The organism is Mesorhizobium sp. WSM4935, assembly GCF_029625735.1.
GTDB lineage: Bacteria > Pseudomonadota > Alphaproteobacteria > Rhizobiales > Rhizobiaceae > Mesorhizobium.
In genome coordinates, this window is sequence record NZ_JARTVR010000009.1 from 1 (window position 1) to 226,674 (window position 226,674).

The window sequence follows — 226,674 nt, forward strand, 5'->3', positions numbered from 1 at the left end:
GGCGCCAGGCTCTGGTACCTGCCGCCCTATTCACCGGATCTCAATCCGATCGAGCAGGCCTTCGCCAAGATCAAACACTGGATGCGTCAGGCCCAAAAACGTACCGTCGAGGACACATGGCGCCACATCGGCCACCTCGTTCAAACCATCGAGGCAGCCGAATGCACGAACTACTTCGCAAACGCCGGATACGCTTCCGTCAAAACGTGAAAGAGTCTAGGACATTTCCTAGCCCATCTATTTTCATTAGCGTTAACTAATCATAGACCGCGCTGTCCTATTCTGAGACAGCGCGGTCTAATGCCACCCAATGACCGTGCAGGCGGCTCCAGCCCAACGCACCCCCCGCACCAGCTGGGGCCGCCACCCTCAACATACTCGGCCGGGTTGAATTAACCCTTACCAAATATCCTTTCTGGTGTATTTCACAGACGTTTCGTTTTGTAATCAGACGCTCCGTCGGTCCAGCACAGCGCTCGGCCTCTCACCGCAATCCCGTTGTCCGAATCACTCTCGTTACCGTGCGGTTGCCCGGCGGTCGCAGAACTGAAACATTGCTACTTTAACGTGCTGCCGGTGGTGCGTTAGGGAGCGTGTGGCAGATGTCAATTCCTCAAAGCCTGAATGGCACAGATCTCAGATTCGAATGTCCGAGATGTGGGCATCCAACCATCCGGAAAGGCTCCTGGTTCAAGTCCGTGGCCACATTCAAATGCGAGGGCTGCCAAACCGTGATGCGGCTTGGATATCCCGCAAAGCTCCGCTTGTTCGAGAAACACAGGCAGTCGGCCAGCTCCAATCTCATCAGCCAGGCCCAATAGATGCGCGTCATCCGATCAGGCGGTGTTCCCGCTTGCATCGTCTTTGAACATCGTGACCCGTGCTGGTCGACTTGTCTTTGAAAGAAAACAAGAACGCGGTTGAACCGCGTCCTTTGTTCAGCTCCGACGATTATTGGCTACAGTACCCCTACTCCGCCGCCTGGTAGCCGGCGATGCCTTTGATCTCCAGGAAATCCTCCAGGCCGTATTCGGCATATTCGCGGCCGTTGCCGGACTGCTTGTAGCCGCCGAAGGGCAGGCCCGCGTCCCAGGCCGGGTAGTTGATATAGACATTGCCGGAGCGCATGCGGGCGGCGACGTCGCGCGCTCTCTGGATATCCTTGGCCTGGATGTAGGAGGCGAGGCCGTAGACGGTATCGTTGGCCTGTTCGACCGCCTGCTCGACCGTATCGTAAGGCATGATCGACAGAACCGGCCCGAAGATTTCCTCCTTGGCGATGCGCATGTCGTGCGTGACGTTGGCGAAGACGGTCGGGCGAACATAATAGCCGCGATTGAGCTCGGCCGGGCGGCCCGGACCGCCGGCGACCAGCGTGGCGCCTTCGTCGATGCCGCTCTGGATCAGGTCCTGGATCTTGTCGAACTGGATTTGACTCACCACCGGGCCGAGCTTGGAATTGGGCGCGTCGGCCGGACCGACTGTGAATTTCTCCGCCGCCTTCTTCGCATAGCCGGCCGCCTCGTCATGACGGTCGCGCGGCACGAACATGCGGGTCGGCGCATTGCAGGACTGGCCGCTGTTGCCGAAGCAGCCGGCAACGCCCTTGGTAACCGCCCTTTCAAGGTCGACATCGGGGAACAGGATGTTGGCCGATTTGCCGCCGAGTTCCTGATGCACGCGCTTGACCGTGTCAGCCGCGGCCTTGGCGACCAGAATGCCCGCGCGGGTCGAACCCGTAAACGACATCATATCGACATCCGGGTGGCTGGCCAAAGCCTGGCCAACCGTCGGGCCATCGCCATTGACGAGATTGAAGACGCCCTTCGGCACGCCGGCCTCGTCGATGATCTCGGCGAAGATGATGGCGTCGAGCGGCGCGATTTCCGACGGCTTCAGCACCATCGTGCAGCCGGCGGCAAGCGCCGGGCCGACCTTGCAGGTGATCTGGTTGAGCGGCCAATTCCATGGCGTGATCAGGCCGACGACGCCGATCGGCTCTTTCACGATCAGCGACGAGCCCTTGATGTGGCGGAACTGGAAGGTTTTCAGCACCTCGGCCATCTTCTCCAGATGCGCCAGGCCGACGCCGACCTGGCTGTCCAGCGCCATCTGGCGCGGCGCGCCCATCTCGCGCGAAACGGCGAGGGCAAGGTCCTTGCTGCGCTTCTTGTAGATTTCGATGACGCGGTTGAGAATATCGAGCCGCTCCTCGACCGAAGTGAAGCCGAAGGTGGCGAAGGCACGCTTGGCGGCGGCCACTGCCTTGTCGACATCGGCCTTGGAGCCCAGCGAAATCTGCGCGAAGGCGTCTTCGTTCGACGGGTCAATGACATCGAGAGTGTTCGGCACGACCGGATCGACCCAGGCGCCGTCGATATAGAACTGCAGATTGTGTGACATGGTTTCGCTCCCTGCGGGCCGGCGTTGCTCGATTGTGGTGAGGCGGTCGTCGTATATCGTCAGAAATAACGATGCGGCATGTACCCTGTCAAACGCAAGCTTGAGCGATTGAGCCAGCATCCGCGTTTGCCAGCCACTACGCCAGCCTCTTGCTCATATAGACGGTCGTCCCGTTCATGAACGGCTCTTCGCGGTCGATCGCGTAGCCGTGCCGGCGATAGAGCCGCACATTGGCGTCGAACGCGCCATTGGTCAGCAGGCGAAGTTCGCGGCAGCCTGTTTCGACAGCCCTGCGCTCGGCGCTGTCGAGCAGCTTCTTCCCGATACCCCTGCCCTGCGCTTCAGGAGCCACGGCGACATTTTCGATCCAGACATGATCGTCATGCGGGATGGTTTCGATCAGGCCGACGATGCGGCCGTTCTCGAGGGCGAGATCGAACCGGTGGTCCTGGAGCGCCTTGTCGTAATCGGCGCGCATCGGCAAAGGCTCGCGGCCGATCACCGGCACCCATTTGGCATAAGCCGCACGCACGATGGCCTTGATCGCCGCGGCATCCGCCGGCGTGGCCGGCCGAAGCTCGATGGAAGAAACGACGCTCATTCAGACACTCCAAAATGCAAAAACCCGCCGATCGTCGCGATGGGCGGGCTGGGATGGGCGAACCAGGGTGACTTGCTAGCCGGCCTTTGTGTTCACGCAATCAGCTTGCCGCTCCTTCGAACGGCGGCGTCGCTGCGGATTTGCGAGAAAGACGGTCATGGCGGGAAGCTGGACCGGGGCCGAGGGTCTGTCAAGCCGGCTGCGTCGACGCGGCGTATGCACGATCGGCGACTCGGCAGACATTGTTCGGAAAGATCGATCATTATAAACCGAATAATTCGTTGGAAAGATTGGTTCTGGAATGGCATTGCGGCGACGAAAGTGCCTGGAGAATTCGATTGTCTTTCCTGCCTGCCACCGCGAACGATCTTCCAAATCGCCTCAATCCGGCCGCTGCCGGACGCAAGCGAACCGCCCTGACCTCGATCTCGGTCGGCGTTGTGCCGGGACTGGTGCTGGTGGCGATGATCACCAGCGTCGCCTATTCGGCGCGCGGCCTCTCCGGCCTCACCTTGTTCAGCCCGATGATCCTCGCCGTCGTCGCCGGCATGATCTATTCCAATGTGCTCGGCGTGCCTGGGCACGCCAAGGCCGGCATCGCCTTCTCGCAAAAGCGCCTGCTTCGCTTCGCCATCGTGCTGCTCGGCTTCCAGCTCATGCTCGGCCAGGTGGCGGACATCGGCCTCGGCGGCGTCGGCATCGTCGCCGCCACGCTCGGCGCCACCTTCCTGTTCACCGCCGCACTCGGGCGGCTGATCGGCGTCGACCGGAAGCTGGCGCAACTGATTGCCGCCGGCACCTCGATCTGCGGCGCCTCGGCTATCGTCGCCACCAACATCGTCACCGACGCGCGCGACGAAGACGTTACCTATGCGGTCGCCGCGATCACGCTGTTCGGCACCATTGCCATGCTCGGCTTCCCGCTGCTGGCGCCGGTCTTCGGGCTCGACCAGCACGCCTTCGGCCTGTGGGCGGGCGCCTCGATCCATGAGGTGGCGCAAGTGATCGGCGCCGGCTTTCAGAACGGCACGCTTGCCGGCGAGACGGCAACCGTCGCCAAGCTGACGCGCGTCGCCATGCTGGCGCCGATGGTGATCGCGCTCGGCCTGATGGCGCGCCGCGGCGGCACCGACGCTTCCGGCGCCAAGCCGCCGATACCCTGGTTCGTCGCGGCCTTCGTGGCGGTGGTGGCGCTGAACAGCCTGGTTGCGATCCCGGCCCAGATCCATGCCGCAATTGCCTTGGCCGCGCAGGTGATGCTGACCATGGGGCTTGCCGCCATGGGCCTTCAGGCCGACATTTCCGAGCTGCGCTCGCGCGGCCTGCGCCCGCTAGTGCTGGCCTTCTCGGCCTTCCTCTTCATCGCCGTCTTCAGCCTGACACTGGTGAAGCTCGGCTGAGGCAGGCCGAGACCGGCATCACCTCTCAGTCCTCGTCATCATCCTCGAACTCGCACGACGCGACATAGATCGCGGCCAGCTTCTCGATCCCGGCCTGGTCTTCCTTGTCGAAGCGGCCGGGCAGCGAGCTGTCGAGGTCGAGCACGCCGAAGGCGCCATCGGCATCGCGCAACAGCACGACCAGTTCGGAACGCGAATCGGCATCGCAGGCGATGTGGCCGGGAAATTCGTTGACGTCCTTGACCAGCATCGACATGTCGAGCTCGATGGCCGTGCCGCAGACGCCTTTGCCGACGGGGATGCGAACGCAGGCGGGCTTGCCCTGGAAGGGCCCGAGCACCAGCTCGTCGTCGGAGGCCAGGAAATAGAAACCGGCCCAGTTGAGGTCGGGCACCATCTGGTAGATCAGCGCCGCCGTGTTGGCGGCATTGGCGACGGAATCGCCCTCGCCTTCCAGCAGCGCCTTCAATTGGGCGGCCAACTCCTTGTAGAAGGCCGGCTTGTCCTTGGTCTCGATGGCGGTTGCCGCGAACATCGTGTCGTCTCTCCGTTGCAAGCCGGCCGCGCGGCCAGCTACAGTTCACCTCTCTCTGCCACCAAACCACCGCCGGGAAACAGCCTATCGTGACCTCCAGCCACTCCAGAACAGTGACGGCCAGGACGATACGGATTGCTGCCGCCGTCATCCGCGACGACGGCGGCAGGCTTCTGCTGGTGCGCAAGCGCGGCACCAGCACCTTCATGCAGGCCGGCGGCAAGATCGAGCCGGGTGAGCTGCCGACCGTCGCTCTTGCGCGCGAATTGCGCGAGGAGTTGGGCGTTGCCGTCGATCCGGCGGCGGCCTTCCATCTCGGCTCCTTCTCGGCGCCCGCCGCCAACGAGCCGGACGCCCACGTCGAGGCCGAGCTGTTCGAACTCTCCATCACCGGCGAGCCCGTTCCGGCGGCCGAGATCGAGGAGATGATCTGGCTGAACCCGGAGCTGGCAGGCGGCATGGAGCTGGCGCCGCTGACCGCTAATATCGTGCTGCCGCGCTACGGCCGCCAGCCATGAATTCACGCAACGAAGAAAAACAGGCGGTGGGCGAAGCGCCCCTCACCTTCGCGGTGCTGGTCTTTCCCGGCTTTCCTATGATGGCGTTTTCGTCCGTCATCGAGCCGCTGCGCGCCGTCAACATTCTTGCCAAGCGCGACTGCTACCGCTGGGTGATCGTCGGCGCCGATGCGGGTACAGTGGAGGCATCGAACGGTGTCGTCATCCAGCCTGGTTTCTCGGCCGCCGACGCGCCGAAGGTCGACCGTATCGTCGTCTGCTCGGGCGGCGATGCCGATCATGTCGTGGCCGACGAGGCGATGAGCTGGATCCGCAAAAGCCTGCGCGGCGGCGCGCATATCGGCGCGGTGGCGGACGCAGCTTTCTTCCTCGCCCGCGCCGGCCTCCTCGACGGCCATGCCTGCACTTTGCATTGGACCAGCCAGGCCGCTTTCACCGAAGCTTTTCCGGACATCGAGCTTCGGCGCGATCTCTTCGTCATCGACCGCAAGCGTTTCACCTCTGCCGGCGGCGTCGGCAGCCTCGACATGATGCTGGAGATCATAACGCAGGACTATGGCGCCGAGCTCGCGGCGGGTGTCGCCGAATGGTTCGTGCACTCACCCCTGCGGTCGAGCGTCGACCGCAAGCTAATGCCGCTCAGGCTGCGCACCGGCGTCCAGAACGAGCTGGTGCTGTCGGCCATCGCCATCATGGAGGACGCGGTCGAGGAACGGCTCGGCATGGCGGAGCTGGCTGAGCGGCTTGGGGTCTCGCCCGACAAGCTCGAGCGCAGTTTCCGCGCCGAGCTGGATATCTCGCCCAATGGGTATTACCGGCGGCTGAGATTGAAGCGCGCCGCCGATTTGCTGGCGCATTCGACGCTGATGGTGCGCGACGTTGCGCTCGCCTGCGGCTTCGCTTCGATGTCGAGCTTTGCGAGGGCGTTTCGCGAGGAGCATGGGCACGCGCCTAAGGCGATGAGGAGGCATTAGGTGGTGGAGTGGTGCAAGCCCTCTCCCTCGTCATCCTAGGGCGAAGCGACGCGCAGCGGAGGGGAAGACCCTGGGATCCATGCCGTGACCTAAGAGCGTCTCTGCGATGCAGAACTGCCAGCGCTATGCCAGCAAGGACTTTCTGCACCGCTGCATTCTCTGGCCGGCGTAACGGCATGGATTCTAGGGTCTGCGCGCGTCGCTTCGCTCCTTGCTTCGCCCTAGAACGACGAAGTTATGACTGCGGCATCCGGCACGACATCTGCGGAATGCCGCACAAGCTCCGACTCCCTTCCGGCTATGTTCGCACGAACAGGAGGCCCCGCATGAGCATCGTCGTATTCGACCCCGACAGCACCGAGGATGTGGACTTCAAGGACCGCATGCGCCATCCGGCCGCGGCCGATCCCGCCGGCGGCATGTGGCTCTCCGACACGGAGCCGTCCTTCATCGATGCCGACGCGCTGCGGAAGGGGCGGCTTGCCAAGCTGCGGGCCTGGATGCGCGAGGCGGGCTATGGCGGCATCGTGCTGTTCGATCCATACAACCAGCGCTACGCCACAGGCTCGCGCAACATGTTCGGCTACTTCCTGCGCAATTCGACGCGCTATTTCTTCATTCCGACCGAAGGGCCGATCATGCTCTTCGAATATCCGCAGAGCTACCATGTCTCGATGGTGCTCGACACGATCGACGAGGCGCGTCCATCCAAGCTCGTCTGGTCATCCGTCTCCGGCCGCGACGACGAAACCGCCGGTCCGTTCGCCGACGAGATCACCGAGTTGCTCAAGAAGCACGGCGGCGGCTCGATGAAGCTTGGGCTCGACCGCTGCAGCCATCTGCAGGCGCTGGCCTTGGAGAAGCGCGGCTGCGAGGTTCGCGACTGCCAGGGCGAGATCCTGGCGGTGCGCGCGGTGAAGACGCCTGAGGAAGTGAAGTGCCTGCAGGCCTCGATGGCCGGCGCTGAAGCTGCGGTGGCGGCGGTGCGCGAGGCGATCAAGCCCGGCGTTTCCGAGAACGAGCTGTTCGCCATCATGTATCACGAGGTAATCCGCCAGGGCGGCGAGTTCATCGAGACCCGCCTGCTCACCTCCGGGCAGCGCACCAACCCGTGGTTCAACGAAGCGAGCGGGCGCAAGATCAGGCCGGGAGAGCTGGTCGCGCTCGATACCGACACGATCGGCTGCTACGGCTATTATTCCGACTTCTCGCGCACCTTCCGCTGCGGCCCGGGCAAGCCGACGCCCTACCAGAAATCGCTCTACCGCATGGCGCACGACCAGGTGCAGCACAATATCGGCATCGTGAAGCCCGGCATGGCGTTCCGCGAGATCGCCGAGAAGGCGTGGAAGATCCCGGACCGCTTCGTCGACCAGCGCTACACGTCGGTCATGCACGGCGTCGGCATGCATGGCGAAACGCCGTTCATCGCCCACTCGATGGATTACGAGACCTATGGCCGCGACGGCATCATCGTGCCGGGCATGGTGGTGAGCGTCGAAAGCTATATCGGCGAGAAAGGCGGCCGCGAGGGCGTCAAGCTCGAGGACGAGATCCTGATCACCGAGACCGGCACCGAGTTACTCTCGCGCTTCCCTTATGAAGACGAGTTTCTTGACAAGTAGCGCCCACGCACCGACAGCACATTCCGCATGAAAACGCCCATTTCCATCCGACGCGGCACGGCGGCCGCGGTGTTCATCGATCTCCAGGAGGAGCATCGCAAGGACAAACGCTATCTGGTCGAGGGGTTCAGCGACATCCTCGCCAACGTCCAACGCCTGCAGGAGGCGGCGCGGCGCAATTTCGTGCCGCTTTACCACTGGGCTTATATCGTCGACCTCGCCGAGGCGCGGCCTTTCCACCCGGTGGACGAAAGCGGCAAGTCGGCTTTCTCCGACAAGGACGATCCGCTGACCGCAATCTGCCATGAAGTGGCGCCGCAGAACGGCGAAGCCATGCTGATCAAGCAGGAAGCCAGCGCCTTCGGCAAGAACGATTTCGGCGACAAGCTCAAGGCGTCCGGCATCGAATGGCTGGTGATTGCCGGCGTCTGGACCGAGGCCTGCATCGACGCCACGGTGAAGGACGCGGTGGCGCGCGGTTTCCGCGTGCTTCTGGTCAAGGACGCTTGCGGCAGCGCGAGCGCGGCCATGCATCAGACCGGTATCCTCAACCTCGCCAACCGGCTCTATGGCGGCGCCGTCACCAACACGCTGGATGCCTGCCGGCTGATGGCCGGCGACACCGTGAAGGTGTGGCAGGTCGAGGGCTCCGTGCCGCTGCGCTTCACCTTCGAGAACGCGGCGCGGCTTTACGCCGAGCTCTGACGGCGGTGGCCGGCGACCCAACCGATCGGCCGTGCCGCGGCAAATATGCCGACCGGCTCGATGCGGAACTGTGGGATTATATCGACGAGGTCAACGGCTGGTACCCGCCGGAGATCGTCGCCGTGCCCATCGCCGAGCAGCGCGCGGTCTATGACCAGATGTGCGCCGCGTTTCACCAAGGTCATCCGGACGGCGTGACGACCAGCGACGGTCTTGTCGCCACGGCGGCGCATGCGACCCCGGTGCGGCGCTATCGCATGGCCGGCAAGGCCGCGGCGGCGGTCGTGGTCTACTATCACGGCGGCGGCTTCGTGCTCGGCGGTCTCGAGAGCCATGACGACATCTGCGCCGAGATCTGTGCCGGCACCGGCTTCGAAGTGGTTTCCGCCGACTACCGGCTGGCGCCTGAGCATCTGCATCCGGCATCGTTCGACGATGCTTTTGCCGTGTTCGAATGGGCTGCGGCGACGAGCGCGCTGCCGATCGTGCTTTGCGGTGAAAGCGCCGGCGGCAATCTCGCGGCGGCCGTGGCGCAAGCGACGCGGCGGCATGGGCGGCATGCCGTTGGCCAGGTGCTGATCTATCCCGAGCTGGGCGGTGACGAGACCGGCCGCTCCCATGTCGAGCACGCCGAGGCGCCGCTGCTGACGATCGCCGATATCGAGTTCTACCGGCGTATCCGCGCGGCGCCCGAGCAGTCACAGCACGATCCTACCCTCGCGCCGCTCCGCGATCGCGATTTCTCCGGCCTGCCGCCGACGATCATCGTCACCGCTGAATGCGATCCGCTATCGTCGGACGGCGAAGTCTACCGCGACCGCATCCTCGCCGCTGGCGGGCAAGCGTGGTGGCGCGAGGAGAAGCGGCTGGTGCACTCGTTCCTGCGTGCCAGACCCACAGTCCCACGCGCGGCTGAGGCGTTTGCGAGGATTGTTAGCGACATCGCAAGGCTGGGCGCCGGCGACGAAGCGCAAATCTCCCCCCTTGTGGGGGTTGAGGAGCGGTCCGCATAGCGGACGCAAAGCCAATTGCTTGGCTTTGCGAGCTACGAAAGCCGGCAGGCCGAGGGGGGCGCGAAGGATCGCGACCCTTCGGATTCGTAACATCCAAGTTTGCCTGAAAAGACAGCTCCAATTAGCTGAGATGCTGGCGGGACAGCGCCCCCTCTGCCCTGCCGGGCCTCTCCCCCGCAAGGGGGAAGATCGGCTGTATCAACGCCACTGCGGAACAGCGCACAAGAACTGCGGAAAACCGACCATTTCGCCACAGCAAGCAGACCTATCATCGCTCAGCAGGCAACGGCGCCCTGGCGGTCGCATCCGCCCCCGCGCCTGGCGATCCCGGGGTGCTCAACAACAGAGGGAACGACGATGAAATTCATGCTGACCGACAGAAAACTGCACCCGCGTGCCAAGCCGATCGCCGACGATTTCAAGAACGGCGCGATCAGCCGGCGCGAATATCTGGCTTTGATGGCCGGTTTCGGCGTCAGCGCCGCCGGCGCGATGGCGCTGGGCGGGATGGCTCCCTCGCCAGCCCGCGCCGCCGAGCCGAAAAAGGGCGGCGTGCTGCGCGTGGCGATGAACGTCAAGGGCTTCAAGGATCCGCGCACCTTCGACGGCGTCGAAATGTCGAATGTCGCGCGCCAGTGCAACGAATATCTGGTGCGCTGGAACACCGATTTTTCCTTCGAGCCCTGGCTCTTGGAAAGCTGGGAGACCAGCGACGACGCCAAGACGATCACGCTTAACGTGCGCAAGGGCATCACGTGGTCGAACGGCGACATTTTCAATGCCGACGACGTCATCCACAACCTCAACCGCTGGTGCGATGCCTCGGTCGCCGGCAATTCGGTCGCAGCGCGGATGGGCGCGCTGGTCAACGCCGATACCAAGAAGCCGGTCGACGGCGGCATCCAGAAGGTCGACGACTACACCGTCAAGCTCAACCTGCCGAAGCCCGACATCTCGCTGATCGCCGGCATGGCCGACTATCCGGCGCTGATCATGCATCGCTCCTATGAGGGCGACGCCGACCCGAAGAAGGCTTTGGCGATCACGACCGGGCCATGCGAGCTGGTGAGCTGGGACGCGGAGACGGGCGCCGAGGTGAAGCGCAAGGACAAGCCATGGTGGAAGGGCGAGTTCTATCTCGACGGCATCAAATGGGTCGATTACGGCTCCGATCCCAACGCCACGCTGTCGGCCTTCGAATCCGGTGAGATCGACACCGACCACGAGACCGCGTCGGATGCCGTGTCGCAGACCGAGCAGATGGGCCTGCAGAACTCCGAGATCGCCACCGGCTCGACCATCGTCGCGCGCTTCAATGTCTCCAACGCGCCCTATGACGACGTCAAGGTGCGCCGCGCCGCCCAGCTTGCCGTCGACAATGCGGCGGTCCTGAAGCTCGGCCTCGACGGTCGCGGCAAACCCGCCGATAACCACCATGTCGGCCCGATGCATCCCGAATTCGTGGATATCGGCCCGGCCAAGCGCGATGTCGAGCAGGCGAAGAAGCTGATGGCGGAATCCGGCAAGGCCGACCACGAATATGAGCTGATCTCGGTCGACATCGAATGGCAAAAGAGCACAGCGGACGCGATCGCGGCGCAAATCCGCGAGGCAGGCTTCAAGATCAAGCGCACCGTGCTGCCGGCCGCGACCTTCTGGAACGATTGGGCCAAGTTCCCCTATTCCTGCACCGAGTGGCTCGGCCGCCCGCTCGGTGTTCAGGTGCTGGCACTAGCCTACAAGTCCGGCGGCGCCTGGAACGAAAGCGCCTATTCGAACAAGGAGTTCGACGAGCTTCTCGACAAGGCGCTGGCGACGCCGGACGCTGCGGCGCGCAAGGAGATCATGGCCAAGATCGAGACCAATCTGCGCGACAGCGGCATCATCGTCCAGCCCTACTGGCGCTCGGTCTACCGCACCTATCGCAAGGGCGTGCAGGGTTGCGAACAGCACCAGGCGCTTGAGCAGCATTTCGAGAAAGTCTGGCTGGAATCCTGATCCTCCCGGGACCGAGCGGCCGGCGCGGCTCACAGAGCCGCGTCAGCTAAACACTCTTTGGAATGGTTTGGGCTATAGATTGTCAAATGCCTCACCTCCCAACTAAAATGTCCAACTTGTGCTATTTGCTCAATTGGAACAGCCATGAAGCCTGTGGAATTCGGCCGCGCAATTCTTAAAGAAAGCCGAAGGCGAGATGATGGACTATTGAAATATTATGTCAAAAATTATAAACAAATATCCGAATCAATATCGCAACATCCTGGTCTAAAAGCCGATGTAAAGCTAATTGCGGACGATCATTACTACGATCGCATTAGATTCGCTTCGTTGATGAATGATTTCACTACCTTAGCTTTGCCGCCGGCCGGAGAGATGATCCTGAGACTCCCCCAAAAAGGCAAAGACATCAAGGAATTTATCGGAAGCGAGATTAAATTCAGCATAGAAACGAAGAACCCTGATAAGTATGTCGCCAGGGATGGAAAGGCGAACGCCATCCCAGTTTTTGCGATGCCGTCGGACCGGAAAGCTCGCGAAACTGTGGAGGCCATTGCCCCGTTAATAATGCGAGGACGGGCGATAGTTCGTCCACAACGCTGCATAATTTCTCTTGAAGGCGAACTCCCAAGCGGGAACAAGGCTTGGAACATGGTCGAAATCGACCAAACAAGCCCTCACGACCTCTGGAGAGCTAGAGATTTTTCTGACCAATCTATGCCGATAGTCGACAGATCTTCGAACGACGATTCTGAGGTCAACCTATATAACATTACTCTGCCATTTCTATCGGGCATAAATTTCTCTGACCTTGCAACTTTGTTAGATGAGGAAGAGCACCATCTTGCCAAAACCCGCGTCGCCCTCCGCGACGTCGTCGAGGAGGCGCGAAAAGCCGGCCGCGACCTTACCTCTGTCGTGAACGATATTCTTCGCCCCGAGATCGATTCATTGACCTTGAAATTAAAAGCCGCGTCAAAATCGCGGTACTTGAAACAAGGTGCAGCTACGCTTGGTATGGTCACCATGGGTCTTACCGCAATTTTTACTGGCGGCCTGCCGCAAGTGGCAGCAGCTGTTGCTGGAGCTGGCGGAGGAGGGTTGCTGGCCAAGGAGATTGCAGAGGGTATCGAAAAGAAAGCAGCCCTTGAAAGTGGTCCATTCTACTTAGTATGGCGACTCAGGAAGATACAGAGTGCAGCTTAACGCCGAGGCAATGGATCACTTCGACCTCGGCACCTATCGCCGTCCCATCTCGACAGCCTCGGCCGAGACGCAGCGCTGGTTCGATATCGGGCTGAACTGGTGCTACGGCTTCAACCACGAGGAAGGCATAAAATGCTTCGAGAAGGCGCTGGAGACCGATCCAGCTTGCGCCTTCGTGCATTGGGGCATCGCCTATGCTGCCGGGCCTTTCTACAACTTGACCTGGAAGGAGCATGGCAAGGCCGAGGCCGATCATGCCGCCAGGCGCTGTTTCGAGCATGTGCGGCTGGCGCAAGCCAATGCGGCGAGCGCGAGTCCTGTCGAGCGGCGGCTGATCGAGGCGCTTAGCATCCGCTTCCAGCAGCCGCAGGGCGTGAGCGCCGGCGAGTTCGAAAAATGGGACGACGCCTATGCCGCCGCGATGCGCCAGGTTCTTCGCGCGTTCCCCGATGACCATGACGTGATGGCGCTGACCGTCGAGGCGCTGATGATGCGCACGGTGCGGCGCCTATGGAATTTGAAGACCGGCGCGCCAGCGCCGAATTCCGATGTGCTCGAGGCGCTGGAGATCTGCGAGCGCTCGATCCGGCTGTCGGACGAAGCAGATGTCGCGCCGCATCCGGCGGCGCTGCATCTTCACATCCATCTGCTCGAAATGTCGACGCAGCCCGAGCGTGGCATGCGCTCGGCGGAGCGGCTGGGCACGATGTGTCCGGATGCCGGCCATATGAACCACATGCCGGGGCACATTTACGTGCTTTGCGGCGAGTATGAGAAGGCAAAGCTCGCCAGCGAGAAGGCGGTGCGCGCCAACGACCTCTATCTCGCCTATGCCGGCGAGCCGACCTACTACCTGCTCGGATGCTGCCACGACCTGCATCTGATGATGTTCAGCTGCATGTTCCTTGGCCAGTACCGCCCGGCCCTGTGGGCGGCCGACAAGCTGCGCGGCCTGGTGACGCGCGACGTCGTCAGCATCCCCGAGCGGCCGAAGCTGACGCAGACCGTCGAGGGCTATCACGCGATGAAATCGCATGTTCAGGTGCGCTTCGGACGCTGGCGCGAAATCATCGACGAGCCCATGAACGGCGAGCCGGAACTCTATGTGGTGACCACCGCGCTGCAGCATTACGCCAAGGGTGTGGCGCATGCGACGCTGCGCGACTTCGCTTCCGCGCAGCGCGAACGCGAGTTGCTTAGCCGGCAAATCGACAGCATTCCGCCGGAGCGCCGCTTCCTCAGCAACCCGACAACAGCCTCGCTCGCCGTGGGCGCAGCACTTCTCGACGGCGAGCTCGCCTATCACCAGGGCCAGCACGAGGAGGCCTACGAGCATCTGCGCCGCGCGGTCGAGCTCGACGACAATTTATCCTACACCGAGCCATGGGCCTGGATGCATCCGCCGCGCCACGCGCTGGCGGCGCTTTTGCTCGGCCAGGGCCATGCAGCGGAGGCCGAGCAGGTCTATCGCGACGATCTTGGCCTGAGCGGCGCCGTGCAGCGCTGCGCACAGCACCCGGACAATGTCTGGGCGCTGCACGGGCTGGTCGAATGCCTCAAGCAGCGCGGCGAGAAAGACGAAATGCCGGGACTGCAGGCGAAGTTAGCGGCAGCGCTGGCCAAGGCGGATGTGGCGATCACCTCGTCATGCCTGTGCCGGACGAATGTTCAGGCGGACCATTGCTGTTGTCACTAGGCCTGCCCGTCGTCCCAAGCGTCGCGGTCCGCTACGAGAATATCTCCGCCAATTCGTCGATGCTTGCGCCTTCCTTCGCCTGCCGCAGTTCGACGTAGCTCACCGCCGTGGCGATCGAGAGCACCATCGACACCACGGTCTGCACCAGCGCGGCTCCGATCTCGGCTATGATGCCGCCGAACAGCACGAGAACGAGCAATATCCCCCACTGAATGATCATCGCAATGATGATGAGAATGAGGAAAAGGCCGAAAAGCGCCCAGCGGCTGCCCTTGGTCAGGGCCCGGCTGCGCGACATCGAGCCGAACACGCCCCGCCGCTCCTGGATGAGGACCGGTACCGACATCGACCAGCCGAGCCACAGAATGACGCCCGGCACGATCAACAGCATCAGGCCGATGCCCGCGCCGAGACCGACGAGAAGGCCGATCGCGAGCGTCGGCAGCAGGAAGCGGATCGCAATCTGGATGCAGTCGCCGAAGGATGGCCGCTTGCCGTTGAGGTCCTCGATGGTCGCCCGCACCAGCGCCGATTGCAGCAGCAGTGTGAACACAAACGAAATCAGACCGGCGATGACGGTAATGTAGGAATTGCGAAACGCTGCGGTTGGATCCGGCATGGCACCGGGATCGGTTTGCAGAATTGCATTGATCTGCGGCTGGGTCACCATCCGGATCAGCAATGTCGGAAGGCCCGCAAACAGCGCCGCCAACCCGATGCAAAGTCCGATATTTCGCCCAATCACGCCGAAGGTATTGCTGAATACCCTGCCGATCTCGAACCTGCCGGGTCGTCCCAATGTCGCAGTGGTCATGATAATTTCCCCCGAGTCGCTGCGCATCCAATCGGCGACTTCAAAGTAAATTTGCCAAGATTGAGGGGTTACGTCCAGTGCGCTTGCAATTGTCATGGCGTATTGCCAGTGTCGGCGCCGAACCGCAGGTTGCAGGGGGAACGAGCGGGTGACGGCGGCAGGGACGGAAGACGCCGGACGGCTGGCGCAGTTGCACAAGCAACTGCTGGCCGACGATTCGATCCAGTTCGGGCTGCCGACCTATGTGCAACCCGAGCCGCCGGAGTGGCTGAAGCCGGTTCTGGACGGCTTGGCCAAGCTCGGTCCCTATATGATCTATCTGTTCTGGGGCGCGGTGATCATCGGCGTCGCGATCATCGCTTTCCTGCTTTTCCTCGAGGCCAAAGGCATTGCCTGGCGCCTGCCCTGGCGACGGAAACGCGAAGAGACCGACGCGAAGGAAGAGTGGCGTCCTGACGCAGGGGCTGCACAGATTCTGCTTTCGGAGGCCGATGCGCTCGCCGCGCGCGGCGAATATGACGAGGCGGTGCATCTTCTGTTGCGCCGCAGCGTCGCCGACATCGCCACGCGGCTGCCCGATTTCCTGCGCCCGTCGCTCACCGCGCGCGACATCGCCGCCGCGGGGTCGATCCCCACCCGGCCCCGCGCCGCCTTCAGCGAGATCGCCCGCATCGTCGAGGCAGCCTTGTTCGCCCGCCGACCGGTGGGCGCCGAAGGCTGGCGACAGGCGCGCGGCGCCTATGAGCGTTTCGCCTTCCGGGATGCCTGGACATGAGCGCGCAACCCGCCGAGGCGACCGAGGCGCCGTTCAGCCGCAAAACCCTGTTCTGGGGCATTTTCGCCAGCCTGCTGGCGGCGGCGGGGTTTTTCCTTTTGTCCACCTATGCCCCCGATTTCCGCGAGCCCGCAGGCGGCGGCACACCGTTTTCGAAGGGGGGCACCGGCTATGCCGGCCTCGTCGAATGGCTGAAGCTGACCAATGGACAGGCGCCGCCGATGGAACGCGGCGAGAAGGACCTCGCATCGCCGCTGGCCTCGACCTTCCTGCTCGTCGTCACCATCGCGCCGGGTAGCGACCCGACTGCGCTCGATCACCTCATCAAGCTGCGCTCAGGCAAGGACACGCTGTTCGTGCTGCCGAAATGGCAGACCTTTCCCCTGCTGGGGCACGATGGCTGGGAGACAAAGATCGAGCGGCTGCCCAACAGCGTCGTCAACGATTGGCTCGGCCGCATCGCCAAGGCGAAGCTCGGCGAGGCAAAGAACACCCTCTCGCAGATCAATATAGCCGGCCGCATGGTGACCGCGCCGGACGAGCTGCAATGGGTGGCGGACGACCATCCGCTGATCGCTGCGGGCGACGGCAGGGCCATCCTGACCGAGCTCGACGATGAGCCCTTCTACATCCTCACCGATCCCGATTTCATCAACAATGCCGGGCTGAAGGACCAGCAGACGGCGGCGGCCGCACTCGACATGATCGCCATGATCGAGCCTGCCAAGGGCGCGGTGATGTTCGACCTGACGCTGCACGGCATCGGCCAGAAATACGATCTCGCAAAGCTTCTGGTCGAACCGCCCTTCCTCGCGCTGACGCTGTCGGTGCTGGTGCCGGCAGCGCTCGCCTTCCTGCACGGGCTCGGCCGCTTCGGCCCGCCGCGCGCGGAGGGGCGCGCCATCGCCTTCGGGAAGCGGGCGCTGGTCGACACCACGGCGACGCTGTTGAAGCGCGCCGGGCGGCTGCAAGGGCTCGGCAACCGATACGCGGCGCTGATGCGGCAGCGCGCCGCCGTGCTGCTTGGCGCGCCGCACGGGCTGCAGGGCGAGGCGCTCGATCGCTGGCTCGATTCCCGCGACAAGGGTGAAACACACGGCTTCACCGAGCGGTTCAAGGCAGTGAACGATTCCAACAGTTTGGCCGGAATGCATGAAGCAGCGGAAAAGCTGCATGACTGGACGGCAAGGAGGCTCGGTGAACGTCGATGAAGTGAAGACCCTGGCGAACGCGATCAGGGAAGAGGTGGCGAAGGCGATCACCGGACAGCGCGACACGGTCGACCTGATGCTGACGGCGCTGTTTGCCGGCGGACATATCCTGCTCGAAGGCCCGCCCGGCACGGCCAAGACCATGACGGCGCGCTGCTTCGCACAGGCGCTGGGCGTCGCCTATGGCCGCATCCAGTTCACGCCCGATTTGATGCCAGGCGATATCGTCGGCGCCAACATCTACAATTTCCAGACCGGGCAGTTCACGCTGACGCGCGGCCCGATCTTCTGCGATCTTTTGCTCGCTGACGAAATCAACCGCACGCCGCCGAAGACGCAGGCCGCCCTGCTCGAGGCTATGCAGGAGCACGCCGTCACCTTCGACGGCACCACGCATTCGCTCGGCCGGAACTTCATGGTGGTGGCGACGCAGAACCCGATCGAGCATCAAGGCGTCTATCCGCTGCCCGAAGCGCAGCTCGACCGCTTCCTGTTCAAGCATCGGGTGAGCTATCCGGACCTCAAGGAGGAGCGCGCGATCATCGTCCATCACGGCGGCGGCTCGGCCTCGCACGATATCGAGCAATACGGCATCAAGGCGCGCACCGACCGCAAGACGCTGGACGCTGCACTTGCCACGGTCGGCGACGTCACGCTGGTCGACGATGTCGTCGGCTATATCGCGGCGCTTGTGCGCGGCACCCGCGAAAGCCCTGACCTGGAGGTGGGAGCCAGCCCGCGCGCGGGCGCCATGCTGGCGCGGGCCGCGCGCGCCAGGGCGGCGCTCGACGGCCGCAACTATGTCATTCCGGACGACGTCAAGGCCTTGGCCGTGCCGGCGCTGCGCCACCGCGTCGTTCTCTCGCCTGCCGCGCAGATCGACGGGCGGCTGGTCGAGCAGATCGTGTCCGACTTGGTCGACCATACGGAAGCGCCGCGTTGATCTATCCGAGCGGGCGAGCGGTCTGGGCAGCGGCGGCAGGGGCGATCCCCGCCTTCCTGATCGCGCTTGCGCTACCGCATATCTGGTATCTCGGTCTGCTTTGGATCTGCGCGCTGCTGGCCTTCCTAGCGGTGGACGCGGCCGCGGGCAGAGGCCGCGCCGCGCTCGGCGCCACGCTGACGGCGCCGCCACAGGTCGGCATCGGCGGGCGATTCACGCTGCACATCGCGGCCGGTGTCGGGGCGAAGCTTAGGCGCCTGCAGGCGCGTGTCGGGCATGACCAGCGGCTGCAGCCGGTCGCGGGCACCGGCGGCGCATTGCCGGCCAATGGCGGCACGCTCGACCTCGAATTCGAGGCGATCCGGCGCGGCATCGCCAGCTTCGACCGGCTGTGGCTGCGGTGGCAGGGGCCGTTCGGCCTGGTGTGGAACCAGGTCGTGCTGCCGGTCGACCGCAAGGTCGCGGTGCTGCCGAACGTCAACAGCGCGCGGGACGAGGCGATCACGCTTCTGCAGCGCTCGGCCCTTGCCGACGGCCATGCGCAAAAGCGCGCCGGCCAGGGCCGCGAGTTCGAGGCGTTGAAGGACTACCAGCCCGGCATGGGCCGGCGCATGATCGACTGGAAGCGCAGCGCCCGCCACGGCAAGCTGCTCGCACGCGAATTCCGCATCGAAGAAAACAACAACATCGTTTTGGCCATCGACAGCGGTCGTCTGATGTGCGAGCCGGTCGACGGCGTGCCGAAGGTCGACCGCGCGGTGACGGCCGCACTCCTGTCGGCCTTCATCGCGCTCAAGGGCGGCGACCTCGTCAGCCTGTTCTCCTTCGACGCCAGGCCGCGCGTCTCCAGCGGCGCGGTGCGCGGCTCGCCGAGCTTCGCCATGATCCAGAAGCGCGCAGCCGAGATCGACTATTCGACCGAGGAGACCAACTTCACCTTGGCGCTGACCACGCTTTCGGCCAAGCTCGACCGGCGCTCGCTGGTCATCGTCTTCACCGATTTCGTCGACCCGATCAGCGCCGAGCTGATGCTGCGCACTGTCGGCCGGCTGACCGAGCGGCATCTGGTGCTGTTCATGCTAATGCGAGACGTGGAGCTTGAAACGCTGGCCGACATGGCGCCGGCGGCGCCAGAGGATGTCGCCCGTTCCGTCACTGCCGGCGACCTCTTGCGGCAGCGGCAGGTGGTGATCGGCAGGCTCAGGCTGCTCGGCGCGCATGTCATCGAGGCCGACCACCAGCGGCTCGGCCCGGCGCTGGTCGAGCGCTATATTCAGCTCAAGGAGGAGAACCTTCTATGACGCTCGCCGCCGGCACCGATGCGGTTCGCCAGTCGCTCGCCAGCTTCCGCCAGGAGCGCGAGGCCGACTGGAAAGCCTTCGAGGCGCTGCTCGCGCGCGTCGAGAAGCGCGCGCCGCGCGCGCTGTCGGAAGACGAGCTGCTGTCGCTGCCACTGCTCTACCGTTCGGCGTTGTCGTCGCTTTCGGTGGCGCGCGCGACCTCGCTCGACAGCGCGCTGATCGCCTATCTCGAGGCGCTCTGCCTCCGCGGCTATTTCTATCTTTACGGCGCGCGGCGATCCTTGAGGACGCGCATCGGCGACTTCTTCCTGCACGACTGGCCGGCCGCGATCCGCGATCTGTGGCGCGAGGTGTGGACTTCGGTCGCGCTCACAGTCATCGGTGCGATTGCCGGCTATTGGCTGGTCGCTTCGGACAAGCGCTGGTACGACGCCATCATCGCGCCGAGCTTGGCCGGCGGGCGCAACCCGGATTCGTCGGCCGAGGCGCTGCGCAGCGTGCTCTACGGCGGCGGCGACCATTTCCTGTCGGGGTTCGCCGCCTATCTTTTCACCCACAACACGCAGGTCTCTATCCTGGCCTTCGCGCTGGGTTTTGCATTCGCCGTGCCGAGCGTGCTCATCATCCTGATGAATGGCTGCATGCTGGGGGCCATTTTCCAGATCTATGCCGCCAAGGGGCTGGGCTTCGAGCTCGGGGGATGGCTTTCGATCCATGGCACGACGGAGCTGTTCGCCATCGCCATCGCGGGCGCTGCCGGCATGCGCATCGGCACCAGCATCGCCTTTCCCGGCGAGCTCACCCGCATGGCGGCCGCGGCCCGGGCCGGACGCGTAGCGGCGACCGCCATGATCGGCGTCACGGTGATGCTGCTTTTCGCCGGACTGTTGGAGGGCATTGGCCGGCAGACGATCACCAGCGACATCGCCCGCTATTCGATCGGCGGCGGCATGTTGGCCTTATGGCTCTGTTATTTCTACCTGTTCCGGATGGTGCGCCATGGCCACCGCTAGGACAGCAAAGGCCAAGGACCCGGCGGCCCTGGTCCGTCCGCTTGTGACGCCGGAAGGCGTCGACCTCAGGGTCAAGCTGGCCGACGCCGGCACCCGGGCTTCCGGGTTCCTGCTCGATGTGGTGATCATCATCGTGGCGGCGATTGTGGTAAGCCTCGTCGCGCTGTTCGGCCTCGGCGGGCTTGGGGTGCAGGATGCCGAGCCGCTGTTCATCGTCTGGATCATCTTCATCTTCTTCCTGCGCAACGTCTATTTCATCGCCTTCGAAGCGGGACGCCGGGCAGCCACGCCGGGCAAGCGCATGATTGGCGTGAGAGTCGCGTCGCGCAGCGGCGCCGGCCTTACGCTCGACCAGGTTATCGCGCGCAACCTGATGCGCGAAATCGAAGTGTTCCTGCCGCTGTCGATCCTCGCCGCGCGCGCCAGCGCCGATGTCGCCGACACGCTGACGACCATCTTCGGCCTGGTCTGGGCGCTGCTGTTTTCGCTGTTTCCGCTGTTCAACCGCGATCGGCTGAGGATCGGCGACCTGCTCGCCGGCACCTGGGTGGTCGAGGCGCCGAAAGTGGCGCTGCTCGAGGATCTGTCGCGGCGCAGGAACCCGATCGCGGCGCGCTTCCAGTTCAGCCCCGCGCAGCTCGACGCCTACGGCATCGCTGAGCTGCAGAAGCTGGAGGAAGTGCTGCGCCGCGACGATTATTCGGCGCTGAAGGCGGTGGCGGAGACCATCGCCCGCAAGATCGGCGCCGGGGTCGAGCCGATCGATTCAAAGGCTTTCCTCACCGCCTATTACGGCGAGCTTCGCGCGCATCTGGAACGCAAGCTGCTGCTCGGGAACCGCAAGGCGGATAAATACGCGCGGTAGCGAAGTGTCTCTCGCCTACCCCACCCAATTCTCGTAATCCGACACCAAGAGATGCAGCGGCGCCACATCCTCATCGATGTTCGAGAAGCGGCCGATCGGGTCACGGAAGACGTTGTCGGTCAGGTCGTCATTGACGGTCGACACCTCGCCGATCAGCACGTCCTTGCCCTCGGCCCAGAAGGCGTGCCAGACACCGGGCATAAGCGTCACGCTCTGGCCGGGATCGAGCTTCAGCAGGCCGCCCGCCGGCAATCGGGTGATGGTGCCGTCGACCGGCACCGACACTTCGGCCTTCGGGTCGATGCCGCCGTCGCGGTCATGCATGAAGAGTTCCAGCACCAGCTTGCCGCCGCCGCGGTTGATGATGTCCTCGGCTTTGATGTTGTGGCGGTGCATGGGCGAGAGCTGGTCCTTGCGCGAGATCATGATTTTCTCGGCATAGAGCATGCCCATGCCGAGCTTCATGTCCTCGTAGCGGCCGTTGCGGACGGTGAACAGGAACAGGCCGAGCTCGTCGAACTTCTCCTGGCCGTAGTCGGTGATGTCCCAGCCGAGACGCGAGGTGAAGATGGCCGAGGAGTCCGCCTTATGCGCCTTCATCTCGTCCGGTGACCAATAGGCGAAGGGCGGCATGATATAGCCAAAGGAACGGATGAAGGCGTCGGCTTCACGGATGATGTCGTTGATCTTGGAGCGCTTCATGGGTTCCTTCCTCCGGCCGCTGCCTGTGAAATCTGTCCTTCCGAATAGCCCAATGCCGGTCCGCTGTCGACGCAAACCGGCTGTTCTGGACCGTGACATCCGGCAGGATCGGGGCCATAAACCCTGTCAGTTTTTTTGAAGCGCATGTCCTTGTGCCGAAATCGGCAGACATGCTTGGACGGTGATCCCATGGCAAGCATAGACGACCTCGACACACCGGCGATCCTGATCGATGCGGCCCGCGCCGAAGCCAACATCAAAAAGGCGCAGGCGCATGCCGACGCGCATGGGTTGAAGCTCAGGCCACACATCAAGACGCACAAGCTGCCCTACTGGGCGAAGAAACAGGTCGCGGCCGGCGCCGTCGGCATCACCTGTCAGAAGATCGGCGAGGCCGAGGTGATGGCCGATGCCGGGCTTGAGGACATTTTCCTACCCTACAATATCCTTGGCCGCGCCAAGCTGGAGCGGCTGAAGGCGCTGCATGGGCGCGTGACGCTGTCGGTGACGGCGGACAGCCATCAGACATTGGAGGGGCTCGCCGCCACTTTCACCGACGCTGGCCATCCGCTGCAGGTGCTGGTCGAGTGCGACACCGGCATGGGCCGTTGCGGCGTGCAGAGCGCTGACGAGGCGCTGGCGCTGGCGAAGGTGATCGACCAGTCGAAGGGGCTCTCCTTCGGCGGGCTGATGACCTATCCTGCGGCGGGGCGCGCCGCCGAGGCGGACGCCTGGCTGAAGACCGCGCGCGATGCGCTTGCGGCGGCCGGCCTCGAATGCGAACGCATCTCCAGCGGGGGCACGCCGGACATGTGGCGCTCCGGCGCGGACGGCGTCGTTACCGAATACCGGCCCGGCACCTACATCTATCTCGACCGCTACCAGGTCGCCAAAGGCGTCGGCACGCTGGACGATTGCGCGCTGACCGTGCTCGCCACCGTCGTCAGCCACCCGACGAAAACGCGCGCTATCCTGGACAGCGGCAGCAAGGCGCTGTCTTCCGATACGCTCGGGCTGCCGGAGTTCGGCGAGCTGCTGGGCATTCCAGGCGCCCGTGTCACGGGTTTGAGCGAAGAGCATGGCAACGTCACGCTTGCCGACGGCGCCAGGCTGCGCATCGGCGAGCGCGTGCGCGTCGTGCCCGACCATTGCTGTGTGGTGACGAATTTATTCGACCAGGTGCATCTGATCGACGGCGACAAGGTGCTGGATACGCTGCCGGTGGCGGCACGAGGGCGGATGGGATAGTCGAGGGTCAAGCACCCATGATCTTCGTCATCCTAGGGCGAAGCAAGGAGCGAAGCGACGCGCGCAGACCCTAGGATCCATTCCGTGACCTGGACCGCAAAGCGCTACATTGCAGAATAGAATTGGGCATCAGGCGCCAAGAGTCCGACGGCTGCAAAGCGGAGTAGTAACGGAATGGATCCTAGGGTCTGCGCTCCGCTACACGTCGCTCCGCCCTAGGATGACGAAGGCGAAGGGGCTCGGCTAATCGCCGAAGCCGGCGCTCGGAATCCCTAAGCCCTCTCAGCCTGCCTGGCCGCAACTCTCCGCATCGCCGTTACCCGGCGCCTGAAAATCTCCGTGCGGATCGCCATCAGGTGGAGGGCGAAGAACAGCACGGTGAAACCCAGCGCCATCACGGCCAGCGGCCACAGCATCGAGGGATCGATGGTCGGGCCGCCGAGGCGGAAGACGGAGGCAGGCTGGTGCAGCGTGTTCCACCAGTCGACCGAGAATTTGATAATCGGGATGTTGATGAAGCCGACCAGCGTGATGATGGCCGCAGCCCAGGCCGCGCGGCCTGCATCGTCCAGCGCGCGGGTCAGCGCGATGATGCCGAGATACATCAAAAACAGCACGAAGACCGAGGTCAGCCGCGCGTCCCAGACCCACCAGGTGCCCCACATCGGCTTGCCCCAGATCGAGCCGGTGATCAGCGCCAGCGCGGTGAAGGTGGCGCCGATGGGTGCTGCGGCCTTCAACGCCACATCGGCCAGCGGATGACGCCACACCAGCGTGCCCAGCGCCGAGATCGCCATGATCGTATAGCACATCATGGCGAGCCAGGCGAAAGGCACGTGGATATACATGATGCGCACGGTGATGCCCTGCTGGAAATCCTCCGGCGCGGTGAAGCTCATATAAAGGCCAACGACCAGCAGGATCGCCGCGACCGCCGCCAGCCATGGAATGACCTTGTCGGCCAGCCCGACGAAGCGCGTCGGGTTGGCGAGATCGGTCCATGCGCTCAAGCGTGAGGTGATGTCGCTCATGCCGATCTAAATAGACCGGAGACGCGGCAGGAGCAATCGGGGGAGTGTCGCAGCCTTTTCCTTCTCCCCGTGTGGGAGAAGGTGGATCGGCGCGATAGCGCCGAGACGATGAGGGGTGCTCCAGCGGAGTGAGGCGCTGGCGCTCCCTGGAGCACCCCTCATCCGTCGCCTTCGGCGACACCTTCTCCCACAAGGAGAAGGTGGAAGCTAAGGATCACGCCGCTTCCGTCACCGGACGGCTGAGGCGGCGGACTTCCTCGTCGTTGAGCAGGCCGCCGGCGCGCAGCAGGGCGGCGAAGCGGCCGTTGCGCAGCGACAGCTCGGTGAAGCCGCCCATCTCGACCACCCTGCCCTTGTCCATAAAGACGACGAGGTCGGCGTCGCGGACCGTGGTCAGGCGATGGGCGATGATGAAGGTCGTGCGGTTGCGGCGCAGTTCGTCGATCGCTTCCTTGACGCGGTCCTCGGTCTCGACGTCGAGCGCGCTGGTCGCCTCGTCGAGCACCAGGATCGGCGCATCCTTGAGCACGGCGCGGGCGATGGCGATGCGCTGGCGCTCGCCGCCCGAGAGCTGGCCGCCGCGCTCGCCGACGACGGTGTCGTAGCCGCTGCTCTTCGACAGGATGAAGTCCTGCGCTGCGGCGGCATTGGCGGCGGCATGCACCTCGTCATTGCTCGCATCGGCGCGGCCGACACGGATGTTGTCCTCGATCGAGCGGTTGAGCAGGCCGGCGTCCTGGAAGACGGTGGCGATCGAGTGGCGCAGCGACTTGCGGGTCACCGTGCGGGTGTCGATGCCGTCGATCAGGATACGGCCGTGGGACGGCGTGAAAACGCGCTGCAAAAGATTGATGAGCGTCGTCTTGCCGGCGCCGGTCGGGCCGACGATGGCGACCGTCTGGCCAGCCTGGACCTCGAAGGAGACGTCCTCGATGCCGTGGCCGGAATTGGCGAACTCGAAGCTGACATCCTCGAAACGGACATGACCAGTGACATTGGTCAACTCGCGCAGACCGTCCGGCTCGGCGGCTTCGGCAGCCGAATCCTCGAGGCTATAGAAGTCCTCGAGCTTGGCGCGCGCCTCGGAGATCTGGGTGGTGAAGGCCGACATCTGGTCGAGGCGGGCGATCAACATCCCGGCAAAGCCGGTGAAGGCGACGACATCGCCGACGCGAAGCTGGCCGCGGGTGACGAGATAGGCGCCGATCGACAGCACGATCATCATCGAGATGGTCGACGACAGGCGGTTCAGCGCATTGGCGATCGCCCACCAGTCGAGCACCGGGTTCTGGGCGTCGAGCAGGTCCTTCACGTAGCGCTTCAGCGTCGCGGTCTCGTGGCCGATACGGTTGTAGCTCTGCAGCACCGCAACGTTGCTGACGCTGTCCGTCACATGGGCAAAGACGGTGTGGTAGTGGCGTTCGACGGCAGTCTGCCCCGACTTGGTGCGGCGCATGACGATCCGGCCGATGCCCACGTAAAGCACGCCGAGGCCAAGCAGCACGACGGACATGCGGATGTCCATGGACAGCGCGGTCGGAACCAGCAGCACCAGCGCGATGGCCGTCGAGAGATGCACGCGCATGAATTCGAGCCAGAGGCTGAACAGGGTCTCGACCGCGCGCAGCAGCGTGTGCAGCGAATTGGACGTGCCGCGCTGGTGGTGCCAGGCAAGCGGCATAGTGATGACGCGCTCGAAGGACTGGCACAGCACTTCCGAGCGACGGGCATGGGCGAAGCGATCGGCGCCGCGCGCCACCAGCACGAAGGCGATCACGTTGAAGGCGCCGAGAGCGGCCCAGACGGCGAGCGTCGAAAACACCGCACCTTTTTCGGAGATAGCACCGATCACCCGGCCCAACAGGATGGGCTCGAGAATCGCGATCGCCGCGAGCGCGATGTTGGCGCCGCAAATCAGCGCGACGCGCTTCTTGTCGGCCGCCAGATAACCCAGCGCTCTAAAGTAGATCTGCAGAAGTGACACTTCAGCTACTCCGCCAAACTCTTGTCTGTGCTCAATGCCCGAATTGTGCACCGCACCATTCTTTGACACGTATCGGTTAACGTGTCGCGAAACAATGCGTCGTCTATCCCTTCCGTTCCCATTTAGCGAACAAAAGATGACGACGGTACGAAATCTGACGTGATCACCTAACGGTTTGAGATAAAAGGTGAAATGTCAGGCTTGCGGCAAAATAATGGCACTTGCCTCGCGCTGCCACATTTTTAATCACAAGCTGCTTGCTTAGCCTGCCCTAAAGGAAGGCGCGCGATCGGGCGCGAGGGCCTTGCCAAGTAAAAAAGTGCGATCGGCCGCTCACCCCGAGGGATGCGCGGCCGACGAGCCAAATCTTTGATTTTAAGCAGGTATCCTGACGACGACTTCAGCCTTGCCGCCGGCTATCGGCTCGAAAGAGGCCGATTTTTTCTTCGAACCATCGACTTCTAGCGAGATCGACTTGGTCTTTTTGTCGCGGATGACCCGAAGCTTGATCTCGCCGCCGAACATCTTGAGCGTCGCGGCGTACCCGTCCCAGTGTCCGGGCAGCTTCGGCCTAAACGTGATCTCCTTGCCGCGCCGCTCGATGCCGAGGATGCCTTCCACCGCGGCGCGGTAAAGCCAGCCGGCCGAGCCCGTGTACCAGGTCCAGCCGCCGCGGCCGCCCTTGCCTTCGCCGGCATAGATATCAGCGGCCACGACATAGGGCTCCACGCGATAGTGCTCCGCCGCCGCCTCATCCGAGGCGTGGTTGACCGGGTTCAGCATCGAGAAGCAGCGATAGGCCTCGTCGGTGCGGCCCATTTCTGCCAGGGCGATCACGAACCAGGTCGCGGCGTGGGTGTACTGGCCGCCATTCTCGCGCACACCCGGCGGATAGCTCTTGATATAGCCGGGATCCTTGTCGCTGTTCGAGAAGGGCGGCGTGAACAGCTTCACGATCTTGAGCTCGTCATCGACCAGCATATTGGTCGCCTGTTCCATGGCCGTGGTCGAGCGCGCCGGATCGCCCTCGCCCGACAGCACGCTCCAGGACTGGGCGATCGAGTCGATCTTGCACTCGTCCGAATGGTGCGAACCGAGCGGCGTGCCGTCGTCGAAGCTGCCGCGCCGGTACCACTGGCCGTCCCAGGCCGTGCTTTCCAGCGCCCGTTTCAGCGCGTCCGCGTGCTTGGTCCAGGCCTGCACCCGTTTGGTGTCGCCCTGCCCCTTGGCGACAGGCGCAAAGTCGGTGAGCGTCTTCAAGAGGAACCAGCCCAGCCACACGCTCTCGCCCTTGCCGCCCTCGCCGACGCGGTTCATGCCGTCGTTCCAGTCGCCGCCGAGGATAAGCGGCAGGCCGGCAGGGCTGCTGCGCTTGATCGCCAGATCGAGCGCCCGCGCGCAATGGTCATAGAGCGGCGCGGTGTTCTTGGTGATCTCCGGCGTGAAGAAGGCGTCGTGTTCGCCCTCGCCGAGCTGCTGCCCGTCGATGAAGGGTAACTGCTCCTTGAGGATGCCAGCATCACCCGTCACCTCGATGTAGCGGGCCGTCGCATGCGCCAGCCAGACGATGTCGTCCGAGATCATGGTGCGCACGCCGGCATCGGTGCGCGGCAGCCACCAGTGCTGCACATCGCCTTCCGGAAACTGCCGGCGCGCGGCGTTGAGGATCTGGTCGCGCGCCAGCTTCGGGTCATGCGCCAGAAGAGCGAGCGTGTCCTGCAACTGGTCGCGGAAGCCGAAGGCGCCGCTCGCCTGGTAGAAGGCCGAGCGGGCGCGGATGCGGCAGGCCAGGCTCTGGTAAGGCAGCCAGTGGTTGACCATGGCGTTCATCGCCTCGTCCGGCGTCTCGACCTGAATGGTGTCCAGGAAGCCGCGCCAGGTCTTTTCGTTGTCGGCCAGGCGCTGATCGAAATCCTTGCCGCCATGGGTCTGCGCCAGTCCGCTCGCCTCGGCGGGCGTGGCGGCGTCGCCAAGCAGCCAGATCAGCGTGACGTCGCCGCCGGCCGGGATATCGATGTCGCTGGCGAGCACCGCGCAAGGATCGTCGCCCGCCTCGATACGGCCGGAGAGCGCAAGCCCGCCGAGCACGGCCTGCGGATATTCGGTCGTACCGTGCCTGCCGATGAACTCGCTGCGGTCGGCGGTCACCGAATGAACGGGATGACTTGCCGCCAGGAAGGCGACGCGCTCGCCGAAGTCGAGCCCATAGGGGTTCTGCGCCAGCATGGCGCCGGTCGCAGAGTCACGGGAGGGCACGATGGTCGCCGCGGTGCGCGATCGGTGGCCGCCCAGCACCCATTCGGCATAGGCGTAAATGCGCAGCCGCGCCGGCGCCGGCCCGGCATTCTGGATGCGCAACCGCGTGATCTTCACCGGATCGGCCGGATCGACCACCTGCGTCAGGTCCATCGACAGCGGCCCGCGCTTCGAGCGGAAGGTCGAAAAGCCCTGGCCATGCCAGGTCTCATAGGTCATCGACGGATCGCGCACCATCGCGGCCATCGGCGAGAAAGCCTTGCCGCTCAATTGATCGAAAATATAGAAGCCTTCGCCCGGCCGGTTCGACACCGGGTCGTTCGACCACGGCGTCAGCTGGTAGTCGCGGCTGTTGCGGCTCCAGGTGAAACCGGCACCTTCCGCCGAGACGTGGAAGCCGAAGGAGGCGTTGGAGATGACGTTGATCCAGGGCTGCGGCGTGCAGCGGCGTCCGGTCAGCCGCGTCACATAGTGGCGGCCGTCGCCGTCAAAGCCGCCAAAGCCGTTCCACAGGCTGAGGCCGCTGCCGTCGGCGGCGATATCGTCTCCGCCCTGGCTTGCCGGCACCGGCAAGGGCAGCGGCGGAACAGGTTCGCGCGGCGAGCCTCCCTCCGCCTGCAGCAAGGCGTCCCGCGCCTGGAGCGCCGCCGTCTCGGCGCGTTCGAGCTGATCGAAGATGGTGCCGTTACGGGTGTGCAGGACGACGCGCGCGACCGACAGCAAAGTCTTGTAGGTCGGCTCGTCCATCAGGTCGCGACGCACCGCGAAGATGTGCTGGCGAGGCCCGAGTTCGCGGCCGCGCAGGCGGCTGTTCTCGCACAGCGTCTCCACGGCGCGCTGCAGGTCCTGCACATAGGACGAGGCCTGCTCGTTGACGACGACGAAGTCGATCATCATGCCCCGCGCACGCATATATTCCTGAAAGCGCAGCGCCTGGGCGACGATCTCGAGATCGGCGACGTCGCCGATGCGCACGAGGAAAATCGGAAAATCGCCGGAGATGCTGGTCGGCCACAGGCTCGACTGGCGGCCGAGGCCCGAGGCGATGGATTCCGCCGGCAGGCGCAGGAACGGATCGGGATAGATCAGATAGCGGGCCAGCTTCTGCACATTGGCGGCGTCGGTGAGGCTCAAGCCCAGATGGCGCGTCTGCACCTGGCTGCGCGTCCAGGCCAGCATGGCCTGGCGGGCGAAGCTCTCCTGGTGGTCGAGACGGGCGATCGCCTCGTCGAGGTCGCCGCGATTGGTGCCGACGGCGGTCCAAAAGGTCAGCGAGATCTTCTTGTTGGCCGGCACGCGCACCTGGCGGCGCAATGCCGCCACCGGGTCGAGCGTAAAACCCTGGCTGCCGGAAAGCCTGACGCCGGGGTCGAAGGCGATGGCATCAGCGATGGTGCGGCCACGGCCGATGAAGGCGCGCCGGTCGGTCTCGGCCTCGGCATCGCGTGACGGGCCCGACGGGTCGGTGACAAAATGCACCATTGTGAGGTCGGGGTCGTTCTTGTCGCGCTTGCGCCGCGTGGCGAAGATCGCGCTGTTGTTCGGCGCGATCTCGGTCTCGACGAACATCTTGGAGAACGCCGGATGGGCGTTGTCCGAGGCTTCGTTCCCAAGCACCAGCTCGGCGAAGGACGTCACTTCGATGTGCCGGTCGGCCGGGCCGTCATTATAAAGGGTAATACGGCGGCCTTCGCCATTGCCCTCGGAAATGACGATGCATTCGACCTCGGACCGCAGCGAGCCGACCGATTTGGTGAAGCTCGCCTTGTCGTCGGCAAACAGTGTCTGGACGCGTTCGCCCTCGATACGCTTCGGCTCGGCGGTGGCCGACCACCAGTCGCCGGTCGCGGTGTCGCGCAGGAAAATATAGGAGCCGAGGCGATCCTCGCTCGGATCCGGCTGCCAGCGGGTAATCGCAAGCTCGCCGAAACGGCTGTAGCCCGAGCCGGTCGCGGTGACCATGACCGAATAGCGGCCGTTGGACATGACGTTGGTCGCCCGCAGCGCCTTGATCGGGTCGAGGATGATTCGGCTGTCGGGGCTCTCAGCCTCGGTCTCGTCCTTGGATCGCTCGTCGGCCTCCGTCCTGACGGTTGCGGTCGGAATGTCGCGCGGCGCCTTCTCCTGCAACAGAAGCTCGGCCGACTCGATGACCGGGTCGCTGTGGAAACGCTCGCGCAGCCGGCCCTCGAAAATGGCGTCGGCTACCGCCGCGATCGACATGCCGGAATGGTGCGCCATGTAGTTCTGCACCACGGCGTGGTCGCTGCCTTCGGGCACGCGCTGCGGCGTGAAATCGACCGCGTCGTAGAAGCCGTGGCGGCCAAGCGCGCCGATCGAGCGCAGCCGCTGCAGGTTCTGCACCGCCGCGCGCGGGCTGAACTGCGCGGCGAGGATCGTCGCGTAAGGCGCAATCACGGTGTTCTGGCCGAGGCCGCGCTTAAGGCCAAGGCCGGGCACACCGAAATTGGTGTATTGGTAGGTGAGCTCGCGGTCGCGGGCGTTGTAGGCCGCCTCCGAAATGCCCCAGGGCACGTTCTTGGAGCGCGCATACTGGATCTGGCGCTTGATGATGAGCTTGCTGGTCTGGTTGAGGATCGAGCCCTGCGGCTCCTTCATCACCAGCGGCGGCATCAGATACTCGAACATCGAGCCCGACCAGGACATCAGCGCGCCCTGGAAGCCGATCTCGACGATCGGCCGTCCCAGACGGAACCAGTGCTCGGTCGGCAGGTCGCCCTTGGCGATGGCGAACAGGCTGGTGAGCCGCGCCTCGGAAGCGAGAAGGTCGTAGCAGCTCTCATCAAGCTGGCGGTCCTCGACCCGGTAGCCGATCGAGAGCAGCTTGCGCTCCTGGCGCATCAGGAAGGAGAAATCCATCTCGAAGGCATAGCGGCGGCAGCGCTCGCGCAGAGCCAGCAGCTTGGCGCGCAAGGCGGCGACGGCGCTCTCGTCATTGTGCGAATCGTGCACATGCGCCTCGCAGGTCGCCTCGAGCCTCGCTGCCCAGTCGGCGATGACATCGCTTTTCGGCGAGGCCGCCTCGGTATGGATGGCGGTGGCGAGCTTGCGGATCTCGCCGGCGAGCACGGCAAGGTTGATGGTGCGGATAGACGCCATCTCGGGCTGCGCCTTGATGGTTGCAACCGCGCGGCGCATGCCGTCGAGGCGGTCGGCCAAGCGCTGGCGAAGCGGCCGCAGCTGCCGGCGGTCGTCCGGCAGCTCGTCCAGGCTTTCGTCGAGGATGGTGACGGTGTCGATGATGCCTTCGAAGTCGCCCTGCAGATGCACGGACGGCGCTTCGGCCCATTCGGCGCAGGAGGCGGCAACGGCGACCAGATGTCCGGCGAGATTTCCGCTGTCGACCGCGGAGATGTAGAGCGGATAGAGCGGCTTCAGCGTCGTCGTGTCGTACCAGTTGTAGAGGTGGCCGCGTTCGCGCGGCATGTTCTCGATCGTCGTCATCGTGGCGTCGATGCGGGTGATGGCGTCCGACAGGCTGATCCAGCCGAAATCGCGCGCCGACACCACCGAAAGCAGATAGACGCCGATATTGGTCGGCGAGGTGCGCGGCGCCACCACCGGCGCCGGACTTTCCTGGAAATTGTCCGGCGGCAGGTGATGGTGCTCGGGCGTGACGAAGGTCTCGAAATAATGCCAGGTGCGGCGCGCGAAGGTACGCAGCGCGTGGATGTCGGCGGCCGAGATGCGCAGCCTGTCTTCGGTTTCGGCCGAACGGCTGATCCAGCAGGCGACGGCGGGCGAAGCGATCCAGAAGATGGCGAAGAAGAAGGCGACGAAGGCGCCGGTGGAATCGGCGAGCACCGGAATGGCGAGGCCGACGACGCCGACGATCACCGCGCCATACATCATGCCGTAATAGGCGCCGAGGTCGTTGCCGCCCTTGGCTGCCTGCGAAGCGGTGCGCCATTCGAGCAGGTTCTGGCGGCTGACGAAGAGGCGGTAGATGGTGCGGATGATGGCATCGCCCATCATCCAGGCGAGATGCGCCATCAACAGCACTTTCAACGCCACAAGCGCGGTGCCGAAGACGGTGTCGCGCGCCAAAGCGGAGAAATGGCCGCGCGGCGTCTGGTCACCGCTCTTCGGCAGGATCCCGTTCACGATGTCGAAGGTCGGCGCCATGAACAGGCTGAGGATGAGAAGCGCCTGCCACTGCGCCGCCTGGGTAAAGGGCAGCAGCGTCCAGCCGGCGACGCAGGCCATGACCCAGAAGATCGGGGTGACCGAGCGGCGCAGATTGTCGACCATCTTCCAGCGCGACAGCGCGGGCACGCCGGAGCGCGGGTCGAAGATATAGCCGAGCAGCTGCCAGTCGCCGCGCGCCCAGCGATGGTGGCGCGAGGCGTCGACCGAATAGCGCGTCGGATAGTCCTCGACCAGCTCGACGTCGGTGACCAAAGCCGCGCGCGCGAGCGCGCCTTCGAGCAGATCGTGGCTGAGGATGGTGTTTTCGTCGATGCGGTTCTTCAGCGCCGCCTCGAAGGCGTCGACATGATAAAGGCCCTTGCCGGTGAACGACCCGTCGCCGAAGACGTCCTGGTAGACGTCGGAGACGGCGAACACATACGGGTCGAGACCGCGATTGGCCGAGAAGACGCGCTGGAAGAAGGAGGCATCGTCGCCACTGGTGAGCGAAGCGGTGATCCGCGGCTGCAGGATGGTGTAGCCGGCCGTGACGACGCGCTTCACCGGATCGAAATGGGGACGGTTGAGGGGATGGGCGAGCTTGCCAACAAGGCTCGAAACCGCATCGCGCGTGGTGCGCGTGTCGGCGTCGAGCGTCATCACATAGACGACGTTTTCCGGCAGCGGCGCGTCGAGCGGCAGGAAGGTGGTGTCGCTGTCGCCACGCAGCAAGAGGTTCAACTCATGCAGCTTGCCGCGCTTGCGCTCCCACCCCATCCAGCAGCCCTGCGCCTGGTTGTAGAGCCGGCGGCGATGCAGGAGATAAAAGCGCGGCGAGCCTTCTGACGGATATCGCGCGTTGAGCCTGGCGATCTCGTCGCGAGCATATTGCAGGATCTCGATGTCGGCGGCGTCGATCTCGGTCTTGGAATCCGGCCAGTCGGACAAAAGCGCGAAATGGATCTCTTGCGCCGTGTTGGCGAGGTGGTGCACCTCGATGTTGCGTATGTTTTCCTCGACATCGTCGCGCGAGCCGATCAGCGAGGGCACGACGACCAGCGTACGCGCCTCGGCCGGGATGCCGTGCTTGTTGTAATCGTAGCCGACAAGCCGGGTCGGCTTCAGGAACAGCGCCACCACGGTGTTGAAGAAGGCCAGCGCGCCTTCGCTGGCCGGCACCGCGAACAGCGCCAGCATCAGCGTGATCGATTCGACCGACAGGCCGAGATTGGCGAGCGCCCTGCCCGACAGGACCAGCAGCAGCACCGTCAACAGGAAGACCGGCATGACGATGCCTAGCCAGCCTGCGCTGGCAAAGCCGCGCTTGAAGGTCACATTGAAAGGCGGTCGGTAGCCGATCGCCTTTTCCAGTTCCTGCCGGCGCGGGCCGACGAGGAAGAAGCCGACATCGGTATGCACATCCGGATCCGTCGTCTCCGGCAGACCGGATGCATCGGTGAGGCCGGGCGTGTGGCCGGCAAGCTCGATCGCCTTTTCGGCGACGCGGTATTCGGAGAGACGGGAGCGGCGCGCCAGCTGTTCGATCGCGGTGCGATACTGGTCACGTGAGAAGAAATCGAGGTTGGCGAAATCGGTCTTTTCACGCAGCAGCGTGTCGATGCGGCTGACGCCTTCGAACCAGACCGTCCAGTCGACGTCGTTGATGAGGCGCAGGCCGCGGATGATGTTGCCGGTGGTGACGTTGCCCGAGGACAGCGTCTGATGCTCGGAGATGATGATCTCCTCGGCGTCGGAGCCGGTCTTTTCGAGCTCGCCTTCCAGCCATTCCAGCGCGCGGCCGGCGTTCTGCGACCCGTCGCGCAGGCGGTAGAGCAGCTGGGTGGCGAAAGTGGTGTCCTGCGCATGCGCGCTGTAGTTGGACAGAATCCTGGTGCGGTCGGCATTGTCGTCGGTCGCCAGAACGCGGTCGGCGACCTCGTTGGCGGTCTGGCGCATCTGCCTGGTGCGCTCGACGCGCACGGCGATGCGGCGCAGGTTCTCGATCAGCACGAAGCGCAGCAGCGAAGGCAGCGCCCAGAGCTCGCCGATCTTCATCGGCTCGACCGACTGGAACCCCTCGACGATCGCCTTGAACATGGTGGCCGAGACGGAGCTGTCGGAATGCTCGACATAGCTCCAGGCAACGACGAAGGCGCGCGGCAGCACGGTGCCATCGCCGAGTGTCAGCGTCGGCAGCTGCCGGTAGAAGCGACGCGGCAGGTCGCGCTTGACCTGGAAGATGGTCTCCTCGACCAGGTAATTGTTGTCGAGCAGCCATTGCGCGGCCGGCGTGATGGTCTCGCCCTTGGCCTGGGCGGCATTGGTCGAGCGGTAGACTTCGAGAATCTTCTTGGCGCTATCGCGAATGCGGGCCTGGAATTCGAACGGGGCGAGGCCGAACAATTCCTTGATCTCGCCCTTGGCGAGCGCGACGCCCAGGGCGCGCAGCCGGTCCTCAGGCAGGAAATTGGAGCGTATCGGCGCTTCCGTCACCCTCGGGAAGCCGGCGCTCGTCTGTTCGATGTTGTTCGGATTAGTCTGAATGTTCATTGAAAATTCCGTAAGCGGGCGCAATGCGGCGTCGCCGCCACGGCAATGCCCCTAAAACCGGTCCAATTGCAATTGGTTGCATGACTGATCGGCCGAAAGTTTGTTTTGCGCACCACGACAGGGGCGTGCCCTTTCGACAGCTCGTGGGCGAATGCCCCTCGCTCTCCGCCCCGGTTGGATCAGGGCAAGGATTCAGGCTTTTTCGTGATACATGCAAGGGCCCGGGCGATAATTCGCCCCAGCCGCGATCATGTTTGGCAACAGCCGTTAATGTTGGCGGCGAGGCGGTGGAGCCTGATCACGAAAAGCAGGCCCTGCCCCTTGGGCTGAAGCCGCAATTCCGGGCCATCTTGGTCGACGATCAGCGTATCGAGCGGTCCGAGGCTCGCCCCATCCTCCGTGAAGAGCGTGGCGCCGGCGCCGACGGCAAAAACGAGCGTAACGTCGACGCGCAGGGCGATGCGAATCTCCTCGGAGAAAGGCCGGCGTTCGACCTCATGGGCCATGCGGCCACGGCGGGTCATGATGTTGAGATCGGTGATCGGACCGCCGATCAGCGCAGCACTGGTCGGCACATCGCCCGGAAAGGCGAGCGGCGCCGAAGCCGAGGTCAGCCGCGCTGGCGGCTCGCCGGCGATGTCGAGGACAACGCCATCGCCTTCTAACACCGACAGCGTGCGGTCGATGCCGGCGAAGCTCGAGAACGGCCCGCCGGTCTCGACGCGGGCCATCGAGACGCGCCAGTCGAAGTCGTCGAGCCCGGCGCCGTCGGGTGAAACGGCAATCTCGGTGGTCGTGCCGCCGCCATTCTTCCACGGCATGACGCGGTAATCGGCGGCACGAAGGATGCGCATTTGGCCTAGCCCAGTATGCCTGGAAGGTTGAGCTGGTGCTCCCTGGCGCACTCGATGGCGATGTCGTAGCCGGCATCGGCATGGCGCATGACACCGGTCGCCGGGTCGTTCCACAACACGCGTTCCAGGCGCTTTGCCGCCTCGGGCGTGCCGTCGGCGACGATCACCATGCCGGCATGCTGCGAGAAGCCCATGCCGACGCCGCCGCCATGGTGCAGCGACACCCAGGTGGCGCCCGACGCGGTGTTGAGCAGCGCGTTGAGCAGCGGCCAGTCGGAAATGGCGTCGGAGCCGTCCTTCATCGCTTCGGTCTCGCGATTCGGCGAAGCGACCGAGCCGGAATCGAGGTGATCGCGGCCGATGACGACCGGCGCCTTGAGCTCGCCCTTGGCGACCATCTCGTTGAAGGCGAGGCCGAGCCGGTGGCGGTCGCCGAGGCCGACCCAGCAGATGCGCGCCGGCAGGCCTTGGAAGGAGATGCGCTTGCGCGCCATGTCGAGCCAATTGTGCAGATGCGTGTTGCCGGGGGTGAGCTCGCGCACCTTGGCGTCGGTCTTGTAGATATCCTCCGGATCGCCCGAGAGCGCGGCCCAGCGGAACGGGCCGATGCCGCGGCAGAACAGCGGCCGGATATAGGCCGGCACGAAGCCCGGGAAGGCGAAGGCGTTCTCGAAACCCTCGTCCTTGGCGACCTGGCGGATGTTGTTGCCGTAGTCGAGCGTCGGCACGCCGGCGTTCCAGAACGCCACCATCGCCTCGACATGCTCGCGCATCGAGGCGCGTGCCGCCTTCTCCACCGCCTTCGGGTCCGAAGTCCGCTTCTCGCGCCATTCGGCCAGGGCCCAGCCCTTGGGCAGATAGCCATTGATCGGGTCATGCGCCGAGGTCTGGTCGGTGAGGATGTCGGGGCGGATGCCGCGCCTGAACATCTCCGGCACGAGCTCGGCGGCGTTGCCGAGCAGGCCGACCGATTTTGCTTCGCCGGCCTTGGTCCAGCGATCGATCATCTCCATCGCTTCATCGAGCGTCTCGGCCTTCTCGTCGAGATAGCGGGTGCGCAGGCGGAAATCGATCGAATACGGGTTGCACTCGATAGCAAGACACGAAGCGCCGGCCATGACAGCGGCCAAAGGCTGGGCGCCTCCCATGCCGCCGAGGCCGGCGGTCAGGATCCACTTGCCCTTGAGATTGCCGCCATAGTGCTGGCGGCCGGCCTCGACGAAAGTTTCGTAGGTGCCCTGCACGATGCCTTGCGTGCCGATATAGATCCAGGAGCCGGCCGTCATCTGGCCGTACATCATAAGGCCCTTCCTATCGAGCTCGTTGAACTTCTCCCAGGTCGCCCAGTGCGGCACGATGTTGGAGTTGGCGATGAGCACGCGCGGCGCGTTGGAATGGGTCTTGAAGACGCCGACCGGCTTGCCGGATTGCACCAGCAGCGTCTCGTCCTCGCCCAAGGTCTTCAGCGAAGCGACGATGCGGTCGAAATCGTTCCAGGTGCGCGCCGCCCGGCCGATGCCGCCATAGACCACGAGCTCATTCGGGTTCTCGGCGACCTCCGGGTCGAGATTGTTCATCAGCATGCGCAACGGCGCTTCGGTCGTCCAGTAGCGGGCGTTGAGCTTGTCGCCGCGCGGGGCGCGCACTTCGCGGATGTTGTGACGAGGATCGGTCATCATTGTCCCTTTCAAGCAAGGCGGCGCGTCAGCGACCGGCCCAGTCAATGGCGGCTTCGAGGATGGTTTTCAGCGTGGCACGGATCGGCGCGGCGTAGCTTGGGTCGTAAGGCACCGGCCAGTTTTCAGGCGAACCCTTCTCCGCAGGCTCCCGCATATAGCCGCGGTTGGAGAGCTCCATCTGCAGCGCATGCACGCCGTTCTCAGGCCGGCCGAAGCTTCTGGTGATCCACCCGCCCTTGAAGCGGCCGTTGACCACCCAGGTCTCGCCGGTTGCGGCAAGAATTGCAGCGACCTTGTCCTGCAGCGCCGGATCGGTGCTCTTGCCGTCATTGGTGCCGAGGTTGAAGACCGGCAGCGTGCCTTCGAACAGCCGCGGCAGCACCGAGCGGATCGAGTGACAATCGTAGAGCACGATCTTGTCGTGCAGGCCGCGCAGCCGCTCGATCTCGGCCTGCAAGGCGTCGTGGTAGGGTGCGAAATACGTCTCCCGGCGCTGGTCGATCTCGGACGGCGTCGGCTCCTCGCCCAGGCGGTAGAGCGGGTCGCCGTCGAAGGTATCCGTCGGGCAAAGGGTCGTCGTCGCCTGCCCAGGATAGAGCGAGACGCCGGACGGATCGCGGTTGACGTCGACGACGGTCCGCGAAATGGCGGTGTGCACGACCGTCGCCCCAAGCTCGGCGGCAAAATCATAGAGCTTGTCGATCCACCAGTCGCAGTCCCGACGGCCGAGCCAGGTCGAGACCAGCCGGCTATCGAGGCCGGCAAGGTCGATGCCGGTGTGCGGGATGGAGACCAGCAGGGGCGCGGTGCCTTGGGTGACGGTGAGCCAGGAAGGCGTTGCCATCACGCCGCTCCCGCGATCGACGGCAGCTTCACGGCGCCCGCCGCATTGACCGCGGCGCCGCTGCGCACCAGGGCGATCGCCTTTTCCATGTCGGGGTGGAAGTGACGGTCGTTGTCGAGATGCGAGACCTCGGCCCGGACCAGCCTGCGCACCGCCTCCAGCGCTTCGCTCGAAGCGAGCGGCGCATGAAAATCGCAGCCCTGGGCCGCGGCCAGCAATTCGATGCCGATGACGGCGGTGGCATTCTCGATCATGCCGAGCAGCCGGCGCGCGCCGTGGGCGGCCATGGAGACATGGTCTTCCTGGTTGGCCGAGGTCGGAATGGAATCGACGCTCGCCGGATAGGCCTTCTGCTTGTTTTCCGAGACAAGCGCCGCCGCCGTCACCTGCGGGATCATGAAGCCGGAGTTCAGGCCGGGCTTCGGCGTCAGGAAGGCCGGCATGCCGGACAGCGCCGGGTCGACCAGCATGGCAATGCGACGCTCCGACAGCGAGCCGATCTCGCAGACGGCCAAAGCGATCATGTCGGCGGCGAAGGCCACCGGCTCGGCGTGGAAATTGCCGCCCGAGAGCGCGGTGTCATCCTCGGCGAAAATCAGCGGATTGTCGGTGACGCCGTTGGCTTCGGTTTCAAGCGTGTCGGCCGCCTTGCGCAGCACATCGAGCGCAGCGCCCATCACCTGCGGCTGGCAGCGCAGGCAATACGGGTCCTGCACGCGCTCGTCGCCGACACGGTGCGATTCACGAATGGCGCTGCCGGCCATGAGACTGCGCAGCGCATCCGCCGTCTCGATCTGGCCGCGATGCTTGCGCAACAGATGAATGCGCGGATCGAAGGGCGCGTCCGAACCCTTGGCGGCGTCGGTCGACAGCGCGCCGGCGACCAGCGCCGACTGGTAGAGCGTCTCTGCCTCGAACAGGCCGGCGAGCGCGAAAGCCGTCGAGAACTGCGTGCCGTTGAGCAGCGCGAGACCCTCCTTGGCGCCAAGCGTCACCGGCTCGAGCCCATGCGAGACGAAGGCGACCTTGGCCGGGAAACGGCCATGCGGGGTAAAGCACTCGCCCACGCCGATCATGACGGCGGTCATGTGCGAGAGCGGCGCGAGGTCGCCGGAGGCGCCGACCGAGCCTTGCGCCGGCACCACCGGGATGACGTCGTTGGCAAGCATCGCTTGAAGCAGGTCGATGGTCTCGGCGCGCACGCCGGAGGCGCCCTGGGCAAGGCTGGCGAGCTTGAGCGCCATCATCAGCCGCACCACCGCGACAGGCATCGGCTCGCCGACGCCGGCGGCATGCGAGAGCACGATATTGCGCTGCAGCGTTTCGAGATCGTTTGCCGGGATGCGGACACTGGCGAGCTTGCCGAAGCCGGTGTTGATGCCATAGACCGGTTCGCCCTTGGCGACGATGCGGGCGACCGCCTCGGCACTGGCCTTGATTTTCGGCCTGCAGGCTGCGTCGAGCTTCGGAACGGCGCCGCGATAGATGGCACGCCAATCGGCAAGCGTCGCGCTGCCGGGCTTCAGGATAAGTTCCGTCATTGTCCTCTCCAGATACGGGCATGGAGCGGGTTGAAGCCCATGCGGTAGACGAGTTCGGCGGGGCGCTCGATGTCCCAGATGGCGAGGTCGGCCGACTTACCGGCTTCCAGCGTGCCGGTCTCGCCCAATAGGCCAAGGGCGCGCGCGGCTTCACGAGTGACGCCGGCGAGGCATTCGTCGACGGTCATCCCGAACAGCGTCGCGGCCATGTTCATCGTGAGCAGCAGCGAGGTGAGCGGCGAGGTGCCGGGATTAGAGTCGGTGGCGACAGCCATCTTCACGCCATGGCGGCGGAACAGATCGACCGGGGGCTTCTTCGTCTCGCGGATGAAGTAGTAGGCGCCGGGCAGGATCGTCGCCACAGTGCCGGCCTTGGCCATTGCTTCGGCGCCCTCCTCGTCGGTATATTCGAGATGGTCAGCCGAGAGCGCGCCATAACGGGCGGCCAGGGCCGCGCCGTGCAGGTTGGAAAGCTGGTCGGCGTGAAGCTTCACCGGCAGGCCGAGCGCCTTCGCCCTGTCGAAGACGCGCGCCATCTGCTCCGGCGAAAACGCAATGCCCTCGCAAAAGCCGTCGACGGCGTCGGCGAGATTTTCGGCGGCAATTTCCGGCAGGATGGTCCCGGTGACAAGATCGATGAAGGCATCCTTGTCGCCCTTGGCTTCCGGCGGCAGGGCATGCGCGGCAAGACACGTCGTGCTGACCGTAACGGGGCGCTCGTCGGCCAGGCGGCGGGCAGCGCGCAGCGATTTCTTCTCGTTGTCGGCATCGAGACCGTAGCCCGATTTCACCTCGACGGTGGTGACACCTTCGGCCATCAGCGCGTCGAGACGCGGCAGCGTTTCGGCGACGAGCTCGTCCTCGCTCGCGGCGCGCAGCGACTTGACCGAGGAGACGATGCCGCCGCCGGCGCGCGCCACTTCTTCATAGGTGGCGCCGGCCAGACGCATCTCGAACTCGTTGGCGCGGTTGCCCGCATAGACCAGATGAGTATGGCAGTCGATCAGACCGGGCGTGATCCAGCGTCCCCCACAATCGACGGTCCTGGCGCCCTGCCCGGCCGCAGCCGGCATGTCCGCCTCGGGGCCGGCGTAAACGACAAGCCCGTCGCGCGCGGCGACTGCGCCTCTTTCGACGATGCCGAGACCGGCCGCGCCATCGGCCATGGTCACCAGGCGCGCATTGCGCCAGACCCGATGGCCGCTCTTCCCGTTTGCTCCACCCATCATCTTTTCCGTTTGCTTGGATGGCGATTATGTATATACATATTGGAGCGCGACGCAAGTGATAATGTCGCCTGGGTTCAGATTCGGAGAGGAACGTGACGGCGATCTTTGCGGAACAGGCGCTTATGCCCGAGGGCTGGCAAAGCAATGTCAGGATCGCCTTCGACGGCGGCAGCGTCTCCGCGGTCGAGACCGGCACTTCGGCGCGGGCCGGCGACGAGCGGCATGCCATCGTCCTGCCGGGCATGCCCAACCTGCACAGCCACGCCTTCCAACGCGGCATGGCGGGTCTTGCCGAACTGCGCGGCCCCTCGGCCGACAGCTTCTGGAGCTGGCGCGAGGTGATGTACCGCTTCGCGCTGTCGATGACGCCGGACCAGGTCGAGGCCGTGGCGGCGCAGCTCTATGTCGAGATGCTGGAAGCCGGCTTCTCGCGCGTCGGGGAGTTCCATTATCTGCATCACGACCGCGACGGACAGCCTTACGCCAATATCGCCGAGATGGCGGACCGGGTCGCGGCTGCCGCGGCCGAGACCGGTATCGGCCTGACGCTGCTGCCGGTCTTCTATGCCCATTCCGCCTTCGGGGGCGCCGCTCCCAACGAAGGCCAGCGTCGATTCATCAATGATGTCGAGCGCTTCGGACGTCTGCTTGAGAAAGCCCGCGAGGACGTTCGCTCATTGGAGCAGGCCGTCGTCGGTGTCGCGCCGCACAGCCTGCGCGCCGCAACGCCGGACGAGATCAACGCGGTCGCGGCTATGACGCCGAACGGGCCGATCCACATCCATGTCGCCGAGCAGGTGAAGGAGGTCGAGGACTGCATCGCCTGGTCAGGCAACCGGCCGGTCGAATTCCTGCTTGCCAACGCCGAGGTGGACGAGCGCTGGTGCCTGATCCACGCCACGCATATGACCGAGGCGGAAACGGTCGCGATGGCGAGGAGCGGCGCTATCGCCGGACTCTGCCCGGTCACCGAGGCCAATCTCGGCGACGGCACTTTCGCGGCCCCGCTCTTTATCGAGCATGGCGGCCGCTTCGGCGTCGGTTCAGATTCCAATGTGCTGATCGGCTTGCCGGACGAGCTGAGGCAGCTCGAATATTCGCAACGCCTCGCCCACCGCGCCCGCAACGTGCTGGCCCGCGCGGGCGGATCCACGGGGCGCGCGCTGTTCGATGCTTCGCTTGCCGGTGGCAGCCAGGCGCTTGGGGCCGGCTCCTCGCAGATTGCCGCCGGGGGTCCGGCCGATTTTGTCTCTCTCGACCGAAACCATCCTTCACTGGCCGGCAAGGCGGGCGACGCGATCCTCGACGCCTGGATTTTCGCCAATGGCAGTAAGGTCGATTGCGTCTGGGTGCACGGCAAGAAGCAGGTCAGCGGCGGCAGGCATGCTAAGCGCGAGGCGGTCGCCGCGCGGTTCCGCGAAGTCATGAGCGCATTGTCGCAAGGCTGAAGCAGGACCCGTCCGATGAGCTTGGTCGAGACAGACGATGTCGATGGGGGCGAGATCCTCTCTCTGCACCAGCGTATCCTCTCCGACATCCGCGAAAAGATCCTCTCAGGCGTCTGGGCGCCGGGGCATCGCATTCCCTTCGAGCACGAGCTGACGGCTCAATACAACTGCTCGCGCATGACGGTGAACAAGGCGCTGTCGCAGCTTGCCAAGGCCGGACTGATCGAGCGCCGCCGCCGTTCCGGCAGTTTCGTGCGCCAGCCGCAATCGCAGGCGGCGGTGCTGGAACTGCACGACATCAGGATCGAAGTCGAGGCGCTTGGCCTGCCCTATCGCTATGAGCGGTTGGAACGCGCCAAGCGGCGCAGCGACGCTGAAGACCGCGCTCTGCTCGGGCTGGCCGCGCCAGGGCCGGTGCTTGCGCTGGAAGGCCTGCATTTTGCCGGCGAACGGCCGTTCGCGCTGGAGCAGCGATTGATCAATCTTTCAGCGGTGGCCGAGGCAGCCGAGGAAGAATTTATCGAGATCGCGCCCGGCCCCTGGCTGATCGGCCGCGTGCCGTGGAGCGAGGCCGAGCATCGCATCCGCGCCATGGCGGCCGACGAGAATATTGCCGACGCGCTTGACATCGACGCGGGCGCGCCCTGCCTGGTGGTCGAACGCCGCACCTGGAGCGCCGAGCACCCGGTGACGCATGTACGCTTCATCTATCCGGCGGAGAGCCATACGCTGGTGGCAAGGTTCACGCCGTCGCAGGGGTAGTGCTGTCACCTTCTCCCACAAGAAGGGGAGAAGGTGAGGCAGGCGCTTTACAGCGCCGCAGTCACAATGATCTCGACCAGATATTCCGGAGCGGCGAGCTTGGCTTCGCCGGTGGCGCGCGCCGGGGTGTGACCCTGCGGCACCCACTTGTCCCATTCCGAGTTCATTTCAGCGAAGGTGCCCATGTCGGCCAACCAGATGATCGCCTGGACGATCTTGGTCTTGTCGGTGCCGGCCTTGGCCAGCAATTCGTCGATGGTTTTCAGGATGTCGCGGGTCTGCGAAGCGACGTTGCCGCCGGGCTCGCCGACCTGACCGGCCAGATAGACAGTGTTGCCGTGGATGACGATCTGGCTCATGCGCGGGCCGACATCGATGCGACGAATGCTCATTGGAGGTTCCTTCGTTGTGGAGTCGCTGCTCTTTAGAGTCCGGGCCGGCCTGGAGCAAGGCCGGCGGCCACGAAACCAATTGAGCCAATTGTCTGGTCCGCCTACACGGCGAGTTGACCGGCCGTGACACAATTCCGCCGGACCACTATGTTGACTAATGTAATAACATCACATATCGACGACACACTCGATTTCGCGGACCGACGTCTGATGACCAATGCCTGCCTGACCTTCCGCGACCTGACGCTTGGCTACGGCAGCCATCCGGCGATCCATCACCTCAACGGCATCGTCCGCAGAGGCTCGCTGACCGCCGTGGTCGGCGCCAATGGTTCGGGCAAGTCGACGCTGATGAAGGGCATTGTCGGCGTGCTGAAGCCGATGGAAGGCGCGGTGGTCCGCATGCCGGGCGTCCGTACCGCCTATCTGCCGCAGCAGTCGGAGCTCGACCGCTCCTTTCCGGCGCGCGTCGTCGACCTGGTCTCGCTGGGGCTGTGGCCGAAGCGCGGCATGCTCGGCCGCTATACGAAAGAGGATCGCGAGTCTGTCAGCAAGGCGCTGATGGCAGTCGGGCTCGGCGGCTTCGAGAAGCGGCCGATCGACACGCTCTCCGGCGGCCAACTGCAGCGCACGCTGTTTGCCCGCGTGCTTTTGCAGGATGCCGACCTCATCCTGCTAGACGAGCCGTTCAACGCGGTCGATGCCAAGACCGTCGGCGACCTCATCCAGCTCATAAAACGCTGGCATGGCGAGGAGCGCACGATCATGGTCGTGGTGCACGACCTCGATCTGGTGCGGCAGAATTTCCCGGAAACGCTGCTGCTTGCGCGCCAGCCGGTGGCCTGGGGCGACACAAAGGAAACGCTGCGGCCGGAGAACCTGCTCAAGGCGAGGCGTTTCCATGAGGCGTGGGAAGAGAACGCGCCCTGGTGCGAGCCGAGCGTGCATGATCATGGCCATGAACACGACCATCATGATCATGCGCACCATGACGACCACCAGCACGGCTCCGGACCGAGGGTGGCGTGATGGATTTCCTCTACGGCCTGCTTATCGCGCCCTTTGCCGATTTCGCCTTTATGCAGCGGGCGCTGTTCGGCTCGCTGATGCTGTCGCTCGGCGCCTGCCCGGTCGGCGTCTTCCTGATGCTCAGGCGCATGAGCCTGTCCGGCGATGCGATGGCGCATGCCATCCTGCCGGGCGCGGCGGCAGGCTTCCTGCTCTACGGGCTCGAGATCCTGCCGATGACGGTCGGCGGGCTGATCGCCGGCATCATCGTGGCGCTTGGCGCGGGCGCCGTCTCGCGTTTCACCATCCAGCGCGAGGACGCTTCGATGGCGGCCTTCTATCTGATCTCACTTGCCGTCGGCGTGCTGATGGTGTCGATCCGCGGCTCCAGCGTCGACCTGATGCATGTGCTGTTCGGCACGGTGCTCGCTCTCAACAATGAGGCGCTCATCCTGATCGGCGGCATCGTGGCGGTAACGCTCGCCTGCCTCGCCATTTTCTGGCGCGCGCTGGTCGCCGAATGCCTCGATCCGCTGTTTCTGCGCTCGGTGAGCCGCATGGGCAGCCCGGTGCATTTCATCTTCCTCGGGTTGGTCGTGCTCAACCTCGTCGGCGGCTTCCAGGCGCTGGGTACGCTGCTCTCGGTCGGGCTGATGATGCTGCCTGCCGCGGCTGCCCGCTTCTGGACGGTGCGCGTCGAACCGATGTGCGCGCTCGCCGTGCTGATCGGCTTTGCCTCCTGCATTGCCGGGTTGCTTCTGTCCTACCATGCGTCGCTGCCGTCCGGCCCGGCGATCATCCTTTCGTCCGGCGTCGTCTATTTCTGCTCGATCCTGTTCGGCACGCGCGGCGCGCTGCGCGCCCGCATCGTGCATCACCGACACCGGACTGCCTGACCCTATTCCCACCCCTTAACAGGAGACGTTGCCAATGCTGAAATCCTTCCGAGCCGCCCTGGCGATGAGCGTTATAACATTAAGCGCCCTCGCGACCTCGTCGGCCTTCGGGGCGCCGCTGAAAGTGGTGGCGAGTTTCACCGTGATTGCCGACTTCGCGAAAAATGTCGGTGGCGACCGCGTCAACATCACCACCATCGTCGGGCCGGACGGCGACGCGCATGTCTATGAGCCAAGCCCGGCCGACGCGGTGGCGATGGCGAAAGCCGATGTCGTGCTGGTCAACGGCCTGCATTTCGAAGGTTTCCTGCAGCGCCTCGTCGATGCCAGCGCCACCAAGGCTTTGATCGTGACGTTGACCAAGGGCGTGACGCCGATCGACTTCAAGCCGGAATTCGCCGATGCGGATGCCGCCGAAGGAGCCGGCACCGACGGCGGCAAGACGGTCACCGACCCGCACGCCTTCCAGTCGATCGCCAACGCCAAGATCTATGTGAAGAACATCGCCGACGCTTTCTGCTCCGCCGACAGCGAGGGTTGCGACAGCTACAAGGCGAACGCCGCCGCCTACACCACCAAGCTCGACGCGCTGGAGACCGAGGTGAAGGCTGCGATCCAGTCGATCCCCGAAGCCAAGCGCGTCGTCATCACCTCGCATGACGCGTTCGGCTATTTCGAGCACGAATACGGGCTGACATTCCTCGCGCCCCAAGGCATCTCGACCGACGCGGAGCCTTCGGCCGCCGACGTCGCCAAGCTGGTTAGCCAAGTGAAGCAGGACAAGGCGGCGGCGATCTTCATCGAGAACATCACCAATCCGCGGCTGATCGAGCAGATCGCCGGCGAGACCGGCATCAAGGTCGGCGGCACGCTCTATTCGGACGCGCTGTCGGGCTCGGACGGCCCGGCCTCGACCTATATCGACATGATGCACAACAACATCACGCAGATCAAAGGCGCGATCATGGGAAGCTGAGCGGCGCAACATCCAACCGGGCCAACACGGCCCGGTTGGATTTTTCGATCGGCTGTCGCTATTTGGCAGGGAATTTCTTCAATGCGGATTGCCGCCTCTCTCCCGGGGTGGCAAGACTGACGCCAAAGAGATCGCGAGGACGACATCATGGAATACCGCCAGATCAGCGACGACTATTCGGTCTCCGGCCAGATCCAGCCCGAGGATATCGCCGCCATCAAAGACGCCGGTTTCAAAAGCGTGATCTGCAACCGGCCGGACGACGAACAGCCCGGACAACCTTCGGCGGGCAGCGTTCAGGCCGCAGCCGAGGCGGCAGGCCTTGCCTTCCGCTATATTCCGGTGATCAGCGGCCAGATCACCATGGACAATGTCGAGGACCAGGCCGCCGCACTCGACGAGCTCGAAGGGCCGGTCTTCGCCTATTGCCGCTCAGGCGCACGCTGCACCAATCTTTACGGGCTGATCCAGCAGCAGCGGGGTTAAATCGGCAGCGCGCCGGTTTCCTTCAGCGTCTCCAGCACGATCGCCGTCTTCACATGCTGCACGGATTCGTGCGGCAGCAGAACGCCGTTGACGAACTCGGACAATGATTTGAGATCGGGCGTGACTACCTTCAGTATGTAATCCATCTCGCCGGTCAGCGCATGCGCCTCCTGCACCTCGGGCAGGCGGGCGACCAATTCGCCGAAGCGGCGTGCATTGTCGCGGTTGTGGGTGGCCAGGGTCACCGAGATGACGTTGACCAGCGAAAAGCCCAGGCGATCGCGGTCGAGCACGGCGCAATAACCTCTGATATAGCCGTCCTCCTCCAGCCGCTGACGGCGGCGCGAGCATTGCGAGGGCGACAGGTTCACGCGCTCGGAAAGGTCGTTGTTGGTGAAGCGCGCATCCTCCTGCAGAAGCGCCATTATTTTGCGGTCGAATTGATCTAGGCGCGCGTCATCCATCAACATTCCTCCATTCATGCACAATTTACGCGCATGATGACCTTTTCAAGCGGTTGAATGCAAGCACCGTGCGGCTGCTCCGCGCTATCATCGCGAAAATGGCCAAGCCCGGCCGCAACAGCTTTCGGAGGATTGCCATGGGCCCCTTCCCGCACGACGCCCCGCCCGCGAAAATCAGCAAGCAGAACCCGGCTGGCACAGACGGCTTCGAATTCGTGGAGTTCGCGCATCCGGAGCCGGCCAAGCTCGCCGAGCTCTTCACCCGCATGGGTTATGTCGCGGTGGCGAGGCACCGGACCAAGGACATTACCGTCTGGCGGCAGGGCGACATCAACTATGTCGTCAATGCCGAGCCAGGCTCGCATGCGATGAAGTTCGTGGAGGAGCACGGCCCTTGCGCCGCCTCGATGGCGTGGCGTGTGGTCGACGCCAAACACGCGTTCGACCATGCGGTGTCGAAGGGAGCGACGCCCTATGAAGGCACCGACAAGGCGCTCGACGTGCCGGCCATCGTCGGTATCGGCGGCTCGCTGCTCTACTTCATCGAAGTCTATGGCGAGAAGGGCTCGGCCTATGACGCCGAGTTCGAGTGGCTGGGCGAGCGCGACCCCAAGCCCGAAGGCGTCGGCTTCTATTTCCTCGACCACCTCACCCACAATGTCTATCGCGGCAACATGGACAAATGGTGGGACTTCTATCGCGACCTGTTCGGTTTCAAGCAGATCCATTTCTTCGACATTGACGGCAAGATCACCGGCCTTGTCAGTCGCGCCATCACCTCGCCCTGTGGCAAGATCCGCATTCCGCTGAACGAGTCCAAGGACGAGACCAGCCAGATCGCCGAGTATCTGAAGAAGTACAATGGCGAGGGCATCCAGCATATCGCGGTCGGCACCGACGCCATCTACGAGGCGACCGACAAGCTTGCCGCCAACGGGTTGAAGTTCATGCCCGGTCCGCCCGACACCTATTACGAGATGTCGCACGACAGGGTGAACGACCATGACGAGCCGATCGAGCGCATGAAAAAGCATGGCATCCTCATCGACGGCGAAGGCGTCGTCGATGGCGGCGTGACCAAGATCCTGTTGCAGATCTTCTCGAAGACGGTCATCGGCCCGATCTTCTTCGAGTTCATCCAGCGGAAAGGCGACGAAGGCTTTGGCGAAGGTAATTTCCGGGCGCTGTTCGAATCGATCGAGCAGGACCAGATCAAGCGGGGAGTGATCAAGCTGGACGGCAAGGCGGCTTAAAACCTCAAGCTCATTTGCGGCTCGATCGGCTTTGATCTAAGTTCCGATCTTAAGAGGTCGAGCTGTGATCGTGTCCATAACTGAGGCTAGGGCCAAACTGTCGGAACTCGTGAGGCGCGCAAAGCTGGCGAGGAGATTGTGATTACCCGGCGCGGGAAAGCTGTAGCGCGTCTTCTACCGCCTCCAGCGAAGCACGACATTTCACCCCACAACAGTGCGGTATCAGCTTAGCCTACGACCGGAGCCCCAGCCGCTCGACCTCTTCGTTCCTCAGCTTCACGTCATATTCAAGAAGGAACTCATCCAATTGCGGCGGCGGAACGGAAGTGCCGCAGAGCATCGCATGCACTTGGCCGCGATGATGGATGTCGTGCAGGAAGACGTGTGCGAGGATATCGCCGATGCGTTCGGGAATCATGCCGTCCTCGCGCCGGTCGGTGATGACGCGGCGGTCGAGATCGGCCTCCGACAGGCCGTCGCAGAAGGCAATCAGCCTGCGGTCGAAATCGGCCTGGGCGGCCGCCAGGCTCGCCACATCGTCGAACGGCACGAAGGTGTCGTATGCCGCGGCGCCTAGGCCGCCATCGGTCAGGAAGTCGAGATAGAGATGGTCAACCGCAAGGATGTGGTTGAGCGTCTCCTTGATCGACGGGAAAAAGCTGGTGCGCATGGCTTCGAACTCGCCGGGCTTCAGCGCAAGCACGGCACGGTAGAGCCGGTCGTTCGACCACAGATTGTTGCGCGCCATGCGGCGCAGGTGCTCGAGCAGGGTCACCGTTCGGGCTCTCCCTCACCCTTCGTATTTCTCGACCTTCTGCTCGATGGCGCCGAAGATCGAGTGGCCGGCTCTGTCCTTCATCTCGATGCGCACCGTGTCGCCGAAATGCAGGAAGGGCGTCTTCGGCTCGCCCGACTCGATGGTTTCGATCATGCGTTGTTCGGCTAAGCACGAATAACCGGCGCCGCCAGCCGATACCGGCTTGCCCGGCCCGCCGTCGAGCTTGTTGGAAACGGTGCCCGAGCCGATGATGGTGCCGGCGGCGAGCGGCCGCGTCTTCGCGGCGTGCACGATGAGCGCCGGAAAGTCGAAGGTCATATCGACGCCTGCATTGGCTCGGCCGAACGGCTTGCCGTTGACGTCGACCGGAAGGGCAAGGTTGACTTTGCCGCCGTCCCAGGCCTCGCCCAGTTCGTCGGGCGTGACCGCGACCGGCGAGAAAGCCGAGGACGGTTTCGACTGGAAGAAGCCGAAACCTTTGGCAAGCTCCGGTCCGGTGATGGCGCGCAACGTGACGTCGTTGACCAGCATGATGAGGCGGATCGCCGCCCTCGCTGCGTCCAGCCCTGCCCCCATCGGCACGTCGTCGACGATGACGGCGACCTCGGCCTCCAGATCGATGCCGAAGGCCTCGTCGGCCACGCGGATCGGATCGCGCGGCGCAATGAAGGAGTCCGAGCCGCCCTGGTAGATCAGCGGATCGGTCCAGAAGCTCGCCGGCATCTCGGCACCGCGCGCTTTGCGCACCAGTTCGACATGATTCACATAGGCCGAGCCGTCGGCCCACTGATAGGCACGCGGCAGCGGCGAATGCGCGTCATGCTCGTGGAAGCGCGCCGAAGGCACCGCATTGGTCTCCAGCGATTCCGCCATTGCCGCCAGATGCGGCGCGATTCGGCGCCAGTCGTCGAGCGCGGCCTGCAGCGTCGGCACCAGGAAGGAAGCGTCGGTGAACCGCGTCAGATCGCGCGAGACCACGACCAGCTTCCCGTCGCGGGTCCCGTTCTTCAGTGTGGCAAGCTTCATGCGGTTTCCTCTCCTGATGCGGCTTTTGCGCCGCTTAACCCCACAACAAGACCATCGCGGGCGATCGTCAAGTCGCCGGACCATGTTTTCCTGACGGCAGCGATCCAATCGGCCTCGCCGACCGCGGGATCGTCGGCCGGTATGAGATGGGTGAGCACCAGCCGCCTCACGTTGGCATCCCTTGCTATTCGGCCCGCCTCTTCGGCGAGGCTATGGCTGGCGAAGAGATGCTCGCGCAGCCGCGCGCCATTGCCGGTCCGCGCGACCAGCCTTTCGACGCCCGATTCCAGCATGGCTTCATGGACAAGGATGTCGGCCTCTTTGGCAAACCCGGCTAGCGGCGGAAAGAATGCAGTGTCGGAGGAAAACACCACACTCCTGCCGTCATGCTCGAAACGCAGCGCAAAGCAGTCCGTCACTGGCGGATGCTCGACGCGCAGGGCCGTCACCATCAGGCCATGCTCGTCCAGCACCAGTCCTTCGGCGAATTCCTCGACGGTGACCAGTGTGCGGATGTCGGGCCGGCCTTCGTCGACGATGCGTATTTCGATGTCGAACTCCAGCGCCTGGCAGAAGCACTGCCAGTAATGGCCGGTGCCTGGCGGCCCATAGATCCTTACTGGCGACGCCAGTCCAGCGGTCCAGGCGGTGTGGATCAGCGGCCCGAGTTCGAGAACATGATCCGAATGGAGGTGCGTGATGAAGATCAGGTCGAGCGTCTTCAGGCTTGAGCCGGCATCGACCAGGCCGCGCGTGACGCCCAGCCCGCAATCGACGACAATGGTTCGCCCACCGAGTTCCAGCAGTGTGGACGTCGGCCATGGACCGCGCGGCCGCAAAGCCGGGCCGCCCTTGGAGCCCAGAAGCACCAGCCGGTCGCTCATCGGGCGCGCCTCAAGACCAGTCGCCTTCCGGCGTGCCGTTGAAACGTTTCTTCAAGTCGGCCCAGCAGTCGATATAGTTCTCCTGCAAGGTGCCGAGCTCGGCAGCATAGCGTGTCAGCATCTGGGGAAAGCGCGTCTCGAACATGAAGGCCATGGTGTTGTCGAGCTTCACCGGCTTCAGCTCCGCGCGGGTGGCTTTCTCAAAACCCGATGCGTCGGGCCCATGCGCCAGCATCTGGTTGTGCAGGCTGATGCCCCCCGGCACGAAACCTTCTTCCTTGGCGTCGTACTGGCCATGGATCAGGCCCATGAACTCGCTCATGATGTTGCGGTGATACCAGGGCGGCCGGAATGTGTTTTCAGCCACCAGCCAGCGCGGCGGGAAGATGACGAAGTCGACATTCGCCGTACCCTCCTCGCCGCTCGGCGCCGTCAGCACGGTGAAAATCGACGGATCGGGGTGGTCGAACAGGATGGCACCAACCGGCGAAAAGGTCGCCAGATCATATTTGTAGGGCGCGTAGTTGCCATGCCACGCGACGACGTCGAGCGGCGAATGGTCGAGCTCGGTGACATGGAAGGTGCCGCACCACTTTACGATCAGCCGGCACGGCGTCTCCTTCTCCTCGAACCAGGCGCAGGGCGTCTTGAAGTCGCGCGGGTTGGCGAGGCAATTGGCGCCGATCGGGCCGCGGTCGGGCATGGTGAACTTGGCGCCGTAATTCTCGCAGACATAGCCGCGCGCCTCCTTGTCGGCGAGTTCGACCTTGAAGACGAGGCCGCGCGGCAGCACGGCGATCTCACCGGGGCGAAGCTCGATGACGCCCATCTCGGTGACGAAGCGCAGTGCGCCGACCTGCGGCACGACCAGCAATTCGCCGTCGGCGTTGAAGAAATGGTCGTCCACCATCGAGCGGTTGGCGACATAGACATGCGCGGCCATGCCGGATTGGCCCACCGCATCGCCGGCGGTGGTGAAGGTGCGCATGCCGGAAATGAAGTCGGTCGGCTCGCTGGGCATCGGGGTTGGATTCCACCGGTACTGGCCGAGCGCCAGCTCGTGGTCGCCGATATTGGGCGCGGTCTTCCACAAAGGATAGCTGGCGCCCTTGAAGCGGCCGGTATGCTTTACGCTGGGGCGTATGCGATAAAGCCAGGAGCGCTCGTTGGTGCCGCGCGGCGCGGTGAAGGGTGAGCCCGACAGCTGCTCCGCGTAGAGGCCGTAGGCCGGCCGCTGCGGCGAGTTGCGGCCCTGCGGCAGCGAGCCGGGCAGCGTCTCGGTCTCGAAATCGTTGCCGAAGCCCGGCATATAGGAAAAACCCATCCGATCCTCCCTGATCCCGACTTGCCAACCTCTTGGACTTGGCGTGCCGGCGATGTTGACCAAACTGGTTTCATTTGTAACCATCGAAAATGTAACTATCAACGGCGCGCTGTATATGGGGGAGCACTTCATGGAATCGGATATCCTCGCGCTGGAAAGCTTCCTGCCCTATCGGCTCTATCGGTTGGCGGACACCGTCAGCCGCGAGTTCTCGCGCATCTACAAGGAGCGCCACGGCCTGACGCGGCCGGAATGGCGCACGCTTTCAGGGCTGGGCGAACGCGGCACAATGACGGCGACAGAGCTCGGCGAGCAATCGGCCATGCACAAGACCAAGGTGTCGCGCGCTGTGGCCGAGCTGGAGCGGCGGCGCTGGCTGACGCGCACACCCGACGAAAACGACCGCCGCGTCGAGCACCTGATGCTGACCAAGGCGGGACTTGCCGCCTATCGCGAAATGGTGCCGCTGGCGAAGGCGTTTGAGAGGGAGTTGGTGGCGAGGCTGAGTGAGGAGGAACGGGCGGCCATAGCGATGGGGGTGGCGGCGCTGGAGGAGGCTTTGTCTTCTTCGTAGCGATCCATCACCCCCTGGCCAGCAGGCCAGAGGGGTTGCTGTCCCGCCAGCGTTGCCAGGATGCTGCTTCAATCAAACCCTACCAATCCATCACCACCTTCCCAGAACTTCCACTCCTCATCGCATCGAAACCCGCCTGGAAGTCGTCGATGCCGATCCGATGCGTAATGAGCCCCGACACATCCAGCGGTCCCTGCACCAGCGCGATCATCTTGTACCAGGTCTCGAACATCTCGCGGCCGTAGATGCCTTTCAGATGCAGCATCTTGAAGATGACCTTGTTCCAGTCGATCTCGAAGCCGGTGGGCGCGATGCCGAGGACGGCGATCTTGCCGCCATTGTTCATGGTGTCGATCATGTCGCGGAAGGCGGGCGCGGCGCCCGACATTTCAAGCCCGACGTCAAAGCCTTCGGTCATGCCGAGCTTCGGCATGACATCGCGCAGCTTTTCCTTGGACGCGTCGACGACGTGCTGGACGCCGAGCTTCCTCGCAAGCTCCAGCCGCACCGGGTTGATGTCGGTGATGACGACCTTTCGCGCGCCGACGCATTGCGCCACGAGCGCGCCCATGATGCCGATCGGTCCGGCGCCGGTGACCAGCACGTCCTCGCCGACCAGATCGAAGGACAGTGCCGTGTGCACGGCATTGCCCAGTGGATCGAAGATGGCGGCGATCTCGTCCGGCACGTCGTCGGGGATCGGCACGACATTGTGCTGCGGGATCGCCACGTATTCGCCGAAGGCGCCCGGACGGTTGACGCCAACGCCCAGCGTGTTGCGGCAGAGGTGCCCTCGCCCCGCGCGGCAGTTGCGGCAGTGGCCGCAGACGATATGGCCCTCGCCCGAGACGCGCTGGCCCACCTTGTATTCGGTGACGGCCGCGCCGTAATCGGCGACCGTGCCGACGAATTCGTGGCCGGTCACCATCGGCACCGGCACGGTCTTCTGCGCCCACTGGTCCCAATTGTAGATGTGGACGTCGGTGCCGCAAATCGCGGTCTTCCTGACCTTGATCAGCACGTCGTTGGGGCCGATCTCCGGGATCGGCACTTCTTCCATCCAGATGCCGGGCTCGGCCTTGGCCTTCACCAGCGCCTTCATCATGTTGGACATCAGACGCTCCTCAAAAATCTTGCCTGTCTTGATGGATCGGCTGCATCAGGCGGCCACCTCCAGGATTTTCTTCAATCGCAGCAAATCTCGATCGGTCGAACGGCGGACGGCCCAGGCCATGAATGGCGCGACCAGACGTGAAAAGCCGGTTGGCGCACCGCGGTTTCTGAGCGCCATATGCGTACGGCCTTCGCCAGCATCCCGCCATGTGTAACTCGTCTCCATCGGAAAAGGCCCTTCGGCGGTTCGCATTACAAGCCGTTCGCCCTGCACGAATTCGACAATTTCGTAGGTGTAGACAAGCCGCCGCCCGAGGAACTGAGCCACGAAGGCAATTCTCGAGCCTACCCTTGACGGCCGCGGCGTCTTCCACTCCACCGATATGATGTTGACGTACCAGCGCGGAACATTGTCCGGATCGGCCGAGAAGGCGGCGACGTCTGCGCGCGGCCTGGATATCTCGATACTGCTCGTCACATCGATCGCCATGGCTCGCTTCGATTTCCCGCGGTAGCGTCAAGCGATTACACCCAGTTCCCTTCCCACCGCACCGAACGCCGCGACGGCGCGATCGATATCGGCGCTGGAATGGGCGGCCGACATCTGCGTGCGGATGCGGGCCTGGCCCTTCGGCACCACCGGGAAGGAGAAGCCGATGACGTAGATGCCGCGCTTCAGCATGCGCTGCGCCATCTCCTGCGCCAAAGCCGCGTCGCCCAGCATCACCGGGATGATCGGATGATCGGCGCCGGCGAGCGTGAAGCCCAGCTTGCCCATCTCGGAGCGGAACCGGTCCGCATTGGCATATAGGCGCTGGCGCAGCGCGCCGCCATTGCGGATCAGTTCGAACACCTTGAGCGAGGCGCCGGCTATCGCCGGCATCAGCGTGTTGGAGAAGAGATAGGGCCGCGAGCGCTGGCGCAGCCAGTCGACGACCTCTCTCTTGCCCGACGTGTAGCCGCCCGAGGCGCCGCCCAGGGCCTTGCCCAGCGTACCGGTGATGATGTCCACCCTGCCCTCGACGCCGCAATGCTCGGCCGAGCCGCGGCCGTTCTTGCCGACGAAGCCGACCGCATGGCTGTCGTCGACCATGACCATGGCGTCATATTTTTCGGCAAGATCGCAGACGCCCTGGAGATTGGCGATGATGCCGTCCATCGAAAACACGCCGTCGGTGGCGATCAGCCGGAAGCGGCAGTCCTTCGCCTCCTTCAGCCGCGCCTCGAGATCGGCCATGTCGTTGTTGGCGTAGCGGAAGCGCTTGGCCTTGGAGAGCCGCACACCGTCGATGATCGAAGCATGGTTCAGTGCGTCGGAGATGATTGCGTCCTCCTCGCCGAGCAGCGTTTCGAATAGGCCGCCATTGGCGTCGAAGCAGGAAGAATAAAGGATGGTGTCTTCCATGCCGAGGAACGACGAGATCGTCGCCTCGAGTCCCTTGTGCTCCTCCTGCGTGCCGCAGATGAAGCGCACCGAAGCCATGCCGTAGCCGTAGCGGTCGAGGGCATGTTTTGCCGCATCGCGCAGATCCGGGCTGTCAGCGAGGCCGAGATAGTTGTTGGCGCAGAAATTCAGCACCTTCTGGCCAGCGACCTCGATCTCGGCGGACTGCATGGAGGAAATGACGCGCTCGGACTTGTAGAGCCCGGCCGATTTCAGGCCCTGGAGCTCGCTGTCGATGTGGGAAAGGAATGCTTTGCTCATGATGCGGCCCTGTTCGGTTCGAGGCCGGACTGTCGCGCTATGGCTGCAAAAAATCCATCGCAAAAGCGACCGCTTCGGTGGCGTCGCGAAAGCTCGATCGCAATCCTTTGCGACGGTGCGACGGTAATGCGATCAAAAAGAGGTGTGCGGGAAAGGACGTGATAACCATCTTACCAGCTTTGCCGCGCCGCCGCGATCGCCGCCAGCCTCCCTTGCCGACCTGTTAACCCTTTCTGGGCAAGCGTTTTCCCGCCACGAATCCAGGGCAGGAATCCGTCGACCGGAGGGGTCAGCAAGTTATGTCGCAGCAGCCAGTGCAGAGCGTTTCGCGCAAGCTGATCCTGCTCATCAAGACCGGCTACTGGCTGGCGCTGACGATCATTGCCGCCATGGTGGTGGCTTCCTTCATTCTTCTGCAGCAGTTGATGGCTCAGCAGCAGCGTAATGATGCGCTGCTCGACATCGTCTCGACGCAGAAGGCGCTGTCGCAGCGCATCGTCTTCCTGGCCAGCGCCACGGGTGCTGCCTCGCGCGACAAGCAGCCGGCGCTGGTCACCGCGCTCAAGCAGGCGACGGGCGAGTTCGAGACCAATTACGACCGGCTGCTCAAGGAGACCGGCGCCGATCCGCTCTCGCCGGCGCGCAACGATCCGAAGTCGATCGAATATGTGCTGTTCAACAAGCCGTTCCACCTCGACTATTTCTCGGTCGGCCTCGTCGCCAATGGCGACAGGCTGGTCTCGTCCTTCGAGTCGCAGCTCGGCATGCAAAGCGACGGGTACAAGGGCGACGGTGACCGCGTCGGCCTCGACGCTTCCGTCGCCAACGCCACCATGTCCGGCTATGCCGCGCTCGGCCAGCGCATCCACGCCTTCGCCAACGAAAAGTCGAGCAGCATCCTCGAGCTGCACCGCACGCTGTTCTTCGCCACCCTTGGCGTCATCGTGCTGGTGGCGCTGTTCATCTTCCGGCCGATGTCCAAAGCCATTCTGCGCAAGACGCGCGAGCTGGTCGACGCGCGCAACTCGATGGCTTTCATCGCCGTGCATGACGGCCTGACGGGCCTGCACAACCGCACCTTTCTCACCGACCATTTCGACACGCTGATCAAAGGAGCGCACCGCCGCCGCGAGCGGCTGGCGGTGATCCAGTTCGATCTCGATCGTTTCAAGCAGATCAACGACACGCTTGGCCACGCCGCCGGTGACTATGTGCTGGTGGTGACGGCGCAACGCATGCGCGACTCCTGCCGGGCGTCGGACCTCTGCGCGCGGCTCGGCGGCGACGAGTTCGTGATGATCCTCAATGGCGCCGGCACCACCGAGGACATCCATGCGCTCGCCAAGCGCATCCTCGGCGAGATCAACGAGCCGATCACCTTCCAGGGCACGACCATCATGCCCGGCGCCAGCGCCGGCATCGCGGTCTATCCGGTTGACGCCGACAACGCGCAGGATCTGCTCGTCCATGCCGACCTCGCGCTCTATTCCGCCAAGAAGCTGGGCGGTGGCAACTTCTCCTTCTTCTCCGAGGAGCTGCGGCGCGAACTCGACTACCGCAAGCAGCTCGAACAGGATATCCGCACGGCGATCGCCGACCGGAGCTTCGAGGTCTATTTCCAGCCGCAAGTGTCGCTGACCAGCGGCAAGATCAGCGGCATCGAGGCATTGGTGCGCTGGAAGCACGCCACGCGCGGCATGATCTCGCCCGGCGAATTCATTCCGGTCGCCGAGAAATGCGGCTTCATGCCGGATATCGGCCGCATCGTCATCAGCAAGGCGATCAACGAGGCCGCCGAATGGGACCGCGCCGGCATCGATTTCGGGCGGATCGCCGTCAATGTCTCGGGCACGGAACTGCGCGAGCCCGATTTCGACACTTTCCTGTTCGGTACGCTCGAGCGCGCGGGACTGCCGCCGCAGAGGCTGGCGTTGGAGATCGTCGAATCCGTCATCCTCGACGACGAGAAGACCGGGATCGCCGCAAAGCTTCGCCACATCCGCGCCGCGGGCGTGCATCTCGAGCTCGACGATTTCGGCACCGGCTATGCCTCGCTGAGCCACGTCAACCCGAACGAGATCGACCGGCTGAAGATCGACCGGCGCTTCGTCCAGAACATCAACGAGAACGGCGACAACACCAAGATCGTGCGCGCCATCACCGAGCTTGCCCGCGGCCTCGGCATCTCGATCGTCGCCGAAGGCGCCGAAACCGAGGCCGAGCTCGATTCTCTGATGGCGATCGGCTGCGACCAGGTGCAGGGCTATTCGATCGCCTTCCCGATGCCGCAGGACAAGGCGCGCGAATGGCTGACGGCGCGCAGCCCGAAGAAAACGAAGTTGAAAGTGCTGCAGGGCAGCTTGGCCTAGCAGGTACGTCGACAAGCTTGACGCAACTGGGCGGGCATGGCGGCCTGTCGTGATCGCAACCGGGTTTTGCGGATGCCGCTTCGTTATCTCCTGCCATTCCTGCTGCTTGTCGCATCGCCGGCCCTGGCGGCAGATCGCACCATATATTTGACCTTCGACGACGGTCCGCTGAACGGCACCAGCAATATCCTCGACGTGCTGCAGGCCGAGCAGGTGCCGGCGACGCTGTTCATGGTCGGCATGCATGCCGACGCGAACGCCACCAACCGGGCGCTGCTGCAACGGGCAAAATCGATGCCGCTGGTGACGATCGGCAATCACAGCTACAGCCATGCCTACAATCACTACCGGCATTTCTACGGCGATACCGAAGGCGTGGTCGCCGACATGCTGAGGGCCAATGCCGTGCTCGGCCTGACGCCGGCCGTGTATGCGCGGCTGCCGGGACGCGATGTGTTCCGGCTGCCCAATTACTCGAAGGACGACAATTCGCTCGGGCTGGCTGAGGCCGGGCGCGAGGATCCGGATTACGAATTCGTCGCGGCGTCCGGCTTCTGGCTCTATGGCTGGGACCACGAATGGGTGCATGAGGACAGCGGCAAGCCGGTGCAGAGCGTCGACCATCTGGTCAGCGAGATCGACCATCTGTTCGCCTACGGTCACTTCGCCAGGCCGAACAAGCTGATCCTGCTCATGCATGACGAAATGTTCCAGGACGCGTTCGACGGCAAGGCGAAACTGACGGCGTTGATCGCGGCTCTCAGGCTGCGCCATTACGCTTTCGGGGCGATAGCGGGTTATGACTGAGACGATTCGGCGTTGCGCCTAAGCGCCGCCAACACCTCGGCGAATTCCGCGAGCCGTTCATCCGGCAGACCGGCCCGGAGCCGCTTGTCGAAGGCGACCGCCGCAAGGCGCAATTTCTCGAACAATACCTCGCCGGCCTCGGTCAGCGCCACCTGATGGACCCTGCGGTTTTCCGGATCGCGGCGGCGTGTCAGCAACCCTTGCGCTTCCATGGCATTGAGGTGGTGGGTGAGCGTCGCGCCCTGGATGCCGATCATGCCGGCTAGCTCGCGCTGTTTTGCGAGTTCCTTCGACTTGACCGAAAGCAAGGTCAGCCAGACCGGCAGCGTGCCGCCGGCCTCGGCCATGGCGGCATCGAAAGCCTGCGCCACCACTTTCGAGGTGCGGGCGAGATTCATGCCGACGGGTGGGCGGTCAAACGGTGTCATGACCTGACAGTAGAGCAAGCAATGGCATCGTGGAATTCGGCTGAACGCATTGACATCTAATCGTTAGATATCTAACTTTGTCTTAACGATGACGCAGCATCATTGTTGCGGCGCGCAGGCGGCGGACGAATGAGAGGAATTCGGTCATGCAGTATGTCTATATCATCGTTATCGGCCTGCATGTGATGGCCGGCGTGTTCTGGGCCGGCACGACCATTGCGGTTGCCCGCGATCCGGAGATCAAGGCGGAGCGCTTCATCCGGCCGCAGCTCGGCGCCTCCGGCGTCGTTTTCCTGACCGGCATACTGCTGTGGTATTTCTTCCATGAGGGCGCGTTCGGCCCGATGGAGAAGGTGCTGGCGCTGGGCATTTTGACGGCGCTGATCGCCGCTGGCGTACAGGGCGCCCTTGTCGCCTCCTCCAGCAGACAGTTGGCCGGCGCCGATCAAGCGACGCAGACTGAGCTGCGGGCGAAAATGAACAGGGGCGAACGCATCGCGGGCGGGCTGCTGGTCATCACCGTGTTTTGCATGGCGACCGCCAAGCTGTTCTGACATCGCACGGCCGGCGAAACCGACCGGGCGCGGCGCGCAACGGACCGAAGCGGCAGGTGGCTCTCCTTGCAAAGGTCCGTTGCGCGTCACCAACCTGCGGACCGAGCGATCAAAGCACCCTCTAAGCCATTTCGGGGCGCCTGGATGCCTCGCGAATCGCCTTGTGAACATTGCGCTGCAGGTCCATGAAAGTGGCGCTCTCCATGACCTCTTCGCGGCGCGGGCGCTCGATGTCGACGTCGAAAGTTCGCATGATGCGCCCCGGGCCGATGCCCATCACGACAATGCGGTCCGACAGATAGACGGCCTCTTCGACATCGTGGGTGACGAAGAGCACGGTTAGCCTGTGCTCCTCCCAGATCTGGGTGAGCAGCTCCTGCATCTGATGCCTGGTCAGGGCATCGAGCGCACCGAAGGGCTCGTCCATCAGCAGCATCTTGGGGCGGTAGGAAAGCGCGCGCGCAATGGCGACGCGCTGCTTCATGCCGCCCGAAAGTTCGGATGGATAGAGATTGGCCGAGTGCGGGAGCTTGACCAGGTCGAGATGCTCAAGCGCGATCCTGCGGCAGGTGGCACGGTCATGGCCGGCGGCCTTGAGGGCGAACTCGATGTTCTGCTGCGCCGTCAGCCAGGGCAGCAGCGTATAAGACTGGAAAACGACGCCGCGATCGAGACCCGGCTTCAGGATCGGCGACCCATCGATGTCGAGATCGCCGGAGTCGAAATCCTGCAGTCCGGCGACGATCGACAGCAGCGTGCTCTTGCCGCAGCCCGACGTGCCGACCAGCGAAACGAACTCATTGTCGGCGAGGTCGAGATTGATGTCGCGCAGCACTTCGGTGCGCCGCGCGCCGGTGCCGAAGCTCTTGTGGAGACCTTTGATCCGCAGCTTGGGGGAGTTCATCGGCCTTGCCTCGTCATGAACGGCTGTCCTGGCGGAACAGCACCTTGCCCAGCGCCTTCATGACCTGATCGGTGATCAGGCCAAGAATGCCGAGCAGAAGGATGTAGCCGATGATGGTGTTGGTCTGGAAATAGCGCTGCGAGACGGTGATGCGATAGCCGAGCCCGGACGTCGCCGCGACGAGTTCGGCCAGCACGAGCCAGGTCCAGGCCCAGCCTAGGCTGATGCGCAGTGTGTCCCAGATGCCCGGCAAGGCGCTGGGCACCACGATGCGCGTCAGGATCTTGCGATCCGGCAGGCCGAGCGTCCTGCCGAGACCGACGAAGTCGCCCGGCACGCGCTTGACGTTGTCCATGATCATCAGCACCTGCTGGAAGAAGGTGCCGATGAAGATGATTAGAAATTTCTGGATGTCGCTCGTCCCCGCCCACAGGATGGAGAGGGGCACGAATGCCACGACGGGCATGTAGCGGATGAAGTCCACAAGCGGCTCGATGGCAGCTTCCCAGGCCCTGAAGCTGCCGATCAGCACGCCGATCGGGATAGCCAGCGCCGAGGCGATCAGGAAGCCGACCGAAATACGGTAGATCGAGGCCTTGAGATCGGTCAGCAGCGTGCCGTCAGCCCAGAGCTTGCCGAGCTGCGTTGCCACGCTGGCGGGCGACGGCAGGAAGATCGGCTTGACCAAGTCGAGCCCCGTCGCCGCCCACCAGGCGAGGCCGAGACCGGCAAAGACGGCCACGGCGATGATCAGGAAACGGGAGCGCGCGATCGGCGCTCCGATCCCGGAGGATTGGCGGCGGCGCATCGCCTGCCTGGCGGCAGGTCCCGTCGCCGCGCCAGGCTGGCTCGCTTTGCCGGCAGGCTCGTCGGACATCTCGGCGGCCGCCACGACCCGGGCCTACTGCGCGGCCTTGACGAAGGCCGGATCGATCATCTGCTCCGGCGTCACGTCGGACTGGAGAAGCCCGGCATTCTTGGCGGCGGCCTCGACGTCGGCGAATGTCTTGGTGGAAAAATCGCCCGTCAGCGCGCCCTTGTTCTCGGCAAGCGAATAGTAGCGCACGCCGTCGAAGGCGGTGTTCAGGTCCTCGACGCTCGAGCCCACCGCCTTGGAGATGATGGCGCGGCCGCCGGGCGTGTCGGCATTGTAGTCCTTGAGCGCGGCGTCCCAGGCCTTGATCATGGCAAGCACCTGGCCGGGCCGCGACTTGATGACCTCGTCGCGCACCACCAGCACATCGCTGATCAGGCCGGGATCCTCGCCGGCGGTGAAGAGAAGCTTGACGTCCTTGTTCTGCGCCCTGGCAGTGGTGAGATAAGGCTCATAGGTGACCGCGACCGGGACGCGGCCGGCGATCAGCGCGCTGCCGGCATCCGCCGCCGGCATGGGCACCGGCTGGACGTCGGCGATCGACATGCCGTTCTTGGCCAGAGCGTATTTCAGCAGGATGTCGCTGGTCGTGCCTTCCTCGAAGGCGACCTGCTTGCCCTTGAGATCGGCGATCGAGTTGACGTCCTTGCCGGCGATCATTGCGTCGGCGGTCATCGAGACGTCAAGCAGCAACACGATCTTGACCGGCAGGCCGGCCGCGACCATGCCCATGGCGGTGTGGGTAGCGATGTTCGCCGCGTCGAGCTGGCCGCTCGCCAGGGCGGCGTTGATGTCCTTGTCCTCGGTGAAGTTGACGATCTGGACGTCCGACAGACCGCTCGCCTTGAACAGGCCCTTGGCTTCGGCGACATGCCACTGGCCGTAGCCCAGCCACGGCTCGATGCCGATCTTGAACGATCCAGCCTCGGGCGTCGCGGGAATGGCAGTATCGGCGGCGTGGGCCAGCGGGGCGAAGCCGACGGTGGCCGCCACCACGAGCGCACGGAATTGTCCTGTGAGGTTACGCATCATCTTTGTTCCCCTTGATGATTCAGACCGCTTTTTTGAACCAAACTTCCTGTCCGGTGAGAATGCGGCTTCTGCTTCTTCCGGCACTATGCCTCGGCGTCCTACCTGCCACGTCGACGGAAGTGAAACAATATTCAACGTCGGCGGCAATGGATGTCAAGGCTAAAATACATACATGCATATACAAGCTGGAGAGGAGGATTTCCGCGCTCTTGGCAGCATTTTGGCAACCCGATCCCTGCCCTTCATGACCGGCGCCGGAGGCATGAACAGCCCCACCCGTCTCAGGTCTTGCGCGACGGAGAATAGCGGCTGCCGAGCGAGTAGCGGCTGCCGACATAGGTGAGCTTGCTGATGGTGGCGACGACCGCGCCGGTCCAGGTCCGGCGATGCAGGAGAAGACAGCAACTGCCGATGTCGATGGCGAGGCGCCGCGCCGTCTCGGCATCGGCCGGGACAGCGGAAATGATATGCTCGACCTCGGTCACCGGCGTCTTCTGCATCAGGTAATCGTAGGTAGCCGTCTTCGAGAAATCCTGCTTGTCGTAGTCCGGTATCAGGCTCGGATTGACGAAGCGCTCTTCCAGCTGCACGGGCAGGTCGTTCTCGAAGTTGACGACAACCGAATGATAGATCGCCGCGCGCTTGGCGAATTCGAAGGACAGCGAGAGCTCCTTGGTCGGCATGATCCTTTCGAGGACGAGAACCTCGGAGCGATGCCTGTTGCCGCGCGCGACGATCTCGGCCGCGATGTTGTTGATCTCGATCAGCGTCGATTGCGGCCGGGGCGGCGCGATGAATGTCCCCACGCCCTGCAGCCGGATGAGGAAGCCGGCCGAGGTCAACTCCCGCAAGGCGCGGTGAACGGTCATCCGCGACACGCCGAGCGCCGCGACGAATTCATTTTCGGACGGCAGCTTGCGGTCCTTGCTCCACTTGCCGGTTCCGATGTTGGTCAGGATATAGTCCTTGACCTTCTCGTAGAGGGGGCTGGCCGTATCGGGCAAAGCACTCATTTTCGAAAGTCCTTTCCGGCAAGCTGTCGGCAATCACGCGCCGGCAGGCCGCCGCATCCGGATAATGGTTTTCAAGCCGTCGCCCTGCCCCGCCAAAAGACGCTCATAAGCGGCGGGAATATCGTCCAGGCCGATCTCGCGATCGATTAGGCTGATCAGCGGCCCGGACAGCTCCGCCAGCATGCGGATGGCGTCGGGCAGTTCGTCGGCAAAGGCGTGGCATCCCAGGAGCCCGATCTCGCGTTCGACCAGCACGTTGGGGTCGATGTCGAGGCGGCCGTGGAAAATGCCGACCAGCGCGATAGTGGCGCCGGAGCCCAGAACACCCAGCAACTGGTCGAGCGCGGCGATACTGCCGGTGGCCTCGACGGCCGCAAGCAAAGGCGCATCGGCAGTCGCGGCGGCGACGGCGCCGCGGTCGAGATCGACGATGGTGGCGCCGGTCACCCGGGCGACGCGCTCGCAGCGGGCCTTGTTGCGGTCGGCGATCAGCACCCTGCCCGGGAACGTCCGCGACAAGAGCAGCGCCGCCAGGCCGCCGATGGTGCCGCAGCCAACGACAAGCACGCAACCCGCCGTCTTCGGCAGGCGCCGCACGGCATGGAGCGCCACGGCGAGCGGCTCGGCCATCGCCGCCACCCTTTCGTCGAGCGCGGCGTCGATGACATGCAGCAGACGCGCAGGCAGGAGCGCCTCTTCGGCAAAGCCGCCGTCGCAGACTTCGCCGACGAAGCCCAGCGCGGCGCACAGATGCCGCCTGCCGGCGCGGCACTGCACGCACTCTCCGCACCAGAAACGGGAATCGGCGACGACCCGATCGCCCACGGCGACCGTGTCGACCCCCGCGCCGACCGCGACCACCGTGCCGGTCAGCTCGTGGCCGGCCGTCGACGGCACGCGGCTTATCCACTGTCCGGTGCGGAAATTGTGGAGGTCAGAACCGCAGATGCCTGCGGCATCGACATTGAGTTTCACCCAGCCGACGTCGGGAGCCCCTGGCGCGGCGATATCTTCGACGCGCAGGTCGCCGGGGCCGTGGAGTCTGGCGGCCTTCATCATGCCGGTCCGTCAGGCGCCGAGATAGCGGTCGCGGATTTCCGAGACCGCGTTCTCATGCGAGCTGAAGCCCTCATAGCGGGCGAGCCTGCGGGCATGGCCGGCAAGCTCCGGATAGGCGGTCGAGGTCACATAGCCGACCGACGAGCGCTTGAGGAAATCCGTCACCGAAAGCGGCCCGTAGGTGCGCGCCCAGCGGCTGGTCGGCAGCACCGCGTTCGGCCCGAGGACGAAATTGGCGAGCGTCACCGGCGTGTGCGGCCCCATGAGGATCTCGGCGGCCTCGGTGATGTGGCCGAGATGCGCGAACGGCTCCTTGGACAGGATCTCGAGATGCTCGGGCGCATAGTCGTTGATGAAGCGGTAGCTGTCCTCCAGCGAAGCGGTCAGCACGATGCCGCCGCGCCTGCCGCTCAGCACTGCGCGCGAAAACTCGACCCGCTGCTCGCTCATGCGGGACCAGTGCTCGGGAAGTGCTGCCAAGGCAGCGTCGGCGACCTTGCGGCTGTGCGTCACGAGATAGGCGGAGGAATCCGGTCCGTGCTCGGCCTCGATCAGAAGATCGAGCGCGGCGAGGCCGCCGTCGACGCTGTCGTCGGCGAAGATGATCGCTTCCGACGGCCCGGCCGGAAGACCGGTGTCGATGATCGAGGAGAGCAGGCTTTTTGCCGCAACCACCCAGGGGCTGCCAGGCCCGACGATCTTGAGCGCGGGCTTCACCGTCTCGGTGCCATAGGCGACAGCCGCGACCGCATGCGCGCCGCCGCATTTGTAGACCGTCTCGACCCCGGCGAGCCGTGCGGCGACCAGGGTCGCGGCATCGACGGAACCGTCCGCGGTCGGCGGCGTCACGATGGCGATCCGCGGCACGCCGGCGATGACGGCCGGAACGGAGGTCATCATCGTCACCGACGGAAAGGCGCCCTTGCCGCGCGGAACGTAGAGCGCGACCGAGGCGATCGGCGTGTAGCGGTCGCCGGCATAGGCACCGGGACGGACCTCCTTGAGCCACATCGTCTCGGGACGCTGCTCCTCATGGAAATGCCTGATGTTTGCGATGCCAAACCGGATGCTGTCGATGACATCCTTGTCGACCTTGCCGAAGGCGGCGTCGAACTCCGCTTCCGAAACCTTCAGACTGCCCGCGGCCACATCGGCCTTGTCCAGATCCCTGACGAAGCGGAGCAAGGCCGCGTCGCCTTCCGTCCTGACCGCCTCGAGGATCGGGCGGACCTTCTCGGCGAAGGCCGAGAGGTCGGCCTCGGCGCGCTTCAGCAGGCTCGCCCGCCGTTCGGCGCTGGCGGAAGAGAGGTCGTGGAAGCTGATCTCGGACATGGCTGCTCCTCAGAAACGCGGCAAAAGTATATACATGTATGTATAATGGTCGCCAGTATTTTCCTGCGCCCTGCCGCCAAGGTGGCCACCGCAAGCGGCTTCAGATCGAGGCAAGAAAACCCCCGTCCACCGGAAACGACTGACCTGTGATGTAGGCCGAGGCGTCCGAGGCCAGGAACACCGCGATCCCGTGCAGATCCGAAAGATCGCCGAAACGATGCTGCGGTATTTTGGCCAGCATCGATTGCTGCCACGCCTCGTCGGCGTAGAACACTTCCGTCATCGCCGTCCTGAAATACCCGGGTGCAATGGCGTTCACCCTGATCCCGAGACCCGCCCATTCCGCCGCCAGCGCCCGCGTCATGCCGAGCAGGCCCGACTTCGACGAGCCGTAGGGCACAGCCGTGGGGATGCCGACTTCGGAGGTCAGCGAGCACAGGTTGATGATGGCGCCGGGCCGTCCGGCACCGCGCATGTGGCGGGCGGCGGCCTGGGCGCAGAAGAAGGCGCCCTTGAGGTTGGTGTCGACGATGCGGTCCCAGAGCGCTTCATCGACATCGAGCGAAGGCCTGACCTCTTCCATGCCGGCATTGTTGACCAGGATATCGAGACCGCCAAGCAGGTTGGCGGCCTCAGCGGTCGCGGCGCGGCAGCGGGCGACGTCGGTAACGTCCAGGGCAATGGCATGCGCAACCCCGCCCGCGGCCCTGATCGCCGCCGTCGTCTCCTGCAGCGAAGCAAGGCTGCGCGCCGTGACGGCGACAGCGGCGCCGGCCGCGCTCAGCGCCTCGGCGATGCCGCGCCCGATGCCGCGGCTGGCGCCGGTGACGAGCGCCCTCCTGCCCGACAGGTCGAAGAGGGAAGCATTGCGCATGTCGATCCTCCTTGGCCTTGCGGGCCTGCCCTCGCTTGCAGACTAACCGATCCTTGGTTATACATACAAGCATATACAAATGCTTTTGGCGCCGCAGTGAACAGCCGACCGCGGAGGGCACGGGTACCCGCAACCGATACCGCAACCCCGTACGGCGCTTTTCCTGCCGCCTCGATTTGAGCTGCGGCTTGTCAGTCAGATCCTGATCCCGAACCGGATGCCGTCATAGATGGCGGCGTGGATGTTGCGCGAGGCGACCGCGTCGCCGATGCGAAACAGCACGAAGCCACCTTGGGGATTGCGCGGCGGAAAAATCTCGCCGCCGCTCACAAGGCGCTCGTAATCGACCGCGCCGCGATTCTTCGACAGTGGCTTGAGCGACAGATAGAGATCGTCGAGCGGCGCGGTGCCATGCTCGACCACCACCTGGTCGACGCGCCGCTCGCCGCGCCAGCCGTCGGCGAAGTCCGAGCCGAGTTCGGCTACGAGCTGGTTGCCCTCGCGCCGCACGGAGCGCAGCCTTGTGTTGATGGTGACGGTGACGCTTTTCTCGTGGAAGGCGCGCATATAGGGCACGTGGTTCATGCCGCCCATTTCCGGCGCGAAGAAGCGCTCCGGCGAGACCAGTTCCAGCTTCGAGCCGCTGTTGGCGATGAGTTCGGCCGCGCCCATGCCCTGATGGCCGCCATTATCGTCGTAGAACAGGACATTCTCGGCCGGCTTGACGCTGCCGGCCATGATGTCCCAGCTCGACGTAACGAGATTGTCGCCGGCCGTCAGCGGCGGGTTCTGCGGCACGCCGCCCGTCGCCACGATGACCACGTCCGGCGACAGCGCCAGCACATCGTCCTTCTCGGCCCAGGTGTCGTAGCGGATCTCGACACCGAGGCGGTCGAGCTCGGCCAACCGCCAGTCGATGATGCCGATCAGCTCCTTGCGGCGCGGGTTCTGGGTCGCCAAGCGCACTTGGCCGCCTGCCTGGCTGGAGGCTTCGAGCACCGTCACCTGGTGGCCGCGCTCGGCGGCGACACGCGCGGCTTCCAGGCCGCCGGCGCCCGCCCCCACCACCACGACCTTCTTCTTCGGTCCTTCGCTCCTCGCGATGATGTGCGGAATGGTCGCCTCGCGGCCGGTCGCGGCATTGTGGACGCACAGCGCCTCGCCGCCTTCATAGATGCGGTCGAGGCAATAGGTGGCGCCGACGCAAGGGCGGATCTCATGCTCGCGGCCTTCCATCACTTTCTTGATGATATGCGGGTCGGCGATGTGGGCGCGCGTCATGCCGACCATGTCCAGCTTGCCGCTGGCGATAGCGTGGCGCGCGGTGGCGACGTCGGAAATGCGGGCCGCATGGAAGGTCGGGAATTTCGTCGCCGCCCTCACCTCGCCGGCGAAATCGAGATGCGGCGATGAGCGCATGCCCGTCACCGGGATGACCTTGGTCAGCGATGCGTCGGTTTCGATCGTGCCGCGGATGATGTTGAGAAAGTCGACCTTGCCGGATGAGGCCAGGCGCCTGGCGATCTCGACGCCCACTTCCTTCGAGATGCCATTTTCAAAGTCCTCGTCGGCGACCATGCGGATGCCGACGATGAATTTATCGCCGACGGCGGCGCGCACGGCGTCGAGCACCATATCGGTGAAGCGCAGCCTATTGTCGAGCGAGCCGCCGAACTCGTCGTCGCGATGGTTGGTCAAAGGCGACCAGAAGCCGTCCATCAGATGGCCGTAGGATTCGAATTCGATGCCGTCGAGGCCGGCCGCCTGGCAGCGCTGCGCGGCCGCGGCATAGTCGGCGACGATGCGCTCGATGTCCCAGTCCTCGATGGTCTTCGGAAAGGCGCGATGCGCCGGCTCGCGCACCGGCGAGGCCGACAGCACCGGCAGCCAATCCGCCTTGTTCCATCCGGTGCGGCGCCCAAGATGGGTGATCTGGATCATCACCTTGCAGTCATGCTCGTGGCAGGAATCCGCCAGTTCGGCGAGCCAGGGCACGATGCGGTCGTCATAGACATGCAGATTGCCGAAGGCGGCCGGGCTGTCGCGCGAGACGATCGCCGAGCCAGCCGTCATGGTGAGCGCCATGCCGCCCTTGGCCTTCTCGGCGTGATAGAGCCGGTAGCGCTCCTTCGGCATGCCGTCCTCGGAATAGGCCGGCTCATGGCTGGTCGACATCACCCGGTTCTTCAGCGTCAGATGCTTGAGCTGGTAGGGTTGGAGAAGCGGGTCGTTGCTGGTCATTGTCTTCCTGCCGTTTCAAATTGTGCGGGAGGTGAACGCTCCCGCTTCCATTTCACGCATCGGATTCATCCGAAAACCGCTGCGCACTTTTCGGTCCGATGCTAATGAGCGGCCAAACGCGCTGTGCCCGAGAGGACTGCAACGCTTGTTTCAACCTTCGTTTTCGCGCCCGCCGCCGTCGAACTGCGTTTCCAGCGGCCGGGAGCAAGGAGCCACCCATGACCGACGCCAAGAACCTCACCCAGCTCGGCAAGCACGTCGAGACGCCACAGAGCCCCGAACAGGCGGTCCTGGAGACCGTGCCGTTCCAGCGCGGCGACGGTCCGCCGGCGACCGTGCGCTTCACCTGCCCCGAATTCACCTCGCTCTGCCCGGTCACCGGCCAGCCCGACTTCGCCCACATCGTCATCGATTACGCGCCCGATAACACGCTGGTGGAATCGAAGTCGCTGAAGCTGTTCATGACCTCGTTCCGCAACCATGGCGCCTTCCACGAGGAGTGCACGGTGATGATCGGCCGCCGCATCGTGGAGGCGACCAAGCCGCTCTGGCTGCGCGTCGGCGGGTACTGGTTCCCGCGCGGCGGCATCCCGATCGACGTCTTCTGGCAGACCGGCGCGCCGCCCAAGGACGTATGGCTGCCCGATACCGGGGTTGCGCCTTACCGCGGGCGCGGTTGAGCTGAGCGCCCTCATTCGCACTGGTATTGGCTCAGCGCCCACTCGCCGGTGACCGACAGAAGGTCGGAGACTTTCCAGGCCCCACCGACCTTCTTCAGCTTCCATTCCAGCCGGTGCTGGTGGCCCTCGACGACGAAGGCAACCACCACCTTGGCCTCGTCGCCATTGACGGCCTCGATGGTGCGCAGACTCTTGTCGATGGCGAGCTTGTCATAGTTGGCATTGTCCAGCGCCATGTTGGGATCGAGGCACTCGCCCTGCCCCGAGGCGCGCAGCGCGTCGCTCTTGTCGAGAACGGTTTTTGCCGGGTCGATGAAGTTCTTGCGCTGGGCGGGCTCGAGCTCGAGACCAAGATGCTCGTAGAAGGGCTTGACCACCGCCGTGGGCGATCCGGGCAGGACAGACGTCGCAGGCGCCAGTTCGGCCGGCGCAGTTTGCGGTGCCGGTGCTGCGGCAGGCGGCGACGTCTCATCCGCCGGCGCATTGTCGCCGGATGAGGCTTTTGGCGGCGGCGCGCCGAAGAGCCCCTGCGCCGAGGCGCCGCCGCTCAGCCCCGCGGCCAGCATCGACAAGCTCGCCAGCGCGAGGACGAGGCGGCGAAGCACGGCATCACTCCGTCGAGGCGCCGCATTCCAGCGCGCTGAGCTTCCAGTCGTTGGTCTTGGAGCTGATGTCGGCGATCTTCCACTTGCCGTCCACTTTCTTCAGCGACCACACCATTTCCCTTTTGGAGTCATCGCCTTCCGGAAAAAGATTGAAGCTTGCCGTCACCTCGGCGGTGTCGCCATTGACGGCCTCGGTGAGCTTCAGCGTCTTCGACAGGGTCTTCTGGTCGAAATCCTGGGCGTCGAGGCCTGGGTCGAAGTCGATGCAGGACACCTCGTCGGGCTTTTCCTTCTGCGCCTTGTCATTGGCTTCGAACAGCCTGGTGACCGGCTCGGTGAAACGATCACGGTACTTGGCGTCCGCCTCGAACTTCACCGCGGGCACGTAGAAGAACTTCACGGCGTTGGACGCAGGCCCGGCAAGCGCGGCGCCGGGCGAGGCAATCGAAAGGACAGCGGCAAGCACTATCGGCTTCATGCAGGTTCTCCGGGGTTCGGTGCGTGGCGGCACGCTCGCCACCACGCATCCTGCATATCGCCTTTTTTGCGGCTCATGAAGGCCAGGCGCGGTCAGGCATCCAGCCAGACGTTCTGGAAATCCATTTCGTAGGTCTGGTGCATCGAATAGTTCTTCACCTTCTTGTTCATGTGACAGTAGAGCTTCTGCCAGAAGGGCTGGACGATGACACCAGAGTCCTGCAGGATCGCCTCGACGTCCTTCATCACCTCCTTGCGCTTGGCGACGTCGATCTGCGACAGCGCCTCCTTGAGCTTGGCGTCGAACTCCGGATTGGAATAGGCCGTCTCGTTCCAGGCCTCGCCGGTGCGGTAGCCCAGCGCCAGCACCTGCACGCCGAGCGGACGCATGTACCAGATGGTCATGGAATAAGGATATTTCGTCCAGTCGTTCCAGAAGGTCGAACCGGGCAGCACCGTCCGCTTCACCTTGATACCGGCCTCGCGCAGCTGGCCGGCAATCGCGTCGCCGGTGTTCTTCTGCCATTCGTCCTCGACGGTGATGAGCTCATGCTCGAAGTCGGCCTGGCCGGCTTCCGCCATCAGCTTCTTGGCGCCGGCGGCGTCGCGCTGCTTCTTGGGCAGCGGGTAGTATTCGGGATGGATCGGGGCGACGTGATGGTTCTCGCCGACCGTGCCGCGGCCACTATAACCGAGCTGCATCACCTGGTTGTTGTCGACCGCCATCTGCAGCGCGTTGCGGACCCGCTTGTCGTCATAGGGCTTGTGCGTGATATTTGTGCGGGCAACGAGCGTCGTCGCGGTCGCGACCTCCGATTTCACCAGATCCATCTTATCGAGAGCGTCGATGAAGTCGGCCGGCGTTTCGAAGTCGAGGTCGATCTCGCCGGAATCGAAGGCATTCAGCGTGGCGTTGAAGTCTGTGCCGTAATCGATGAACTCCACCCCGTCGAGCGGCGCTTCGCCGCCCCACCATTTGCCGTTCTCGCGGCGCTTGACGACAGCCTTCGACCCGACCGCGTAAGACACCAGCTCGAAGGCTCCGGTGCCGACCGGCTTCTTGATCGGATCGGCGCCGTCCTTGTCGAAGTCGCGATGCACGACCAGCGCCGGATAGTCGGTGAAGCCGGGGATGATGGCGATGTCGGGTTCGACGAGCTTCAGCTTGACCGTATGGTCATCGACCTTGGTGATCGCGCCATCCTTGGCCTTGCCGGTCTTGGTGTCGATCAGCGCGCCGACACGGGCGGCCATGGAATTGCCGGAAGCCCCCTTCTCGCACCAGCGGTTCAGGTTGGCGACCACGTCGTCGGCGTTGAAGGCATCGCCATTGTTCCAGGTGACGCCCTTGCGCAGATGCAACGTATATTCGGTGGCGTCGTCATTGACGTCCCAGCTTTCGAGCAGCACCGGCTCGAAGGTGAACTGGTGCGTGTAGCGTACCAGCGGCTCCAGCCAGCAGCGGGTGACGTTCGCCATCTCGGTCCAGTCATAGGTGCGCGGATCCTTCTGCGCCTTGACCGACATGGCGACATGCAGCGTCCCGCCCTTCTTGGGCTCGTCGGCAAGCGCCTTGGTCGGCGCGGCAAGGCCGAGCATGCCATAGGCAAAAGCTGTCGATGCGCCGAAGGCGCTTGCCAGCGCCAGGAATTCGCGCCGGTCGACGCGCCCCGCGCGCGCCTCCTCGGCCATCGCTTCGATCGCGGCCGGCACCCCGTCGCTATTGCTCCTGAACAGTGTCATTCTCTTTCTCCCATTGGTTTGATCAGGTCTTTTCGCCCGTTTGCTTGAACTGTCGTCTCTATCAACTAACGCTGTCCGGCAGCTTTTCCTCGCGCCGCGCGATCAAATCCCTGAGACCTTCGGCGATGCCCTCGTCGAGCTTCGGCTCCTGGTAGTCGGCGAGCATGGCGCGCGCCTTTTCGAGGCCTCGTGTGTCATGGTCCTTCGCGCCTTCGGCGGTCCACTGCTCGAAGGAATTGAAGTCCATGATGTTGGGCATGAAGAAGGCGCTCTCGAAATGCTCGAGCGTGTGCTGCGTGCCGAGGAAATGCCCTTGCGGACCGACCTCGCGGATCGCCGCCATAGCGTCCTTGAAATCGTCGAAGGATACGCCGCCGGCGTATTTGTACCAGCCGACCAGCTGCTCGCAGTCGGTGGCGAATTTCGAATAGCCGCAGGTGAGCCCCGCCTCCAGCCAGCCGGCCGAATGCCAGATGTAATTGGCGCCGGAAAGGATAGCGGCGTGCATCAGCATGTTCGCCTCGTAGCCGGCCTGGGCGTCGTTGAGCTTGGAGCCGACATGGAAGCCCGAGGTGCGCCACGGCAGCTTGTACTTCCTGGCCAGCGCCCCCATCAGATACATCATCTGCGCCGCCTCCGGCGTGCCGCCCATCGGCGCGCCGGTCTTCATGTCGACGGTCACCATGAACTGGCCGTAGAGCTGCGGCGAGCCGGGCCGGATGAGCTGGGTCAATGCCACGCCGGCAAGCGCCTCGGCGTTGACCTGCGCCACCGCACCGACGGCGGAGGCTGCGGTCGAGGCGCCGCAGAGCGCGAAGGGCGCCAGGATCAGCGGTTGATTGTGGCTCGCATAGACCCGCATGGCGTCGATCATGGTGGCGTCCCACACCAGCGGCGAATTGCAGTTGGTGATCGCCACCAGCACCGGATTGTCGCGCACGAACTCCTCGCCGAAAACGATGCCAGCCATCGCCATCGTGTCCTCGGCCCGCTCCTTGGACGTCACGATGCCCATGAACGGCTTGTCGGAGTGCTTCAGCGCCGAGTGGATGATGTGGAGATGCCGCTTCGGCACCGCGATTTCCATCGGCTCGCAGATGACCGAGCTGGACGAATGCAGCGCCGGCGCCATATAGGCGAGCTTGTGCAAATTGTTGAGGTCGGCGAGCGTGCCGTAGCGGCGCTTGTTGTCGAGGTCGCGGACATAGGGCGCGCCATACATCGGCACGAAGATCGAGTTCTTGCCGCCGACGCGCACGGTGCGCTCGGGATTGCGGGCATTCAGCGTGAACTCCGCCGGAACCTTCGAGACCAGATCCATCAAAAGCGCGCGGTCGATGCGGACACGCGTTTGCCTGACATCGGCACCGGCGACCTTCCAGAGCTCGATCGCCCCGTCGTCGCGGAATTCGCAGCCCACCTCCTCGAGGATCTTGAGCGATTCCTCGTGGATCAGTTCCACCGCCTCGTCCGGCACGATCTCGTAAGCGGGGATCTTGCGCACAAGGGTCGGGAAGGACGCGATCGGCGCGCTTCTCAGCGCCTTTCGGCCAAGACGGCCGCCGCCGCGGCGGTGGGTCTGTTCGGTCAATTCAACGGCCGGTGCGTTCATGGAGCCTCCTTCTTCCCGCCACTCACGTTAGCGAGACAAAATATGGCTGTGACGCTGGAAAATCCTGATCTTCTGTATAAGTTGTGCTTATGCGAAGCCTGCGCCACCTCCTGCCCTCGGCCGGCAGCCTCGTCGTCTTCGAAGCCGCCGGCCGGCTTTCCAGTTTCACCGCCGCCGGGCGCGAGCTCGGCATGACGCAGGCCGCCGTTTCCTATGCCGTGCGCGGCCTGGAGGAGCAGCTCGGCGCCAAGCTGTTCCAGCGGCGCCACCGCCAGGTGCTTCTGACCGAAGCCGGCGAGCGGTTCCATGCCGATGTCTCGCTCGGCCTGTCGCATATCCGCAAATCGGCGGAAGACCTTCGCCTGCAGGCGACAGGCGGGCATGTGACGTTGGCCGCCTCGACCGCTTTCGGTTCGTTCTGGATGATGCCGCGCCTGCAGCAGTTCCGCGACGAACTGCCGGGGATCGATCTGCGCATCCAGACCGCCGACCGCGACCTCGACATCATCGCCGAGGGCATACCGCTCGGGGTGCGCGGCGGCGTGCCGCGCGATTGGCCGGACTATCATTCGCTGTCGCTCTCCGACGAAGAGATCTTTCCGGTCGCGGGGCCGAGCTATCTCGCCAAATTCGGCATGCCGAAGACGGTCGAGGAACTGGCCACCCACCGGCTGATCCATCTCGAGGAGCCCTATCGCGAGGCGCCGACCTGGGACGAATGGTTCGCATCCGCCGGAACCAGCCTGCGCAATGCGGAGCGCGGCTTGCGCATCAACGACTATGCGCTGGTGATCCAGGCGGTGATGGAAGGGCAAGGCATCTCGCTCGGATGGCGGCATCTGGTGGAGCGTCTGGTGGCATCGGGGCTGCTGGTGGTGGTGACCGATCATGTCATGAGAACCGGCATCGGCTTCCACGTCATCTGGCCGAAGAACCGCGACCTCAGCGACAATGCACGCAGGGTCAGGGACTGGCTGGTGGCGCAGGCGTGAACTGCCCCCTCCCCCACGCCATTCGAATCCGCCTATAATCCCCTCATGCCCATCCGCCAGCTTTCCGAAACGATGATCAACCAGATCGCCGCCGGCGAGGTCATCGAACGTCCGGCGAGCGTGGTGAAGGAGCTGGTCGAGAACGCACTCGACGCAGGTGCCAGCAGAGTCGAGATCGTCACCGCCGGCGGCGGGCTGAACCTCATCCGCGTGACCGATGACGGCTCGGGTATCCCCGAGCGGGAACTGGCGCTGGCGGTCGCGCGGCATTGCACCTCGAAGCTCGCCGACGACATCCATGACATCCGCTCGCTCGGCTTTCGCGGCGAGGCGCTGCCCTCGATCGGTTCGGTCGCGCGGCTGTCGATCCGCTCGCGCACGGCAAGCAGCGACAGCGCGGCCGAGATCGGCATCGACGGGGGCCGCGTCTCGGCGGTGAAGCCGGCGGCCGCCAATCGCGGCACGACGGTCGAGGTGCGCGACCTTTTCTTCGCCACGCCGGCAAGACTGAAATTCATGAAGGGCGAGCGCGCCGAAAGCTCGGCCACCAGTGACGTGGTGAAGCGCATCGCCATTGCCTTTCCCGCTGTCCGCTTCACGCTTGCCGGCGCCGACCGCTCGACGCTGGAACTGCCGGCAACCAGCGACACGCCAGAGGGCCGGCTTGCCCGCGTCGCGCAGGTGATGGGCAAGGATTTCCCGGACAACGCCATTGCCATCGACGCCATGCGTGACGGCGTACACCTTGCCGGCCACGTCTCGATCCCGTCTTACACACGCGCCAATGCGCTGCAGCAATATGCCTATGTCAACGGACGGCCGGTGCGCGACAAGCTGATCGCCGGCGCGATCCGCGGCGCCTTCGCCGATGTGCTGCCGCGAGACCGGCACGCAGTGACCGTGCTCTTCCTGTCGCTCGACCCGTCGACCGTCGACGTCAATGTCCATCCCGCCAAGGCCGATGTGCGTTTTCGGGATCCCGGCCTCGTGCGCGGGCTGATCGTCGGCGCCATCCGCGACGCGCTGGCCGGCGCGGGCATCCGCGCGGCGACAACGGGGGCCGCTGGCATGATGGCGGCGTTCAGGCCGGGGGCGGCGCCCTACTCGCATCCCGGGCCTGCCAACGGCCATCGCAGCTACGAGGCCGCTTATCACGCTTCCGGCTCGGGAGGCTTCGACCCGCTGCGCTCGGCGCAGCGGCCGCTCGACATGGGCAAGGCACAGCCGCATCGGAACGGCTTCGCCGAAAACGAGCAGGCCGCCTTCGACACCGGGCCGCTCGCCAGCGCCGATGCGCGGGCCGGCACCGCCGAACCGGCCGAGCCGCTGCTCGGCATGGTGCTGGGCGCGGCGCGCGCGCAGGTGCATGAGAACTATATCGTCGCCCAGACCAGGGATTCGCTCGTCATCGTCGACCAGCATGCCGCGCATGAGCGGCTGGTCTACGAGGCGCTGAAGAATGCGCTGCATTCGCGCGCGGTGCCCTCGCAGATGCTGCTTTTGCCCGAGATCGTCGACCTGCCGGAAGAGGATGCCGAGCGGCTCGCGATGCATTCGCAGACACTGGCCAAGTTCGGCCTTGGCCTCGAACGCTTCGGCCCCGGCGCGGTGGCGGTGCGCGAGACGCCCTCGATGCTGGGCGAAACCAACGTGCAGCAGCTCGTGCGGGACCTCGCCGACGAGATCGCCGACAACGACACCGTCGAGACGCTGAAAGAACGGCTGGACAGATTAGCCGCGACCATGGCCTGTCACGGTTCGGTGCGCTCGGGCCGGCTGCTCAAGGCCGAGGAGATGAATGCGTTGCTGCGCCAGATGGAGGCGACGCCCGGGTCAGGCACCTGCAACCATGGCCGGCCGACCTATATCGAGCTCAAGCTCGCCGACATCGAAAGGCTGTTCGGGCGACGGTGAGTGCGCCAAGGCCCCTCGCCGAGCCTCCGCTTCGCTCGGCTGGCCTCTCGCCGCTGGGGAGAGGAGATTTTCGGCGCCGGCGCCAGTCTCTTCTCCCCGTCGGGGAGAAGGTGGCCGCGTAGCGGCCGGATGAGGGAGGGGTAAGAAAAGAGCCGCTCGAAGCGGCTGTTTTCTTGAATCAGAAAAAGTCTTCAACCATCTGATCTACCTCTTCAAATTCACCACGATCACGCCACCCAGCGCTAGCGCACCGCCGAGGATACCGAGCAGCGACGGCACCTCGCCCAGCCAGAAGAAGCCGATCAGCGCCGAGGTCGGAGAGACGAGATAGAGGAAGTTCGAGGCGCGCGCGGCGGGCAGGCGGGAGAGTGCGGTCGCCCAGGCTGCATAGGCGATCAGCGAGGGCACGATGCCGAGATAGATGACGGCACCGAGACCGGCATGGTCGGCGACGGCAGCCTGACGGAACGCCTCGGGCAGGAATGGCGACAGGCAAAGCGCCCCGAGCACCATGTTGGAAGCGGATATCGTCAGCGGATGATGGCGGGCAAAGAGCGGCTTCTGCACGATGGTGTTGACGGCTGAACACAGCGCGGAGCCCAGCACCAGCAGCGCGCCGGCGTTGAAATGCAGGCCTTGCCCGTCGGCCACCGCGATGATGCCGATGCCGGTGAAGGAGATCACCGTGCCGAGCCAGGCCATGCCGGAAAAGCGCTCGCCGAGCAGTGCCATCGCCATGATTGCCGTGAAGATCGGGCTGACATTGATGATGAAGCCGGCCGCGCCCGCCGAGACGGTGAGCTCGCCGAAATTGAGCATGGCGGTGTAGAGCGCGACGAAGATCGCGCCGCCAAAGGCAAAGCGCCACAGCTCGTCGATCCTGGGCCGCGCCGGGCGCTTCACCGCAAGGAAGATCGCCGCCGGCACGGCCGCGATGGCGAAGCGCAACGCGCCGAGCTCCAGCGGCTGGAAGGCGGCAAGGCCGGCGCGGATCGCCGGGAAGGCGGAGGCCCAGCCGAGCACCGTCAGCGCCACCGCGACGGCCGCCGTGCCGTCCATGCGCTGTGTCTCATTCAACGTGCCGGTGTAAGCGCTCATTGCCGTAACCTCGTCTTTCTGTGCCATGGACGCAGAAGACGCCATTGCCGGCCAATTGACAAACGACCAATTCGAGGGTCAGCTGTGAGCATGGATCACAGCTCAGATCAGATATTGCCACTCGAGACGTTGCGCGCCTTCGACGCGGCGGCGCGCACGGGGAGCTTTTCCGCGGCGGCCGAAAAACTCAATCTCACCCATGGCGCGGTGAGCCGCCAGATCGCCAAGTTGGAGGACTGGCTTGGCTTGAAAGTGTTCGAGCGCAATGCGCGCGGCGTGACGCTGACGATCGAGGGCAACCGCCTGCATTTGAGGACCGTCGAAGCCTTCGCGCTGATCTCGTTCAACTCCGACCGCTGGGTCGAGCCGCGCGGCACCGCCGTGGTGCGGCTGGCCTCGATCCCTTCGGTCAGCGGGCTTTGGCTGATGCCGCGCATGGCCGCATTGGAGAACCATCCGACCAAGCTGCGCATCGTGCTCGATGTCGACAACCGTCAGGCCGACCTTGCCGACGAAGGCATCGACCTTTCAGTGCGCTGCGGGCGCGGCCGCATTCCCGGTCGCGTCTCGGTGCAGCTTTTCGAGGAGCAGATTTTTCCAATCGCCTCGCCGGAGCTCGCCAAGGAGATCGGGCGTGGCGATCCTGCCCGGCTTTTGAAATTCCCGCTGATCAACGATTCCGACGCGTCCGCATGGCGCGCATGGTTTGCCGCACAGGCCATAGATTACCGCCCCCGTCCGCAGGACAGGCGTTTCGAAGACTATAATCTGGTGCTGGACGCGGCGGCGCACGGGCTGGGCATCGCGCTGGCGCGGCCGCCGCTGACGGCGGACCAGCTTCGATCCGGCCGGATCGTTGGCGTCGATGAGCGTGTTGCGCTCAATCCGGTGTCTTATTGGATGGACCGCCCGGTCGGCCGGCCGCGCGCGGCGGCGGCCGACCTTGCCAGGCGCATCGCCGAACAGGCGGGGCTTGCTCCGGAAAAGCTCGAAGCTTTCCTGCAGGATGATGTCTAGAGCGTTTCACCGTTTCACGGAAACGGCGAACCCCTCTATCTTCTTATTTGCCATTTGACGCAATTCCGGACGGAAAAACCGCCCACACTTTTCCTGGAATTGCTTTTGGGCGGGATCAGCGCAGCAACAAAACCATGATGGTGGCCGTCACGGCCGAGACGATGGCCGTGACGACCGATATCGTCCAGAGCGACACCGGGACAGAATCGGAGCGCGGCGCGTGACCAGCCGGACGGACAGCGGCACCGCGAGGCTGCGGCGCATTGGCGTTGGCCGCGACCAGCATAGCGGCGGAAGCGACGGCCGGCGAAAATGTCGACAATGCCGGCGCAGGCCTGGACGCATTGTCGGCAACCGCTGCCTGTGGTGAGGCGAAGCGGCGCGGAGCTTGATCGGCATCCATCGCCGCGCTGCCCGTCGACGGCCTTGCCGGCGCATCGTCGGTGACGGCATCGGGCTCCATGACGGCGCGGTAAGCATCCTCGACCTCTGAGGACGACAGGCGCTGCGATACCTGGGCGGCAGGGCGCGGCTGCGCGCTTTGCAGCGACTGGGCTGCGATTTGCGCCGCCTGCCCCGTCGAGGGCGCCGGCGGCTGGACCAGTGTCTTGATCAAGGCAGCCGCCGCCGGATCGGTCCTGGGCGACGGCACCGCCTGCGGGGTGAGCGCTTCACCGATCAGCGTGTTCAAGCGGGTCGAGGAGATGTCCATGCCGGCTTCCGCAAACCATTTTTCCGCTTGAGCCATACTGCATGAGCATTGCGTCAAGCTTGACGTTGCCGGCGATTTGTGGCGATTGAAACCCGATGAACGCAAGCGTCCTTTCATGATGAACCGTTTCGAAGGCCCGGGCGGCAGGGAAGCCCGGATCCGCTATCTCGACGGCGACTTCCAGGTCACCAGTCCTGGCTCTTTCGTGCGCTGCGCGGTGACGGGCGAGAACATCCCCCTCGACGAGCTCAAATATTGGAGCGTCGCCCGGCAGGAGCCTTATGTGAACGCCGCGGTCTCGCTTGCCCGTGAGATCGAGATGCACCCGGAATTGCGCAAGCGGGGATAGGCCATGTGAGCCCATGGCGCCGTGGCAACCAACCTCGACCGCGCTAAGGGTACCGCATTGAAAAACTTCGGAAAATCTCTCAAGATCTTTGTTCGCATGCCGCTTGTCATGCGTGCGAGATTGCGCGACCGGGCGGTGTCGAAAGCCCCACGGTTCAACCTGACGGCCTGCGCCATCTTCCGAGAGGAAGCGCCGTTCCTGGCCGAATGGATCAGCTTCCACCGCAGTGTGGGATTTGAGCATTTCTACCTCTACAATAACTTCTCCACCGACGACTTTAGGACGGTGCTGGAGCCGTTCATCCAGGAAGGGCTGGTCACGCTGATCGATTGGCCGCGGCCGGTGGGGCAGTTGTCGGCCTATAAGGATTGTATCCGCAGGCACTGGCGTGAAGCGCTGTGGATCGGGCTGTTCGATATCGACGAGTTTCTTTTCGCGCCCGACGGGCGTGACGTGCGCTCCGTTCTCAGGGACTATCGCGACCTGCCGGGCGTCTGTGTCTGGCAAGCGTTTTACGGTTCCTCCGGCCATGTCGGAAGGCCTAAGGGTCCGGTGGTCGAAGCCTATACGATGCGGGCCGGGCCGGACATCACGACAGTCAAGACAATCGTCAACCCCCGCATGGTCTACAAGCCGGGCGTCCATCTGTCGAAATTCCTGTCCGGCGAAGGGATGGATACCCATCGACGGGCCGTAGTCCCCGGCATGCCTCCCAAGCTCGATATATTGAGGATCAATCACTATTGGTCGCGCTCGCTCGCCGACCTCAACCAGAAAATCCGGCGCGGCGACGCCTCGACTTCAGCGCCGCGCGAAAGGGATTGGCATTTCGACTTCGAAAGCAAGCTCAACGTCGAGCGCGACGAGGCGATCCTGAAGGCGATGCGGCAGGCGGGATAGGCGCAGCCACCTTTTCCCTCCTACTGATGGTCCAGGCCCGTCATTTCGGTGCTGACACCTTCGCGTTTCCGGGGCTATAGACACCAAAGGGCGACGGTTACGGGGATTATTGTGAAGGTTCTTGTAACGGGTGGGGCGGGCTTCATCGGCTCGCATCTATGCGACCGGCTGCTGACACAGGAACGGCAGGTCATATGCGCCGACAACCTTTCCACCGGCTTGGAGGAAAACATCCACCACCTGTTGGGCAATCCACGTTTCGAGTTTCTGAGGCACGACGTTACCGTGCCTCTCAAAGTCGAAACGGATCAGATCTTCAATCTCGCCTGCCCGGCCTCGCCTGTTCATTACCAGCGCATTCCGATCGAGACGACCCGGACCTGCGTCTATGGCGCGATCAACATGCTCGATCTCGCACGCGCCTCCGGGGCAAGGATCCTTCAGGCCTCGACATCCGAGGTCTATGGCGACCCGCACGTCCATCCCCAGACCGAGGCCTATTGGGGGCATGTCAATCCGATCGGGCCCCGCAGCTGTTACGACGAAGGCAAGAGATGTGCCGAGGCGCTGTTCTTCGACTATCGGCGTCAGTCGAACGTGCCCATCAAGGTGGTGCGCATCTTCAATACATACGGGCCTCGCATGCACCCGTCGGACGGGCGCGTGGTCAGCAATTTCATCGTCCAGGCGCTGCGGGACGAGCCGATAACCATCTATGGTGACGGCAGCCATACGCGGAGCTTCTGCTATGTCGAGGATCTTGTGGATGCCCTGGTTCGGATGATGGCCACGCCCGACGATTTCGTTGGCCCCGTCAACGTTGGCAACCCGGCGGAAGTCACGATCCTGGAACTGGCCGAACTTGTGCTGGGCATTGCCGGAGGCAAGTCCAAAATCGAGTTCAAGGCGCTGCCGCAAGACGATCCCCGCCAGCGGCAACCCGACATAGGCCTGGCGCGATCGATGCTGGACTGGTCCCCTAGCGTCGCTCTCGAGGATGGGCTCCGCGAGACGGCTCGCTACTTCCGCCGCCTCATCAACGGCAATTGACGGCGGTCGCAGGACCGCCTCACACCTTTGACATCCTGTTCGGAGCTCAGCCCCGCATCTTGCGCTGGCGCCAGGCGTCGAGCGTCTCGTCGATAATGCGCTCGGGCACATGATCGAGCTCGAACACGGCCTCGATGTCGAGCACATCCAGTCGATCGAGGAAGCCAGCGGGTGTCTCCCCGTGGCGCAGCCGCGCAGCGTCCTTTGCCGTGGTGACGAGGCGCAGCCCCTCCTGCCGGGCAAGCGTCAGGAGATCGGCAAGCTCGTCCTGGGCATAGAAATGATGATCCGGAAAGGCGCGCGACAGCGTAACTTCGCCGCCCGCGCCGCGCACCGTGTCGAAGAATTTCTCCGGATGGCCGATGCCGGCGAAGGCAAGGAAGCGGCCACCGGAGAAGCGCGACGGGTCAGCCGGCTCGACATGCGCCAGGAAGATCGGCCGCCCGGCGCGCGCCGCCTGGCGCACGACACCGTCGGCGGCGGTCCCCTCACCCATCTTCAGCAAGCCGCTGGTGAACACCAGCTGGTCAACGACCTTGGCACGGAGCGGCCCGCCCGGGATGACGCGGCCGTTGCCGATGCCGAAGCGGGCGTCGACCACCACCAGCGCATAGTCGATATGGATGCGCGCCGACTGGAACCCGTCATCCATGATCAGGAAGTCGCAGCCATGTTGCTCGATGAGCAGCTTCGCGCCGGCAGCGCGGTTCGCCGTCACTGCGACAGGCGCATGTTCGGCCAGGAGCAGCGGCTCGTCGCCGACATGCTTGGCGGCGTCATGGTGAGCATCGACGACATGCGGCTTGGCAAACGAGCCGCCATGGCCGCGCGAGAGGAAGCCCGGCGTGAGCTGCATGCGCCGGGCTTGCGTTGCCAAAGCAATGGCGACCGGCGTCTTGCCGCTGCCGCCGACCGTAAGATTGCCGACGCACAGCACCGGTGCTGCGACCTTCTCGCGCGGAGCATGGCGCATGCGGCGGCCGGCGACCAGCCCATAGATCGCCGAGGCCGGCGACAGCGCAAGCACGCGCCAGTCCGGCTTTTCCCACCAGAAGGGTGGCGCTTCACTGGTCATCGCGTGGGTTCCGCGCAATTCGGTTGTGCGCGTGATCCTTTCCAAGATCGGATTCGATTTTTGGGATCATACCTAGAGCATGATGCCGAAAAGTGTGAAGCGGTTTTCGGTCGACATCATGCTCTCCCTCTTTGATTTAGAGCCGGATTCAGATTTCAGGTCGAATCGACCTGAAATCATCCGGCTCTAGCGCCCGCTTGCGCCTTTGAGGCGCGCCTTGACGACCAGCGGCTGGATGTAAGGCTCCAGCGATTTCAGCGTGCGGGCAAGCGCGCCGCGCATCTCGTCGACGGTGGCAGCACCCGCCGCTATCATTTCGTGGCGCGCCGCTTCGTTGGTCAGAAGGAAATTGACGGCGCCGGTCAGCATGTCGCGATCGCGCACCAGCTTGGCGCCGCCGCTGTCGAGCAGGCGTTGATAGGCCTCGCGGAAATTCTGCACGTTGCGGCCTGCCAGCACGGCGGTTTCGAGCATCGCCGGCTCGAGGGGGTTCTGGCCCCCCTGCGAAGTCAGCGAACGGCCGACGAAAGCGATCTCGGTCAGCCTCAGGTAAAGGCCCATTTCACCGATCGTATCGCCCAGAAGGATATCGGTATCGGGCGAGATGCGGTCGCCCTTGCTGCGCCTTGCCACGGAAAGGCCCATGCCGGAAATCTGCGCGGCAAGCGCATCGGCGCGGTCGGGGTGGCGCGGCACGACGATGGTCAAGAGCCCGTGATGGCGCTTATGCAGGCTGGCATGGACCTCAGCGGCCACAACCTCTTCGCCGTCATGGGTCGAGATCGCCGCCCAGGTCGGGCGAGCGCCGATCTGGCGCTGCAGGGTGGCTAAGGCCCGCTCGTCGACGGGCGGCGGGTTGGTGTCGACCTTGAGGTTGCCGGAAACGGTGACCGGCCGGGCGCCGAGCGCGCGGAACCGCTCGCCGTCGACATCCGACTGGGCGATGACATGGGCGAGATTCTCGAACAGCGCCTCGGCGACGCTGGAGCGCTTCTTCCACGACATGAAAGAGCGGTCCGACAACCGACCGTTGACCAGAACCTGCGGCACGTTGCGGGCGCCAAGCTCCAGGATGGTCATCGGCCAGATCTCCGATTCGGCGATGATCGCCAGTTCCGGCCGCCAGTGGTCGAGGAAGCGGCTCACAGCGGGCTTGAGATCGAGCGGTACATATTGGTGGATGATGCGGCTGCCGAGGCGCTCCTCGGCGACCTTGGCCGAGGTCACGGTGCCGGTGGTCAGAACGATGTTGACGCCATAATCGAGGATGCTTTGGACCAGCGGCACCACCGCGATCGTCTCGCCGACGCTCGCCGCATGGATCCAGATCACCGGCCCTTCCGGCCGCGGACGGCCGGCGACACCGTAGCGCTCGCGCCGGCGGGCGCGATCCTCCTTGCCGCGCGAGGCGCGCCAGGCGACATAAGGACCGATCAGCGGATAGGCGACCGCCCCCGCATAGCGGTAGGCGGTCAGGGCCGCACGCGCCCAACGCTCGCTCATTTGCGGCCGTCCACGAGGCGATAGGCCTCGGCCGTCGCGGCGTTCAGCGAGACGGTTACCTCCTGGCGCTTGCGCTCCATCTCGGCATCATCGGCATCGGCCGGCACGAAGACAGGCGGGCCTACGATGACCGCGGAGCGGCCGAAAGGCAGGTTGATGGTGGTCTTGTCCCAGCTCTTCTCCAAGACCTTGCGGCGGCTGGTGGCGATGGCCGCAGGCAGGACGGGCCGGCCGGAAAGCTTTGCCAGAAGAACGATGCCGAGCCCGGCATCGCGCGGCGTGCCATTCGGAATGTCGGCGATCATGGCGACGTTCTTGCCTGCAACGAGCGACTTCTTCAGCGCGATCAGGGCCTTGGCGCCGCCTTTGTCGAGATGCCTCGAACTGTTGCGGCCGCCGGAGCCGCGCACCGCCTCAATGCCGAATTTCTCGATCATCAGCGCCTGGAGCTCCGCGTCGGCACTGCGCGAGACCATGGCGACCAGCGGCCGGCCCTTGGGATAATAGGCAGGGGTCAGAAGATGCTGACCGTGCCAGAGCGCGATGATGCCGGGTTCAAGATGCGCGTAAGCGCCGCCGGCAACCTGGGTCGAGCCCTTGACCAGCGGGCTGGTGATGCGAATCAGACGCACGAACCAGGCAAACAGGCTGGCGATGAAGTTCTTGACGAAACTCGACTGCGCCAAAGGTTCGCGGATACGCCGCCACAGGGTGCGCGTGCCGCCGCGCCTGGCTGCACGCCGCCCGGTCGCCCCTTTCACCGCTTCATGCTCCATCGACGTCAACCGCCGACCTTCGATTCTGGATCGAGCAAACGATGCAGATGAACAACGAAATAACGCATGTGGGCATTATCGACACTGGCCTGCGCCTTCGCCTTCCATGCGGCGTGCGCCGATTGATAGTCGGGGTAGATGCCGACAATGTCGAGCGCGTCCAGGTCACGAAACTCGGTTCCACCCAGCTTTTTCAGCTCGCCACCGAAAACCAGGTGCAAAAGCTGCTTCTTTCCGTCTTCCACGGCCATGCCGATCCTTCGCAGATTCATGAATTTTGTGAAACGTTTAGCCCAAAGCGGCCGATTTTGGAACTGCGGGCCGACTCACCCTTGGTCAACGCCGGCGATGACGCCGGCCAGCACGCCAAGCAGTTCGCCGCTGCCGGCGGCGAGCGCGCCGTGATTGATCACCTCGCCGGCATATCGCGGCGGCTTGCCGGTGCGGTCGAGGAGCGCCCCGCCGGCCTCGGTCACAATAAGATCGGCGGCGGCGATGTCCCAGTCATGCGCGTTCGGCTTGACGAAGGTCGCGTCGAGCTTGCCGGCGGCGATCATCGCCAGCCGGTAGGCAAGCGAGGGAATGTAGGCCGTCCGGCGCAGCCTGTCCTGCCAGGCATGCGGCATCAGGTCGACCAGCGGCTTGGGTCCGCCGATGTCGACGCTTTCACCTAGCGGGCGCACATGGATGCGCTTGTCGTTGAGATAGGCGCCCTCGCCCGGCAGCGCCCAATAGGTCTCCCGTTTGGCCGGGCATTCAAGGACGCCGGCAAGCGAGCGCCCGTCCTCGACCACGGCGACGCTGACGCACCAGGAATGCAGGCCATCGAGAAAGCCGCGCGTGCCGTCGATCGGGTCGACGACGAAGGTGCGGCGCGCCGACAGTCTCGCATGGTCGTCCGCGGTCTCTTCCGACAGCCAGCCATAATCCGGACGCGCCTTGAGCAAGGTCTCGCGCAGATAGGCGTCCGCCGCGTGATCGGCCTCGCTCACCGGCGAGGTGCCGCCCTTCATCCACACCTGCGGGTTGTTGCCGAAATAGCGCATGGCGATGGCGCCGGCCTCGCGGGCGGCCTCGCGCAGCAAAGCGAGATCTTCGCGGGCGCCGCTCGATGTCAATTGGTCAAGCGCCGGCAAGGGTCATCCCCTCGATCAGGAGCGTCGGCGCCGCCGTGCCGAAATTGCGGTCGAGATCGTTAGCGGGCTCCATGCTGAGAAACATGGTCTTCAGGTTCGAGGCGATCGTCACCTCTGCGACCGGATAGGCCAGGACGCCGTTCTCGATCCAGTAGCCGGAGGCGCCGCGGCTGTATTCGCCGGTCACCATGTCGACGCCCTGGCCGAACACCTCGGTGACATAGAAGCCGCTCTTCAACGACGCGATCAAATCCTCCGGCGAACGCCCGCCGGGCTCGATGGCAAGATTGGTCGAGGACGGCGAGACCGACGAGCCGCTGCGCGAACCGCGTCCATTGGTGACGAGACCAAGCTCGCGCGCGGCCGAGGTCGACAGGAACCAGTGGTTCAAGACGCCCTTCTCGACCATTAGCAGCTTCTCGCCCTCGACGCCCTCGCCGTCGAAGGGGCGCGACGCCTGGCCGCGCCGCCGCAGAGGCTCGTCGGTGACGGTGATTGAGGCCGAAGCCACCTGCTTGCCCATCATGTCGCGCAGGAAGCTGGTCTTGCGGGCAACAGCCGCGCCGTTGATGGCGCCGGCGAGATGGCCGGCTATGCCGCGCGCCACGCGCGGATCGAACACCACGTCGACCGGGCCGGTCGCCGCCTTACGGGCGCCCAGGCGGCGCACCGCGCGCTCGCCGGCCTTGCGGCCGATTTCTTCCGGCGCGTCGAGATCGGCGAAATGCTGGCGCGAGGAGAATTCGTAGTCGCGCTCCATCGCGGTTCCCTCACCCGCAATGACGCTGGTGGAGCGCGAGAAGCGCGAGGCGACATACTGACCGACAAAGCCATGCGAGGTGGCGAGCACAAGACCGCCCAGGCCGGCGCTGGCGCTGCTCCCCGAGGAATTGGTGACGCCCTTGACAGCCAATGCGGCCGCTTCGGCGGTAAGGGCTGCCTCCTTCAGCTGGTCTGCCGACACTTCGGTCGGGTCGAACAGGTCGAGATCGCGCAAATTGCGGGCAAGCAGCGCGGGATCGGCGAGGCCCTGGAACGGATCCTCGGGCGAGACCTTCGCCATCGCCACCGCGCGCTCGGCAAGCGCCTTCGGATCGGAAGCGGCGGTTGCCGAGACGCTCGCCACACGCTGGCCGACGAAGACGCGCAGCGACACATCCTCGCTCTCCGAGGATTCGGTGCCCTCGACCTTGCCCAGCCGAACCGAGACGCCGGCCGAGCGGCCGCGCACCGCCACCGCGTCGGCCGCGTCGGCGCCGGCGCGCTTGGCGGCCTCGACGAGCGCCGCGACGCGATCGGTCAATTTTGCTGCGTCGAGCTGGTCGACCATAGTTTATTCCTGTTTGTTCAAGCAAGCCGTCAGGGGACCCTGCCGGCTATGGATGCTGCGCCCCAACATGGACGCTTTCGCACCATCCATGAATGCCATGGGCACCGTTATGGATGCATTCGCACCATTTATTGTTGCACCAACGCTAGTGCAATGGCGGATGCGGCAATCTCAAGGCAATCGCCCCGGTCCGTGCGAGATGCTTTGCCGCAGCGGACACAGGGACTAGTCGGCCACCGGCGCCCAGACCACGTCATCGATCCTGGTAGCTCCGGTCGCCAGCATCACAAGCCGGTCGAAGCCCAGCGCCGAGCCGCTTGCTTGCGGCATGAGGGCCAAAGCCGCGAGGAAATCCTCATCGAGCGGATAGCGCTCGCCATAGACGCGCTCTTTCTCGTCCATCTCTGAGGTAAACCGGCGGCGCTGTTCGGCCGGCTCGGTGAGCTCGCCGAAGGCGTTGGCGAGCTCGACGCCGCAGCAATAGAGCTCGAAGCGCTCGGCAACGCGCGGGTCGTCTGCGCTCGGCCGGGCGAGCGCCGCCTCGGAGATCGGATAGCCGTAAAGGATGGTGGCCCGGCCTTGCCCCAGCGCCGGCTCGATCTTTTCCACCATCACCCGGCTGAACAGGTCGGCCCAATTGTCGTCGGGCGCGGTGCGCAGGCCGGCTCCCACCAGCGCCCCATGAAGCGCGTCGCGGTCGGTGCTGCCGTCGGCTGACACGGTCGCGAGCAGGTCGATATCGGCATGACGGGCGAAGGCTTCGGCCACGCTCAGCCGCTCCGGCTCCGCGAAGGGATCGGCCTCGCGGCCGCGAAAGCGGAAACTCTGGGTGCCGGCCTTTTCCGCCGCGAGCGCTAGCAATTCGCCGCAGTCCTCCATCAGGCGCTCATAAGTTTCGCCGACGCGATACCATTCGAGCATGGTGAACTCGGGGTGATGCAGCGGTCCGCGCTCTCGGTTCCGCCAGACCGGGCCGAGGCTGAAGATACGTTCCTCGCCCGCGGCAAGCAGCTTCTTGCAGGCAAATTCCGGCGAGGTGTGGAGATATAGCGGGCGGCGCGACGCGTCGGGCCCGATCGCCTCGGTGGCAAAGGCGGCGAGATGCGCCTCGTTGCCCGGCGAAACCTGCAGCGCCGAGGTCGTCACCTCGACGAAGTCGCGTTGCACGAACCAGCCACGAAGGGCGGCGGCGATGGCATTGCGCGCCATCAGCCGTGGCCGGCGATCGGCATGGATATCAGGCCTCCACCAGGGCGAAGCGGCGGTCATGGGCAGGAAAATCGCGCGGAAGGCTGGCGGTTCGGCGCAAGATGCGCTAGGGCGCACGCGATGGCCGCCGTCGCCGCTTCGCGGAAATTGACGCTTGCAGGCCGAAAAACTCGAACGGGATCGAATATCGTGGTCAAGGTCATCGCCAGTTCCTTACGCAAAGGCAACGTCGTCGATAAGGACGGCAAGCTCTATGTCATCCTCTTTGCCGAAAACATCCACCCTGGCAAGGGCACGCCTGTGACCCAGCTCGACATGCGCCGCATCGGCGACGGGGTGAAAGTGTCGGAACGCTACCGCACCACCGAAATGGTCGAGCGCGCCTATGTCGAGGAACGCGAGCATACCTTCCTCTATTCCGACGGCGAAGGTTTTCACTTCATGAACCCGGAAAGCTACGACCAGGTCGTGGCTTCCGAAAGCGTGGTCGGCGACATGGCGCCCTATCTGCAGGAAGGCATGGCCGTGCAGCTCGCGCAGTTCAATGGCGTGCCGATCTCGCTGACGCTGCCGCAGCGCGCCGTCTTCGAAGTGGTGGAAACCGAGCCGGTCACCAAGGGCCAGACGGCGTCTTCCTCCTACAAGCCCGCCGTGCTCTCCAACGGCGTGCGCACCGCCGTGCCGCCGCACATCTCCGCCGGCACGCGCATCGTGGTGATGACTGCCGACGGTTCCTATGTCGAGCGCGCCAAGGACTGAGAGCTGGGGCAGGCCAATGAATGTGGTCTGTCACCCGGCCGGCCTGCCTTAGCCGGGCACCTGAGGCATGCCTGATGCCAGGGAGGCCGCTTAGCCTCCCATCTTCTTTGCCATAGCGCAAAATTCAGCGTGCGATTTGTTAAGAGTCGTATCGCCGCAGTCCTTCAATACCGCGGTGCGCTCGTCCGGTTTCATCGCCATCCACGCCGTTTTAAAGTCGGCTTCACTCCGGAGGGTTTTCATCCCAGCGTCGGTAAAGAACGGCGACATCTTGGCCGGGTCGTCGAGCGCCGAGGTACCAGATGTCGAGCCCGCTATCGCGGCCCCAGTCAGCATCGTGAGGGCAATCGCGTTCAGTGCAAGTAGCTTGAGTTTCATTTTCGTATCCTCCTTGCGGCCGTCTTTGGCCACCTACAAGAAAACGTTTTGTTGGCAACGAGGGTTCCTGCGGGCCTTCGCGACGATGACGGCGCCCAGTCACTTGCAATGGGACTGTGAGCGAGATCTGACTGAACGATCGAGCGTGGCTGCCCATTCCTGAAGCCGGTCGCGCTTTATCGGGCAGTGGGGGGGCAAGATGCGGCTCGGCGGGTCAGGCCGAAAATTTTTGACCATCAATCGTCAGCTCGATGACGACGCCGGCGGGATCCCACATTCGGTCGACGCTGCCGAGCTGGCTTGCCACGGCGCGGACTAAGCGGGTGCCGAAGCCCTCTTTTGTGGTTCCGTCCGGCGGTGGTCCGCCAATCTCCCGCCATCGAATGAGGACCGCGCCGTCCCGATCGGAGCAAGCTATCTCTATCGACCCATCTGCCGCCGAGAGGCTGCCGTATTTGGCAGCGTTGGTGGCGAATTCGTGCAGCAGGAGAGAAAGCGGCGTGATCATTGCTGAAGGCACCGGCACATCGATGCCACTGATCGCGAAGCGGGGATGCTCGTCGGTGCCATGGCGGTATGGCGCGAGGATTGCGGCGATCAATGCATGTAGGCTCGTCGCGACCTGAACAGAATGGCCAGTCGAGGGGAGCATCGTCAGCGCATGCGCCCGCGCGAGGGCGCCGAGGCGGTCAGAAACGATGGAAGCGAGCACGGCCGGCGTTTCAGCGGCTGACGCGCTCAGTTTGACGATGGTGCTTGCGATCGCAAAGAGATTCTTCACGCGGTGGTCCATCTCGCGAAGCAGCAGCTCCCGCTGCTCTTGCGCGCGCAGCCGCTCGGATATTCCGCGGGCAATTCTGGACGAGCCGACAATCTTGCCCGATGCATCCGCGATAGGGGAAACCGTTAAAGAGATGGGTACCAAACTGCCGTCCTTGCGCAGGCGTGCGGTCTCGAAGTGCTCAACATGCTCACCATTGCGAATGCGGGACAGAATCTGCCGCTCCTCGTGTTGCCGGTCGAGCGGAATCAGCGAGATCAGCGGGCGCCCGATAATCTCCCGTCGGCTGTAGCCGTAAAGGCGTTCGGCTCCGCTGTTCCAGTCTGTGATGATGCCTTCCAGATCGGTCGCGCTGATGGCATCATCCGAGGATTCGACAAGCGCGCTCAGTCGCGCTGCTGTCGTTTCCGCCCGGTTCCGCTCGATCGCAAACCCGAGCTGGCGGGCGATGGTCAACGCCAGTTCGCGTTCACGATCAGTGAAGTGATGGGGTACTGGATAGTAGACCATGAACTTGCCGACGAGCTCGCGGGAGCTGACAAGCGGGATAAAGGCCAGCGCTTCGATTCCTTCCGCAAGGACCGTGTCGATGAGTTGCTGAGATTCACCGCTGCAACGAATGTCCTCGACATAGATCGGCTCGGCATTGTGCTCACCGCGCGTCCAAGGCGAATGGCCGTTAACTGCCTCTCGGTATTCTTCAGAGAGTGAGCGCCACGCGACGAAGCTCATGACGCCGTGGCTGTCAAATCTTAGGATCGAGGCGCGTGACGAACCAAGCGCGTCGCAAATGGCATCCAAAGCGGCGTCGTAGATCTCGGCAACGGTTTTGGCTCGATACAATCGGTCGGTGAAGCGGAAGAGGACGGTTTGCTCCCGGGCAGTATCGCCATCGGCCAGCCCACGCCGGCCGGGCCCTGTAGCCGCAACATTCATACCCCCTTGCTGCATCGCCTGATCCCCGGGGCGCGGCTCAATAGAGTCCGACCGAGTCTGTTAGCGCAACGCGCGTCGACGGCTTGTTGCCCTTCGACCGCCGAATACCGTCCATCCCACCACGCAAATGATATGCGCTTTGCGCAGTTTCGCAATAGGACTTGTGCCGTTCCGGCACAGCGACTGGCGCGGACGACGGGCCGTGGGACCCAATCCGAACGGCACCTGTGGGCCCAGGCAGGACGAGCGCCAGTTCGCTCATTCGTTCGCGGCTCGGCACAGGAACAATTCTAATTGAGCCCGGTTTGACCGTTGAGCAGGTCGGAAGCTGTGCCCCGAGATCGACGCAAGGATCTAGCCAAATTATTACGCCGCCAATTCGCGAATGAGGCGGTGCGGCGTCATCTGCGTGGACTGCCGATTTTTCGCGTTGAGCAGTGGCTGCCCGAGCGGCTTCGGAAGTTGCTGGATCGCCTCGCCAAGAACGAAGACAGAAGGCCACGCCAATAACCCGGATCCGAGAGGCAATCAGCACTGCAGCGACGAAGCGGACCTTGGAGTCGCAGTCCTCAACGTGTCTGCCGGGACGATGTCCGAACCAGGTTGGCGCCATCGCGCCGAAAGCCACGTCGACGTTGCCGCCAAGCTCAGCGGCGTATCCGGAACGGTTGCAATTGGCGCTCAGTGGCCTTTCGGCTAGCGAGCATTCCGCCCCGCCTACTTAGCCGCAATACCAGCCAACACTTCCACCGGCAGGCCGGCGGCTTTCCATTCCGGCATCCCGTCCTCCAGTCGACGCGCGGAATGACCTAGAGAGCGCAGCGCCGCGACCGCCTCGAAGGACATCACGCACCATGGGCCGCGGCAGTAGGCGATGACTTCCTTGCCGGCGTCGGCGCTGCCGGACCACGCCTTGACTTCTCCCAACGGGACATTGGTGGCGCCCGGCACATGGCCGAGCGCGAACTCATCGGCTGGTCGAACGTCGATCACCGTCACAAGGCCATCGCGCATCAGCCTCTGAAGTTCCTCGCGCGTGACCGGCCGCATGTCGTCGCGCGCGTCGAAATAGCCGCGCACGATGCGATCGACCTCGGCAAGCTGCCGCTCGGCAACACCGCGCACCGACGCGAAGGCGGAAAGCACGCTCTCATCGCTCAGCGAATAATGCACGAACTTGCCGTCGCGTTCGGCCGAGACGATGCCGGCGCGGCGCAGTGCCTGCAGGTGCTGGGAGACGTTGGCTATCGGCTGACCGAGCTTCGCGGCGAGCGCTTCGACGCTGCGCGCGCCTTGCGCCAGATGCTCGATCATTTCCAGCCGCAGCGGATGGCCGAGCGCCTTGGCGACGATCGCGAACTGTTCGTAGAGCGCCTGTTTCGGATTGCGGATTGACATCGGCCTTTCCGTCAAGCACCGTCATTCAACAGAATTGTTGAATGACGGTTTCGGCCATTGCTGTCAAGCCGGGCGGCCCGCACAGGCAGCCGTGCGGCGGAGAGGAAAGCGATGATTCTCAGGCAGTTCCTGCACACCGATCCGGTCGCCGCTTCCTATCTGTTCGGCTGCGGCGGCAAGGCGTCAGCGGCCGTTGTCGATCCGGTCGGCGACATTGCGCCCTATGTCGAGGCGGCGCGCGCCACAGGGATGCGCATCCTCTATATCGTCGACACGCATATCCATGCCGACCATATATCGGCCGGTCGGGCGCTGGCTAAGGCGACCGGCGCCGAATACGTGCTGTTCGAGGGCGCCGAGACGGGCTTTCCGTTCCGGCGCGTCAAGGATGGCGAGGTGCTCGAGCTCGGCAATGTCACGGCGACGGTGATGCATACGCCAGGCCATACGCCGGAGCATCTGAGCCTGCTCGTCACCGACCGGACGCGGTCGAACGAACCCTGGTTCGTGCTCACCGGGCACACGCTGATGGTCGGCGATCTCGGCCGCACCGAACTCGCCTCCAGTGCCGAGGACGGGGCTCGCGCGCTCTATGCCAGCGCGCGCCGGCTGAAGGGTTTGCCTGACCATATCGAGGTGCTGCCCGGCGCCTATTCTGGCTCGGTCTGCGGCCGCTCGCTGAGCGGCAAGCCGACATCGACCATCGGCTTCGAGCGGCGCTTCAATAAGGCCTTCCGCATCGAGGACGAAGGTGAGTTCGTCGCCGCCATGACCGCCGACATCCCTCCCCCGCCCCCGGACGCCGCCCGGAACCGGGCCACGAACGCCGGAGCGAAATCTTGAGCGCAGCCGCGCCTGGCGTCGCGCTCGGCCTCAAGGCCAACTGGAAGCAGTTTTCGCTCTTGGTGCTGATCAACGCCTTCGTCGGCGGCATGGTCGGGATCGAGCGGACCGTCGTGCCGCTGATCGGCGCGGAGGAATTCGGCGTCGCCTCCACCACGCTCGTCACCTCCTTCATCGTCAGCTTCGGCGTGGTCAAGGCCTGCGCCAACCTCGTCTCCGGCCAGCTTGCCGACACATGGGGCCGCAAGCGCGTGCTGATTCTCGGCTGGCTGTTCGGCCTGCCGGTGCCGTTCATCATCATCGGGGCGCCGAGCTGGGGTTGGATCGTCGCCGCCAACGCCCTTCTCGGCATCAACCAGGGGTTCGCCTGGTCGATGACGGTGATCATGAAGGTCGACCTCGTGGGGCCGAAGTCACGCGGGCTTGCCGTCGGCCTCAACGAGTTCGCCGGCTACCTCGCCGTCGGCGTGACCGCCTTCCTCACCGGCTATCTGGCGAGCCGTTACGGGCTGCGCCCCGTGCCGATCTATCTCGGCGTCGGCTATGCGGTTCTCGGCGCCGCACTGTCGATCCTGCTCGTGCGCGACACCCGCGAGCATGTGCGGCTGGAACTGGCCGACCATCCAAAACAGGCTTCTCCGCTCGCCTTCCGAGAGATCTTCATGCTGACCTCCTTCGGTGACCGCAATCTGTTCGCAGCCTCGCAGGCCGGGCTGGTCAACAACCTGAACGACGGCATGAGCTGGGGGCTGTTCCCGCTCTTCTTCGTCGCCAACGGCCTCGGCATCGAGCGGATCGGCATCCTCAAGGCGGTCTATCCGGCAGTGTGGGGCATCCTTCAGGTCGCCACCGGGCCGTTGAGCGACCGCTGGGGTCGCAAGGGGCTGATCGTCGCCGGCATGTGGGTGCAGGCGGCGGGACTTCTGTTGACCGCCATGACGCGCGATTTTGGCTGGTGGCTGCTGGCGAGCGTGCTTCTCGGGCTCGGCACGGCAATGGTTTATCCGAGCCTGATCGCGGCGGTGTCCGACGCCTCGCATCCCTCCTGGCGGGCGCGCTCGCTCAGCGTCTATCGCTTCTGGCGCGACCTCGGCTACGCGATCGGTGCGCTGTCCGCCGGCCTGGTCGCCGACTTCTTCGGCTTCGTTGCGGCGATCGGAGCAATCGCGGCGCTAACCTTCCTGTCGGGTGTGATCGTCGCGACAGCGATGCGCGAAACGCATGCCGCCGCTGCACTCCCGGCGCCTGGCGATGGTTAACGCCGGCCCGGAACAAGGTTTCCGTTTACGATATCGTAAGCTTGTTGCTGCGAGCCATTCGCTGGTCCGCTAGAATTGCGGCAGTTGAATTTCCTCGAGATCGTTCATGAGCAACCCGAACCGCATGCCGTGGGTGGATACGGCAAAAGGCCTTTCCATCATCCTGGTGGTGATGATGTATTCGGCCTACAACACCGGCGAATACACTGGCGGCGTCGGCTTCCTGCACTACGCCATCGGCTTTGCGACGCCCTTCCGCATGCCGGAATTCTTCCTGATCTCGGGCCTGTTCCTGTCGCAGGTGATCGACCGGCCGTGGCGGCGCTATGTCGACCGCCGTGTCGTCCACTATCTCTATTTCTACGTGCTTTGGGCGATCATCTCGATCGGGCTGAAGATCGGCATCTTCAGCGGCGATCCGGCAGGAATGCTGCACGACCTCGCAATGGCGATCGTCCAGCCTTATGGCGTTCTGTGGTTCATCTACATGCTGGCGGTGTTCGGCGTCGCCATCCGTGTGCTGCGCGAGCTCCGCGTGCCGCACTTGATCGTCATCCTGGCTGCCGCCGCGCTACAGATGTGGGCGCCGAAGCCGGACAGCTACGCGCTCGAGCAGTTCGCGGCCTATTTCGTGTTCTTCTATCTCGGCTTCGTGCTTGCGCCGGCGATCTTCCGGCTGGTGGCGTGGACGCAGGCACGGCCGGCGATCGCCGTTGCGGGCCTGCTCGCCTGGGCCGTCGTCAACGGCCTGCTCGTCTTTTCGCCGGGCTACGCCGTGCAGCCGGTCGGCATGCAGATGGGCCTGGCAACATGGCCGCCGCTGCATCTGGCGCTGGCTGTCGCCGGCGCGGTGGCGCTGTGCGTCGCCGGCGGGTTCTTGTCGAAATTCGCCTCGATGGAATGGCTGCGGTGGCTCGGCGAACATTCGCTGGTGGTCTATGTCGCCTTCACGATCCCCATGTCGATCTTCCGCGGTGTCATGCTGGCAAGCGGCCTTCTGACCGACACCGGCATGCTGAGCCTGGCGGTGCTGCTCGTCTCGGTCATCAGCCCGGTGGTGCTCTATTTCATCGTCAAGCGCATCGGCTTCGGCGCCTTCCTGTTCGAGCGGCCGGCCTGGGCGCATGTCGATGGGCCGAACGCCACGAAGGCCTCCAACAAGCCCATGACGCAGCCGGTACGCGAGGCGGCCTGACCCGGGCCGCCCCCTCTCCCAGTTATTTGCCGCCGCTAGTGCGTTTCACCGTTTCACGGAAACGGCGAAACGCCCTATCTCTTTACGCAATTCCGGACGGAAAACCGCTCACACTTTTCCTGGAATTGCTCCATGTCCCGGACGCCGCGCGGCCTTGATCTTGCCGCTGCTCCCGCCGCCGCAGAAGAAGCAGCCGCCGCCGTCGGATTCCAGCCCCGATACGCCGGAGGGCATCGCCAGCTCCTGCAGCACGTCGCCCGTGTCGGGATCGATGCGCACCAGATCGCCCTCTTCGCCCTCCCAAGTGGCATGCCAGAGCTCGCCATCGACCCAGGTGACGCCGGTGACGACGCGCTTCGATTCGATCGTGCGGATCACCTTGCCCGTTTCAGGATCGATCTGATGGATCTTATGCGCCCTGTATTCGCCGACCCAGAGCGAACCCTCGGCCCAGGCGAGCCCCGAGTCACCCCCGTTGCCAGGAGCGGGAATGGTGGCGACAACCTTGCCGATCTTCGGGTCGACCTTGTGGATGCGATCCTCGGCAATCTGGTAGAGATACTCGCCGTCGAAGGCGGTACCGGCATGCGAGGCGACATCGATCGTACGCACGATCATGCCAGTGTCGGGATCGAGCGCGTTCAGCTTGTCGCCACTGGCGAACCAGACATTCTCGCCGTCATAGGTAACGCCGTTGATACGCTCGACGCCGGGGAACGGTCCGTATTCACGCAGGATCTCGGCAGCGGCTCGTTTCATTTCGATCTCCATTCGAACAATGGCCGCAGACTAATCGGTCGGCAGCGGACCCGGGAGTAACAACACAGTCGGGAATCCGGTCACCGGCGGCATCATCCAACGGCGCGCCCGCCCGCGACCGACCGCCTGCACCTTGTTCCGTGCCGACAGTTCCTCCAGCGCCCTCTGCACGGTGCGCGCGCTGGCGCCAAGCGCGATCGCCAGCGCCGAGCTCGACCAGGCCTCACCATCAGTCAGGAAAGCGAGCACCGCACCGTGCTCCTCCTCGACCGGCGGCGCCAGCACGACGACCTCGGCGGCCTTCAGCGGCACGATCGCAAACCCGCCGGCAGTCGCATTGATCTCGGCCAAGCCGGCGAGCTCGGCGCGCAGCCGTCCCATCTCGACCCTGAGCCGCGCACGATGCGATTCATCGGCATGCTTTGCCCGGAAGGCGCGCCTCAGCAGCATCTCGCGCGATGCGTCGGCCGGCCACGCCTCGGCCAAACTGCGCGCCAGCGCGAACAGCACCGGCCGGGTCGCCAGCGAAACGACCGCGTCGCCCTCGCGCACGACATTGCGGCAGGCGTCGATGACCAGCGCGCCTGAGGTGAGCAGCGCCTCGACTTCGTCGAGCAGCAGTTGTTTCTCCACGCCGCGCGCGACCAGCCGGCCGACCGGCGTTTTCAGCACCAGGGATGCCGCTTCGACTTCGGCCTTCAATGCCGCGATATCGGCTTCATAAGCGGCAAGCGATGCCCGGCCGAACGCGGAGCGCGCCGCCTTCGTCCTGAGGCGCCGGACCGCGATGCCGGCCGCGGCCAGTTCATGCGCGACTCGCGCGACCGGCGGCAGCGGCGCCGGATCGAAATCCGAGAGCAGCCGCTCGGCCTCATCGAGCCGGCCGATTAGGATCAGGCGGCGCGCCTCGAGGCTGCCGGCATAGGCGGCGTTCAAGCGATCACCATGCGATTGAAGCGTCGCCCTTGCGGCCCGCAGCGCCTTCTCCGGCCAGCCGAGGTCGCGCGAGACCAATGCGATCTCGGCCTCGGCGACGACACAGCGGGCGCGCGCTACCGCTTCCTTCGGGCTGAAGGCGCGGGCGGCGTCCTTCAGCAGCGCTTTTGCCTTGGCGAAATCGCCGAGCTGCGCCATCGCGATGCCGCGCAGCGCCAGCGCCGGCGCGTCGTCGCGCAGCGCGACGCGCTTCAAGGCGCCAAGCGGATCGCCCGCGGCAAGCGCGCGGCCGGCGGCATTGATCAGCGAATCCATGCCGTCGTCTCAGGGTGCGCCGGATCAAATCGCGTCACACTTGTAACTCTCACCATCGAACCATGCGGCCCTATGTCTGTCCTCGTCACCCCCAACCAAACCCAAGAACGGGACAAGAGCAATGATCCAACACATGAAGACACCGCCGGTCGTCTCGCAGGAAGCGTGGGAAGGCGCGTATGAAGAGATGCTGGTCAAGGAAAAGGCACTCACCCGCGCCCGCGACGCTTTGGCCGCCGAGCGCCGCCGCATGCCGTGGATGGAAGTCAAGAAGGACTATGTCTTCGAAGGTCCGAACGGCAAGACGAGCCTGCTCGACCTCTTCGAAGGCCGCCGCCAGTTGGTCATCTACCGTGCCTTTTTCGAGCCAGGCGTCTATGGCTGGCCGGAACACGCCTGCCGCGGCTGCTCGCTCGGCGCCGACATGGTCGGCAACCTCGCGCATCTCAACGCCCGCGACACCACGCTTGCCTATGCCTCGCGTGCGCCGCAGGCCGATATCCAGCGGCTGAAGGAGCGGATGGATTGGAAGATGCCCTGGTACACCATCACCGACAGCTGGGATAAGGATTTCGGCGTCGACGAATGGCATGGCCACAACGTGTTCATCCATGACGGCAAGCGCATCTTCCGCACTTACTTCGTCAACAACCGCGGCGACGAGGCGTTCGGCACCGTCTGGAGCTATCTCGACGTCACGCCGCTCGGCCGCCAGGAGGTGTGGGAGGATTCGCCCGAGGGCTATCCGCAGACCCAGACCTACAAGTGGTGGAACTGGCACGACAACTACCAAGAGGGTGCCGCGCCCGACCAGAGATGGGTCGAGGTGTCGGATGCCGGCGAAGCGGCGTTCCGCAACAAGAGCGCCTGAGCGTGAGGCGACTCCGGCGGCGCGCGCCGCATGCCGCCGGAGCCGATCTCGCCACGCCCTTCCCTCCCTCAGCGCTTGTAAACCTGACCACTCCAGAAGGTGGACATCATGAGCTTCGACGATCCCTCCCCTCGCCTGAGCGGTTTCGGCCTCGCCGACTGGCTTTGCCTCGCCGCCGCGCCGACGTTCGCGGCAATGGCCCTGCTGACGGCTGCCTATGGCGGCCACGACATGATGTGCATGTCAGGCGCCTCGGTGCTCAGCGGCATGGTGCCGATGTATCTCCTGATGGCGGGGTTCCATCTTGCGCCGTGGCTGCGGCTGATGGGGAGGCGGGGCTGAGATTGACGATACGCCGGCCACGATTTCAGGCCCGGCCGCGCGTCTGTTTCGCCAGCAGAATAGACTCGACAAGCTCCCGGTCTTTGTAGGGTTTCGCCAGCAAGGGAACATCCGCCGGCAGATCGCCGATCGCCTTGGTGTCGGCGTAACCCGTAATGATGACCGCGGGCCAATCCGCCTTCAGGTTGCGCGCAAATCGTATCACGTCCAGACCTGAAACGAGCGGCATGGCAAAGTCGGTGACGATCACATCGAAATCCTGCGGCGCCTTCTCGATCTTGGCCAATGCCTCGGCACCGCCGGCTGCGCATGTCACAGCGAAGCCGCTTTGCCTCAAGGACGCTGCGGTCAACTCGCGCAGGGCATCGCTGTCGTCGACCAATAATACAGACGGCTGGGCGCCATCGCCGTTAGTGCGCGGCTGGCTGACCTGCCCCTGCTCGACTGATCGGGCCGGTTGCTTCAACGATCGTGGCAGCCACAGATGCATCGCCGTGCCTCGCCCGACAACGCTCTCGATCCGAAGCGTGCCGCCTGACTGCTTGGCAAAGCCGTAGACGGTACTGAGGCCAAGGCCGGTGCCCTTGCCGACGGGTTTTGTCGTGAAAAAGGGTTCTATGACCTTCGCCACGAGATCGGCCGGAATGCCTGAACCGGTATCGATGACCGAGATGACGACATAGTCGCCCGCGCCCAGTTCGTCGGAGCTCACGTGGGCCGTGTGATTCTCGGCGCGTATGGTGATTGAACCTCCCGTAGGCATTGCATCGCGGGCATTGAAAACCAAGTTCATGAGAGCGAGTTCGAGTTGGCCCGCGTCCACCAGCACCGGCCAAACCGAGTTGTCGATTTGCCATTCAAAGCGAACCAAACCTCCGAGCACCGGCGCGACGAGCCCGTTCAGCGGCTCGATCAGCCCCGCCAGTTGCAAAGGTTCAGGCTTCAGGTGCTGACGCCGGGAGAAGGCGAGCATGCGATTGACCAGGTCGGCGCCCTGCTTGGCGGAACGCCTCGTAAGATCGAGCACTTTCTTCCCCTGCTCGTCGAGCGCAGTGCTGCGCTCGAGCAGCCCGAGCCCACTGAGGATCGCTGCAAGCAGGTTGTTGAAATCATGGGCAAGTCCGCCTGTAAGCTTGCCGATGGCGTCAAGGCGCTGCGCCTTGAGCAACCTGTCTTCAAGCTCGCGCCGCTCGGTGATGTCGAGCAGCGTGCCGACGATCTCGTCGGTACCTTCCAGTGGATTGTGCGAAACGATCCCCTGGTCCAGAAAGGTCCGGTATTTGCCATCGGCGCAATGCCAACGGAATTCGCAGCTGTACGAGCCGGCCGCCTTGGCGCCGAGGAGAGTGGCCTTGACATCCGGCAAGTCGTCCGGGTGCACGCGGCTGAGGCCAAAACCAGGTTCGGACGTCAGCCGCTCGGCCGAAAATCCCGTCAACCGCTCGATACCACTGGTGACGAAGCGAGCGTCGAATGGCGGATCCAGAGACCGGGCATGAAAGCAAACCGGAACCGATTGCAGGATAGCTTCCTGCCGCTGCTCGGCGACACGCAAGGCTCGCTCCGCCTCGAGTCTCGACTTTTGCGACTCCAGGGCCTGCTCCAGCAGCGTCTGCTCCACGACCGCCTTGCGCTGGATTTCCAGGCTCTTCTCGTGCAATTCGACGAACACTGCCACCTTCGAACGCAGCATGGCTGAATCGAAGGGCTTGAAGACGAAATCGACCGCACCGGCATCGTAGCCGCGCAGCATATGCGCTTCTTCCTTGTTGATCGCGGTCAGGAAGATGATCGGAGTGCGCCTCGACTGCTCTCTTTGGCGGATCAATGAGGCCGTCTCGTATCCGTCCAATCCCGGCATCAGCACGTCCAGCAGGATTACGGCGAACTCTTCCTTCAAAAGGAACCGCAATGCCTCCTCGCCGGAGTGTGCGCAGACAACCTCACCTACTCCAGCCAAGACTTCGCTGATCGCAAGGAGATTGCGATGGTCATCATCAACGGCGAGGATGCGCGCGCCTTGCGCCACCTCTGACAGGGCTGCACGATGCTCGGATTTGGTCTTCAGCATCCTTTGCATTGGCGACCCGTCACATGGCCGCCACGAGCTTTTCTGCCGGGAGGGCGTGCTGTCTCGATCGACCGATCCAGACCCGGAGCAGCGCGAGCAGAAGGTCGAGATCCACAGGCTTGGCTATGTAATCCGAAGCACCCGCATCAAGGCACTTTTGCCGGTCGCCCTTCATTGCCTTGGCAGTCACCGAGATGAGGGGGACGTGCGCGATTGGCGGCATGCCGCGTATCTGCCGCATCGTCTCGTAGCCGTCCATCTCAGGCATCATGATGTCGATGAGCGCGACGTCCATGTCTGGATTTTGCTCAAGCAGCGCGATGCCGTCGCGACCACGCTCGGCATGCAAAACCTGGATGCCATAGGTTTCGAGCACGCTGGTCAGCGAATAGATGTTGCGGATGTCGTCGTCGACGATGAGGACTTTGGCGCCGGCAAGGTCGATCTTGTCCGATCGTTGGGAGGCCGCAGTCCCGTTGGTGTGACTGTCCCGCGGCAAAGTTGCCGACATCAGCAGCGCCAACTGGCCAAAATTCTCGGCACGGGCAACGTCCGCCAACTCCGGTTTAAGCCCGATCAGCTGCTCCAGGGCCTCCGGATAGGGTGCGAAGAACACGAGCTTGGATGACATGCTCTCAAGCGAGGCCGCGATCTCCTCAATCATCTTGGCGTTGTCCTTGCCCGACCTCCCAAAGCCCAGCACAATCGCGTCATAGATGTCGAAGTCTATTCCCCGCCCATTTGCGGGGATCCGACCGATAGGCGTGACGAAAGTGACGCCGTCGCGGATCGCTTCGACCAGGGCAAGCCGCCGCTCGGGATCGACATCCACGATCAGGACATTGCGCTGGACGCGCAACTTGCTCGATTGAATGTCCTCGAACACCTTCATGAGGTCGTCCGACGATACCGGCTTTGTTGAGACGCTGGCGGCGCCATTGCGCAACAGGCCCGCCGTATCTTCCGCACCGGAGATGACATGTATCGGGATGCCTGCGGTCTTGGGGTCGTGCCGCAGAAGATCGAACAGCACCCAACCATCTATATCCGAAAGTCCCAGGTCCAGCGTGATTGCGTCCGGAACCAGCTTCCTGGCCAGCGCCACTGTCCCGGAGCCCGCGGTGGACAAGACGCCCTTGAGGCCCGCCGAGCGCGCCATGCCCAGCAGCAGTCCCGCAAAGGTGGGATCGTCCTCGACGATAAGCACGACCCTGTCTTCGGGCGAGAGGGCATCGCGATCATCGATCAGTTCCGGAACGGAAACACCAGCCGCCGGAGCCACCACCTCCTGTTCGACAATGACGGGCTGCGAAACCGCTCTCGGACCGTCCAACGGGATTACGAGCGTGAATGTCGAGCCCTTGCCTGGCGTGCTCTCCACCCTCAGCTCGCCTCCGAGCAGCCGCGCGATTTCACGGCTGATCGACAGGCCGAGCCCGGTGCCCCCATATTTGCGGCTGGTGGTGCCATCGGCCTGCTGGAAAGCCTCGAAGATCAACTTCTGCTTGTCGTCCGGGATGCCGATGCCGGTATCGGTGACCGCGATAGCGAGCGCCTTCGGCGCCTGGGCACCGTTGCGCCGCGGGGTCTTCTCCGGCCTGAAGGTGAGGCTGACCTTACCGGTCGAGGTGAATTTGAATGCATTCGACAACAGGTTGAGCACGATTTGCTGCAGCCGTTTTTCGTCGGTGCGCACCGTCTCCGGAAGGCCGGGATCAAGTTCTATGGTGAATCCCAATCCCTTGTCGGCGGCCAGCTGACGGAACGTGCGTTCCATGTGTTGACGCAGATGCGCCAGCGGCATGTCGTTGATCTCGACGGAGACGGTGCCGGACTCGATCTTCGACAGGTCGAGGATGTCGTTGATAAGGCTGAGCAGGTCGGTCCCGGCCGAATTGATGGTTCGGGCAAACTCGACCTGCTTGTCGTTGAGATTGCCCTGCTGGTTGCTGGCCAGCAGGTTCGAGAGAATGAGCAGCGAGTTCAGCGGCGTGCGGAGCTCGTGGCTCATATTGGCCAGAAATTCGGATTTGTACTTGGAGGTCAGGGCGAGCTGTTCGGCTTTCTCCTCAAGTGCCCGCCGAGCCATTTCGATTTCCAGATTCTTGTTCTCGACCTGCTTCTTTTCGTTTTCGAGCAGTTGCGCCTTTTCCTGCAACTCCTCGTTGGTGGCGTGGAGTTCCTCCTGCTTCTTGGTCAGTTCCGTCTGGCGCGCCTGCAATTCCGAAGTCAGCAATTGCGACTGTTTCAGCAGCCCTTCGGTGCGCATCGTCGCCGCGATCGTGTTGAGCACGATGCCGACCGATTCCATCAATTGGTTCAGGAACGATTGGTGTGTGTCCCGAAATTCGCTGAAGGAGGCGAGCTCGATTACCGCCTTGACTTCGTCTTCGAAGAGCGCGGGCAGGATGATGACATTGGCCGGTGCGGCGTTGCCGAGGCCGGATGTGATGCGCAGGAAGTCCGGCGGCACATTGTCGAGAACGATCGCACGCTTGTCCGCAGCGCTCTGGCCGATCAGCCCCTCCCGGAGATCAAGACGCTGTTTCATCACCGCTTTGCTATCGGCGCCGTAGGACGCGGCAAGCTCGAGATAGGACTCGTCTTCTTCCCGGTTGGTCACGTAGAAGACGCCGTATTGCGCATTCACCAGCGGCGCCAGCTCCGACATGATCAGACGCGAGACCGTCGCCAGATCGCGCTCACCTTGCAGCATGCGCGAGAACCGCGCCAGATTGGTCTTCAGCCAATCCTGTTCGGCATTCTTGAGCGTCTGATCCTTGAGGTTGCGGATCATCTCGTTGATGTTGTCCTTGAGCGCCGCCACTTCGCCTGATGCCTGGACGCTGATGGACCGTGTCAGGTCACCCTTGGTCACCGCCGTCGACACTTCGGCGATGGCACGCACCTGGGTGGTGAGATTGGCTGCCAGCTGATTGACGTTATCGGTCAGGTCGCGCCAGAGCCCTGCCGCGCCTGGCACGCGAGCCTGGCCGCCCAGCTTGCCTTCGATGCCGACCTCGCGCGCGACGTTGGTCACCTGGTCGGCAAAGGTGGCGAGGGTCTCGATCATGCCGTTTATGGTGTCGGCCAGCGAGGCGATCTCGCCCTTGGCGTCGACGGTGAGCTTGCGGCGCAGATTTCCCTGCGCCACCGCGGTCACGACATCCGCGATGCCGCGCACCTGATTGGTAAGGTTGGTGGCCATCAGGTTGACATTGTCGGTCAGGTCCTTCCAGGTGCCGGCAACGCCCTCGACGCGTGCCTGGCCGCCGAGCTTGCCCTCTGTGCCGACCTCGCGCGCCACGCGCGTCACCTCCCCGGCGAAGGAGTTCAGCTGATCGACCATGGTGTTGATCGTCGACTTCAGCTCCAGGATCTCGCCTTTGACGTCCACGGTGATCTTTTTCGACAGATCGCCGCGTGCGACGGCGGTGGTCACTTCAGCGATGTTACGCACCTGGCCGGTGAGGTTTTCGGCCATGGAATTCACGTTGTCGGTGAGGTCCTTCCACGTGCCGGCGACGCCGCGGACCTGGGCTTGGCCGCCCAATTTGCCCTCGGTGCCGACCTCGCGGGCGACACGCGTCACCTCGCCGGCGAAGGAGTTGAGCTGGTCGACCATGGTGTTGATGGTGGATTTCAGCTCCAGGATTTCGCCTTTGACGTCGACGGTGATCTTCTTGGAAAGGTCGCCAAGGGCCACCGCCGTCGTCACCTCGGCGATGTTGCGCACCTGGCCGGTCAAATTCGCGGCCATGGCATTCACATTGTCAGTCAGATCCTTCCACGTGCCGGCCACGCCGCGAACCTGCGCTTGGCCGCCCAGCTTGCCGTCCGAGCCAACCTCGCGCGCGACGCGGGTCACTTCCGACGCAAATGAGTTGAGCTGATCGACCATCGTGTTGATGACGTCTTTGATCTGCAGGATCTCGCCCAGCGCGTCGACCGTGATCTTCTGCGTCAAGTCGCCGGTGGCGATCGCGGTCGCGACCTTGGAGACGTCACGCAACTGCACCGTGAGATTGCCGGCCATCGCGTTCACGTTGTCGGTCAAATCCTTCCAGGTGCCGCCAACGCCTTCGACGTGCGCCTGCCCGCCAAGCTTGCCTTCCGAACCGACTTCGCGCGCCACGCGCGTCACTTCCGAAGCGAAGGAGTTGAGCTGATCCACCATGGTGTTGACGGTGTCTTTCAACTCCAGGATTTCGCCCTTGACGTCGACGGTGATCTTCTTCGACAGGTCGCCGCGCGCGACGGCCGTGGTCACTTCGGCGATATTGCGCACCTGGCCTGTAAGGTTGGCAGCCATCAGGTTGACGCTGTCGGTCAGGTCCTTCCAGGTGCCGCCGACGCCTTTCACGTCGGCCTGGCCGCCAAGTTTGCCTTCGGTACCGACCTCGCGGGCAACGCGCGTCACCTCCGATGCGAAAGAATTGAGCTGATCCACCATGGTGTTGATGGTGTCCTTGAGCTCCAGGATTTCGCCCTGGACGGCCACGGTGATCTTCTTCGACAGATCGCCAGACGCCACCGCCGTGGTCACTTCCGCGATGTTGCGAACCTGCCCGGTCAGGTTTTCTGCCATCGAGTTCACATTGTCCGTCAGATCCTTCCACGTGCCGGCGACACCACGCACCTGGGCCTGGCCGCCCAGCTTGCCCTCAGAACCGACCTCGCGTGCCACGCGAGTGACTTCCGAGGCAAAGGAATTGAGCTGGTCCACCATCGTATTGATGGTGTTCTTCAGTTCGAGAATTTCGCCCTTCACATCGACCGTGATCTTCTTCGAAAGGTCGCCGAGCGCGACGGCTGTCGTCACCTCGGCGATGTTGCGGACCTGACCCGTCAGGTTCTCGGCCATCGAATTCACGTTGTCGGTAAGGTCTTTCCAGGTGCCGCCGACGCCCTCGACGCGCGCTTGACCGCCAAGCTTGCCTTCGGTGCCGACCTCGCGCGCGACGCGTGTCACTTCCGAGGCGAATGAATTGAGCTGGTCCACCATCGTGTTGATAGTGTTCTTGAGCTCCAGGATCTCGCCTTTCACGTCGACGGTGATTTTCTTCGACAGGTCGCCCGAGGCGACGGCCGTAGTGACTTCGGCGATATTGCGGACCTGCCCGGTGAGATTGGTCGCCATGGCATTGACGTTGTCGGTCAGGTCTTTCCAGGTACCCGCCACGCCCTTCACGCGCGCCTGGCCACCGAGCTTGCCTTCGGTGCCCACTTCGCGGGCAACGCGGGTCACCTCCGAAGCAAAGGAGCCCAACTGCCCGACCATCGTGTTGACGACCTTGCCGATACGGAGGAACTCGCCTCGCAGAGGCCGGCCGTCGATCTCCACCATCATGGTTTGCGACAGGTCGCCTTTGGCAACCGCACCAATGACGCGAGCCACCTCGGTGGTCGGCTGAACCATGTCCTCGATCAGATCGTTGACGGAGCGGACGCTTGTTTCCCAACTCCCTGTGGCGTTGCGCACGTGGCCGCGCTCACCGATCCGCCCGTCTTTGCCGACCACCCTGCTCAGCCGCTCAAACTCGCGCGTGACCTGATCGTTGATCTCCACGATCTGGTTGAAGGTGTCTGCGATGTCGGAATCGAGCCCTTCATAGACATTGTCTATGCGCACAGAGAAGTCGCCTCGTCGGAAGGCCTTGAGCGCGTTCAAAATCTGGCGGCGGTCCAACTGCGGCTTGGATTTCAGCGTACTCACAGCGCCCCTCACAGCCCCGGCCGATAACAATGAAGACTGTCGTGGAATGAAAAGTGCCCCTTGCGGATACACCCCCGCGAGGCCCACAACGCGCGACCCGTGCTTCGGTTCCATTGGGGAGCGAGATCTTCCTGAGCGCCGCCTGGCGTATGACCAGTCCATCTGCCAAAATCGAAAGTCAGGCCGCCGCCCTCCAGGCCTTGACGAAAACAGGTGCGCCTGTTTGAGACTCCGGGGCAAAGGGCGACATTTGCCCCGGAGGAGATGAGCTGGCGGTGGGCAAGCTGTGAAGCGCGTTTTTCGATTGCTTGCCGCGGCGATCATGGCGTCCGGCGTGGCCGGATGCACCAGCATTTCCTATTATGCGCAGTCGTTGGAGGGCCATGTTGAGATCATGGCGGCGCGCAAGAATATCGGAAAGCTGATCCGTGATCCCTCAACGCCGGAACCGTTGCGCGCCAAGTTGACGTCGGCCAGCGCCATCCGCCGCTTTGCCACGGAAGAACTGGCGCTGCCCGATAACAATAGCTACCGCAGCTATGTCGACGTCGGCCGGAACGACGTGACCCTGGCGGTCTTTGCCGCGCCGCAATTCTCTCTCGCGCCGGTAACATGGTGTTTTCCGGTCTTCGGCTGCGTTCCCTACAAGGGCTATTTTTCGCGCAAAGACGCGCTCGCAAATGCCGCCGAACTGCAACGACAGGGGCTGGACGTCTATGTGACGGGCATCACGGCCTATTCCACGCTGGGCTGGTTCAGCGATCCGCTGCTCAGCACCATGCTGCGCCAGAACGACACCTATCTCGCCAGCCTTATCTTCCATGAGCTGGCGCATCAGAAAATCTACGTGAACGGCGACTCCGCGTTCAACGAGGCCTTCGCAGTTACCGTCGAAACCACCGGTACGAGGAAATGGCTCCGCGCCACCGGCAATCGCGCCGGATTGCGCAGCTACGAAGCCGATCGCAAGCGCATGGCGGATTTTCTCGGACTGATATCGAAGACGCGGGACGAGTTGAGGCAGGTCTATGCGAGCCCGCGCAGCCCGGAGCAGATGGCGGCCGCCAAAGCCGCCACGATCGACAGGTTGCGGATGCGCTACCGGCAGATGCGCGACAGGCGCTGGGGTGGATACCGCGGATACGACGCCTGGTTCGACAGCCCGATCAACAACGCGAAGCTCGCGGCGACCGCCGTCTACGGCGAAGAGGTTCCGGCGTTCCTTCGCTTGTTCGGCTTATGCTCCGGCGACTATCCGAAATTCTACGCTTCCGTTCGGCGGATCGGCAATTTGCCTGCATCGACCCGTGCCCAAGCCCTCAAGACCGCAGCTGCGTGTAACTGACCATGTAAGGAATTCCGGGGGCCGCGCGCGAACATGCTGGACAACTATGAGGTGGACAGGTTCGGAGTCATCCACCAGATCGAGTACACACCGATCAAGTACGACAAGAAATACATTTCTTATTACGAGGACCTGAGCGACCGGACCATCAAGCTCGGCTATCAGCGGCTTGGCTGGGTGCTGGGAATCACGGGTGAGATTCCTCGCTCGGTGCTGGAGATCGGATACGGCACCGGCACGTTCATCGAAGCCGCCAGGATAACCGGGGTCGCCGATTGTGCCGGCTGCGATATCGCCGCGTTTCCCCTGCCCAAGGGTGTCCGCTTTGTCGACTGGGATCAGGCGCTCGCCGGCTCATGGGACCTGGTCGCCATGTTCGACGTGCTCGAGCACATCCCGGACCTCGGTTTCCTTTCCCGCCTTCAGGCCCGACACCTGGCCGTCGCCGTCCCCTATTGCCGCTGGCGCGAACTCGGCGCCGATGGCGACGCGTGGTTCGCCAAGTGGCGCATGCGTCTGCCCAACGAGCACCTGCACCATTTCGACCGCGACTCGCTGGTGGCGCTGCTCGCGCATAGCGGCTTCGAATGCGTGACGCTGAACTGCTTCGAGGACGGGATCCGGCTGCGGCCCGGAGAAGCGGGTCCGAACATTCTGTCGGGCTTCTTCAGAAAGTTGTAAGTCGGCTACGAGCCCTCTATGGTGGTCTCCCTCTATGCCTGCGAAGAAACGGGGCCGGTCGCGGAACTGGCTGACCGGATGAGCGCGGTTCTCGCCGCCCGGTTTCAGGCATCCGAATGAGCGCGGGAATGACCCGCCCGCATTGCCTTCCGCGCCGGCTCGCACAATAGTCGGGCCGATGTTCGAGGCTATAGCGAGTCACTGGTCGACGCTTATCCTGATCCTGTCGCTGGCGATGGCGGCAGTGGGCATTGTCCACGCCATCATGACGAAGGAAGACGTGCGCGCGGCCACCGGCTGGGTGGGCGTGATGCTGTTGTCGCCTTTCCTCGGCGCGATCATTTACACCATTGCCGGCATTAACCGCATCCGTCGCGCGACGATCAGCGCCATGCGGCCGGGCTCGCTCGAGGCCGCCGCCAGGCACGACCGCGACGTCGCGCTGGAAGCCTTGATCAATGCCGAATTCGGCCAGCGTTTCACCGGGCTGAAGACGCTTGGCGACAGGGTGGCGCGGCGTCCGCTGACCTCGGGAAACACCATCGCCGTGCTCAAGACCGGCGACGAGGCCTATACGGCCATGTGCCGTGCGATCGACGCGGCGCAAAGAAGCGTGCTTCTGGAAACCTATATTTTCGACAATGATGCGGTCGGAGCGCTTTTCGTCCAGTCGCTCGGCAACGCCGTCAAGCGCGGCGTCGCTGTGCGCGTGCTGATCGACGCCGTCGGCGTGCGCTATTCGGTGCCCAGCATCCTGAAACAGCTCAGGGTGGCGGACGTTCCGGTCGATCTCTTCAACGGCAACATCGTCATGGGCCTGAGACTTCCCTATGCCAATCTCAGGACCCACAGGAAGATCCTGGTCGTCGACGGCACGGTGGCGTTCACGGGAGGCATGAACATCCGCAAGGGATTCTCGGCCGAATTCGCCGGTTCCGACAGTTCGCGCGACACCCATTTCGAGGTCACCGGGCCGGTGGTGGCCGATCTCTTCTCGGTCGCCGCCGAGGACTGGCGGTTCGCCGGCAACGAGGCGTTGAAGGACGGGCCTTGGCAGGTCGAGCGCGCCATGCCGCCGCCGGGGCAGCCGATGCTGGTGCGCGCGGTGGCGACCGGGCCAGACGCGTCCAACGAAACCAATCTCAAGCTGCTGATGGGGGCGTTTTCGGTCGCCCGCAAGTCGATCCGCATCATGTCGCCCTATTTCCTGCCGGACCGGGAGTTCATCAGCGCATTGACCACGGCCGGCCGACGCGGCGTGGAAATCGACATCGTCGTGCCGGAGGTGAACAATCTTTTCCTTGTTGATCATGCGATGATGGCGCAGTTCGACCAGGTTCTGAAGCATTATTGCCGTGTCTGGCGCCACGAAGGCTCGTTTGACCATTCGAAGCTGATGGCGATCGACGGCGTGTGGGCCTATGTCGGCTCCTCCAATCTGGACGCCCGTTCGCTACGGCTGAATTTCGAGATCGACCTGGAAGTCCTGGACAAAAATTTCGCCGCCGAGATCGACGCCCGTATCGGCGCAGCCATCTCGACCGCACAGCCGGTGACATTGCAGACGCTGAAGGCGAGGCCGTTCCCAATCCGCGTCTTCGACCGTTTGCTGTGGCTGGGATCACCCTATCTTTAGCGCAGGAAATCGAGCAGCAGGATCATGGAGATAGACGACATCAAGGGACGCAGCCTGCCAGAAACCGTGCTCTTGTCGATACGCCGCAGAAATGCGCGCAAGGCGAAGGCGACGCCGCGCAAGCGCGTCAACGACACTGAAATCGTCGTTGCCTCCTACAACGTCCACAAATGCATCGGCACGGACCGCAGGTTCGATCCCGAAAGGACGGCCCGCGTCATCCGCGAGATCAGCCCCGACGTGATCGCCCTGCAGGAAGCCGACAACCGCTTCGGCGACAGGGCCGGGCTGCTCGACCTTGCCCGGCTGGAACTGGAAACGGGGCTGGTGCCGGTGCCGGTCACGGGAAACGGCAAGGGGCATGGCTGGCGCGGCAACGTGCTTCTGTTCAAGCGCGGCACCGTGCGCGACGTCCACCAGATCAAGCTGCCGGGACTGGAGCCGCGCGGCGCGCTGGTCGCCGAAATCGATCTCGACGAGAAACGATCGCTGCGCGTCATCGCCGCTCATCTCGGCCTTTTGCGCCGTTCGCGCTCCGAGCAGGCCCGCGTGGTGCTCGACATCATGAGCAGCGCCGACGAGAGGCCGACGCTTTTGCTCGGCGACCTCAACGAATGGCGGCTCGGCAACCGCTCGGCGCTGAACACGCTGCACACGACCTTCGGGCCGGCGCCGCCGGCGGTGCCCACTTTCCCGTCCCGCATGCCGGTGCTGGCGCTCGACCGCATCATGGGCAACCGGCACGGTCTGGTTTCAGGCGTCGAGGCGCATGACACGCCGCTGTCGCGCGTCGCCTCCGACCACCTGCCACTGACGGCCTACGTGCATTTGTAGCGTGCTGCCCTACCCCTCCCTCAGCCAGACCAGCATCTCGCCGGGATCGCGGTTGTCCCAGGCGAAATAGGGAATTGCCTTGAGCTTCATTTCCTTTGTCGCCGGCGGTTCGGGGCGGTAGAGATCGGCGCCCCAGCTTTCCGTATCGGCCCTGCTGCCGATGGCCGAAAGGGTGACGACGCCGCCGAGCAGGTTCGGCTCGACATGCGCCTCGAGCCTGGCCTCGCGCGGCAAGGCGACACGGTGCAGCCCGCCGCCATTGTCGGTCTCCTCGACGCAGTAGATCAGCGGGCCGCGCGCCAGCGCCACCCGGCCGATGTCCTGGCGCACCTGCGGGTTGGCGAAGAGGCGGGCCATCGACATTTCGAGGTCGAGCTCGACCTTGTCGCCCTGGCGCCATTCGCGGCGGATCGCGGCATAACCGTCGACCGTCGCCGCTTCGAGATCGACGAGCTTGCCGTTGACCCGAAGCGCTGCCTTGCGGCACCAGGCAGGCACACGCAGATGAAGCGTGAACGCAACCGGCGCTTCCGGCCCAACCTCGATCGCGACCGCGCCATCCCACGGATAGTTGCTGGTCTGGACGAGGCTCACCTGCCGGCCGGCAATCTCGAATCGCGCGGTCGAGTCGCCATAAAGATGCACGGCAAGCGCATCGTCGGCGAGGCCATAGAAATAGGAGCCGATGGAAGCGACCATGCGGCCGATATTGGGCGGACAGCACGGGCAGCGGTGCCATTTCCAGCGATGGTGGCCGCCCCGGCTCTCCAGCGGATTCTCGTAGAAGAACAGCGAACCGTCGAGCGAGAGGCCCGAAATCGAACCGTTATACAGCGCCCGCTCCATCATGTCGGCGTAGCGGGCGTTCGGGCCCATGCCGAGCATGCGGCTCGCCCAGAACACCAGGCCGACGGAAGCGCAGGTCTCGGCATAGGCGGTCTCGTTGGGCAGGTCGTAGTCGCTGGTGAAGCCTTCATTGTGTGCCGACGGTCCGAGGCCGCCAGTGACGTAGAGGCTCTTCGTCATGAGATCGTCCCAGAGCCGGTCGAGTGCCACGCGCAGCGTGTCGTCGCCATATTCCGTCGCGATGTCGGCCATGCCGGAATAGAGATACATCGCGCGCACTGCGTGGCCGACGACCTTGTCCTGCTCGCGCACCGGCTTGTGCGACTGGTTATACTCGTAGGTCTTGAAGTGATAGGCCTTCGGATCGGCGCCGCGGGCGCGCGCCTCCTCGTCGAAATAATGCGGCTGCTGGCCGCGCTGGTCGATGAAATATTTGGCGAGCTCCATGTATTTCTTCTCGCCGGTCGCTCGCGCCAGCTTGACCAGCGCCAGTTCGATCTCCTCATGGCCGCAGTACCCCTTTTTCTTGCCGGGCTCGGGACCGAACATGGAGGCGATGTGGTCAGCGTAACGGCACATGATGTCGAGCAGCTTGCGCTTTCCCGTCGCCTGATAATAAGCGACCGCGCCCTCGATCAGGTGGCCGGCGCAGTAGAGCTCGTGGCAGTCGCGCAGGTTGGTCCAGCGCAGGCCCGGCTGTATGCGCTGGTACCAGCTTGACAGATAGCCGTCCTCCTGCTGCAGCTTTTCGTACATGTCGATGACGGCGTCGATCTTCCTTTCCAGGTCCGGATTGCGGCGCCGGTACAGCGAATAGGCGGCGGTCTCGATGGTCTTGCCCCAGTCGGAGTCCCAGAACATCTGCGTAGTCACCGTCGAGCCGGTGAACTCGGCGCCCTGCGCGTCCGCCTCGTCCGGCGACGGCGAATGGAACGGGATGACGACGCCCGGCGATGGCCGGTCCGGATCGATCTGCTCCAGCATGCGCGCCTCGACGCAGCGGTCGTAGAGGATGCCGGCGGTCTTGGCGGCAACTGCGTCGACACGGTCGCCCCAGAAGCCGCGGACATCGACCTGCGGCACTGGCAATGGCCGGAAGGCGAGCTTCGGCCTGGCGGCCTCGGTTGCGGCGGCGGGCTGCGATACGGTCATGAACTTCACTCCATTCGAATTACTTGACGGCCCCGGCCATGAGACCGCGGATGTAGAAGCGCTGCAGCGCCAGGAAGAGGATCAGGCAGGGCACCATCATCACCGTGACGCCAGCCTGCACCGCGCCCCAGTCGATGGCGCCGAAGCGCCCGGACTGAAGCGCCGTCATCATCACCGGCAGGGTGAATTTGGACTGGTCGGTCATCAGCACGAGCGCGGCCAGGAACTCGTTCCAGGCGCCGAGAAAGGCGAAGAGCGCGATGGTGACGACGCCCGGCCAGACCAAAGGCAGCATCACCTTGACCAGCATGGTGACATTGTTGGCGCCGTCCATGCGCGCGGCCTCCTCGATCTCGCGCGGCACGGCGTCGAAGGCGTTGCGCATCATGAAGATCGAGAAGGGCAGCTGCAGCGTGACATAGACGCAGACCAGCCCGGTCAGCGTGTTGTGCAGGCCGAGTTTGGTCAGCACCAGGAAGATCGGCGTCAGGATCGACTGGAACGGGATCATGATCGTCGACAGGATGAGGACGAAGAAGAAATCCCGGAACGGAAATCGGAAGCGCGAGAAACCATAGCCGGCGAGCACGCTGACCAGCACCGACAAGAGCACCGTCATCACCGAGACATAGATGCTGTTCTGCGCCGAGGCCCAAAGCCCGTCGCCGAAGGTGTTCAGCGTCTCGTAATTCTCGACGGAGAAGCTGGTGGTCGGCCAAGGCGGCAGTGGCGGCTGGCGCGCTTCCTGCGCCGGCTTGAAGGTGGAGAGCACGGTCCAGACGATCGGCGCCAAGAACAGGACCGAGGCGATCATGCCGGTGGAGTGCCTCGCAAAGCTGAAGGCCGCCTTGCGGTTCTGCGACATCGCTTCGGCCATCAGTCGAGCCCCTCGGGTTTGCGCAGCAGCCAGAGCTGAACGAGGCTGAGCGCCACAAGGATGACCAGCAGCACCATCGAAAGTGCTGCGCCGTAGCCGAGCTTGAACGAGACGAAGGACTGGTTGAATATCCAGTAGACCGCCGTCAGCGTCTGGTTGCGCGGGCCGCCGCGCAGGATGATGTAGAACTGATCGAAGGCAAGGATCGAGCCCGCGACCGACAGGATCAGCGCCAGCGCCAGCGTGCGGCGCATCAAGGGCAAGGTGATCGCCCTGAACCTGGCGAACGGCCCTGCCCCGTCGATGACGGCCGCCTCCTGCAGATCCTGCGGGATCGACTGCAGGCCGGTCATCAGGATGATCATGGTGAAGCCGGCGACCTTCCAGACCACCATGGCGATGATCGACCAGAAGGCCGGCTGGAAAGTGGCCAGCAGATTGACCTTCCTTTCGGTCAGGCCGAGGTCGTAAGCGGCCGGGCTGAACAAGCCGGAATCGACATTCAAGAGCCACGACCAGAGCAGGCTCGCCGAAGCGAAGCCGACCACCGCCGGCATGAAGAAGGCGGTGCGGTAGAGATTGGTGAGCGGACGCGGCTTTTCGATGAAGATCGCCAGCGGAAAGGCGACGGCGAAGATCGCGATGGTGACGACCACCGTATAGTAGAAGGTGAATTTCAGCGCATTCCAGAAGCGCGTGTCGTGCAGGATGGCGACATAATTGTCGAGGCCGACGAAGGAATGCTCGCCCATCAAGGGCCAGTTGTTGAGCGACATCCACGCCGTCATGCCGAGCGGGATGACAAAAAAGACGGTGACGAAAGCGACCGCCGGAAGGACGTAGAGCAGGCCCACCCATTGCCGGCGGCTGACGCCGGCGCGTGAGCGGACGGGCGCGGAGGCCGCGGTGATGGCGGTCATGGCTTGGCTCCCAGGGAATGCCGGCGTCTCACTCCGCTGGAGCACCCCTCATCCGACCGAGCTTCGCTCGGCCACCTTCTCCCACAAGGGGAGAAGGAGGAGCCAGCCCGCCGGCGCCCCGAACTGCCTATCGCAATCCGGCTGCCCATCGATATGTTTGAGAGCTTTCTCAACGCAATAGTCCCTGCCACTCAGCGGATACATCATCCGGCCGCCCGGCCAGGGAGACGGGGCGGGCGGCCGGTCAGAGCCTTGGCGGCGAGGCGTTGCGCGATCCCCGCCGCCGGCTGGCCCTGGTTATTTGTTCGGCGCCTGGTCGATGATCGACTGCATCGTCTCTTGCGCATTGGCGATGGCGCCGTCGACATCGTCGCCGAAGAACACTTCGTTGATCATCTGCGTCCACGGGCCGTTGGCGGAGTTGATGAGGTCGTTGAACACCACCGAATAAGGCGTCTTGCCCTTGGCCATCGCCTCGGCCGCCACCTGGTAGCGCGGGTCGAGATCCTTCAGCGCCTCCTTGGCGATGTCGCCGCGCACCGGCAGGCTGCCATATTTGGCAAGGATCGTCTGGCCTTCCAGCGAATAGGCGAAGTCCAGAAACTCCTTCACCACGGCGATCTTCTTGGTGCCCTTGGTGACGACGAAATTGTCGCCGCCGGCAAAGGACGACCAGCCCCCATCCTTACCCGGCAGGAAGGTGATGCCGTAGTCGACGTCCGGATACTGCGTGTTGAGCGCGCCGATGGCGAAGGCGCCGGACGGCGAGAGACCAATCTTGCCGCCGGCGAAGGCGGCGAAGAAGTTGGCGCCGGTGTCGGTCTGCGCGCCCTCGGGCACCAGCCCCTTCTTCACCATCGAGCGGTAGAGGTCGATGGCGCCGCGCAGCTGCGGGCTGTCCAGCGTCGCCTTCGAGCCGTCCTCCGACAGGATGTCGCCGCCCGAGGCCCAGATCAGCGGCGTGAAGGTGAAGATATTGCAGCCGCCGCAATTGCCGGAGAAGTAGAAGCCCTTGATGTCGCCGCCGAGCGCGTTGACCTTTTCGGCGTCCGCCTCGATCTCGGCCCAGTTGGTCGGCCCCTTCTCCGGATCGAGCCCGGCCTGCTTGAACAGCTTCTTGTTCCAGATCAGCACAGAAGAATCGGCCGAGAACGGCAGGCCGTAGATGCGGCCCTTATAGGTGCCGGTCTTCACATGCGCCGGCGAGAGGCTGGAGAAATAGGGCAAGGATTTCGCCCAGTCGGTGATATCCTCGAGCTGACCGGCGGCGGCAAAGGACGGCGTGTAGATCAGGTCGAGCGAGAGCGCGTCAGGCGCGGTGCCGCCGGCGGCGGCCGCGCCGTATTTCGGGATGATCTCGGCATTGGGAATGATGTCGAGCTTGATCTGGTCCTTATGCGCCTTGTTGAAGGCATCGACGATGCGCGGCATGAAGTTCGAGCCGTCGGCGCGCACCCAGATATTGGCGGTCTCGGCGGACGCCGCCTGCAGGCCGCCGCCGATCACGGCTGCGGCAAACATCAGCCTGGCAAGCATGGTCTTCACGTTACTCCTCCTCATGGTTCTCCTCCCTGTTTTGGCCACGCGCCCGGCGGATCCGGGCGCTTAAGCCTTGTTGCTTCATCCCGGCGGACTGCCGCATGACTGACGCACCACCAGCCGGCACGGCAGTTTCCTGATGCCCGGCGCGGCCCACTGGCCGCCCACGAGCGAAAGCAGAGCGAGCCCGGCCTCGCGGCCGAGCGTCGAAAGATTCATGTCGACCGAGGTGAGCGGCGGGCGCGTCGCCTCGGCCACGATCTCCCAATTGTCAAAGCCGATGACACCGACATCCTCGGGCACGCGGATGCCGCGCTCGCGCAATGCGTCGATGACGCCGCGGGCGATCTGGTCGTTGCCGCAGAAGACGGCATCCGGCCACCCTTCCCTGCCCGCCTTGCCGAACAGTTTTGCCACCGCCTCGTGCCCCCAGCCTTCCGACCAGGCGCCAAGCAGCGGCTCGCTCAGGGCCAGGCCGTTCTCCCTCAGGACATCGCGGCAGGCCTCGGCCCGCGTATGCACCACCGCAAAGCTCGCCGGTCCGGTGATATGGGCGATGCGACGACGCCCGAGCCGCAAAAAGTGCTCGACCGCAAGCCGCGCGCCGCCGGCGTCGTCGGAGACGAGGCCGACCGCGCCGGGATCCGGCTGGGTGAAGGCGTAGACGACCGGAATGCGCAGATTGGAAAGGTCGACCGGCAGATGGCGATCAATGCGTTTTCCCGTGGCGATGATGCCGTCGACGCGCTTGTCGAGCATGGCCTCGACATGCAGCTGGCCGAGCCTTGTGTCGTCCTCGACATTGCACAGGAATACCGACACGCCATTGTCGACCAGCGCATCCGAAACGCCGGCCATCAGCGGCAGCGAGAAGCGGCCATAGGTATCGTTGGTGAGCAGGCCGACGGTGAAGCTGCGCTTGCGCAACAGGCTCTGCGCCAGGCTGTTCGGCCGGAAGCCGAGCAGCCGCGCCGTCTCGCGGATGCGCTCACGCGTCTCCGCGGTCATCCGCCCCTGCCCGTTCAGCGCCTTCGACGCCGTCGCCACGCTGACGCCGGCCGCAGCCGCTACCTCGCGCAGCGTGACCGGCGGCTTGGCTGAAACTGGCGCTGGCTCGGCGTCGGCGGACATATTTCGAAGTGCACCCTCAAGTTGGGAAAAGGTTTTCTCTTACCGCCCCGCGCGAAGCTGACGGGTGAGATCAGCGAGCGCGGGGCGGTTTGGGAAAAGGTTTTCTCAAGGGGAGATTAGGGGAAGGCGGCGGGGTTGGCAAGGGGGGTAGGACACCGGTGACGCTTGATCCGCCCGGGCGATCTGGGGGCGGGCCGGCAATGATCGGTGCACTCATGATGCCTCTCTAGATTCGTCGCGAAGCGGCAGCTTTCGGCCGGGATACCTTATCTGCCACGTCTCGATTATGAACAGCGCAATTGCCGAGGCTGAGTGAATGGCGAGCTTGGCGATGCGGGCGTCGATCCGGCGAAAGCCCTTCTCCTTGCCGTGAGCACCGCCAACGTGGGTTCGAAGGGACCCTATGCTCTGTACAGCTGTCACCAATCCGGAAAGCACCGACTTTACATCGTTGACGATCTCCGGTGTCAAACCCTCCTTCATCGGATCGAGCCCCAGTGGTTCCCGGACTGCCCGATAGAGGCTCGATACATCCTGCTTGGTCGGAAAATCGATCTCAAGCTCCACAAGGATCGACCGGCATACACTTTCGACGACAGCACACGTTGCAGTGACGGCAATTTCTGGATCGTCAGAAACCGCACGGAGGGCGCGATCGAGATCTCGGCCGACGGTGTCGAAATCAATACCGGCAGCCATGGCCGACAGTTCACCAGTGGCGGCTGCGGCTTCCGCAATCTCGACCAGGCGCATGGTTCGACCCGCGCGTTCGAGCTTCAGGCCATCGTAGAATAAGTGCTTGTTGAGATAGTCAACGACGGCCAAGTGCCGCTCGGGTTCCGATATGAAGTCCCGGGGATCTGCAGAGCTTTCAATGATCCGCCTGAGCAGATCACCATTATCGTTGTCGATGAAGACAGCCCCGCGGATCGCAGTCTTCGTGGCCGGGAGCCGGCTCTCAGCCTTGATGTCGAAGGGAACACCGAACCCTTTGAACCAAGCCTCAAGCCGCCAACCCTGCCGATAAAGGCCGATCGGCGGCTCGTAGCCGTTGGCCGCCCCACCGGAGATAATCTCCGCGAGCGCTTCAATAGACTGCTCTGAGAGTTCGATTCGCATGGGTCGATACTAAATCGGATCAGAGCGGAGGCTTATATCTTTGTGATGAAAAGTAATGCTTGGCGAAAGGCCACAACTGTCTCCTGCCATGGCACGAGATGTTGGCTTTTAGTCGCCCATCCTTCCACCCCACACCGCTTTCTGCTTGAATGGAGCATCCCGCAAACCACCCCTTTCCCCCATTGCGCCAGTGCTTCTCGCCTGGTGTGCCGATCAGCCTGCGGAGTGAAGACCATCGCGGATGAGCCCCTCGCCGGATGGAAACTTGCCTGCCGTCTCCTAAACAACCCCGACAAAATATTCGGCCCCACCTCGCCGGGCCGCAGCCTGATGCCGTCCTCGAATCCGTTCAGCGTCACGCATTCGAGCCGTGATGCGCCAGCAGCGCCACCAGCGAGTCGCGGTCGAAGTGGTGCAGGTGCTCGTTGGAGAGACGCATACGCCATTTTCGGAAACTAGGCGTCGCCGTCGCGCCGAACTCGCGCCACCGGGACGGCGACGGCCAGGTCCGGGTCTGAAGGCGGCCGAGGAAACCCAGATCCGGTTCGAGCACGTCGCACATGGCGACGAGATCCGCCGAGCTTGGCGAGCGCCTCATCGCAATGCCGCCGTCGGGAACGATAAGGCGCTGCTGGATGTTGTTGCGACATCGGATGGCGAAGCCATGGAACCGCGCGACAAGGAACAGGAGAACCTTTCCCGGCTCGAACGGGCCGCACAGCGGACTGCCGATCCGAAAACCATCGAGCAGCAGGCGAAAAAACCCGAGGAAAAATTCCGCTTCAGCTTTCGCAAGGAAGACCTCTGGTGGACGGCTGGCTTCGCTGCCGCTGCCTTGCTGCTCTTTGCCGTCCAACTTCTCATCAATTGGCGCCTGGAATGGCTAGACGCGTCTTTGCGCGTTCGCGTGCTGAATTATGTCTGGGGCGGCCTTCTCATCTTCGTCATGCTGACGGTGGCGAACATCACCGAAGTCTTTCTCATCGGCCGAATTCCCAATCGTGTCTCGCGTTTCAACCTGAAACGAATTTTTCGATTGATCGTGGTGATCGCCGTCGTCTTCGTGGCCATTTCAGTTCTGTTCGTGAACTGGTACGCCGCCGTTGTTTCGCTCGGCCTGATTTCACTGACACTCGGCTTCGCGCTGCAGATGCCGATCTCCAGTTTCATCGCCTGGATTTATATTCTGGCCCGGGCGCCTTACCGCGTTGGCGACCGGATTCGCATCGGCGATGCCCATGGCGATGTCATCGACGTCAGCTATCTCGACACGACGTTATGGGAATTCGGCGGCGAACACCTTTGGACCGATCATCCGAGCGGACGCGTCATCAAGTTCCCGAACTCCACCGTCTTCGACACGCCGGTCTTCAACTATTCCTGGCCGCTGTTTCCCTATGTCTGGAACGAAATCAAGTTCCAGCTCGCCTATGAGAGCGATCTGGAATTCGTGGCGAAAACCATGAGAGAGGTCGTCGACGAGCAGATCGGCGACATCATGAGCCAGAAGGTGAAGGTCTATAAGGACATCCTGTCGAAAACGCCGGTGGACGAGCTGCAAGTGAAGGAGCATCCGGTGGTTCATTTCCGCGTCAGCGAAAATACCTGGCTCGAAGCCATCGTGCGTTACCTCGTGCCGCCCAAGGAAGCGGGACGCACCAAAACACGCCTGATCAAGGAAATGCTGGCGCGAATGAATGCCGAACCCGATCGCGTTCTGTTCCCAAAGAGCAATTTGCGGTGAACTCCTCGCTTCCCAGCGAGGTCGTTCGCATTCCTCCATGGCTTGTCAGGTCATTGGCCATACGATCGCCAGCATGGGCACGGCAACAATGATGACAAGGAAGGACAGCGGCAGCCCCAGACGCGGATAGTCGCTGAAACGATAGCCTCCCGGCCCCATAACAAGCGTGTTGCATTGGTGCCCGATCGGCGTGAGGAAGTCGCAGCCGGCGCCAATGGCGACAGCCATCAGAAATGCTTCCGGCCTGTAGCCCAGATCGGCGGCGAATTCCGAGGCGACCGGCGCCATGACAAGAACGGTGGCGGCATTGTTGAGGAAGGGCGTCACTGCCATGGCGGCGACGAGGATGAGCAACAGTGCGCCCGGCGCCGGAAGAATGGTCCCGAACCTGGCAAGCTCCGCGGCAAGCAGTCCGGTCGCCCCTGTCGTGCGCAGCGAATCGCTCACCGGGATGAGAACGGCGAGCATCACGAGGATTGGACCATCCAGCGATTGGTAGACGTCGCGGAGCGGGATGACCTTGAAAAGCACCATCCCCACCGCGGCCGCAAAGAAGGCGACGGGGACAGGGAGCAGGCCAACGGCAGTCGTGAGCATGGCAAGAGCGAGAATTGCCACGGGCACGATACCTTTGCGAACGCTGCCAAGAAGGATAGGCCTTTCAGCCAGTGGCAGGCAGCCGAGTTCGCGCAGTGTCTCGGGCATTGTCGTTGCATTGCCCTGCAACACGACGACGTCGCCGAGCCTTAGCTCGACATTGGCGAGCCTGCGGTCGAGGCGCTGGCCGCGACGGCTCACTGCCAGGAGGTTGACGTTGAAGCGATCGTAGAGGGCAAGTCGCTGGGCCGTCCAGCCGATCAAGGAGGAGGTTTCACCAATTACGGCCTCAATGGCTACCATTTCGCTGCTGGTGGCATCATCAGTCCCCCGATCGCCCGTGACGCTGAGCTTGCCTTGCGAGACAAGTCGATCCAACGCCGTCGGGTCGCCTTCGAGCAACAGGATGTCGTCCACCTTCAGGACAGCGTCGGGCAGCGGCGTCATCCGCATCGTCCGCTTGCGCAAGATCGACGTCACGATGACATCGCCGCCGGCAAGCTTCATGACGTCCGCGACCGTTTTCCCAAGCACGGTGGAATCGCCGACAACTCGAGCCTCTGTCAGGTAATCCTTGATGTCGAGGGCTTCATTCAGCGCCCCGCCGAGCTTTTCGCGCACTGGCAACAGCCAATAGAAAGACATCAGGAAGATCATTCCAGCGACGGCTACAGCCGCTCCGACGGGTGCGAAGTCGAACATTGTGAACGCCGTTCCGGTCAACTGCTCTCGCACTCGGGAGACAACGATATTCGGGGAAGTGCCCACCTGCGTCATGAGACCACCGAGCAACGACCCGAACGCCATAGGCATCAGAAATATGGACGGTGAAGTGCTCGACCGGCGCGCGAACTGAAAGGCGATCGGGATCATGATCGCCAGCGCGCCTATATTCTTGACGAAGGCAGACAGGCACGTCACCACGATCACCAGCAGCGCCAGTTGCGACCGAACTCCCGACAATTTCGGAGCAAAGCGCTGGATGGCGAGTTCCATGATGCCCGATCGCGCTATGCCTGCGCTCACCAGCAGAGCACTGCCGACAATGATCACGATATCGTCGCTAAACCCGCTGAAGGCTTTGTCAAACGGCACAATCCCAGCGGCGAGAGCGAGCAACAATGCCGCGGCAGCGACGAGATCATAGCGATAGCGACCCCATACGAACGCTGCCATCATCACGAAGGTGACGGCGAACGACAGAATTTGCGGCATAGTCATGTGTTCGGCTGCTCCGCAAGCGGCTGATCAGAACGCCCAGACTGCTCCTTTGTTGCTTTGGCCCGACGGCTGTGGCAGCACGCGCAGCTGAAAGCATCGCGCATGGGGGCGGTTCCCCTCGCCCGGCTCTTCCTTCGGGCGCGGATGGAAACTGGCCTATCGCTGCTGGCGTGCCACGGCTCGCCCGCGCATGGGCGCGTCCGCAAGGCAGTCAGCGCAGCAGTCCGTCGCTCTCGAAATCTTCCCAGCCGCGCAGGCGAGAGGCTTCGGGCCGTCCGCTGTCATCCGCACCTGCGGCCGCGCGGCTCTTTTGAGCGCGCATCAGGGCCGCCTTGCCGGCGGCTCGACGCCGGTTCTCGGCAGCTGTTGCTGCGTCTTGCTCGCGCCAGAGGGTGACGAGGTCGCGGTCGAGCACATCCTCGATGTGGCGCGGGTCGAAGACGTGAAAGGTGATCTTTCTTGCCCGTCCGCGAAGCTTGACCGTTCTGGTCCCGGCGCTTTTCAGCCGACCGTCTTTCAGCCAGCGGTGCCGTTCGCCCGCCGAGATCGTCAGGATGTCCTCGACTTCGCGAGGGATCACGGGGAGCTCTTCGATATTCTGCATGGCTTTGGACACGACCGCCGATGCCGCCCCGGCGTCGGCATCCGAGCCCTCCGGCAGGCGCAAGGTGAGCACCCTGGACTCGATATGGAGCAGCTTTCTCAAGGCGATCGGAAGGCGAGCCCGCATTTCAAGAAAAATGCCTCTCGCCCTCATCGACGATCCAAGCGTCGCCGCAGTGGACAGCGGCCACTCTGCGACCAGCTTTGCGGTCGGGTCGATTTTTCGGCGCGCGGACATCCCCGTTAAATAGGTCTCTCGCCCATCGAACTCAACGCGGATGGAGCCGTGCAAGCGGGCTGCCGGCCCCGCTGCCGGGTGGAACGAGGTCCCGGGCATTTCGTATCTCTCGATATCGGATGGAGCGAATTGCCGAACAGGGAGTTAGGCTGCCTAAACGGGAGAGACTTCATGGGTCCCACAGCCGCCCCAGAGGATCATCGCTACGCCACTCCGACAACGCCGGCGGCGGAAGGCCTCGCCCCTGCCCTGGCGCGCAACATCGACGCTCTTATCGAGAGGCGGAAGCGCGAGGCGAAGGCAGCATCCCTGGAGCAGCGCGCGGCGGCGGCAATCAGCAGCTTCGCCGGCAGCATGATGTTCGTCTATATCCACCTCGTCTTCTTCGGCGCCTGGATCGTCCTCAATGTCGGAATAATAAACCTCATCAAGCCGTGGGACCCTTCTTTGGTCGTCCTGGCCATGTTTGCCTCGGTCGAGGCGATCTTTCTGTCGACCTTCGTGCTGATCAACCAGAACCGCATGGCCGCCGAGGATGACGCCAGGGCGGACCTCGATCTGCAGGTAAGCCTGCTCAACGAACACGAGACGACCAGGCTCATCAGGCTGGTGGAACAGATTGCCAAGCACCTGGATGTGCAAATCGAAGCGGACGACGAATTGAAGGAATTGAAGCGCGACGTCGCGCCCGAAGCCGTTCTGGACAAGATCGAAGAGGCGGGTGAGCGAGCAAGAGCCAGTTGACTCGCTGCAGTCATGCTTCTGGCTGCTACAGTGCAAAGCACGCATCCGAAGCCGCTGTGCGCGAGCTGGGGAGCGCCCATCCGACAAAGCGGACGCCCTCGGGCAGCGGAAACTCGGCGATGTCGCAGCGGCGCAATCGGCGACCCCGGTAGTCTTGGCGGCTTAGATGAATGTGCGGTGCCGTATCGGATTTCCAGCACTGAGCGAGGATTCTCCACCTCGCGGCACAGTTTCCAGGCTGCCGCCGACGACCGCTTCAATGCCGCCACTTCGCGACGCGCCCGCTCCGAGCGTGTGTGGCTTTCCCGCATCTCCTGAGAAAAATACTCGGGTCTTCGAATTGGCAAGATTGACAACCGGCCGAGTTCGGCGGCAAGGCTACTCGCGCTTAGGTGGTATTTAGGCCCTTCTGGGGGGCATTATCCGACCTAGCATGGAAGCAGACCGAGAGGTTTGCGGTGGGCGTATCGCACGGATTCCGGCGGTCAAGCCCTTCCAGCTTTGCAGTTTTGGCAACGAAAGGGCCATCCCGTGAAACAGCTTCTTCTTGCAACCGCTCTCGTCCTCGCCAGCGGCACCGCCTACGCGGCCGACGTCTTGCAGGAGGCGCCAGTTGCCGCCTCCTTCGACTGGACCGGCGCTTATATCGGCGTGAACGCTGGCGGCGGTTTCGGCACGTTCAAACACACGGCCACCGGCACCCCTACGAGTATCGACGTCAGCTCAAGCGGTTTTTTGGGCGGTGTTCAGGCCGGCTACAACTGGCAATCCGGCCAAGTGGTGTATGGTGTCGAGACCGATTTCCAGGGCGCCGACATCAAGGGTGATCTTTCCTTCCCCATCACTCTTTTGAAGACGAAGGTCGATTGGTTCGGGACGCTGCGCGCGCGCATCGGCTATACGCCTGTTGACCGCTTCATGATTTACGGCACGGGCGGTCTCGCTTACGGCCATTTTAAGACCGATATCGGGGTTCCAGCAGTCAGCGGATCGAAGACCAAGGCCGGCTGGACCATTGGCGCCGGTGCCGAATACGCCATCAATACCAACTGGACGATCAAATCCGAATACCTCTACACCGATCTCGGGAAAGCGGACGTTATTACCGTCGGGCCCGACACGCTGACGGACAAGATCGCCTTTCACACCGTTCGCATTGGTCTGAACTACAAGTTCTGATCTGTTAGCGGACAGGACACAAAGCCGCCACATGGTGAACTGACTCCCGAAGCGGTCAGTTCACCAGTGGCGGCTTTTCTTTGTTCGGCAATGGCCTGGGGTGTGAGCGCGGCTTATCGAGCACGATGAGACCGGCCATTCCAACAACGGAGATTGGCTACGGGCGGCGCGAATCGGACGGAGCTGATTCGCTTAAATAGGGGTCTCGCCCCGCCTGCCGACTTGCGCTTCCACGGCCTTCTCGACGGCGCGCTTCAGTTCGTCCTTGATCTCAACCGTCTCGGCCATCAGCGTCTCGATCTTGAGGAATTCGAGCACGCGGTATTTCGAGACATTCGGGCGGATCAGAATGTCCGGCGGGTGCTGCCCGAGCTTGTTGGCGATGATCGACTGCATCATCAGTTGCGTGGCGCCATACATCAGATCGACGGTGGTCGGATGCCTGCGCTCGGCCTCGCTCGGCGCGCCGACGACATCGACTGCGATGATGATGTCGGCGTCCCTCTCGATGAGGTCGAAAGGCACGGGGTTGTAGATGCCGCCATCGATCAGCACGCGGCCCTCGCGCGTCACCGGACGGAAGACCGCCGGGATCGCCGCCGAAGCGGCAAGCGCCGAATGCAGGTCGCCTTCGGTGAACACCGCAAGGCTGTGACCGAAATAATCGGTCGCGGTCACCTTGAGCGGGATCTTCAGCGCCTCGAATGTCTGCGGAATCGCCTCGGGCAGGAAGGCTTTCAGAATGCGCTCGATGTTGAACTGGCTGACGCGGATGCCGCCCTGCATGGCCTCCGCGATCGTGCCCGGCCGCGAGCGCCACATGCGCGCCGCCACCTCGGCCCGGCTGCCGAGGATCGACCGGGCATAGTCGTGGATCTCGGCGCCCGTCATGCCCGCCGCCATGCCGGCGCCCATGATGGCGCCGATCGAGGAGCCGGCGATCGCCGTCGGCTTGATGCCGAGCTCGTCGAGAGCCTCGATGACATGGATATGCGCAAGACCGCGCGCGCCGCCGCCGCCGAAGGCCACCCCGAAGGTCGGGCTCATCCCTTGCCGCCTCCGGCCACCTGCACCAGCGGCGGCCCGATGACCATCACCGCGGGGTCGGCCGACAGGAGCTTCTTCGCCGCCGCCTTGACGTCGGCCAGCGTCACCGCGTCGATGAGAGCCGCGCGGCGCTTGATATAATCGATGCCGAGATTATCGAGCTGCAGTTCCACGAGGGTCGCGGCAATCGAGCTGGAGGAATCCAGATTGTTGATGGCGTAGGCGCCGATCATGTATTTCTTGGTCGCCGCGAGTTCCTCCTCGGTGGGGCCGTTCTCGGCCATGTCCTTCACCACCTGGCGCACGATCGAAAGCGTCTGGGCGGCGCGGTCGGAACGCGTCGCCGTCGTCACCAGCAGCGCGTTGGAATGCTCGTGATCGACGAGATCGGAGCTGACGCTATAGGCAAGGCCGCGCTTCTCGCGCACCTGCTCGTAAAGCCGCGACGTAAATGTCGAACCGCCGAGAATCTCGTTCATCAGCACGGCGGCGTAGAAATCGGGGTCGCTGCGCTTCACGCCCGGCCAGGCAAGCTGCAGGGAAGTCTGCGGCAAGTCATAATTCACTTCGAGCTGCTGGCCGAGCTTGGGCTTGATGTCGGCAACCGGCGCCAGCGTCTGCCTGTCCGGCAGCTCGCCGAACACCTCGTCAAGCCTGCCGCTCAAGGTGGCGGCGTCGATGTCGCCCACGACCGCCACATGCAGGCCGCCGCGGGCGAAGTTCGCCTTGTGGAAGGCCCTGAGGTCGTCGGCAGTGATGGTGGCGAGGCTGTCCTTGTTACCCTCGTCCGGCCGCGCATAGGGATGCTGGCCATAAATCGCACGCAGCCAGCGCTGCTGGCCGATCGTGTTGGGGTCCCGCTCATTGGCGAGAATGCCGGAGAGGATCTGGGCGCGGATGCGGTCGATCGGCGCGTGGTCGAAGCGCGGGCTGTTCACCGCCAGCTTCAGCAGGCCAAAAGCCTCGTCCTTCCGGTCGGACAGCATGCGCATCGAGCCATAGGTGCCGTCGCGCGCCGCCTGGAAGCTCATCTCGGCGCCGGCATCGTCGAGCCTCATCTGGAAGGCCTCGCTGTCGAGGTCGCCGGCGCCCTCGTCGAACAGTCCGGTCATCAGGTTGACCAGGCCTTCCTTGCCGGAGGGGTCCTGCGCCGTGCCGCCGTCGAAGACGAAGCGGATCGCAATCAGCGGAATGGAATGGTCCTCCACCAGCCAGGCGGTGACGCCCTTCTTCGACTTCACCTCCTGAATATTCATCTCGGCGCGCGCGGCAAGCACCGGCAAAAACAGGAAGAACAGGGCGAAGCAAAGGGTGGCGACGGCGCGGTAGACCCTGCCGCCTTCCGCCGCGGGGTACGAGATGCTCTTTGTCGTTGCGATTGCCATGCTCATCATCAATTCCCCGCCTGCTGCTGCGGCAAGAGATAGCCGGTTGTGGAGCGATCGAGCACCAGGTAGCGAGCGGCGACCGCCTTCACCTCGTCGGCGGTTACCTTGCGGATGCGGTCCGGCCATTCTTGGACGTCCTTGACATTGCCGCCGGTGGCAAGCGTCGAGCCATACATGTTGGCCATATCCTCCTGCTTGTCGCGCGCAAAGATCATCGAGCGCACATAGCGGGTCTTGGCCCGCTCCAGTTCGTCGTCGCTCACGCCGTCCTTGACGATGCGGGCGATCTCGGCATCGACCGCCGCTTCGACATCGGCAAGCCTGGCGTCGCCGCGCGGAGCGCCATAGACGGTGAAGTTGGTGGCGTCGAGCATGGTGCCCTGGAAGTAGGCGCCGGCCTCGGAAGCGATACCCTGCTTGACGACCAGCTGCTGGTACAACCTGCTGCGGTTGTCACCGCCAAGGATCTCGGCAAGCAGGTCGAGCGCCTCGGCTTCGCCGGGCTTGGCCGTGTGATAGGACGGCACCACCCATTGCGTCGAAAAGTTCGGCACTGAGACGCGCGCGTCGGTCAGCGTCACCGTGCGCTTCGTGTTCTGCTCCGGCTCGACGGGGCGGATGCGCGGCCGCAGGTCCGGGCCGCGAGCGACCTTGCCATAGGTCCTTTCGGCCATCGCCTTCACCGCGTCGGGATCGACGTCGCCCGCCACCACCAGCACAGCGTTGTTCGGCCGATAATAGGCGTCGTAGAAGGCTTTCGCGTCCGGACGGTTCAACTCTTCCATCTCCTGCAGCCAGCCGATCACCGGAATGCGGTATGGCTGGTTCTGCCAGAGCGTCGCGTCGACCTCCTCGTCGAGCACCGCCTGCGGATTGCTGTCAATGCGCGAGCGGCGCTCCTCCAGGATCACGTCGCGCTCGGTCTTGATGACATCGTCGGTCAGGATGAGGTTGCGCATGCGATCGGCCTCGAAGCCCATCATCTCTTCGAGCGCGGAAGGCGGCACCGTCTCGTGGAAGGCGGTGTAATCATAGGAGGTGAAGGCATTGTTGGAGCCGCCGATCTCGGCCACGGCGCGGTCGAACTCGCCGGCGGCGTGGTGGGTCGTCGCCTTGAACATCAGGTGCTCGAAGAAATGCGCGATGCCGGATTTGCCGGGCGGCTCGTCGGCGCTGCCAATCTTGTACCAGACCATATGCGTGACAATCGGGGCGCGGTGGTCCGGGATGACGACCACTTCCATGCCGTTGTCGAGCAGGAAATCCTTGACCGCGCTGTCGTCTGCCGCGCGGGCCGGAGCCGCGGCGAGCGCCAGCGTGCCGACAAGAAGCGCCGCTCGCAGCCCAATCCCCGTTGTTGTCATCAAGGTCTCCGGTCCCGGTTGCGACGATAGGCAAGGTTCGCTGGCGAGGCAAAGTGAATTGTTCGGCATTTTCGAGGCGCTTGTGCCTTTTCCTTCTTCCCATGCGAGAGAAGGGACGCGCCTCGCTCACTCCACCTCGATGAAGCGGATGATCGTTTCGCCGTAATTGCGCTCGTCGATCACGGAAAAACCGGGGCCTGGCTCGAACGGCGCCGAGGCGGCCTCCTCGACGACGCAGAGCGCGCCAGCCAGAAGCCAGCCACCGGCCTTGGCCGAGCGCAGCGCGCGCTCGCCAAGCCCTTTGCCATAGGGCGGGTCGGCAAAGACCAGCCCGAAGGGCGAGATCGTGCCGGCGTCGCCGAGATGCGTGGCGTCGCGGCGGAAGATCTTGGTGCGGCCGGTGAGCCCATAGGTCTCGACATTCTCGCGGATCAGACCTCGCCCCTCCGTCGATTCCTCGATGAAGACGCAGTATGAAGCGCCGCGCGACAGCGCCTCAAGCCCGAGCGCGCCGGTGCCGGCGAAGAGATCGAGCACGCGGACGCCTTCGAGCTTTTCCGCGTAGCGATGCGCCAGAACGTTGAACACCGCCTCGCGGGTGCGGTCGGTGGTCGGGCGGATGGCATTGCTTCTCGGCGTCGCCAGCGGACGCCCGCGGAACTCACCGCCGACGATCCGCATCGCCGCCCCTCTTCGGACCGCGCGGCCTGTTGCCGCCATCGCCTTCCGGGCGCTCGCCGCGCGGCTTGCCGAACGGCTTTGCGCCCGGTTTGCCCTTGCCGCCCGGTTTGAACGACGCCTTGCGCTTCTTCGCCTCGGCGGCTCTGGCGGCATCGGCCTCAGCCCTGCCCTTGCCGATCGGCCTGGCGCCCGGCGCCATCCAGACATTGGCCTTGCGCTGCCTCGGCGGTTCGATCGGCCTCTGCTCGCGCTCGGATTTCCTCCCACCAAAGCGGGGCTTCTCGCCGAACCCACTGCGAGGCTTGTCGCCGAAACCGCCGCGGTCGGACTTCGCGCTGCGCTCGCCAAACGCCCTGTCCGGTTTCGTCGAAAGCTTGCTCAGCGCCTCGTCGCGGCTGTCTTCGCGGCGCTTGCGCGCCTTGATCAGCCCGCCCTCGCCGATCGGCCGGCGGTCGCCGTCGCGGGTGAATTTCGGCCGTTCGACGTCTTCACGGCGCGGCCCGCCGCCGCGCACCGGCTTGTTGGAAAACGGCTTCTGGATCTCGGCATCGAAATTGGCGCCGGATTCCTCGATCAGCCGCTCGCCAAGCTGTTCACGCAGCACGCGGCCCTTGATCTCCAGCACATGGCCCTCGGGCAGGTCCTCCAGTTGGAACGGCCCGTAGGAGATACGGATCAGCCGCGTCACCTCGAGGCCGAGCGCACCGAGGATGTTCTTCACCTCGCGGTTTTTGCCTTCGCGCAAGCCGAGCGTCAGCCAGGCATTGGTGCCCTGCTCGCGGTCCAGCGAGGCCTCGATGGAGCCGTAGAAGACGCCGTCGACGGCGATGCCGTCACGCAGGCCGGCAAGCGCGCTCTCCTCGACCTTGCCATGGACGCGCGCGCGGTAGCGCCGCAGCCAGCCGGTGGCCGGCAATTCGAGCACACGCGCCAGCCCGCCGTCATTGGTCAAAAGCAGCAGGCCCTCGGTGTTGATGTCGAGCCGGCCGATCGTCATCAGCCGCGGCAGATCGGATGGCAGCACGTCGAACACGGTCTTGCGGCCTTCCGGATCGCGGTTGGTGGTGACGACGCCCGCCGGCTTGTGGAACAGGAAGAGGCGCGTGCGCTCGATCGGCGGGATCTCGGTGCCGTCGAGATGGATGACGTCGTTGGCGCCGACGTTGAAAGCGGGCGAGTCCAGCACCTTGCCGTTGACCTTGACGCGGCCGGCGGCGATCAGCTCCTCGGCGTCGCGGCGCGAGGCGATACCGGCGCGCGCCAACCGCTTGGCGATGCGCTCGCCGCTCTCCAGCGCGGCTTCCGAGGAACGCGGCCGCGGCTTGAAGCCTCCTTCCGGCTTTGAGGCGCGCGGACGATCGCTGAAATTGCGTTTCGGCCGGTCGGCAAAGTCGCGTCCGGGACGATCGCCGAACTCGCGCTTGGGGCGGTCGAAACGGCGTTCGCCGCGCTCGCCCTCAGCGGTCGTCGGCCGGTCGCCGCGCAACTCGTAAGGCTTTCGGCCTTCGCGTTTCTCGAAGGGCTTGCCGTCGCCCGGCGGGCCTTTACGGAAGGGTCGTTCGCCGCGCTCTGCACCTTCACCGACCTCGCGCGGCTTGTAGCTGCGCTTGAAGTCGCGCGCCGGACGCCCGCTTTCCGCAGCCATCGGGCGGTCCCCGCGCGGCGTATAAGGCTTGCGGCCTTCACGCTTTTCGAAGGATTTGCCGTCGCGCTGCGGACCTTTGCGGAACGGTCGCTCGCCGTGCTCCGCGCCCTCGCCTGTCTCGCGTGGCTTATCGCTGCGCTTGAAGTCGCCGCGCTCGCCTCCGGCGGCCACCGGCCGCTCACCTTTGGCAAACGGCTTCTTGGCGCCGAAGCCCGGCTTGCCGCCGCGCGGGCCGGCCGGTTTCGAGCCGCCCTTGCGCGGCCCGCGTGGAGATTTCTTGTCGTCGTCCATTACTTTGTCCGTCTTCGCCTGCTACGACGCCGCGCGCCCTTGCGGACGCCCAACGCAGGCAGTGTCATTCTTGATTTTGCGCATCCAGCCGCGCGGCAAAAACCGATTCCGGTTTTCAAGGTCTCGCGCTAGATAACAGGATCACTCCCGGGTGGCGAGAAGTAATCGGAATGGAAACCGCTTGAAACGACCGCATTTCATGGCCTTGGCGCTTGAGGAGGCCGAGGCGGCCGCCGGCCGCGGCGAGGTGCCGGTCGGCGCCGTCATCGCCAATGGCAGCACCGTGGTCGCGAAAGCCGGCAACCGCACGCGTGAACTGTCGGACCCGACCGCGCATGCCGAGATGCTGGCGATCCGCGAGGCGTGCCGCAAGCTCGCCAGCGAGCGGCTGACGGGCCACGACCTTTATGTAACGCTGGAACCCTGCGCGATGTGCGCGGGCGCCATCTCCTTCGCCCGGCTGCGGCGGCTCTATTTCGGCGCCGCCGACGAGAAAGGCGGCGCGGTGATCAACGGCGTGCGCTTCTTCGCGTCACCGACCTGCCATCACATGCCGGACATCTATCCGGGGCTCGGCGAGAGCGACGCCGCCCTCATTCTCAAGGATTTCTTTCGGGAGAGACGGAATGGCGGCGAGTGGTAGTGAGTAGTGAGTAGTGAATAGATGCTACTATTCACTATTCACTATTCACTATTCACTTTTCACTATTCGCTGTTCACAGACCCAGCCAATCGAACCAGCCGCTCTTCTTGCCTTCCGCCTGCGCCTTGAGGCGGCGCTCCTTCTTGTACTCGTCCTCTCCGAGCTCGTTCTGCGGCGCGGTGTCGGCGGGCTGGCGATAGGCGAGCGGCGGCTCACTCAGATATTTGCGAACAGTCGGGTCGCCCTGCTTCTGTTCGGCGAGCCGGCGCTGAATCTCGGCGCGGCGCGTAGCGCTGGAATCATCCGGCGACCAGCGCGGCGGATGGCTGGAGCCCGACTCGGCCATCGCCTTCTTCACCGCTTCGGGATCGGTCTGCACGTCCTCGACTGCTTCCGGCTGGTAGTTGGGATCGTTCTGGTGCGCGGTGGCGTCGGCACGGATGCGGGCGCGGCGCGCCTCCGGCGATTCGGGCCAGTCGGCGCTCGCCGTCTGAATGCTCTGCTGCGGCGGTGGGAGGCTTTCCTTTTGCCCCGGAGCGGGCTTCACCAGGTCGGGACGCGGCTTGTAGTCGATCGGATCGCGACGCTTCGGCGTGATCGAGGCGGCGCCGGAAACATCGTCGAACAGCTGCGCGGCAGCCGTCTTGCCGGTTCCGTAGGTGGGCGAGCTCATGCAGCCGGACAAAGCGATGGCCGATACCACAAGCGGCGCCACCAGCGCGGCGCGCGCAAACGTTCTGTCGGTCATGCCAAAAAGTCCCACTCTAACAGCCTTTCGGTCGCCACCGGCCAACGGCACGGTCCCCTTCTTCCCCGCACTTGCGATGGAAATCCGGCGACAATTTGTCTGCCGGAGTGTCGCGTGTTTACCTCAACCACTTGTTAAGGGCAACGCATGGGCGGTTTCAGGCCGCCCGGCGTGGCACTTTTGCACCGGCTTATAAACAGTGGCTACAGTCGGCCCAATGCTCTTAGCTCGTGCAGCACGGCCGCATCGCGGGCCGAGACATCCGGGAATTCCGGATCCTGGCCGACATCGGCGGTGTAGCGCCAGGAGCGCGCGCATTTGACCAGACCGCGATCCTCGGCTTTCTCCACCACCACCGCCACGCCCTTGACGTCGTCGAGCGTGAAGGCGCCTTCCGGCGCCTTGCCACGGCTGATGACGAGGTCGCTGGTGATCGCCATCTCGGCCATGTCGACATCAGCGATCGCCGTTTCCAGCGCGGCGTCGTCGAGGGTGACCACCGGCACGGCTTCCAGGGAGGAGCCGATCACCTTCTCGGCCCTTGCGATCTCGAGCGCTCCGGTGACCACGCGGCGCACCTGCCTGACCTTGCGCCATTTCTCGGCAAGCGCCTCGTTCCTCCAGCTTTCCGGAATTGCCGGGAACTGGTCGAGATGCACCGAGACGGCTTCCGGATGGCGGTCGAGCCAGGCTTCCTCGGTGGTGAAGGGCAGCATCGGCGCGAGCCACTTCACCAGGCACTCGAAGAGGTGGCGCACCACCTGCACGGCCGCTCTGCGGCGCAGGCTGGACGGCCCGTCGCAATAAAGCGCGTCCTTGCGGATGTCGAAATAGAAGGCCGAGAGCTCCACCACCATGAAGTCGAGCAATGCGCGGGTGTTGCGCTTGAACTCGAACGCGTCGTAGCCCTGGCGCACCACCTCGTCCAGTTCGGACAACCGGTGCAGCATCAGCCGCTCCAGTTCCGGCATGGCCTCGACCGGCACATCCTGGCCATCGTCATGGGCAAGCGTGCCCAGCATCCAGCGGATCGTGTTCCTGAGCTTGCGGTAGGCGTCGATATTGGTCTGCAGCACATTCTTGCCGAGCCGCTGGTCTTCCCAATAATCGGTCGTCACCACCCAAAGCCGCAGGATATCTGCGCCGGACTGCTTGATGACATCCTGCGGCACGACGGTGTTGCCGAGCGACTTCGACATCTTGCGGCCTTCCTCATCCATGGTGAAGCCATGGGTGATGACCGTGTCGTAAGGCGCCCTGCCCCTGGTGCCGCAGCTTTCGAGCAGCGAGGAATGGAACCAGCCGCGATGCTGGTCCGAGCCCTCGAGATAGACGTCGGCCGGCCATTTGAGATCCGGGCGGTCTTCCAGCGTGAAGACATGCGTCGAGCCGGAGTCGAACCAGACGTCGAGGATGTCCATCACCTGGTGCCATTTCGAGGCATCGTGGTTGCCGAGGAAGCGCGCCTTGGCGCCCTCGGCGAACCAGGCGTCGGCGCCCTCCTTCTCGAAAGCATCCATGATGCGTCGGTTGACGGCCTCGTCCTTCAGGACGTTGCCGTCGTCATCGGCGAAGACGGCGATCGGCACGCCCCAGGCGCGCTGGCGCGACAGCACCCAGTCGGGGCGCTCCTCGATCATGGCGCGGATGCGGTTCTGGCCCGCCGCCGGCACGAAGCGCGTATCGTCGATCGCCTTCAGCGCGCGGCTGCGCAGCGTCGTGCCGTCGCCGAGGTCCTTGTCCATATAGACGAACCATTGCGGCGTGTTGCGGAAGATGACCGGCTTCTTGGAGCGCCAGGAGTGCGGATAGCTGTGCTTCAGCCGGCCGCGCGCGAAGAGCGCGTTGCGCTTGATCAGCTCGTCGATGACCGCCTGGTTGGCATTGCCCTTCTTGCCGTTGTCGTCGATGACGCGCGCCGCGCCGCCTTCGCGCCCCGGGCCGAAGCCCGGCGCGTCCTTGGTGAAGAAGCCGGCATCATCGACGGTGAAGGGGATCGTGGTATCGACACCGCGTGCCCGCAGGTCAGCGGCCGCTTCCATCCAGGCGTCGAAGTCCTCTCGGCCATGGCCGGGCGCGGTATGCACGAAGCCGGTGCCGGCATCGTCGGTGACATGCTCGCCGGCAACCATCGGCACCGGGAATTCATAGCCGCCGCCGAGCCCCTTGAAGGGATGCGAAAGCGTAAGCTTGCCAAGCTGTTCGGCCGATACGCTGTGAAGCCTGTTCAATGTAACCTTGGCCTTGGCGGCGCATTCCTCGGCCAAGGCGTCGGCAAAGATCAGCTTCTCGCCGGGCTGCGGGCCGAAGGCGTTCTCGGCCGCCGTCACCTCATAGAGGCCATAGGCGACGCGCGGCGAATAGCTGACCGCGCGATTGCCGGGGATGGTCCAGGGCGTGGTCGTCCAGATGACGACATGCGCCTCGACGAGATCGAGCGCGGTCTCATCCAGCGCTGGCGCCGTATCGGCGCCAGCGACCGGCTGGGCGAGGCTCGCGACCGGGAATTTCGCCCAGATCGTGTCGCTCTCATAGTCCTGATACTCGACCTCTGCCTCGGCAAGCGCGGTGCGCTCGACCACGCTCCACATCACCGGCTTCGAGCCGCGATAGAGCTGGCCGGACATCGCGAACTTCAGCAGCTCGCCGGCGATGCGCGACTCGGCATGGTAAGCCATGGTCGTATAGGGATTGTCGAAATCGCCGATGACGCCGAGGCGCTGGAACTCGCCGCCCTGCACCTTGATCCAGTTGGCGGCGAAGTCGCGGCATTCCCTGCGGAACTCGTTGACCGGAACCTCGTCCTTGTTCTTGCCCTTGGCGCGGTACTGCTCCTCGATCTTCCATTCGATCGGCAGGCCGTGGCAGTCCCAACCCGGCACGTAATTGGCATCGTAGCCGCGCATCTGGAAGGAGCGGTTGATGACATCCTTGAGGATCTTGTTCAGCGCATGGCCGATATGGATGTTGCCGTTGGCGTAGGGCGGGCCGTCATGCAGTACGAATTTCTCGCGGCCGGCAGCCTCCTCGCGCAGCTTTTTGTAAAGGTCCATGTCCTGCCAGCGCTTGACCAGGCCCGGCTCCTTCTCGGGCAGCCCGGCGCGCATCGGGAAATCCGTCTGCGGCAAATAAAGCGTTTTGGAATAATCGATCGTCTCAACGGTGTCGGTCATTGATCTGCCATCTCAGGGTACCCGACGACAAAGCCGGGCGTTCAAGTCTTGCTTTGACGCGTATCGTTTTCCCAAAACCGAAGCCACATTCGGGCGATATGCGTTGATGTTCATGAAAAACGCGAGGGGCGCGCGCGAAACTCCCGGCGGCTCCAGCGGCGCTCAGGCCGCCCGGAACACCGGGCCCGTAATTCGTATCGCGATCGCGAAAAGGCGCGAAAAGCTCGTCATGGCGTGGCTTTTAGCGGATGGCGCGACAGGAATAAAGCGCGGATTTCAAGGCGTGAAGCCGCTTTCACGACCTACATTGTGAAATTGAAGCGGTAAGTGGTCGAGACACCGAAGGTCCACTGGTTGCGGTCGCCCCGTTCCTTGACCAGGCTGGAATCGGCAGCCGGCCCTATCAGGCGCGAATACTCGGTGAAGACGCTCGCCGTCATCGGCTCCGTCACTTTCCAGGTGATCGCGCCGCCGAGGCCTGTCGATTTCACGCCGCCGCCCGGATGGTACTCGCTCAAGCCCGAAGCCGCCGCTTCCTTGGCGCTGACGCCGTAATAGGCGTCGAAATAGTTGGACGAGGCGAAAGAGACGCGCGGGCCGCCGGAAATGCGGACCGTCGGCGTGATGTCGTAGAAGGCGTCGGCGGCAATATCCGCGACGAAACCGTTATGGGCTCGAATGCCGTGCCTGAGCTCCGCCCGCGCCCTCACCCAATCCAGCGGGTAGAATTCGAAGAATCCGCCCGCCTCGCCGCCCCAGCGAACCGGATCGAGGCCCTTCAACTCGTCCTTGCTCTCGCGCGAGAATACGAACTTGCCGGTCAAGCCGGCGCGAACGGAACCGTCATCGATCAGCGCCAGCGAGATGTTGTCGTTGCGCGAGGTGAAGCGCGCCTCGGGACCCACCTTACCGAGCGAGATGATCGGCTGGGCGCTCAACATGTATCTCTTGCCGCCCTCGAAATTCGGCGCGACGAGAGCCGTGGCGCCGAGGGTGAGATACCAGTCACCGGATATCCAGCCGCCCTCGCCCGCCTGGGCGACAGGTAGGGTGAACAGGCTCACGGCGACAGCCAGAGGAATCTTCCCGCCAATACGCATTGTCACCCCTTACGTGAAACGCGCCGGCAGCACCACCCGCCGACGCCCAACGCAATGCCGTGCGTTCGGTAAAATTTGACTTAAAATCGGTGCATGGTCGGCAGCATGCGGAGATGAGGACGGCTCGCCGGATCAGGCACTGCGCGGCGCGACCGGCGGGTCCAGCAGCCTGGCCACCGCCTTGGCACCTTTTCCGCCAATACGCGCAGATCCGTCGTCACCCACCTCCACCGTGGCGCCGTTAGCGAAGCTGAGTGACCAGCCGTCGTTGCTGGCGTTGCGCCGGCGGTCGGTGAGTTCGATGCCGCCGGCGGTGACCAGCGCGACAATCCTGTCAGCGTCCATCTTCGTCCTCCGGATACGGGCCATCAATTCAGATCGAGCCCGCCGGTGAGATCGCCGAGCGGCGGCTCGCCATGCGCTGCGACCGCCTTGTCACGGACAACGATGCCATGCAGGACCGGCAGCTCGAAGCGCTCTGTAATGAAGCGCAGGATCGACGTCGTGTCATAGGGCGTGTGATCGACGTAGCCGTGTTTGGCGAAGGGAGAAATGATGATCGCGGGAATGCGCGTGCCGGGACCCCAGCGATCGCCCTTGGGCGGCGCGACATGATCCCAGATGCCGCCATTCTCGTCATAAGTGACGACGACCAGCATATGCGGCCATTGCGGGCTTTTCTCCAGATGCGCGACGACATCGGCAATATGGTGGTCGCCGGCCTGGATGTCGGCATAGCCGGAATGCTCGTTGAGATTGCCCTGGGGCTTGTAGAAGGAGACCTGTGGCAGGACGCCATCGTCGATGGCCTGGATGAAGCTCACGCCGCTCAGCCCGGCATCGCGCAGATGCTCGCGCCTGGCTTCGGTGCCCGGCGCGAAGTTGGCGTAATAGTTGAACGGCTGGTGGTGATACTGGAAATTCGGGATTGGCGTGTGGTTGCCGTGTTCAAGCGTGTACTGCCAGGCGCCCGAATACCACGCCCAGCTGACGTGCTTGAGGCTGAGCATGTCGCCGATGGTCGGCTCCGTCTGCGGCGGCAATGTCGTGGGCTTGGCCGGATCGGCCAGGCGCGGATCGCCGCCGGGCGCCGGATCGTTGCCGCTCGGCTGGTAGGGCGGCTGCATCGTGTTCACCGCGTAGAAATCCGGCGTCAGATTGCCGTCGGAGACGAATTTCGGGATGCCGTCGCGCGCCGATTTCGGCGAATTGTCCGCGACCTTCAGTGCTGTGCCGCTAGCGTCCGTCACCGCGATCGACGGCTTGGCCGGGTTCTTGTCGGCATCCGCATAATAAGGCGCGCAGGCGCAGATCAGCCATTGATGATTGAAAAAAGAGCCGCCGAAGCCGCCCATGAAGAAATGGTCGGCCAGAACGTACTTCTGCGCAACGGCCCACATATCGCCCTTGGAGGTGTCCCAGTTGCTCATCGGCATGGCGCCTGAATCGCCCCAGGCGACGAACATGTCGTTCTTGCCGCCGTTGATCTGCATCTGGTTCTGGTAATAGCGGTGCCAGAGATCGTGCGTTATGACGTTGAGCGGGACGTTGAAACCTTTCGCGTCGTTGACGGTGAAAGGCGCGTTCGGAAGGTGCTCGGTCATTGACTGCGTCACCGGCGGCGTCACGCCTTTGGCAGTCAGCCCGTCCCAGACCGGCGGCAGTTCGGACAAGACGGAACCGTCACGGTCACGCTGCTGCAGGCTTTCCGGGCTCGCCTTGTCGATGCCCTCGGCGCCGGGAAAATGACCATAGAGATTGTCGAAAGCGCGGTTCTCCGCGAAGATGACGACCACCGTTTCTATTTTGGAAATGCCATCCGGCGGATCGCCTGGCTGGGCTGCGGAGGCGGAAACCGGAGCGGCAGCACACAAAGCGAGAGTCGAGGAAATCAGGGCAAGCCCACAAGAGCGCTTCATCACCGTACCTCACCAGTGGTGCAAAAACGGGATGACACCAGCTTCGGCGCGCCTTTGCAATAGCGGCGACTCTGGACGGCAGTGGAACCACCCTTCCTGACGGTAGCATGCGCCAGCACAGCGGCAGCGCGCTTGGCGATTTGGGATTGCTTATGTCGCTGTGCTAAGCGGCACGCCGGTTGTGGCGCAGGGTCTCTATCAGATCGCAGGCCGCTTCCAGTCCGCCGGTAAGCGGGTTTGACGCTCCATAGGCAAGAGCCGCCCGGTGCCATTGCGCGCGGACCGCCGGATCGCCGGCCCTCAGGATCGCCTGCCGCCAGATTTCGGGATCGTCGCGATTGGCCACGACCAGTCCCGCTCCGCTGGCCTCGACATATTTTGCATATCCGCACGCGTCCGAGGTGATAACCGGCAGGCCATTCGCGAGCGCCTCGAGGATCACCGTGCCGGTATTTTCCAGGCGCGCCGCGTGCAACATGAAATCGCTCGCAACCACGATCGCCGGGATATCTTCCTGGATGCCCATCAGCGTGACCCGATCCGACATCCCGGATTTGGCGATCAGGCCGCGAAGCCGGATTTCTTCCTCACTGCCCTTTCGAAAGCCGGCAACCAGCCAATGTATCCCCGGGAACGGCTCTAGAGCCTTTACCGCCCGGTCGAGACCTTTCACCTTCAATCTGTTGGCGATGCTCAACGCAATGACCGCTTCGCGAGGAAGCCCAAAGCGATGGCGGATCTCACTGCGGTCACCGGCCTGCAGTTCCGGTCGGCAGCGCCGCGGATCGAGCGTCGGCCCGACAACGTGGATGCGGGATCCCTCGGTTCGCCAGAAGTCGCGGTAAAGCGCTGCCTGGTTTTCGCTGAGCGCGATGATCTGCGCGGCGTTGCCGGGGGCAAAGATCATCGATTCGAGGTTCTGCTGGCGAATGAAGCGGGGCGAAAACGGCCGCCACCAGCCGAGCTTCGAGGCAAAGTAAGGTGGGTCGCCGGCATAGTAGATGTCCAGGCCAGCCATCTTGTTGAACCCGACCACGCAGTCGAAATCCCGCCGGGCCGCCAGGACGGTCCTTCCCAGCGCATATTCGGTGCCCGGGTTGGAGAGAACCCGTGCCGGATGGACCTTTATTGTCGCCGAGCTCTCGACATGACCGACCTGACGCGTCGTCAGGATCGTCACGCTATGGCCGCGCCGGATAAGGCGGTCGCTGATATTGAGACAATCCCTTTGCAGCCCCCCGTTCATAAAGAGGGCAGAGATTGCGCAGCAGATTCTCATCGCATCTTCCGGAGCGCCGTCTTACCCCAGTCAGGTCGGCAGAGAGCATCCGGGTGCGCCCGGACTTCTCCGTTCAAACAAACAAGCAGGGCGCGTAAATGTCAGTCGTGTCGAAAATACGAATATGCTGTATATAATCGGTTATCAAGAGACTTGGATGCTGCCGCGTTCGAGCTTTTCCAAAAGCCAGTTGGAGCGCGCGCCCATGCAAATTCCCCTGATCGACCGCGATTGCCGGGCCGGACTCGATTGAAAGCCGCCATACCGTGCCAAAGGCCCTGCGCGAATATGACTGGCGGCAATGGCTGAGGCTGCAGCCGCCAATACACGCCATCAAGACTGCCCGTTACCGGCGAATCGACCGGAGCTTTCTGCGTCAACCGGCCACGGATGGCAGTATCCAGGATATTCGTGCCGCCGCCCGGGGCCGCCATGTCCTGATGACGGTAGCCTTCGGCGATGCCCAATGCCTGGATCTGCATTTGCGACTGACCAGAGGACTTGTTCGTCACGATCTCCATATCGTGGCCGACAATAGCGTCGATGAAGCTTCCGCAGACGAGAACAGACGCGTTTGCGCGGACCGTGGGGCCGCCTATATCAGGCTGCCGGCCAATCCGTGGACTGTGAAAAACCCGAGCCGGTCGCACGGCGCGGCGCTCAACTGGATGTGGCACAATGTGCTCAAGCCTGCCGCACCGGCCGCGTTCGGATTCCTGGACCAGGATCTTTTCCCCACGCAGCGATGCGATCCCTTCGAGCCTCTTGAAGCCGCGGCCTTTTACGGCGACCTGCGCTGGGCAGGCGCGCGATGGTATTTGTGGGCCGGCTATTGTTTCTTTCGATTCGACGCCGTTGGCCGCGAGCCTCTCGATTTCGGACTCGACTGGTTCGCCGGCCTCGACACGGGCGGAGCCAATTGGGAGGTGCTTTATTGGGACGTGGACCCGAACACTGTGCCGCAACGGCCGATAAATGCATTCGCCGCCTTGCCGGGGATTGATCTCAGACAGGCCTATTGCGAATGGCGGGGAAGCTGGCTTCATGAAGTCGGCCTCGACGGCGACCCGTTGTTGAAGGCGAAAAAGCGTGAAGCGGTCCTGCGGCTGCTCGCCCCCGCCCTTGAGGCCTCCTCGGACCGGCCAGACAAGGAAATTGACAGTCGACAGATCGACTGAACTCTGGAATTGGAATTTTTGAGACCTGGCTGCCGCATCCGGTAATCGACGGCCATTCGATCGCGGCCGATTATCGCAAGGACCATTCTATTGCCGACAGTAAGCGTGATCATTCCGGTGAGAGACGGCGCACAATATGTCGGCGAGGCCCTGCAAAGCATCCTGGACCAGGATCTGGCGGATATCGAAGTGATCGTCGTCGACGACGGATCTTGCGATAACAGCGCCGCGATCGCGACGTCGATCAGCGACCGTGACAGCCGCGTCAAAATGGTCGCCAACAGCGGCAAGGGAATCGTCGATGCGCTGAACATGGGGATTTCGCTCGCGCAGGCTCCTCTCGTGGCGCGCATGGATTGCGACGACGTCTCGCTGCCCAGCAGGTTGCGCCTGCAGGTGGCGCGTTTCGAGGCTGATCCCGATTTGCAGCTGCTCGGCACGGCGGGATTGCAGATCGACCCGGAGGGAAAGCTGTTGAGGCCGATCGACGTCCCCGTGGGCAACGACCCGTTGCGGGACGCGCTTGCCAGGTATAATCCCATGCTCCATCCGACGGTGATGTTCCGGACCGAGGCTGTCCGGCGCGCGGGAGGCTATCGTCGCGCGTTCACCTACGCCGAAGACTACGATCTATGGCTGCGGCTTTCCGAGACGGGAAAACTGGCCAATATGGAAGTGCCGCTCGTGAAGCTGAGGTCGCATCCGGGACAAGTATCGCGGGTGAAGCAGGACCAGCAAAAGGCGGCCGCGGCATTGGCCAGGCAGTCGGCGCTGTTGCGTCGCCATCGCGCCGAGCCGTTCGACGTGAACGGCCAACCCGCGCAGGCCATCGCAAGTTTTCTGGCATGGCGCGCCGGCACGGGGGTCGGCGTCTCCAGCCTGGAAAGACGCGACATCGAATTGCTGTTGCGAAGCGCGGGCATACCCATGGCCGTCACGTGCAAGCTGCTGTTCCTCGCGGCTGTCGGGGCCCCCTCTTTCAGGACGCTCGCGCTCGGGCCTCGACTGGCCTGGCGCAGGATGATCGCGCGCCCTGCAAAGATGCGGCCGAACTGATGCGGCCCGGCTGATGCGGCTTGTCGTCGATCTCACGAGCATGGCGCGCTGGCTCGGACCTCCGGTCGGCCTGGTTCGCGTTCAGCGGCATTACAGCGCGGCGGCGGCCGCGTTCAACGCCTCCGAGGTGGCGTTCACCGTGTTCGACCCGATCGACCGGGTCCTCAGGCAGGTTTCACCGCAAATGGCGGCAGAGATTATCGCCGGCGATATCTCATGCGACATGAGTTTCTATCCGGACCCGGCGCGCATCAAGACGCGGTTTTACGATCGCTGGCCCAACTGGGTGCGGCAATTGCTGATGGCGATCATAAAGCCGCGCCGTGTCCTGATAACGGAAATCGGCGCGTTCACCCGACACAATCCGCACAGCAGTCTTGTTCCTTTCCTTGAGCGGATCGAAAACCGCCTGATGAAGGCAAACGAGCGGCGGCTGGTCGCTCGCGACGACGGGTCACGCGTCCGCATCGTGCCGATGCGGACGGTGGCTGGCGACACATACAAGCCGGCGTCAGGCGACCATCTGCTCTTGATGAACAATGACTGGTCGCACACCGATATCGAAGCCATTTCGCGCGAGGCGCGTTCCGCCGGCGCAAAGCTTATCGTGCTCTTGAACGACATCATCCCGATCCAGTTTCCCGAATGGTACAAGCCGCATGACGTCAAGCGATTCAGGCACTATGTGGATTTGGCGATCAGGCTGGCCGACCGGTTCATCCTGACGTCGAAGCGGGTCACCGCCGATATCGAGGACCATGCCGCCAAGCTCGGCGTCCGCCTGCCGGAGCTGAGGCATGTCCCTCTCGGCTGCGACAGCGCCCGCAAGTCGAAGGCGGACGGCCGCTTGCCGGACGGGCTCGAGACGGATCGCTACATTCTCTTCGTTTCCACCATCGAGCCACGCAAGAACCATTCGCTGCTCATGCATGTCTGGCGCCGCCTCGTCCTTGACGGAACGGTCGCGCGCAGCGGCATGAAGCTGGTTTTCGTCGGCCGCAGCGGCTGGATGGTCGAAGAGGTCCTGGCGAAGCTTCACAGCCATCCGGACTACGGCAAGAGCCTTGTCCATCTCGACAACGTCGATGACGCAACGTTGTCCCGTCTTTATCGCAACAGCGCGTTCTGCGTGTACCCGTCGCTCTACGAAGGATACGGGCTGCCGCCCGTCGAGGCCCTGGCCTACGGAAAGGCGCTGATTGCCTCGACGGGCGGAGCCATCGCCGAAGTGGTCGGCTCGTCGGGACTCTGCCTTGATCCGCTCGATGCCGAAGGATGGGAAAGCGCCATGCGCGGCTGGATCACCTCACCCTCAGCCCGTGCTGCGTATGAGGCGAAGGCCACGGAATTCGTGGCGCGAAGCTGGGAGCAGGCCGGCCGGGAGACGCTGGAGGCGGTGCTTGCGCCATTCGCGGACGAAGCTTGGCCGTCGCGAGAACGACCGCCTTTACGGTCGGGGACCGCCGCCCGCCCGTAGGTTCGGCCCGTGTTGCTGGACGGACAATACTATTGGGTTTAGCTTTCTCTCACCGTACAACCGGTGGTGAATTTCGAGGGAGATGAAACCATGACTCTGCCAAGTGACGCTCTCAAGGACACGATCGGCCAGACGCGGGACAAGTGGGGATGGTTCGTTGCGCTCGGCGTGTTGCTGCTGATCTTCGGCGGCATCGCTTTCGGCAATCTGTTCATCGCCACTGTCGCCTCTGTCTATGTCGTCGGCTGGTTGATGCTGATGGCAGGCATCATCGAGATCATCCATGCCTTCGGGGTCAAGACCTGGGGACGTTTTTTCTATTGGCTGCTGAGTGGCCTGCTCTACGCCGTCGCCGGCTTTTTCGCCTTCTACAACCCGTTGCTCGCCTCCGCGGTGCTGACGCTGCTATTGGCGATTGCGCTCGTCGCTTCGGGGCTTCTGCGGTCCTGGGTGGCCTTCAATCACCGGCCACATGAAGGCTGGGGGTGGCTGCTCGCGGCCGGCATCATCACCATTCTGCTCGGCCTGATGATCGCCATGGGTTGGCCGGTGAACAGCCTCTGGGTGCTAGGCATATTCCTGGCGATCGACCTGGTGTTCCAGGGCTGGAGCTTCATCGCCATCGGACTGGCGCTGAAGCGATAGAAGCAACAGGACGATCTAGAACGCGATCTCGGCGTCCAGTTGCGAGAGCGGGCGCACGCCCGCCAGCAGCGCCCTCGCCTCGGCCTCGTCGTTTTTCATCTGCGCCACCAGCGCCTCGAGGCCGTCGAATTTGAGCTCGGGCCGCAGGAAGCCGAAGAACGAAACCTGGCATGTCTCTCCATAGAGATCGCCGGAAAAATTGAAGACATATGTTTCGAGCAGTGGCGCACCATTGTCATCGACGGTGGGACGGCGGCCGAAGCTGGCGACGCCGTCATGAAGCGTGCCGTCGGCGCGACGGAAGCGGACGGCATAAATCCCTTCCTTCAAGGCCGCTTCCGGCGAAAGCCGCATATTGGCGGTCGGGAAGCCGAGAGTGCGGCCAAGCTGCTGACCGCCGATCACCTCCGCCTCGACGGTGAAACGGTAGCCGAGCAGGCCGGCGGCCTCCTCCACCTTGCCCTCGGCGAGCAGTTCGCGGATGCGGCTCGACGAGACAACCTCGGCGCCTTCATCGCGGAAGGCGTCGACCAGCGTCACGCCGAAGCCGTGCCGTTCTCCGGCCGCCATCAGAAAGGCCGGACCACCCTGGCGGTCCTTGCCGAAATGAAAGTCGAAACCGGTGACGGCGTGGCGGATGCCGAGGTTCTTCTCCAGCACATCGGTCACGAAAGCCTGGGGCGAGAGCGAGGCAAAATCGCGCGTGAACGGCTGCTCGACCAAAGCGGCAAAGCCAAGTCCGGCGAGCAGCCGCGCCTTCATCGGCGGCGGCGTCAGCACGAAGAGCGGCACCTGTGGCCGGAACACCTTGCGCGGATGCGGCTCGAAGGTGAGCACCAGGGCGGGCACGCCGCTGCGGCGGGCTTCGCTCAGCGCGCGCTCCAGGACGGACTGGTGACCGCGATGGACACCGTCGAAATTGCCGATCGCCACGACGCCGCCGCGCAGGTGCGCGGGCAGCGGCGCGACCGCCGAAAGACGTTCGAAGGCTTGCTTCATGTCGAGGCGCCCGTCATGGCCAGACCACCAACCTATTGCAGACGCGGAATGACGGCGACCGGCCGGTAGCCGTGCTTTTCAAGGAAGCCCGCCAGCCTTTCCGGATCGGGCCGCAGCGGATCGCCATAGTCGCGAGCGTGGATGCCGCCGGAGACATAGAGCACGTCGAAGCCGTTGTCGGCCGCGCCCTTGACATCGGTCATCATGCCGTCGCCGATGGCGAGGACTTCCCTGCGCTCGACGGTGCGGCCGAGAAGGCCAGCGACCTCCTTCATGGCGACATCGTAGATCGGCGCGAAGGGTTTTCCGGCAATCAGCGTGCGGCCGCCCAGTTGCGCGTAATCTCGCGCGAGCGCGCCGGCGCACCAGATGGTGCGCTCGCCGCGCTCCACCAGGATGTCCGGATTGGCGCAAATGAACGGCAAATTGCGGGCCCGCAGCCGCTGCAGCAATTCGGCATAGTCGGCGGGTTTCTCGACCTCATCGTCATAGAGGCCCGTGCAGACGATGCCGGAAGCCTCGAATTCCTCGACGAGATCGACGTCGAGCCCGTCATAAAGGGTGAAATCGCGCTCGGGACCAATGTGGAAGATCTTCCTGGGCCCTTCGGCGATCAGGTCGCGGGTCACGTCGCCGGACGTAACGACCCGGTCGCAGGCATCGGTTGGAACTCCGATGACCTTCATCTGGGCGACGACGTCGGCGCTGCGACGCGGCGAATTGGTGATCAGCACGACTGGCACATTGGCCGCGCGCGCCCTCGCAAGCGCCGCCGCCGCGGCCGGAAAATGCCATTCGCCATTGTGCACGACGCCCCATACGTCGCACAGGATGGCGGCGTAACGCCCCGCCAGATCGTCGAGCGAAGCGATGATGTCAGGCGAACCCGCCATGCCATGTCCCTGATTTCGATCCCTGACAAGACCGCGACAGCCATTCTTCGGTTCAGACGCCGCCACGGCCGGTCCCGCATAACCGAAGCGCTTCATCCTGTCACGAGCTTTCCCGGTCGCCAGCTGTCGAGGTGGTGCCGCAGCCTCGCAAAGACAGGGTTAACGCGCCGTCAAAAGGCGGCGCGTTGTTGATCGTTTCGCGCAAGCTGAAATTTAACGATTTATGACCATGGTAGCACACCAACTACGACCATGGTCGTATTCCAGCATGGGTCCTTGGCGGGGGTAAGCACAATGATCCGCGATTTTTTTTGCGATAGGCGTGGAAACTACGCCTTGATGACTGCCATCACGATGATACCGCTGATGGCGGCGTTGCGTTGGCGGTCGACTATACGGAGTTGGTGCGCGAGCGGCAGGAGACGCTCAACGCGCTTGACGCCGCCGGCATTGCGACGGCACAGCAGATCGTCGCCGGCGCCAGCGATGCGGAGGCCAAGGCCTATGCCAAAACCTTCTTCGAGGCCAATCTCAGGCACGTCCTTCCGGCGAACACGACGCTGACGGTAACCCTGCCGAGCAACAATGCGGGCGGCGGCACGCTCATTCTCGAGGCCGCGCTGAAATACAAACCTTATTTCCTGCCGGCCGCAGTGGCGCTGCTTGGCGGAACCCAGGGTCAGACCACCGTCAACTTCTCGGCCAGGTCCGAGATCCGCCTCAAGAACACGCTGGAAGTGGCGCTGGTGCTCGACAATTCGGGCTCGATGACCGAGCTCGGGCATGGCTCGAACCAGGTGCGGTTCGATCTTCTGAAGAGTGCCGCCAAGCAGCTGGTCGATCAACTGGCCGGTCAGGCGCAATTGATGAAGCAGGTTTCCAGGCCGGTTCAATTCAGCCTGGTTCCGTTCGCCGCCTCGGTCAATATCGGCTCGGCAAACAAAGACGCGGCCTGGATGGATCAAGACGGCATCTCGCCCATCCAGCACGAGAATTTCGACTGGACGACGATGACCCAGGAGAATTCGCCCTGGCCCCAGAGATATGTCGAGAAGGTCGGCGGCATCTGGTATGCGCGCGGCACCGATTGGGACACCACCCAAAAAGACAAGCCGCTGACACGTTTCTCACTCTACAAATGGATGCAGCGAATTTCGGCCTGCACCAAAGACCGGAACAACGTTTGCACGTCCAACATGACCTACGCGCCGATTGCGAGTTGGAGCGGCTGCGTCGAGTCGCGCCCCTACCCTTATAACATCCTGGATACGCCCGCCTCGACCTCGACGCCGGCGACATTGTTCGTGCCGATGTTCGCTCCTGACGAAACCGACAATACCGATGGCAACGGCCGGCCGGCAAACAACAACTGGCACCTCGACGTGCTGAACGACACCGACAACGGCAAGCGCCAGAAATACATGCCAAAATATTTCAACTACGGCACCAAGGTTACCCCCGCCTACGGCTCGAATGCCGGTCCCAACACCAGTTGCAGCACGACCGCGATCACCCCGCTTACCGATGTCTCGACCTCAGCCGGCGCCACCACGGTAAAGAACGCGATCGACGCCATGGTCGATGTCGGCGCCACCAACGTTCCGGAAGGCATGGCCTGGGGCTGGCGCACGCTTTCCAGCACCGCTCCCTTCACCGAAGGCCGAGCGGAGACGGAGAAAGGCAACGACAAGGTGCTGATCGTGCTTACCGACGGCGCCAATACGTATTACACGCCGACATCGGTGGTCGCGCAGAGCTACTCGGGCTCGAACTCCAACAGCGGCGGCAACGATCTTGCCGGCAACAAGGCCATTTATTCCTCGTTGGGCTATCCTGCCTATGGCACCGGCACGAGCAGCCAATCGAAGCCGTTCGGAAGCACATACACCTATGGCCGGCCGTTCCTCGGCACCAGCTCCAGCGTCAGCAAGACCGATTATTCGAATGCCAACTACACGAAGGCAATGAGCGAGCATTTCGCCGCGCTGTGCGATAATGCGAAGGCCGCCAACATAATCGTCATGACCATCGCACTCGACCTCGACTCAAACAACACCGCCGAAGCGGCGCAGATGGCTGCGCTGAAAGCCTGCGCGTCGGACTCGCGTTTCCGCAAGGACCCGACCGATCCGAGCAAGCCGGCGAAGCTATTCTGGAACTCGACCGGCGCCACGCTGTCGGACGACTTCAAGGCTATCGGCAACGAATTGTCGAACCTGCGCATCGTCAGTTGATCGCGCCCGACGAACGATCGACGACGCCCGCCCAGGCGGGCGTTTTTCATCGTAGGCATGCTGTCATAATTGGCTTGGTTAGCGATTGGTGAAGTCGCCGTTAAGCAATCGACCAGTTTGCCAAACCGGTCCTTCAGCGTTTTGTGGAAGTGTGGTCCGACAGAGAATCCGCCGGCGGGGGGCCGCTTCAACTACAATGCGCAAATCCTGGCATCAATTCTGCCGTGACCGCCGCGGCAACTATGCGCTCATGACGGCAGCCGCCATGGTGCCGCTGATGGGAGCGGTGGCGATAGCCGTCGATTTCAGCGAGCTCAACCGCCAGAAGCAGATGGTGCTGAACGCCCTCGACGCCGCCAATTTCGCTGCCGCGCGGCGGCTTGCCGAAGGCGCCACCGACGATCAGATCAGGGCCTACGCCGTCGACTTCTTCAACGCCAACCTCAACAGCATCGACCCCGCCAATATCTCGCTCAACATCACGCTGCCGACCAACCAGGCCGGCGGCGGCCTGCTTACGATGAGCGCGACGCTGAACTACCGTCCTTACTTCTATCCGTCCTCCTCGCTGCTTGTCGGCGCATCCACGATCGATGCGAACAAGTCAATCAACCTCGCCATGGATTCCCAGGTGAGGCTGAAGAACACGCTGGAAGTGGCGATGGTGCTCGACAATTCGGGCTCCATGACAACGCCAGGCACAGGCACGGGACAGAAGCGCATCGACTTGCTCAAGCAGGCCGCCAAGCAACTCGTCGACACGCTGGCGCAGCAGGCCTCGCAGATCAAGCAGATCGATAAGCCGGTCCAGTTCAGCCTGGTACCGTTCGCGGCCTCGGTCAATGTCGGGCCGGACAACGACAACGCCCCATGGATGGACACCTACGGGCTATCACCGGTCGCCAATGAGAATTTCGACTGGTCGACGCTGAATGCGCCGGACAAATACGCCCAGAAGACCAATGGCATGTGGTATAAGAAGGGTACCGGCTGGGGCACGGAGGAGGGCCAGATACTGACCCGCTTCGAGCTCTATCGGGACATGAAGGTCGTCACCAGCCACGAACGCATCGCTGGCAGCAAGCGCGTCGTCTGCGACGAATATCGCGACAACCACACTTGCAAGCGCAGCCACGACGAATACGACTATATCGATACTTACGGGCCGTTCGCCAGCTGGCAGGGCTGCGTCGAGGTCCGGCCTTACCCTTACAATGTCGACGACACGCCGGCATCCGGCGGTCCCAACAACACCGGCATTGGCGTCGGAGACCCCGCGACGATGTTCGTGCCGATGTTCGCTCCGGACGAACCCGGTAACCACTGGTACGTGACCCAGGACCCGGATGAGCCGAGGCCGGTGACCTATGGCGCGGCCAACAGCTGGTGGAACGACGATCCGTCGAGCACCACCGGCAAGACGCGCCAATCCAACATGGCCAAGTATTTCATGCCCCGGCCGATCAATGCGCCGGTGCTGTCGAAGGGGGCCGGCCCGAACTACAGCTGCACCACCACGCCGATTACGCCGCTCACCGACGTCACAACCTCGGATGGGCTGGCGGCCATCAAGGCGGCGATCGACCTGATGCAGCCCAACGGCAACACCAATGTGCCCGAAGGCATGGCCTGGGGCTGGCGCACCGTCTCCAGCGCCTCGCCCTTCACCGAGGGGCGGCCGGAAACCGAACGCGGCAACGACAAGGTGGTCATCGTGCTCACCGACGGCGAGAACACCTATTCGACGGTCAATCCCGACCCGGCCGGCAACAAGTCGACCTATGCCGCCTATGGCTATACCGGCGTCGGCTATAACGGCACTTCGGTCACCCGCCTGTTCGGCGGCACATCGAGCACCATCGGCCAGTTCAACTATTCCTCGAGCAACTACACCGCAGCGATGAACGAGCAGATGGCGAAACTGTGCGGCAACGCAAAGGCGGCCAAGATCATGGTGATGACGGTCGCGCTCGACATGTCGTCGACCAGCGCAAGCGACCAGAAGGCGATGGCCGCGCTGAAGGCGTGCTCTTCCGATTCCCGCTTCCGCAAGGATCCGACCGATCCCAGCAAACCGGCCAAGCTGTTCTGGAATGCGACCGGCGCAACGCTCTCGGACAACTTCAAGGAGATTGCCAACGAGCTGTCGAATTTGCGGGTGGTCGGGTAAGCCCGCCTTGCGCTGGCGCAACAGGCTCTGACCGCCAAGCCCCTTGCGAGTTCCCGCGAAGCGGCGCACATCTCGGGCCGTTCCGGAGGTCCCATGCCCGACGCCGCCAACCATCTCACCTTCGCGCTGATCTGCCTCGGCATGGTGCTCACGCCTGGGCCGAACATGATCTACCTGATCTCGCGCTCACTGTCGCAAGGGCCGAAAGCCGGGCTGATCTCGCTCGGCGGCGTGGCGCTGGGCTTCCTGGTCTATGTGGTCTCGGCAGCCTTCGGCATCACCGCGCTCATCTTCGCCGTGCCTTACGCCTATGACGCGCTTCGCTTGGCCGGCGCGCTCTATCTGCTGTGGCTTGCCTGGCAGGCGCTGCGGCCCGGCGGGCGCTCTCCGTTCCAGGTGCGCGAGCTGCCCAGGGACCGGCCGCGCAAGCTTTTCGTCATGGGGCTGATGACCAACCTGCTCAATCCGAAGGTGGCCGTGCTCTATCTGTCGCTGCTGCCGCAGTTCATCAATCCGGCCAAGGGCCATGTTCTGTCGCAGCTTCTGGTGCTCGGCGTGACGCAGATTTCGATCAGCCTCACCGTCAACGCCATCATTGCGGTGACGGCCGGCTCGATTGCCACCTTCCTCGCCGGGCGGCCCTTCTGGCTGATCGTGCAGCGCTGGATGATGGGCACGGTGCTGACGGCGCTGGCCTTGAAGATGGCGACCGAGGCGCAGCGTTAGGTGCATTGATATTCAGGTGAGGCCGGGCTGCGAATGACGGCTGTCCGCGCTTCCGGTGCTCACGTACTTGAGTACGCTCCGCTCCGGTTCTCGACAGCCATCATTCTCGATTCGGCCTGACCTGAATCTCAACGCACCCGGGCGACCCTTGAGATTTCTACATCGGCCGGCGCACCGGCCGGATCTGCTCCGGCTCGACCACCTTGCGGTATAGGTGCCAGGTCGCGTGACCGAGGATCGGCATGACGACAGCAAGGCCCGCAAACAGCGGGATCGAGCCGATCACCAGCAACACGGCGACCGTCAGGCCCCAGAGCGCCATCGTCAGCGGGTTTGCCATCACCACACGGGCCGAGGTTTCGATCGCCGAGACGGCGCCGACGTCGCGGTCGAGCAGCAGCGGGAAGGCAATGACCGTGGTGGCCAAAACGACGACGGCGAAAACGAAGCCGACGGCGTTGCCGACCAGGATCAGCGTCCATCCCTTGCCGGTCGTCAGCAGGTCGCGCAGAAAAGCGCCGACCGAAGCGGGCGGCTCGGCGCCGAACAGGCTGGTATAGAGGGACTGCGCGGTGAATAGCCACAACAGGAACAGCGCGAAAAGCAGGATGCCTATGACCGCGATCGACGGCAGCGCCGGCGAATGGCGAACATCGAGCGCATGATGCCAGCGGCTGCTCATGCCGAGCTCGCGCCGGCGGCTGATCTCATAGAGGCCGATGGCCGCGAATGGCCCGATCAGCGCGAAGCCCGACATCAACGGATAGACGAGCTGGATGGCGTTGGAGCCGGAGCTCCACCGCGTCAGGATCAGGCCGACGATCGGATAGATCAGGCACAGGAACACATAGTGCGACGGCTTGGCCCAGAAATCCTCGGCGCCGAGCCTCAACGCATCCCAGAGATCCGACGTGGTGATGTGGCGCACCGTGGGCTGCACATGCATCCCATGCGCGTCCGCCATGACATGAAAACCGGCCATAACCGTCCTCCGTTTCGTGCGGGGGGCGGTCACCGCCAGGGTGGCCGCCCGTGGCTGCCACTTCATGAACAGGGCGATCATAGCCGATCTTCCAGGGAATGTCGCCGCATAACGCGATTTTCAACGCCTGCCCGGCAAAAGCCACGATCGCCGGTATCAGAGGCCTATGACCAGCCTGATCACCGATTCCCGCAATATCGACAGACGCACATTGCTCACGGCCGCCGGCCTTGCGGCACTCACCACTATCGCCGCCTGCACCAGCGTCTCGCTGCCGACCGGCGAAGGCGCCGGCGTGTCGTCCTCCGCCACAAGCACGTTGAGCACGATCCGTTCGTCTGCCGGACTGCCGGCCCTGATTCCAGACGCCCAGCTCGAGCAGGCGGCGCTGCAGCAGGCCGGCTACATGGCGTCGCGCGCCCGCATGAGCCACACCACCGGCTGGGGCAAGGATTTCGCCTCGCGGATGAAGGATAACGGTGTGCGGGGTGCCGCAGGGGAGAACATCGCCGAAGGCCGCTTCGATCAGCACAAGCTGTTCGACATCTGGATGCATTCGGACGGCCACCGCCGCAACATGCTCGACCCGGACTTCAGCCGCTTCGGACTGGCCTATGTGCGCGACGGCCGCGATCCTGCCCTGCGTTACTGGGCGCTGGTGCTGGGCAGATAGGAGGCCGGCTTTTGCCGGGTCAGTCCATATGGGCTGCGGGCGCTCCGCCCGGCGGCGCTGCCTTGGGCTTGCGCAGCAGGATGACGAACGGGATCGCGACCAGCGTCATAACCATCAGGATTTTGAAGTCGTTGATGTAGGAGATCATCATCGCCTGGACATTCACCGCGCGGTCGACCTGCGACAGGGCCGCCGGGTCGCCGGCGGCGGCCGCCGGAGAGGCAGCCCACAGGTTCGGATTGTACGGATTGATGAAGGCCGACAGCTCGGTGTGGTTGATCTGGGTGTTGCGCACCATCAGCGCCGCGACCACCGAGACGCCGATCGAGGAGCCCAGATTGCGCACCAGGCTGAACAGCGAGGTGGCGTCTGTGCGGTGGCGTGCGTCGAGCGTGGCGAAGGCGACCGCCGACAGCGGCACGAACACCATGCCCATGCCGAGACCCTGGATGACTCCCGAGGTGATGATCAGCCAGTTGTCCATCTGCGGCGTGAAGCTCGCCATGGTGTAGAGCGACTGCGCGGTGAGCAGAAAGCCGATGGCGACGAGGATCCTGGCGTCGATCCGGTGCATGATGCGGCCCACGACCAGCATCGAGATCATCGTGCCGATGCCGCGCGGGCCAAGCACCACGCCGATCGTCACGGTCGGATAGCCGAAAATGTTGGCAAGCATCGGCGGCAGCAATGACATCGAGGCCAGGATCAGCACACCCATGACGAAGATGAAGCCCAGGCCGGTCACGAAATTGCGGTCGAGGAAGATCTTTGGATCGATGAAGGGATGCTCTGATGTCACCGTATGGATGATGAACACCCAGAAGCCGGTGAGCGACAGGGCGAGCTCGATCCAGATCTCGGCCGAGTTGAACCAATCGACCTCGCCGCCGCGGTCGAGCAGAAGCTGCAGCGCGCCGACGCCGAGCGAGAGCATGGCGAAGCCGAAGAAGTCGAAGCCGCGCACGCGCTTGGCGATGACAGGGAGATAGGCGGCCATGCCGAGGAAGGCGAGAATGCCGACCGGCAGGTTGATAAAGAACACCCAGCGCCAGTTGAAGTTTTCCGTCAGCCAGCCGCCGAGCGTCGGCCCCAGGATCGGTCCGAGCATGATGCCGGCGCCCCAGATCGCCATCGCCTGGCCGTGGCGCTCCTTCGGGTTGATGTCGAGCAGGAAGGTCTGCGACAGCGGCACGATGGCGGCACCGAACACGCCCTGCAGCAGGCGGAACAGCACCATCGTCTCAAGGCTCCAGGCCAGGCCGCAGAGCATGGAGAAGATGGTGAAGCCAACGACGGATACAAGGAACAGTTCCTTGCGGCCAAGCCGGTCGGCGAGCCAACCGGTGACCGGCGTCATGATCGCCGCGGCCACGATATAGGAGGTCAGCACCCAGTTGATGTTGTCGGGCGAGGCGCCGAGGTCGCCGGTCATGGTCGGCAGCGCGACATTAGCGATTGTGGTGTCGAGCGCCTGCATGATCGTCGCCAGCATCAGCGCGACCGTGATCAGTCCGCGATGCGGCACTTCCTTGAAGGGTTCGGGCGTGCTCATGATGCTGAACTTCCAGCAGGTAACAAAAACGTGTAGACTGGGCTTCTGGGCGGCAAGCCTTCCGTTGAGAGACCCTCATCGCGGTGGGACGCGACTATCGATGTGGGGGTTACATCGACCGAAAGTCTCTGTTGGAGCGGATGCCTGCCGCCCGGAAACCTGAGGACCGACGGGTCCGTGTCGAAGGTTTCGGTTTTGATCGCGCCGCCAAGCGGCTGATCTTAAACGTTTATCCTTCCCACTCCTCCCATCAGACCAATCCCCTGCTCCGCCCCGATTCACGGGGGCGTATTGTCACTGCGCGTGTTCCCCTGCCGTGGCGTGGCCGAAGATCGACGGCAGACCGCGCGCGACGCCGGTGTCGACGGTGACGGTCGCGCTCATGCCGGTGCGCAGCGCCATCTTGGCGTCGGGATCGGTCAACTCCAGGCGCACCGGAATGCGCTGCGTGACCTTGACCCAGTTGCCGGTGGCGTTCTGTGCGGGCAGCAGCGAGAACTCCGCGCCCGTGCCGGCGCCGATCGCCTTGACGGTCGCCTCGAAGGTGCGGCCCGGATAGGTGTCGACGACGATCTCAGCCTTCTGGCCCGGCTTCATGTTGGTGAGCTGCGTCTCCTTGAAATTGGCGTCGATCCAGGTGTCGCCGGTCTCGACCAGCGCGAAGAGCGGCGTGCCGACCGAAACATACTGGCCGACCTTGAAGGAGGCCGCCTGGTAGATGATGCCATCCGCCGGCGCCTTCACGGTGGTCTGCGCCAGGTCGTAGGCGGCCTTGTCGCGCGCGGCGAGCGCCGCCATCACGGTCGGATGCTTGTCGGTCTCGATATCCGGATTGCCGCCGAGTGCCGCCTTAGCGCTGACGATGCCCTGCTGTGCGACGGCCAGCTGCTGCTTGGCCTTGTCGAGATCGTTGCGGGCTTGGTCGAGCGAGGACTTGGCGTTGATGCCTTTCTGCGCGAGATCGGCGGCGCGGTCATATTGCGACTGCGCATAGTCGACCTCGCTGGAGGCAGACTTCTCCTGCGCCATCGCCTGGCTGTAGGCGGCGCGCAGCTGCTCGACATTGAGGCGCGCGGCGGCGACCGCCGCATCGGCCTGGGCGAGCGCTATTCTGTAAGGCTCGGGATCGATGACGAAGAGAAGGTCGCCCTGCTTGACCAGCTGGTTGTCGGCGATGCCGACCTGGACGATACGGCCGGCAGTATCGGAAGCGACCGAAATCCTGGCCTGCTGCAGGTTGGCGTTCTCGGTTTCCTGATAGCGGCCTCCCGTCACCCAGACATAGGCGCCGCCGGCAAGCAACGCCAGCGGCAGGGCAACCATCAACAGGAAGCGGCCGAGGCGGCGCTTCTTCTTTGGCGCGGCCGGGGCTGGCTGCGGCTCGGGCGCAGCCGCGACCGGAGCGGCCGCCGGCTGCGCCGGGGCTTCTGCGACCGGCTGCGCTGACGCAAACTTGGTGACGTTGTCGTCCTCCATCTTGGCTGCCGCGTTCATGCTGCCCGCCCTTCTCTATTCTTGATCTTTTCCAGGGACGACGTCTCGCCGTCCGTCAGATTCTGCACAATGGTGTCCAGCACGCGGATCAGGACGCGGCGTTCTTCCGCCGACACGCCGGTCAGCGATTCCTCATAGACCTCGCCGGCCAGGCTCTTGACGTCGGCATAGGCCGCGTTCGCCTTTTCGGTCGGGAAGATCATGCGCACGCGCCGGTCGGTCGCGTCCTGGCGACGCTCGATCCAGCCGCCCTCCTCCATGCGGTCGACCAGGCGCGAGACGCTGATCGGCTCGATTTCGAGGAGCTCGGCAAGCCGCGCCTGCGCGACGCCGGCCTCCTTGGCGACGCGGACGAGCAGCCGCCATTGCGCCGATGAAAGGCCCAGTCCGCTGGCACGCGCCTCGAAACGCTTGCGCATCAGGCGCTGCACGTCGTGGATCAAAAAGCCCAATCTGTCGATACCATCTGAAACCATGAGCGATACATATAATAAGCGTGCTTACTATTCAAGAGGATGCTTTGTTCCAGAAGCCGGCAAATCGACATGGCAGCCGTGCCAGGGATGTATGGTCGCAGGTCGGCATGTAAGCGCCACTGAGCACCGGTTCCGGCGGCGTCCTTAGGCGATGGGTGCGTGGCACGGTGCCAACCGCCTGAGATTCACTGTGTTTTAGCAGCTGTGCTGGTGCCGTTCGGCATGTTTGTGATACATCTAGGGCGAGGATCGGGGGATCATCGCAATGCCGACGCTCTATGCGCTGAAGCCGGCTTTCCAGGAAAGGCTGCGGCCGCTGGTCAACAGGTTGGCGGCGATGGGTGTGACGGCCAACGGCATAACGATCGCGGCTGCACTGCTGTCCATCGCGGCTGGATCGGCGATCGCGATCCTCCCCGGTTGGAACCTGCTGCTCTTCCTCATCCCCCTTGTGCTTTTCCTGCGCATGGCGCTCAACGCCATTGACGGAATGATGGCGCGGGAACATGGCCAGGCCTCAACGCTCGGCATGTACCTCAACGAGATCTGCGATGTCGTCTCCGACCTCGCGGTGATCCTGCCCTTCGCCGCCCTTCCCCAATTCGGCGCCTGGGGTGTCGTCGCCTTTGCCATCGCCGCGGCGCTCACCGAGTTCGCCGGCGTGCTCGGCATCGCCGCCGGGATCGGGCGAAACTATGCCGGGCCGTTCGGCAAGAGCGACAGGGCGCTGGCGCTCGGCGTGGTCGCCGTGCTCGCCGCCGCCGGACTCTGGCCGGAGGCAATCGCGCCGTTTGTGTTTCCGGCCATGGCTACGCTTTCGCTGCTGACCGCCATAAACCGGATACGCGCCGGTCTTATTGGCAGCACCGGCTGAGCACCGAGACTCGCCATGCCGTCCGGGGGAACCGCCATGCTTCACGAACAGGTCGCCAGCGCGCCGGCGGAAAGCCTTGCGCGGCAGGCGCAGGAACGCGCCTTCCGCAGCCATGACGGCACGCAGATCTTTTACCGCTACTGGCCGGCGATGCAGGCCACGGCCAAGGGCGCGGTCGTGCTCTTCCATCGCGGGCACGAGCATGGCGGCCGCATGGCGCATCTCGTCGACGAACTCAGCATGCCCGACTACGCCTTCTATGCCTGGGATGCGCGCGGCAACGGCCGCTCCGCCGGTGAGCGCGGCTATGCTCCGTCCTTCGCCGCGCTGGTGCGCGATATCGACTGTTTCATGCGCGAGATCGCCGCCAGGGACCGCTTTGCCGCGCAGGATATCGCGTTGATCGCGCAGTCCTTCGGCGCGGTGCTGGCGGCCGCGTGGGTGCACGACTATGCGCCCAAACTGCGCGCCATGGTGCTCGCCTCGCCCGCCTTCTCAGTGAAACTCTATGTTCCTTTCGCCAAGGAAGGCATCGCACTGTGGCAAAAGATCAAGGGGCGCTTCTTCGTCAATTCCTACGTCAAGGCGAACCTTCTCACTCATGACCCTGTGCGCATCGCTTCCTTCGAAAACGACCAGCTGATCACAAGGCCAATCGCCTCGAACATCCTGCTCGAGCTCTACCAGCACGCGGCGCGCGTCGTTGCCGATGCGCGCGCCATCACCGTGCCGACGCAACTTCTTCTGTCGGGCAGCGACTGGGTGGTGCGGCACGCGCCGCAGCACGAGTTCTTCGTCAATGTCGGCAGCCGCGCGAAGCAACGCCACGTGCTGCCTGGTTTCTTCCACGATACGCTGGGCGAGCGCGACCGCGCCAAGGCGCTCGACCTGATCCGGCCGTTCCTCGAAGCGCAGTTCGCGGCACCCGCAGCAGCTGTCGATCTGCAGCAGGCGGACATCGCCGGCTACACGCGCGATGAGGCCGACCGCCTCGCCTCGCCGCTCGATCTCCTGTCGCCCAAAGGCCTCTATTGGACGATGAGCCGCGCCTTCATCCGCATCGGCAGTTGGTTCTCGCAAGGCATGAAGGTCGGCGTTACCACCGGCTTCGATTCCGGTTCGACGCTCGATTATGTCTATGAGAACGAGCCGCGCGGCCTGGGGCCGATCGGCCGCATGGTCGACCGGACCTTCCTCGACGCCATCGGTTGGCGCGGCATCCGTCAGCGCAAGCTTCACATCGAAGAACTGATCGGCTCGGCGCTGGCAATACTGAAGACCACTGGGCGGTCCACCAACATCGTGGACATTGCGTCTGGCCACGGCCGCTACGTCCTCGATGCGATCGACAAAAGCCGGGAGCAACCGACCAGCGTTCGGCTGCGCGACTATTCCGACCTCAATGTCGAGCTCGGCCGCAAGCTGATCGCCGAGCGGCAATTGCCGGCCAGCGTGTCGTTCCAGCGCGCCGACGCCTTCGACGGCGACGGGCTCGCCGCGCTCGATCCGGCGCCGGACCTCGCCATCGTGTCCGGCCTTTACGAGCTCTTCTCCGACAATGCGCTGATTGCGCGCTCGCTCGGCGGCCTGGCCCGCGCCATGCAACCGGGCAGCCTGCTCATTTACACCAACCAGCCCTGGCACCCGCAGCTCGAAATGATCGCGCGCACCCTGACCTCGCATCGCGGCGGCCAAGCCTGGGTGATGCGGCGGCGCACGCAAGGCGAGATGGATCAGTTGGTCGAGGCGGCAGGCTTCGAGAAGCTCGACCAGCGCATCGACCAATGGGGCATGTTCACCGTCTCGATGGCAAGGCGGCTTTAGGACCACCGCCGCATGCCTTCCAGTGTCGAGCCCCCGCCACTTTCACCCAGCGCCGAGCCCTATGGGCGTGTCGTCCTTCGCGCAGCGCTGTGGCTCGCCTTCCTCGCGCCGTTCTTCTATTCGACCTACGGCTTCGCCAATTGGCTCGCCTCGACGCGCGACCATGTCGGCAGCATCGTGTTCTCCTGGGAACACCATGTTCCGTTCGTCGCCTGGACGATCGTGCCCTACTGGTCGATCAACCTGTTCTACGGACTGTCGCTCCTGCTCAACGACAGCCGCCAGGGCGTCGACCGGCTGGCCGGCCGCTACCTCACCGCGCAGATTGTCGCCGTCGCTTGCTTCATCCTGTTTCCGCTGACCGCCACCTTCGTGCGGCCGGAAACGAGCGGCCTGCCGGGTTTCCTGTTTGCGGTGCTCGGCGGCTTCGACAAGCCGTTCAACCAAGCGCCGTCGCTGCACATCGCGCTATTGGTGATCGTCTGGGATCACTGGCGCCAGCGCCTCACCGGTCCTTTGCTGCGTCCATGGCACGGCTGGTGCTTTCTGATCGGCGCCTCGGTGCTGACGACCTGGCAGCACCATTTCATCGACATCCCGACCGGCGCGCTGCTCGGCTTCTTTGCCCTGTGGCTCTCCCCGGCACGGGGCGAGCTGCCGTTCGCCGGTTTCCGCCTGACCGCCGACTGCAAGGCAAGGCGGCTTGCGCTATACTACGCGCTGGGCGCCGCTCTGGCGCTAACGGGCGCTGCGGCCGGCGCCCTCTTCTCCGCCCTCGCCTTGTTGCTTCTATGGCCTTCGCTGGCGCTGGCCATCATCGCCTTCGCCTATGCCGGGGCCGGCGCGAAAGTGTTCCAGAAGGCAGCGGATGGCCGTGTGTCGCTGGCAAGTCGCATCCTGCTTTGGCCCTATCGCCTAGGCGCCAGGGTCAATGTCTGGGCTTGGACGCGCAAGCTGCCGCCGGTCGTGCCGGTCACCGATGGCATCTTCCTTGGGCGGTTCCCGAGCGCCGCTGAGGCTGACGGCTTCGGCACGGTGATCGATCTCGCCGCCGAGCTTGAGCGGCCGCGAGACGCGACGGGCCGCTGGCAAAGCTTCGGCATGCTCGATCTCCTGCCGCCGCCAGTGGGTGTGCTCAACCAAGCGGTGGCGGGGATCGAGCCGGCGCGCCGGCAAGGCACGGTCCTGGTCTGCTGTGCGCTCGGCTTCCAGCGCAGCGCCACCGTCGTCGCCGGATGGCTGGTCGCGACGGGCCGCTCGCACACGTCGGCGCAGGCGCACAAACAGCTCGCCGCGTCCGGACGACCAGTGCATCTTCAGATCGGACTGGACGAGCCTGCATGACGGACCAAGCCTATCAGCAGCGGACAGCCGGCCTTGCCGCCATGCTGATCAAACACGCCGCATGGCCGGCCGCGATCGTGCTCGTCTGCGACGGCTTCGCGCCTTTGGTCGCCTCGGCGCGCGGCGCGCTCCAGGCGCCGATCGCGGTGCTGGCGCTGTTGGTCGCGGCGGCAAGCGCCGTCGTGGTGCTTGGGTTTTCGGCACTTCTCGCGTTCGACGCACTGCTGTTCCGACTGATGGCGAGCCATGACAATGAGCGTTCGGGATGCGCCGCCGCCGACGACGTGCTGGTGCGGATGCGGCTCAAGCCCGCCTCCTCCTCTCCGCGCCCGCTCGACGACCGCATCGCCGGAACGCGCCGCCTGCTTGCCCGGCAGCGTATCGCCTTCGCGATCTTCGTCATCGCGTTCCTGACAGCCGGATTCTGGATGCCGGGATGAACAAGCTGTCGCTCCGGACCTTCACGCTGCTGCAGACGGCGACCTCTGTCGGCCTGGCGGCGCTGGCCTGGGCGGTGACCGGCGTGCGTCCGATCTGGAGCGGCTGCCAGCCATCGGACCGGCAGCGCATCTATTTCGCCAACCACACCAGCCATGGCGATTTCATCCTTTTGTCGGCCTGCCTCAGCGAAAGAGAACGCGCCACGACACATGCGGTCGCCGCCGCCGAATATTGGCGAAAGTCGCGGCTGCGCCGCTTCATCGCCGAGGACATGCTGTCTTCCGTGCTGATCAGCCGGCAATGGACGAGCCCGGAAGAGAACCCGATCTCCGTCATGCTTTCCGTCCTCGACCGGGGTCATTCGCTGATCATCTTCCCGGAAGGCACGCGCAACATGAGCGACGAGCCGCTGCCGTTCCGCTCCGGGCTCTACAATCTGTCGATGGCGCGGCCGGAAGTGGAGCTGATCCCGTGCTGGATCGAGAACATGTCGCGCGTATTGCCCAAGGGCCAGTTCCTGCCGGTGCCGCTGCTTTGCCGCGTCGTCTTCGGCGCGCCGGTGGCGGTGGCGCCGGGCGAGGAACGCCGCGCCTTCCTCGAGCGCGCCCGGGCCGAACTTCTGGCCCTCAATCCCCGTCCCCATCGAGACGAATGATGCGCCACGAAATCAGCATCCTGATCATCGGCCTTTTCGTGGTGCTGACCACGGCCAGCGCCACCGCCGCGGTGCTGTCGGCGCGGGCGCCGAAGCCGCTCAGCGCGACGCTCACCAACCTCACCCAGCGCATCAATGCCTGGTGGGTGATGGTGGCGCTGATGACGGTCGCCTTCTTCTTCGGCCGCTACGGCATGACCATCCTGTTCGCGCTGATCTCGTTCGCGGCACTGCGCGAGTTCGTAACCTTGACGCATAGCCGCCGCAGCGACCATTGGGTTCTGCTCGGCATGTTCGGCATCGTCATTCCGGTCCAATACTGGCTGGTGTGGACCGCCTGGTATGGACTGTTCGTCATCTTCATCCCGGTTTACTGCTTCCTGCTGATGCCGGCGATCACGGCGCTGCACGGCGATACCGAGCGCTTCCTGGAGCGCGTGTCGGCACAGCAATGGGCGATCATGATTGCCGTCTATTGCGTCAGCCACGTCCCTGCGCTGCTGACGCTGAACGTGCCCGGCTTCGAGGGGCGCAACCTGCTGCTCGTCGCCTTTCTGATCATCGTCGTGCAGGGCAGCGACGTGCTGCAGTACATCTTCGGCAAGCTGTTCGGAAGGCACCGCTTCTCGCCAAAGGTCTCGCCGTCGAAGACCTGGGAGGGGCTGATCGGCGGGCTCGCCGCCTCGAGCCTGCTCGGCGCGCTGCTCGCCTTCATTACGCCGTTCTCGCCATTGCAGGCCTCGGCCGTCGCCTTCGTCGCCTGCACGATGGGGTTCCTCGGCGGGTTGGTCGCTTCCGCCATCAAGCGCGACCAGGGCGTGAAGGATTGGGGGCATCTGATCGAGGGCCATGGCGGCATGCTCGACCGCACCGACAGCCTGGTCTTTGCCGCGCCGATCTTCTTCCACCTCGTGCGCTATTTCTGGACGGTTTGACTGTCCGCATCGGCGTCTCCCTGCGCCGTTCCAAGGTCGCCTCACCCAAACATCGGAAAATTTTCAGAAACCGTTCGGGATTTCCGGAGCCGGAAGCGCCAAGAAGATCGGGCTGGCGAAAGACAGGCGGCAACGCCCGATCCCTTCTCCAGCCGACATATTTCCCGGTCGCCGCATCCTCCCTGCGCGACCGCAACCTTGGGCATGGAGACAACATGATTGCCGCACTCTTCCACAACAAGCCGCTGAGGCGCCGCCTTATCGCCGGCTCGATTGCCGTTCTTGCCTGCGGCGCCGCGATGGTCTGGCACGGCGCCAAAAGCGAGGCCTCGAATGCCAAGCCCGCCGCGCCGGAGACTAAGCTCGTCAAGACTATGGCGGTTGCCCCGATGCTCGACGCAGATACCCGAACCGCCATTGGCGAGATCCGGCCAAGACTCGAAAGCGACCTCGGCTTCCGTGTATCGGGCAAACTGCTCGAACGCGTCGCCGAGATCGGCGCGACGGTGAAGAAGGGCGAGGTTCTCGCCCGCATCGAAGACCAGGACTATCGCAACCGGCTCGCCAGCGCCGAGGCCGATGTCGCGGCGGCACAGGCCGTGCTTGTCGAGGCAAGAGCTGCGGAGGCCCGCATCGGCGCGCTGCTCGCCAAGGGTTTTACCACCCGCGCCAATTATGACGCCACGCTGAAGAATCTGCGCTCGGCGCAGGCCAAGCTCAAGTCGGCGAACATCGCCCTCGACATGGCCAAGGACCAGCTCGGCTATACCGAGCTGCATGCCGAGTTCGACGGCATCGTCACCGCCACCGGAGCCGAAGCCGGCCAGTCCGTCAATGTCGGGCAGATGGTGGTGCGCGTCGCCGATCCGAAGAGCCGCGACGCGGTCTTCTCGATCGCGGAAGCGGTTTTCGCCAATGCGCCCGATACGAAGCATCCGCCAAAAGTGATTGTCTCGCTGCTCAGCAATCCGGCGATCACCGCGGTCGGCACCATCCGCGAAATCGCGCCCATGGCCGACGCCGCGACCCGCACCTTCCAGGTCAAGGTCTCGCTGGAGAATGCTCCCGCCGAAATGCGCTTCGGCGCGAGCGTCGGCGGCCGCGCCGAACTGGCCAGCACCCCGGTCGTGGTGCTGCCGGGCAGCGCGCTTTTCGACAAGGACGGCAAGCCGGCCGTCTGGGTCGTCACCGCTTCGTCCGCTGTCCAACTCAAGCCCATCACGGTCGTCCGCTACGAGACCGACCGCGTGGTGGTCCGCGACGGGCTCGCCAAGGGCGATCTGGTCGTCACCGCCGGCGTGAACCGGCTGCGGGAGCACGAAAAAGTTCGTATCATCGAGGGAGAAGGAAAATGACCATGTCCAAGACCAAGGTCCTCATCGCCGGCGCCGGCCCGACCGGGCTGACGCTCGCGCTGTGGCTGACCAGGCTTGGCGTGCCGGTGCGCATCTTCGACAAGGCCGCCGCTCCCGGCGAAACCTCGCGCGCGCTCGCCGTCCAGGCACGCACGCTGGAATTCCATCGCCAGATCGGCATCGTCGACGACATCCTTGCCGAGGGCATCCGGCTGGAACGGCTTACGTTGCACACCCCGGCCGGCGTCGCCGCCAGGCTGCCACTGTCCGATTTCGGCCGCGGCATCAGCCGTTACTCCTTTGCCTTCGCGCTGCCGCAGGACATCCATGAACGCGTGCTGATCACGCATCTGGAACGCGCCGGCGTCGACGTCGAGCGAGGGACAGAGCTCGTTGCCTTCCAGGACAAGGGTGACGCGGTCATCGCGACCCTTTGCCGGAATGGCAAGACCGAGACCGTCAGTGCAGCCTATCTCGCAGGCTGCGACGGCGCCCGCAGCACGGTGCGCCATGGGCTCGGTATCGGCTTTCCCGGCGGCACCTACGAGCAGGCCTTTTACGTCGCCGACGTGAAGGGCACAGGCGACGTCACCCGCAACGGCATGGACACGACGATCAGCACCTACGGCTTCGCCATCGTCATGCCGGTCCGGCAGTCGGGCTCGCTGCGCCTCATCGGCATCGTGCCGAAGGCGCATGAGGCCGACGAGACGATCAGCTTCGAGGCGATCCGCGCCGATATCGAGCGCGAAACCGGGGTCACGATCCATGAGGTCAACTGGTTCTCGACCTACCGCGTCCATCATCGCGTCGCCGAGCGCTTCCGCGTCGGACGCGCCTTCCTCGTCGGCGATGCCGGCCATATCCACAGCCCGGCCGGCGGCCAGGGCATGAATACCGGCATGGGCGATGCTGTGAACCTCGCCTGGAAGCTAGGCGCCGTGGTGCAGGGCCGAGCCGATCCTCGCCTGCTCGACAGCTACGAGCCGGAGCGCATCGCCTTTGCCCGCAAGCTGATCGAAAGCACCGACACGGCCTTTCGTTTCATCACCAGCCGCTCGAAGGCGATCGGTCTGTTCCGGCGCTACCTGATGCCAAAGATTTTGAACGCGCTGCTGCACACCTCGTTCGGCTCGCGTGCCTTCTTCGGCGTCATCTCGCAGGCGGCGATCCACTATCGCGCCGGGCCGATCAGCTCGGGGGTGGCGGGCAAGGTCAGCGGCGGCGATCGCCTGCCCTATGTTGTTGGCGCGAATGGCGACAATTTCGAGCCGCTGCGGTCGCTCGACTGGCAGGTCCATGTCTATGGCGAGGTCGATTGCGATTTCCGGGCGATGCTCGCGCCGACCGGCATCCCGGTCCACGCCTTCGCCTGGACCGACGCCGCCGGGAAAGCCGGCCTGCAGCGCGACGCAGCCTATCTGGTGAGGCCGGACGGCCATGTCGCGCTCGCCTCGCCGGTTCAGGAAGCGTCCGCCTTCCAGCGCTATCTCGCCAGCCTAGCCATCAGGCCGAGGCTTGCCGAACGCGCGCCCTACCGTGTGCCAGGTACCATGCACAGCCTGGCCTGAATTGCCTCAGTGCCCGCCACGCGGCGGGCGCTGACCGAACTCTGACCGTCACTTGTTTTGGCCAGCCGGCAGCCGCCGGCGGAACGCGCCTTCGCGCGTGCTGAGAGGGATTTGCATCATGACCAGCTTCAATCTTTCCGAATGGGCGCTGCGCCACCGCAGCTTCATCGTCTATCTGATGATCGCGGCTGCCCTTGCCGGGCTCTATGCCTATGGCGGCCTCGGCCGCGAAGAGGATCCGCCCTTCACCATCAAGACCATGGTGGTGAAGACGATGTGGCCGGGCGCCAGCACCAGCGAGACGGTCGAGCAGATCACCGACCGCATCGAGAAGAAGCTGGAGGAACTGCCGGACCTCGACTACGTCAAGAGCTACACCAAGCCCGGCGAATCCGTCGTGTTCGTCAACCTCAAGGACACTGTTGCCGGCGACCAGGTTCAGCCGCTCTGGTACCAGGTGCGCAAGAAGCTCGACGACATCAAGCCGACACTGCCGTCCGGCGTGCAGGGCCCGTTCTACAATGACGAGTTCGGCGACACCTACTCGCTGATCTACGCGCTCACCTCCGACAGCCTCAGCCATCGCGAGTTGAAGGATCTCGGCACCAGCCTACGCGCCGGGCTGCTGACGGTGAAGGACGTAGCCAAGGTCGACCTGATCGGCCAGCAGGACGAGAAGATCTATCTCGAATTCTCGACGCAGAAGGTGGCGGCGCTCGGCCTCGACGTCGGCACGCTGTCGCAGGCGCTGCAGGCGCAGAACGCGCTGACGCCGAGCGGCACGGTCGATGCCGGCCCCGAGCGCATCGCCATCCGCGTCTCCGGCAGCTTCACCTCCGAGGAAAGCCTCAAGGCGATCAACTTCTACGCCAATGGCCATTACTTCCGGCTGGGCGATGTCGCCGAGGTCAAGCGCGCCTATTCCGACCCGCCGCAGCCGATGTTCCGCTTCAACGGCAAGTCCGCCGTCGGCATCGCCATCTCGATGACTTCGGGCGGCGACGCGCTGGCGCTGGGCGATAACGTCAAGGAGAAGATGCATGAGATGGAGGCCGAGCTGCCGCTCGGCGCCGAGCTCGGCCTGGTCGCCGACCAGTCGCATGTCGTGGAAGAATCCGTCGGCGAGTTCACAAAAAGTCTCGGCGAGGCGATCGCCATTGTGCTTGCCGTGTCGCTGCTGGCGCTCGGCTGGCGTCCGGGCGTCGTCGTCGCGGTCGCCATCCCGCTGGTGCTGGCGATCACCTTCGTCACGATGGAGTATTTCGGCATCTCGCTGCAGCGCATCTCGCTCGGCGCGCTGATCATCGCGCTCGGCCTGCTGGTCGACGATGCGATGATCGCGGTCGAGATGATGATCTCGCGCATGGAGGAAGGCTACGACAAGATCTCGGCCGCCACCTATGCCTACACCTCCACCGCCTTCCCGATGCTCACCGGCACGCTGGTGACGATCGCCGGCTTCGTGCCGGTCGGCTTCGCCAAGAGCGGGGCCGGGGAATACTGCTTCTCGCTGTTCGCTGTCGTGGCGATCGCGCTCGTCGTCTCCTGGGTGGTTGCGGTGCTGTTCACGCCACTGACCGGCGTCTTCCTGCTCCCCGATCGCATCAAGGGTCATGGCGGCAGCCATCAGCCCTCGCGCATCGCGCGCGCTTTCCAGGCGCTGCTCGAAATGGCGATGCGGGCGAAATGGCTGGTGCTGTCGGCGACGGCCGGACTGTTCGCGCTCTCGGTCGTGGCGATGGGCTTTGTCGGCCAGGAGTTCTTCCCGAAGTCCGACCGGCCCGAGGTCATGCTCGACCTCACTCTGCCGCGCACCGCCTCCATCAAGTCGACGGATGTCGTGGTCGAGCGCGTCGAGAAGCTGCTCGCCGCCGATCCCGACATCGATCATTGGAGCTTCTATGTCGGTCAGGGCGCGGTGCGCTTCTACCTGCCGCTCGACGCGCAGCTCGCCAACGACTTCTTCGCCCAGGCCGTGGTGGTGACCAAGGGCCACGCCGTGCGCCAGGCCGTCATCGACCGGCTGGAGAAGGAGCTGTCGACCGGCTTCGACGACGTCATGGCCCGCGTCACGCCGCTGGAGCTCGGCCCGCCGGTCGGCTGGCCGCTGAAGTTCCGCGTCAGCGGTCCGGATCCGGACAAGACACGGAGTCTCGCGCAGCAGTTCGCGCAGGTGCTGGGCAGCGACGCCTCGGTGCGCAACATCAACTACGACTGGAACGAGCCGGCCAAGGTGATCAAGGTCGATGTCGACCAGGACAGGGCGCGCGCGTTGGGCATCTCCTCGCAGCAGCTCTCCGAGACGATCAACGCAGTGCTGTCGGGCTCGAAGATCACGCAGATGCGCGACGACACCTACTTGGTCGACATCGTCGCACGTGCCGTGGATAGCGAACGCGCCAGCATCGACACGCTGCGCGGCCTGACGATCAGCGCGTCCGGCGGACGGCGGGTACCGCTCGAGCAGGTGGCAAAGCTAAGCTACCGGACCGAGCCGCCGCTGATCTGGCGCCGCGGCCGGCTGCCGACCGTGACCGTCCAGGCCGACGTCGCGCCGGGCGAGAACGCCACCACCGTGTCGAAGCGGCTCGAGAGCGCCATTGCCACCTTCAGGGCTGAGCTGCCCGCACGCTACAGCGTCGAACAGGGCGGCGTGATCGAGGACAGCGCCAAGGCGCAGGCCAGCATCTTCGTGGTCTTCCCGCTGATGCTGTTCATCATGGCGACGGTGCTGATGATCCAGCTGATGAGCTTCCAGCGCCTGGTGCTGGTGCTGCTCACCGCTCCGCTCGCCATCATCGGCGTGGCCGGCGCGCTGCTCATCTCCGGCGCACCGATGGGCTTCGTCGCGATCCTCGGCGTGCTGTCGCTGATCGGCATGGTGATCCGCAACTCGGTCATCCTGATCGCGCAGATCGACCAGCACATCGCCGCCGGCGAGGAGGCGTGGGCCGCGGTGATCAGCGCCACCACCCATCGGTTGCGGCCGATCCTGCTCACGGCGGCGGCCGCCATTCTCGGCATGATCCCGATCGCGCCGACCGTGTTTTGGGGACCGATGGCCTATGCGGTGATGGGCGGCCTGATGGTGGCGACGGTGCTGACGCTGGTGTTCCTGCCGACGCTCTACGTCACCTGGTTCGGCATCAAGGCGCCGGCCAAGGCCATGCCGGCGGCCGAACCGATTACGGCCGCCGCCGAACCTCAGTCCATGGCCGCCTAAGCGGCGGGGCAAGACAGGCCACGGCGGAAGAGTCGCCGTGGCCGCATCTCACCAGCTACCGAAAAGAACGACAATGACTCCCTTTTTTGGAAATCTCCTCGTTCGCTTCAACGCCGGCTTCCTGATCCTCGCATCGGTCGGCGGGCTCGCCACCGACATTGCCGGCTCCTTCTTCGGCCGCGGCGCCGAGGCCGTGCTGCTCAACAACGCGCCCGGCACCGGCATCGGCTTCATCGAGGCGCATGGCCTCGCTTTGATCATCGGTGTGACGCTCTGGCGTATCGCCTACTCCCGCATCTGGCATGCCGTGATGGCTGCCGTTCATGTGCTGCTCGGAACGGCGAACCTCCTGTTCTGGCAGTTCTTCATCGCCGCCGACGTGCTCGTCGTCGGCTATCTCACAACCGCGGCACACTTTCTGTTCGTGGTTGCTCACCTGGCGGCACTGGCGGGTTCGGCCCGGCTTGCCGCTACATCCTCCCACTAGACTTCAACCAACATCTGGAGATACCAATATGCCTTTGAAATCCCTAAAGAAATTCCGTTCGGCAGCAGCTATGCTCGCCCTTGCGATCACTGCCGTCGAGATCGTCGGCAGCGCCGTCCCGGCCCTGTCGCTGGTCAGTACCGCCGAGGCTCGCATCGGCGCGCCCTGGACGCCGCGCAGCGCAGCCGGCGTTGCCCGCCGCACCACCACCTGGCGCGTGCTGCGGCACACGACAGCCTGGGTCGCGACGCTGCCAGCCGGCTGCGTCCGCACCAAGGTCAACGGTTTTGACGTCTGGCGCTGCGGCGGCACCTACTACCGCGCCTACCAGGGCCGCTACATCGTGGTCGTGGCCGATTGATCGGTCCCGAGCACGACCTGAGGCGCGTCGCGCTGAAACGGAGTCAGGCGACGCGCTTTAGGTCTTTGTTTCTCTGAGGGACATGCATTTAGCCGAGGGCAAGCCTAACGCCTTCGGCGAGATGCTCGGCATCCGCCTGGCTCTCGAACGGAACGCCGCGCAATGCGTAGTCGAGCGGCGAGAACGGAGCGCCCTCGTCGATGAGGGCGATCTGCCGACGCGCCTTCTCCATATCTCCCATCTGGGCATAGCAGGCTGCCAGCCGCGTGCGGATCCAGGGCGCCGGGCGCGTTGCCAATTCCAGCGCTTCTGCAGCCTGCCGGTACTCCCCCATCATATAAAGCGCCAGCGCGCGGTCGAACTGGTACCAGTGCGGATGCAAGGGATCGATGCGAATGCCGCGGGCCAGCCAGGTCAGCGCGTCCAGCGGCCGACCGCGCATGGTGAGCAGCATGCCCATCTGCTCGATGCTGTCGGCATCATAGGGATTGAGCTGGAGCGCAATGCGCATGTGATGCTCGGCCGCCTCGTGATCGCGCATATAGAGGCGGATCAGCGACTGCACGCGATGGCCGGTCGGCTGATCGGGCGACAAGGCCAGGCCCTTGTCGGCAAGGTCGCGCGCGTTTTCCAGGACGGCATCGCTGGCGCGCCCGAACTCCCCATCCAGCGAGCGCGCCAAGGCGAGATAGGAGTAGGCCAGCCCATAATTCGGATCCTTAGCGATCGCCGCCTCGAACAAGGCCTCGGCGCCGCGCTGGTCGGTCTGGGCGGGATCGCGCAGCAGCGCAAAGCCACGCAGCAGGAGTTCGTAGGCGGCAAGGCTGGTCACCGGCTTGCGCGAAGCCTGCTCCAGTCCGGCATTGGCGACCCGGGTGACCAGGCGGCTGACGATCTGCTCGACGATCTCGCGCTCGATCGCAAACAGGCCTGCGCCTTGCGACTGGTACCGATCGCCCCAGAGCTGTCTGGCGCTGGCGATGTCGACAAGGCTGACGGCCACCACAACATGCTCGCCCTGCCGGCGCAGCGACCCCTCGACCAGATAGTCGGCACCGATGCGGGCGCGGATCTGCGGCCACTCGGCGCGGCCGAAGGAGGTGAAGGAGAAGCTCGAATTGCGCGCCAGGACCGTGACCGTGCCGAACCGCGCCACGCCGTTGATCAGGTCCTCGGCAAAACCGTCGACCATCGCCTCGTCGGCCGGATCGCCGCTATCGTTGCGAAAGCGCACGACCGCCACGATCGGCTGCGTACTGATCTCGGGCGCAGCTTCGGCCTCGGCGGCAAGCATATAGCCGCGCTTGGAGACGGTGCGCACCATGTCCTCGCCCAGCACCTTGCGAATTTCGCGTACCGATTGCGTCAGTGAATCCTCGGTGACGTAGACGCCCGGCCAGACGACATCCATCAGTTCCGATTTCGGCACCACGCGGCCCATGTTGCGGGCAAGATGCGACAGCAGCGCATAGGCTTTCGGACGCAGGAACAGCGGCTCGTTGAGGCCGCGCAGCGTGCCCATGGCAAGGTCGAGCGTGAACCCGCCAAATCGAAAGACCTGATCGGCCCTCGCCGTCGTCATCGGGAACACCCCTTCCCGCCTATCGTGCACAATGCCGGGCCCTTCCACTCGACCCGGCTCGCACATCACCATTATTGCCCAGAGCGCAATTTCGATCAAACTGGCCGTCGGCGGGGTGGCTAGTGTCGCCCGGCCAAATGCGAGGAGCCATGAACCCCACCGAGAAGGCGCTGTGGTTTGTCGAAAGCCATCTGCCCGACGCCATCAGCCTCGACGAAATAGCGGCGAGCAGCGGCGTGTCGCGCTTCCACGTGACGCGCGCCTTCGGCGCGGCTACGGGGCGGTCGGTGATGGGTTACATGCGAGCGCGCCGCTTGAGCGAAGCGGCGCGCAAGCTGGCCGGCGGTGCGCGCGACATTCTTTCGGTCGCGCTCGATGCCGGCTACGGCTCGCATGAGGCGTTCACGCGGGCTTTTCGCGAGCAATTCGGCACCACGCCGGAGCTGGTGCGCGCGCAAGGCTCGACCGAAAATCTCGACCTTGTGGAGCCCATAATGATGGACAGTTCGCTTCTCACCACACTCGAGCCGCCGCGCTTCGAGATCAGCCGCCCCTTCCTGATCGCCGGCCTCGGCGAACGGTACAGTTGCGAGACCAGCGCTGGCATCCCGATGCTGTGGCAGCGCTTCGGCCCTTATATCGGCAACATCCCCGGCGAGATCGGCGATGTCGCTTATGGCGTCTGCGTCAATGGCGACGATGCCGGCAATTTCGACTACGTCGCCGGCGTCGAGGTGTCGGATTTCTCCGATCTGCCGAAGGATTTTTACCGGGTTCGAGTGCCGGCGCAGAAATACGCGGTGTTTGCGCATCGCGAGCACATCTCGACCATACGACGCACGGTCAACACCATCTGGAATAAGTGGCTCCCTGCATCCGGACATGAGATCGCCGACGCCCCGGATTTCGAGCGTTACGGCCCCGAATTCGACGCGCACACCGGCAATGGTGGGCTGGAGATTTGGGTGCCGGTGAGGGGTTGAGGCGCCTTTTTCCACAAGGAGCAGGGGGAGAGTTAAAGCTCCAAATTCCAAGTCTGCCCCATCAGATCCTTGCCGAAGGAATGATGGCGCTCCTCGTCGACCAGCTTGAAGCCCGCGGCCTGGTAGATGCGGCGGGCCGAGCCAAGAATGTCGTTGGTCCATAGCGTCAGCGTCTTATAGCCCTTGGCTCGAGCGAAGGTGATGCACTCGTCAACCAGCCGTCGGCCAATGCCAAGGCCGCGCGCCGACGGTTCGACATAGAGCAGCCTGAGCTTCGCGACCTTTGGCGATTTGCGCATGACGAAGACCGAGCCGACCACCTCGCCTTCGCGCTCGGCGATCCAGCTGCGCTCCCATTGCGGGACGAAGTTCTTGACGAACTCGCCGAGGATCTCGGCGACCAGAGCCTCGTAGGTTTCGTCCCAGCCATAGTCCTGCGCGTAGATCAGGCCCTGGCGGTGCGTGATCCAGCCAATGTCGCCGACCTGCAGCGGCCGCAGGATATAGGGCACCTTGGGTTCGGGCCTGTCGCCGAGCAGGTCCTGCACGGTGCGCATGGCCTTGACCAGCCGCTCCTGATCGGCGGGGGCCAGACGATCGAGCAGCGCACGCACCTGGTTATGCGAATCCTGATTGAGGGGCGCGAAGGCTTCCCTACCTCGAGCCGTCAGTGCGATCGATGAACGTCGCGCATCCGCTTCGCTTGCCTCGCGCTCGACCAAGCCGCGCTCCTCGAATTTCTTCAACAGGCGGCTGACATAGCCGGGATCGAGGCCGAGATCGCGCACCAGGTCGCTGGCGACGAGCCCGTCGCGATGGGCAAGCTCGTAAAGTACCCGGGCCTCGGTCAGCGAGAACGGGCTCTTCAGCAAGCCTTCGTCGAGCAGTCCGATCTGGCGGGTGTAGAAACGGTTGAAGGCGCGCACCGCATCGATGCGATCCTTGCCGGGATGGTCGTGGATGGTCATAGGAAGTCCTCCTGTCCTGGACAGGATCAATCATTTAGTTGACTGAGTCAATAAATTGGTTGTCACAGCTTCGTCATTTATTGACGGTTGCGGCGGATCAGGCGCCACTGCGAGCGCTGAACGCCTCACCCCATCGGCAGCACTGGCCAGAACTCCACGATCCGCCCGCCGGAAAACACGGCAATCGCACCCAAATGCTGCAGCACGGCCTCGCTCTGCATCGGCCGCAGGAAGGCATAGTCGCCGGGCTTCACGTTCGCCCCGTGGGGCAAACCCATGAACTGCTGGTTGGAGGACAGCCCGATCAGTCCGTTCGGCTTCATACCCTCGGGTAACACCGGCTCGGCCATCCACTTGCCGCCATAGAGATAGCAGCCCTTCTTCGGAAAGAGGCCGAGCGCCCGCAGCGCCTTGGAGACCGCCGGCGGACCGGGCAGAATTGGATTGAGCACCTTCAGGATCGGCGTGGCGATGAAGGCCGCCGGTTGGAAACCGTCGAGGCCGGGCGTGTCGAAATCCTTGGGCAGCACGAAGGCCGAGCCGATCGACACTTCGTTGGCGACGCCGTCGCCATGCAGCAGCGCGGTCTTCGAGCCGCCGATGTTGAGGATGCGGCGCTGGTCCGGGTCAAGCGCAGCGGCAAATTCGGCAGCGCTGGCAGAGGCCTGCTTCAGTGCCCTGGCCGCGCCGCCGAACAGGCCTGGAATCTCCGGCGCATGCGCCTCATAGGCCATGATGCCGTCGCAGCGCAGACCATCGGGTATCTTCAGCGCCCTGATCTCGGCGGGACCGGAAAAACCGCCGCGATGCAGGCCGACATCCACCTCGAAGGCGAAGCGCAATTCGGTGTCGAGCGCGGCGGCCAAGGCGCCATAGTCGGCCAGCCGCTCCGGCGTGTCGATCAGCCAGCAGACGCGCGACCACCAGCCGGCGCCGCCTCTGGTCAGCGCGGCCCTGGCGGCGACCACCGGCATCGGCTTGCCGTAGAGCAGGTCGCCCTCGGGGAAGGCGTCGAGCACTGCTTGCGTCACCGGCGGATGGAAGGTCATGAAGCGGTTGGTTTCGAGTGCTCGCGCGATATGCGAAAGCAGCGGTATGCAAGGCAGCGACTTGTCGACAAGCCGCACGGCAAGGCCCGAAGCCAGCCTGTCCTTCACCAGCGCGATGTTCCCGTCCAACCGGTCGCGGTCGAGAACAAGGCAGGGCCGGAAAATCTCTGCGGCCCTCAATGCGTCGGACAGGGCAGCGAAATAGGCGCTCATTGCTGGATGCCGAACAGGCTGGCCATATAGGGCGAGACGAAGCGGTTTTGCGGATCGATGTCGCGCCGCACGGCAAGCGCGTCGTCCCAGCGCGGATAAAGCTTCTTGAAATCCGCCGCCTTCAGGCTGTGCATCTTGCCCCAATGCGGCCTGCCGCCATACTTGCGGAAAATAGGCTCGGCGGCGCGCATGAAAGGCAGCGGATCGTTCGCCGCATCGTGGTGGATGGCGATCGAGCAGGTCAGCCTTTTGTAGAAAGGCGAAAGCCAGAATTCGTCGGGCGCCACGGAACGCACCTCCATCGGGAAATAGACTTCCGGGAAGTGCTTCTCCGTCAGCGCGATAATCTCGGCCAATGCCTTTGGACCTTCCTCGTAAGGCAGGTGGTACTCCATCTCGTTGAATTTGGTGCGACGGTCGCTGGCGTAGACGTTGAGCCAGTCCTGCACATAGTCTTCCGCAGCGACTTTCCTCACTGCGCTCTTGATCAGCGCGCGGCGCAGCGAGGGCAGCCAACGCAGCGCCGTGCGCAGCTTGCGCAAAGTCGCCAGCCCTTCCTCGTCGTCCTCGGTCGGCCGCGGCGTGATCGGCGCGTCGCTGAAATCGCTGGCGATGAACTGGGCGTAGCCGGAAAACGGGATGTAGTAGAACTCGGCCGAGCGATGCGCGGCCATCATCGTCTCGAAGTTCTTGAGCATGTCGCCAATCGGCAGCACCCATTTGCGGCGGCGCAGCCGGTAGGTCGCGATGTTGTTCATTGTCACTTCGGTGAGCACGCCGAAGCTGCCCAATGTAACGCCCGTGGCGTGGATCATGTCCTGATCGCCCGCCCGGCTATATTCACGCAGCTTGCCTTGCCCATCGACGAGCTGCAGCGCCTCGAGCTGGGTGTGATAGGCGCCGAGCGTCGGGCCGGAGCCGTGCGTCGCCGTGCCCAGCGCCCCGCCGATCGCCTGCTTGTCGATGTCGCCCATATTAGGCAGGCCCTGGCCGATATCCTGCAGGATGCGCATCAGGGCGCCGAGCCTGGTTCCCGCCCTCACCCGCGCCCGGTTGTTCGCGGCATCATGTGAGACCAGGCCTTCGATCTTCTCCAGCGAGACGATGGTGCCTTCGGACTGCACCAGCGGCGTGAAGGAATGGCTGGCGCCGGCAACGCGCAGCGGTCCGGGCGCCGTGCGCACCAGCTCGGCCAACCCGCCGGCATCGGCCGGTGTCGCGATCTGCTTCGGGGAAGCCGTGACGAGGCCGGACCAGTTGCTCCAGGCGTTTGCCATCATGATCCTCCCGCTCAGGGCTGGCCGCGGCGGCGGGCGACCAGCACGAAGACGCCGAGCAAAAGCACGCTCGCCAAAGCGGTGGCGGCGGCGAATTCCGGCACCGGCCTGAAGTTCGCACCGTCGATCAGAAGCGAGGCGGCGATCGGACCGATGGCGAGGCCGAAGAGTTGCGCAGCCGGCACCAGAAGGGCGGCGGTGCGCGTCTCGTCGGCGGTGATGGCAAGTCGGATCTGGTAAGGCACGATGAAAAGCAGGATGAAGCCCATCAGCAGCGCGACCGCCCAGAACACTGGAAGGCCCGGGCCGGATGCAAGCAGCAACGAGCTGATCGCCGCGATAATCCCAATGACGGTGATGGCGAAACGATAATCGATGCGAGCCTCGAAGATGGTCGCGGTCATGGCGCCGATCACTTGCGCGGCAAGGCTTGCCGAAACGATCAGGCCAACGGTGCGGCCGTCGATGCCGAACTGCGCGCCGATCGGCTCGAGAAAAGCCCAGACGGCGCCGAAGAACATGAAATAGCAGAAGATCGACAAGAGCGCGGTGACTGCCGGCACCGTCGCCACATTGGCGAACTGCTCTTCTTTGGGAAGGTCGGCATAGTCGTCCGGCACGGTCCAGGCGACAACCAGCGACAGCAGGCAGACGATGCCGAGCGCGATGAAGCCGCCGGCCGAGCCGGCTCGCGGCACGGCATAGAGCGCGAGGATCAGCGCCAGAGCGCATTGCGCCAAGGTCTGCAGCGTGACGAAATAGCCACCGATGCGCTCCGCTCGGCGCGAGCGGGCGATCAGCTCCGTCGCGACGGCGACCAGCCCGCCCTCCGCGAGGCCCGCCAGTGCGCGCGCGCCGATCAGCGTATTGGGGCTGCCGGCATAAGCGGTCCAGACGTTGGCGAGCGCGAGCAGGACGAGCAGCGCCGCGCTCTTCCAGCGCATGTTCCTGGCAGGGAGCAGCATCGCCACGACGCCCGACCCGATGGCGATCGCGATCATCTCGGCGGTTGCGACCAGCGCCAGCTCGTCACCGGTGACATGACCTTCGCTGTAGAGCGCGCCGAGCAGCACCGGCTGCAAGCCGAGGATCAGCAGGCCGACAGAGCCGATCCAAAGCGCCGAGGCCAGTTGCAGGCCGGTCGGGTTGCCGACAAGCCAATCGCCATTTTCCGCTTGCACGGCTTGCGATGCGGTCACGAGGCGCCCTCCCTTGCAGCCCGGTCAGAAAGCTGACAAGTTGTCAGCATTTGGCGAAACTGATGCTTGATCATATTTTTTGTCAACCGCGAATTCGCACTCTCGTGAGAGATTGGCGCATGACGCAGACCAGGCGAACGGCGACTGAACCGCGGCGCAGGCCCAAGCAGGAGCGCAGCCGCGAGCGCATCGACGCGATCCTCGCCACGACCATGCGGCTGATCGGCGAAAAGGGCATCGACGCGGTGACGATGAAGGAGGTGGGCGCGCTGGCCGGCGGTCCGATCGCCACCGTCTATCATTATTTTCCGAGCAAGTCGGCGATCCTGGCGATGCTCTACGAACGCTTTTCCGAGGAAAGCCGTGCAAGGTTCGGCGCGATCATCGCCGGGATAGGCGGGCTGGACGACGTGACCGCTGCGGCCGATCGCCTGCTCGACGATTACTATGACCGCGTCGCTGCGGACCCGGCCATCCAGGACCTGCAGAACGCCATCCAGGCAGACAAGGCGCTGCAGCATCTCGACATCGCCGAAACACGTCAGCAGGCCAAGATGTTCTGCGACCACGTCGCGCCGATGCTCAAGTCCGAACAGCGCGAGGCGTTCGAGCGCGTGGTGTTCCTGATCTTCCAGCTCGCCGGCGGCGTCGTGCGGCTGGCGCTGACGCAAGATAAAGAAGAAGGTCGGCGGACGATCGACGACTACCGCTCGATCATCCACGCGCAGCTGCGGCTGTTTCTCTGAGCGATCAGGAATCCAGCTTCGGCCCGAGAACCTCCACCAGCCAATCGACGAACACCCTCACCCTTGGCGAAAGCTGGCGGCTCGGCGGATAAAGCACCGAGATCGGAGTCGGAGTCGGCGGATGGTCCGGCAGCACCTCGACCAGCCGGCCGGCTTCGATGTCGTCGGCGTAGCGGAGCTTTGGCGCCTGGAACAGACCGAAGCCCAGCCGAACCAGTGCGGCACTTGTGTCTGAATTGGCGACCGTGACTCGCGACGGCAGAACCACTTCACGAACCTTGCCGTCGACGGTGAATTCCAGCGGCATCACCTGCCTCGTGCGCGACGACACGAAGCCGATCATCATGTGGCCGGCAAGATCATCCAATGTGCGCGGTACACCGTGGCGTTCGAGATAGTCGGGACTCGCGACGGTGATCTCGCGCGCGATGCCGAGACGCCGCACGATCAGGTCGCTGTCGGGAAGCACGCCCGCCCGGATCACGCAGTCGACGCCTTCGCGCACCAGATCGACAAGGCGGTCCCCCTCGCCGATATGTACCGACAGGCCCGGATATCTGGCAAGCAGCGCCGGCAGTTCCGGCAAGAGGAATGTGCGCGCCATATGGCCATTGACGTCGACACTGAGGCGTCCGTGCACCTCGTGGGCGCCGAAACCGCCCTCGGCATCCTCGATGTCGGCGAGGATGGCGATGCAGCGCTGGTAATAGGCTTCGCCGTCGAGCGTCGTCGTCACGTGCCGCGTGGTGCGCCTCAGCAGTTGCACACCGAGCCGCTCTTCGAGCTGCTTGATCGCGGCGGTGGCGCTGGAGCGCGGCAGGCCAAGATCGGCGGCGGCCGCGGTGAAGCTGCGCCGCTCCACGACGCGGGTGAATAACCGCATGCTATCGAACCGGTCCATCGCTGACTGTTCGCACACACTGAATAGTGTTGACAATCCATGCCCGATTATTTCGGTCGATCAGGCGAGTATATGCATCTCCATCCGCACAGAAGGAGATTTCGCCATGACCATTCGTCCCATTGCCCTCATCACCGGCGGCAGCCGCGGCCTCGGCCGCAATACTGCGCTGAACCTCGCCCGCAGAGGCGTCGACGTCATCCTCACCTATCGCTCGCGCGCCGACGAGGCGAAGGCAGCCGTCGCAGAGGTCGAAGCTGCCGGCGGCCGCGCCGCCGCGATCGAGCTCGACACCGGCGCCGTCGCCACCTTTCCCGCTTTCGTCGCGGCGTTGAAGAAGACGCTCAAGGAGACCTGGCAGCGCGATCACTTCGATTATCTCGTCAACAATGCCGGCACCGGGCTGCGCAAGCCGATCGCCGACACGACGGAAGAGGAATTCGACACGCTGATGAACATCCATCTCAAGGGCGTGTTCTTCCTCACCCAGGCGCTGCTGCCGCTGATCAACGACGGCGGCCGCATCATCAACGTGTCGAGCGGGCTGGCGCGCTTCTCGGTGCCTGGCTCGTCCGCCTATGCGATGATGAAGGGCGGCGTCGAGGTGTTCACGCGCTATCTCGCCAAGGAGCTTGCCGGCCGCCGCATCACCGCCAACACCGTGGCGCCCGGCGCGATCGCCACCGACTTCAACGGCGGCCATGTACGCGACGACGCCGAGATCAACCGCGTCGTGGCAGGGATGACCGCGCTTGGCCGCGCCGGCGTCGCCGACGATATCGGGCCGATGATCGCCTCGCTGCTCTCCGACGACAATCGCTGGGTCAACGCCCAGCGCATCGAAGTATCTGGCGGCATGAATATCTAGGCGACCTGCCGGATCAGTCCTTCGAAGCCGTCGGCGAGATTGGCATTGCCGGCGGCGATGAAGCTCGAAAGGTTCCTGGCTCGCCCGGGGGTCTTGTTGGCATCGAGCAGCAGCGCCCTGCCCTCATGCATGACGAAATCGAATTTCCCGTAATCGAAACCGAGCTTGCGGCGCAGCGCACGCAGTTCATCGGGCACGGGGACCGGCTCACGGCGAATGGTGTCCTCGCCCTTGACGAATTTCTGCGGCGAGACATGGCGCGTGCAGCGCTCGCGCTCGCCACAGAAAAACCAGAAGCGCGCGGCGAACCCGTCCGGATCCGGTTCTGGAACGAATTTCTCCACCACGATATCCCCACGATCGAAGACCGCGGGCGGAACGTCGGCTAGCGAAGCATAGACCTGGTAGCGCTCGAACGGCACCGCATCCGGAAACGGTTCGGGCTTGCCGGCGCGGCGCGACTGCCGGTTCAGCTGCTTTTCCGGCGCGCCCCAATGGTTGAGGTTGCTCTTGACGACGACCTCGCCCTTCCAGGTGTCATCGCGCCCGATCAGAGCGGTGCTGACGCGGCGCTTGGCGATGTCGGCGGCGCCGATATTGAGGCAAAACGGGAAAAGCCGCGCGTATTCGACATACTCGGCGGGCGTCACGGTCGCGTCGACATGCAGCACCGCGATATCCGCCTCCGGCCTTGCCGAGGTGCCGCTCAGAACGCGAACCGAATGGCCACGCCGTTTCAGCTCCTCCAACAGATCGAACAGCATGAAACGGCTGTCTCGCCGCAGCAGCCATCCGCTGCGGACTAGGAAGCGGTCGTGTTCATGCGTGATGACTGCGATACGTGCCATTTGTGTTCCATGCTTGGCTTATTCAGCGTCCTCGATTATGCGTTCGAATACAATGCGCTACCAGGGTCGGGGTTTGTATGACAGAGCATTGGAACGCAATTCGCAGGCATTGGCAGTTGCTCGGGCCGCCGCTGCGGCCGCCGCCGGAAGTTGTCGAGGCTTACGATCGTGAGCTCGGGCTTGCTCGATCGCATATCGTCATGTTCGGCGTGACACCGGAACTTGCCGGTCTCGGCGCGAGCATGACGGCGGTGGACGAATCCAGCGACATGATCGCGGGCATCTGGCCGGGCGACACGGATTTGCGCAAGGCGGTGCGCGGCGACTGGTTCGATCCGCCGATGCCTGACGCAAGCGTCGATGCGCTGATCGGCGACGGATGCCTTACGGTCATCGGCGGCGCCGATGCGAGGCAAGCGCTGTTTTCAGCCGTCGCACGCGTGCTGAAAGCCGGCGGCCGCGCCGGCATCAGGCTCTATGCCTGCCCCGAAACACGCGACGATCCGCGGGAAGTGCGCGACCTGGCCTTGGCCGGCGGCGTCTCGACCTTCCACGACCTCAAATGGCGGGTGGCCATGACTGCGATTGCCGGCGGGCCTGATTACACGATACCGGTTACAGGCATCCTCGAACAATTCGACAGGATGTTTCCCGACCGCGAGGAGCTATCGGCTCGAACAGGATGGGAACTGCCGGTCATCGGAACCATCGACGTCTACCGGAACTCTTCCGTCGTCTACAGTTTTGCGCCGGCGGCATCACTCATCGAGGAAGCCCGGACCTTCTTCGATGATGTCCGGCTGGCTTCAACCGGCACATACGGGCTCGCCGAACGCTGCCCGCTGCTGGTGCTGCGCTCGCCCAAGGCCCAAATAACGGGCTGATTGCTCGTTCAAGCTTTGCGGCGGCCATAGCATTTTCGCCCAGGGCTCCACCCGAGAACAATTTCGCGCCGCCAGGCCCTTGCGCGCGCCTTGACTCTCTCACCTAGCCAGCTTATTTCAGCGCCACGTTAGCACTCGCCTCTAGTGAGTGCTAACTGATGTCCGGCGGCCTCGCCGGATGGAGGAACAGTTCTCACCGTTCTCATTCGAGGAAGACAACATGGCAAAGTCCAAGTTCCGCCCGCTTCATGACCGCGTGGTCGTTCGCCGGGTCGAATCCGAATCCAAGACCGCCGGCGGGATCATCATCCCGGATACGGCGAAGGAGAAGCCGCAGGAAGGCGAGATCATCGCCGTCGGCTCGGGCGCTCGCGACGAAAGCGGCAAGCTCGTCCCGCTGGACGTCAAGGCCGGCGACCGCATCCTGTTCGGCAAGTGGTCTGGCACTGAAGTCAAGCTCAATGGCGAAGACCTTCTGATCATGAAGGAATCCGACATCATGGGCATCATCGGCTGAATATCGGTCTCTCCATCAATTGAATTTTCGGGCTCCTCCCGAGCCTCTGTCAGGAGCTAACAATGGCTGCAAAAGACGTAAAATTCTCCCGCGATGCCCGTGAACGCATGCTGCGCGGCGTCAACATCCTCGCCGACGCGGTGAAGGTCACCCTCGGTCCCAAGGGCCGCAACGTCGTCATCGACAAGTCGTTCGGCGCCCCGCGCATCACCAAGGATGGCGTTACCGTCGCCAAGGAGATCGAGCTCGAGGACAAGTTCGAGAACATGGGCGCCCAGATGGTGCGCGAGGTCGCTTCGAAGACCAACGACATCGCCGGCGACGGCACGACCACCGCGACCGTTCTGGCCCAGGCGATCGTTCAGGAAGGCAACAAGGCCGTTGCCGCCGGCATGAACCCGATGGACCTCAAGCGCGGCATCGACCTCGCCGTCGGTGAAGTCGTCGCCGCTCTCGGCAAGGCTGCCAAGAAGATCAAGACCTCCGAGGAAGTTGCCCAGGTCGGCACGATCTCGGCCAATGGCGACGAGTCGGTCGGCAAGATGATCGCGGAAGCGATGCAGAAGGTCGGCAACGAAGGCGTCATCACCGTCGAGGAAGCCAAGACCGCCGAGACCGAGTTGGAAGTCGTCGAAGGCATGCAGTTCGACCGCGGGTATCTCTCGCCCTACTTCGTCACCAACGCCGACAAGATGGTCGCCGATCTGGAAGACGCCTACATCCTGCTGCACGAGAAGAAGCTCTCCAACCTGCAGGCCATGCTGCCGGTCCTGGAAGCTGTCGTTCAGACCTCGAAGCCGCTGCTCATCATCTCGGAAGACGTCGAAGGCGAGGCTCTGGCCACGCTGGTCGTCAACAAGCTGCGTGGCGGCCTGAAGATCGCCGCCGTCAAGGCGCCGGGCTTCGGTGATCGCCGCAAGGCCATGCTGGAAGACATCGCCATCCTCACCGGTGGCCAGGTCATCTCGGAAGACCTCGGCATCAAGCTCGAGAACGTCGGCCTCAACATGCTCGGCCGCGCCAAGAAGGTGTCGATCTCCAAGGAGAACACCACCATCGTCGACGGCGCCGGCAAGAAGGCCGAGATCCAGGGCCGCGTCGCCCAGATCAAGCAGCAGATCGAGGAAACCACCTCGGACTACGACAAGGAGAAGCTGCAGGAACGTCTGGCAAAGCTCGCCGGCGGCGTTGCCGTGATCCGCGTCGGCGGTGCGACCGAAGTGGAAGTGAAGGAAAAGAAGGACCGCGTTGACGACGCTCTGAACGCGACCCGCGCGGCCGTGGAAGAAGGCATCGTCGCCGGCGGCGGCGTGGCGCTGCTGCGCGCCTCGAACGCCGTCAAGGCCACCGGCGTCAATGCCGACCAGGCCGCGGGCATCGCCATCGTTCGTCGCGCCCTGCAGGCTCCGGCCCGCCAGATCGCGGCCAACGCCGGCGCGGAAGCCTCGATCGTTGCCGGCAAGATCCTTGAGAACAAGGCTCTGACCTACGGCTACAACGCCCAGACCGGCGACTATGGCGACATGATCGCCATGGGCATCGTCGACCCGGTCAAGGTCGTGCGCACCGCTCTCCAGGACGCGGCCTCGGTCGCCGGCCTGCTCGTCACCACCGAAGCCATGATCGCCGAAGCTCCGAAGAAGGAAGCTGCCGGCGGTATGCCGGGCGGCATGCCCGGCGGCGGCATGGGTGGCATGGGCGGCATGGACTTCTAAGAAGTCCATAAAGCACGCCCATCAACTAACATTGCTCAAGCCCGCAAGCGGGCTTGAGTGGCGGCATGGACTTCTAAAAGGTCCGGACCCATCACTGATACGGAAAGGGCGCCGAAAGGCGCCCTTTTTGTTTAGCATTTGAGAACCGGCGCTATGCGGCGCTCTCCGCTCGCTGCGCCACCTTGCCGGCGAGCACGGCCTGCTCGACAAGCGCCGCCACCTCATCGGCGACAACGCTGACCGGGGCACGGTCGCGAGTGGCGCGGGCGATCACCATCAGGCCTTCGAGCGAGGATTCGACCAGCAGCGCCAGCGCCTGCGCGCGCCGCTCCGGCACCCCTGCCCTGACGAATGCCTGGCGCAGCAGTCCGATCCACTGCTCGAAGGCCGAGCGGCAGATTTCAGTCAGGTCAGGCACATCGTTGGGCCCATCAAGCACGACCGGCGCGACCGGGCAGCCGAGCGAGAACTCGTTCTCCTCCAGCATTCGTGCGACCGACTGGTAGATGTGGTGGACGGCGACGGCGGGATCGCTTTCCTCCGACAGCGCCGCACCCAGCCGCTCGGTCACATCGGCCACGCTGGCGCGCGTCACCTCGATGACAAGCTGATCCTTGCCACCCGGGAAATGGAAATAAAGCGAGCCGCGCGGCGCGCCGCTGGCGCTCAAAATGTCGTTCAGCGACGTGCCGTGATAGCCGCGCTGCCGGATGAGCAGCGCCGTCGCCTCGATCATGCGGGTCCGTGTGTCTGTCGCCACCTCGACCTCTCAATGTCAACCTCTGTCAGGAGCGCGCATTATAGGGCTTGCCCATAATATGACAATCGGTCTACATAATATGTAAATCGGTCTACATATTTCGGAGGCAGTGATGCGGACTTATTGGCTCGAGGAATTCGGTGACATCGAGAAGCTGGCGGTGCGCGAGGTATCAATGCCCGAGCCAGGGGCGAACCAGATCCTGGTGCGCGTGCGCGCCACCTCGCTCAACCGCCGCGACACGATGATCCTCAACGGCACCTATCCGCTCACGCCACGCGTCGGCATCGTGCCGCTGAGCGACGGCGCCGGCGAAGTGGTGGCCGTCGGCGACGGTGTCAGGCGCTTTGCCGTCGGCGACCGCGTGACCGGCAGCTATTTCGCACGCTGGATCGACGGCCGCATGCATCCGGGCATCGTCGATCAACTCGGCTGCACGCTGGACGGCATGCTTGGCGAATATGCGCTTCTCGATGAGCAATGGGCGGTGCGACTGCCCGACCATCTCTCATGGCAGGAGGCGGCGACCTTCACCTGCGCCGGGCTGACCGCCTGGAGCGCGCTGACTGGAGCCGAGGTTCCGAAGCCAGGACAATGGGTTCTGGTGATCGGCTCAGGCGGCGTCGCGCTGTTTGCCTTGCAGTTCGCCAAGCTCATGGGCTGCCGCGTGGCGGCCGTCACCTCGCGCGCCGAAAAGGCCGACAGGCTGCTCGCGCTCGGCGCCGACCTCGTCATCGCTTCGGTCGAAACACCGGAATGGGGCATGAAATTGCGCGAGGCGACCGGCGGCATCGACTTGGTCGTCGAGACCGGCGGTCCGGCGACCTTTCGGCAGTCGCTGATCGCGAGCACGCTTTACGGACGCATCGTGCTGCTCACCGTGCAGGACAAGAGCGGCAAGTCGGTCGAGATTCCGGGCGCCGTCTACCAGCGCAGCCTCGTCACCATCGGCCGCCTGTTCGTCGGCAGCCGCAACGGGCTGGAGGCAATGCTTGCCGCCGTCGCCACGCACCGGCTGAAGCCGATCGTCGACAAGATCTTCCCCTTCGCCGAGGCGCGCGCAGCCTACCGCCATTTCGACCAGGGCGATGTCTTCGGCAAGGTCGTCATCGAGGGCGCCTGACCATCACACTTTCCCGCAAACAGAGAGGAGATCAGCCATGGCAATCCGTGAAGCCTCAGCCCAATGGCAGGGCACGCTGAAGGAAGGATCCGGCCGGCTGCGGCTGGGCAGCGGCGTGTTCGAAGGCGCCTATTCCTTCCCGTCCCGCTTCGAGAGCGGTCCGGGCACCAATCCGGAAGAACTGATCGCGGCCGCGCATGCCGGCTGCTTCTCAATGGCGCTCACCGCCATACTCGGCGCCGAAGGCCATACGGCCGAGAACATCCAGACGATCGCCAAGGTGCATCTCGGCGCGACCACGGCCGGACCGACGCTCACCCGCATCGAGCTCGAAACGGAGGCGCGCGTCGCCGGTATCTCGACCGAGGATTTCGAGCGGCTGGCGCAGAAGGCTAAGGCGGCCTGCCTCGTCTCGCGGGCGCTGGCCGGCGTCGCGACCATCACGCTCAAGGCGAGCCTCGCAGCTCAATGAAATGCCAGGAGAATCCAATGACCCAGGAATTGATCATCGACATCGCCACGGCCAAGCGCTCCGCCGAGACCGCGGAAATCATACGGCGCTACAACGACGTCTTCCAGCGTCACGATCCGTCGGCACTGGACGAGCTGGTGGCGCAGGACTGCGTGATCGAGAACACCACGCCGGCGCCTGACGGCGCCCGCCGCGTCGGCAAGGCCGCCTGCGTCGAACTGTGGTCGGCGATCGCCACCGGACCCGGAACGCGCTTCGATCTCGAAGAAACATTCATCGCCGGAGACCGCGCCACGATCCGGTGGCGCTTCTGGATGTCCGACGGCAATTCGCTGCGCGGCGTCAATCTGATGCGCGTCGCCGATGGCAAAATCGTCGAGGCGATGGGCTACGTCAAAGGATAGGACCTGGCGCGGAAGAGCCGCGCCAGGCCCAGCCCGGAATCCGCCCCGCCAGGATTTGGATTCCGGGCAAGTCGCGGCCTAGGAGACCACTCTGTTGAGTTTCACGAAGGTCTTGGGGCTGCGCTGGATCGTCTGGAAGATCACGCAGTACCGATCGGTCAGCTCCATGAGTTGGGTCAACCGGCTTTGCTCGACATCCGACTCGATGTCGAAACGCAGACGGATTTCCTTGAAGCCGACCGGCACGCCTTCCGTGACGCCTAGCGTGCCGCGAAGGTCGACATCGCCCTCGGCGGAGATCTCCGCCGACTTGATCGGAATCTCAAGGACGGCAGCAGCCGCCCGCATCGAGACGCCGGCGCAGGCGATCAGCGCCTCCAGCTGCATGTCGCCGGAGCAAAGCTCCTGGCCGCTGCCGCCGGCCTTCGGATGGATGCCGGCGAGCGCAAGCCCGCGTCCGGTCTCGACCTTGCAGGTCACCTTGGAATCGTCGGCACTGCCCTTGGCCTTTAGGGTAAGAAGCGCTGCCTGCGCGTCCTTGCGATAAAGATCCTTGATGGGCTCCTGCGTGGCGCGAAACGTCGCGATATCCATTCAAGTTCTCCTGTGGTGAAATGCGGTTTTTTGAAATGGTCATCCATCGGCCTATTCCGGGATGGCGATGCCGGAGCCGCCGAGCTCGGCGGGAAAATCCTTCAGCTTGGGCAACCCGTCCTTCATCGGCAGGACCGTCTCGGCGTAGTTGACGTGGACTCCCGGCGTGAATTCGATCGTCGGTATGGTGGCCGCATAGACGTCGACCAGCCCGAGCGGCGGATGATCCGTCATCAGATGACCGCCGCACTTGGTGCAGAACCGGCGGTCGCTCATGGCGGACTTCTCGAAGCCGGATAGAAACTCCGCGCCCTTGGTGACCTTGACGTTCCCGGGCTTCCACAGCGTGAAGGCGTTCACCGGAGACGCCGACCACGAACGGCAGGAACCGCAATGGCAGTAGCCCATCGCCTCGGCGGTCCCGTGGACTTCGATTTCCACGGCGCCGCAAAAACACCCGCCCTTATGTACCGTCATGACTTTCGTCCTTCTTTCGTTGCGTTCGATTGCGCTTAGCGTCCAACTGACGACGGCTCTTGGCGCCAGTTGGGGTTTAAAGCTTCCGGTCGTGGACGGAATGACGGGGCGTCCGCGTTAGTTGACAGCGCGTCCGGAACTGGAAAGGGATGTCGCGCCGGATCGCCGCGAAGCTAGAGACAGGGGTGGAATGGCCGGGGATGCTCTATCGGATCTTTTGAAAACGGTGCGCCTCACCGGGGCGACGTTTTTCGACATCGAGGCCCAGGATCCGTGGGCGGTCTGCTCGCCGGCGCCCGCCTCGATATTGCCAAGGATACTGCCTGGCGCGGATCACCTGATTTCCTATCACGTGCTGACGGCCGGCCGCTGCTTTGCCCGCATCGTCGGCCAGGAGGCTATCCCGGTGGAAGCCGGCGAGGTCGTGGTCTTCACCCACAGCGATCCGCATATCATGTCGAGCACGCCCGACCTCAGGGCCGAACCGCCGACCGCGGATGTGCTGGAGATCGCGGCCGCAAGCCAGACGCCCTTCCCGATCAACTACGTCAAGGACGGATCGCTGTCGGCCCGGCTGGTCTGCGGCTATCTTGCCTGCCATGCTCTGCCCTTCAATCCGCTGCTCGAAGCCCTGCCGCCCGTCATCAAGGCCGCGGACGTCGAAGGCGATGGCGGCTGGCTCGGCCAATTCATCAGGCTCGCAGTCTCGGAAGTGACCGAGAAGCGGGCCGGGAGCGAAACAGTGCTCACCAAGCTTAGCGAACTGATGTTCGTCGACGTGCTGCGCCGCTATGTGGAGTCACTGCCGCCGCAGCAAACGGGGTGGCTGGCGGGCCTGCGCGATCCGCATCTGGCGAAGGCGCTGGCGCTGATCCACGACCGTCCAGCTCACAGTTGGACGGTGGAGGCGCTGGCGAAGGAGTCCGCGCTCTCGCGCACTGTGCTGGCGGAGCGATTCACCAAAATCGTCGGAATGCCGCCGATGCACTATCTCGCCAAATGGCGCATGCAGATCGCCTCGGAACTGCTCAGCGCCGGCAACAGCAACGTCGCCAGCATCGCGGCAGAGATCGGCTACGAATCCGAAGCCGCGTTCAGCCGCGCCTTCAAGAAGATGATCGGCGTCCCGCCTTCGGCCTGGCGCCTCGGCGTTCGGGCTGCGGCTGGCTCAGGAGGCGACGAGGCGTCCGAAACCGGGAACGGATCAGAGAGCTAGCGATCGGCCAGCGCAAGCTTGGCACCGAGCATGACGAAGGCGGCAGCGAAGCTGCGGCGCATCCAGGTCAGCACCTTCGGCCGCGACACGATATGGCTGCGCACCGATGCCGCGAACACGCCATAGCTGGCGAAGCAGACGAAGGTCATCAGCATGAAGACGCCTGAGAGCTCCAGCATCTTGGGCAGCGCATGCGGCTCGGTGGTGCTGACGAATTGCGGCAGGAAGGCGAAGAAGAAGATCGACAGTTTCGGGTTCAGCACGTTGACCAGGATGCCTGTGGTGATCGTTCTGGCGGTCGAGCGTGGCGCGGCGTTCTCGTCGATGCTGAGGCCGCCCTTCTCCTTCAGCGTGTTCCAGGCCATGTAGAGCAGATAGGCGACACCGAGATATTTCAGCGTCTCGAAGGCGACGGCACTTGTGTGCAGCACAGCGGCGAGGCCGGTGATAGCGGCCGCCATATGCGGGATGATGCCCAGCGTGCAGGCGAAAGCGGCAATGACGGCGGCGCGCGCGCCGCGCGAAAGACCGGCGCTCAGCGTGTAGAGGACGCCGGTGCCGGGCGAGGCCACGATGATCAGCGACGTCAACAGGAATTCGATGCTCATGGATTTGCTCCGCTGCCCTGCCCGGCCGGGGAAGGTATCGGGAGGCGTGGGTTGAGGCAAGCGGGGGAGAGCGTGATCTCCCCCCTTGTGGGGGAGATGGCCGGCAGGCCAGAGGGGGCGCGAAGGAATGCGGCCTCTCAGTTTCCTCTTTTTGAAATCTACTCGGATGTCCGATCGAAGCTCGTCTGAGGCGCCGGCGGGACAGCGCCCCCCTCTGCCCTGCCGGGCATCTCCCCCACAAGGGGGGAGATTGGCAGTTGCAGCCCATGCGCTGCCCTCGCCATCAGGCAGTCGTCCCCGCCTGGCATGCAGGCGCGGCAGACATCGGGGCGCAGATCATAGATGCCGCAGGCCGTATGTTTGCCGACCTCGCCGGTGAGCGCCGAGCACCGCGCGCCCTCGCAGCGCATGCCGGACTGGTCGGCCGCGACCAGCTCGGCCGGGATCCGGTCGAGCTGCTCATCCGCCTCGGTCGAAAAGCGTGGCCAGTCGGCCGCATAGGAGCAGCAGGCGCCGCAGCTCTGGCAGTCGAAGGCGGCGCTTTGCGGAAGCGATAAGGTGATGGCGGGGTCGAGCGGCAAGGCAATTCCTCATGCGTGCCTTGTCTTGACGCAGGATCGGGACGCTCGTCCATCCCCAGCAGATTTTCCGGCGGCGATTTTTCGCATTTTTCCGGGAACTCTTTCGCCGGCTGTGGGTTTTGTCCGTGTCGTCAGCAGTTCATGAGCGATCGAGAAAGGTTGACGTCAAGACGCCTCCCGCGCGTAACAGTGCGAGAGGCGTTTTTGTTGTTCAGCGCTCCTGATCGGTCGGACGGATAAGTATCTCGTTGACGTTGACCCTCGGCGGCTGGCTGACGGCATAGAAGATGGCGTTCGCAATATCCTCGGCGGTCAGTGCTTCCATCGTGGCGAGACGGTGTTCGAGCCCGGCCTTCGATTGCGCGTTGGTGATGTGGTCGCCGAGCTCGGTGCGCACCAGGCCCGGCTCGATGACGGTGACGCGCACCTTGTCGGTGTAGACCTCCCGGCGCAGCGATTCCGAAAAAGCCACCACGCCGAACTTGGTCGCCGCATAACCGGTGGCACCCGGATTGGCCACGCGGCCTGCGACTGACGAGACATTGACGATATGCCCCTTTGAAACCTTGAGATGCGGCAGGGCCGCCTTGGTTGTCGCCATCAGGCCGATCAGGTTGAGTTCGATCATTCGCCGCCAGTCGTCGAGATCGGCTTCAGCCGCGGGCGCAAGCAGCATGACGCCGGCATTGTTGACGAGGATGTCCAGCCGCTTCCATTCGGATACGACCTTGTCGACCATCGCGACAATGTCGCTGGCCTTGCCAACATCGGCTTCAATGGCGAGAGCGACGCCGCCTGCCTTCTCGATCCGGGCAACCAGTGCTTCGAGGCGATCGGCACGACGGGCGGCGACCGCGACTTTCGCGCCGGCCGCGGCAAGGGCCACGGCGGTAGCCTCGCCGATGCCGGACGAAGCGCCGGTGACAAGCGCGACCTTGCCCGTGAGTATGGAATTTGCGGATGTCATGAGAATCTCCAGATGCCCGGCCCGCCCCTTCACATAGGCCGCATGGCCAAAGCTTGAAGGCCCGCCATCGGATCAGTTGACGCGATTTCCGGCCCGTCCCGGCTTTGGTTCCGGCCGGGCGGCCGACAATCCTTGGCGGCTTGATCGCGGTGAAATGCCGAACAGGAAGGCCGCGGTAAAAATGCGAGAGGCGTTTTCTGTCGGGCCTTACATGATCACGCTCAACATCGGCAGGATTTCATAGCGGAAGCCGCGACCGGAACGCGCCAGCGGATCGCGGTCGGTCACGGCCTGGGCCTCAGCCTCCGTACCGGCCTGCAGGATCAGAAGCCCCCAAGGGCCGGTGGGATCGGCGACCGGTCCGGCAATCATCATCCTGCCTTCGCGAAGCAGGCCGCGCAGATAGTCCGCATGGGAGTTCATCAGCGACCTTTCCTCCTCCGTCAGGGTGAAGGCGAAGTCCGGCCTAGGCGGGATCATCCGGCAATAAAAGACCGAAGGCGGCCTGGCCCCGATCTCCGCGGACAGGAAATCGCCGAGCCAGCCCAGCACTCGCTCCCAGCCGGAACCGTGATCGCGGCAGGAGTCGCGGCGCTGTCCGAAGCCTTCGTGGCGCAGCGTCAGCCGCGTGCCGTTCTCCACCGCCTCCAACGTGTAGGTGACGGTAGTGACGTTGTTCCCGTCCCAAGGCGCTTTCCAGGTCATCACCAGGCGATGCGGCGGCTCGACCTCGATATACTCGCCACCGACATGGAAATCCTGTCCGTCCGCGCCCTTGCCTTCAGACCGCCAGGTCCCGCCCGGCCGCACATCGGCCACGTGGCTGGTCGTCCGGTACATGTCGTCGGCACCCCACCAGAGCGGGATCTGGTCCTGCGCGGTGAGGGCGCGGAAGACGCGCTCTGGCGGGACGGCGATCGTCACCGTGGCAAGGATTGTCCCGGCGGAGATGTCGGCAATCGCGCGCGGTCCGTTGTTGGTGGCCATTATTCGTTCTCCAGATAGGTTTTGAGATTGCCGAGGCTTTGCTGCCAGAAATCGCGGTATGGCAGGATCCAGTCGGCGACGTGCTTCAGTTCCGCCGGCTCCAGTCGGTAGACGCGCTCGCGGCCGTGCCGCTGCTCGGAGACGACATTGATCTCGCGCAAGATTCTCAGATGCTTGGAGATGGCAGGCCGGCTTTGCGAGAAGGCCGAGGCCAGTTCGTTCACCGGAGCCGGCCCTTGCCGCAGCCGGTCAAGGATAGCGCGCCGCGTCGGGTCGGCAATGACGCGGAAGACGGAACGGTCCTGCTCAGTTTGCGGCATAATGCGTATCCATTCGGTTACGTATTTATGCCGAAAAACGGCGCCGGTCAATTCTGCTCGACCGGCGCCGCATTGTTCCTTGCTGGCTCAGCGTTCCTGGTCGGTCGGCCGGATCAGGATCTCGTTGACATTGGCTCGCGGCGGCAGCCTCACGGCAGCGAGGATGGCATTGGCGATATCCTCGGCGGTCAGCGCCTCCATGGTTGTGACGTCGCCAGCCTTGGCTTCGACGGCAAGAGCGGCGGCTGTCGCCTCCCGTTGCCGGACGAGGCGCCGGTGACGAGCGCGACCGTGCCGGCGAGTGGGGAATTTGCGGATGTCATGGGATTCTCCAACCGCCCTGCCCGGCCCACATAGGCCGCGGGAGACATTCTTGCCCCCCGCCATCAGAGGTGACCGGCCGGCCGCTATGCCGAACGGAACCGCGACCGCACCAACCCGTTTCTCTCGCGCGTTGATCTCCGGGAGAAGCGGAGATGATGAACATGGATCAGATAGCGGGCCTGGCCAAGCAGATCAAAGGCTCGGTCCGGCAAACGATAGGCAAGGCCATCGGAAATCGCTCGATGCAGATCAGAGGCATGGCGGAAAAATCCGCAGGCCAGGTTCAGAAGGCCTGTGGCGACATGAAAGCCATGCTCAAAAAGGCGATGTGACCGGCAGGCCTCGCGTCAGGTATCGAACGCCTTCGCAAATGCGCTGGTGAAGACGATCTCGCCATGATCGCCGACCGCCTCGCCCAGCACCACATCCATGTTGTCGGCCGTCACCCGCGCCAGCGCGAAGCCGCCCATGTAGGCGGCCTTCGGCTTGACGATGTCGAGCCCGTCGCGCTGATAGATCATCGGCACTTGATGCTGGTGACCGTGGAAGACGGCGATGACATTGTAGCCCTTGATCGCGGCCAGCAGCGCCTGACGGTCGGCCTCGCCCCACCAATGGGGGCGACCGGTGCCATCGTCGTCGTAGGTGCGCTTCACCGGGTCCCAGCGCTCGGTCGAGAAACTGTCCCAGCCGTAATGCTGGAACAGGATTACTGGCCGACCGTCGCCGGCATAGGTCGCCAGATCCTGCTTCAGCCAAGGCAGGCTGCTGATCACGCCATGCGCGGTGTCGCCTGCGAAGCGGTGCGTCTGGACAAGATGCAGGCCGCCCCAGTCCCAGGAATAGCAATCGGTATCGACGTCGTATTCGGTCGCCGGCACCGGCGGCTTGAAGAAAACGCCGGGACGATGGTTGACCTCGACATAGTCGCGCAACTCGCGGCGATACCAATCGACGTGCGGCGGCGAGCCGTTCTGGTCGAGGTCGTGGTTGCCGAGCCCGACATAGACCGGGATATGGACGCGGTCCGGCCCGATGCCCTGCTGATAGCGCTGGGAGAACTGCAGAAGCTGCGTGCCTTCGCTGGGCTCGGTGACTTGGCCGCCGCCATCGTCGGTGATGTCGCCGCCGGTGACGATCCCGAGCGGCGTGCCGATGCGCTCGCCGGCCGAATGCAGCCCGGTGGCGACGCCGTTGATCTCGGCCGGCCATTTTTTGTCCGCGATCGCGTTCAGCGCCGCGACGTTGCGCAGAAGTGCCGCGTCCGTCTTGCCCTCCTGCAGGCAATTGGGGCTGAGGCCGCTCGCCATGCGGCAGGCGTGGATGTCGGCGATGAACAGGAAAGTTGCGTCGATCGGCTGGATGCGCTTGCCGGTCTGGGCGCGCGCTGTGCGCGACAGGGCGCAGGCGGCAGCGAGACCTCCCATCCTGGCCATGAAGATGCGGCGTGAAACGGCTGCTGGCGTAGAGCGATTCATCGTCACTCGATTAAACACCCTCGAACCGTCTCGTCCAGTTGAATGCCCGGCCAGCGCCGGAGACTTTCATGCCAAAGCAGGAAAAGCCTCTCGGGTCGACAGCGCGGCAGGGGTCTGTCATTGCTCTGGAACATGCACCCAGGAGAGGAAGGCATGAAGACCCTCACGATCGGCATGACGTTCGCCATGCTCGCCGGCGCCGCGCAGGCTGCCGACTGCGTCGACGGCAAATCCGCGAAAGCCGGCTTCGTGCTCGAAAAGCCCGGCATCCGCAGTGAGTTCCGGCCGGCGCCCGGCGGCATGGTCGCGGTCGTCAACAAGTACGAATCGGACTCGCCGCAGACGCAGTATCTCTATGCCGGAATGATCGAAGTGTTCCGCGACAGCGACACCGGACGGCTGTCGTTGATCCCGCTCGGCGATTTGAAGAAGCTGTTCCCGCTGAAGGCCGGCGCCAAGAGCAAGATCGAATTCGTGCGGCTGTCCTCGAAAAAGGCCCCGAAGGGCACCGAAACCCTGGCCTTAGCCGTCAAGGGCAAGGACACCTACAAGCTGGGCGACTGCAAATACAACGTGCTCGTGGTCGGCGAAACGATCACCGGCGACAATGGCAACGTGATCGACAGCTTCACCGCGCTCTATTCGCCCGACCTGCAGGCGGTGCTGGCGCGGCGATACGATGAAGGGACGAGCGCGCAGAGCGAGGTGGGGTTCGAGACGATCAAGCCGCTGAGGGAGTGAGGCGTAATTGTCGCCGGCCGGCATTATGCGATCTTCGGCCGTGGCAACACACGACGTCGCCGTTTTACTGTTGATCCGCCCTGCGACGGCGACACTTCGAAACTTTCCAACCCCCTCAGGCATTCCCGCAAAACCCCGGCGTCCTGCGAAGTCTTGGCCATCGACATGGCGCCGGAATAGGTCGCCACAACCAACGCCGCGAAACGCTCCGGATCGGTCCCACCCTCCCCGCCGCCCAGATGGTCGGCCCGGATCTTATCGGCGATCGCCTGCCGCCAATTGGCAAAGATCCTGGCCAGCGCCGAGCGGAATTCATCGTCGGCCAGCGACAGTTCATGCGCCAGGTTGTTGAGCGGGCAGCCGCGCACATAGCCCTGTCGCTCAAGCTCCGCGGCCACCGCCTCGAACACGGCCCGCACGCCTTCGCGGGCCGAGGATGCCGCCAGCACCGGCTCGATCCAGGTCTCCCGGACCGCCGCCGCTACCCGTTCCTCGATTACCGCCAGCGCCAGCGCCTTCTTGGTCGGGAAATGATGGTGCAGCGCGCCGCCCGTGACGCCGGCCGCCGCCATCAGGTCGCCGAGGCTCGAGGCGTGATAGCCGTGCGCCTGGAAGGAGTCTTCCGCCACGTCGAGGACGCGTCGGCGCATGCCTTTCGGATCGTTGGTGCGCTTTTTGCGCATCGCCATCTCCTCCTTCTCCTTGTGGGAGAAGGTGCCTGAACGAAGTGAAGGCGGATGAGGGGTGCTTCAGCTTGGCGCCGACAGCACTCCGGCCAACACCCCTCATCCGTCTCGGCGCTATCGCGCCGATCCACCTTCTCCCACAGGGGAGAAAGCAAAATCACGATAGCAGATTGACAAAACAGGACAACCGGTCTGTTTATAAACAGGAAGATCACCCTGTTTTGAGACATTGACCATGAACCGACCCTCCCGCCTTGCCTCGCCCGTCGTGGAACTCCGGCAATACACGCTGAAGCCCGGGCAGCGCGAAACGCTGATCGCGCTTTTCGATCGGGAGTTCGTCGAAACGCAGGAGGCGACAGGCATGACCGTCATCGGCCAGTTCCGCGACCTCGACCGCCCCGACATGTTCGTCTGGCTGCGCGGCTTCGAGGACATGGAGGGAAGGAAAGACGCGCTGAGCGCCTTCTATGGCGGGCCGGTCTGGGCCGCGCATCGCGATGCCGCCAATGCGACGATGGTCGATTCCGACGACGTGTTGCTGCTGAAACCGGCATGGCCGGGCGCGGCGTTCGACCTTTCAGACTTACAGCGACCGACAGCCGCCGGGACCGAAACCATGAGCGATCGTAGCCGTTTGCCCGGATTTGTTGAGATTTCGATTCACCATTTACAGGTGGGTACCGAGGTCGGCTTTGCCGAGCGCTTTCAGGCGGAGGCGGTTCCGCAACTTGCGGCAAACGGTGCCCGGCTGCTTGGCGCCTTCATCAGCGAGCATGCCGAAAACACGTTTCCGCGTTTGCCTGTGCGGGCCGGCGAAAATGTCTTTATCGCCATTACCGGTTTCGACGATGGCAATGCCCATGCCAGCCATCTGGCTGCCCTCGCCGCTTCGCCGGCATGGCAAGCAGGTCGCGAAACCATGCAGACCGTTTCGACGAAACCGGCAGAGACATTGCGCCTCACGCCTACGGCCCGATCGCTGTTGAGGTAGTCACCCGACCGGCACCCTGCCGGCAATGGCCTTGGCGACAAAGGCCGGGTCTTCCCAATGCGGGTTGTGGCCGCAGCCCTGTGCCCATACCAGACGCGATCCGGGGAGTGCCCGGGTCATCGCCTGCTGGTGCGCTTCGCCGAAAAGCGGATCGCACCCGCCGGCGATGATCACCGTCGGGACCTGCACGGCCCGCGCCAATGTCGTCAGATCGGTGCGGCAGACTTCGTCGAGGATGGCTCGCCAGCGCGCCACGGGAATCGCGGAAGCGTCCTTCGCGAGACCGGCGAGGAAGGCCCGCGGCACGCCCGGTCCGCAGGCGTGCCACCAGTCATAGAACGGGTCGGACGGCGAAATCGGATCCCTCAGTGCCGCGACGCCGTCGATCAGCGGGTGATCCGATCCGAAATCGGGCTTCAGCGTGCTGGCAAGGATCACCATCCCACCGACCAGTTCCGGATACTGTGCGGCCAGCGCGATCGATATCATGCCGCCCAGCGAATGCCCGACGACGATTGGTCGGTTTAGCCGCAAGTGCCGGATCAGCCCGGCAATATCGTCGGCGAAATCGGCGACGCCGTTGCCCTCGCCTGCCTGCGAGGCGCCGTGACCGCGCAGATCCGGCATGATCAGCCGGCGCCCGGAAAGATGCGGCGCCAACAACGAAAAACTGCGGCTGGTGTCAGTGAAGCCATGAACCAAGAGCAGCGGCGGCTCCGAACCGGCGATCTCGACATAGGCAAGCTCGAGACCGCCGACATCGACGATCCGCTTGCGCCCAGCCCATGCGGCCTGCTCGGCCTCATCCTCGGGCTCCGATAGCCTCACAGTCCGAGCTTTTCCTTGACCGCGGCAAGGCCAGGCTTGCCGTCGAAGGTGGTGACGCCGGCGAGCCACGCGTCGAGGCGATCCTTGTGCAAGGCGATCGACTTCAGCGCCCCATCCTCCGGCTTCATGCCGTCATTGATGAGGTAGCCCATGCCGACATTTTCCATGTCGATGTCGAAGGTGAGATTCTTGAGGAACTGCGCCACGTTCGGGCATTCCTGCAGATAGCCTTTGCGCACCTGCGTCGTCACGGTGGCGGCGCCGAAATTCGGGCCGAAGAACTTGTCGCCGCCGGTCAGGTACTTGAAATCATACATCGTGTTCATCGGGTGCGGCGCCCAGCCCTGGAAGACGATGAACTGCTTCTCCTTGATCTCGTAGCCAACTTCCGAGAGCATGCCGGCCTCGCTCGACTCGACCACCTGCCAGCCGTCGAGCTGGAACTGAGGATCGGCGATGGCGTCCATCATCAGCTGGTTGGAGCCAGGTTCAATGCCGTACATCTTCTTGCCGAACTTGTCGGCGAATTTGTGCAGATCGGACAGGTCCTTGATGCCGGCCTCCCAGACATAGGTCGGCACGGCGAAGGTGTATTTGGCGCCGACCAGATTGACCCGGACATTCTCGATCGAGCCGTCCTTCTTATAAGGCTCATAATAGGTGACCATCGCCGGATCCCAGTAGCCGAGGAACAGGTCGAGGTCTTTGTTCTTCATGCCTTCGTAGATGACGTTGATGCCGAGCACCTCGCTCTGCGGCTCGTAGCCGAGCGCCTGGAGCAGCACCTTGGCCACGCCCGTCGTGAAGGCGAGGTCGTTCCAGCCGGGCTCGGCCATGCGGACAGTTTTGCAGCTCTCCGCCTCGGCGGCCCGGGCCGCCTGGGAAGCCAACATCAGGGCCGCGACACAGACGCCATTCGCGAGCATGCGCAACATTCCGGTTCTCCTCATTTTTTGACCTTATGGTCGATTTATTGTCCCATTGGTCAATTGTTGATCTGAGCGGACGAAAATGTCAACATGGATTCGCCATGCATGGATCGGTCCAGTGAAGCTCACGCGCCTCAGCGACATTCGCCGCAAGGAGTTGCGGCAGGCAGCCTTCACCGTCCTGGAGCGCGAAGGCATCGCCGGCGCGACGCTGGAAAAGGTCGCGGCCCAGGCTGGCGCCTCGAAGGGCATCGTGCTGCATTATTTCCGCAACAAGCAGGAGCTGTTCGAGCACGCCATGCGCGAAGCCAACGCCGTGCTCTGTCATGCCGTGGTCGCCCGGCTTCAGCGGGCGCGGACGCCGATGGAGCGCTTGAATGCCGTGATCGAGGGTAATTTCGAGGAGCACCTGTTCCTGCCGCCGCTCTGCCATGCCTGGCTGTCGCTCTGCGCCGAGGTGCCGCGCGACGAGAAGCTGGCGCGCATTCAGAAGGTGATCCACGCGCGCATGCGCTCGAACCTTTTGTCGGGCCTGCGCGGCCTCGCTTCGCCCGAACTGGCCGAAGAGATCGTACTCGGCGTCACCGCTTTGATCGACGGGCTGTGGCTCAGGCTGGGCCTGCAGCCGGGCAGCGTCACGCGCGAGCAGGCCGTGTGCCAGGTCAAGGATTTCGTCGCGGGGCGGCTGTCGCTTCGCCAGCCCGCGCCCGTCGGCCTGGCCTCGGCGGGATAAAGTTCATACCCGTCGATAGCTCCCGCGCTTGACCGGCCGCGTTGCTCGGCGCTGCATTCCCGCTCCAATTGCAGGAGCATGGCGATGCGACTTCAGGGCAAGCGGGCGCTGGTCACCGGCGGGTCGGACGGCATCGGCCTGGCGATTGCCGAAGCCTTTGCCCGCGAGGGGGCCGACCTTTTGATCGTCGGACGCGATGCAGGCAAGCTCGAAACAGCGCGTCGCACAATAGCCCGGCAAAATAGGGGTGTCGCGATCGAAACGCTGTCGGCCGATCTCGCCACCAGCGCCGGCATCGATGCTGTAGGCAGCCGTGCCAAGCAATCGGACCGGCCACTGGACATCCTCGTCAACAATGCCGGCGTCGCCTATCTGGTGCCGTTCGAGACGGTGAGCGCGGAGCAGTTCCAGAATTCCTTCGCGCTCAACGTGACGGCGGCATTCTTCGTCACCCAGCGGCTGTTGCCGCATCTGAGCGCCGGCGCCTCTGTCATCAACATTTCATCCTACTTCGCCAACAAGATGATCCCGAAGCGGCCGTCGAGCCTTTATTCGCTCTCCAAGGGCGCGCTGAACTCGCTGACCAAATCGCTCGCTTTCGAGCTTGGCCCGCGCGGCATCCGCGTCAACGCCATCGCGCCCGGCACAATCGACACCGCCATGCGTCGCAGGTCGATCGTCAACCTGCCGGCCGAGGCGCATGCCGAACTCAATGCCTATGTCGAGCGCAGCTATCCGCTCGGCCGCATCGGCCGACCCTCGGATGTTGCCGGCATGGCGGTCCATCTCGCCAGCGACGAGGCCGCCTGGACCAGCGGCGGCATATTCGCGGTGGATGGCGGTTATACCGCCGGGTGAACACTGACAGGGCCGTCCCAGTCCTTGAAGCCCAGCTTTCCCACCTCATCGAGGATCTGCTCGCGGATCCAGCGATGCGGCGGCTCATCGTCGCGGCGCGCGTGCCAGTACATCCTGACTGCCGGCGAGGGAATCGAAATCGGCGCCCGGTATACGCCGAGCGGCAAGGATTTCGCGGCGACAGCAGCGAACTGCCTTGGAACCGCCGCCAGATATGGTCCGTTCGCTACGGCCAGCGCGACGGCCTGGAAGTGCGGCAGAGCGAGCGTGACGCGGCGCGTCCGGCCCATCCTGCCCAGCGCGTCGTCGGTGAAGCCCGACATCGAGCCGTCGATGGAGCGCAACGCATGCGGAAGCGCGCAAAAGAGGTCGAGCGGCACTTGCTCGCCTTCGGCGATTCCCGCCTTGCTGAGCTCGGCATTGGCTTTCGCCGCGATGACGGCGAAAGGGGAGCCGAACAGCGCCACGCTCGAGACCCACTCCGCGACCTCCAGCGGGCGCTCCAGCGCCAGGTCGATCAGATCCTCCTGCAGCAGCTTCGAGACGTCGCCGATGGCGCTATCGAGGAAACGGAACGATATGCCGGGCGCCACCGCGGCGATGCGGGCGGCAAAGGGCGGCATCAGGAGCGTGGAGAAGAAATCAGCGCCCATGAAGGTGAAGGTCCGCTCCAACCTTGCCGGATCGAAATCCGTCGCTGGCTGAAAGGCACGCTCGATCTCGCGCAGCGCCGCCCGCACTGGCCCGGCCAGGCTTTCGGCGCGCGGCGTCGGCACCATGTCGTTGCCGCGGCGCACAAAAAGCTGATCGTTCAGAGCATGGCGCAAGCGGTTGAGCGCTGCGCTCACGGCCGGCTGGCTGAGGCCGATCTGCTCGCCCGCGCGCGTCACGCTCTTCTCGCGCAGAAGCGCATCGAGCACCCTCACCAGATTAAGATCGAGCGCGTTCAAATTCATCGGATCAATTCAACCCATACGATCATTCGATTTCCATCATCCGCCCACCCCGGGTTAGGTCGCCACCGAGGCCGTTTCGACGGCACCCGAAGGGAGAGCAATCATGACAATGATCAACAGGACCATCGCAGGCAAGGAACTCCTCTGGTTCAACAACACGCTCGTCGCTATCCAGGTCTCGTCGGCCGACGGCGAGGACGGCGTATGCGTCATCGAGCATCGCCTGCCCCATGGCGACTCACCGCCGCTGCATGTGCACCGGAACGAGGACGAGGTGTTCCACATCCTCGAAGGACGCATGCGGTTTCAGATCAACGGCCATGAACGGATCGTCGGCGCAGGCGAGACCGTCATCGCGCCGAAGGGCCTACCGCATACCTTCAAGGTCGAATCCCCGGAAGGCGCGCATACGCTTACCATCACGCGCGGCTCCGATTTCGAGACCATGGTTCGCCAGGCAAGCCGGCCGGCAGCGCGGCCGGACCTGCCGCCGCCGGCGGAGCCGACGCCTGAGATGGTCGCGGCGTTGACGAGACTATGTGGAGAGAACGGCATCGACATTCTCGGACCGCCGATGGGGTGAGCAATCTCCCTCTCGAGGGGCAGATGGCCGGCAGGCCAGAGAGGTCGTCTCGATATCTTGGGAAGCGAACAGAGGTTGGCGCTTCACGCGCGGCGCCACCCCTCTGCGGCCTTCGGCGACATCTCCCCCCTTGAGGGCCCATCACGGGGAGTTTGCCGGCGCTACCTTCAAACGATTTGCATCTTCCCTGCCCGCAATCTCCGCTTGATGCCGTTTGTGCAACGCGATACGCCCTTGCCCAAATCGACAGACCGGAGACTTGCCGTGAGCCCTGAAAAGACCAGAACCGAAACCGATACGTTCGGCCCCATCGAGGTGGCGGCCGACCGATATTGGGGCGCGCAGGCGCAGCGTTCGCTGGGCAATTTCAAGATCGGCTGGGAAAAGCAGCCGGCTTCGATCGTGCGCGCGCTCGGCATCGTCAAGCGCGCCGCGGCCGAGGTAAACATGGAGATGAAGCGGCTCGACCCCGCCATCGGCAAGGCGATCGTCGAGGCGGCGCAGGAAGTCATCGACGGCAAGCTCAACGACCATTTCCCGCTGGTGGTGTGGCAGACAGGCTCCGGCACGCAATCCAACATGAACGCCAACGAGGTGATCTCCAACCGGGCGATCGAGATGCTCGGCGGCGTGATGGGCTCCAAGAAGCCGGTGCATCCCAACGACCACGTCAATATGAGCCAGTCGTCCAACGACACCTATCCGACGGCCATGCACATCGCCTGTGCCGAGCGGGTCGTGCATCACCTGATCCCTGCCCTGCATCACCTGCACAAGGCGCTCGACGCCAAGGCCCGCGCCTTCAACCACATCATCAAGATCGGCCGCACACACACGCAGGACGCCACGCCGCTGACGCTTGGTCAGGAGTTTTCCGGCTATGCCGCGCAGGTCGCCTCGTCGATCAAGCGCATCGAGCAGACGCTGCCCGGCCTGCAGGAGCTGGCGCAAGGCGGCACCGCCGTCGGCACGGGCCTTAACGCGCCGGTCGGCTTCGCGGAAAAGGTAGCGGACCGTATAGCCGCCATCACCGGCATCGCCTTCGTGACCGCGCCAAACAAGTTCGAGGCGCTCGCGGCGCACGATTCCATGGTGTTCTCGCATGGCGCGATCAACGCGGCCGCCGCGGCGCTGTTCAAAATCGCCAACGACATCCGCCTGCTCGGCTCCGGCCCGCGTTCGGGCCTGGGCGAGCTCTCGCTGCCGGAAAACGAGCCGGGCTCCTCGATCATGCCGGGCAAGGTCAATCCGACCCAGTGCGAGGCGCTGACGCAGGTTTGCGTGCAGGTGTTCGGCAACAATGCAGCACTCACCTTCGCCGGCAGCCAGGGCCATTTCGAGCTCAATGTCTATAACCCGCTGATGGCCTATAATTTCCTGCAGTCGGTGCAGTTGCTGGCCGATGCCTCCGTATCCTTCACCGACAATTGCGTGGTGGGCATCGAGGCGCGTGAGGACAACATCAAGGCCGCGCTGGAGCGCTCGCTGATGCTGGTGACGGCGCTGGCGCCCACCATCGGTTATGACAACGCCGCCAAGATCGCCAAGGCCGCGCACAAGAACGGCACGACCTTGCGCGAGGAGGCCTTGGCTACCGGTCTGGTCAGCGAAGCCGATTACGACCGGCTGGTGCGGCCGGAGGACATGACGCATCCGGGCTGAGGGCCGCTTCCTATCCAGGGTGGAGCCGACGAGACATTTTGCGGTGGGAGAATTTGCTCCCGCCGCTCATTGCCGCGGCATGGATTTCGCGCAAACCACAGACCAGTAGCACATAGCTTCTGTGAACAATGTGTCGCCACATAGGCGGCTTTTTGTGAACAGTCTCCATCGTTTATCTGACGACCATTCAACCCACTCGGAGAACCGCCATGTCCATCAACTCTTCCGTCGCCGGCACCGCGCCCAATGGTTCCGTAACGATCCTGCTCGGCCGCATCCTGCTTGCCGTCATCTTCCTGCTTTCCGGCTTCGGCAAGCTCACCGCCATTTCCGGCACCGCCGGCTATTTCGGCGCTCTCGGCCTTCCGGTGCCGACCGTCACCGCCGTTGTCGTCGGCCTGATCGAACTGCTTGGCGGCCTTGCCATCCTCCTCGGCTTCCAGACCCGCATCGCCGCCTGGGTACTCGCCATCTTCACGATCGCCACTGGCTTGGTCGCGCATACCGGCTGGGCCGACCAGATGCAGATGATCCAGTTCCTCAAGAACCTCGCCATTACCGGCGGCTTCATCCTGCTCGCCTCGTCCGGCGCCGGCGCCTATTCGATCGACGACAAGCGCGCCTGAAGTTTTTGTCTGACGCAATTCCGAACGGAAGGTTACGGCGAAGTCGCCGAACCTAAACGCTTCACACTTTTCCTGGAATTGCTTGGCCTCCCAAGCCTTGAACGCGAGCGGCGCGGAATTTTCCGCGCCGCTTTTTCGTTGCAGGCGTAGACTGCGCCGGCAGCCAGCGTCATGCGCCGGCAAGGGAGGTGCCAATGTTTCGCAACGCGTTGCTTCTGGTCTCGCGGCTCCTTCTTGCCGCGCTCTTCGTGCCGTCGGGTTTCCAGGCGCTCACCAATATCGCCGGCACGATCAATTATTTCGCCGGGCTCCGGCTGCCGCTGCCGACCTTGGCCGCCTGGGGCACCGGCCTGTTCGAACTGGTTGCCGGGCTTTTGATCCTCGTCGGCTTCCAGACGCGGATCGTGGCGCTTCTGCTTGCCGCCTTCTGCATCGTGGCCAGCTTCATCGGCCATTACGGCCAAGGCGGCGACGACGCGACGCTTGCCTTCCTGCACCAGCAAATGCTGATGAAGGACATCGCCCTTGCCGGTGGCTTCCTGGCGCTTGCCATGGCCGGCGCCGGCGCATGGTCGGCCGACGGCCGTGGCTTCGGGATCGGCGCCGAGGCGACCTGAAGCGCCCGCCCTATTTCACGGACACGCCCTATTTTACCGAGACACTTGGCCCGCCTTCGACCGCCAGCACGAGCCGGCGGTTGGTGATACGCGCAAGCTGCGCCAGCCGGCCGGCGGGGCGCTCGCCATAGAGATCGGCGAGCGAGGCCGGCAGCACCAGCGCCAGCGCGCCGTTGCCGCGGCTTTCCCATTTCAGCCGCGGCATGACGCCCGGCATTGCGGCCGTCAGCAGGTAGACGACGCGCATCATCGCGGCCAGCACGCGGGCGCGCTCGAGCAGGCGCGGCGGCGCCAGCGCCTTGATCTCGGGTGCGATGGTGTCGTTGAAGACGCCGTCATGGCGATAGGCGTTGGCCAGAGCCAGATAGGCGCGGCCGGGATGGTCGACACCGATGAAGGAGGCATGCGCGATGATGTTGAGCGACTGCCTGCCGCGATATTCTGGATGCGCGCGCCAGCCGATATCGGCGAGCAGGCAGGCTGCATGGCGGTAGCGCGCCTCGTCTTCGGTCTCGTCAATGCCGAAGGCCTTGAACGCCTTGCCGGTCCATTCGACGAGATCATGCGCATGATGCACCGAGCGCGAGCGCAACAGTGCCAGTTCCTCGGCGGCCGAAATCAGCGGATCGGATTTCTGCTCCTCGGCGTCGAGCAGCGAATAGAGAAAGCCCTCGCGCACGCCCTGCGCCGAAACGACGATCTTCGAGGGCTGCATCGCCGCCATGATCTCCTGCAGCACAACCGCGCCGTAGGGCAGCAGCGAGCGGCGGTTCTTGGAGACGCCCTCGATACCGCGCACCTTCTCGACTTCGCCCCTTGCCACCTGCTTGAGGAAAGCCTGCGCGCTGTCGGCCGAAATCTCATAGTGATGCATGACGCCAAGCGGATAGTTGGTCATCTCCATATGCAGCCTGGCTAGGTTTCGCCATGTGCCGCCGACGGCATAGAAGACCCTGCCCTGCCCGCCTTTGAGCAGCTTTGCCCGCGCCAGTTCCTGACGCGCGATCTTCTGCGCCTGAACGAGCGAGTTCTTCGCCATGTCCTGCAGGCGCAGGCCGCCGAGCGGCAGTGTAATGCCGTCGCCGATCGCCTCGCGATTGATGTCGATCAGCTCAAGGCTGCCGCCGCCAAGGTCGCCGGCGATGCCGTTCGCCGGATGGAAGCCGGAAATGACGCCGAGCGCCGAATAATAAGCTTCCTGGCGGCCGGTGAGCACGCGGATCTCGGTCTTCAGCACGTCCTCGGCGCGATGGATGAAATCGGGGCCGTTGCCAGCCTCGCGCGCCGCGGCGGTGGCCAGCACATAGATGTGCTCGGCGCCCGCCTGATCCGACAGCGCGCGGAACCGGCTGAATTCCTCCATCGAGCGCGTCACGGCCTCCGGGTCGAGCTTGCCCGTCGAAACGATACCGCGGCCGAGGCCGGCCAGCATCTTCTCGTTGAATAGAAGCGTGGGCGAGCGCGCCAGCCCCTCATAGACGACAAGACGGATCGAGTTCGATCCAATGTCGATGATCGATAGCGGCCGCCGGTCCTGAAGCCGGCCCTGGGAGACTGCAATCACGCGGCGGCGTTCTTCTTGCGGCGCTTGAACTGGGCGATGCGCTTGGGCGCATGTGACTTCAGCGCGTCGCCCCGTCCGGAGAGGCTCGGGTTGGTCATGAAATATTCCTGCGCGTTGAACGGCTCCTCGCCCTCCTCCAGCACAACGCGCCGGGAGGTGCCGTCAGCCAATACGTCGAAACTTTGCTGGTTGTCCATAATGTTGCCCAGCATGATCTGGCCAAGCACCTGCTCATGCACAGTTGGATTGGTGATGGGCACCAGGGTCTCGACGCGGCGGTCGAGATTGCGCGGCATCATGTCGGCGGACGAGATGTAGACGATCGCCTCGTCCGACGGCAGGCCGTGACCGTTGCCGAAGCAGAAGATGCGGCTGTGCTCGAGGAAACGGCCGACGATCGATTTGACCCTTATGTTCTCGGAAAGACCCGGCACCTGCGGCCTCAGGCAGCAGATGCCGCGCACGACGAGGTCGATCTCGACTCCGGCGTGACTGGCCTCGTAGAGCGCATCGATGACGATCGGATCGACCAGCGCGTTCATCTTCATCCAGATGCGGGCCGGCCGTCCCTCGCGCGCGTGAACGACTTCCTCGGCGATGTGCCTCAGGATGCGCTTGCGCAGCGTGAACGGCGACACGGCAAGGCGCATCTCCTCGGCCGGTTCGGCATAGCCGGTGATGAAGTTGAAGATCTGGGCGACATCGCGCGCGATGGTCGGATCGGTAGTGAAGAAGGACAGGTCGGTATAGATACGGGCTGTGACCGGATGATAGTTGCCGGTGCCGAGATGCACATAGTTGCGCAGCCTTCCGTCCTCGCGGCGCACGATCAACGACATCTTGGCATGGGTCTTCAGCTCCAGGAAGCCGAACACGACCTGGACGCCGGCGCGTTCGAGGTCGCGCGCCCAGCGGATGTTGGCCTCCTCGTCGAAGCGCGCCTTGAGCTCGACCAACGCCGTCACCGACTTGCCGGCCTCGGCCGCATCGATCAGCGCGCGCACGATCGGGCTATCGTTCGAGGTCCGGTAGAGCGTCTGCTTGATCGCCACCACTTCCGGATCGGCGGCGGCCTGACGCAGGAACTGCACCACCACGTCGAAGGACTCGTAGGGGTGGTGGACGATGATGTCCTTCTCGCGAATGGCGGCCAGGCAGTCGCCGCCATGTTCGCGGATGCGCTCGGGGAAGCGCGGATTGTAGGGTGTGAACTTCAGGTCGTCGCGCGGAATGGCGACGATCTCGGAAATCTGGTTGAGCGCGAGTGGGCCGGTCAGAACGCTGATGCGGCTCGCGGAGACACCGAGCTCGCCGGCGACGAAATCGCGCAATTCCGCCGGCATCAGCGTGTCGAATTCGATCCGGATCACCGAACCGCGCCGGCGCCGCTTCAGCGCCGTCTCGAACAGGCGCACGAGATCTTCCGATTCTTCCTCGACCTCGATATCGCTGTCGCGGATGATGCGGAACGTGCCCGAACCCTTGACCTCGTAGCCAGGGAAAAGCTTGCCGATATAGATGCCGACCGCTTCCTCCAGCGGGATGAAGCGGACATGGTGCTTCCGATCCGGCAGGCGGATGAAGCGCTTAAGCGCCACCGGCAGGCGCAACAGCGCGCTCATCTCCTCGCCATTCTTGCGATGGCGCAGTTGCAGCGCGATCGAGAAGCCCAGATTGGGAATGAACGGGAACGGATGCGCCGGGTCGATCGACAGCGGCGTCAGCACCGGGAAAACCTGTTCCTGGAAATGCTCTTCCAGCCAAGCCTTCTCGTCCTTGGTGAGGGCATCGCGGGTGATGCTTTCGATGCCTTCCTTGTTGAGCAAGGTCATCAGCGCCGAGAGGCTCTTCTGCTGGTCCTCCTGCAGGCGCTCGACCTCGCGCAGCAATTGCTCGAGCTGCTGCTCGGGGGTGCGGCCGTCCGGGCTCTTCAGCGCGATGCCCTCACGCACCTGGCCGGCGAGACCGGCGACGCGCACCATGAAGAACTCGTCGAGATTGGCGGCGGAGATCGACAGGAAGCGGACGCGTTCGAGCAGCGGATGATGCTCGTTCAGCGATTCCTCCAGCACGCGGCGGTTGAATTGCAGCCAGGAGAATTCACGGTTGACGAAACGGTCGGGATTGCCGTCCGGGCTTGCCGCCTCGACAGTGATGAACTCGCTCTGCACCGGCTTCAGTTCGTTCATGTTTTCCGCTCTTGCCTGCAACCGTCCCTGCGCGCCGCATACTGCCGTTCGACGACGCTTTAGCACTTCTTTGTGACGCATGATCGTCACGGAATCGCTCCGCGCCCGGCCCCATGCGCTTAACCGGCTCAACTTATCCTCTGACAGGCTTTTGCGACAGTTTGATTTCATCGATCTTGCAAACTGGCCTGTTATGCTCCAGATGCAGGCTGGTCACATCCACTGGCCGAACCCGATTGGAGACGATGATGGCAGGCGGCAGCATTCCCCATTTCCAGAACGACGCGGGCCATCCGGTTATCGAGATCGGCGTCAAGGAATTCATGTGCACCGGCGCCAACCCGCCTTTCGACCATCCGCATGTGTTCCTCGACATGGGCGACGACAACGAGAAGGTCTGCCCCTACTGCTCGACGCTCTACCGCTATTCGCCGTCGCTGAAGGCGACGGAAACGCAGCCGGCCGGCTGCCTCTATGTCGACCAGGCCGCCTGATCGTCCATTTCCGACCATGACTGAGACACGGTCCCGGCAAATCGTCATCGCCGGGGCTGGCATCGCCGGGCTGACGGCGGCGCTCGCCTTTGCCGAGCGTGGCTTCCCGGTAAGATTGTTCGAGCAGGCCAGGCAACTAGAGGCGGCCGGCGCCGGGGTCCAGCTTTCCCCCAACGCAACCCGCATCCTGCGCCGGCTCGGCGTGCTCGATCGCCTGCTGCCCAATGCGATCCGGCCGCAAGCGGTGGTATTGAAGGACGCGAGGAGCCTGCGCGAGCTTGCGCGCGTGCCGCTTGGAGAAGCCGCAGAAAAGCGCTGGGGTGCGCCCTATCTCGTGGCGCACCGTGCCGACCTGCAGGCGGCGCTGGTGGCGGCAGTGGCGGAACGGTCCGACATCGAGCTTGTCACCGGCGCGCGCATGACCAACGTCGCCATCGACCCTCAAAGCGTTACCGCCACTGTCGAGAGCGAAGGCACAGCGACGAATATCGTCGGCGGCCTGCTGGTCGCCGCCGACGGCGTTTGGTCCTCGGTTCGCGCCGGGCTTGCCCGGACGGCCGGCTTTGCGGCAAGCCGCTTTTCCGGCGAGCTCGCCTGGCGCGCGACTGTCCCGGCGGAAAGCGCCGCCGGCCAGACCTTTGCACAAATCGGCGCGACCGATTGCGTCACCACCTTCCTGCATCCCGGCTTCCACATGGTCGCCTATCCGGTGAGCAAGGGCAGCTCCTTCAATCTGGCGGCCTTCACCAAGGGTGAGCGCATCGCCGAAGGCTGGTCCGGCCATGCGGACCCGGCCATCCTTTCGGCCGCCATGCGCGGCACGGCGGCAACGCTGGCGAAGCTTGCGGCGCTTGCGGGGCCGTGGACGGCTTTCCCCATCCACACGGTCGCGCAGCGGCGCTGGACGATGCCGGAGGGCATCGCGCTGATTGGCGACGCCGCGCATGCTATGACGCCGTTCGCGGCGCAGGGGGCGGCCATGGCGATCGAGGACGCCGCGACGCTCGCCAATCTCGTTGCCGATTTTCCGGGTGATCAGCGGCAGAGCCTGACTGTCTGGGAGAATCTCAGGCGCCCGCGCGTCGAAAAGGTGCTGAAACGCGGCGCCCTCAATCGCCTGGCCTGGCATGCCAGGGGGCCAGTTGCGGTTGCCCGCAATCTGGTGCTTGCGACGCGGCCGGGGGAGAAGCTCGCGGCGGACCTGGACTGGCTCTACGGGTGGGAAGAGCGGACGGTTATGAGGCGGTGAAGCACTGCAACCAGCCAACTTGACGCAGGGGCTATTTGTAGTTACATTTTTGTGGTTACGCACATGGAAGGATTGAGATTTGAATGGGATCTGGAAAAGGCCAGATTCAATTTGCGCAAGCACGGTGTGAGTTTTGAGACAGCCATTCGCGTTTTCTCTGATCCGTTCGCCTTGACTGAACAAGACCGGGTGGAAGGCAATGAGTATCGCTGGCAAACCATAGGTGTGATCGAAGGCATCCTTGTTTTGTTGGTTGCCCATGCCGATCGAGAAGAAGATGGCTTCGACGTGATCCGCATCATTTCAGCGCGGCGGGCAACAACGAGAGAAAGAAGACGCTATGCGGAAAATCGTTCGGTATAAATTCGATCCTGCAAATCCACCCCCGCTGACCGAAACTCAGAAAGCGGAAATCGCTGCGCTGAAGGCGCGTTCGGAGAATGATGTCGATACGACTGACATCCCCGAATTGACCGAAGAATTCTGGCAGAGCGCTGCCCGAAACCCGTATTTCAAACCGGTCAAGCAGCAACTGACCCTACGTCTCGATTCCGATGTCGTTGCTTGGTTCAAGCAGCACACGCCGGAAGGTCGTGGCTATCAAAGCGCGATCAACAAGGCATTGCGCGAATATGTTACGAAGCAGGATCGCAAGGCCAGCTGATACAGAGGCTAATTGTACAGCCTCAATGACCACCCCAGCGATACCGGCAGCGGGTTCCACCAGCCAGTGCGCAGACCGGCGATGCGCAGTGCCGCCGCCGTCCAGGTGTTGCAGCCGGCCAGCGCGTTGAAATTGCCGTTGGCCTCGTAAAAACGGTCAAAGCCGGAATAGCCGGCGTTCTCGATGACCACAGGCCCGTCCGGCCCCTGCTGAAAACTCCCGGCGATGTAATCGAGTAGCGCCGAAAAATGCGCCTCGTCGACCTCAAAACCAGCGACGTCTGGATGCTGCTCCTTGATCGCACCCGCGACATCGACATGCATCACCGAGGCGTCGAGCGTCAGCGCCTTCAGAACCGGCGCGGCCTTCAGCTGCGACCAAGTCGGCGTCTCCAGATAGAAGGCTCGGCCGCCCCAGCCGAAGACAATGAAACGCGCCCCCGGCGCCTCTATCGGCAGGCCGGCACCGGCCAGGAAGGCGAAGCGCCGGCGCACGCCGTCATCGAGGGGCACGGCGATGTCGGTGTGGATCGGGTTCTTCAGCACAAGGATGTGCCGCGTGCCCTCACCTTCTGCGGCGGCCGGCCAGAGCGGGCGCGGTATCACCGTGCCGAGCGCGGCGGCAACAAGCACCGCGGCAACCAGCACGGCCAGGAAACGCCAAAGCTTTCTCATCAAGGTGCGACCGGTCCCGCCCATCGAGCCAACTACCGCCCCCGATAGCAAAAAAGCCCGGCCGTTCCACGACCGGGCTTTTTGAATTGGCGTCGGATCGCTCAGTGCAGGATCTGCGACAAGAAGAGCTTCGTGCGCTCATGGCGCGGATGATCGAAGAATTCGGCTGGCGTGTTCTGCTCGACGATCTGGCCCTGATCCATGAAGATCACCCGGTTGGCGACCTTGCGGGCAAAGCCCATTTCGTGGGTGACGCAAAGCATGGTCATGCCTTCCTCGGCAAGGCCAACCATCGTCTCCAGCACTTCCTTGATCATTTCGGGATCGAGCGCCGAGGTCGGCTCGTCGAACAGCATGATGCGCGGATTCATACACAGCGAGCGCGCAATCGCCACGCGCTGCTGCTGGCCGCCAGAGAGCTGACCCGGATATTTGTTGGCCTGCTCCGGGATCTTGACGCGCTTGAGGAAATGCATGGCGATTTCCTCGGCCTGCTTCTTCGGCATCTTGCGCACCCAGATCGGCGCCAGCGTGCAGTTTTCCAGGATGGTGAGATGCGGGAAAAGGTTGAAGTGCTGGAACACCATGCCGACCTCCCGGCGCACCTCATCGATCTTCTTCAGATCGTTGGTGAGCTCCTTGCCGTCGACGATGATCTTGCCCTTCTGGTGCTCCTCCAGCCGGTTGATGCAGCGGATCATGGTCGACTTGCCGGAGCCGGACGGACCGCAGATGACGATGCGCTCGCCGCGCATCACCTTCAGATTGATGTCCTTCAGCACGTGGAACTCGCCATACCATTTGTGCATGCCGACGATGTCGATGGCGACATCGGTGGTCGAGACATGCATCTTTCCGGCATTGACCTTGAGGTCTTCCGCGCTGACGGCGTTTTCGGTGGCCATGGCCAATTCCCCTTTTATCGTTGCGTTTGATGCATTTCGTTATCCCCAAAACCGCTACAGACTTTTGGGCGGCATGCATCAGCGTCTGTAGCCGGTGTCGAGCCGGCGTTCGGTGTACATTGAATAGCGCGACATGCCGAAGCACAACAGCCAGAAAACGAAGGCGGCAAAGATGAGGCCGGACTTCGGAGTCTGGGGCGTCGCCCAGTTCGGGTCGGCAAAGTTCTGCTTCACCACGCCGAGCAGGTCGAACATCGAGATGATCAGGACCAGACTGGTGTCCTTGAGCATGCCGATGAAGGTGTTGACGATGCCTGGGATGACCAGCTTCAGCGCCTGCGGCAGCACAATCAGGCCCATCTTCTGCCAGTAGCCGAGGCCGAGCGAATCGGCGCCCTCATACTGGCCCCTGGGAATCGCCTGCAGGCCGCCGCGCACCACTTCGGCCATATAGGCGGCGGCAAACAGCGACACGCCGATCAACGCGCGCAAGTATTTGTCAAAGGTGACGCCCGCGGGCAGGAACAGCGGCAGCATGACGCTGGCGAAGAACAGCACCGTGATCAATGGAATGCCGCGCACCGTCTCGATGAAGACGACGCAGAGCCATTTGACGATCGGCATCTTCGAACGGCGCCCGAGCGCCAGCATGATGCCCAAAGGCAGCGACACGGCAATGCCGACGAAAGAGAGGCTGAGCGTCACGAGCAGCCCGCCCCAACGCGGGGTCTCGACATGCGGCAGGCCGAACACGCCGCCGACCAGCAGGAAGAAGGAGACGATCGGCAACGCCACGAAGAGCAGGATTGCATTCAGCCCCTTGCGCGGCACGCGCGGGATGAGCATCGGCACTAGCAACAGCACGAACAGGATGCCGACCAGGATCGGCCGCCAGCGCTCCTCGATCGGATAGGTGCCGAACATCAACTGGCCGAATTTGGCGTTGACGAAGGCCCAGCAGGCGCCAGTCCAGCCGTCGGGCTGGACGCCACCTTGCGAAACGGTAGCACAGACGGTGCGGTCCGGCCCGCTCCAAACGGCATTGATGAAGGCCCAGTTGATGACCTGCGGCAGAATCCAGAGCACAATGGCAATGCCGAGTATGGTGAGGATGGCGTCGCCGACCGAACCGATCAGGTTCTTGCGCACCCAGGCATAGGCGCCATGTTCAGTAGGCGGTGCCGGCTGAGCAAGCGCCATCTCGGTGCGCACCCAGGACATATCGTGTTCCTGCATGGCCCTACCTCTCCACCAGCGCCATTCTGGCGTTGACGATATTCATGACGAAGGACGTCACCAAGCTCAGCACCAGATAGGCGATCATCATGATGAACACGCCCTCGACCGCCTGGCCGGTCTGGTTCAGTACCGTGCCGGCGGTGGCGGTGAGATCGGGATAACCGATGGCGATTGCCAGCGAGGAGTTCTTGGTGAGGTTGAGATATTGGCTGGTGAGCGGCGGGATGACGATGCGCATTGCCTGCGGCACCACCACGAGGCGCATGATCGGACCGGAACGCAGCCCGAGCGCAGCCGCCGCTTCGCTCTGGCCCTTGCTCACGCCCCTGATGCCGGCGCGGACGATCTCGGCGATGAAGGCGGCCGTGTAGAAGGAAAGCGCAAGCAACAGCGACAGGAATTCCGGCTTGACCCAGAAGCCGCCGGTGAGATTGAAGGTCGACTGCTTCGGGAAGTCGAAGGTGAGCGGCATACCGCCGAGAAAGAAGGCGAGCACCGGCAGGCCGACAATAAGCGCCGCGGAGGTCCAGAATACCGGGAATTGCTGGCCGGTCGCCCTCTGCCGCTGACGTGCCTTGTGAGCGACGAACCAGGCCATGGCAATGGCGAGCAGCAATGCCACGCCGATTAGCCAGGAACCATCCCCCCAAATGGCGCGCGGGAAATAGAAGCCGCGCTGGTTGAGGAAGGAGCCGAACGGCAGGTGGATGCTTTCGCGCGGTGGCGGCAGCACGGCGAGCACGCCCGAATACCAGAAGAAGATGACCAGCAGCGGCGGGATGTTGCGGAAGATTTCGACATAGACCGTGCAGATCTTGCGGATCAGCCAGTTCTGCGACAGGCGGCCGATGCCGATGATGAAACCGACAATGGTGGCGATGACGATACCGGCGACGGCGACGATGATGGTGTTGAGAAGGCCCACGATCAGCGCGCGGCCGTAGGTCGCGTCCGAAGTGTAGGCGATCGGTGTGTCGGAAATATCGAAGCCGGCCCTGCTCTTGAGGAACTGGAAGCCAGAGGCGATGTGCAGGCGCTGGAGGTTCTCGATGACGTTGTTGATGATCCACCAGATCGAGCCGAACAGCAGGATCACAACCAGCGTCTGGAAGAACAGGCTGCGTATTCTCGGGTCATTGATGAAGGAGCCGCGGCTCGGCTCCTCGCGAAGTATTTCCTGCGAAGCCATGGACCGTCCCCTGAAAAGAGAAACCGGGAGGCAGACGACCTGCCCCCCGGATCACATTTCAATCAGCGGATCGGCGGGCCATATTGCAAGCCGCCCTTGGTCCACAGCGCGTTGATGCCGCGCGCGATCTTGAGCGGGCTGCCCGAGCCGACATTGCGCTCGAACATTTCGCCGTAGTTGCCGACGGCCTTGACGATGTTGACGACCCAATCGTTGGAGAGGCCGAGATCGGCGCCGTACTTGCCGTCGGGCTCGGTGCCGAGGATACGCTGGATGTTCGGATCGGTCGACGTCTTCATCTCGTCGACATTCGCCTGGGTGATGCCGGCTTCTTCGGCGTTGAGCAGCGCAAAATACGTCCAGCGCGCGATATGCGCCCATTGGTCGTCGCCCTGGCGCACGGCCGGGCCCAGCGGCTCCTTGGAGATGATCTCTGGCAGCACGACATGGTCGGCCGGCGAGGACAGCGTCAGGCGGATGCCGTAAAGGCCGGACTGGTCGGTGGTGTAAGCATCGCAGCGGCCTGCGTCATAGGCTGCGTTGACCTCTTCCAGCTTCTCGAACACGACGGGGTTGTATTCCATCTTGTTCTTCTTGAAGTAGTCGGCGAGGTTGAGCTCGGTCGTGGTGCCGCTCTGCACGCAGACGGCGGCGCCCGAAAGCTGCAGCGCGGAGTTCACGCCCGGCAGCTTCTTGGCGTTGATCATGAAGCCTTGGCCGTCATAGTAGGTGACGCCGACGAAATCGAGGCCGAGCGCGCTGTCGCGGTTGCTGGTCCAGGTGGTATTGCGCGACAGGATGTCGATCTCGCCCGACTGGAGCGCGGTGAAACGCTCCTTGGCGCTGAGCGGCGTGAACTTAACCTTGGAGCCGTCACCGAAGACGGCGGCCGCCACGGCGCGACAGAAGTCCGCGTCGATGCCCTTCCACTCACCCTTGTCGTCCGGTGCCGAGAAGCCGGCGAGGCCGGTCGAGACGCCGCACTGGATAAAGCCCTTCTGCTTGACGGTGTCGAGCGTGCCGGCCGAAGCGGCGGACGCCATGAACCCGAGCGCGGCGGCGCCAAGGATGCCGATTGCAATGTGTTTCATGACCCACAGACCCTTTTCTGTTACAGGCGCCCCCTGCTGCCAGGCGACACTGATCTTTTTTCGTTTGTGAATGCAGCTCCCACTTTAAGGCCCACTCCCGGACCCGCATCGGTTACGATGCCTGCCTCCCATTCACGAAACGCATCGAAGGCGATTATTCCTGTGAGGTCAAGGGAAATGACCGAATTGCGACCCGCTTGAAAACCAATTGCCGCAAATGCGTGAATTGCGGACAAGAGCACCATAAAACCGGCAGGCCGTGCAAACAAATCAGCCAAGTTCCGTCGTCCCGAATCGATTGCCGGCGATGAAATCCGCTTCGGCAATAGCTGCAGGTTATTGAGCGCGTGCGCCGCTGGATTGGCCCACCGGAACACCGGCTTTTGGCGGGCCAGGCGCGGTTGCGCGGGCCTTGCCGCCGCTTTATGGCTGGTCTCCTGACATCATTCGACCCCTTATATGAATTGGCTGGCGACGAACCATGGCTAAAGACGGTATAGAAATGGGCATCAACACGCTGCTTGCCCATTCCGGCAACAACCCCCGCGATTATTTCGGTTTCGTCAATCCGCCGGTCGTGCATGCCTCGACGGTGCTTTATCCAGACGCGGCATCCATGGCCGGGCGCAGCCAGAAATACACTTACGGCACGCGCGGCACGCCGACGATGGATGCGCTCACGCTCGCGGTCGATGCGCTGGAAGGCTCCGCCGGAACCGTCGCCGTTCCTTCGGGACTCGCCGCCGTGACCGTGCCGCTGCTCGCCTCCCTTGCCGCGGGCGATCACCTGTTGATCGTCGACAGTGTCTACCACCCGACGCGCCACTTCGCCGATACGATGCTGAGGCGGCTCGGCATCGAGGTCGAATATTACGAACCGCGCATCGGCGCCGGGATCGCATCGCTGATCAAGCCCAACACGAAGGTGGTGTTCACCGAATCGCCGGGATCGAACACCTATGAGGTGCAGGACATCCCGGCTATCGCCAAGGCAGCGCATGCTGCCGGCGCTATCGTGATGATGGACAACACCTGGGCGACCCCGCTCTACTTCAAGCCGCTCGACCATGGCGTCGATATCTCGATCCATGCGGCGACGAAGTATCCGGCCGGGCATTCCGATGTGCTGCTCGGCCTGGTTTCGGCCAACGAGAGCTGCTGGACGAAGCTCTATGACGGCTTCTGCACGCTCGGGTGCTGCTCCGGTCCCGACGACATCTATCAGGTGCTGCGCGGCCTGCGCACCATGGGGGTGCGGCTCGAGCAGCACCGCAAGAGCGCGCTCGATATCGCGCGGTGGCTCGAGGAGCAGCCAGGTGTCGCGCAAGTGCTGCACCCGGCTCTCGAAAGCCATCCCGACCATGCGCTCTGGAAGCGCGATTTCTGCGGCTCGAGCGGTGTCTTCTCGGTCGTGCTCAAGGGCGGCGGGCAGAAGGCGCAGCACGCTTTTCTCGATGCCCTCAAGATCTTCGGGCTCGGCTATTCCTGGGGCGGCTATGAGAGCCTTGCCGTTCCGGTCTTCCTCGGCGACCGTACCATCGCCAAGGGGGCTTACGCCGGCTCGCTGGTCCGCCTGCAGATCGGGCTGGAAGATGTCGAGGACCTCAAGGCCGACATTCTCCGCGGCCTGGCCGCGGCGGCTGCCGCCGGATGACAGGCTGATTGGCGAAAGCTCCCATAGAGCGGCAGACAGGCCTCGGCCGAAGCGGTAGCATGGCCCGCGCAACCAACGCGGGGAACCTTTTGCCCGCGGGCGCATCCAATGCGGATGTAAGACTGTCGGGAGATCGGCGAGATGAGAAAGCGTGCCTTGCAAGCCGCCGAGGTCGGCCCGGCCGAGGCCGGCGACATGGCGCTGGTGTGCCGGGCGCTTGCGCGGGATCCGGACGCGTTCCGCACCATCATCAAGACGCACAACCAGCGACTCTACCGCATTGCGCGTGGCGTCGTGCGCAACGACGCCGAGGCCGAGGACATCGTGCAGGAGGCCTATATGCGCGCCTTCGCCAATCTCGGCGCTTTTCGCGGCGAGGCTTCGCTTTCGACCTGGCTGTCGCGCATCGTCATCAACGAAGCGCTCGGCCGGCTGCGCAAGCGCAAGCGGATCGTTGCGATGCCCGGAAATCCGGAAGCGCAGATCATCTGGTTTCCCTTGAACCAAAACGACTTGAATCCAGGAGACGATCCGGAGCGGACAATGGCGCAGCGGCAGATCCTCGGGCTTGTCGAACGGGCGACCGACAGCCTTCCCGATGTCTATCGTACCGTCTTCGTCGCCCGCGTCATCGAGGGCCTCAGCATCGAGGAGACCGCCGACCTGCTGGGCGTGAAACCCGAGACGGTGAAGACCAGGCTGCACCGGGCGCGAACACTGGTGCGAAAGGCGCTGGACGACGAGATCGGCCCGGTGTTGCTCGACGCTTTCCCCTTCGCCGGCCGGCGCTGCGAGCGGCTGACGCAGGCGGTGATGAAAAGACTGGGATTCGAGCCCTGATTTCGATCTCCCGCCGTTTCCCGGGAACGTTTCGTTCTTGCCCGCATCCAATGGCAGTCAACACCAGATGAAGCCCGAGGCCAGAACCGCCGGGCGAAGGAGATGCCATGTTCATGCGACCAACCGCCGCCCTCGCTGCTCTTTTGTTCATTGGTGCAGCGCCGCTGGCGCTAGCTGCCGAAAAACCCACCGACCCGCAGATCGCCCACATCGCCTATACGGCCGGCACGATCGACATCGAAGCGGCCAAGCTGGCGATCAAGAAGTCGAAAAACAAGGAGATCATCGACTTCGCCAAGGACATGGAGCGCGACCATGCGGCGGTCAACAAGCAGGCGCTCGACCTGGTGAAGAAGCTGAAGGTCACGCCCGAGGACAACGACACCAGCAAGGCGCTGGCCAAGGCCGCGAAGGAGGAGCGCGCCAAGCTGGCAAAGCTGCAAGGGGCAGCCTTCGACAAGGCCTATATCGAGAACGAAGTGGCCTATCACAAGCAGGTCGACAGCGCGCTCGAAACCCTGCTGATCCCCTCGGCCACCAATGCCGAGCTGAAGAGCCTGCTGGAGACCGGCCTCAAGATATTCCAGGGGCATGAGCAACATGCCGAACATGTCGCCGGCATGCTGAAATGAGGCCCCTGGCTCTTGCGCCAGCGCTGGCGGCGGCGCTCATCGCGTCGCCGGCGTTCGCGGCGACCATCGAGGTGACGATCGACAAGTTGGTCTTTTCGCCGGCAAGCGTCCAGGCCAAGGTCGGCGATACGATCGAGTGGACGAACATCGATATTCTCGCCCATACCGCCACGGTCAAAGGCGGCTGGGATGTGATGATCCCGGCGAAGTCGAAGGGCAAGGTTACGCTCACGGCGGCGGGGGCAGTGGACTATTTCTGCCGCTTCCATCCCAACATGAAGGGCCATATCGAGGTAGCCCCTTGATCACCCTACCGGAAAGCGAGGCGCATCCGCGCCTCGCCTAACCTTGCAGCAATCCTCCCATGGCCGGTTGCCGCACCCCGCACCGGCACACTTCTCGCCGAGGCCAGGACATTCGGGCGAATTGCCGAACCGATTCCGCAAACCTCCTAAAGGATTGACGCGATTGACCAAGTGGAGGCCATCGGTGGCCTGCCACAGGTTCCGCATCGCGCAATAATATTCCCCTCAGCGCCGATGAAACGGATCGGTTTGGCTTTCCAATTTCCGCCTTTGGCGGCATTGCCCATTGCACAGAATTCCGCGTTTGACAGGGCCTGCCATGGCGTTTCGCCTTTTCGTTCCGATCCTTGCCGGCGCGACGCTTCGCGAACGGCTGCTTGCTTGCATCGGCGCGACCATCGGCATCGCGCTCACCGGGATGATCAGCGGGCTTGCCATGGGCAGCGGCCCGCTTGTGGCGATGCTGGTGGCGCCGATGGGCGCTTCCGCCGTGCTCCTCTTTGCCGTTCCGTCGAGCCCGCTGGCGCAGCCCTGGTCGATCGTCGGCGGCAACACGATCTCGGCACTGGTCGGCGTGACGGTCGCGCATTTTGTGCATGACACGGTGATAGCCTCCGGCCTTGCGGTAGCGCTGGCGATCGCCGCCATGTCGTTCACGCGCTCATTGCATCCGCCGGGAGGTGCCGCGGCACTCACCGGCGTGCTCGGCGGGCCGGCAGTTGCCGCCGCGGGCTTCCTGTTCCCCTTCGTGCCGGTGGCGCTGAATTCGACCATCCTGGTCGCGCTCGGCTTCCTCTTCCATAAGCTGTCTCGGCGCAACTATCCGCATGTGCATGTGTCCGCCGCCAGCGGACACGGCACTGCCGACCGGCCGCCGGCCGAGCGCGTGGGCTTCCGGCCCGAGGATGTCGACGCCGCGCTCTCGGCGCTTGACGAGACCTTCGACATCGACCGTGACGACCTGGAGCGCCTGCTGCGGCAGGTCGAACTGCAGGCGATGGTGCGTTCGCAGCGCACGCTGCTTTGCCGGGACATCATGTCCCGCGATGTGATCTCGGTGATGGAATCTGCCTCTGCCGACGAGGCGCGTAAACAGCTGATCGACCACAATATTCGCACCCTGCCGGTGATCGACGCGAGCGGCCGTCTCACCGGCGCGGTCGGCTTGCGCGAGCTGACACGAGCCAGCGAAACCGTGAAAGGGGTGATGTCGAAGGCCGGCACAGCCTCGCCCGATACGCCGGCGATGAGCCTGTTGCCGGTGCTGACCGACGGCCGCAGCCATGCCGTGGTGATCGTCGATAGCGAGCGGCATATCCTCGGACTGATCACCCAGACCGACCTGCTGGCGGCGGCCGCGCGCGTGCAGGTACCGCCGCCGCTCAAAGCGGTAGCATAGAGCCACACCGATCACCCGGGCCTATCCCCGCTCGCCATTCGATCAAGCCACCGCGCCGCTCGTCTTGTCTCTGCTGGCCGGGTGACATGCGTCCATGCGCCATCATAGACCGGCTTGCGCCGCTCGATCCAGGCACTCAGGCCTTCGCGCAGATCTGCCGTGGGGGCCATGCGCGCGAACTGCTCGGCCTCGACGAGCAAGCCCTCGGCAATGCTGTGATCAATGCCGCGGGCGACCGAGGTGAGGATAGCGGCGACGGCAGCCGGCGAATGGCCAATGATGCGTCGAGCGAGATCTTCCGCCTGCGGCATCAATTCGGCATGTGGCACGACCTTGTTGACAACCCCAAGCTCGGCGGCGCGGTGCGGCGAAAACGCCTCGCCTGTCAAAAGCAGTTCAAGCGCCTGCTTGCGCCCGGCAAGCCTCGGCAGGCGCTGCGTGCCGCCGAAGGTAGGCGGCATGGCGAGGTTAATTTCCGGTTTGGCGAACAGCGCGCGATCGCTGGCGATCGCCAGCGGCACCGCTTCGGTGATCTCACAACCGCCGCCGAAAGCCAGCCCGTTGACGGCGGCGATGACCGGCTTGCGAAAGGCTTCTAGCCGCGCCGTCAGACGCTGGCCGCGCCTCACGAAATCGCGTAGCGCGACATCGGTGCCTTCGGCCACGCTCAACGAGAATTCGTGGATATCAGCGCCGGCGGAAAACGCTCGCTCCCCTGCCCCGGTAAGGATGACGGCGCGCACGCCGTCGTCCGTCTCGATCCGGTCGAGAAGCGACAGCAGTCGGTCAATCAGCGCGTAATTCAGCGCATTCAGCTTGTCGGGGCGGTTGAGGGTGAGAATCGCGACGCGGTCGCGCGTCTCGCTCAGCACAAGTTCGGTCATGACTTTTCCTTTCCGGCAGTTCGGCCGGATAAGGAGCAGACTTGCGATTGCTTGTATATTCACTAGTCGGTATACTTATATGATGAACGAGAAAGCCAACCCGACCCGAAAACGCCTCGTCGACGCGGCGACCAAGCTCTTTTACGCCGAAGGCATCGGCCGCGTCAGCGTTGATGCCGTGGCCGAGAAAGCCGGGCTCACCAAGCGCACGCTCTACTACCATTTCAAGAGCAAGGACGATCTGATCGCTGCCTATCTCGACGGGCGCGACCAGCCCAATCTCGAGCAGATGGCCGGCTGGTTCGACGCGGCGGAGGGCGGCGCGGACAAGAAGGTCGAGGCAATCTTCACCAACCTGGCGAGGGTGGCGCGTCACCCAAAATGGAAGGGCTGCGGTTTCCTGCGCACGGCGGCCGAGCTGGCGGCGATGCCCGGGCATCCGGCGGTGAAGGCCGGAGCGCGCCACAAGACCAATTTCGAAAAATGGCTGGCCGGCGCACTTTCAGACCACAATGTCGGCCAGGCCAAGATGTTGGCGCGCGAGATCGTGCTTCTGATGGACGGTGCTTTTTCCAGCATGCTGATCCACCACAATCCCGACTACGTTAACGCCGCCGGTCATGCCGCCGCGACCCTGATACGGGCGAGGATGGCCGGTAAGGACGCCGCCTAGGCGGCGGGGCCGTCCCGATTGATGCGGTCCGGCAGGGAAGAGCACCCTCAGGACCATGCCAACCAAGCCGTGCCGGCGAGAAGCGTCACCAGCGTCAGCGGCAGGCCGACCTTGAAGAAGGCGGAAAAGGAAAGCTCCTTGCCGGCCGCCTTTGCCTGCTCCGCGACGATCAGATTGGCAACCGAGCCGAGCAGCGTGAAATTGCCGGCAAACGTCGAGCTCATCGCCACCACCAGCCAGGCGCGCTCCGGATTTTCCAACCCGGGGATGAAGGGTCGGAGCGCCAGCACCGCCGGTACATTGCTCATGATGTTGGAAAGCACCGCGGTGAAGCCGGAGAGCCGCCAGACATCGTTGAGCCCGACGTCCTTCGCCCAGGCGATCATATCGGAGGTGAGCAGCGTGCGCTCGGCGCCCGCAACCACCACGAACAGGCCGGCGAACATGAAGAGCAGCGGCCCATCGATCTCGCGGTAGATGCGCCGTGGCTTGATCGCCCGGGTGACCAGCAGGAAGGCGCCGGCAATCAGCGCCGCCTTGGCGACGGGAACGCCGGCAAAGAAAGCCAGCGCCAGCAACACGCAGACGATGGTGGCCTTCAGCACCTGCCCAGGCAGCATGCGGCCGCGATAGACTTCCGGGCTGAGTTCGGCGGGGCGGGAGAATTCGGCGCGGTAGACGTAACGTACGATAACGATAACGCAGAGCAGGCCGAACAGCGCCACCGGCGCGAGCGCCAGCGTGAAGGCCGGATAGGAAATGCCCGACAGCGCCCCTATCACCATGTTCTGCGGATTGCCGGTGATGGTGGCGACGCTGCCGCAGTTCGAGGCCGTGCAGGTGGCGATGAGGTAAGGCACCGGGTTGCGATTGATCATCCGTGTGACATGGACGACGATCGGCGCCATCACCAGGCAGATCGCGTCGTTGACCAGAAAGGCAGAGAGCACGCCGGTCAACAGCGTCACCATCACCAAAAGCATGAAAGGCGCATGGGCATGCTCGATGGCAAAGCCGCCAAGCGCTCGAAACGCGCCCGACACCTTCAGATGCGCGACCACGATCATCATGCCGAGCAGCAGAGTGATGGTGTCGAAATTGATGGCTTTGTAGGCGTCCTCGATACCGATCGCACCGATGGCGATCATGGCGGCGCCCCCCAGCAGCGCGATGCCGGCGCGGTCGAGGCGAAGACCCGGGATGCGGCCGACAGCGACGCCGGCATAAGTGGCTACGAGGATGAAAAGCGCACCCGCGCCGGTCCATGTCATTGCAAGAAGGTCCCCGTTGCCTGCCCTGCCCGGCAGAATCTGCCGTCGCATGGAGCGGCCCCACATTTAGCAAGGGCAGCGCAAAGGGAAAGCGCACAAGCGCATGAAACGCGATAACGCTTTCGTGGGCTTCACATTCATAAACACTAATGTAAAGAACGGTGAATTAACCTATGTGACCGATAATCCAGGCGTTGGGGACTGACGGATGAACACGGTCGTTGAAGCGGAACATCGCGTCGAGTCGCGGGAAGGATCGACGCGTCCACAGGAATGCTCCCGCTGCCACGGGGCGAAGAAGGTTTTCGTTTGCGAGCGCTGGCTGAGCTCGAACGGCCATTGCTGCCCGGAGGGCACGCACCGGCTGAGTTGCCCGGGGCATAGCATCGTCTGCCTCGAATGCAGTGGGCGCGAGAGCTAGCGAGACCCGTGCAGCCGGTCGGCCGCCAAGCGCCGCAACCGTCGCCTCCAGGGCGCTGCTACGGCGCAGGGCGCTCCGAGCGCCAAAATGCGTGCTCGACCGCTATGTGCACTCCATCGCCAAACCGTCCACCCTGGAACAATTGGCGGCGAACCCGAAGACGCGTTGGTTTACTCGCCGGGTAGCCATCAGATCCGTCCGAGCACAACCAGAATGATGACAATAACAAGAACCAGCCCCAAACCACCGCCGCCATAGTAGCCAGTGCCGTAGAACGGCCCACCGCCTATGCCGCTAAACCCGCCAAGCAGAGCAAGGATAAGAATGATAATAAGAATTGTGCCGAGACCCATGACCTTTTCCTCTTTCTGAAGCGCTACCCCGGCGCCGTTATGACCAAGTCAACTCGCAAGCGGCGCGCATGTTCCGCTCACTTCCGGGCCGATTCTACTGGGGACTGGCCGAGTAAGACGACACCATCGGCTGTCCAGGGTTGGCTTCAAGTTTGATGGGGACCAAAAACATAAGCGCGATGGCGATAGCGATCGAGACGATAACAGTAGCGGTGCTGAACACGTCCTTCATGTTCCTATCCTTAATATTCAAAGATGCTGAACAACGTGTTCGCCAAGTCTCCTGTTCCACTTTACCTTCGTGGAACCATTCTCCCGCCCGCAACGTTTGAGGCAGCCCGATCCGGGCAACCTTGGTAAACGGAGGCAGGCATATGGGCGCTCTTATCGGCATACTGATCACCTTCCTGGTTGTGATCCTGGTG

205 protein-coding genes and 1 pseudogene (1 of these 206 only partly in view) are annotated in these 226,674 nt (G+C 64.0%); 98 read left to right on the forward strand and 108 right to left on the reverse strand.

What is annotated here, in order from left to right; translation table 11 throughout:
* Positions 1–210 (forward strand): transposase (locus tag P9273_RS20100; RefSeq protein WP_278050462.1); only part of this gene is annotated, 210 nt, incomplete at its 5' end.
* A gap of 759 nt (positions 211–969) precedes the next feature.
* Here the strand turns inward: P9273_RS20100 and P9273_RS20105 are convergent.
* Together P9273_RS20105 and P9273_RS20110 are read right to left on the reverse strand one after the other, a co-directional pair.
* Positions 970–2,403, reverse strand: a complete 1,434-nt coding sequence (locus P9273_RS20105) for an aldehyde dehydrogenase family protein (protein WP_278050463.1) — start codon at positions 2,401–2,403, stop codon at positions 970–972.
* Between the two features lie 136 nt (positions 2,404–2,539).
* Complete coding sequence (locus tag P9273_RS20110) at positions 2,540–3,004, reverse strand: GNAT family N-acetyltransferase (protein ID WP_041000896.1); 465 nt, start codon at positions 3,002–3,004, stop codon at positions 2,540–2,542.
* Positions 3,005–3,342: 338 nt separating this feature from the next.
* Between P9273_RS20110 and P9273_RS20115 the strand changes: the two genes are divergently transcribed.
* On the forward strand, positions 3,343–4,404 hold the full coding sequence (locus tag P9273_RS20115) for a YeiH family protein (protein WP_442920247.1): 1,062 nt from the start codon (positions 3,343–3,345) through the stop codon (positions 4,402–4,404).
* 25 nt (positions 4,405–4,429) lie between these two features.
* Here the strand turns inward: P9273_RS20115 and P9273_RS20120 are convergent, their stop codons facing one another.
* The gene (locus tag P9273_RS20120) at positions 4,430–4,939 is read right to left on the reverse strand and encodes a GAF domain-containing protein (protein WP_278050464.1); all 510 of its coding nucleotides are present in this window, start codon (positions 4,937–4,939) and stop codon (positions 4,430–4,432) included.
* 89 nt (positions 4,940–5,028) lie between these two features.
* Here P9273_RS20120 and P9273_RS20125 point away from each other — a divergent pair, with 89 nt between their 5' ends.
* From P9273_RS20125 to P9273_RS20160, 8 genes are all read left to right on the forward strand, one after another.
* On the forward strand, positions 5,029–5,457 hold the full coding sequence (locus P9273_RS20125) for an NUDIX hydrolase (protein ID WP_278050465.1): 429 nt from the start codon (positions 5,029–5,031) through the stop codon (positions 5,455–5,457).
* A complete protein-coding gene (locus P9273_RS20130; protein ID WP_278050466.1) occupies positions 5,454–6,431 on the forward strand; it encodes a GlxA family transcriptional regulator in 978 nt (325 codons plus the stop codon). The genes P9273_RS20125 and P9273_RS20130 overlap by 4 nt, the downstream gene beginning before the upstream one ends.
* A gap of 326 nt (positions 6,432–6,757) precedes the next feature.
* A complete protein-coding gene (locus tag P9273_RS20135; protein ID WP_278050467.1) occupies positions 6,758–8,056 on the forward strand; it encodes a M24 family metallopeptidase in 1,299 nt (432 codons plus the stop codon).
* Positions 8,057–8,083: 27 nt separating this feature from the next.
* Positions 8,084–8,761, forward strand: a complete 678-nt coding sequence (locus tag P9273_RS20140) for an isochorismatase family protein (RefSeq protein WP_278050468.1) — start codon at positions 8,084–8,086, stop codon at positions 8,759–8,761.
* A gap of 5 nt (positions 8,762–8,766) precedes the next feature.
* Positions 8,767–9,774 (forward strand): alpha/beta hydrolase, encoded by a 1,008-nt coding sequence (locus tag P9273_RS20145; RefSeq protein WP_278050469.1) that lies wholly within the window; start codon positions 8,767–8,769, stop codon positions 9,772–9,774.
* A gap of 357 nt (positions 9,775–10,131) precedes the next feature.
* Positions 10,132–11,772 carry an ABC transporter substrate-binding protein gene (locus P9273_RS20150; RefSeq protein WP_278050470.1) on the forward strand — a complete coding sequence of 547 codons (1,641 nt, stop codon included), beginning with the start codon at positions 10,132–10,134 and terminating at the stop codon, positions 11,770–11,772.
* 144 nt (positions 11,773–11,916) lie between these two features.
* Positions 11,917–12,978: a hypothetical protein gene (locus P9273_RS20155; RefSeq protein WP_278050471.1), complete on the forward strand. Its 1,062-nt coding sequence runs from the start codon at positions 11,917–11,919 to the stop codon at positions 12,976–12,978.
* A gap of 10 nt (positions 12,979–12,988) precedes the next feature.
* Positions 12,989–14,674, forward strand: coding sequence for a tetratricopeptide repeat protein (locus tag P9273_RS20160; RefSeq protein ID WP_278050642.1), 1,686 nt, complete (start codon positions 12,989–12,991; stop codon positions 14,672–14,674).
* Between the two features lie 31 nt (positions 14,675–14,705).
* Here P9273_RS20160 and P9273_RS20165 read toward each other — a convergent pair whose 3' ends face one another.
* Positions 14,706–15,584 (reverse strand): hypothetical protein, encoded by an 879-nt coding sequence (locus tag P9273_RS20165; protein WP_278050472.1) that lies wholly within the window; start codon positions 15,582–15,584, stop codon positions 14,706–14,708.
* 52 nt (positions 15,585–15,636) lie between these two features.
* Here P9273_RS20165 and P9273_RS20170 point away from each other — a divergent pair, with 52 nt between their 5' ends.
* From P9273_RS20170 to P9273_RS20195, 6 genes are read left to right on the forward strand one after another with little or no spacing between them, the layout of a single operon-like run.
* Positions 15,637–16,263, forward strand: a complete 627-nt coding sequence (locus P9273_RS20170) for a DUF4129 domain-containing protein (RefSeq protein WP_278050473.1) — start codon at positions 15,637–15,639, stop codon at positions 16,261–16,263.
* Entirely contained in the window at positions 16,260–17,474 is a 1,215-nt protein-coding gene (locus P9273_RS20175) for a DUF4350 domain-containing protein (RefSeq protein WP_278050474.1), read from the forward strand. Before P9273_RS20170 ends, P9273_RS20175 begins: the two co-directional genes overlap by 4 nt.
* The gene (locus P9273_RS20180; protein ID WP_278050475.1) at positions 17,461–18,417 is read left to right on the forward strand and encodes an AAA family ATPase; all 957 of its coding nucleotides are present in this window, start codon (positions 17,461–17,463) and stop codon (positions 18,415–18,417) included. The genes P9273_RS20175 and P9273_RS20180 overlap by 14 nt, the downstream gene beginning before the upstream one ends.
* Positions 18,414–19,718, forward strand: coding sequence for a DUF58 domain-containing protein (locus tag P9273_RS20185; RefSeq protein ID WP_278050476.1), 1,305 nt, complete (start codon positions 18,414–18,416; stop codon positions 19,716–19,718). Before P9273_RS20180 ends, P9273_RS20185 begins: the two co-directional genes overlap by 4 nt.
* Positions 19,715–20,731 carry a stage II sporulation protein M gene (locus P9273_RS20190; RefSeq protein WP_278050477.1) on the forward strand — a complete coding sequence of 339 codons (1,017 nt, stop codon included), beginning with the start codon at positions 19,715–19,717 and terminating at the stop codon, positions 20,729–20,731. Before P9273_RS20185 ends, P9273_RS20190 begins: the two co-directional genes overlap by 4 nt.
* Positions 20,718–21,596, forward strand: coding sequence for an RDD family protein (locus P9273_RS20195; protein WP_278050478.1), 879 nt, complete (start codon positions 20,718–20,720; stop codon positions 21,594–21,596). Before P9273_RS20190 ends, P9273_RS20195 begins: the two co-directional genes overlap by 14 nt.
* 15 nt (positions 21,597–21,611) lie before the next feature.
* Here P9273_RS20195 and P9273_RS20200 read toward each other — a convergent pair whose 3' ends face one another.
* Positions 21,612–22,298 carry a D-lyxose/D-mannose family sugar isomerase gene (locus P9273_RS20200; protein ID WP_278050479.1) on the reverse strand — a complete coding sequence of 229 codons (687 nt, stop codon included), beginning with the start codon at positions 22,296–22,298 and terminating at the stop codon, positions 21,612–21,614.
* A gap of 189 nt (positions 22,299–22,487) precedes the next feature.
* Here P9273_RS20200 and P9273_RS20205 point away from each other — a divergent pair, with 189 nt between their 5' ends.
* The gene (locus P9273_RS20205; protein ID WP_278050480.1) at positions 22,488–23,546 is read left to right on the forward strand and encodes a D-TA family PLP-dependent enzyme; all 1,059 of its coding nucleotides are present in this window, start codon (positions 22,488–22,490) and stop codon (positions 23,544–23,546) included.
* Positions 23,547–23,818: 272 nt separating this feature from the next.
* Here P9273_RS20205 and P9273_RS20210 read toward each other — a convergent pair whose 3' ends face one another.
* The 8 genes from P9273_RS20210 to hutI form a co-directional block, all read right to left on the reverse strand.
* On the reverse strand, positions 23,819–24,577 hold the full coding sequence (locus P9273_RS20210; protein ID WP_278050481.1) for a heme ABC transporter permease: 759 nt from the start codon (positions 24,575–24,577) through the stop codon (positions 23,819–23,821).
* A gap of 214 nt (positions 24,578–24,791) precedes the next feature.
* Positions 24,792–26,561 carry a glucan ABC transporter ATP-binding protein/ permease gene (locus P9273_RS20215; protein ID WP_278050482.1) on the reverse strand — a complete coding sequence of 590 codons (1,770 nt, stop codon included), beginning with the start codon at positions 26,559–26,561 and terminating at the stop codon, positions 24,792–24,794.
* A gap of 375 nt (positions 26,562–26,936) precedes the next feature.
* Positions 26,937–35,516 carry a GH36-type glycosyl hydrolase domain-containing protein gene (locus P9273_RS20220; RefSeq protein WP_278050483.1) on the reverse strand — a complete coding sequence of 2,860 codons (8,580 nt, stop codon included), beginning with the start codon at positions 35,514–35,516 and terminating at the stop codon, positions 26,937–26,939.
* Positions 35,517–35,764: 248 nt separating this feature from the next.
* On the reverse strand, positions 35,765–36,370 hold the full coding sequence (locus tag P9273_RS20225) for a HutD/Ves family protein (RefSeq protein WP_278050484.1): 606 nt from the start codon (positions 36,368–36,370) through the stop codon (positions 35,765–35,767).
* Positions 36,371–36,375: 5 nt separating this feature from the next.
* Positions 36,376–38,046 (reverse strand): urocanate hydratase, encoded by a 1,671-nt coding sequence (gene hutU, locus P9273_RS20230; protein ID WP_278050643.1) that lies wholly within the window; start codon positions 38,044–38,046, stop codon positions 36,376–36,378.
* Between the two features lie 28 nt (positions 38,047–38,074).
* Positions 38,075–38,893, reverse strand: a complete 819-nt coding sequence (gene hutG / locus P9273_RS20235; RefSeq protein WP_278050485.1) for an N-formylglutamate deformylase — start codon at positions 38,891–38,893, stop codon at positions 38,075–38,077.
* The gene (hutH, locus tag P9273_RS20240) at positions 38,893–40,434 is read right to left on the reverse strand and encodes a histidine ammonia-lyase (RefSeq protein WP_278050486.1); all 1,542 of its coding nucleotides are present in this window, start codon (positions 40,432–40,434) and stop codon (positions 38,893–38,895) included. Before hutH ends, hutG begins: the two co-directional genes overlap by 1 nt.
* Positions 40,431–41,660 carry an imidazolonepropionase gene (gene hutI, locus P9273_RS20245; RefSeq protein ID WP_278050487.1) on the reverse strand — a complete coding sequence of 410 codons (1,230 nt, stop codon included), beginning with the start codon at positions 41,658–41,660 and terminating at the stop codon, positions 40,431–40,433. The genes hutH and hutI overlap by 4 nt, the downstream gene beginning before the upstream one ends.
* 95 nt (positions 41,661–41,755) lie before the next feature.
* On the opposite strand from hutI, the gene P9273_RS20250 reads away from it, so the two are divergent.
* The gene (locus tag P9273_RS20250; RefSeq protein WP_278050488.1) at positions 41,756–43,111 is read left to right on the forward strand and encodes a formimidoylglutamate deiminase; all 1,356 of its coding nucleotides are present in this window, start codon (positions 41,756–41,758) and stop codon (positions 43,109–43,111) included.
* 15 nt (positions 43,112–43,126) lie between these two features.
* A complete protein-coding gene (gene hutC / locus P9273_RS20255; RefSeq protein ID WP_278050489.1) occupies positions 43,127–43,873 on the forward strand; it encodes a histidine utilization repressor in 747 nt (248 codons plus the stop codon).
* Positions 43,874–43,920: 47 nt separating this feature from the next.
* Here hutC (P9273_RS20255) and P9273_RS20260 read toward each other — a convergent pair whose 3' ends face one another.
* On the reverse strand, positions 43,921–44,265 hold the full coding sequence (locus P9273_RS20260) for a RidA family protein (RefSeq protein ID WP_278050490.1): 345 nt from the start codon (positions 44,263–44,265) through the stop codon (positions 43,921–43,923).
* 210 nt (positions 44,266–44,475) lie between these two features.
* Here P9273_RS20260 and aztA point away from each other — a divergent pair, with 210 nt between their 5' ends.
* From aztA to P9273_RS20280, 4 genes are all read left to right on the forward strand, one after another.
* Positions 44,476–45,294 (forward strand): zinc ABC transporter ATP-binding protein AztA, encoded by an 819-nt coding sequence (gene aztA / locus P9273_RS20265; protein WP_278050491.1) that lies wholly within the window; start codon positions 44,476–44,478, stop codon positions 45,292–45,294.
* The gene (gene aztB / locus P9273_RS20270) at positions 45,294–46,169 is read left to right on the forward strand and encodes a zinc ABC transporter permease AztB (RefSeq protein WP_041000954.1); all 876 of its coding nucleotides are present in this window, start codon (positions 45,294–45,296) and stop codon (positions 46,167–46,169) included. Before aztA ends, aztB begins: the two co-directional genes overlap by 1 nt.
* A gap of 34 nt (positions 46,170–46,203) precedes the next feature.
* Positions 46,204–47,145 carry a zinc ABC transporter substrate-binding protein AztC gene (gene aztC / locus P9273_RS20275; protein ID WP_278050492.1) on the forward strand — a complete coding sequence of 314 codons (942 nt, stop codon included), beginning with the start codon at positions 46,204–46,206 and terminating at the stop codon, positions 47,143–47,145.
* A 147-nt stretch (positions 47,146–47,292) separates the two neighbouring features.
* Positions 47,293–47,631 carry a TIGR01244 family sulfur transferase gene (locus P9273_RS20280; protein WP_278050493.1) on the forward strand — a complete coding sequence of 113 codons (339 nt, stop codon included), beginning with the start codon at positions 47,293–47,295 and terminating at the stop codon, positions 47,629–47,631.
* On the opposite strand, the gene P9273_RS20285 is transcribed toward P9273_RS20280, so the two are convergent.
* Positions 47,628–48,095 carry an Lrp/AsnC family transcriptional regulator gene (locus P9273_RS20285; protein ID WP_041000960.1) on the reverse strand — a complete coding sequence of 156 codons (468 nt, stop codon included), beginning with the start codon at positions 48,093–48,095 and terminating at the stop codon, positions 47,628–47,630. The genes P9273_RS20280 and P9273_RS20285 overlap by 4 nt on opposite strands.
* Positions 48,096–48,232: 137 nt before the next feature.
* Here P9273_RS20285 and hppD point away from each other — a divergent pair, with 137 nt between their 5' ends.
* A complete protein-coding gene (gene hppD, locus P9273_RS20290) occupies positions 48,233–49,348 on the forward strand; it encodes a 4-hydroxyphenylpyruvate dioxygenase (protein WP_278050494.1) in 1,116 nt (371 codons plus the stop codon).
* A gap of 232 nt (positions 49,349–49,580) precedes the next feature.
* On the opposite strand, the gene P9273_RS20295 is transcribed toward hppD, so the two are convergent.
* The 4 genes from P9273_RS20295 to hmgA are packed head-to-tail and all read right to left on the reverse strand — an operon-like array spanning position 49,581 to position 53,360.
* On the reverse strand, positions 49,581–50,123 hold the full coding sequence (locus P9273_RS20295) for a DinB family protein (protein ID WP_278050495.1): 543 nt from the start codon (positions 50,121–50,123) through the stop codon (positions 49,581–49,583).
* A gap of 15 nt (positions 50,124–50,138) precedes the next feature.
* Entirely contained in the window at positions 50,139–51,152 is a 1,014-nt protein-coding gene (locus tag P9273_RS20300; protein WP_278050496.1) for a fumarylacetoacetate hydrolase family protein, read from the reverse strand.
* Complete coding sequence (locus P9273_RS20305; RefSeq protein ID WP_278050497.1) at positions 51,149–52,036, reverse strand: MBL fold metallo-hydrolase; 888 nt, start codon at positions 52,034–52,036, stop codon at positions 51,149–51,151. Before P9273_RS20305 ends, P9273_RS20300 begins: the two co-directional genes overlap by 4 nt.
* A gap of 10 nt (positions 52,037–52,046) precedes the next feature.
* Entirely contained in the window at positions 52,047–53,360 is a 1,314-nt protein-coding gene (gene hmgA, locus P9273_RS20310) for a homogentisate 1,2-dioxygenase (protein ID WP_278050498.1), read from the reverse strand.
* A 130-nt stretch (positions 53,361–53,490) separates the two neighbouring features.
* Between hmgA and P9273_RS20315 the strand changes: the two genes are divergently transcribed.
* Entirely contained in the window at positions 53,491–53,934 is a 444-nt protein-coding gene (locus P9273_RS20315; protein ID WP_278050499.1) for a MarR family winged helix-turn-helix transcriptional regulator, read from the forward strand.
* Between the two features lie 79 nt (positions 53,935–54,013).
* Here the strand turns inward: P9273_RS20315 and tdh are convergent, their stop codons facing one another.
* The 3 genes from tdh to P9273_RS20330 are packed head-to-tail and all read right to left on the reverse strand — an operon-like array spanning position 54,014 to position 56,752.
* A complete protein-coding gene (gene tdh / locus P9273_RS20320) occupies positions 54,014–55,048 on the reverse strand; it encodes an L-threonine 3-dehydrogenase (protein WP_278050500.1) in 1,035 nt (344 codons plus the stop codon).
* A gap of 45 nt (positions 55,049–55,093) precedes the next feature.
* Positions 55,094–55,537 carry an SRPBCC family protein gene (locus tag P9273_RS20325; protein WP_278050501.1) on the reverse strand — a complete coding sequence of 148 codons (444 nt, stop codon included), beginning with the start codon at positions 55,535–55,537 and terminating at the stop codon, positions 55,094–55,096.
* A gap of 27 nt (positions 55,538–55,564) precedes the next feature.
* The gene (locus P9273_RS20330) at positions 55,565–56,752 is read right to left on the reverse strand and encodes a glycine C-acetyltransferase (RefSeq protein WP_278050502.1); all 1,188 of its coding nucleotides are present in this window, start codon (positions 56,750–56,752) and stop codon (positions 55,565–55,567) included.
* A 299-nt stretch (positions 56,753–57,051) separates the two neighbouring features.
* Here P9273_RS20330 and P9273_RS20335 point away from each other — a divergent pair, with 299 nt between their 5' ends.
* Both P9273_RS20335 and P9273_RS20340 read left to right on the forward strand, forming a co-directional pair.
* Entirely contained in the window at positions 57,052–59,121 is a 2,070-nt protein-coding gene (locus P9273_RS20335) for a putative bifunctional diguanylate cyclase/phosphodiesterase (RefSeq protein ID WP_278050503.1), read from the forward strand.
* Between the two features lie 72 nt (positions 59,122–59,193).
* Positions 59,194–59,928: a polysaccharide deacetylase family protein gene (locus P9273_RS20340; RefSeq protein WP_278050504.1), complete on the forward strand. Its 735-nt coding sequence runs from the start codon at positions 59,194–59,196 to the stop codon at positions 59,926–59,928.
* Here P9273_RS20340 and P9273_RS20345 read toward each other — a convergent pair.
* On the reverse strand, positions 59,919–60,356 hold the full coding sequence (locus tag P9273_RS20345; RefSeq protein WP_278050505.1) for a MarR family winged helix-turn-helix transcriptional regulator: 438 nt from the start codon (positions 60,354–60,356) through the stop codon (positions 59,919–59,921). The genes P9273_RS20340 and P9273_RS20345 overlap by 10 nt on opposite strands.
* A gap of 146 nt (positions 60,357–60,502) precedes the next feature.
* On the opposite strand from P9273_RS20345, the gene P9273_RS20350 reads away from it, so the two are divergent.
* Positions 60,503–60,910 carry a hypothetical protein gene (locus P9273_RS20350; protein WP_278050506.1) on the forward strand — a complete coding sequence of 136 codons (408 nt, stop codon included), beginning with the start codon at positions 60,503–60,505 and terminating at the stop codon, positions 60,908–60,910.
* A gap of 121 nt (positions 60,911–61,031) precedes the next feature.
* On the opposite strand, the gene P9273_RS20355 is transcribed toward P9273_RS20350, so the two are convergent.
* The 8 genes from P9273_RS20355 to P9273_RS20390 form a co-directional block, all read right to left on the reverse strand.
* Entirely contained in the window at positions 61,032–61,814 is a 783-nt protein-coding gene (locus P9273_RS20355; protein WP_041000985.1) for an ABC transporter ATP-binding protein, read from the reverse strand.
* Positions 61,815–61,827: 13 nt separating this feature from the next.
* Positions 61,828–62,622, reverse strand: a complete 795-nt coding sequence (locus tag P9273_RS20360) for an ABC transporter permease (protein ID WP_278050644.1) — start codon at positions 62,620–62,622, stop codon at positions 61,828–61,830.
* Between the two features lie 93 nt (positions 62,623–62,715).
* Positions 62,716–63,717: an ABC transporter substrate-binding protein gene (locus tag P9273_RS20365; protein WP_041002560.1), complete on the reverse strand. Its 1,002-nt coding sequence runs from the start codon at positions 63,715–63,717 to the stop codon at positions 62,716–62,718.
* Between the two features lie 284 nt (positions 63,718–64,001).
* Entirely contained in the window at positions 64,002–64,733 is a 732-nt protein-coding gene (gene hutC, locus P9273_RS20370) for a histidine utilization repressor (RefSeq protein WP_041000987.1), read from the reverse strand.
* Positions 64,734–64,766: 33 nt separating this feature from the next.
* A complete protein-coding gene (locus P9273_RS20375) occupies positions 64,767–65,789 on the reverse strand; it encodes a zinc-dependent alcohol dehydrogenase (RefSeq protein ID WP_278050507.1) in 1,023 nt (340 codons plus the stop codon).
* A 12-nt stretch (positions 65,790–65,801) separates the two neighbouring features.
* Complete coding sequence (gene hisD, locus P9273_RS20380) at positions 65,802–67,124, reverse strand: histidinol dehydrogenase (protein ID WP_278050508.1); 1,323 nt, start codon at positions 67,122–67,124, stop codon at positions 65,802–65,804.
* Between the two features lie 100 nt (positions 67,125–67,224).
* Entirely contained in the window at positions 67,225–67,998 is a 774-nt protein-coding gene (locus tag P9273_RS20385) for an SDR family NAD(P)-dependent oxidoreductase (protein ID WP_278050509.1), read from the reverse strand.
* Between the two features lie 195 nt (positions 67,999–68,193).
* Positions 68,194–70,239, reverse strand: a complete 2,046-nt coding sequence (locus tag P9273_RS20390; protein ID WP_278050510.1) for an NADH:flavin oxidoreductase — start codon at positions 70,237–70,239, stop codon at positions 68,194–68,196.
* 218 nt (positions 70,240–70,457) lie between these two features.
* Here P9273_RS20390 and queF point away from each other — a divergent pair, with 218 nt between their 5' ends.
* Complete coding sequence (queF, locus tag P9273_RS20395) at positions 70,458–70,919, forward strand: preQ(1) synthase (RefSeq protein ID WP_278050511.1); 462 nt, start codon at positions 70,458–70,460, stop codon at positions 70,917–70,919.
* Positions 70,920–70,930: 11 nt separating this feature from the next.
* Here queF and P9273_RS20400 read toward each other — a convergent pair whose 3' ends face one another.
* The 4 genes from P9273_RS20400 to P9273_RS20415 form a co-directional block, all read right to left on the reverse strand.
* Positions 70,931–71,524 carry a hypothetical protein gene (locus P9273_RS20400; RefSeq protein ID WP_278050512.1) on the reverse strand — a complete coding sequence of 198 codons (594 nt, stop codon included), beginning with the start codon at positions 71,522–71,524 and terminating at the stop codon, positions 70,931–70,933.
* 4 nt (positions 71,525–71,528) lie between these two features.
* Positions 71,529–72,002, reverse strand: coding sequence for a DUF3828 domain-containing protein (locus tag P9273_RS20405; protein WP_278050513.1), 474 nt, complete (start codon positions 72,000–72,002; stop codon positions 71,529–71,531).
* 92 nt (positions 72,003–72,094) lie between these two features.
* Entirely contained in the window at positions 72,095–73,744 is a 1,650-nt protein-coding gene (locus P9273_RS20410; RefSeq protein ID WP_278050514.1) for an ABC transporter substrate-binding protein, read from the reverse strand.
* Positions 73,745–73,805: 61 nt separating this feature from the next.
* The gene (locus tag P9273_RS20415) at positions 73,806–75,356 is read right to left on the reverse strand and encodes a trimethylamine methyltransferase family protein (RefSeq protein ID WP_278050515.1); all 1,551 of its coding nucleotides are present in this window, start codon (positions 75,354–75,356) and stop codon (positions 73,806–73,808) included.
* Positions 75,357–75,445: 89 nt separating this feature from the next.
* On the opposite strand from P9273_RS20415, the gene P9273_RS20420 reads away from it, so the two are divergent.
* Positions 75,446–76,348: a LysR substrate-binding domain-containing protein gene (locus P9273_RS20420; protein WP_278050516.1), complete on the forward strand. Its 903-nt coding sequence runs from the start codon at positions 75,446–75,448 to the stop codon at positions 76,346–76,348.
* Positions 76,349–76,393: 45 nt separating this feature from the next.
* Positions 76,394–78,262: a DNA mismatch repair endonuclease MutL gene (gene mutL, locus P9273_RS20425; protein ID WP_278050517.1), complete on the forward strand. Its 1,869-nt coding sequence runs from the start codon at positions 76,394–76,396 to the stop codon at positions 78,260–78,262.
* Positions 78,263–78,466: 204 nt separating this feature from the next.
* Here the strand turns inward: mutL and P9273_RS20430 are convergent, their stop codons facing one another.
* A complete protein-coding gene (locus P9273_RS20430) occupies positions 78,467–79,360 on the reverse strand; it encodes a DMT family transporter (protein ID WP_278050518.1) in 894 nt (297 codons plus the stop codon).
* A gap of 90 nt (positions 79,361–79,450) precedes the next feature.
* Here P9273_RS20430 and P9273_RS20435 point away from each other — a divergent pair, with 90 nt between their 5' ends.
* On the forward strand, positions 79,451–80,377 hold the full coding sequence (locus tag P9273_RS20435; RefSeq protein WP_041001011.1) for a LysR substrate-binding domain-containing protein: 927 nt from the start codon (positions 79,451–79,453) through the stop codon (positions 80,375–80,377).
* Between the two features lie 115 nt (positions 80,378–80,492).
* Here P9273_RS20435 and P9273_RS20440 read toward each other — a convergent pair whose 3' ends face one another.
* Positions 80,493–81,089, reverse strand: a complete 597-nt coding sequence (locus P9273_RS20440; protein WP_278050519.1) for a hypothetical protein — start codon at positions 81,087–81,089, stop codon at positions 80,493–80,495.
* Positions 81,090–81,204: 115 nt separating this feature from the next.
* Between P9273_RS20440 and P9273_RS20445 the strand changes: the two genes are divergently transcribed.
* From P9273_RS20445 to P9273_RS20455, 3 genes are all read left to right on the forward strand, one after another.
* Entirely contained in the window at positions 81,205–81,438 is a 234-nt protein-coding gene (locus P9273_RS20445; protein ID WP_040986608.1) for a DUF2093 domain-containing protein, read from the forward strand.
* A gap of 108 nt (positions 81,439–81,546) precedes the next feature.
* Positions 81,547–82,338, forward strand: coding sequence for a glycosyltransferase family 92 protein (locus tag P9273_RS20450; protein WP_278050520.1), 792 nt, complete (start codon positions 81,547–81,549; stop codon positions 82,336–82,338).
* A 105-nt stretch (positions 82,339–82,443) separates the two neighbouring features.
* Positions 82,444–83,388, forward strand: a complete 945-nt coding sequence (locus tag P9273_RS20455; protein WP_278050645.1) for a UDP-glucuronic acid decarboxylase family protein — start codon at positions 82,444–82,446, stop codon at positions 83,386–83,388.
* Positions 83,389–83,434: 46 nt separating this feature from the next.
* On the opposite strand, the gene lpxK is transcribed toward P9273_RS20455, so the two are convergent.
* The 7 genes from lpxK to epmA all read right to left on the reverse strand — a co-directional run bounded on the left by lpxK (position 83,435) and on the right by epmA (position 90,477).
* On the reverse strand, positions 83,435–84,463 hold the full coding sequence (gene lpxK, locus P9273_RS20460) for a tetraacyldisaccharide 4'-kinase (protein WP_278050521.1): 1,029 nt from the start codon (positions 84,461–84,463) through the stop codon (positions 83,435–83,437).
* A gap of 186 nt (positions 84,464–84,649) precedes the next feature.
* A complete protein-coding gene (gene waaA, locus P9273_RS20465) occupies positions 84,650–85,966 on the reverse strand; it encodes a lipid IV(A) 3-deoxy-D-manno-octulosonic acid transferase (protein ID WP_278050522.1) in 1,317 nt (438 codons plus the stop codon).
* On the reverse strand, positions 85,963–86,742 hold the full coding sequence (locus P9273_RS20470) for a lysophospholipid acyltransferase family protein (protein ID WP_041001019.1): 780 nt from the start codon (positions 86,740–86,742) through the stop codon (positions 85,963–85,965). Before P9273_RS20470 ends, waaA begins: the two co-directional genes overlap by 4 nt.
* Positions 86,743–86,747: 5 nt before the next feature.
* On the reverse strand, positions 86,748–86,993 hold the full coding sequence (locus P9273_RS20475; RefSeq protein ID WP_041002569.1) for a DUF4170 domain-containing protein: 246 nt from the start codon (positions 86,991–86,993) through the stop codon (positions 86,748–86,750).
* Between the two features lie 75 nt (positions 86,994–87,068).
* Positions 87,069–87,878, reverse strand: a complete 810-nt coding sequence (locus tag P9273_RS20480) for a 3'(2'),5'-bisphosphate nucleotidase CysQ (RefSeq protein ID WP_278050523.1) — start codon at positions 87,876–87,878, stop codon at positions 87,069–87,071.
* The gene (locus P9273_RS20485) at positions 87,865–89,208 is read right to left on the reverse strand and encodes a TldD/PmbA family protein (RefSeq protein WP_278050524.1); all 1,344 of its coding nucleotides are present in this window, start codon (positions 89,206–89,208) and stop codon (positions 87,865–87,867) included. The genes P9273_RS20480 and P9273_RS20485 overlap by 14 nt, the downstream gene beginning before the upstream one ends.
* Positions 89,209–89,433: 225 nt before the next feature.
* On the reverse strand, positions 89,434–90,477 hold the full coding sequence (gene epmA / locus P9273_RS20490; RefSeq protein WP_278050525.1) for an EF-P lysine aminoacylase EpmA: 1,044 nt from the start codon (positions 90,475–90,477) through the stop codon (positions 89,434–89,436).
* Between the two features lie 129 nt (positions 90,478–90,606).
* Between epmA and efp the strand changes: the two genes are divergently transcribed.
* Positions 90,607–91,176: an elongation factor P gene (gene efp / locus P9273_RS20495; RefSeq protein ID WP_278050526.1), complete on the forward strand. Its 570-nt coding sequence runs from the start codon at positions 90,607–90,609 to the stop codon at positions 91,174–91,176.
* Positions 91,177–91,266: 90 nt separating this feature from the next.
* Here efp and P9273_RS20500 read toward each other — a convergent pair whose 3' ends face one another.
* The 3 genes from P9273_RS20500 to P9273_RS20510 all read right to left on the reverse strand — a co-directional run bounded on the left by P9273_RS20500 (position 91,267) and on the right by P9273_RS20510 (position 94,669).
* Positions 91,267–91,554, reverse strand: coding sequence for a hypothetical protein (locus P9273_RS20500; protein ID WP_278050527.1), 288 nt, complete (start codon positions 91,552–91,554; stop codon positions 91,267–91,269).
* Positions 91,555–91,768: 214 nt separating this feature from the next.
* Positions 91,769–93,286 carry a PAS domain S-box protein gene (locus P9273_RS20505; protein ID WP_278050528.1) on the reverse strand — a complete coding sequence of 506 codons (1,518 nt, stop codon included), beginning with the start codon at positions 93,284–93,286 and terminating at the stop codon, positions 91,769–91,771.
* A gap of 702 nt (positions 93,287–93,988) precedes the next feature.
* Positions 93,989–94,669 (reverse strand): ArsR/SmtB family transcription factor, encoded by a 681-nt coding sequence (locus P9273_RS20510; RefSeq protein ID WP_278050529.1) that lies wholly within the window; start codon positions 94,667–94,669, stop codon positions 93,989–93,991.
* Between the two features lie 111 nt (positions 94,670–94,780).
* Here P9273_RS20510 and P9273_RS20515 point away from each other — a divergent pair, with 111 nt between their 5' ends.
* The 3 genes from P9273_RS20515 to P9273_RS20525 all read left to right on the forward strand — a co-directional run bounded on the left by P9273_RS20515 (position 94,781) and on the right by P9273_RS20525 (position 97,966).
* Complete coding sequence (locus P9273_RS20515) at positions 94,781–95,512, forward strand: MBL fold metallo-hydrolase (protein WP_278050530.1); 732 nt, start codon at positions 94,781–94,783, stop codon at positions 95,510–95,512.
* Positions 95,509–96,771, forward strand: a complete 1,263-nt coding sequence (locus P9273_RS20520) for an MFS transporter (RefSeq protein WP_278050531.1) — start codon at positions 95,509–95,511, stop codon at positions 96,769–96,771. The genes P9273_RS20515 and P9273_RS20520 overlap by 4 nt, the downstream gene beginning before the upstream one ends.
* A gap of 106 nt (positions 96,772–96,877) precedes the next feature.
* Complete coding sequence (locus tag P9273_RS20525; protein WP_278050532.1) at positions 96,878–97,966, forward strand: acyltransferase family protein; 1,089 nt, start codon at positions 96,878–96,880, stop codon at positions 97,964–97,966.
* A gap of 108 nt (positions 97,967–98,074) precedes the next feature.
* On the opposite strand, the gene P9273_RS20530 is transcribed toward P9273_RS20525, so the two are convergent.
* The gene (locus P9273_RS20530; protein WP_278050533.1) at positions 98,075–98,725 is read right to left on the reverse strand and encodes a Vgb family protein; all 651 of its coding nucleotides are present in this window, start codon (positions 98,723–98,725) and stop codon (positions 98,075–98,077) included.
* A gap of 30 nt (positions 98,726–98,755) precedes the next feature.
* Positions 98,756–99,976: a helix-turn-helix domain-containing protein gene (locus P9273_RS20535; RefSeq protein ID WP_278050534.1), complete on the reverse strand. Its 1,221-nt coding sequence runs from the start codon at positions 99,974–99,976 to the stop codon at positions 98,756–98,758.
* Positions 99,977–100,097: 121 nt separating this feature from the next.
* Here P9273_RS20535 and P9273_RS20540 point away from each other — a divergent pair, with 121 nt between their 5' ends.
* Positions 100,098–100,847: a DUF899 domain-containing protein gene (locus P9273_RS20540; RefSeq protein ID WP_278050535.1), complete on the forward strand. Its 750-nt coding sequence runs from the start codon at positions 100,098–100,100 to the stop codon at positions 100,845–100,847.
* A gap of 108 nt (positions 100,848–100,955) precedes the next feature.
* Complete coding sequence (locus tag P9273_RS20545) at positions 100,956–101,189, forward strand: hypothetical protein (protein WP_052458849.1); 234 nt, start codon at positions 100,956–100,958, stop codon at positions 101,187–101,189.
* 25 nt (positions 101,190–101,214) lie between these two features.
* Here the strand turns inward: P9273_RS20545 and P9273_RS20550 are convergent, their stop codons facing one another.
* Both P9273_RS20550 and P9273_RS20555 read right to left on the reverse strand, forming a co-directional pair.
* Positions 101,215–103,260, reverse strand: a complete 2,046-nt coding sequence (locus P9273_RS20550) for a response regulator (RefSeq protein ID WP_278050536.1) — start codon at positions 103,258–103,260, stop codon at positions 101,215–101,217.
* A gap of 19 nt (positions 103,261–103,279) precedes the next feature.
* Positions 103,280–108,976, reverse strand: coding sequence for a hybrid sensor histidine kinase/response regulator (locus tag P9273_RS20555; RefSeq protein WP_278050537.1), 5,697 nt, complete (start codon positions 108,974–108,976; stop codon positions 103,280–103,282).
* A gap of 322 nt (positions 108,977–109,298) precedes the next feature.
* Here P9273_RS20555 and P9273_RS20560 point away from each other — a divergent pair, with 322 nt between their 5' ends.
* The 4 genes from P9273_RS20560 to P9273_RS20575 all read left to right on the forward strand — a co-directional run bounded on the left by P9273_RS20560 (position 109,299) and on the right by P9273_RS20575 (position 113,472).
* A complete protein-coding gene (locus P9273_RS20560) occupies positions 109,299–110,321 on the forward strand; it encodes an aminopeptidase (RefSeq protein ID WP_278050646.1) in 1,023 nt (340 codons plus the stop codon).
* 33 nt (positions 110,322–110,354) lie between these two features.
* Complete coding sequence (locus P9273_RS20565; RefSeq protein ID WP_278050538.1) at positions 110,355–111,002, forward strand: class I SAM-dependent methyltransferase; 648 nt, start codon at positions 110,355–110,357, stop codon at positions 111,000–111,002.
* Positions 111,003–111,180: 178 nt separating this feature from the next.
* Positions 111,181–112,638: a phospholipase D-like domain-containing protein gene (locus P9273_RS20570; RefSeq protein WP_278050539.1), complete on the forward strand. Its 1,458-nt coding sequence runs from the start codon at positions 111,181–111,183 to the stop codon at positions 112,636–112,638.
* 24 nt (positions 112,639–112,662) lie between these two features.
* A complete protein-coding gene (locus tag P9273_RS20575) occupies positions 112,663–113,472 on the forward strand; it encodes an endonuclease/exonuclease/phosphatase family protein (RefSeq protein WP_278050540.1) in 810 nt (269 codons plus the stop codon).
* Between the two features lie 9 nt (positions 113,473–113,481).
* Here P9273_RS20575 and P9273_RS20580 read toward each other — a convergent pair whose 3' ends face one another.
* The 7 genes from P9273_RS20580 to P9273_RS20610 all read right to left on the reverse strand — a co-directional run bounded on the left by P9273_RS20580 (position 113,482) and on the right by P9273_RS20610 (position 121,654).
* Positions 113,482–115,470, reverse strand: a complete 1,989-nt coding sequence (locus P9273_RS20580; protein ID WP_278050541.1) for a glycoside hydrolase family 127 protein — start codon at positions 115,468–115,470, stop codon at positions 113,482–113,484.
* A 19-nt stretch (positions 115,471–115,489) separates the two neighbouring features.
* The gene (locus tag P9273_RS20585; RefSeq protein ID WP_278050542.1) at positions 115,490–116,347 is read right to left on the reverse strand and encodes a carbohydrate ABC transporter permease; all 858 of its coding nucleotides are present in this window, start codon (positions 116,345–116,347) and stop codon (positions 115,490–115,492) included.
* On the reverse strand, positions 116,347–117,267 hold the full coding sequence (locus P9273_RS20590) for a carbohydrate ABC transporter permease (RefSeq protein ID WP_278050543.1): 921 nt from the start codon (positions 117,265–117,267) through the stop codon (positions 116,347–116,349). Before P9273_RS20590 ends, P9273_RS20585 begins: the two co-directional genes overlap by 1 nt.
* 297 nt (positions 117,268–117,564) lie before the next feature.
* Positions 117,565–118,803 carry an ABC transporter substrate-binding protein gene (locus P9273_RS20595; protein WP_442920248.1) on the reverse strand — a complete coding sequence of 413 codons (1,239 nt, stop codon included), beginning with the start codon at positions 118,801–118,803 and terminating at the stop codon, positions 117,565–117,567.
* An 84-nt stretch (positions 118,804–118,887) separates the two neighbouring features.
* Complete coding sequence (locus P9273_RS20600) at positions 118,888–119,937, reverse strand: LacI family DNA-binding transcriptional regulator (protein WP_278050544.1); 1,050 nt, start codon at positions 119,935–119,937, stop codon at positions 118,888–118,890.
* Positions 119,938–120,150: 213 nt separating this feature from the next.
* Positions 120,151–121,056, reverse strand: coding sequence for an abortive infection family protein (locus P9273_RS20605; RefSeq protein WP_278050545.1), 906 nt, complete (start codon positions 121,054–121,056; stop codon positions 120,151–120,153).
* Between the two features lie 355 nt (positions 121,057–121,411).
* On the reverse strand, positions 121,412–121,654 hold the full coding sequence (locus P9273_RS20610) for a hypothetical protein (RefSeq protein WP_278050546.1): 243 nt from the start codon (positions 121,652–121,654) through the stop codon (positions 121,412–121,414).
* 66 nt (positions 121,655–121,720) lie between these two features.
* Between P9273_RS20610 and P9273_RS20615 the strand changes: the two genes are divergently transcribed.
* Complete coding sequence (locus tag P9273_RS20615; RefSeq protein ID WP_278050547.1) at positions 121,721–122,800, forward strand: mechanosensitive ion channel family protein; 1,080 nt, start codon at positions 121,721–121,723, stop codon at positions 122,798–122,800.
* A gap of 45 nt (positions 122,801–122,845) precedes the next feature.
* On the opposite strand, the gene P9273_RS20620 is transcribed toward P9273_RS20615, so the two are convergent.
* Together P9273_RS20620 and P9273_RS20625 are read right to left on the reverse strand one after the other, a co-directional pair.
* A complete protein-coding gene (locus P9273_RS20620) occupies positions 122,846–124,618 on the reverse strand; it encodes an SLC13 family permease (protein WP_041001057.1) in 1,773 nt (590 codons plus the stop codon).
* A 211-nt stretch (positions 124,619–124,829) separates the two neighbouring features.
* On the reverse strand, positions 124,830–125,459 hold the full coding sequence (locus P9273_RS20625; RefSeq protein WP_278050648.1) for a hypothetical protein: 630 nt from the start codon (positions 125,457–125,459) through the stop codon (positions 124,830–124,832).
* Positions 125,460–125,630: 171 nt separating this feature from the next.
* Between P9273_RS20625 and P9273_RS20630 the strand changes: the two genes are divergently transcribed.
* Together P9273_RS20630 and P9273_RS20635 are read left to right on the forward strand one after the other, a co-directional pair.
* The gene (locus tag P9273_RS20630) at positions 125,631–126,203 is read left to right on the forward strand and encodes a DUF1003 domain-containing protein (RefSeq protein WP_278050649.1); all 573 of its coding nucleotides are present in this window, start codon (positions 125,631–125,633) and stop codon (positions 126,201–126,203) included.
* Positions 126,204–126,734: 531 nt separating this feature from the next.
* Positions 126,735–127,382: an outer membrane protein gene (locus tag P9273_RS20635; RefSeq protein ID WP_278050548.1), complete on the forward strand. Its 648-nt coding sequence runs from the start codon at positions 126,735–126,737 to the stop codon at positions 127,380–127,382.
* Between the two features lie 192 nt (positions 127,383–127,574).
* Here P9273_RS20635 and P9273_RS20640 read toward each other — a convergent pair whose 3' ends face one another.
* The 5 genes from P9273_RS20640 to P9273_RS20660 form a co-directional block, all read right to left on the reverse strand.
* A complete protein-coding gene (locus P9273_RS20640; protein WP_041001065.1) occupies positions 127,575–128,429 on the reverse strand; it encodes a patatin-like phospholipase family protein in 855 nt (284 codons plus the stop codon).
* Positions 128,426–129,823: a M16 family metallopeptidase gene (locus P9273_RS20645; RefSeq protein ID WP_278050549.1), complete on the reverse strand. Its 1,398-nt coding sequence runs from the start codon at positions 129,821–129,823 to the stop codon at positions 128,426–128,428. Before P9273_RS20645 ends, P9273_RS20640 begins: the two co-directional genes overlap by 4 nt.
* Positions 129,823–131,181, reverse strand: a complete 1,359-nt coding sequence (locus P9273_RS20650; protein ID WP_278050550.1) for a M16 family metallopeptidase — start codon at positions 131,179–131,181, stop codon at positions 129,823–129,825. Before P9273_RS20650 ends, P9273_RS20645 begins: the two co-directional genes overlap by 1 nt.
* A 126-nt stretch (positions 131,182–131,307) precedes the next feature.
* Positions 131,308–131,862, reverse strand: coding sequence for a 16S rRNA (guanine(966)-N(2))-methyltransferase RsmD (gene rsmD / locus P9273_RS20655; protein ID WP_278050551.1), 555 nt, complete (start codon positions 131,860–131,862; stop codon positions 131,308–131,310).
* Positions 131,843–133,798, reverse strand: coding sequence for a pseudouridine synthase (locus P9273_RS20660; RefSeq protein WP_278050552.1), 1,956 nt, complete (start codon positions 133,796–133,798; stop codon positions 131,843–131,845). Before P9273_RS20660 ends, rsmD begins: the two co-directional genes overlap by 20 nt.
* A 181-nt stretch (positions 133,799–133,979) precedes the next feature.
* Here P9273_RS20660 and P9273_RS20665 point away from each other — a divergent pair, with 181 nt between their 5' ends.
* A complete protein-coding gene (locus P9273_RS20665; protein ID WP_278050553.1) occupies positions 133,980–134,441 on the forward strand; it encodes a nucleoside deaminase in 462 nt (153 codons plus the stop codon).
* A gap of 73 nt (positions 134,442–134,514) precedes the next feature.
* Here the strand turns inward: P9273_RS20665 and P9273_RS20670 are convergent, their stop codons facing one another.
* From P9273_RS20670 to P9273_RS20695, 6 genes are all read right to left on the reverse strand, one after another.
* Positions 134,515–135,189, reverse strand: coding sequence for a hypothetical protein (locus P9273_RS20670; RefSeq protein WP_041001078.1), 675 nt, complete (start codon positions 135,187–135,189; stop codon positions 134,515–134,517).
* A 203-nt stretch (positions 135,190–135,392) separates the two neighbouring features.
* The gene (ileS, locus tag P9273_RS20675; RefSeq protein WP_278050554.1) at positions 135,393–138,362 is read right to left on the reverse strand and encodes an isoleucine--tRNA ligase; all 2,970 of its coding nucleotides are present in this window, start codon (positions 138,360–138,362) and stop codon (positions 135,393–135,395) included.
* A 302-nt stretch (positions 138,363–138,664) separates the two neighbouring features.
* Entirely contained in the window at positions 138,665–139,462 is a 798-nt protein-coding gene (locus P9273_RS20680) for a MipA/OmpV family protein (RefSeq protein WP_278050555.1), read from the reverse strand.
* Positions 139,463–139,594: 132 nt separating this feature from the next.
* Entirely contained in the window at positions 139,595–139,807 is a 213-nt protein-coding gene (locus P9273_RS20685) for a hypothetical protein (protein ID WP_278050556.1), read from the reverse strand.
* A 23-nt stretch (positions 139,808–139,830) separates the two neighbouring features.
* Positions 139,831–141,381, reverse strand: a complete 1,551-nt coding sequence (locus tag P9273_RS20690; protein WP_278050557.1) for an acid phosphatase — start codon at positions 141,379–141,381, stop codon at positions 139,831–139,833.
* 163 nt (positions 141,382–141,544) lie between these two features.
* Positions 141,545–142,660, reverse strand: coding sequence for a glycosyltransferase family 4 protein (locus P9273_RS20695; protein ID WP_336619398.1), 1,116 nt, complete (start codon positions 142,658–142,660; stop codon positions 141,545–141,547).
* A 266-nt stretch (positions 142,661–142,926) separates the two neighbouring features.
* Between P9273_RS20695 and P9273_RS20700 the strand changes: the two genes are divergently transcribed.
* From P9273_RS20700 to P9273_RS20715, 4 genes are all read left to right on the forward strand, one after another.
* On the forward strand, positions 142,927–143,838 hold the full coding sequence (locus tag P9273_RS20700) for a hypothetical protein (RefSeq protein ID WP_278050558.1): 912 nt from the start codon (positions 142,927–142,929) through the stop codon (positions 143,836–143,838).
* 105 nt (positions 143,839–143,943) lie between these two features.
* Positions 143,944–144,894: a glycosyltransferase gene (locus tag P9273_RS20705; protein WP_278050559.1), complete on the forward strand. Its 951-nt coding sequence runs from the start codon at positions 143,944–143,946 to the stop codon at positions 144,892–144,894.
* A 13-nt stretch (positions 144,895–144,907) separates the two neighbouring features.
* Positions 144,908–146,371: a glycosyltransferase family 4 protein gene (locus P9273_RS20710; RefSeq protein WP_278050560.1), complete on the forward strand. Its 1,464-nt coding sequence runs from the start codon at positions 144,908–144,910 to the stop codon at positions 146,369–146,371.
* Positions 146,372–146,461: 90 nt separating this feature from the next.
* Entirely contained in the window at positions 146,462–147,016 is a 555-nt protein-coding gene (locus P9273_RS20715; RefSeq protein WP_041001091.1) for an HdeD family acid-resistance protein, read from the forward strand.
* A gap of 15 nt (positions 147,017–147,031) precedes the next feature.
* Here P9273_RS20715 and P9273_RS20720 read toward each other — a convergent pair whose 3' ends face one another.
* Positions 147,032–148,015: a bifunctional riboflavin kinase/FAD synthetase gene (locus P9273_RS20720; protein WP_278050561.1), complete on the reverse strand. Its 984-nt coding sequence runs from the start codon at positions 148,013–148,015 to the stop codon at positions 147,032–147,034.
* Between the two features lie 32 nt (positions 148,016–148,047).
* Complete coding sequence (locus tag P9273_RS20725) at positions 148,048–148,908, reverse strand: TIGR01459 family HAD-type hydrolase (protein WP_278050562.1); 861 nt, start codon at positions 148,906–148,908, stop codon at positions 148,048–148,050.
* Between the two features lie 294 nt (positions 148,909–149,202).
* Here P9273_RS20725 and P9273_RS20730 point away from each other — a divergent pair.
* The 3 genes and pseudogenes from P9273_RS20730 to P9273_RS20740 all read left to right on the forward strand — a co-directional run bounded on the left by P9273_RS20730 (position 149,203) and on the right by P9273_RS20740 (position 154,038).
* Positions 149,203–151,142 (forward strand): annotated as a pseudogene (locus tag P9273_RS20730) (pilus assembly protein TadG-related protein).
* Between the two features lie 196 nt (positions 151,143–151,338).
* Positions 151,339–153,312: a TadE/TadG family type IV pilus assembly protein gene (locus tag P9273_RS20735; protein WP_278050563.1), complete on the forward strand. Its 1,974-nt coding sequence runs from the start codon at positions 151,339–151,341 to the stop codon at positions 153,310–153,312.
* Between the two features lie 93 nt (positions 153,313–153,405).
* Positions 153,406–154,038 (forward strand): LysE family translocator, encoded by a 633-nt coding sequence (locus tag P9273_RS20740; protein ID WP_278050564.1) that lies wholly within the window; start codon positions 153,406–153,408, stop codon positions 154,036–154,038.
* A gap of 157 nt (positions 154,039–154,195) precedes the next feature.
* Here P9273_RS20740 and P9273_RS20745 read toward each other — a convergent pair whose 3' ends face one another.
* Complete coding sequence (locus P9273_RS20745) at positions 154,196–155,020, reverse strand: DUF2189 domain-containing protein (RefSeq protein WP_278050565.1); 825 nt, start codon at positions 155,018–155,020, stop codon at positions 154,196–154,198.
* A 166-nt stretch (positions 155,021–155,186) separates the two neighbouring features.
* Here P9273_RS20745 and P9273_RS20750 point away from each other — a divergent pair, with 166 nt between their 5' ends.
* Positions 155,187–155,693 carry a CAP domain-containing protein gene (locus tag P9273_RS20750; protein ID WP_278050566.1) on the forward strand — a complete coding sequence of 169 codons (507 nt, stop codon included), beginning with the start codon at positions 155,187–155,189 and terminating at the stop codon, positions 155,691–155,693.
* A 19-nt stretch (positions 155,694–155,712) separates the two neighbouring features.
* On the opposite strand, the gene P9273_RS20755 is transcribed toward P9273_RS20750, so the two are convergent.
* The 3 genes from P9273_RS20755 to P9273_RS20765 form a co-directional block, all read right to left on the reverse strand.
* Positions 155,713–157,245, reverse strand: coding sequence for a DHA2 family efflux MFS transporter permease subunit (locus tag P9273_RS20755; RefSeq protein ID WP_278050567.1), 1,533 nt, complete (start codon positions 157,243–157,245; stop codon positions 155,713–155,715).
* A gap of 294 nt (positions 157,246–157,539) precedes the next feature.
* Positions 157,540–158,739 carry an HlyD family secretion protein gene (locus P9273_RS20760; protein ID WP_278050568.1) on the reverse strand — a complete coding sequence of 400 codons (1,200 nt, stop codon included), beginning with the start codon at positions 158,737–158,739 and terminating at the stop codon, positions 157,540–157,542.
* Positions 158,736–159,215 (reverse strand): MarR family winged helix-turn-helix transcriptional regulator, encoded by a 480-nt coding sequence (locus P9273_RS20765; protein WP_041001110.1) that lies wholly within the window; start codon positions 159,213–159,215, stop codon positions 158,736–158,738. The genes P9273_RS20760 and P9273_RS20765 overlap by 4 nt, the downstream gene beginning before the upstream one ends.
* Positions 159,216–159,480: 265 nt before the next feature.
* On the opposite strand from P9273_RS20765, the gene P9273_RS20770 reads away from it, so the two are divergent.
* The 11 genes from P9273_RS20770 to P9273_RS20820 all read left to right on the forward strand — a co-directional run bounded on the left by P9273_RS20770 (position 159,481) and on the right by P9273_RS20820 (position 172,285).
* Positions 159,481–160,089, forward strand: a complete 609-nt coding sequence (locus tag P9273_RS20770; RefSeq protein ID WP_278050569.1) for a CDP-alcohol phosphatidyltransferase family protein — start codon at positions 159,481–159,483, stop codon at positions 160,087–160,089.
* A gap of 36 nt (positions 160,090–160,125) precedes the next feature.
* Complete coding sequence (locus P9273_RS20775) at positions 160,126–161,913, forward strand: bifunctional alpha/beta hydrolase/class I SAM-dependent methyltransferase (RefSeq protein ID WP_278050570.1); 1,788 nt, start codon at positions 160,126–160,128, stop codon at positions 161,911–161,913.
* 12 nt (positions 161,914–161,925) lie between these two features.
* Positions 161,926–163,257 (forward strand): phosphatase PAP2/dual specificity phosphatase family protein, encoded by a 1,332-nt coding sequence (locus tag P9273_RS20780; protein ID WP_278050571.1) that lies wholly within the window; start codon positions 161,926–161,928, stop codon positions 163,255–163,257.
* Positions 163,254–163,697, forward strand: a complete 444-nt coding sequence (locus tag P9273_RS20785; protein WP_278050572.1) for a hypothetical protein — start codon at positions 163,254–163,256, stop codon at positions 163,695–163,697. Before P9273_RS20780 ends, P9273_RS20785 begins: the two co-directional genes overlap by 4 nt.
* Complete coding sequence (locus tag P9273_RS20790) at positions 163,694–164,353, forward strand: lysophospholipid acyltransferase family protein (protein ID WP_278050573.1); 660 nt, start codon at positions 163,694–163,696, stop codon at positions 164,351–164,353. Before P9273_RS20785 ends, P9273_RS20790 begins: the two co-directional genes overlap by 4 nt.
* Entirely contained in the window at positions 164,353–165,288 is a 936-nt protein-coding gene (locus P9273_RS20795) for a phosphatidate cytidylyltransferase (protein ID WP_278050651.1), read from the forward strand. Before P9273_RS20790 ends, P9273_RS20795 begins: the two co-directional genes overlap by 1 nt.
* A gap of 215 nt (positions 165,289–165,503) precedes the next feature.
* Positions 165,504–166,643: an efflux RND transporter periplasmic adaptor subunit gene (locus tag P9273_RS20800; RefSeq protein ID WP_278050574.1), complete on the forward strand. Its 1,140-nt coding sequence runs from the start codon at positions 165,504–165,506 to the stop codon at positions 166,641–166,643.
* Between the two features lie 2 nt (positions 166,644–166,645).
* Positions 166,646–168,214, forward strand: a complete 1,569-nt coding sequence (locus P9273_RS20805) for an FAD-dependent monooxygenase (protein ID WP_278050575.1) — start codon at positions 166,646–166,648, stop codon at positions 168,212–168,214.
* A gap of 118 nt (positions 168,215–168,332) precedes the next feature.
* Complete coding sequence (locus P9273_RS20810; RefSeq protein ID WP_278050576.1) at positions 168,333–171,437, forward strand: efflux RND transporter permease subunit; 3,105 nt, start codon at positions 168,333–168,335, stop codon at positions 171,435–171,437.
* Positions 171,438–171,510: 73 nt separating this feature from the next.
* On the forward strand, positions 171,511–171,924 hold the full coding sequence (locus P9273_RS20815; protein ID WP_278050577.1) for a hypothetical protein: 414 nt from the start codon (positions 171,511–171,513) through the stop codon (positions 171,922–171,924).
* A gap of 28 nt (positions 171,925–171,952) precedes the next feature.
* Positions 171,953–172,285, forward strand: a complete 333-nt coding sequence (locus P9273_RS20820; RefSeq protein WP_278050578.1) for a hypothetical protein — start codon at positions 171,953–171,955, stop codon at positions 172,283–172,285.
* 88 nt (positions 172,286–172,373) lie between these two features.
* Here the strand turns inward: P9273_RS20820 and P9273_RS20825 are convergent, their stop codons facing one another.
* Entirely contained in the window at positions 172,374–173,867 is a 1,494-nt protein-coding gene (locus tag P9273_RS20825) for a winged helix-turn-helix domain-containing tetratricopeptide repeat protein (protein ID WP_278050579.1), read from the reverse strand.
* Between the two features lie 149 nt (positions 173,868–174,016).
* On the opposite strand from P9273_RS20825, the gene P9273_RS20830 reads away from it, so the two are divergent.
* Positions 174,017–174,850, forward strand: coding sequence for an AraC family transcriptional regulator (locus P9273_RS20830; RefSeq protein WP_278050580.1), 834 nt, complete (start codon positions 174,017–174,019; stop codon positions 174,848–174,850).
* 32 nt (positions 174,851–174,882) lie between these two features.
* Here P9273_RS20830 and P9273_RS20835 read toward each other — a convergent pair whose 3' ends face one another.
* The 4 genes from P9273_RS20835 to P9273_RS20850 all read right to left on the reverse strand — a co-directional run bounded on the left by P9273_RS20835 (position 174,883) and on the right by P9273_RS20850 (position 179,556).
* Positions 174,883–175,818: a bifunctional helix-turn-helix transcriptional regulator/GNAT family N-acetyltransferase gene (locus tag P9273_RS20835; RefSeq protein WP_278050581.1), complete on the reverse strand. Its 936-nt coding sequence runs from the start codon at positions 175,816–175,818 to the stop codon at positions 174,883–174,885.
* A 125-nt stretch (positions 175,819–175,943) separates the two neighbouring features.
* Positions 175,944–177,080 carry an alanine racemase gene (locus P9273_RS20840; protein ID WP_278050582.1) on the reverse strand — a complete coding sequence of 379 codons (1,137 nt, stop codon included), beginning with the start codon at positions 177,078–177,080 and terminating at the stop codon, positions 175,944–175,946.
* A complete protein-coding gene (locus P9273_RS20845; RefSeq protein WP_041002598.1) occupies positions 177,077–178,357 on the reverse strand; it encodes a D-arabinono-1,4-lactone oxidase in 1,281 nt (426 codons plus the stop codon). The genes P9273_RS20840 and P9273_RS20845 overlap by 4 nt, the downstream gene beginning before the upstream one ends.
* 14 nt (positions 178,358–178,371) lie before the next feature.
* Positions 178,372–179,556, reverse strand: coding sequence for an MFS transporter (locus P9273_RS20850; protein WP_278050583.1), 1,185 nt, complete (start codon positions 179,554–179,556; stop codon positions 178,372–178,374).
* 119 nt (positions 179,557–179,675) lie between these two features.
* Here P9273_RS20850 and P9273_RS20855 point away from each other — a divergent pair, with 119 nt between their 5' ends.
* Positions 179,676–180,302, forward strand: coding sequence for a TetR/AcrR family transcriptional regulator (locus P9273_RS20855; RefSeq protein ID WP_278050584.1), 627 nt, complete (start codon positions 179,676–179,678; stop codon positions 180,300–180,302).
* 4 nt (positions 180,303–180,306) lie between these two features.
* Here P9273_RS20855 and P9273_RS20860 read toward each other — a convergent pair whose 3' ends face one another.
* Positions 180,307–181,203: a LysR family transcriptional regulator gene (locus tag P9273_RS20860; RefSeq protein WP_278050585.1), complete on the reverse strand. Its 897-nt coding sequence runs from the start codon at positions 181,201–181,203 to the stop codon at positions 180,307–180,309.
* Between the two features lie 106 nt (positions 181,204–181,309).
* On the opposite strand from P9273_RS20860, the gene P9273_RS20865 reads away from it, so the two are divergent.
* Positions 181,310–182,071: an SDR family NAD(P)-dependent oxidoreductase gene (locus P9273_RS20865; RefSeq protein WP_278050586.1), complete on the forward strand. Its 762-nt coding sequence runs from the start codon at positions 181,310–181,312 to the stop codon at positions 182,069–182,071.
* On the opposite strand, the gene P9273_RS20870 is transcribed toward P9273_RS20865, so the two are convergent.
* The gene (locus P9273_RS20870) at positions 182,068–182,919 is read right to left on the reverse strand and encodes a hypothetical protein (protein ID WP_278050587.1); all 852 of its coding nucleotides are present in this window, start codon (positions 182,917–182,919) and stop codon (positions 182,068–182,070) included. The two genes, P9273_RS20865 and P9273_RS20870, sit on opposite strands and share 4 nt — an antisense overlap.
* Before the next feature lie 77 nt (positions 182,920–182,996).
* Here P9273_RS20870 and P9273_RS20875 point away from each other — a divergent pair, with 77 nt between their 5' ends.
* The 3 genes from P9273_RS20875 to groL all read left to right on the forward strand — a co-directional run bounded on the left by P9273_RS20875 (position 182,997) and on the right by groL (position 186,035).
* Complete coding sequence (locus P9273_RS20875; protein ID WP_041001146.1) at positions 182,997–183,803, forward strand: class I SAM-dependent methyltransferase; 807 nt, start codon at positions 182,997–182,999, stop codon at positions 183,801–183,803.
* Between the two features lie 220 nt (positions 183,804–184,023).
* Positions 184,024–184,320, forward strand: a complete 297-nt coding sequence (groES, locus tag P9273_RS20880; protein ID WP_010915433.1) for a co-chaperone GroES — start codon at positions 184,024–184,026, stop codon at positions 184,318–184,320.
* Positions 184,321–184,382: 62 nt separating this feature from the next.
* Positions 184,383–186,035: a chaperonin GroEL gene (groL, locus tag P9273_RS20885; protein WP_041001148.1), complete on the forward strand. Its 1,653-nt coding sequence runs from the start codon at positions 184,383–184,385 to the stop codon at positions 186,033–186,035.
* Between the two features lie 151 nt (positions 186,036–186,186).
* Here the strand turns inward: groL and P9273_RS20890 are convergent, their stop codons facing one another.
* The gene (locus tag P9273_RS20890) at positions 186,187–186,795 is read right to left on the reverse strand and encodes a TetR/AcrR family transcriptional regulator (RefSeq protein ID WP_278050588.1); all 609 of its coding nucleotides are present in this window, start codon (positions 186,793–186,795) and stop codon (positions 186,187–186,189) included.
* A gap of 112 nt (positions 186,796–186,907) precedes the next feature.
* Between P9273_RS20890 and P9273_RS20895 the strand changes: the two genes are divergently transcribed.
* The 3 genes from P9273_RS20895 to P9273_RS20905 are packed head-to-tail and all read left to right on the forward strand — an operon-like array spanning position 186,908 to position 188,794.
* The gene (locus P9273_RS20895; RefSeq protein ID WP_041001152.1) at positions 186,908–187,918 is read left to right on the forward strand and encodes a zinc-dependent alcohol dehydrogenase family protein; all 1,011 of its coding nucleotides are present in this window, start codon (positions 186,908–186,910) and stop codon (positions 187,916–187,918) included.
* Positions 187,919–187,955: 37 nt separating this feature from the next.
* A complete protein-coding gene (locus P9273_RS20900; RefSeq protein WP_278050589.1) occupies positions 187,956–188,390 on the forward strand; it encodes an OsmC family protein in 435 nt (144 codons plus the stop codon).
* A 17-nt stretch (positions 188,391–188,407) separates the two neighbouring features.
* Positions 188,408–188,794 carry a nuclear transport factor 2 family protein gene (locus tag P9273_RS20905; protein WP_041001157.1) on the forward strand — a complete coding sequence of 129 codons (387 nt, stop codon included), beginning with the start codon at positions 188,408–188,410 and terminating at the stop codon, positions 188,792–188,794.
* A 78-nt stretch (positions 188,795–188,872) separates the two neighbouring features.
* Here P9273_RS20905 and P9273_RS20910 read toward each other — a convergent pair whose 3' ends face one another.
* Both P9273_RS20910 and P9273_RS20915 read right to left on the reverse strand, forming a co-directional pair.
* Positions 188,873–189,388 carry an OsmC family protein gene (locus P9273_RS20910; RefSeq protein WP_278050590.1) on the reverse strand — a complete coding sequence of 172 codons (516 nt, stop codon included), beginning with the start codon at positions 189,386–189,388 and terminating at the stop codon, positions 188,873–188,875.
* A gap of 51 nt (positions 189,389–189,439) precedes the next feature.
* The gene (locus P9273_RS20915) at positions 189,440–189,865 is read right to left on the reverse strand and encodes a GFA family protein (protein ID WP_278050591.1); all 426 of its coding nucleotides are present in this window, start codon (positions 189,863–189,865) and stop codon (positions 189,440–189,442) included.
* 190 nt (positions 189,866–190,055) lie between these two features.
* Here P9273_RS20915 and P9273_RS20920 point away from each other — a divergent pair, with 190 nt between their 5' ends.
* Complete coding sequence (locus tag P9273_RS20920) at positions 190,056–191,081, forward strand: AraC family transcriptional regulator (RefSeq protein ID WP_278050592.1); 1,026 nt, start codon at positions 190,056–190,058, stop codon at positions 191,079–191,081.
* Here the strand turns inward: P9273_RS20920 and P9273_RS20925 are convergent.
* From P9273_RS20925 to P9273_RS20945, 5 genes are all read right to left on the reverse strand, one after another.
* On the reverse strand, positions 191,078–191,689 hold the full coding sequence (locus P9273_RS20925; protein ID WP_278050593.1) for a LysE family translocator: 612 nt from the start codon (positions 191,687–191,689) through the stop codon (positions 191,078–191,080). The two genes, P9273_RS20920 and P9273_RS20925, sit on opposite strands and share 4 nt — an antisense overlap.
* Before the next feature lie 158 nt (positions 191,690–191,847).
* Complete coding sequence (locus tag P9273_RS20930) at positions 191,848–192,252, reverse strand: YkgJ family cysteine cluster protein (protein ID WP_278050652.1); 405 nt, start codon at positions 192,250–192,252, stop codon at positions 191,848–191,850.
* A gap of 229 nt (positions 192,253–192,481) precedes the next feature.
* Entirely contained in the window at positions 192,482–193,237 is a 756-nt protein-coding gene (locus tag P9273_RS20935) for an SDR family NAD(P)-dependent oxidoreductase (RefSeq protein WP_278050594.1), read from the reverse strand.
* A 207-nt stretch (positions 193,238–193,444) separates the two neighbouring features.
* Entirely contained in the window at positions 193,445–194,224 is a 780-nt protein-coding gene (locus P9273_RS20940) for an SRPBCC domain-containing protein (RefSeq protein ID WP_278050595.1), read from the reverse strand.
* Positions 194,224–194,544, reverse strand: coding sequence for an ArsR/SmtB family transcription factor (locus P9273_RS20945; protein ID WP_278050596.1), 321 nt, complete (start codon positions 194,542–194,544; stop codon positions 194,224–194,226). Before P9273_RS20945 ends, P9273_RS20940 begins: the two co-directional genes overlap by 1 nt.
* A gap of 476 nt (positions 194,545–195,020) precedes the next feature.
* Between P9273_RS20945 and P9273_RS20950 the strand changes: the two genes are divergently transcribed.
* A complete protein-coding gene (locus tag P9273_RS20950) occupies positions 195,021–195,200 on the forward strand; it encodes a CsbD family protein (RefSeq protein ID WP_041001166.1) in 180 nt (59 codons plus the stop codon).
* Positions 195,201–195,215: 15 nt separating this feature from the next.
* Here the strand turns inward: P9273_RS20950 and P9273_RS20955 are convergent, their stop codons facing one another.
* Positions 195,216–196,346, reverse strand: a complete 1,131-nt coding sequence (locus P9273_RS20955; RefSeq protein WP_278050597.1) for a metallophosphoesterase — start codon at positions 196,344–196,346, stop codon at positions 195,216–195,218.
* 153 nt (positions 196,347–196,499) lie between these two features.
* Between P9273_RS20955 and P9273_RS20960 the strand changes: the two genes are divergently transcribed.
* Positions 196,500–197,087, forward strand: coding sequence for a hypothetical protein (locus P9273_RS20960; protein WP_040980890.1), 588 nt, complete (start codon positions 196,500–196,502; stop codon positions 197,085–197,087).
* Positions 197,088–197,110: 23 nt separating this feature from the next.
* Here the strand turns inward: P9273_RS20960 and P9273_RS20965 are convergent, their stop codons facing one another.
* Positions 197,111–197,776, reverse strand: a complete 666-nt coding sequence (locus P9273_RS20965; RefSeq protein ID WP_278050598.1) for a TetR/AcrR family transcriptional regulator — start codon at positions 197,774–197,776, stop codon at positions 197,111–197,113.
* Positions 197,777–198,008: 232 nt separating this feature from the next.
* Here P9273_RS20965 and P9273_RS20970 point away from each other — a divergent pair, with 232 nt between their 5' ends.
* Positions 198,009–198,767, forward strand: a complete 759-nt coding sequence (locus P9273_RS20970) for an NIPSNAP family protein (protein ID WP_278050653.1) — start codon at positions 198,009–198,011, stop codon at positions 198,765–198,767.
* Here the strand turns inward: P9273_RS20970 and P9273_RS20975 are convergent, their stop codons facing one another.
* Positions 198,768–199,595, reverse strand: a complete 828-nt coding sequence (locus P9273_RS20975; RefSeq protein WP_278050599.1) for an alpha/beta fold hydrolase — start codon at positions 199,593–199,595, stop codon at positions 198,768–198,770. It abuts the gene before it with no gap.
* Entirely contained in the window at positions 199,592–200,530 is a 939-nt protein-coding gene (choX, locus tag P9273_RS20980; RefSeq protein ID WP_278050600.1) for a choline ABC transporter substrate-binding protein, read from the reverse strand. The genes P9273_RS20975 and choX overlap by 4 nt, the downstream gene beginning before the upstream one ends.
* Before the next feature lie 76 nt (positions 200,531–200,606).
* On the opposite strand from choX, the gene betI reads away from it, so the two are divergent.
* Entirely contained in the window at positions 200,607–201,257 is a 651-nt protein-coding gene (gene betI, locus P9273_RS20985) for a choline-binding transcriptional repressor BetI (protein WP_278050601.1), read from the forward strand.
* An 84-nt stretch (positions 201,258–201,341) separates the two neighbouring features.
* Positions 201,342–202,115 carry an SDR family NAD(P)-dependent oxidoreductase gene (locus P9273_RS20990; RefSeq protein ID WP_278050602.1) on the forward strand — a complete coding sequence of 258 codons (774 nt, stop codon included), beginning with the start codon at positions 201,342–201,344 and terminating at the stop codon, positions 202,113–202,115.
* Here the strand turns inward: P9273_RS20990 and P9273_RS20995 are convergent.
* Entirely contained in the window at positions 202,100–203,071 is a 972-nt protein-coding gene (locus P9273_RS20995) for a LysR family transcriptional regulator (RefSeq protein WP_278050603.1), read from the reverse strand. The genes P9273_RS20990 and P9273_RS20995 overlap by 16 nt on opposite strands.
* Before the next feature lie 103 nt (positions 203,072–203,174).
* On the opposite strand from P9273_RS20995, the gene P9273_RS21000 reads away from it, so the two are divergent.
* The 4 genes from P9273_RS21000 to P9273_RS21015 all read left to right on the forward strand — a co-directional run bounded on the left by P9273_RS21000 (position 203,175) and on the right by P9273_RS21015 (position 206,559).
* The gene (locus P9273_RS21000; RefSeq protein ID WP_278050604.1) at positions 203,175–203,654 is read left to right on the forward strand and encodes a cupin domain-containing protein; all 480 of its coding nucleotides are present in this window, start codon (positions 203,175–203,177) and stop codon (positions 203,652–203,654) included.
* Positions 203,655–203,918: 264 nt separating this feature from the next.
* The gene (fumC, locus tag P9273_RS21005; RefSeq protein WP_278050605.1) at positions 203,919–205,316 is read left to right on the forward strand and encodes a class II fumarate hydratase; all 1,398 of its coding nucleotides are present in this window, start codon (positions 203,919–203,921) and stop codon (positions 205,314–205,316) included.
* Positions 205,317–205,525: 209 nt separating this feature from the next.
* Positions 205,526–205,942, forward strand: coding sequence for a DoxX family protein (locus P9273_RS21010; protein WP_278050606.1), 417 nt, complete (start codon positions 205,526–205,528; stop codon positions 205,940–205,942).
* 194 nt (positions 205,943–206,136) lie between these two features.
* Positions 206,137–206,559, forward strand: coding sequence for a DoxX family protein (locus P9273_RS21015; protein WP_278050607.1), 423 nt, complete (start codon positions 206,137–206,139; stop codon positions 206,557–206,559).
* Positions 206,560–206,587: 28 nt separating this feature from the next.
* On the opposite strand, the gene ppx is transcribed toward P9273_RS21015, so the two are convergent.
* Positions 206,588–208,123, reverse strand: a complete 1,536-nt coding sequence (gene ppx, locus P9273_RS21020) for an exopolyphosphatase (RefSeq protein ID WP_278050608.1) — start codon at positions 208,121–208,123, stop codon at positions 206,588–206,590.
* The gene (locus P9273_RS21025) at positions 208,120–210,312 is read right to left on the reverse strand and encodes an RNA degradosome polyphosphate kinase (RefSeq protein ID WP_278050609.1); all 2,193 of its coding nucleotides are present in this window, start codon (positions 210,310–210,312) and stop codon (positions 208,120–208,122) included. The genes ppx and P9273_RS21025 overlap by 4 nt, the downstream gene beginning before the upstream one ends.
* A 248-nt stretch (positions 210,313–210,560) precedes the next feature.
* Between P9273_RS21025 and P9273_RS21030 the strand changes: the two genes are divergently transcribed.
* From P9273_RS21030 to P9273_RS21045, 4 genes are all read left to right on the forward strand, one after another.
* Positions 210,561–210,806 carry a zinc-finger domain-containing protein gene (locus P9273_RS21030; protein WP_027169907.1) on the forward strand — a complete coding sequence of 82 codons (246 nt, stop codon included), beginning with the start codon at positions 210,561–210,563 and terminating at the stop codon, positions 210,804–210,806.
* A gap of 16 nt (positions 210,807–210,822) precedes the next feature.
* On the forward strand, positions 210,823–212,055 hold the full coding sequence (locus P9273_RS21035) for an FAD-dependent monooxygenase (protein WP_278050610.1): 1,233 nt from the start codon (positions 210,823–210,825) through the stop codon (positions 212,053–212,055).
* 63 nt (positions 212,056–212,118) lie between these two features.
* The gene (locus P9273_RS21040) at positions 212,119–212,418 is read left to right on the forward strand and encodes a BrnT family toxin (RefSeq protein WP_278050611.1); all 300 of its coding nucleotides are present in this window, start codon (positions 212,119–212,121) and stop codon (positions 212,416–212,418) included.
* A complete protein-coding gene (locus P9273_RS21045) occupies positions 212,396–212,719 on the forward strand; it encodes a BrnA antitoxin family protein (protein ID WP_278050612.1) in 324 nt (107 codons plus the stop codon). Before P9273_RS21040 ends, P9273_RS21045 begins: the two co-directional genes overlap by 23 nt.
* 8 nt (positions 212,720–212,727) lie before the next feature.
* Here the strand turns inward: P9273_RS21045 and P9273_RS21050 are convergent, their stop codons facing one another.
* The 5 genes from P9273_RS21050 to P9273_RS21070 form a co-directional block, all read right to left on the reverse strand.
* Entirely contained in the window at positions 212,728–213,393 is a 666-nt protein-coding gene (locus tag P9273_RS21050; RefSeq protein ID WP_278050613.1) for a TIGR02117 family protein, read from the reverse strand.
* 101 nt (positions 213,394–213,494) lie between these two features.
* A complete protein-coding gene (locus P9273_RS21055; protein WP_052457670.1) occupies positions 213,495–214,298 on the reverse strand; it encodes an amino acid ABC transporter ATP-binding protein in 804 nt (267 codons plus the stop codon).
* A 78-nt stretch (positions 214,299–214,376) separates the two neighbouring features.
* Positions 214,377–215,534: an amino acid ABC transporter permease gene (locus tag P9273_RS21060; RefSeq protein ID WP_041001196.1), complete on the reverse strand. Its 1,158-nt coding sequence runs from the start codon at positions 215,532–215,534 to the stop codon at positions 214,377–214,379.
* Positions 215,535–215,538: 4 nt separating this feature from the next.
* On the reverse strand, positions 215,539–216,726 hold the full coding sequence (locus P9273_RS21065) for an amino acid ABC transporter permease (RefSeq protein ID WP_278050614.1): 1,188 nt from the start codon (positions 216,724–216,726) through the stop codon (positions 215,539–215,541).
* Positions 216,727–216,788: 62 nt separating this feature from the next.
* Complete coding sequence (locus P9273_RS21070) at positions 216,789–217,817, reverse strand: amino acid ABC transporter substrate-binding protein (protein ID WP_041001199.1); 1,029 nt, start codon at positions 217,815–217,817, stop codon at positions 216,789–216,791.
* Between the two features lie 481 nt (positions 217,818–218,298).
* Between P9273_RS21070 and P9273_RS21075 the strand changes: the two genes are divergently transcribed.
* The 5 genes from P9273_RS21075 (at position 218,299) to P9273_RS21095 (ending at position 222,647) form a co-directional block, all read left to right on the forward strand.
* Positions 218,299–219,471, forward strand: coding sequence for a cystathionine beta-lyase (locus tag P9273_RS21075; RefSeq protein WP_278050615.1), 1,173 nt, complete (start codon positions 218,299–218,301; stop codon positions 219,469–219,471).
* 141 nt (positions 219,472–219,612) lie between these two features.
* Positions 219,613–220,311: an RNA polymerase sigma factor gene (locus P9273_RS21080; protein WP_052458862.1), complete on the forward strand. Its 699-nt coding sequence runs from the start codon at positions 219,613–219,615 to the stop codon at positions 220,309–220,311.
* Between the two features lie 107 nt (positions 220,312–220,418).
* Complete coding sequence (locus P9273_RS21085) at positions 220,419–220,943, forward strand: DUF4142 domain-containing protein (RefSeq protein ID WP_041001203.1); 525 nt, start codon at positions 220,419–220,421, stop codon at positions 220,941–220,943.
* On the forward strand, positions 220,940–221,248 hold the full coding sequence (locus P9273_RS21090) for a cupredoxin domain-containing protein (protein WP_278050616.1): 309 nt from the start codon (positions 220,940–220,942) through the stop codon (positions 221,246–221,248). Before P9273_RS21085 ends, P9273_RS21090 begins: the two co-directional genes overlap by 4 nt.
* A 319-nt stretch (positions 221,249–221,567) precedes the next feature.
* Positions 221,568–222,647 (forward strand): HPP family protein, encoded by a 1,080-nt coding sequence (locus P9273_RS21095; RefSeq protein WP_278050617.1) that lies wholly within the window; start codon positions 221,568–221,570, stop codon positions 222,645–222,647.
* Between the two features lie 11 nt (positions 222,648–222,658).
* Here the strand turns inward: P9273_RS21095 and P9273_RS21100 are convergent, their stop codons facing one another.
* The gene (locus P9273_RS21100; RefSeq protein WP_041001209.1) at positions 222,659–223,531 is read right to left on the reverse strand and encodes a crotonase/enoyl-CoA hydratase family protein; all 873 of its coding nucleotides are present in this window, start codon (positions 223,529–223,531) and stop codon (positions 222,659–222,661) included.
* Positions 223,532–223,613: 82 nt separating this feature from the next.
* Here P9273_RS21100 and P9273_RS21105 point away from each other — a divergent pair, with 82 nt between their 5' ends.
* Positions 223,614–224,204 (forward strand): TetR/AcrR family transcriptional regulator, encoded by a 591-nt coding sequence (locus tag P9273_RS21105; protein ID WP_041002619.1) that lies wholly within the window; start codon positions 223,614–223,616, stop codon positions 224,202–224,204.
* 47 nt (positions 224,205–224,251) lie between these two features.
* On the opposite strand, the gene P9273_RS21110 is transcribed toward P9273_RS21105, so the two are convergent.
* From P9273_RS21110 to P9273_RS21120, 3 genes are all read right to left on the reverse strand, one after another.
* Positions 224,252–225,475, reverse strand: a complete 1,224-nt coding sequence (locus tag P9273_RS21110) for an anion transporter (RefSeq protein WP_278050618.1) — start codon at positions 225,473–225,475, stop codon at positions 224,252–224,254.
* Positions 225,476–226,084: 609 nt separating this feature from the next.
* The gene (locus P9273_RS21115; protein ID WP_082045228.1) at positions 226,085–226,249 is read right to left on the reverse strand and encodes a DUF3309 family protein; all 165 of its coding nucleotides are present in this window, start codon (positions 226,247–226,249) and stop codon (positions 226,085–226,087) included.
* A gap of 94 nt (positions 226,250–226,343) precedes the next feature.
* Positions 226,344–226,481, reverse strand: a complete 138-nt coding sequence (locus tag P9273_RS21120) for a hypothetical protein (RefSeq protein ID WP_278050619.1) — start codon at positions 226,479–226,481, stop codon at positions 226,344–226,346.
* A 142-nt stretch (positions 226,482–226,623) separates the two neighbouring features.
* Between P9273_RS21120 and P9273_RS21125 the strand changes: the two genes are divergently transcribed.
* Positions 226,624–226,674, forward strand: the start of a protein-coding gene (locus P9273_RS21125; protein ID WP_278050620.1) for a Thivi_2564 family membrane protein. Its footprint extends 111 nt past the window's final position; 51 of the gene's 162 nt are visible here — the first part of the coding sequence; it begins with the start codon at positions 226,624–226,626; its stop codon lies beyond the right edge, outside the window.

Bases quoted from the DNA above. Each gene is read 5' to 3' on its own strand.
- P9273_RS20105 (WP_278050463.1), bottom strand. From the start codon at position 2,403: ATGTCACACAATCTGCAGTTCTATATCGACGGCGCCTGGGTCGATCCG.
- P9273_RS20110 (WP_041000896.1), bottom strand. From the start codon at position 3,004: ATGAGCGTCGTTTCTTCCATCGAGCTTCGGCCGGCCACGCCGGCGGAT.
- P9273_RS20120 (WP_278050464.1), bottom strand. From the start codon at position 4,939: ATGTTCGCGGCAACCGCCATCGAGACCAAGGACAAGCCGGCCTTCTAC.
- P9273_RS20130 (WP_278050466.1), top strand. From the start codon at position 5,454: ATGAATTCACGCAACGAAGAAAAACAGGCGGTGGGCGAAGCGCCCCTC.
- P9273_RS20135 (WP_278050467.1), top strand. From the start codon at position 6,758: ATGAGCATCGTCGTATTCGACCCCGACAGCACCGAGGATGTGGACTTC.
- P9273_RS20140 (WP_278050468.1), top strand. From the start codon at position 8,084: ATGAAAACGCCCATTTCCATCCGACGCGGCACGGCGGCCGCGGTGTTC.
- P9273_RS20150 (WP_278050470.1), top strand. From the start codon at position 10,132: ATGAAATTCATGCTGACCGACAGAAAACTGCACCCGCGTGCCAAGCCG.
- P9273_RS20155 (WP_278050471.1), top strand. From the start codon at position 11,917: ATGAAGCCTGTGGAATTCGGCCGCGCAATTCTTAAAGAAAGCCGAAGG.
- P9273_RS20160 (WP_278050642.1), top strand. From the start codon at position 12,989: ATGGATCACTTCGACCTCGGCACCTATCGCCGTCCCATCTCGACAGCC.
- P9273_RS20165 (WP_278050472.1), bottom strand. From the start codon at position 15,584: ATGACAATTGCAAGCGCACTGGACGTAACCCCTCAATCTTGGCAAATT.
- P9273_RS20175 (WP_278050474.1), top strand. From the start codon at position 16,260: ATGAGCGCGCAACCCGCCGAGGCGACCGAGGCGCCGTTCAGCCGCAAA.
- P9273_RS20190 (WP_278050477.1), top strand. From the start codon at position 19,715: ATGACGCTCGCCGCCGGCACCGATGCGGTTCGCCAGTCGCTCGCCAGC.
- P9273_RS20195 (WP_278050478.1), top strand. From the start codon at position 20,718: ATGGCCACCGCTAGGACAGCAAAGGCCAAGGACCCGGCGGCCCTGGTC.
- P9273_RS20200 (WP_278050479.1), bottom strand. From the start codon at position 22,298: ATGAAGCGCTCCAAGATCAACGACATCATCCGTGAAGCCGACGCCTTC.
- P9273_RS20205 (WP_278050480.1), top strand. From the start codon at position 22,488: ATGGCAAGCATAGACGACCTCGACACACCGGCGATCCTGATCGATGCG.
- P9273_RS20210 (WP_278050481.1), bottom strand. From the start codon at position 24,577: ATGAGCGACATCACCTCACGCTTGAGCGCATGGACCGATCTCGCCAAC.
- P9273_RS20220 (WP_278050483.1), bottom strand. From the start codon at position 35,516: ATGAACATTCAGACTAATCCGAACAACATCGAACAGACGAGCGCCGGC.
- P9273_RS20225 (WP_278050484.1), bottom strand. From the start codon at position 36,370: ATGCGCATCCTTCGTGCCGCCGATTACCGCGTCATGCCGTGGAAGAAT.
- hutU (WP_278050643.1), bottom strand. From the start codon at position 38,046: ATGACCGATCCTCGTCACAACATCCGCGAAGTGCGCGCCCCGCGCGGC.
- hutG (WP_278050485.1), bottom strand. From the start codon at position 38,893: ATGGCAACGCCTTCCTGGCTCACCGTCACCCAAGGCACCGCGCCCCTG.
- hutH (WP_278050486.1), bottom strand. From the start codon at position 40,434: ATGACGGAACTTATCCTGAAGCCCGGCAGCGCGACGCTTGCCGATTGG.
- hutI (WP_278050487.1), bottom strand. From the start codon at position 41,660: ATGGGTGGAGCAAACGGGAAGAGCGGCCATCGGGTCTGGCGCAATGCG.
- hutC (WP_278050489.1), top strand. From the start codon at position 43,127: ATGAGCTTGGTCGAGACAGACGATGTCGATGGGGGCGAGATCCTCTCT.
- P9273_RS20260 (WP_278050490.1), bottom strand. From the start codon at position 44,265: ATGAGCATTCGTCGCATCGATGTCGGCCCGCGCATGAGCCAGATCGTC.
- aztA (WP_278050491.1), top strand. From the start codon at position 44,476: ATGACCAATGCCTGCCTGACCTTCCGCGACCTGACGCTTGGCTACGGC.
- aztB (WP_041000954.1), top strand. From the start codon at position 45,294: ATGGATTTCCTCTACGGCCTGCTTATCGCGCCCTTTGCCGATTTCGCC.
- aztC (WP_278050492.1), top strand. From the start codon at position 46,204: ATGCTGAAATCCTTCCGAGCCGCCCTGGCGATGAGCGTTATAACATTA.
- P9273_RS20280 (WP_278050493.1), top strand. From the start codon at position 47,293: ATGGAATACCGCCAGATCAGCGACGACTATTCGGTCTCCGGCCAGATC.
- P9273_RS20285 (WP_041000960.1), bottom strand. From the start codon at position 48,095: ATGGATGACGCGCGCCTAGATCAATTCGACCGCAAAATAATGGCGCTT.
- hppD (WP_278050494.1), top strand. From the start codon at position 48,233: ATGGGCCCCTTCCCGCACGACGCCCCGCCCGCGAAAATCAGCAAGCAG.
- P9273_RS20300 (WP_278050496.1), bottom strand. From the start codon at position 51,152: ATGAAGCTTGCCACACTGAAGAACGGGACCCGCGACGGGAAGCTGGTC.
- P9273_RS20305 (WP_278050497.1), bottom strand. From the start codon at position 52,036: ATGAGCGACCGGCTGGTGCTTCTGGGCTCCAAGGGCGGCCCGGCTTTG.
- hmgA (WP_278050498.1), bottom strand. From the start codon at position 53,360: ATGGGTTTTTCCTATATGCCGGGCTTCGGCAACGATTTCGAGACCGAG.
- P9273_RS20315 (WP_278050499.1), top strand. From the start codon at position 53,491: ATGGAATCGGATATCCTCGCGCTGGAAAGCTTCCTGCCCTATCGGCTC.
- tdh (WP_278050500.1), bottom strand. From the start codon at position 55,048: ATGTCCAACATGATGAAGGCGCTGGTGAAGGCCAAGGCCGAGCCCGGC.
- P9273_RS20325 (WP_278050501.1), bottom strand. From the start codon at position 55,537: ATGGCGATCGATGTGACGAGCAGTATCGAGATATCCAGGCCGCGCGCA.
- P9273_RS20330 (WP_278050502.1), bottom strand. From the start codon at position 56,752: ATGAGCAAAGCATTCCTTTCCCACATCGACAGCGAGCTCCAGGGCCTG.
- P9273_RS20335 (WP_278050503.1), top strand. From the start codon at position 57,052: ATGTCGCAGCAGCCAGTGCAGAGCGTTTCGCGCAAGCTGATCCTGCTC.
- P9273_RS20340 (WP_278050504.1), top strand. From the start codon at position 59,194: ATGCCGCTTCGTTATCTCCTGCCATTCCTGCTGCTTGTCGCATCGCCG.
- P9273_RS20345 (WP_278050505.1), bottom strand. From the start codon at position 60,356: ATGACACCGTTTGACCGCCCACCCGTCGGCATGAATCTCGCCCGCACC.
- P9273_RS20350 (WP_278050506.1), top strand. From the start codon at position 60,503: ATGCAGTATGTCTATATCATCGTTATCGGCCTGCATGTGATGGCCGGC.
- P9273_RS20355 (WP_041000985.1), bottom strand. From the start codon at position 61,814: ATGAACTCCCCCAAGCTGCGGATCAAAGGTCTCCACAAGAGCTTCGGC.
- P9273_RS20360 (WP_278050644.1), bottom strand. From the start codon at position 62,622: ATGCGCCGCCGCCAATCCTCCGGGATCGGAGCGCCGATCGCGCGCTCC.
- P9273_RS20365 (WP_041002560.1), bottom strand. From the start codon at position 63,717: ATGCGTAACCTCACAGGACAATTCCGTGCGCTCGTGGTGGCGGCCACC.
- hutC (WP_041000987.1), bottom strand. From the start codon at position 64,733: ATGAGTGCTTTGCCCGATACGGCCAGCCCCCTCTACGAGAAGGTCAAG.
- P9273_RS20375 (WP_278050507.1), bottom strand. From the start codon at position 65,789: ATGAAGGCCGCCAGACTCCACGGCCCCGGCGACCTGCGCGTCGAAGAT.
- hisD (WP_278050508.1), bottom strand. From the start codon at position 67,124: ATGTCCGAGATCAGCTTCCACGACCTCTCTTCCGCCAGCGCCGAACGG.
- P9273_RS20385 (WP_278050509.1), bottom strand. From the start codon at position 67,998: ATGCGCAATGCTTCCCTCTTCGACCTGTCGGGCAGGAGGGCGCTCGTC.
- P9273_RS20390 (WP_278050510.1), bottom strand. From the start codon at position 70,239: ATGACCAGCAACGACCCGCTTCTCCAACCCTACCAGCTCAAGCATCTG.
- queF (WP_278050511.1), top strand. From the start codon at position 70,458: ATGACCGACGCCAAGAACCTCACCCAGCTCGGCAAGCACGTCGAGACG.
- P9273_RS20405 (WP_278050513.1), bottom strand. From the start codon at position 72,002: ATGAAGCCGATAGTGCTTGCCGCTGTCCTTTCGATTGCCTCGCCCGGC.
- P9273_RS20410 (WP_278050514.1), bottom strand. From the start codon at position 73,744: ATGACACTGTTCAGGAGCAATAGCGACGGGGTGCCGGCCGCGATCGAA.
- P9273_RS20415 (WP_278050515.1), bottom strand. From the start codon at position 75,356: ATGAACGCACCGGCCGTTGAATTGACCGAACAGACCCACCGCCGCGGC.
- P9273_RS20420 (WP_278050516.1), top strand. From the start codon at position 75,446: ATGCGAAGCCTGCGCCACCTCCTGCCCTCGGCCGGCAGCCTCGTCGTC.
- mutL (WP_278050517.1), top strand. From the start codon at position 76,394: ATGCCCATCCGCCAGCTTTCCGAAACGATGATCAACCAGATCGCCGCC.
- P9273_RS20430 (WP_278050518.1), bottom strand. From the start codon at position 79,360: ATGAGCGCTTACACCGGCACGTTGAATGAGACACAGCGCATGGACGGC.
- P9273_RS20435 (WP_041001011.1), top strand. From the start codon at position 79,451: ATGGATCACAGCTCAGATCAGATATTGCCACTCGAGACGTTGCGCGCC.
- P9273_RS20440 (WP_278050519.1), bottom strand. From the start codon at position 81,089: ATGGACATCTCCTCGACCCGCTTGAACACGCTGATCGGTGAAGCGCTC.
- P9273_RS20445 (WP_040986608.1), top strand. From the start codon at position 81,205: ATGATGAACCGTTTCGAAGGCCCGGGCGGCAGGGAAGCCCGGATCCGC.
- P9273_RS20450 (WP_278050520.1), top strand. From the start codon at position 81,547: ATGCGTGCGAGATTGCGCGACCGGGCGGTGTCGAAAGCCCCACGGTTC.
- lpxK (WP_278050521.1), bottom strand. From the start codon at position 84,463: ATGACCAGTGAAGCGCCACCCTTCTGGTGGGAAAAGCCGGACTGGCGC.
- waaA (WP_278050522.1), bottom strand. From the start codon at position 85,966: ATGAGCGAGCGTTGGGCGCGTGCGGCCCTGACCGCCTACCGCTATGCG.
- P9273_RS20470 (WP_041001019.1), bottom strand. From the start codon at position 86,742: ATGGAGCATGAAGCGGTGAAAGGGGCGACCGGGCGGCGTGCAGCCAGG.
- P9273_RS20475 (WP_041002569.1), bottom strand. From the start codon at position 86,993: ATGGCCGTGGAAGACGGAAAGAAGCAGCTTTTGCACCTGGTTTTCGGT.
- P9273_RS20485 (WP_278050524.1), bottom strand. From the start codon at position 89,208: ATGGTCGACCAGCTCGACGCAGCAAAATTGACCGATCGCGTCGCGGCG.
- epmA (WP_278050525.1), bottom strand. From the start codon at position 90,477: ATGACCGCCGCTTCGCCCTGGTGGAGGCCTGATATCCATGCCGATCGC.
- P9273_RS20500 (WP_278050527.1), bottom strand. From the start codon at position 91,554: ATGAAACTCAAGCTACTTGCACTGAACGCGATTGCCCTCACGATGCTG.
- P9273_RS20505 (WP_278050528.1), bottom strand. From the start codon at position 93,286: ATGCAGCAAGGGGGTATGAATGTTGCGGCTACAGGGCCCGGCCGGCGT.
- P9273_RS20510 (WP_278050529.1), bottom strand. From the start codon at position 94,669: ATGTCAATCCGCAATCCGAAACAGGCGCTCTACGAACAGTTCGCGATC.
- P9273_RS20515 (WP_278050530.1), top strand. From the start codon at position 94,781: ATGATTCTCAGGCAGTTCCTGCACACCGATCCGGTCGCCGCTTCCTAT.
- P9273_RS20525 (WP_278050532.1), top strand. From the start codon at position 96,878: ATGAGCAACCCGAACCGCATGCCGTGGGTGGATACGGCAAAAGGCCTT.
- P9273_RS20530 (WP_278050533.1), bottom strand. From the start codon at position 98,725: ATGAAACGAGCCGCTGCCGAGATCCTGCGTGAATACGGACCGTTCCCC.
- P9273_RS20535 (WP_278050534.1), bottom strand. From the start codon at position 99,976: ATGGATTCGCTGATCAATGCCGCCGGCCGCGCGCTTGCCGCGGGCGAT.
- P9273_RS20540 (WP_278050535.1), top strand. From the start codon at position 100,098: ATGATCCAACACATGAAGACACCGCCGGTCGTCTCGCAGGAAGCGTGG.
- P9273_RS20545 (WP_052458849.1), top strand. From the start codon at position 100,956: ATGAGCTTCGACGATCCCTCCCCTCGCCTGAGCGGTTTCGGCCTCGCC.
- P9273_RS20550 (WP_278050536.1), bottom strand. From the start codon at position 103,260: ATGCTGAAGACCAAATCCGAGCATCGTGCAGCCCTGTCAGAGGTGGCG.
- P9273_RS20560 (WP_278050646.1), top strand. From the start codon at position 109,299: ATGGCGTCCGGCGTGGCCGGATGCACCAGCATTTCCTATTATGCGCAG.
- P9273_RS20565 (WP_278050538.1), top strand. From the start codon at position 110,355: ATGCTGGACAACTATGAGGTGGACAGGTTCGGAGTCATCCACCAGATC.
- P9273_RS20570 (WP_278050539.1), top strand. From the start codon at position 111,181: ATGTTCGAGGCTATAGCGAGTCACTGGTCGACGCTTATCCTGATCCTG.
- P9273_RS20575 (WP_278050540.1), top strand. From the start codon at position 112,663: ATGGAGATAGACGACATCAAGGGACGCAGCCTGCCAGAAACCGTGCTC.
- P9273_RS20580 (WP_278050541.1), bottom strand. From the start codon at position 115,470: ATGACCGTATCGCAGCCCGCCGCCGCAACCGAGGCCGCCAGGCCGAAG.
- P9273_RS20585 (WP_278050542.1), bottom strand. From the start codon at position 116,347: ATGGCCGAAGCGATGTCGCAGAACCGCAAGGCGGCCTTCAGCTTTGCG.
- P9273_RS20590 (WP_278050543.1), bottom strand. From the start codon at position 117,267: ATGACCGCCATCACCGCGGCCTCCGCGCCCGTCCGCTCACGCGCCGGC.
- P9273_RS20595 (WP_442920248.1), bottom strand. From the start codon at position 118,803: ATGCTTGCCAGGCTGATGTTTGCCGCAGCCGTGATCGGCGGCGGCCTG.
- P9273_RS20600 (WP_278050544.1), bottom strand. From the start codon at position 119,937: ATGTCCGCCGACGCCGAGCCAGCGCCAGTTTCAGCCAAGCCGCCGGTC.
- P9273_RS20605 (WP_278050545.1), bottom strand. From the start codon at position 121,056: ATGCGAATCGAACTCTCAGAGCAGTCTATTGAAGCGCTCGCGGAGATT.
- P9273_RS20610 (WP_278050546.1), bottom strand. From the start codon at position 121,654: ATGAGGCGCTCGCCAAGCTCGGCGGATCTCGTCGCCATGTGCGACGTG.
- P9273_RS20615 (WP_278050547.1), top strand. From the start codon at position 121,721: ATGGAACCGCGCGACAAGGAACAGGAGAACCTTTCCCGGCTCGAACGG.
- P9273_RS20620 (WP_041001057.1), bottom strand. From the start codon at position 124,618: ATGACTATGCCGCAAATTCTGTCGTTCGCCGTCACCTTCGTGATGATG.
- P9273_RS20625 (WP_278050648.1), bottom strand. From the start codon at position 125,459: ATGTCCGCGCGCCGAAAAATCGACCCGACCGCAAAGCTGGTCGCAGAG.
- P9273_RS20630 (WP_278050649.1), top strand. From the start codon at position 125,631: ATGGGTCCCACAGCCGCCCCAGAGGATCATCGCTACGCCACTCCGACA.
- P9273_RS20640 (WP_041001065.1), bottom strand. From the start codon at position 128,429: ATGAGCCCGACCTTCGGGGTGGCCTTCGGCGGCGGCGGCGCGCGCGGT.
- P9273_RS20645 (WP_278050549.1), bottom strand. From the start codon at position 129,823: ATGATGAGCATGGCAATCGCAACGACAAAGAGCATCTCGTACCCCGCG.
- P9273_RS20650 (WP_278050550.1), bottom strand. From the start codon at position 131,181: ATGACAACAACGGGGATTGGGCTGCGAGCGGCGCTTCTTGTCGGCACG.
- rsmD (WP_278050551.1), bottom strand. From the start codon at position 131,862: ATGCGGATCGTCGGCGGTGAGTTCCGCGGGCGTCCGCTGGCGACGCCG.
- P9273_RS20660 (WP_278050552.1), bottom strand. From the start codon at position 133,798: ATGGACGACGACAAGAAATCTCCACGCGGGCCGCGCAAGGGCGGCTCG.
- P9273_RS20670 (WP_041001078.1), bottom strand. From the start codon at position 135,189: ATGACCGACAGAACGTTTGCGCGCGCCGCGCTGGTGGCGCCGCTTGTG.
- ileS (WP_278050554.1), bottom strand. From the start codon at position 138,362: ATGACCGACACCGTTGAGACGATCGATTATTCCAAAACGCTTTATTTG.
- P9273_RS20680 (WP_278050555.1), bottom strand. From the start codon at position 139,462: ATGCGTATTGGCGGGAAGATTCCTCTGGCTGTCGCCGTGAGCCTGTTC.
- P9273_RS20685 (WP_278050556.1), bottom strand. From the start codon at position 139,807: ATGGACGCTGACAGGATTGTCGCGCTGGTCACCGCCGGCGGCATCGAA.
- P9273_RS20690 (WP_278050557.1), bottom strand. From the start codon at position 141,381: ATGAAGCGCTCTTGTGGGCTTGCCCTGATTTCCTCGACTCTCGCTTTG.
- P9273_RS20695 (WP_336619398.1), bottom strand. From the start codon at position 142,660: ATGAGAATCTGCTGCGCAATCTCTGCCCTCTTTATGAACGGGGGGCTG.
- P9273_RS20710 (WP_278050560.1), top strand. From the start codon at position 144,908: ATGCGGCTTGTCGTCGATCTCACGAGCATGGCGCGCTGGCTCGGACCT.
- P9273_RS20715 (WP_041001091.1), top strand. From the start codon at position 146,462: ATGACTCTGCCAAGTGACGCTCTCAAGGACACGATCGGCCAGACGCGG.
- P9273_RS20720 (WP_278050561.1), bottom strand. From the start codon at position 148,015: ATGAAGCAAGCCTTCGAACGTCTTTCGGCGGTCGCGCCGCTGCCCGCG.
- P9273_RS20725 (WP_278050562.1), bottom strand. From the start codon at position 148,908: ATGGCGGGTTCGCCTGACATCATCGCTTCGCTCGACGATCTGGCGGGG.
- P9273_RS20735 (WP_278050563.1), top strand. From the start codon at position 151,339: ATGCGCAAATCCTGGCATCAATTCTGCCGTGACCGCCGCGGCAACTAT.
- P9273_RS20740 (WP_278050564.1), top strand. From the start codon at position 153,406: ATGCCCGACGCCGCCAACCATCTCACCTTCGCGCTGATCTGCCTCGGC.
- P9273_RS20745 (WP_278050565.1), bottom strand. From the start codon at position 155,020: ATGGCCGGTTTTCATGTCATGGCGGACGCGCATGGGATGCATGTGCAG.
- P9273_RS20750 (WP_278050566.1), top strand. From the start codon at position 155,187: ATGACCAGCCTGATCACCGATTCCCGCAATATCGACAGACGCACATTG.
- P9273_RS20755 (WP_278050567.1), bottom strand. From the start codon at position 157,245: ATGAGCACGCCCGAACCCTTCAAGGAAGTGCCGCATCGCGGACTGATC.
- P9273_RS20760 (WP_278050568.1), bottom strand. From the start codon at position 158,739: ATGAACGCGGCAGCCAAGATGGAGGACGACAACGTCACCAAGTTTGCG.
- P9273_RS20765 (WP_041001110.1), bottom strand. From the start codon at position 159,215: ATGGTTTCAGATGGTATCGACAGATTGGGCTTTTTGATCCACGACGTG.
- P9273_RS20770 (WP_278050569.1), top strand. From the start codon at position 159,481: ATGCCGACGCTCTATGCGCTGAAGCCGGCTTTCCAGGAAAGGCTGCGG.
- P9273_RS20775 (WP_278050570.1), top strand. From the start codon at position 160,126: ATGCTTCACGAACAGGTCGCCAGCGCGCCGGCGGAAAGCCTTGCGCGG.
- P9273_RS20780 (WP_278050571.1), top strand. From the start codon at position 161,926: ATGCCTTCCAGTGTCGAGCCCCCGCCACTTTCACCCAGCGCCGAGCCC.
- P9273_RS20785 (WP_278050572.1), top strand. From the start codon at position 163,254: ATGACGGACCAAGCCTATCAGCAGCGGACAGCCGGCCTTGCCGCCATG.
- P9273_RS20790 (WP_278050573.1), top strand. From the start codon at position 163,694: ATGAACAAGCTGTCGCTCCGGACCTTCACGCTGCTGCAGACGGCGACC.
- P9273_RS20795 (WP_278050651.1), top strand. From the start codon at position 164,353: ATGCGCCACGAAATCAGCATCCTGATCATCGGCCTTTTCGTGGTGCTG.
- P9273_RS20800 (WP_278050574.1), top strand. From the start codon at position 165,504: ATGATTGCCGCACTCTTCCACAACAAGCCGCTGAGGCGCCGCCTTATC.
- P9273_RS20805 (WP_278050575.1), top strand. From the start codon at position 166,646: ATGTCCAAGACCAAGGTCCTCATCGCCGGCGCCGGCCCGACCGGGCTG.
- P9273_RS20810 (WP_278050576.1), top strand. From the start codon at position 168,333: ATGACCAGCTTCAATCTTTCCGAATGGGCGCTGCGCCACCGCAGCTTC.
- P9273_RS20815 (WP_278050577.1), top strand. From the start codon at position 171,511: ATGACTCCCTTTTTTGGAAATCTCCTCGTTCGCTTCAACGCCGGCTTC.
- P9273_RS20820 (WP_278050578.1), top strand. From the start codon at position 171,953: ATGCCTTTGAAATCCCTAAAGAAATTCCGTTCGGCAGCAGCTATGCTC.
- P9273_RS20825 (WP_278050579.1), bottom strand. From the start codon at position 173,867: ATGACGACGGCGAGGGCCGATCAGGTCTTTCGATTTGGCGGGTTCACG.
- P9273_RS20830 (WP_278050580.1), top strand. From the start codon at position 174,017: ATGAACCCCACCGAGAAGGCGCTGTGGTTTGTCGAAAGCCATCTGCCC.
- P9273_RS20835 (WP_278050581.1), bottom strand. From the start codon at position 175,818: ATGACCATCCACGACCATCCCGGCAAGGATCGCATCGATGCGGTGCGC.
- P9273_RS20840 (WP_278050582.1), bottom strand. From the start codon at position 177,080: ATGAGCGCCTATTTCGCTGCCCTGTCCGACGCATTGAGGGCCGCAGAG.
- P9273_RS20845 (WP_041002598.1), bottom strand. From the start codon at position 178,357: ATGGCAAACGCCTGGAGCAACTGGTCCGGCCTCGTCACGGCTTCCCCG.
- P9273_RS20855 (WP_278050584.1), top strand. From the start codon at position 179,676: ATGACGCAGACCAGGCGAACGGCGACTGAACCGCGGCGCAGGCCCAAG.
- P9273_RS20860 (WP_278050585.1), bottom strand. From the start codon at position 181,203: ATGGACCGGTTCGATAGCATGCGGTTATTCACCCGCGTCGTGGAGCGG.
- P9273_RS20865 (WP_278050586.1), top strand. From the start codon at position 181,310: ATGACCATTCGTCCCATTGCCCTCATCACCGGCGGCAGCCGCGGCCTC.
- P9273_RS20870 (WP_278050587.1), bottom strand. From the start codon at position 182,919: ATGGCACGTATCGCAGTCATCACGCATGAACACGACCGCTTCCTAGTC.
- P9273_RS20875 (WP_041001146.1), top strand. From the start codon at position 182,997: ATGACAGAGCATTGGAACGCAATTCGCAGGCATTGGCAGTTGCTCGGG.
- groES (WP_010915433.1), top strand. From the start codon at position 184,024: ATGGCAAAGTCCAAGTTCCGCCCGCTTCATGACCGCGTGGTCGTTCGC.
- groL (WP_041001148.1), top strand. From the start codon at position 184,383: ATGGCTGCAAAAGACGTAAAATTCTCCCGCGATGCCCGTGAACGCATG.
- P9273_RS20895 (WP_041001152.1), top strand. From the start codon at position 186,908: ATGCGGACTTATTGGCTCGAGGAATTCGGTGACATCGAGAAGCTGGCG.
- P9273_RS20900 (WP_278050589.1), top strand. From the start codon at position 187,956: ATGGCAATCCGTGAAGCCTCAGCCCAATGGCAGGGCACGCTGAAGGAA.
- P9273_RS20905 (WP_041001157.1), top strand. From the start codon at position 188,408: ATGACCCAGGAATTGATCATCGACATCGCCACGGCCAAGCGCTCCGCC.
- P9273_RS20910 (WP_278050590.1), bottom strand. From the start codon at position 189,388: ATGGATATCGCGACGTTTCGCGCCACGCAGGAGCCCATCAAGGATCTT.
- P9273_RS20915 (WP_278050591.1), bottom strand. From the start codon at position 189,865: ATGACGGTACATAAGGGCGGGTGTTTTTGCGGCGCCGTGGAAATCGAA.
- P9273_RS20920 (WP_278050592.1), top strand. From the start codon at position 190,056: ATGGCCGGGGATGCTCTATCGGATCTTTTGAAAACGGTGCGCCTCACC.
- P9273_RS20925 (WP_278050593.1), bottom strand. From the start codon at position 191,689: ATGAGCATCGAATTCCTGTTGACGTCGCTGATCATCGTGGCCTCGCCC.
- P9273_RS20935 (WP_278050594.1), bottom strand. From the start codon at position 193,237: ATGACATCCGCAAATTCCATACTCACGGGCAAGGTCGCGCTTGTCACC.
- P9273_RS20940 (WP_278050595.1), bottom strand. From the start codon at position 194,224: ATGGCCACCAACAACGGACCGCGCGCGATTGCCGACATCTCCGCCGGG.
- P9273_RS20945 (WP_278050596.1), bottom strand. From the start codon at position 194,544: ATGCCGCAAACTGAGCAGGACCGTTCCGTCTTCCGCGTCATTGCCGAC.
- P9273_RS20950 (WP_041001166.1), top strand. From the start codon at position 195,021: ATGATGAACATGGATCAGATAGCGGGCCTGGCCAAGCAGATCAAAGGC.
- P9273_RS20955 (WP_278050597.1), bottom strand. From the start codon at position 196,346: ATGAATCGCTCTACGCCAGCAGCCGTTTCACGCCGCATCTTCATGGCC.
- P9273_RS20960 (WP_040980890.1), top strand. From the start codon at position 196,500: ATGAAGACCCTCACGATCGGCATGACGTTCGCCATGCTCGCCGGCGCC.
- P9273_RS20965 (WP_278050598.1), bottom strand. From the start codon at position 197,776: ATGGCGATGCGCAAAAAGCGCACCAACGATCCGAAAGGCATGCGCCGA.
- P9273_RS20970 (WP_278050653.1), top strand. From the start codon at position 198,009: ATGAACCGACCCTCCCGCCTTGCCTCGCCCGTCGTGGAACTCCGGCAA.
- choX (WP_278050600.1), bottom strand. From the start codon at position 200,530: ATGTTGCGCATGCTCGCGAATGGCGTCTGTGTCGCGGCCCTGATGTTG.
- betI (WP_278050601.1), top strand. From the start codon at position 200,607: ATGTCAACATGGATTCGCCATGCATGGATCGGTCCAGTGAAGCTCACG.
- P9273_RS20990 (WP_278050602.1), top strand. From the start codon at position 201,342: ATGCGACTTCAGGGCAAGCGGGCGCTGGTCACCGGCGGGTCGGACGGC.
- P9273_RS20995 (WP_278050603.1), bottom strand. From the start codon at position 203,071: ATGAATTTGAACGCGCTCGATCTTAATCTGGTGAGGGTGCTCGATGCG.
- P9273_RS21000 (WP_278050604.1), top strand. From the start codon at position 203,175: ATGACAATGATCAACAGGACCATCGCAGGCAAGGAACTCCTCTGGTTC.
- P9273_RS21010 (WP_278050606.1), top strand. From the start codon at position 205,526: ATGTCCATCAACTCTTCCGTCGCCGGCACCGCGCCCAATGGTTCCGTA.
- P9273_RS21015 (WP_278050607.1), top strand. From the start codon at position 206,137: ATGTTTCGCAACGCGTTGCTTCTGGTCTCGCGGCTCCTTCTTGCCGCG.
- P9273_RS21025 (WP_278050609.1), bottom strand. From the start codon at position 210,312: ATGAACGAACTGAAGCCGGTGCAGAGCGAGTTCATCACTGTCGAGGCG.
- P9273_RS21030 (WP_027169907.1), top strand. From the start codon at position 210,561: ATGGCAGGCGGCAGCATTCCCCATTTCCAGAACGACGCGGGCCATCCG.
- P9273_RS21035 (WP_278050610.1), top strand. From the start codon at position 210,823: ATGACTGAGACACGGTCCCGGCAAATCGTCATCGCCGGGGCTGGCATC.
- P9273_RS21040 (WP_278050611.1), top strand. From the start codon at position 212,119: ATGGAAGGATTGAGATTTGAATGGGATCTGGAAAAGGCCAGATTCAAT.
- P9273_RS21045 (WP_278050612.1), top strand. From the start codon at position 212,396: ATGCGGAAAATCGTTCGGTATAAATTCGATCCTGCAAATCCACCCCCG.
- P9273_RS21050 (WP_278050613.1), bottom strand. From the start codon at position 213,393: ATGAGAAAGCTTTGGCGTTTCCTGGCCGTGCTGGTTGCCGCGGTGCTT.
- P9273_RS21055 (WP_052457670.1), bottom strand. From the start codon at position 214,298: ATGGCCACCGAAAACGCCGTCAGCGCGGAAGACCTCAAGGTCAATGCC.
- P9273_RS21060 (WP_041001196.1), bottom strand. From the start codon at position 215,534: ATGCAGGAACACGATATGTCCTGGGTGCGCACCGAGATGGCGCTTGCT.
- P9273_RS21065 (WP_278050614.1), bottom strand. From the start codon at position 216,726: ATGGCTTCGCAGGAAATACTTCGCGAGGAGCCGAGCCGCGGCTCCTTC.
- P9273_RS21070 (WP_041001199.1), bottom strand. From the start codon at position 217,817: ATGAAACACATTGCAATCGGCATCCTTGGCGCCGCCGCGCTCGGGTTC.
- P9273_RS21075 (WP_278050615.1), top strand. From the start codon at position 218,299: ATGGCTAAAGACGGTATAGAAATGGGCATCAACACGCTGCTTGCCCAT.
- P9273_RS21080 (WP_052458862.1), top strand. From the start codon at position 219,613: ATGAGAAAGCGTGCCTTGCAAGCCGCCGAGGTCGGCCCGGCCGAGGCC.
- P9273_RS21085 (WP_041001203.1), top strand. From the start codon at position 220,419: ATGTTCATGCGACCAACCGCCGCCCTCGCTGCTCTTTTGTTCATTGGT.
- P9273_RS21090 (WP_278050616.1), top strand. From the start codon at position 220,940: ATGAGGCCCCTGGCTCTTGCGCCAGCGCTGGCGGCGGCGCTCATCGCG.
- P9273_RS21095 (WP_278050617.1), top strand. From the start codon at position 221,568: ATGGCGTTTCGCCTTTTCGTTCCGATCCTTGCCGGCGCGACGCTTCGC.
- P9273_RS21100 (WP_041001209.1), bottom strand. From the start codon at position 223,531: ATGACCGAACTTGTGCTGAGCGAGACGCGCGACCGCGTCGCGATTCTC.
- P9273_RS21105 (WP_041002619.1), top strand. From the start codon at position 223,614: ATGAACGAGAAAGCCAACCCGACCCGAAAACGCCTCGTCGACGCGGCG.
- P9273_RS21110 (WP_278050618.1), bottom strand. From the start codon at position 225,475: ATGACATGGACCGGCGCGGGTGCGCTTTTCATCCTCGTAGCCACTTAT.
- P9273_RS21115 (WP_082045228.1), bottom strand. From the start codon at position 226,249: ATGGGTCTCGGCACAATTCTTATTATCATTCTTATCCTTGCTCTGCTT.
- P9273_RS21120 (WP_278050619.1), bottom strand. From the start codon at position 226,481: ATGAAGGACGTGTTCAGCACCGCTACTGTTATCGTCTCGATCGCTATC.